This is a genomic window from Amycolatopsis sp. lyj-108 (assembly GCF_046549005.1).
Classification (GTDB): Bacteria; Actinomycetota; Actinomycetes; order Mycobacteriales; family Pseudonocardiaceae; genus Amycolatopsis.
Map to the genome: position 1 here is coordinate 337,007 of NZ_JAJPWQ010000003.1, position 224,236 is coordinate 561,242.

Here is a 224,236-nt window from a genome sequence, read left to right on the forward strand (position 1 = left end):
AGCAGTTTCCAGCAGGGCATCCAGCGCGGACGGCACCGCACGGCCCAGGCGACCGAAGCCAACCACGAAACCCTGGAGGGTGAATGACCTCGCCGAACCCGGCCCAGCCCCAGCAGAACCAGTTCGGGTGGCTGGTGAATGACTTCGCCGAGCGGGTGCCCGGAGTGGCGCACGCCGTGGTCGTGTCGGCGGACGGCCTCCTGCTCACCGCGTCCAGCAGGCTCCCGCTGGACCGGGCCGACCAGCTGGCCGCCGTCGCGTCCGGACTGGTGAGCCTGACCCAGGGCGCCGCCCGGTGCTTCGAGGCCGGCGCGGTCAACGAGACCGTCGTCGAGATGGAACTCGGCATCATGGTGCTGATGTCCATCAGCGACGGCTCCTGCCTGGCCATCCTCGCCGCCCCGAACTGCGACATCGGACAGGTCGCCTACGAGATGACGATGCTCGTCGACCGTGTCGGCCAGATCCTCACGCCGGAACTCCGCGCTCAATTGCAGGGCGCCGGTGGGTCGCTGATCGGCGAACCGGTGGGATGATGTCCCGATGAGCACCGGATCCGGATCCTTCGGCGAACCGCCGGGGACGGGTGAACACCAGCCTCCGCACGTGGGGGCCGCCCATGCTGCCGGTTCACGGGACGACGGCACCTTCGCCGACGTCCTGAACGGGTTCACCCTGGATTCGGGCCGTGGTCGTCGGAAGCGCAAGAAGAACAAGCAAGCCCAGGATTCCCAGCCGGGCGGAGCCCACTCCGCCGGGGAATCGGCAGTCCCGCAGCCGACCGATCAAGGAGACCGCGTGACCTCACTTGCCTCTCCACCCGACAGCGGCGCAGGCGCCGTCGGGCCGAGACCAGGTGGTCTTTTCGACCCGGGTCCACCCAGCGGCGAGTTCATCATGCCCGCCGTCTTCGAGCAGTCGCCGTCGCCGCTCGAAGAGACGGCGATCGTCCGTCCCTATGCCCTCACCGGGGGCCGGACCAAGGCGAACTACGCTCTCGAGCTGGAGACGCTCATCTCCACCAAGGACCATGTCTCCGCGGGTAGCCTCCCCGCGGTGGCCGCGGACCAGATCGAGTGCGTTTCGATCATCGAAGAGTGCCGCACCCCGCGTTCGGTCGCCGAGATCGCGGCGACCCTGCGCGTACCGCTGGGTGTGGCACGCGTGCTGATCAGCGACGCGGCGGACGCGGGACTGGTCAGCGTGCACAAGACGATTTCGGGCAATGACGGCGCCGAGGCACATCTGGTGTTGATGGAAAGGGTTTTGAGTGGACTCCGTCGGCTTTAAGGCACCGCGGGAAACCGCGCCCCCGACCATGACATCCGCGAAGATCGTCGTGGCGGGTGGCTTCGGTGCGGGTAAGACGACCTTCGTCGGTTCGGTGTCGGAGATCGTCCCGCTCACCACCGAGGCGATGATGACGGACGCCAGTCGGGGGATCGACAACCTCGACCAGACGCCCAACAAGTCGACCACCACGGTCGCGATGGACTTCGGCCGGGTCTCCCTGGACGCGGACCTGATCCTCTACCTGTTCGGCACGCCCGGGCAGCAGCGGTTCTGGTTCATGTGGGACGACCTCGTCCGCGGCGCGATCGGCGCCGTGGTGCTGGCCGACACGCGACGGCTGGCCGATTCGTTCGCGCCGATCGACTTCTTCGAGGACCGGGGCCTGCCCTACATCGTCGGGGTGAACACCTTCGACGGCGTCCTCGAGCACGACATCAACGACGTGCGTGAAGCGCTGTCGATCGACCCCAACATCCCGATCGTCCGCTGTGACGCCCGGGAGCGGGAGTCGACCAAGCAGACGTTGATCACGCTGGTCGAGTACGCGATGCGGCAGTGGATCGCCTTGCGTGCCAGCAACGCGAGGTGAACCTGACGGCGGCAGCGTAGGGGCTGCCGCCCGGTTTCACCGCGCTTCGTAGGTCAGCAGTACCGAGCGCCCGTCGAAAGTACGGGTGCCGGTCAGTCGCAGGTCCGTGCGCACTCCGCCCGCGAACACCTGCTTGCCGCCACCGAGCACCACCGGATGCACGATGACGTGGCACTCGTCGATCAGCCCGCGGTCGGCGAGCGCGGTGGCCAGTTCGGCCCCGCCCATCAGCAGCAGATCCTTGCCGGGCCTGGCCTTGAGTGCGGTCACGCGTTCGGTGAGATCGCCGGCGACGACCTCGGTGTTCCAGTCCGCTTTCTCCAGCGTCCTGGAGAAGACGATCTTCGGCGTCTTCCGCCAGATCGGGGCGAACCGCAGGTCGTGCGGGTGGTCCGAGATCGATTCGGCCTGCGGCCAGTACGACGACATCATGTCCCAGACCCGCCGCCCATAGGCGAAGGTGTCGGCGCGGTCGACCAGTTCCTGGGAGTGGGCGGACAGTTCGGGGCCCATCTCGGTCCAGTCGAACTCGCCGTTGGGGCCCTCGATGCGGCCGTCGAGTGAGGTGTGGACGGCGTAGACGAGCTTGCGCATGGCTTGATCCCTTCGGCGTGGCGCCCGCCTTCCGGGCGCCGGACACCGAGGGGTCGGAGCGGGCGCGGGGTTCTCGACATGCCCCACGAAATTGTTTGAGGGGTAGGTCAAAGGACTGCACACGAGTTACGCGTTCGCTCTGCCGCCACCCTGGCGACCGGGCTCGCCACCGTGAGCCCAGGGGCGAAGGCGCCCTTCGGTGCATCGGACGCGGTGAAGGGAGCTTTCACCTCACTCGCTGTCAGGGTCGTCGCTGACTGTGTGGATTCTGGTGCGTTGGATGACCAGAAATCCACACGGTCACCGCGCGGGGACCGCGAACATGACTTGGGACACGGCCTAGTCCTCTGGACGCGTCTGACCCGCATCCAGCGGACTAAGCGCTCAGTACTCGTCGTGCCGTTTCCACCAGTGGCCCGGCTTGTCGGTCCCGCGGCCGGACTCCTCCCACGCCTCCTGTCGCCCGAACGGCGTCAGGTCGAGGTAACGGAAGGTGCTCACGAACTGTTCGGCGCCCCTGCCGGAGGTGAAGTAGGTGCGGAAGACCTCGTCGCCCTCGCGTAGGAAGACGCTGATGCCGAACCCGCCGTCGAGACCGCAGTCGGGGTTGAAGTCGTCGCCCGCCGTCGAGACCCACGGGATCGTCCAGCCCATCCGCTCCTTGTACTTCTCGATTTCGGGAAGTGTGGCGGGCGAGACCGCGGTGAACGTGGTGTCGCGGTCGTGGAGGTGGGCAAGGGGGCCGACGTGGTCGATGACCATCGAACAGCCGACGCAGCCCGCCTTCTGGCCGGGATTCAGCATGAAGTGGTAGACGATCAGCTGGCGGCGTCCTTCGAACAGGTCCAGCAGCGAGACCCGGCCGTCCGTGCCTTCGAACTCGTACTTGCCGTCGAAGCGGACCATGGGCAGCCGCCGGCGTTCGGCGTTGATCGCGTCGGTGGCTTTGGTGAGTTCCTTTTCCTTGATCATCAAGGCGTCCCGCGCGGCCTGCCATTCTTCGCGCGAAACGACTTCGGGAAGTGTCGGGGTCATCGGTTCGTCTCCTGTCGGTTCAGGTGTGCGGTGAGGTCTTCGAAGGTTTCGGACCACCCGGCGCGGTGGTCGTCGCGAGTTTCCTCGGAGCCGAATTCGCCCTGGTGGAAGGTCATTTCGGTCTTGTCGCCGAGGTCGGTGAAGTCGATCGTCACCAGCGTCGTCTCCTCGGGTGAGGACACCCAGGAGAAGGTGAACACCAGCCGTTCGGGCGCGGAAATCTCGCGGTAGACCCCGGTCGAGGTGTGCTCGACGCCTTCGTCGTTGCCGATGGTCGCTCGCCAGGCGCCGCCCTCGGCGAGGTCCATCCGCACATCGGAGGCGGTGAACCCCTTGGGGCCCATCCAGTTCGCGAACTGCTCAGGAACCGTCCACGCCTGGAACACCAGTTCCCGCGGCGCGTCGAAGACGCGGGTGATGGTCAGCTCCTTCTCACTCATTCGGCTTGCCTTTCTGGAGTTCGGTCAGGTGCTCGTCGAGACGGTCGAAACCGTCGTCCCAGAACCGGCGGTAGCGCTCGACCCAGTCCGAGATGTCGCCGAGTGGCCCCGCCTCGAGGCGGCAGGGCCGCCATTGAGCCGTCTTGCCGCGGCTGATCAGGCCCGCACGCTCCAGGACCTTCAAGTGCTTCGAGATGGCCTGAAGGCTCACGGGGAAGGGCTCCGCCAGCTCGTTCACGGTGGCTTCGCCGCCGGCCAGGCGCGCCAGGATGGCGCGGCGGATGGGGTCCGCCAGCGCGGCGAACGTGGCGCTGAGTTGATCAGTGGTCATCGCTGCTCAATCAGTCGGTTGATTAACCTAGTGGTTGAAGATAGTGGTGTCAGTCGGGATGTCAAGGACGAGTGAGAGCGCCGTCACGCGAGTGGATGGGTTTAAAACAGTCGGAAGTCCAAGTATTTTGGAGGGATGACCAGCGACCTGCACCGGCCCGTGAACCCCGTTCGCTTCGTGACGGCGTCGAGCCTCTTCGACGGGCACGACGCGTCCATCAACATCATGCGGCGCATCCTGCAGTCGCAGGGCGCGGAGGTCGTGCACCTCGGGCACAACCGGTCGGTCGACGAAGTCGCCACGGCGGCCATCGCCGAGGACGTCCAGGGTGTGGCCATCAGCGCCTACCAGGGCGGGCACGTCGAGTACTTCAGCTACCTGGTCGAGCTGCTCCACGAGCGCGGCGCCGGGCATATCAAGGTGTTCGGCGGCGGTGGCGGGGTCATCGTCCGCGAGGAGATCGACCTGCTGCACTCGCGGGGCGTCGCGCGGATCTTCTCGCCGGAGGACGGCTACGAAATGGGCCTCCCTGGCATGATCAACTTGATGATCAAGGCCTGCGACACGGATCTGTCCGCGCAGTCGCCCGGTTCGCTGGACAAACTGCTTTCGGGTGACATCCCGGCGCTGTCCCGGGTCATCACGCAGCTTCAGCGCGAGGCATTGCCGCAGGACGCGCTCGACAAGATCACCGAGGCCGCCAAGTCGCGGACGGTGCCGGTCCTGGGGATCACCGGTACGGGTGGTTCCGGCAAATCGTCGCTCACCGACGAACTGATCCGCCGGTTCCGGCTGGACCAGGAGGACAAGCTTCGCATCGCCGTGCTCGCCGTCGACCCGTCGCGCCGCAAGGGCGGGGGAGCACTGCTCGGCGACCGCATCCGGATGAACTGCCTCGACGGCAGCCCGGTCTACTTCCGTTCGCTGGCCACCCGCACCACCAGCGGCGAGATCCCGACCGGTCTCTCGGAGTCGATCCTCGCCTGCAAGGCCGCCGGTTTCGACCTGGTGATCGTCGAGACGCCGGGTATCGGCCAGGGTGACGCCGGCATCGTCGACTACGTGGACCAGTCGCTGTACGTCATGACGCCGGAGTTCGGCGCGGCGTCGCAGCTGGAGAAGATCGACATGCTCGACTTCGCCGACGCGGTGGCGATCAACAAGTTCGAGCGCCGCGGTGCCGAGGACGCCCGCCGCGACGTCGCGCGCCAGCTCGTCCGCAACCGCGAGGCGTTCAGCTCCTCGCCCGAGGACATGCCGGTCTACGGCACCAGCGCCGCGAAGTTCAACGACGACGGCGTCACCGCGCTCTACCAGCACCTGCGCGACACCCTCGCCGAGCGTGGCCTGACCGTCTCGGCAGGCGTGCTCCCGAAGGTCGAGGGCAAGGTGTCCACCGACGCCAGCACGATCATCCCGGCCAACCGGTCGCGCTATCTCGCCGAGATCTCCGAGACCCTCCGCGGCTATCACACGAAGACCGAACAGCAGGTCGCCGCGCTGCGCAAACGTGAGCACTTCGCCGTCGCCAAGGAGGCGCTGGCCGCCGTCGACGCGAGCACCGACGCGCTCGACGGCCTGCTCGCCGCCGCCGAGTCCGATGTGGACGGTGAAACGACGAATCTGCTGGACCGCTTCCAGGAACTGGCCGAGTCCTACCGTGCCGACGAACTGGTCGTGAAGATCCGCGACAAGGAACTGCACACCCAGCTCTGGCGCGACACGCTGTCCGGCAACCGGATCCCGCGCGTGGCGTTGCCGCGCTACACCGAGTCCGGCGAGCTGCTGTCGTTCCTGCGCCGCGAGCACCTTCCCGGATACTTCCCTTACACCGCGGGCGTTTTCCCGTTCAAACGCGAGGGTGAGGACCCGGCGCGGATGTTCGCGGGCGAGGGCGACCCGTTCCGCACCAACAAGCGGTTCAAGCTCCTCTCCGCGGACTCCGAGGCGAAGCGCCTTTCGACCGCCTTCGACTCCGTGACGCTCTACGGGCACGACCCGCACACCCGTCCCGACATCTACGGCAAGGTCGGCACCTCGGGTGTCTCCATCGCCACCCTCGAGGACATGGAGGTGCTCTACGACGGCTTCGACCTGACTTCGCCGAGCACTTCGGTGTCGATGACGATCAACGGCCCGGCGCCGACGATCCTCGCGTTCTTCCTCAACACCGCGATCGACCAGCGGACGGCGGCGTTCAAGGCCGAGCACGGCCGCGAGCCGTCCGAAGCCGAGGCCGCCGAACTGCGCGAATGGGCGCTGCGCAACGTCCGCGGCACCGTGCAGGCGGACATCCTCAAGGAGGACCAGGGGCAGAACACCTGCATCTTCTCCACCGAGTTCAGCCTGCGCATGATGGCCGACATCCAGGAATGGTTCATCGAGCACGGCGTCCGGAACTTCTACTCGGTGTCGATCTCCGGCTACCACATCGCCGAGGCCGGGGCGAACCCGATCTCGCAGCTGGCGTTCACCCTGTCGAACGGTTTCACCTACGTCGAGAGCTACCTCGCGCGCGGGATGAGCATCGACGACTTCGCGCCGAACCTGTCGTTCTTCTTCTCCAACGGCATGGACGCCGAGTACTCGGTGCTGGGCCGGGTCGCGCGCCGGATCTGGGCGGTCGCGATGCGGGAGCGCTACGGCGCCAACGAGCGCTCGCAGAAGCTCAAGTACCACGTGCAGACCTCCGGCCGGTCGCTGCACGCGCAGGAGATGAGCTTCAACGACATCCGCACCACGCTGCAGGCGCTGTGCGCGCTCTACGACAACGCGAACTCCTTGCACACCAACGCCTTCGACGAGGCGATCACGACGCCGTCGGAGAGCTCGGTCCGGCGCGCGATGGCCATCCAGATGATCATCAACAAGGAATGGGGCCTGTCGAAGAACGAGAACCCGTTGCAGGGCTCGTTCATCATCGACGAGCTGACCGACCTGGTCGAAGAGGCCGTCCTGCTGGAGTTCGACCGCATCTCCGAACGCGGCGGCGTGCTGGGCGCGATGGAGACCGGCTACCAGCGCGGCAAGATCCAGGACGAGTCGATCCTCTACGAACGCCAGAAGCACGACGGCACGCTGCCGATCATCGGCGTCAACACCTTCCGCAACCCGAACGCCGGCGAGGACGACGTCGAGGTCGAACTCGCGCGGGCGACCGAGGACGAGAAGCGGTCGCAGCTGGAGCGGCTCGAGGACTTCCAGCGCCGTCACCACGCCGAGGCGCAGGTCGCGCTCAAGACGCTGCGCGAGGCCGCGACCCGCGGCGGCAACCTGTTCGGAGTGCTGATGGACGCCGCGCGGGTGTGCTCGCTCGGCCAGATCACCGAGGCGTTCTTCGAGGTGGGCGGGCAGTACCGGCGCAACGTGTAGCGGCGGGAATATCGCGGGGCGTGTTCGGGTAGTTGCTGAACATGGAGATCGGAATCGCCACCTTCATCACCGATGAAGGCATCAGGCCGGACGTCCTCGCCGCAGCCGTCGAAGAGCGCGGGTTCAGCTCGCTTCACATCGCGGAGCATTCCCACATCCCGGTCAGCCGGGAATCGCCGTATCCGGGCGGTGGCGAGCTGCCGCGCGTGTACTACCGGACCCTGGACCCGTTCGTCGCGCTGACGGCGGCGGCCGGAGCCACGTCGAACCTGAAACTGGGCACGGGCGTCGCGTTGCTGCAGCAGCGCGACGTCATCCACACGGCGAAAGAGGTCGCTTCGCTCGACCTGGTTTCGCGAGGCCGTTTCGTCTTCGGGGTCGGCGTCGGCTGGAACCGGGAGGAAATGCGCAACCACGGCACCGATCCGCGCACCCGTGGTGTGCTCGTGGACGAGCAACTGGCCGCGCTGAAGGAGATCTGGACCAAGGACGAGGCCGAGTTCCACGGCGAGTTCGTCGACTTCGACCCGATCTTCGCGTGGCCCAAGCCGGTGCAGAAGCCGCATCCGCCGATCTACATCGGTGGTGCGGGGGAGAAGGCGATGCAGCGGATCGCCAAGTACGGCGACGGCTGGCTGCCGCACGCCCACACCCCGCCGGAGGAGCTTCGCCGGGTTCGTCAGTGGCTGGCCGACCAGGGCCGTGGTGACCTCAAGTTCTCCGCCTTCGGTGCCACTCCGGAGGAAGACGCGCTGGGCAGGCTGGTCGACGGTGGCGTCGACGAGGCCACGCTCTTCCTGCCGACAGAGCCCGAAGCGGCGACACTGGAACGACTCGACCAGTACGCGAAGGTCGCCGAGAGCTTTCGAAAGGGGCAGCAGGCGTGACTGAGGTACAAATCGGCTTGGCCGCGGCACTCGAGCAGTTCTCGCCGCGCGAGTCGATCCGGCTGGCGGCGCTGGCCGAACAGCACGGATTCTCCGGCCAGATGGCCGCCGACCACTTCCAGCCGTGGGTCCCTCAACAGGGTGAAGCATCCTTCGTGTGGAGCGTGCTCGCCTCGTTGGCGGAGAACACCACCGGTGACCTCGGGCCGGGCGTGACCTGTCCGTCGTTCCGGTTGCACCCGTCGATGGTCGCGCAGGCCGCGGCGACGCTGGAGGCGACCTATCCTGGCCGGACCTGGCTCGGCATCGGCTCCGGCGAGGCGCTCAACGAGCACATCATCGGCGGCTACTGGCCCGAAGCGCCCGAGCGGGTACGGCGGATGTTCGAGGCGATCGAGGTCATCCGGAAACTGTTCACCGGCAAGGACGTCAAGCACAGCGGCGAGTTCTTCAAGCTGCACACCACCCGGCTGTGGACGCTGCCGGACGAGCCGCCGCCGATCTACATCGCGTCGGCGGGCCCGTACACCTCACGCAAGACCGGTGAGCTCGCGGACGGGCTGATCACGCCGGGCGCGTCGATCGAGAAACTGGCGGGGATCCTCGACAACTTCGGCACCGGCGCGCGCAAGGCCGGCAAGGACCCGGACACGATGCCGAAGCTGCTGCAGGTGCACCTGTCGTGGGCCGAGGACGACGAGACGGCGTGGGCCAACGCGATGGACCAGTGGCCCAACGGCGGCATGAAGTTCCCGAAGGCCGACATCCGCTCGCCGTTCGACTTCGCGCAGATGGCGAAACTGGTGCGGCGTGAGGACTTCGAGGGCCGCATGGTCGTCTCGTCCGATCCGGACGTGCACCGCGCGGCGCTGCAGAAGTACGTCGACGCCGGCTTCAACCGGATCTACGTCCACAACGTGGGCCGGAACCAGGACGAGTTCATCGAGACCTTCGGGCGGGACGTGCTGCCGAAGCTGACCGCCTGACGCGCGCTATGAAAGGTCCTTTCCTTGCAAAATTTGCAAGGAAAGGACCTTTCATAGCGCTTGGGGCAGGGTCAGACGTTCTTGTCCAGCAGCAGGTGCACCGACAGCTCCAGCCGGTTCGCGACGTCGGCCGCCGAGGCGCGCCGCGTCACCCACGCGACCAGGTTCGCCATCCAGACGTCGGCGATGACGTGGAAGATGTCGCGATCGGCCTCGGTCGGGTCCTCGATGCCCATGGCCTTGGCGAACATGTTCTCCATCAGCCGTCCGACCTGTTCGACCTCGGCGGCCGCGGTCGTGTCGGCGAACATGAACGCGCGGACCATGGCCTCGGTCAGGTGTGGGTCCCGCTGCATCAGCCGGGTGTTGCGGCCGAGGACGAACATCAGCCGCTCGCTCGGGGTTTCGCCGGGGATGGCCGCGCGGTCGAGTTTCTCCTGCGCGCGTTCGAATTCCCTGGCCAGCCCGGAAACCAGCAGGTGGATCTTCGACGGGAAGTAGCGGTACAGCGTGCCGAGCGCGACGTCCGCCTTCTCGGCGACCGCCCGCATCTGGACCGCGTCGTACCCGCCTTTCGCGGCGAGGGTCAGGGTCGCGTCGATGATGCGGCGCCGCCGGTCGCGTTGCGCCGCGGAGCCCAGTTCCTCGCCGCCAAGCGCGGAGAGACCGTTGCCGCTTCGCGCCTTCGCGCTCGTGGGTGCCTTGGCCTTCCCTGGCATCGCCACGTCCCCCTTCATCGAACGGAACTTGTTCCACTTTCCCCGCGTAGCGTACCTAAGCGGACGAACTGTTCAAGACGTGACCCACTGGGCAAGAAACTGTAACACGTTCTACACTCGCGGGTAGGTCCGAGCAGGAGGTCTCACCCGTGTCGATCGCGCTCACCGAGGAACAGGCGGCGCTGGCCGCGTCGATCCGGGCCTGGGCGGTTTCCGCCCGTCCCGTCGACGCCGTCCGAAAAGGCCGGATCACCGAGCCGCCACCAGGACTGGCGGAACTCGGCCTGTTCGGCGTGGCGATTCCCGAAGACGTCGGCGGCGCCGGCGGTACGGTCGCCGATCTGAGCGCCGGGCTCGCCGAGGCCGCCGAAGCACTCGTGCCAGGGCCTGTCCTCGGGACGGCGTTGGGCGGCGCGCTGCTCGCGACGGTTTCCCAAGCCGCCAAGGAGATCCTGCCCGGTCTCGCGGACGGGACCGAACGGGTGGCGGTCGTGCTGGGCCGGGGTTTCCGCATCTCGGGCTCGGTCGTCGACGGCGAGTCGGGACCGGCTCTCGACGTTCACCCGTCGGCATGGACGCTGGTCTCCGACGGCGACGTCTCCGCGCTCATTCCACCCGGGACGTCCGGAATGGACATCGAGCACTGCGAGCCCTTCGACGTGTCCCGGCCCGTCGGCCGTATCCGATGCGCGAAGGTCCGGCCCGAAGCGGTTTTCGAGGCTCTGCCGGTGGATTCCTATGCCGCCACTCTCGGTGCCGCCGAGGCCGCGGGGATCGCCCGATGGTGCCTTCGGACCGCCGTCGAGTACGCGAAGGTGCGAGAGCAGTTCGGCCGTCCCATCGGGTCGTTCCAGGCGATCAAGCATCTGTGTGCGGAAATGCTGTGCCGGGCCGAAGCCACCGACGCGCTCGCGTGGGACGCGGCGAGGGCGGCCGAAGACCCGGCGCAGCACGCCCTCGCGGCCGCCACGGCGGCGGCCTACGCGCTCGACGCGGCCGTGGCCAACGCGAAGGACTGCATCCAGGTCCTCGGCGGCATCGGCTTCACCTGGGAGCATGACGCGCACTTCTACCTGCGGCGCGCCGTGGCGCTGCGGCAATGGCTGGGCGGTTCCGCCCGCTGGCGACGTCGTGCCGCCGGACTCGCGCTGCGCGGCGACCGCCGGACGTTGAGTGTCGACGTCGGCGAAGACGCCGGACTCCGTGATCTGGTAAGCGAAATCGCCGCTTTACCCGAGCAGGCAAGGCGCGTCGCGCTGGCCGATTCGGGACTGCTGGCCCCGCATTGGCCCGCGCCGTACGGCAGGGGCGCGACCGCCGCCGAGCAACTGCGGATCGACGCCGCCCTCGCCGGCGCGGGCATCCGCCGTCCCGATCTGGTCATCGGCGCCTGGGCGGTCCCGACACTGCTGGAACACGGCTCCGAGGAACAGCGCGAACGGTTCGCCGCGCCCACTTTGCGCGGCGAGATCACCTGGTGTCAGCTGTTCAGCGAGCCCGAGGCCGGCTCGGATCTCGCGTCGCTTCGCACGACGGCCCGGCGCGTCGACGGCGGCTGGCTGCTCAACGGCCAGAAGGTGTGGACCTCGCTCGCCCGCGAAGCCGACTGGGCGATCTGCCTGGCGCGAACCGACCCGGAAGCCCCGAAACACAAGGGGATCACCTACTTCCTCGTCGACATGACCGCGGGCGGGATCAGCACGCGTCCGCTGCGCGAGATCACCGGCGACGCCGTCTTCAACGAGGTGTTCCTCGACGACGTCTTCGTCCCGGACGACTTGGTGGTCGGGGAGGTCGACGGCGGCTGGCGGCTCGCGCGGACGACGCTGGCGAACGAGCGGGTGGCCCTCGGGAGCGGATCCGCGGTGGGGGAAGGTGTCGAAAATCTGCTCGCCACGCTGGGCGACGACGCCGATCGGGAGCGGCTCGGTGCGCTGATCGCCGACGGCAGCGCGTGTTCGGTCCTGGACTTGCGGGCCACGCTGCGGCGGCTCGACGGCCAGGATCCGGGCGCCGGGTCGAGTGTGCGCAAACTGCTGGGGGTGCGGCATCGGCAGGCGGTGGCGGAGTTCGCGCTGGAGGCTTTGGCGGAGAACGCGCTCGTCGCCGGTGACCCCGCGCAGCACGAGTTCCTGCTGACGCGATGCCTCAGTATCGCGGGCGGTACGACGCAGGTGCTGCTGTCGCTGACGGCCGAGCGGTTGCTGGGGCTGCCTCGGTCCTGAAAGTTCCGGTCACGGCACTTTGTCGTGCTATGAAAGGTCCTTTCCTTGCAAAATTGGCAAGGAAAGGACCTTTCATAGCACCACCGCAAGCAGGCTGTCGGTCCCGTGCTCTAACGTGCGGGTCGTGGAGTTCGGCACAGGAACCCAAGCCACCTTCGTCCCCTCGGATCCCCCACGGGACGGCGTGCTGGCGCTCTGGGGAGACGGCGTAGCGGGTGACACCGCGATCGAACTCGTGCTGCCGGTGGGGAAGGTCTTCCGGCGCACGAAGGTCGACGCGGCACTCGTCCCGTTGTCGCGGGCGATTCCGCGGCTGCTGACCGCCGAGGGTGACCTGAGCCCGGCCATCGCCGCGTGGTCGGCCGTCGCCGAAGCCGGCGTGAACCTCATCGCCCGCGGGAGGTTGCTGCCCGCGGCCTCACCCGGCGGGGTGGATTCGTGGCGGGTCGGCCCGCTCGACATCGCCGACGAGGAGATGTTGCGCGGGCTCGCCGCCGCGCTGCCTCCCGAGGCGCACGCGCTGCCGTTGTCCGGGCTGAAACGGATCCGGCTGCATTCGCCGGAGTCGTTGATCCGCGCGTTCTGGGACGCCACGGCGGATGTGCTGGTCCGCACGCCCGCCGCGAGTGTCGCGGCGGGTGGGCCCGCGTTCGCTTCGGCCGAGCCGACGCTGGTCGGTCCGGACGGTGCCGCGTGGCTCGCGGAGCTGAGCGCCCGGCAGGCGCAGGGCGCGCATCTCGTCCTGCGCATGGAGGTGAACGAGCCCGAGAGCCCCGAAGACGAGCCCACATTCGCCGCGGTCCTCGCCGTGCGGAGCGCCGCCGATCCGAGCCTGATCGTCGAGGCGGCGACGCTCTGGGACGCACCCGAAGCGGTGCTGGAACGGATGGGTGAGCAGGTCGAGACCCAGTTGCTGCTCGGGCTCCGCCGGGGCGCCAGGGCATGGGCGCCGCTCGGCCGCGTGCTCCAGTCCGCCGCGCCGACCGGGCTGGTGCTGGAGTACGACGAGGTCGTCGACCTGCTGACCCACGGGGACGCGGCGCTGGGCGGCGCCGGCATCGAGGTGCAGTGGCCGAAGGACCTCTTCGCGGGCGAGCTCAAGGCGAAGGCGAGCGCGACCCAGGTCCCGGGCAGTGTCACCGGGCCCGAGTTCACGCTCAAGAGCCTCCTTCAGTTCCGCTGGCGGCTGAGCCTCGGCGACGAGGACCTCACCGACGCCGAGGTCACCGCGCTCGCGGAGGCGAAACGGCCCTTGGTGCGGCTGCGGGGCAAATGGGTCAAGGTCGACGCTCGGCTGATCGAGAAGGTGCGTGCCCATCGCGCGAAGAAGCTGTCCGGGGCCGAGGCGCTGGCCGCGGCGCTCACCGGCGAACTGGAACTGGACGGCGAAAAGGTCGAGTTCACCGCCCCGTCGGCGCTCACCGGGCTGCTCCAGCGAATCCGTGACAGCGCCGCGGAACCGATCGAGCAACCCGCGGACCTGAAGGCCACCTTGCGGCCGTATCAGAGGGCAGGCCTGGCGTGGCTGTCGACGATGACCGGGCTCGGTCTCGGCGCCTGCCTGGCCGACGACATGGGGTTGGGCAAGACGATCCAGCTCATCTCCCTGCATCTGCACCGCCGCCCGCGCGGGGAAGGCCCCACGCTCGTCCTGTGCCCGACGTCGTTGCTCGGCAACTGGGAACGCGAGTTCGCCCGGTTCGCGCCGCACATCCCGGTGCGCCGGTTCCACGGCGGCGGACGGCATCTCGACGAGGTCGCGCCGGACGAGGTCGTGCTCGCCACGTACGGCGTTCTCCGCCGGGATCGCGAGACACTGTCCGAAGTGGACTGGGGGATGATCGCGGCCGACGAGGCGCAACACGTCAAGAACCCGCTTTCGGTCACCGCCAAGGAGTTGCGGAAGATCCCGGCCGCCGCGAAGGTCGCGCTGACCGGCACGCCGATGGAGAACCGGCTCACCGAGCTGTGGTCCATCATGGACTGGACGACACCGGGTCTGCTCGGCTCGCTCGACGGGTTCCGCCGCAAGGTCGCCCGCCCGATCGAACGCGACCGTGACGTCGCCGCCACCGAGCGGCTCGCCACGACCGTGCGGCCGTTCCTGTTGCGCCGCAAGAAGACCGACCCGGACATCGCGCCCGAACTGCCGCGCAAGACCGAGACCGACCGGTTCGTCCCGCTCACCGCCGAGCAGACGACGCTGTACGAGGCCGTGGTCCGGGAGAACCTCGCGATGATCCGCGAGCTGGACGGGGTGGCCCGGCGCGGGCAGGTGCTCAAACTGCTCACCGAGCTCAAGCAGATCTGCAACCACCCGGCGCAGTACCTCAAGGAACCCGGGGTGCTGCACGGCCGGTCCGGCAAGCTCGCCGCGTTCGAGGAGCTGCTCGACGTCATCCTCGACGAGGGCGACAGCGTGCTCGTGTTCAGCCAGTACGTCCAGTTGTGCCGTCTGCTGGAGAAACGCCTTGCCGAACGCGGGCTGCCGACGATGCTGCTGTCCGGGTCGAGCACGCCCAAGGTCCGGGAGGACATGGTCGCCCGGTTCCAGGCGGGCGAGGTGCCGGTGTTCCTGTTGTCGCTCAAGGCGGGCGGGGTCGGGCTCAACCTGACCAAGGCGACCCACGTGATCCACTACGACCGCTGGTGGAATCCGGCGGTCGAGGACCAGGCCACCGACCGCGCGTACCGGATCGGGCAGGACAGGCCGGTCCAGGTGCACCGGCTGATCGCCGAGGGCACGCTCGAGGAGCGCATCGCCACGGTGCTGGAGACCAAACGCGGGCTGGCCGACGCGGTCATCGGCGCGGGCGAGAACTGGATCACCGAACTGTCCGACGACGAACTCGCCGACCTCGTCCGCCTCGGGGAGACGTGATGCCCAGCGCGACAGGGCGGAAGCGGCGCACCTTCGGCAACACGTGGTGGGGCAAGGCTTGGGTCGAGGCCCTGGAGGAGCGCGCCAAGCTCGATCCGAACAGGCTGCCGCGCGGGCGCACGTACGCGCGCAAAGGCACGGTCAGCGAACTCGCGGTCGGCGCGGGCGAGGTGACCGCGTGGGTACAGGGCAGCCGGGCGGTGCCGTACCGGGTGACCATCCGCATGCGGGCGTTCACCGAGGCGCAGTGGGAGAGCCTGCTCCGCATGGTCGGTTCCCGACTCGGGCACGTCGCGGCCCTCCTCGACGGCGAACTGCCCGGCGAGCTGGCCGAGGACGCGCGGGCCGCCGGCGCGGATCTGCTCCCCGGCCCCGGCGATCTGCGGCCGAAATGTTCCTGTCCCGACAGCGCGAACCCGTGCAAACATGTCGCCGCGGTGTACTACCTGGTCGCGGACGAGGTCGACACCGATCCGTTCGCGCTGTTCCTGCTCAGAGGCAGGCCGAGGGAGGCCGTGCTCGCGGAACTGCGGTCCCGCCGTACTCCCGCGAGCGAGCCGGGTAAACGGGTGCGTGCCCCCGCCGCACCCGGGGTGGATCCGAAACGTGCCTACACCCGGCGGATCGCCGCGCTCCCGCCGCGACCGGCCGTTCCAGGCACGGTCGGACCGCCCGCGGTCCTCGACCTCGATCCGCCGCACCGCACGGGCTGGAGCGGCGACATGTTCGTCGAACTGGCCGCTGATGCCGCCGCGCGGGCCTGGGAACTGCTGGTGATGGGGCCCGAACGCGAAGTGGAGCTGACGTTCGAGGAGGACCTCGCCCGGCGCGCGGCGGCCGGCGATCCGCAGGTGATCGCCGAACTCGCCGAGGCCGCGGGAGTCCCGGTGCGGGATCTGGCCGTCTGGGCGCAGGCCTGGCGCGAGGCGGGCCGGGGCGGGATGGCGGTGGTGCGGGAGCCCTGGCGGCCGGGGCAGGCGCCGCTCGCGCAGGCCACAGCGGATCTCGCCGAATCGGGGTTGCCGGGAACGCCGAAGACCTGGCGGAACCGGATCACCCAGGGAGACCTGCAACTGCGCTACGGCCGTGACGAACGGTGGTACCGCTTCGTGCGCGACGGCGAGGGCTGGCGGGTCGACGGCCCGCCGTCCACACGGCCGACGGATGTGATCTACCCGCCCTGACCACGAGCAACCTGGGCAGACTGGGCCGGGGGTGGTCGTGAGTGGCGATTCCTCTTAGGTACCTGCGGCGCTTCTTGCGTGATGCCAGTACATGAAGGACCCCTTCCTGTACCTAGGCGCAAGGAAGGGGTCCTTCATGTACTGGGGGCCTTCACGCGCTGTCGCTGTAGTGCCGAGGCTCAAGGTGGCGTTCCTGCCCGCCCGTCTGCCTCGGCTCGGGGCTAGGCTCAGCCCGGCATGCCGTGAAGGGCCCCTTCCCTACTCTCAGGGTAGGGAAGGAGTCCCTCACGGACCCGCGATCCCGACCCGCCCGCCGTAGGCACCTAGAACACGACCACCCCGACCGACGCTTTCCGGCGCCTTGGTCGCTTGAAGTACGTGAAGGGGTCCTTCCTTGCGTCTAACGCAGTGAAGGGGCCCCTCGCCCGCCATCGTGGTGACCGGTGGGGCTACGGGCCGCGATCCCGCGATCAGCTGGACCGGCGCCGCCAGGTGCGGTAGCTCCACTCCAGGAACCGCTCCACCCCGCGGACCACGTGCGCGCTGCGGATCGAGGGGAAGACGTCGAAGGCGTGCTGCGCGCCGGAGATCTCCGCGTACGCGACTTCACGCTGGGACTTCTCCCGGAGACGCCGCACGAATTCGCGGGCTTCGCCGACCGGCACCAGCGAGTCGTGGACGCCGTGGATGACGAAGAACGGCGGCGCGTCCTCGGTGATGCGGTCCAGTGGTGACGCCGCGATGTAGTCGTCGATGAAGTTCACCGGGTCCCGGTCCGTCTCGAAGACGTGCCGGGCGATCAGCGTCTTGAGCCGGGTCTGGCTGGAGCGCCGCCCGCTGGTCGCGGCGAAGTCGTACACGCCGTAGTGCGGGGCGCACGCCTGGATGCTCGTGTCGGCCTCGGTGAAGCCGGGCTGCAACGCCGGATCGTTCGCGGTCAGTGCCAGCAGCGCGGCGAGATGCCCGCCCGCGGAACCGCCGGTGACGGCGACGAACGACGGGTCGCCGCCGTAGGACTCGGCGTTGTCCCGGATCCAGGCCAGCGCGCGTTTCGCCGCGACGATGTGCGCGGGCCAGCGGGCGGCGGGGGAGAGCGGGTAGTTGATCGCGATGCAGATCCAGCCGCGTTTGGCCATGTGCAGCATCAACGGCAGGCCCTGCTGGTCCTTGTTGCCGATCACCCACGCGCCGCCGTGCACCTGCAGCAGGATCGGCGCGCCGGTGACCGGTTCGCGTGGGGCGTAGACGTCGAGCAGGAACCGTTTCCCGCCGGGCGCGTAGGCGACGTTGCGGGTCCGCCGGACGTCCGGGTCGCGCATCCGGAACGGCATGGCCAGCTGGCCCCACGGTGTCGCGAGGTCGGTCGGGCTCGGCGGATGCTCGAGTTCGTCGGCGTAGGCCTTGCCGATGCCTTCGGTCAGCGCCGTCTCGATCTCGCCTCGGGCCCGCTGCGACTGCGCGATCAGCGTGCCGAGCCCGGCCGCCGACGCTGCCGCGAGCGCGAGTCCGGTCTTGCTCGAACCGCCCCGGTGCCGGGCGACATGCGCCGCCGCGTCGGCCGCGGTGAGCGCGAGCAGATGCGGGGCGAGCTCCCCCGTGAGCCAGCCCGCGAAGAACGCCGGGACCGCCGTCCTGGCGCCTCTCGGCGGCTTCAGCGCGTTCGCGGTGAGCGCGAGCTGGAGTGCCTGGCGGACGACGAAACTCGGCTGCATGGGCACCGATCCTACCGCCGGGTGACAGCCTAGAACCGGTTGCAAAGTTCACTTAAGGTGATTCTCATGCGGAGATTGAGTGGTCTGGACGCGAGTTTCCTCTACCTGGAGACACCGGCCCAGGTGCTGCACGTGTGCGGACTGCTCACCTTGGACGGTTCGACCATGCCCGGTGGCTACGATTTCGAACGCTTCAAGGAGAAACTGGCCGAACGGGTCGACCTGATCCCGGCGTTCCGGCGCAAATTGCACAATCCACTCTGGAATCTGACGCATCCGGTCTGGGTCGAGGACGAGGACTTCGACCTCGAAGCCCACGTTCACCGGATCGGCGTACCCGCCCCCGGCGACCGGCGGGAGCTCGCCGAACTCTGTGCCCACATCGCGGGACAACGGCTCGACCGCGCGCAGCCGCTCTGGCAGTTGTACGTCATCGAAGGCCTGGCTGACGGCGGGATCGCGGTCTTGCTGAAGATGCACCACGCCAGTGTCGACGGGGTCGGCGGCGCCAGTCTGATCACTTCTCTCGCCGGCCTCGAAGCGGACGCCCCGCCGCCGGAGGTCGCGCACGACGAACGCCGCAACGGGGACGTTCCCGGCAGGCGCACGCTGCTCGGCGCCGGGCTGACGTCGTTCGTGAAACGGCCCGCCGAGCTGGTGAAACTGCTTCCCGACCTGCTTGGGCTCGTCCCGAGCTGGCTGGGTAAAGCGTTGCAGGGCAAGGGAATGCCGGTACCGTTCACGGCGCCGCGTACGTCGTTCAACGGGACGATCACCGCGCACCGCAGCGTCGCCTACGCCTCTCTCGACCTCGACGAGGTCAAACGGGTCAAGAACGCCTTCGGGGTGACCGTCAACGACGTCGTCCTCGCCGTGGTTTCCGGCGCGCTGCGGCGGTTCCTGCGAGACCGGGGCGAACTGCCGGAAGATCCGCTGGTGGCGACCGTGCCGGTCTCCGTGCACGCCCGCACCGAACGCGAACACGGCACCAACAAGGTCTCGGCGTTCTTCGCGTCGCTGCCCACCCACCTGGAGGATCCCGCCGCGAGGGTGTTCATGCTCGCGGAGTCGAACCGGCACTCCAAGGACCATCACCACGACATCGACGCCGACATGCTCCAGGACTGGGCGCAGTTCTCGGCGGCGACGATGTTCGGCCTCGCGGTGCGCGCGTATTCCGCACTGCGCCTGGCCGAACGGCATCCGGTGGTGCACAACCTGGTGGTCTCCAACGTGCCCGGCCCGCCGATGCCGCTGTACCTGCTGGGCTGCCGGATCACCGGGCTCTACCCGCTCGGCCCGGTGTTCCACGGCGCCGGGCTCAACGTCACCGTGCTGTCCAACGCGGGCCGGGTCGACGTCGGCCTGCTCGGCGCGCGCGAACTCACCGGTGACCTGTGGCCGCTCGCCGACCACTTCCCCGACGCTCTCGCGGAGCTGCTGAAAGCCATCTCCTAGATCCGCACCCCTTGCCGTCACGGCTCCTTCCGGTTAAGACTAGAACAGGTTTCAATATTGTGCCCGTTCGCCCCGGTGAGGAGCCAGTGTGGACTTCCAGTTCGACGAGACGCAGACCGAGGTCACCGCGTTGGCCGCGCGCGTGCTCGGCAAGGAGCGTGAGCCCGCCGACACATGGCGCGCGCTCGCCGACGCCGGTCTGCTCGCGCTGGCGCTGCCTGCCGAACTCGGCGGTGACGGACTCGGCGTCGCCGAAGTCGCCTTGGTGCTGACCGAACTCGGCCGGGTCGCCTCGCCGACGCCCGCGCTGGCGTCGCTGGCGTTCGGCGTCCTGCCGGTCACGGCGCTCGGCGGCCCGGACCAGCGCGCGTCGCTGCTCCCGCCGGTCGCCGCGGGCGAAGCCGTGCTCACCGCCGCGTTGAACGAACCTTCCGCGCCGTTCACCACCCGGCCCGCGACCGTCGCGGAATCGGCGGGGGACTGGCGGCTGAGCGGGGTCAAGGTCGGCGTGCCGTTCGGCGCGGAGGCGACTCGGATCCTGACGCCCGCCTCGCTGCCCGGCGGCACCGGCGTCTTCCTCGTCGATCCGCAGGCGGACGGCGTGACTTTGACCCCGACGAGAACCTCCTCCGGCACGCCGGACTACACGATGACGCTGGACGCCGTGACCGTCACCGACGCCGATCTCCTCAATGGGCCCGGGCCCGGCGAGTCGATCGCGACCCTGCACCGGTTCGCGCTCGCGGGCGCCGTGGCGTTCGGCGACGGGTTGCTCGCCGGCGCGCTGGCGCTGACCACGAAGCACATCGGCGAACGCGAACAGTTCGGGCGCCCGCTGGCGGCGTTCCAGGCGGTGGCGCAACAGATCGCGGACGTCTACGTCGCGTCGAGGACGGTCCAGCTGGCCGCGCGGTCGGCGGTCTGGCGGCTCGCGGCGGGCCTCGACGCCGAGGCGGAACTCGACATCGCGGCGTACTGGCTGGCGACGGAGGCGCCCGAGGCGCTGGCCGTCTGCCACCACCTGCACGGCGGGATCGGCGTGGACGAAACGTATCCGCTGCACCGGTTCTCGTCGGCGGTCAAGGATCTGGGACGAACGCTCGGCGGCGCCGCACATCGGCTGGCCGGACTGGGCGAACTGGTGGCGGGGTGAACCGATGCTGATCGAACTGACTTCGGCGCAACACCAATTGCGCTCCGAGCTGCGAAAGTACTTCGCCGGACTGGTGAGTGCCGACGAACGGCGCGCGATGCTGCGGGAGCGGCACGGACCGGTGTACCGCGAGATCGTCCGGCGGATGGGCCGTGACGGCTGGCTCGGCGTCGGCTGGCCGGAACAGTACGGCGGCCGGGGTTTCGGCGAGATCGAGCAGCACATCTTCGTCGATGAAGCCTCCCGGGCCGACGTCCAGCTGCCATCGGTGACCCTGCAGACCGTCGGGCCGACGTTGCAGGCGTTCGGCACCGAGGCGCAGAAGTCCTTGTTCCTGCCCAAGATCCTCGCGGGCGAGGTGCATTTCGCCATCGGCTACACCGAACCCGACGCGGGAACGGACCTCGCGGCGCTACGCACGACGGCGGTGCGCGAAGGTGACGAGTACGTCGTCAACGGCCAGAAGATCTTCACCACCGGTGGGCACGACGCCGACTACATCTGGCTGGCCGTGCGCACCGCACCGGACGCGCCGAAGCACAAGGGCATCTCGATCCTCATCGCGAGCACCCGCGATCCGGGCTATTCGTGGACGCCGATCATCACCTGCGACGGAGCGCACCACGTGAACGCCACCTACTACTCGGACGTCCGGGTGCCGGCGGACATGCTGGTGGGCAAGGAGAACGAGGGCTGGCGGCTGATCACCACGCAGCTGAACCACGAACGCGTCATGCTCGGCCCCGCCGGGCGGATCGGCGGGCTCCACGACCGCGTCCGCGAGTGGGCGGCGGCCCGGAAGGCCCCGGACGGCACGCCGTTGCTCCAGCTGCCCGATGTCCGGGCAGTCCTCGCGGAAACCCTGGCGACCGCCCGGATCAACGAACTGCTGAACTGGCAGGTCGCGGCGTCGTCGGCGACCGGACCGGTGGCGGTTGCCGACGCGTCGGCCACCAAGATCGTCGGCTCCGAACGCATCCAGCGGCTGACCAGGAGACTGGAGGAGATCGTGGCGCGACACGGCGATCAGGCCGACGCCGAAACCGCGGAACTGGCGCAGTGGCTGGACGTGGTGGCCAAACGCAATCTGGTGCTGACCTTCGGCGGCGGTGTCAGCGAGATCCAGCGCGAGCTGATCGCCACCGCCGGACTCGGCCTGCCGAGGGTGCCGCGATGAACATCCAGGAAGCCGCCGAACGTATCGCCGCGCGGGGGGAATCCGCGCCGAGGGCCGCCCGTGACGCGGTCAACCAGGCGATGGTGAACAACTGGGTCGAAGCCATCGGCGACCGCAATCCGGTGTACGTCGACGAGGAGTTCGCCTCCCGGAGTGTCCACAAGGGACTTGTCGCCCCGCCCGCGATGGCGCAGGTGTGGACGATGGGCGGGCTGCACTGGACGAGGGCGTCGGACGATCCGCTCGGCGCGATGATGGAGGTGCTCGACGAAGCCGGGTTCACCTCGGTCGTCGCGACCAACTCCGAGCAGAACTACTTCCGCTACCTCCGGCACGGTGAACGCGTCGAAGCGACCGCGGAACTCGAGAGCGTCGTCGGGCCGAAACGCACCGCGCTCGGCGAAGGCTGGTTCGTGACGACGAAGACCACCTGGTACGTCGGCGACGAGGCCGTCGCGGACATGGTGTTCCGGGTGCTGAAGTTCCGTCCGCCCGGCGCCGAGCCCGCCAAGGCGGCTGCCCCGGTGCTGCGACCGGTGATCAGCAAGGACACCGAGTTCTTCTGGGACGGCCTTCGTGAAGGGGAGCTGCGGATCCAGCGGTGGGGCGAGACCCTGCGGCATCCGCCCGGCCCGATGCCGCCGGACGGTGATCTCGACGTCAAGCCGGACTACGTCGTCGCGTGCGGCCGCGGAACGGTCTACAGCTACGTGGTGCACCACCATCCGAAGGTCCCCGGCAAGCAGCTGCCGTTCGTGGTCGCGCTCGTCGAGCTGGAGGAGGGCGTCCGGGTGATGGGCGAGCTGCTCGACGCCGATCCCGAGTCCGTCCACATCGGACTCCCGGTGGAAGCGGCCTTCGTGAAGATCGACGAGGAACTGACGTTGCCCGCTTGGAGGGTCGCGCGATGAAGGACTGTTCGGTCGGCACCGAGTTGCCGCCGCTGAAGATCGAGGCCACCCCGACCTTCGTGGTGAGCACCGCGCTGGCGACACGGGATTTCCAGGACGTCCACCACGACCGCGACGCCGCCGAGCGGCGCGGATCGAAGGACATCTTCCTTAACATCCTCACCGACACCGGTCTGGTGCAACGTTTCGTGACCGACTGGGCGGGTCCGGAGGCGTTCGTGCGGTCGATCAAGATCCGGCTCGGCGTGCCCTGTTACGCCTACGACACCCTGACCTTTACCGGCAGGGTCACGGAACGGGACGGTGACGACGTCGTGGTCGCGGTGTCCGGTGTGGACAGTCTCGGCGAACACGTGGTGGGCACCGTGGCGCTCACGTTGGGAGGCGAGTGATGACCCTGTCCGGACGGGCGGCCATCGCCGGGATCGGCGCCACCGAGTTCTCCAAGGACTCGGGTCGCAGCGAGCTGCGGCTGGCGGCCGAAGCGGTTTCGAGTGCGTTGAAGGACGCCGGGCTCGCGCCGTCCGATGTGGACGGTCTGGTGTCGTTCACGATGGACGGCAACAGCGAGATCGCCGTGGCGCGGGAGCTCGGCATCCCCGAACTCAAGTTCTTCAGCCGGATCCACTACGGCGGCGGGGCGGCGGCCGCGACCGTGCAGCAGGCCGCGATGGCCGTCGCGACCGGAGTCGCGGACGTCGTCGTCGCGTACCGGGCCTTCAACGAACGGTCCGGGATGCGGTTCGGGCAGGTGTCCTCGGCGGCGGCCGGCCAGGTGAACTCCTCCGGTGTCGACAACGCGTTCCACTACCCGATGGGCATCGCGACCCCGGCCGCGACCGTCGCCATGCTCGCCCGGCGCTACATGCACGAGTACGGCGCGACCAGCGAGGACTTCGGCCGGGTGGCCGTCATCGACCGCGCCCGCGCGGCGACGAACCCCAAGGCCTGGTTCTACGGCAAGCCGATCACGCTCGAAGACCATCAGGCGTCCCGTTGGGTCGCCGAACCCTTGCACCTGCTGGACTGCTGCCAGGAGAGCGACGGCGGCGTCGCGCTCGTGGTCACCAGCGCCGAACGGGCGCGCGACCTGCCGCACCGGCCAGCCGTGATCGCGGCCGCCGCGCAGGGCAGCGGGCCGGACCAGTACGTGATGACCAGCTACTACCGCGACGATCTCCCGGCGCTGCCCGAAATGGGTGTCGTGGGACGGCAGCTGTGGGCGCAGTCCGGGCTGGGGCCCGGCGACATGGACCTCGCCGTGCTGTACGACCACTTCACCCCTTATGTCCTGATGCAGCTGGAAGAACTCGGCTTCTGCGGGAAGGGGGAAGCCAAGGACTTCATCGGCGGCGGCACCCTGGAGCTGGACGGGAAACTCCCGCTCAACCCGCATGGCGGACAGCTCGGGGAGGCCTACATCCACGGGATGAACGGGATCGCCGAAGGGGTCCGGCAGCTGCGGGGCGACGCCGTCAACCAGGTCGACGGGGCCGCACGCGTGCTGGTGACCGCCGGCACCGGCGTACCTACGAGCGGATTGGTCTTGACCACGGGCTGAGATCACCTCAATGTCCGATGGTGTACTAGAGCGGTACCTGCGACGGTGAAAGGGACCACCGCCCGGGAGGTGCCATGTCCGGAATCGTCGCTTGGACACTCACCGCGGTGTTCGCCGCGCTGGTCCTGCCATGCGTGCTGAGACTCGTCCGGCTGGACTACGGCACGCAGGGCGCGGCGATCCGCAACGGTGACCTGGCCGAACTGCTGCTCGTCGTCGCCATGGTCGCGATGCTGTCCCCGGTCGGCGGCCCGATCCCCGCGGCGGGCTGGCAGGCGGTCCTGGCGCTGACCGCGGGGTGGTTCGCCGTCGCGTGGTGGAAGGGACGGCGATCCGGGCACACCGCGTGCGGGCATCACGCCGTCTCCGCCACCGCGATGCTGTTCATGGTGACGTTCATGCCGCACAGCGACGTCACCCACGGCCCGTGGCTGGTGATGTCCGGCCCCGGCGGCGCTTCCGCGCTGTGGCTTTCCCTGGTCTTCGGTGTCGTGGCCGCGTACTTCGCCGCGGACGCGGTGCTTGCCGGCGTGTTGGCGGCGCGGGGCGACGGCGACTCCGCGCAGACGTCACGGCGGGTGTGCCGGGTCGTCATGGGGCTGGGGATGGGTTACATGCTGTTGGGCGCCGCCGTCTGACCCCGCAACCAGTCACCTGCTTGCGCGGTCAGCGAGCGCAAGTAGGTGACTAATTGCCGAGGACGCGGCACACGACCCCCGCCTCGGCGGTGCCCGCGTCCGGCAGGCCGTCGGCAGGGTTGCCCGCGGCCCACTTCGCGGCGTCGGCGATGTCCTTGTTGAGCGCGACGATCAGCGCCTCGGACGACGGGTACGCCTCCTGCTCGCGCAGGTGGTGGCCCAGCCACACGGTCAGCACCTCGCCGTAGAGGTCGCCGCTGAACTCCAGCAGATGTGCTTCGACGAGCCGGTAGCCGTCCGCGCCGTAGTAGGTCGGCCGCCTGCCGACCGAGACCGCGGCCGCGATCCGGGTGCCGTCGGCGCGTTCGGCCCAGCCCGCCCACACTCCGTCGCCGACTTGGCCGTCTTGGTCGCGCAGCGCGATGTTGGCGGTCGGGAAGCCCAGTTCCCGGCCGCGCTGATCGCCCTTCTCCACCTGGCCACGGACCACGAAGTACTCCGCCGTCATGCCGCTCCCCGTCGCAGTCGTCACGAGAGCCATGAATACCACGCCCCGCACCCGGGGTCGACCGCCGTCCACGCCACGAGAGTGTCCACTGTGTACTCGGTCACGCCGTGACGAGCCGATATCCCAGGTCCAGTTCCGTCCGGCCGAGCAGGCCGACGTGGTGCCGATGCCAATGTCCGTCGGCCAGATCGGCACGCAGGCGCTCGACCGCCGTCGCGACGACGTTCTGGTCCAGCAGCGCCACCCCGGACATCCCCGCGCGCACGCGTTCGGACAGGTACGCCTCCGGCCTGCGCCAATACGCGCCGAGGAACCCGTCGACGCAGTCCGAGGGCACCGGCAGCGGGGCCACCGTGGGGGTCACACCCGCCGCGCCCAGCTCCTCGACGACCCGGTCCAGACAGGCGAGCCTGCTCTCGTGTTCGGCGATCTCCGGCAGGTAGTCCCGGACCAGCCAGAACCGCGCGAACACCGCCTGATCCCAGGTCACGATCACCTGGCGGCGGGACACACGCCGCAACTCGGCCAGCCCGGCGGTCACATCCGTCCAGTGGTGCACGGTGAGCACCGCGAGGGCCGCGTCGAAGGCGCCGTCGGGGAACGGCAGCTCTTCCGCGCACGCCTGGACGGCGGGGGCCGCGGCGGCCGGACGCTGCGCGATCATCCGCCGTGACGGCTCGACGGCCAGCACGTCACGGTCTTCCGGCTCGTAGGAACCGGCTCCGGCCCCGACGTTGACCACCGAGCGCGCGTCACCGAGGGCGGCGGTGACGGCGGCGGCGATACGGGGATCCGGGCGTCTTGATCGCGCGTAGTCCCGGCCGAGTTCGGCATACGGGTCCGAGATCAAGGGGCGCACTTGGCCGAGTCTAGCCAGAGCGGCTACCTGCGGGAACGATGATTCAGTCTGTCGTGGTCAAGAAAGTGTCGGAAAGGACGGGTGCCTCGTCCCGATCCGGTGCCGTGGTGGTGATCAGCAGCCCGGCGGGCTCGCGCCAGACGCGGGTCCGTAGCGGTTCGCCGGGGAAGACGACGCCGGCGAACTTGGCCGAGAACGACGCGACGCGGGAGGCGTCGCCGTCGAGGAACTCGTCGGTGACGGCCTTCGCGATGACGCCGTAGGTGCACAGGCCGTGCAGGATCGGCTTGTCGAACCCGGCGGCCGCGGCGAACGCGGGGTCGGCGTGCAGGGGGTTACGGTCGCCGCAGAGCCGGTAGAGCAGCGCCTGCTGCGGCAACGTCGGCGTCTCGATGACCGCGTCCGGTTCGCGCGACGGGAGTTCGACGCGGTCGGACGGGCCGCGTTCGCCGCCGAAACCGCCTTCGCCACGGGCGAAGATGCTCGACCGCAGTGTCCACAGTGGAGTGCCGTCCGAGTCGGTGGCGACCGTTTCGTTCACGATCACGGCCGCCTTGCCCTTGTCGAAGACGTCCACGATCCGCGTGCGCGCCACCGCCTTGCCCGACGTCGGGATCGGCCGGTGCGCGATCACTTCCTGCTTGCCGTGCAACACCTTCCCGAGGTCGACCTCGACACCGGGGAACGAGACCGCCGGCGGTTCGAACACGCGCAGGTTCGCCGCCACGGTGGCGAACGTCGGCATCACCTGGAGGCCGTCCTCGTAGGTGTAGCGCAGTTCCCGCGGGCTCGTCGGATCCGCGCCCGCGCCGAGCGCCAGGTGGTAGAGCTGCACGTCCGACGCGGTCCAGGCGAAACTCACCTCGCCGAGGTCGGCGCCGATCGCGACTGTGGGGTCGATGGGCACAGGGACTCCTACGGTGCTGTGGGTTTGTCAGGTGGGACACGCGTGATTGAAGGCGGAACTCGCGTGATTGAAGCCGGAACTCGCGTGATTGAAGGCGGAACTCGCGCGAAGCGGACCTCGCGTCTCTGCGGTTTGCCTGAAGAAACCACCGGCATCTCCTACTCGTAGGTGACGGTGACCTCGTCGGTCAGTGGCAGGGACTGGCACGCCAGTACGATGCCTTCGGCGATGTCGTCGCCGTCGAGGACCTCGTTGTTCAGCATCTTCACCTCACCGGAGATGACTCGGCAAGCGCAGGCGCTGCACTGGCCCTCGCGACACGAATACGGCGCGTCGAAACCCTTTTCCAGCAACAGGTCCAGCAGCTTCGTCCGGCGAGGCCAGTCGAGCTTCTTGGTCTCCCCGTCGAGGGTGACCTCGACCGCCGCCGGGGTCTCGGCCTCTTCGACGGCGACGGGCTCGGCCACCTCGAACGGATTCCCGCCCAAGGACAGGAAGCGCTCCAGGTGGATCCGCTTGCGCGGCAGTCCGAGGTCCTTGAGCACCGTGCGCGCGGCGTCCATGAACGGGCCGGGGCCGCAGATGAACGCCTCGTGCGTGGTGTACGGCGCCACCAGGGCGCGAAGGTGTGCCTCGGTCGGAAGTCCTTGCAGGCTTTCCAGCCAGTGCACGACGACCAGCCGGTCCTGGTGCCGAGCGGCGAGGTCCGCCAGCTCTCGCGCGAAGATCACCGATCGCTCGTCGCGATTGGCGTACAGCAGGATCACCTTGCCGGTTCCGTGTTCCAGCGCGGACTTGAGGATCGACATCACCGGCGTGATGCCGCTGCCGCCCGCGAGCAGCAGGAAGTCCTCGTCGAGCGACGCGGGGCTGAACACCCCGGCCGGCGGCAGGACCTGGACCTCCTGACCGGCCTGCAGGTTGTCGCAGAGCCAGTTCGACCCGTAGCCGTCGGCGGTGCGTTTGACGGTGACCTGCACCCGGTTCTCGTGCGGCGCGCTGGAGAGCGAGTAGCAGCGGGCCACCGACCCGGTCCGCTCGCTCGGCACGCGCACGGTGAGGAACTGCCCTGGGGTGTAAGCGAAAACAGAAGCGTGCTCGGTCGGGATCTCGAACACGATCGAGCGCGCGTCGGCCGTCTCGGTGATCACCTCGGCCACGGTCACGGTGACGGGACCGCTCATTCGGGCACCTCCAGCAGGCCGTCCTTCAACGCGGCGTCGATGCTTTCGCTGAGATTGCCGCAGGTGTCGAGCAACGCCGTCTGCGCGCCCGACGCCTTCTGCTCGGCGAACACCGGGCAGCTCCGGGACGCGTCGCTCGTCCACTGGATACTGGTGTGCTGCATGCTGTTCTTCTTGACCAGCACGCATGTTCCGCACGCGCGGCAGCTCAGCGGCCGCAGCCCGGCGGTGAGGAACTCGACGGTTTCGGGCTTCACACCCCGGCCTCTTCCGACTGCTGCCGCGCCAGGTTCTCGGCCACCTCCGCCGCCCAGACCTCGTTGGCGCGGCTGGTGTCCACTTCGAACTCGAACCGCCGCGTCATGTCCTCGGTGACGTCGGCCGCGTCCACATAGAACTGGTCGTACCAGCGGCGCAGCTGGTAAACGGGCCCGTCCTCCTCGCACAGCAACGGGTTGTCGATGCGCGTCTTGTTGCGCCAGATCTCCACGTCCTGCAGGAAGCCGACGCCGATGCCCTTGGCGAACTTCCCGGCGATCTTGTCCGCGTGTTCGTCCGAGACGCCCTCGAACTTCTTCACGCTCACGCCCCACTGCAGCACGAACGAGTTCTCGGTGACCGGGTAGTGGCAGTTGATCAGCACGTTCTCGATCTCGAAACCCTGGTACGTGTTGAGCAGTGTGTTGATCATGTACGACGGACCGAAGTACGACGCCTCCGACCGCAGCAGGTTCTCCTCGCCGCCGTAGTTCGACGCCATTCCCTTGTCCGGACGGCCCTTCGTGTTCAGGTACTGCGTGGCGACGTGGCCTTCGAACACGTTCTTGAAGTAGGTCGGGAAGGCGTAGTGGATGTAGAAGAAGTGCGCCATGTCGACCATGTTGTCGATGATCTCGCGGCAGTTGGAGCCCTCGATCAGCACCGAGTCCCAGGTCCAGTTGCTCCACTCGCCGTTGAACACGCCCTCGATCCGCGGGATGACGACGTCCTCGGGCGGCGGGTTGCCCTCCGGGTCGTGCCAGACGAACAGCTGCTTGTTCTCCTCCAGCACGGTCCACGACTTCGTCCGCGCCCGCAGCGGAACCCGCTTGGCGTAGGGGATCGAGACGCATTTGCCGTTGCCGTTCCAGCGCCAGTCGTGGAACGGGCAGGCGATCTCGTCGCCCTTGACCTCGCCCTGGGTGAGGTCGCCGCCCATGTGACGGCAGTACCCGTCGAGCACGTTCAGCTTGCCGGACGAATCGGCGAAGACCACCAGTTTCGTCCCGAACGCCGTGATGGCGTGCGGTTTCCCGTCGCGGAACGGCTCGGCCAGGCCGAGACAGTGCCAGCCGCGCGCGAACCGCGAAGGGGGCGCGCCCGCGTCGATCTGCCGTACGGATTCCGTCGTCATCGGCTGCCTCCCGCTTTGGTGTGATCTTGCTGCGCGAGATGCTCGGCCGCAAGGTAGCCGAACACCATCGCCGGGCCGATCGTCGCGCCGGGGCCGGCATAGGTGCGGCCCATCACCGCCGCGCTCGTGTTGCCCGCCGCGTAAAGTCCGTCGATCACCGACCCGTCCTCGCGCAGGACGCGCGCGTGCCGGTCGGTCCTCAAACCGCCCTTGGTGCCCAGGTCGCCGGGCACGATCTTCACCGCGTAGTACGGCGCGACGTCCAGCGGGCCCAGGCTCGGGTTGGGTTTGTTCCGCGGGTCGCCGTAGTAGTGGTCGTACGCGCTGCGCCCGCGGTGGAAGTCCTCGTCCACGCCGCTTTTCGCGAAGCCGTTGAACCGCCGGACGGTGGCTTCCAGCGCGTCGGCCGGAACCTCGATGCGTTCGGCGAGTTTCGCGATCGTGCTCGCTTTGACCGCGATGCCCGCTTTGAACCAGCGGCCGGGCAGCGGCTGGCGCGGGCCGAGGCCGGTGAACATGTACCGGTTGCGGTTGCGCTGGTCGAACACCAGCCAGGTCGGGATGTTCGCGCCGGGGCCGTCACCTTCGCCGTACATCGCGTGCACGGCCTCGACGTACGGCGCCGACTCGTTGACGAAGCGTTCGCCGCGCGCGTTGACCATCAGGCAGCCCGGCCGCGACCGTTCGGCGAGCGCGAACCACGGGCCGCCGGTCAGCGGGATGGACGGACCCCACCACGCGTCGTCCATCAGGTCGACGGCCGCGCCGAGTTTGAGCCCGGCGTCGATGGCGTCGCCGGTGTTGGCCTCGGCGCCGACGGTCCACTCCGTACCGATCGGGGCCCGCTGGTACTTGGCCCGCATCTCCTCGTTGCGTTCGAATCCGCCCGCGCCGAGAACGACGCCGAGCCGCGCGCGGATCGTCTTTTCCTCACCCTCATGGCGGACCACGACGCCGGTCACCCGGTCGCCTTCGATCTCGAGATCCACCAGCGGCGTGTTCAGCCAGACGGGGACCTCCGCCCGGCGCAGGCCCTCACGCAGACCGGCCGCAAGCGCTTGCCCCATGGAAAGCAGCCGCTGCCGCCGGATCCGGCCCGCCAGCCAGCGGCCGCCGAGACCGAATACGCGGAGGATGCCGCGCGGATGCCGGGCGAGCAGGCTCAGCCACCGGTAGTCCGCCTGGGTGATCGGGGCGCCGAGCGGGGGAGCGCTGTACGGCGGCTCCAGCTTCGCGAGCTCCGGTCCCAGCAGGTTGCCGTCGAGCGCGGCCGGTTCGACCGACCGTCCGCCGGCGCGCCCGCCGGGCGCCTCCGGGTGGTAGTCCGAGTAGCCGCGGACCCAGCGGAAGCGCAACGGCGTCTTGTCACAGACGAAGGACAGGACCTCGGGACCGCGGTCGAGGAAGGCCGACCGGAGTTCGGCGGGGACGACGTCACCGACGATCGCTTCGAGGTATTCGTGCGCCCGCTCCGGGGGTTCGGAGATCCCGGCCGCGCGCAACGCGTGGTTGCCGGGGATCCAGACGCCGCCGCCGGAGCGCGCCGTCGAGCCGCCGAAGTGGGCGGCCTTCTCCACGACCAGGACCTCGAGTCCCCGGTGGGCTGCGGACAGTGCGGCGGTCATCCCGGCGGCACCACTGCCCGCCACGATCACGTCGAACTCCATACGCCCCTCACCTGAAACACGTTGTAGGAAGCATGTAGCAGCATCCGCGCTGCTCCAGTCACCATAGACGAGAACGTGTTCTAGTTCTAGGGTGGGGTCATGGACTCCCTCGTCGCGGATGTGGTGATCGTGGGCTTCGGAGCGGCAGGCGCCTGCGCGGCGATCGAGGCCGCCGACGCCGGTGCCCGGGTGCTGGTGCTGGACCGGTTTTCCGGTGGTGGCGCGAGTGCGGTCAGCGGTGGTGTCGTCTACGCCGGTGGCGGGACGGCGCAGCAGCGGGACGCGGGTGTCGACGACAGTGTCGACGCGATGTACGACTACCTGCGGCTCGAGGTCGGCGACGTCGTCTCCGAGGAGACCCTGCGGCGGTTTTGCGCGGGCAGTACGGAGATGGTGACCTGGCTGGAGGGCAACGGTGTCCCGTTCGAGGGGAGCCTGTGCCCGTACAAGACGTCTTACCCGAGCGACAAGCACTATCTGTACTACTCGGGCAGCGAGGCGGCGGGCGGTTTCCGTGACGCCGCCAAGCCCGCGCCGCGCGGACATCGCGTCAAAGGGCCGGGTACGTCGGGAAAGCTGCTGATGAAACGGCTCACCGACGCCGTCCGGAGCCGCGGGGTCCAGGTGCTGCCGCAGACCGCCGCCCGGAACCTGATCGTGGACGCCGACGGTGCTGTGACCGGCGTCGTCGTGTCCACCCTGCGGGACGCGCCCGCTCGCGTGCGGGCCGCGCACCGGAGGCTGTCGGCGTATGCCGCGAAACCGGGGATCTACGTGCCGTCAATGCGGAAATCGCTGCACCGGCGGGCGGAGCGGATCGAGCGTCGCTACGGCCGTGAGCTGCGGATTTCCGCCTCACGCGGGGTCGTCCTCGCGGCGGGCGGGTTCATCGCGAACCGCGAGATGGTGCGTGAGCACGCGCCCGCGTATCGCGGCGGACTGGCGCTCGGGACGTCGGCCGACGACGGATCCGGCATTCGGATGGGGGTCGAGGCCGGCGGGGCGACCGCCGAGCTCGGGCGGATCTCCGCCTGGCGGTTCATCACGCCGCCGTCGGCGTTCCTGGGTGGCCTGCTCGTGGACAAGACGGGCGGCCGGATCATCGACGAATCCCGGTACGGTGCGGCCGTCGGCGAACGCATGATCACCGGACACGAAGGACGTGGCTGGCTGCTGGTCGACGACGCCATCGTCCGGGAGGTCCAGCGGGACGCGCGCGGGCAAAGTCAATGGTTCCAGGGACTTCAGGTGCGGTATCTGCTGCGGCAACGCGTCGTCGCCGGTTCGCTCGACGAGGTCGCGCGCAAGGCGGGCGTCGACCCCGGCGGGCTGGCCGCCAGTGTCGAGGCCGCACGGTCCGGCGCGGATCCGACGGGCAAACCCGCGGAGTTCGCGCGGCCGCTGGATCAGGCGCCGTACTCGCTGATCGACGTTTCGATCAAGCCGAACCTCGGCTATCCGTGCCCGATGCTGACGCTGGGCGGCCTGGTCGTGGACGAGGAGACCGGGGCGGTGCGCTCCGCCGACAGCGCTCCGATCCGCGGCCTGTACGCGGCGGGACGGACCGCGGTGGGAATCTGTTCTAGGTCCTACGTGAGCGGTCTGTCGCTGGCCGACTGCGTGTTTTCCGGTCGGCGTGCCGGACTGCACAGTGCGCTCGACCGGGGATCGGTCGACAAAAACGAGAACGTGTTCTAGTCTTGGACTCGGTTCACCGAGTACGGCGAGAGAGGGAACGCATATGAGCGAGCACGCCGCGCAGGACGTGATCGCGGGGATCCGGGAGCTGCTGCCGGTCCTGCGGGAGCGGGCGCAGGAGGCGGAGGACGCCAGGCGCGTTCCCGAGGAGTCCGTCAAATCCTTGCAGGAGACCGGGTTCTTCAAACTCCTGCAGCCGAAGACGTTCGGTGGCCTCGAAGCCGACCCGGTGAGCTTCTACACCGCGGTCAAGCTCGTCGCGAGCGCGTGCGGGTCCACGGGCTGGGTCGCCTCCATCCTCGGCGTCCACCCTTGGCATCTCGGCCTGTTCGAGGCGCAGGCGCAGCAGGACGTCTGGGGCGACGACACCGACGTCCGGATCTCCTCGTCGTACGCGCCGATGGGCAAGGCGGACGTCGTCGACGGCGGCTACCGGCTCAGCGGGCGCTGGAGTTTCTCCTCCGGCTGCGACCACGCGACCTGGGTGCTGCTGGGCGGTCCGGTGTTCTCCGGCGGCAAGCCGGTCGACTTCTGCACCTACCTGGTGCCGATCTCCGACTACACGATCGAGGACGTCTGGGACACCGTGGGCCTGCGCGGCACCGGGTCCAACGACATCATCGTGAACGACGTCTTCGTGCCGAAACACCGCGCGCTCAGTTTCATCGCGACGTCGAAGTGCAAGACGCCCGGACAGGAGATCAACCCCGGTCCGCTGTACAAACTGCCCTACGGATCGGTGCATCCGAGCACGATCACCGCGCCGATCATCGGGATGGCGCAAGGCGCCTACGACGCGCACGTCGAGTACCAGGGCAAGCGCGTCCGCGCGGCGTACGCGGGTGAACAGTCCAAAGAGGACCCGTTCGCCAAGGTGCGGATCGCCGAGGCGGCGAGCGAGATCGACGCGGCCTGGCTCCAGCTGACGCACAACATCGACGAGCTGTACCAGCTGGCGTGCAAGGGGGAGAAGCTGCCGTTCCCCACGCGGCTGCGGGTGCGCCGTGACCAGGTCCGCGGCACGGAACGCGCGATCTTCGCGATCGACCGGCTTTTCGAGAACTCCGGCGGACGGGCTTTGCAGGCCGGAACCCCGATCCAACGGTTCTGGCGCGACGCCCACGCCGGCCGGGTGCACGCGGCGAACGACGCCGAGCGCGCCTACGTCATGTTCGGAACCGGCGCCTTCGGGCTGCCCGTCGAGAATGCGATGGTCTGATGACCGAAGGCAAGTACGTCACCATCCAAGATGGACTCAAGCTGCACTACCACGAGGCGGGCGCGGAACATCCGGAGACGGTGATCCTGCTGCACGGTGGCGGGCCCGGCGCGTCGGCGTGGAGCAACTTCGGCCGCAACCTGCCGGTGTTCGGCAAGAACTACCGGACGCTGGCGATCGACCAGCCCGGGTTCGGCCGGTCGGACAAACCGACCGAGCATCCCCAGTACTTCCGCCACAGCGCGGACGCCGTGGTCGGCCTGATGGACGAACTCGGCATCGAACGCGCTCATTTCGTCGGGAACTCGCTCGGCGGTGGCGCCTCCGTGCGGCTCGCGCTCAACCATCCGAAGCGCGCCGGACGCCTTGTCCTGATGGGGCCGGGCGGCTTGAGCTTGAACCTGTTCGCGCCCGATCCCACCGAGGGCATCAAGAACCTCGGCCGGTTCAGCGCACCGCCGGGCCCGAGCCGCGAGAAGCTCGAAGCCTTCCTGCGGATCATGGTGCACGACCAGTCCCTGATCACCGACGAACTGATCGACGAGCGGTTCGCCGCCGCGAGCGCGCCGGAGTCGCTGGCGGCGATGAAGGCGATGGGCAAGTCGTTCGCCCAGCCCGACACCTACGAAGAGGGCATGCTGTGGCGTGAGGCGCATCGCCTGCGCCAACGCGTGCTGCTCATCTGGGGCCGGGAAGACCGGGTCAACCCGCTCGACGGCGCCCTGCTCGCGCTCAAGACGATCCCGCGCGCCCAGCTGCACGTGTTCGGCGGCTGCGGCCACTGGGCGCAGCTGGAGAAGTTCGACGAATTCAACCGGCTGGCACTCGACTTCCTGGGAGCCTCCTGATGGGTATCCGTTCGCTCGCCTACCTTCGCATCGAAGCCACCGACATGGCCGCGTGGCGCGAATACGGGCTGAAGGTCCTCGGCATGGTCGAGGGCTCCGGCACGAATCCGGAAGCGCTCTACCTGCGCATGGACGACTTCCCGGCGCGGCTCGTGATCTTCCCCGGTGAGCACGACCGCCTCGCCGTGGCGGGCTGGGAGGTCGCCAACGCCGCCGAACTCGACGGGATCCGGGCATCGCTCGACGCGCATTCGGTGCCGTACAAGGAAGGCACCCCGGACCAGCTGGCCGATCGCCGGGTCGACGGCCTCGTGTCCTTTGAGGACCCTTCCGGCAACACGCTCGAAGTGTTCCACGGCGTCGCGTTGCAGCATCGGCGCGTGGTGAGCCCGTACGGCCACAAGTTCGTCACCGGTGAGCAAGGCCTCGGACACGTCGTACTGTCCACACACGACGATGACGCTTCTCTGCGGTTCTACCGTGACGTGCTCGGATTCCGGTTGCGGGACTCGATGAAGCTGCCGCCGCAGATGGTCGGCAGGCCCGCCGACGGCGCTCCGGCGTGGCTGCGGTTCTTCGGCTGCAACCCGCGTCACCACAGTCTCGCGTTCCTCCCGATGCCGACTCCCAGCGGTATCGTGCACCTCATGGTGGAAGTGGAGAACACCGACGACGTCGGCCTCTGCCTCGACCGGGCCATCCGCCGGAAGGTGCCGATGTCGGCCACTCTCGGGCGGCACGTCAACGATCTGATGCTCTCGTTCTACATGAAGACCCCCGGCGGATTCGACGTCGAATACGGCTGCGAGGGGCGTCAAGTGGACGACGAGAGCTGGATCGCCCGAGAGAGTACGGCGGTTTCCTTGTGGGGACACGACTTTTCAGTCGGCGCCCGCCCGCCGGGGCAGTCGTGACCCCGGTGACCGACCTCGGCGCGGAGATCGATCCGGCGCGGTTCCGGACGGTGCTCGGGCACTTCTGCACCGGTGTCGCGGTGGTGACCGGGCACGACGGCCGGGCGCCGGTGGGGTTCGCGTGCCAGTCGTTCGCGGCGCTTTCCCTCGATCCGCCGCTGGTGCTCTTCTGTCCTGCCAAGACTTCCCGGACCTGGGCGGTCCTCGCCGAGTCCGGCCGGTTCGCCGTGAACGTGCTCGCCGAGGACCAGCAGGACGTCAGCGCCGTGTTCGGCGCGCGGGGAGCGGACAAGTTCGCGTCGATCGACTGGACCCCCGCCCCGTCCGGATCCCCGTTGCTGACCGGGGCGTTGACGTGGATCGACTGCACGCTCGAAACCGTGCACGAGGCGGGTGACCACTACGTCGTCGTCGGCAGGGTCACCGCGCTCGGGGAACCTTCGGACGATCGTCCGCTGCTGTTCCATCGTGGGCGGTACACGGTGACCGAGCCGGTCGCGGACGAACTCGCGGCGCTCATGCCCTGGCCGCGTCCTGACGATTGGCTCTGATCGGCTCGCCGGCCTCGTGCAGGCTGCGCAACGCGAGCTTGTAGGACTCGGCGAGCCCCGTCTCGTGGTACGGAACACCGAGCTCGGCGCAGTACTCCTGGACGATGGGCCGGGCGCGGCGCAGGTGCGGCGACGGCATACTCGGGAACAGATGGTGCTCGATCTGGTAGTTGAGCCCGCCGAGCGCGACGTCGACGACCCGGCCGCCGCGGACGTTGCGTGACGTGAGCACCTGCTTGCGGAGGAAGTCGAGTTCGGTGTCACCGGACAGGATCGGCATCCCCTTGTGGTTGGGCGCGAAGATCGATCCCATGTAGACGCCCCACAGTGCTTTGTGGACGACGAAGAAGACGAGCGCCTTGGCGGGGGAGAGGACCAGGAGCAGCGCGCTGAAGTAGAGCGCGAAATGCGTCAGCAGCAACGCCGCTTCGAGCCAGCGGGCCCGGATGCCCGGCTTCGAAACCGCGCGGATACCGGAGACGTGCAGGTTCAGGCCTTCGAGGGTGAGCATCGGGAAGAACAGGAACGCCTGGTAGCGGCCGATGAACCGGGGGATGCCCTTGCTGGCCCGCGCCTGGTCCTTCGACCACACGAGGATGTCCGGATCGACGTCGGGGTCGAGGCCCTCGTGGTTCGGGTTCGCGTGGTGGCGGGTGTGCTTGTCCATCCACCAGCCGTAGCTCATGCCGACGCCGAGGTTCCCCGCGACGCGGCCGGCGATCTCGGCAGGGCGGCGGGTCCGGAACACCTGACGGTGTGCCAGGTCATGCGACAACAGGGCGATCTGGCCGAACATCACCGCCTGGAAGACGGCGATCCCGACCTGCCACCAGGAATCCCCGATCGCGAAGAAGGCGATCCAGCCGGCGACGAAGAGGGTGGCCACCAGCCCGATGCGGAAGACGTAATAGCCGGGACGGCGGTCGAGAAGGCCCGCTTCGCTGACGCGGCGGGACAGGCGGGCGAAATCGCTGCCTGTGCGGAGGTTTGCGGTCACCGTCATGAGTCTGGTCCATGGGGTGGGCCAGGGTGAATGCGGTGCGCCGGTGGGTCCCCGCTGGGGCTGGCCCTACCCCGCGCCGGGTTCGCGCTTGACCTTGACATCGTGACAAGGTCTTCACTGGTGGGCAGGAGGTGATCTCATCAACACGACACAACGGGTTACCCCGGACACGCGGCTGCTCGACGCCTTGAGCTCCGAAAGCTCGTCGACGCGGCTCCAGGCGGCCCTGGCGGCCGGGACGCACCCGGACGCCCGGTTCGTCGACGCGCTCATGGCACGGTGCGCGGTCGAGCCGGACTTCTTCGTGCGGGACATGCTGACCTGGGCATTGACCAGGCTCCCGGCGGAGAACACGGTGCCTGCGCTCCTGACGGAGCTCGGTTCCGACGTCCCGCAGGCGCGGAGCCAGGCGTTGCACACACTGTCCAAGATCGGGGACGTCACCGCGTGGCCCGCGATCACCCGGTCGCTGCTGCACGACGCCGACGACGAGGTCGCGCGGAGCGCGTGGCGTGCCGCCGTCGTCCTCGTCCCCGACGGGGAGCGGAAACGGCTGGCCGTGGACCTGGCGGCGCAGTTCGGCCGCGGCGACCGGAAGGTGCGGCTGAGTCTCAGCAGGGCGCTCGTCGCGCTCGGTGACGAGATCGAGGTCACTCTGCGGACGGGCCTGGCGAGCGCCGACCCGGAGGTGCGTGCGCACGCCCGCGCCACGGAGCGGCTCTTGCGCGACCCGGACGCCGACTTCGACCCGGCCGTCGACGAGGCGAAACGGATCGTCGCGCTCGGTCCGGAACGAGCGGAGGGACCGTGAATGCTGATCGGTGAGGTGGCGCGCCGCTCGGGGGTGAGCAGCCGGATGCTCCGGCATTACGACTCCCTCGGGCTGGTGCGGCCGACCGGCCGCACCGTCGGTGGCTACCGTGAGTATTCCGACGAGGACATCCGCCGGATCTTCCATGTCGAAGCCCTGCGGTCCCTCGGCCTGTCGCTGCGCCAGATCGGCCGTGCCCTGGAGGACCCCGCCTTCGAGCCGTCCGATCTGGTCGGCGACCTCATCCGGCGGACCGAGGAGCGACTGAAGCGGGAACAGGAGCTGCTCGAACGGCTCCGTGCGGTCGACGCGTCGGCGCCGTTGGGCTGGGAGGGTGTCCTGCGCATCGTCGAGCTGCTGCACGGGCTCAACTCGCCCCATGCCGCGCGACGCCAGCAAACCGTCCTGGTGCCGGCCGAGGACCTGCCGGTGCCCACCGAACTGCTGGCGGAGGCGGTGCTCAGCGAAGCCGATCTGAACGTCGCCGGTGCCCTGCGGTGGGCCCTGGCGAGGGCGGGCGGTGACGGTGTGGCGAGCCTGGCGGCCGGCGCGCGCTCGGAGAACGTCGACGTCCGGCGGCGCGCGATCCTGGCGCTCGCCGGGATGCCCGGCGACGAGGCGACCGCGGTACTGGCGGAGGCACTCGCCGACTCGGACACGACGGTCCGCGGCCGTGCCGCGCTGGCCGTCGGTTCACGCGGTGAGACCGCGGCCGTGCCGGCCCTCGTCCGCATGGTGGTCGAGGGCACCCTCGACGTCGAGGCGGCCGAAGTCCTCGGAACCCTGGCGCGCGACGCGGGCCGCGCGGACCGGATCATGAGCGCGCTGGCCGACGAGCTCGCCGCCCCCACCGCCGACTCCGCGACGCGGATGCGCCTGACCCAGGCCCTCGCCGAGATGCCGCCCGCCCTCGCGCGGGATGTCCTGCGGAACCTGGCCGAAGACGAGGACCGCGCCGTCGCCCTTCTCGCCTCGGCACTCAGAGGGCTGCTCGAGGCTGGTGAGTGATGACCCGTAAAGCGAACGGGTCGCGTTCCCGGGCGAGGTCGGTGGTGGGGCGAAGGCTCCCTTCGCTGCGTCTTATGCAGTGAAGGGAGCCTTCGGACCTGGTTGGACGGCGGCAGCGACTCGTGCCTACGGCGGGTGGGTCGGGATCGCAGGTCCGTGAGGGGCTCCTTCCCTACTCTGAGGGTAGGGAAGGAGCCCCTCACGGCATGAACGCCACCTGGAGTCTCAGCGCTGCAGCGACAGCGCGTGAAGGGGTCCTTCATGTACTTCACGCAAGAAGCGCCATAGGCCACGCGGTAGGTACCTAAGAGAAGCCTCGCCAGAACCTTCATCGCCGCTCACGATTCCGGGGCAGCCTCCCGTGTCGCCTCGAAGGGAGCCCGGTCGAAGATGATCCGAAGCTCCACGATCTTCCCCTCCCGCACGGTCAGCAATTCGGCTCCGGGCGCGCTCGCCACCGGAAGGGTCGCCGTGTCGTACATCAGCAACGCGGTCGTTTCGTCCCCGAACGCCGAAAGCAGGGTCGAGCCGGTCAGGATCTCGGTGAACGGGCCCATGAACCCGCGGAACGCCTCCGCGCCGGAAAGTTGTCCGGCAGGTGTGTGGCAGACGATGTCGTCGGCGACGTGCGTCATCGCCTTTTCGAAGTCCTTGCCCGTCCACGCGCGGTGGTAGGCGAGCGCGACATCCAAGGCGGGACTGGTCATGATGGTTCCTTTCGTCGATCTTCACTCCGTCAGACACCAACCCCGCCCCGAACGGAACGGTGCGCCGCGAAAGTGACACGATCGGCTCATGGGCACGGACGAGCGGGCGTTTCGCGAGCTCACGGACACCTATCGGCATGAGCTGCACCTGCACTGTTACCGGATCCTCGGCTCCCTCACCGACGCCGAGGACGCCGTCCAGGAGACGCTCCTCGCCGCTTGGAAGGGCCTCGACGGCTTTGAGGGCCGCTCGTCGCTCCGCACCTGGCTGTACCGCATCGCCACCAACCGCTGCCTCAACCTCCTGCGGACCGCGGGCCGCCGTCGGCCACCCGAACCGGTGCCGCCGTTCGACCCGCCGGAGCCGAGCCGCCGCGGTGAGGTGACCTGGTTGCAGCCGTATCCGGACGAACTCGCCGCCGGCGAGCCCGGCCCCGAAGCGCGCTACAGCACCAGGGAAGCGGTCGAACTCGCCTTCATCACCGGACTCCAGCTCCTCCCGCCGCGCCAGGCCGCCGCCCTCGTCCTGCGGGACGTCCTGTGCTTCTCGGCCGCCGAGGTCGCGAGCATGCTCGGCACCACCGAGACGGCGGTCAAGGGCATCCTCCAGCGCGCCCGCGCCTCGCTCGACAAGCATCGCGACGGCGCGAGCCACCGCCCTTCACCTCGGGAACGCGAGCTGACCAAGCGGTTCGCCGACGCCTTCACCGCGAGCGACCTCGACGGCGTCCTCAGCCTGCTCACCGATGACGCCTGGCTCGCCATGCCACCGGCGCCGCACGAGTACCACGGTCTCGAAGCGATCGCCGGTTTCCTTCGCGTCACCATGGCCATTCCGGTGGAGGGGTTCACCATGACGCCGACGCGGGCGAACAACCAGCCCGCCTTCCTCTGCCGCCACAGCGAGACACCGGCAGGGCTGATGGTCCTCACCCTCGACGGTGACCGCATCCGTGCCATCACCCGGTTCCTGGATCAGAAATAGCCCGCCAACCGGCCGCAGAGCGCGTCGACGTCCATCACCGGCGCACCGGTCCACAAAGGACCATCCAGCCACCCGACCTCCGCGGGCGTTCCCTGATGCCGCGCGAAAACGTGCTGATGGAAATGCGCGACACTTCGTCCGGCGATGGCGGAGAACACGTGTTCCGGAGCCAGCTCCGCCCGCAGGCCGCGAGCCGCGCACCAGGCCGCCCGCGACACCGCCGAGACCTCGTCCGCGGTCAGCTCGTCGAGTGCCGCCACGTGCCGCCGGGTCTCCACGAACAGGTACCCGGGGAAGTCGCCGGGCCGGTGTGACACGACGACCAGGTCGTCCGTCGAGACGACCGGTCCCACCAGCGGGCCCTCGCCGCGGTGCTTGGCACAGATCGCGCAGTCCACCGGCTCACGATAACGGCGGCCGCACCCGTCCGAGGTGGCCGCCGGGAGAACCGAAAAGGTGCGCCGCGCCGTGTGCCCGCTTGAAATAACGGTGCGCCGGATGCTCCCAGGTGATCGCGATCCCGCCGTGCAGCTGGATCATCTCACCCGCCACGGTCGCCAGCGCTTCCGAGCAGTGCACCTTCGCCACCGCGGCCAGCCTGCTCGACTCCGGAGCCGCGTAGGCCGCCGAACGCGCTGTCTCGACCAGGACGTGGAGATCGGCCATCCGATGCTTCAGCGCCTGGAAGCCGCCGATCGGCCTGCCGAACTGGTGCCGCTGCTTGCTGTACTCCACCGTCAGCTCGAAAGCGCGTGCCGCGGCTCCGGCCTGTTCGGCGGCCAGGACCGCGCACGCGACGTCGCGCAGGGCGTCGAGGTCGACCGGGCCGATCAGCCGGGCGGGAGTGCGCTCGAAGGTCACGCGGGCCAGTCGTCGGGTTTCGTCCATCGCCGGAGTCCGGACACGACGGGCATCGGAGACCTCGTACAGCGAGCCGTCGGCCACCACCAGGAGGATCTCGGCCTCGTCACCGTGGAGGACGTAGTGCGCTTCGCCCTCCACCGTCGAGTCGACGACGCGGCAGGCCGGCTCGCCCCATGAGCCTTCGGCGTCGGTCCAGGCCACCGCGCCGACGACACCTTCGGCGAGGCGGGGGAGCAGCCGCTCGCAAGCCTGGTCGTCGCCGGTGGCCAGGACCGCGTGCACGGCGAGGACGGCCGAACCGAGGAACGGGACGTCGGCGAGGACCCTGCCCAGTTCTTCGGCGACCACCTGCAGTTCCGCCGTCCCGGCGCCGAGCCCGCCGAACCGTTCGGGAACGGCCAGCGCCGCAACGCCGATCTGTTCGCACAGTTCCGGCCAGGGCTCCGCTTCCCGGTCCAGCAGTTTCCGCACGCTGTCCCGCAACGCGTCCTGCTCGGCGGTGAAGGTCATGACAGCACCCGCTCCCGGTGGAACCGCGGCGTGCCCCACGCGCCGACCAGCGCGCGGACCCTGGTCAGCCGCAGGCCGAGCGCGTGTTCCGCGGTGTAGCCGATCGCGCCGTGCACCTGCAGCCCGGTCCGGGCGGCGAGATGCGCGGCGTCGCCGCACGCCACCTTGGCCGCGGAGACGTCGCGCCGGTCCAGGGTGACGGCCGCGCCGAACAGCAGCGGTTCGGCCAGCGCGAGCCCGGTCGCGACGTCGGCGAGCAGATGTTTGACCGCCTGGTAGCCGCCGATCTCACGGCCGTACTGCTTGCGTTGCGCGGCGTACGCGACGGACGTGTCGAGCAGCCACCGTCCCGCGCCGAGCAGCTGCGCGGCAGTGGCGAGGACGCCCAGTTCGAACGCGCGATCCGCGTCGAGCGCCGTACCTAGATCGTCGCCAGTCACCGGCGGGAACAGCCGTCGTGAACTGTCCACAGAGGACAACAGTGCGCCAGGGGTGAACGCGCGCAGCCTGCCGTTCTCGACGGCGAGACGCGCGTCCGCGACGTCGGAGTCCAAGGCATACGGCACATGTGGCGCGTAAGCCACCGACGCCAGCGTCTCACCGGACGCGACGGAGGTCAGCAGTTCGTCGTCCAGCAAGGACGGCAGGACGGCCACGGTGTCGGTCCACGGCCCGGGAACGCAGTGGTAGCCGAGCCGTTCGAAGCCGACGGCCAGATCCACCGGGGTGGCACCGAGCCCGTCGTACTTCTCGGGGACGGCCAGCGCGGTCACGCCGAGTTCCGCCAGCCGCCGCCAGATTTTGAGACCGGGGCCGTGATCGCCCGCCGCCCAGGACCGGTTGGCCGAGTCGGTGTCCACACCGGACAGAAGATCGTGCAGGCTGCGGGAGAACTGCTCCTGCTCGCCGGCGAGCGTGAACCTCATCGAGCCCCCTTCGGCAGGCCGAGCAGCCGTTCGGCGACGATGGACCGCTGGATCTGGTCGGTCCCGCCGTAGATCGGGCCCGCCAGCGAGAACAGCCAGCCGTCACTCCACGGGCCCCGCAGTTCGGCGTCCGGGCCGAGGACGTCGAGCGCGGTTTCGTGCAGGGCGACGTCGAGATGCGACCAGAACAGCTTGTTGACACTCGACTCCGGGCCCAGCTCGGCGCCGTCGGAAAGGCGGGTGACCGTGCCGAGGGTGTACAGCTGGTAGGCCCGCGCGCCGATCCACGCGTCGGCGACCCGGTCCGCGGTGTGTGCGGGACGTCCGGCGTCGTGCCAGAGCGAGACCAGCCTGTCGGCCGCGGCAAGGAAGCGGCCGGGACTGCGCAAGGACAGGCCGCGTTCGTTGTTCGCCGTCGTCATCGCGACCCGCCAGCCCTCGCCCGGCGTGCCGATCACGTCCTCGTCGGGGACGAAGACGTCGTCGAAGAAGATCTCGGCGAACCCTGGTTCACCGTCCAGCTGGGGGATCGGCCGGACGGTGACACCCTCGGCCCGCAGATCCACCATGAGATAGGTGAGCCCCTTGTGTCGCACCGAATCCGGATCGCTGCGGAACAGCCCGAACGCCCGGTCGGCGAAAGTCGCCCGCGAACTCCACGTCTTCTGCCCGCTGACCCGCCAGCCGCCGTCACAGCGGGTGGCGGTGCTCCGGAGAGCGGCGATGTCGCTGCCCGCCTCGGGTTCCGACCAGGCCTGCGCCCAGACCTCCTCCGAGCGTGCCATCTTCGGCAGGACGCGGCGTTGCTGTTCTTCCGTGCCATGGGAGAACAGCGTGGGCGCGAGCATGAAGATGCCGTTCTGGTTGACCCGCAGCGGTGCGCCGGCCGCGTAGTACTCCTCTTCGAACAGCACCCACTCGAGGAGACTCGCGTCCCGCCCGCCGAATTCGCGCGGCCACGAGACGACCGACCACCGGGCGTCGGTCAGCTTGGCTTCCCAGTCGCGGTGTTGCGCGAATCCCTCGGCGGTGTCGAACGATTTCAGTGGCTCGGCGGGAACGTTCGCGGCGAGCCAGGCGCGGGCCTCGTCACGGAAGACGAGCGTGCGCTCGTCGAGATCGAGATCCATCACGAGGACCTGTTCGCGTCTCGCATCGAGCGCGCGTCCTGCCCGCCCAAGGAGTCACCGCCGGACATCTCGGCGTTGTGCGCGTGCGCGAAGTGGTGCAGCCCGAACACGGAGTCCATTCCGGACCGGAGACCCATCAGGTCCTCGGCCTGGTTCACGGCCTTCTTGGCGAGCGCGAGTCCCATCCTCGGCATCACCGCGATCTTCTCCGCCAGCGCCATCGTCTCGGTTTCGAGGTCGGCGCGCGGGACGACGCGGTTCAGCATGCCCCATTCCTTGGCCTGCTGCGCAGTGAAGCGCTCACCGGTGAACAACACTTCCTTGGCCGCGCGCGGACCGAGGACCCACGGGTGCGCGAAGTACTCGACACCGGGAATCCCCATGCGTACCACGGGATCGGCGAAGAACGCGTCGTCGGAGGCGACGATCATGTCGCATACCCAAGCCAGCATGAGCGCGCCCGCGATGCACGCGCCCTGCACACTCGCGATCGTCGGCTTCGGGATCTCACGCCACCGGCGGCACATGCCGAGGTAGACCTCGGATTCGCGGGCGAACCGCTGGTCGCCGCCTTCCGCGCCGACGTGGTCCCACCACAGGACCGCCTTGCGCTCGAAGGAGACGTCCACGTCGCGTTCCGGTGTCCCGATGTCATGCCCGGCGGAGAAGTGCTTGCCGGCCCCGGCCAGCACGATCACCTTGACCTCGGGATCGTCGACGGCACGGCTGAACGCGGCGTCGAGCGCGTAGGTCATCGCCGAGTTCTGCGCGTTCCGGTACTCCGGCCGGTTCATCGTGACGACGGCCACCGGCCCGCGTCGCTCGTACTCGACGGTCATCCGTTCTCCTCCCGCAACACGCGTTTCAGCACCTTCCCCGACAGGTTTCGCGGAAGTTCCGCCACGAAGTCGACAAATCGAGGGATCTTGTAGTTGGCCAATTCGCCCTCGCAATGCTTCAAGACGTCCTCTGTGGACAGTCCGGCTCCCGGGCGAAGCCGGACGAAGGCCTTGCCGACCTCGCCGAGCCGTTCGTCCGGCACACCGACGACGGCGGCTTCCGCGACGCCGTCCAGGCGGCTCAGCACCTGCTCGATCTCGGCCGGGTAGACGTTGAACCCGCCGCAGACGTACATGTCCTTGATCCGGTCGACGATCCGCAGGTAGCCGCGCTCGTCGAGCACGCCGACATCGCCGGTGTGCAACCAGCCGTCGGCGTCGACGGCCTTCGCGGTGGCGTCCGGATCGTCGAGATACCCGAGCATCACGTTCGGCCCGCGCAGCAGGACTTCGTCGTGCTCACCGAGTTTCACCTCGAAGCCCGCTGTCGCGCGGCCGGAGAAGTTCGCCACGAGGTCGGCGTCGTCCTCGGGACGGGACATCGTGGCCACCACGGCTTCCGTCAGGCCGTACGCGGTGAGCACGGTGTCGAAGTTCAGGTCCTTCCGCATCCGCTCGACGAGCGTGACCGGCACGGTGGCGGCGCCGGTGACGGCGAGCCGGAGGCTGGACAGATCGTGGTTCGCGCGTTCGGGCGCGTCCAGCAGGACTTGGTAGATCGTCGGCGCGCCGGGGAGCACCGTGACGCGCTCGGTTTCGACGAGGCGCAGGGTTTCCCGGACGTCGAAGGTGCGCTGCGGCAGGATCGTCGCGCCGCGCAGCACCGCGGCGAGGATCCCCGCCTTGTAACCGAAGCTGTGGAAGAACGGGTTGATCACGAGGTAGCGGTCTTCCTCGGTCAGGCCACCGCAATCACCCCAGGCTTCGGCGACGCTCAGCGCCTGCCGGTGACTGCTCATCGCGCCCTTGCTGCGGCCGGTGGTCCCGGAGGTGAACAGGATGTCGCTGACGTCGTCCGGTTTCGCGGGACTGACGAGATCGCTGTCGAGACCGGCGAGGGCGTCCCATTCCGTGACGCCGTCGACGGGTTCTTCGACGCCCTCGACGGGGATGCGCAAGACAGCGCCGGGGCGGGAAGGGCCCAGATCAGCCAGCCGGTCCGTGCCGAGGAACGTGCCGGTGATCGCCAGCGCGGACACCTTCGCGCGCTGGAGGACGTCGATGGTCTCGCGAGCGGTGAAGCGGGTGTTGACCGGAATGAGCGTCGCCCCGGCGTGCAGCGCGCCGAGCCCGGCGACGACCCAGTGCCACGTGTTGGGGGAGCAGATCGCGACCCGTTCGTGGCCTTCGAAGAACCGCGCCGCCTGACGCACCCGGCGGGCGAGTTCGGCATAGGTGAGCCGGACTTCGCCGTCGACCAGCGCTTCCCGCTCGGCGAAGCGCTCCGCGGCCCTGTCGAGCGCCGCCGGGATGGTCCCCTCGGACATCGAGCCTCCCTAGCAAGTGCTTGGTAGGGTAGCCTACGCAGCAGGCTCTGGTTTGGCTAGAGGAGGCAGGCGTGGCTCAGGACGGTTTCCGTGACCGTGTGCGCACCTGGCTGGCGGGCAACCTGCCGCCGGAACTGCGCGGTTTGGGCGGTCCGGGGCGGGAGCACGAGGCCTTCGACGAACGCGTGGAATGGGAACGGCGGCTCGCGGCGGCGGGCTGGACCTGCGTCGGCTGGCCGGTCGAACATGGTGGCCAGGGCGCGACGCTGGAACAGCAGGTCGTCTTCCACGAGGAGTACGCGCGAGCGGGCGCGCCGGCCAGAGTGAGCCACCTGGCCCAGGAACTCCTCGGTCCCACCTTGATCGCGTTCGGCACGCCGGAGCAGCAGAAGCGTTTCCTGCCACCGATCGTGGCCGTCGAGGAACTGTGGTGCCAGGGCTATTCCGAACCCGGCGCCGGTTCCGATCTCGCGGCCGTGTCGACCACCGCGACCCTCGAGGGCGACGAGTGGGTGCTGAACGGCCAGAAGGTGTGGACGTCGCTCGCGCACGTGGCTGACTGGTGTTTCGTGCTCGCCCGCACCGAACCCGGTTCGAAACGCCACAAAGGACTGTCCTATTTGCTCGTTCCGATGCGGCAGCCAGGGGTCGAGGTCCGCCCGATCCAGCAGCTCACCGGGACCTCCGAGTTCAACGAAGTCTTCTTCGACGGCGCCCGCACGGCGAAAGGCCTCGTCGTCGGCGAACCCGGCGACGGCTGGCGGGTGGCGATGGGCACGCTCGCGTTCGAGCGCGGGGTCGCGACGCTCGGACAGCAGGTCGGCTTCCGCCGGGAACTCGAAGAACTCACCAGGATCGCCCCGGACGACCCGGTGATCGCCGAGCGGATCGACCGTGCCTGGGTCGGCCTGGAGGTCATGCGGGCGCAGGCGATCCGCACCCTCGGTGACTCGTCGCCGGGGGTGGCCGAAGTGTCCAAACTGGTCTGGGCGAACTGGCACCGCGACCTCGGGGAGCTGGCGATGCTGGTCCGCGGCGCGCGGGGCATGCTCGCGGAAGACGGGCTCGACGCCTGGCAACGGCTCTTCCTCTTCACCCGCGCCGACACGATCTACGGCGGCTCCAACGAAATCCAGCGCAACGTCATCGCCGAGCGAGTGCTCGGCCTGCCACGGGAGGTGCGACCGTGATTCCGGTACCCAAGTACCCCGAGGGGGCGAACCTCCTGCGGGACAAGGTGGTCGTGGTGACGGCGGCGGCCGGCACCGGGATCGGTTCCGCGGTGGCGAAACGCGCGCTGGAGGAAGGCGCCCGCGTCGTGATCAGCGATTGGCACGAGCGGCGCCTCGGCGAGAAGGCGGCCGAACTCGGCGACGTCCACGCGATCCCCTGCGACGTCACGCGAGAAGAGCAGGTGCAGGCGCTCATCGATGGAGCCGCCGCGCACTACGGCCGGGTCGACGTGCTCGTCAACAACGCCGGGCTCGGCGGCACGAAGTCCATTGTGGACATGCCCGACGAGGAATGGGCCCGGGTCATCGATGTGACCCTCAACGGCACCTTCCGCGCGACGAGGGCCGCGGTGAACCGGTTCATCGCGCAGGGCGACGGCGGCGTGATCGTCAACAACGCGTCCGTGATCGGGTGGCGGGCGCAGGCCGGGCAGGCCCACTACGCCGCCGCGAAGGCGGGTGTCATGGCGCTCACCCGATGCGCGGCCGTCGACGTCGCCGAACACGGCATCCGGGTCAACGCCGTCGCGCCGAGCCTGGCCATGCATCCGTTCCTGGCCAAGGTGACCAGCGAGGAACTGCTCACCGAACTCACCGCGCGCGAGGTCTCGGGGAGGGCGGCGGAACCGTGGGAGGTGGCGAATGTGATGGTGTTCCTCGCCAGTGAGTACTCGTCGTACCTCACCGGCGAGGTCGTCTCTGTCAGCTCCCAGCACGCGTGAGGTATCGATGAAGTCCAGCCCCGGGTCCCGCCGCGCCGAACTGCTCGCACTGGCGGCGAAGCTGTTCGCCGAGCGCGGCTACGTCTCCACCACCGTGCGGGACATCGCGGACGCGGCCGGGATCCTGTCGGGCAGCCTTTACCACCATTTCGACTCGAAGGAGTCGATGGCCGACGAGATCCTGACCGGATTCCTCGACGAACTCTTCGGTGCCTACGCCGAGATCGTCGCGGAAGGGAAAGGGCCGCGGGAAACACTCGAAGCCGTCGTCGTGGCATCGTTCGAATCGATTCACCGGCGGCCCGCCGAGGTGGCGATCTACCAGTCCGAGGCGAAGCACCTGATGCAGTTGCCTCGTTTCGACTACCTCACCGACCGCAACACCGAATTCCGCAAGCTGTGGAACGGGATCCTCATCGACGGCATCGCGGCAGGCGTGTTCCGCGAGGACCTCGACGTCGAACTCACCTACCGGTTCATCCGCGACACCGTCTGGGTGGCGGTGCGCTGGTACAACCCCGGCGGCACGCTGAGCGCGGACGACGTCGCGCAGCAGTACCTCGGGATCCTTCTGGACGGCATCGCGACGAAGACAAGGAGACGCCGTGGCTGAGGCATTTGTGCTGGACGCCGTCCGGACACCGGTCGGCAAACGCGGGGGAGCCCTCAGCGGAATCCACCCCGCAGACCTCGGCGCCCACGTCATCCAGGCCGTCGTCGAACGAGCGGGCGTCGAGGCCGATCTGGTCGACGACGTCATCCTCGGCTGTTGCGACACGCTCGGGCCGCAGTCCGGGAACATCGCGCGGACGGCGTGGCTCGCGGCGGGCTTCGGGCACCACGTGCCGGGCGTGACGATCGACCGGCAGTGCGGTTCGAGTCAGCAGGCCGTGCACTTCGCCGCGCAGGCGGTGCTGTCCGGGACGATGGATCTCGTGCTCGCCGGCGGCGTGCAGAACATGAGCGCCATCCCGATCAGCGCGGCGATGCTGGCGGGACGCGAGTACGGCTTCGAAGACCCGTTCTCCGGCTCGAAGGGCTGGCAAGAGCGGTACGGCAGCGTCGAGGTTTCGCAGTTCCGCAGCGCCGACATGATCGCCGAACACTGGGATCTGACCCGGGAAACGATGGAGGAATACGCCTTCCGCAGTCATCAGCGGGCGATCGCGGCCATCGACGAAGGCCGGTTCGCCGCCGAGATCACGCCGTTCGCCGGTGCCGCCCTGGACGAGGGGCCCAGGCGCGACACCAGTGTGGAACGGATGGCCGGGCTGAAACCGCTGAGCGAGGGGTCCCGCATCACCGCGGCCGTGGCCAGCCAGATCTCGGACGGTGCCAGCGCGACGCTCATCGCGTCGGAGAAGTTCGTCGAGGAACACGGTCTCACCCCGCGCGCCAGGATCCACCATCTTTCCGTGCGGGCGGCCGATCCGGTGTGGATGCTGACCGGGCCCATCCCGGCCACCGCGCACGCGCTGCGGAAAACCGGGCTGGGCATCGACGACATCGACCTGTTCGAGGTCAACGAGGCGTTCGCGAGTGTCGTCCTGGCGTGGATCGAGGAGACGGGAGCCGATCCGGATCGCGTCAACGTCAACGGCGGCGGCATCGCGCTCGGTCATCCCATCGGGGCGACCGGCACGAAACTGTTCGCGACCCTGTTGCACGAACTCGAACGGCGAGGTGGGCGCTATGGGCTACAGACGATGTGCGAAGGCGGCGGGACGGCGAACGTGACGATCATCGAGCGCCTTTGACGCTCCACACGCCGAGTGCCAATGCGCTGAAACCCGCGCCCAGCAGGCAAACGCCGGTCCAGCCAGCGACGGCGTAGACGGCCGTCGAACTGATGGCCCCGACGCCGCTGCCGACCGAGTAGAAGATCATGTACCCGCCGATCAGCCTGCTCCCGGCGTCCGGGCGCAACGGGTAGATCAGGGTCTGGCTCGAGACGTGCACCGCCTGGACGGCGAGGTCGAGCAGGATCGCGCCCGCCACCAAGGCCCACAGTGACGCGCGGGTGAAACCCAGCGGCACCCACGACAGCAGGAGCAGACCGAGCGCGAACCCGGTCGTCCACTGCGCCCGGCCGCGGTCCGCGAGCCGCCCCGCGGGTGCCGCCGCCAGCGCGCCCGCCGCCCCGGCGAGCCCGAAAGCGCCGATGGCGGTATGCGACAGGCCGTCCTCGCTGAGCGGCAACGCGACCGAACTCCACAAGGTGCCGAACGCGGCGAAGATCAGCAGCGCGAGTGTGCCGCGCGTCCGGAAGACGGGCTCCTCGGCGAAAAGTGACAACGTGGAACGCAGCAGCCGCCCGTAGTTCATGGCGTTTCCCGGAGCTGTGGCGGGAAGTACCCGGTACAGAACGATCGCGATCAGCACGGTCACGGCCGCGGACACGACGTACACCGCGCGCCAGCCGGCGAGGTCGGCCAGCGTGCCGGACACCGTGCGCGCGAGCAGGATCCCGAGGACGACGCCGGTCGTCACGAGACCGACCACGCGTCCGCGTTCGGCGGGCCCGGCCAGCGACGCCGCGAACGCGACCAGGAGTTGCGTGACCACCGCGAGCACACCGATCGCCGCCATCCCGGCGAGCAGCACCACGCCGTTCGCGGCGGTCGCGGCGACCAGTTCGGCGATCGCCAGCAGCGTCAGCAGCCCGACGACGAGCCGCCGCCGGTCGAGCAGGTCGCCGAGCGGGACCAGCAGGAACAGGCCCAGCCCGTAGCCGAGCTGAGTGAGCGTGACGATGCCGCCGACGGTCGACGCGGCGATACCGAGATCCGCGCCCATGGTGACGAGCAACGGCTGGGCGAAGTAGATCGTGGCGACGGCCGTCCCGGCGGCCACGGCGAACAACAGGACGACCCCGCGGTGCACGAACCCTCCAAGTGGTTTCAACTTGCTACCACTCGGACGGTAGAGCATCTTGGTTGTAAGATGCAACCATGGTGAAGCGGACGACGTTCGACGAAGCTTCGTGCCCGGTGGCGCGCTCGGTCGACACGATCGGCGACTGGTGGTCACTCCTGATCGTGCGCGACGCCTTCGACGGCGTCCGCCGCTTCGGTGAGTTCCAGCGCAGCCTGGGCGTCGCGAAGAACATCCTGTCCGCGCGGCTGCGGGCGCTCGTCGGGGACGGGGTGCTCGACGTGGTCCCGGCCTCCGACGGGAGCACCTACAGCGAATACGTCCTGACGCCGAAGGGGCGCGACCTGTTCCCGGTGATCGTCGCGTTGCGGCAATGGGGAGAGGCGCACTTCTTCGCCGAGGGCGAGCCGCGGTCGGAACTGGTGGACCGGGACGGTGGTCGTCCGCTGCGCGGACTCGAGGTCCGGGCGTCGGACGGGCGTGTCGTCGGGCCGGAGGACACCGTGGTCGTGAAGGCGCCGGCCCCTACCTCCCCAGTACATGAAGGACCCCATCCTTGCGCCTAGGTACAGGAAGGGGGCCTTCATGTACTTCAAACCTGCAAGGTGGCGTGGTCGGTGCCGGGGTCGTGACCACCCACCCCCACACAATCCCTCAATAACCCAGGATCGCGGGAGCCGGGCCGTATGGATCGGGGCCCTCCCAGGTGAGTCATGCCTGGAAGGGCCCCGACCGGATAAGGGGAGCCCGGAGGGCGGGGTTCCGACGGAGCCCGAATCACCGTCGGTCCCGGTTCCTCCCGGCGTCCCCGAAGGGGGTGGCGGTGGGCGCGGAGGCCCGGCGACCCACCGCCACCTGAGGGACCGCGGCCGCCGCGCGCGGCCCCGGTCCGATCGCGATCCCGGGTCACCCGGCGGGAACGCGAGCCCAGGGCATCCTTTCCGGCGCGGGAACGGCCTCGGTCGGCGTTTCGGACAGGAAGTCCCGCTCGAACGGGGCCAGGACGTCCTCCCCGATCGGCGTCGCCGCGAACGAAGGAGCAGCGGGGGCGGGAGACACCGGCTCGGGCACCGGCAGCCGCCGGTCGAGTTCGGCGGTCCAGTGGATCATCGCCTTCGGCCGGTCCCAGCCGGCCGCGCCGATGAGCCTTCCGTCGCGGACGAAACCGGTGACCCCGTCGGAGAGTTCGATCGTGTCCTTGCCCAGCGACGGCATCCCGACGGTCTGCAACCGCGCGTCGTACAGGGAGGACCAGGCGCGGGGGAGTGGCGTGTACGGCCGGGCGTTGCCGCGGCCCAGCATCAGGCTTTCCGCCGCGGCGCGGCCGGATTCGACGCCGTTCATCCAGTGCTCGACCCGCCGCGGTGTCTCGTCGATGCGCAGGTTCGGCCACTTCGCGACGTCTCCGGCGACCACGACGTCCTCCGCCCCGACGGCGAACAGGGTCGATTCGCACAGGACGCCGTCGTCGATGGTCAGTTCCGAGCCACGCAGCCAGTCCACGGCGGGCACGCTGCCGATCGAGAGCACCACGCAGCTGGCCACCAGGAACTGGTTGTTGGTCAGGTGCAGCCCGACCGTTTCCTTGGTGCTGATCCAGTTCCGCACCTCGGTGTTCATCGCCAGCTTGGCGCGATGGTGCTGATGTTCCTTGGTGAGCGCCGACGCGATCCGCTCCCCGAAGCGGTGCAAAGGCGCCTTCGCGTGACCGATGAGCGTGACGTCCCGGCCCATGTACCGCATCGACGCGGCGAACTCGTTCCCGATCAGGCCGCTGCCGATCACCACGACGGATTTGTTGCTGTTCCCCAACGCCCGCCGCACGGCGAGTGAGTCCTCCACCGTGCGCAGCACCCGGACCCGGGGGTCGTGGCGCGGCGAGCCGGGCAGATGCCGGGGGTAGACGCCGGTCGCGACGATCAGGCCGTCGTACCAGAGGGATTCCCCGCCCGGCAGGTGCACCGTGCGTTCCTTCGTGTCGAGCCAGGTCGCGCGGGTGCCGAGCCGCCAGTGGACATCCAGGTCGAGATACGGCTCCAGGCTCGCGGCCACCGGTTTCACCCCGCCGGTGATGAGTTCCTTCGACACCATCGGCCGGTGGTACGGCTTGCGCGGCTCGTCGCCGACCAGCACGATCTCGCCGTCGAAACCGAGTTCCCGCAACCGTTCCGCGGAGCGGAGACCGGCGACGCCGGCACCGACGATGACGATCCGATCCCCGTCACTCATCGTCGTACGCCCCTTCTCCCTTGACTCTGATGGCTTGTTTCGGGCAGAGCCGGGCGGCGGAGATGGCCTGGTCCAGCCCGTCCCGGTCGACCATCCGGCGGATGCGGAGCTTGCCGTCCGGTCCGATCTTGAAGGTGGCTGGTGCTTCCATCTCGCAGAAGCCGAAGATCTCGCACCGCTCGTTGTCGACGCTGACGCGAGTGCCGCGCCGTACGCTTCCGAAGATCATTTTTCTTTCTCCAAGTCGTCAGACCAGTTCTTCGACCAGGCCCAGCCGTTCCAGGTACCGGGTGGGCGTGAACCGCAGCGCGGTCAGCACCACCACGGGGACCAGCAGCGTGATCCCGCCGAACCACAGGAGGCCGAGGTGCCCGTTGGCCATGGCACCGAAGAAGGCGTGCAGCGCGGTGATCGCGACCGCCGGATAGGCGAGCCGGTGGATCCACAGGAAGCGCCGGTAGGAGCTGAACCGGCTGATCCCGCCGGTCAGCGCGACGGCGATCATGACCTCGAGCCCGAGGACGCCGAGTTCGTGCCGCGCCAGCGTGCCCGGCAGGAGCGGGATGGTGATCTGCGCGAGCGTGAAGCCGTCGGGCAAGAACAGGAACGACATCGCGTGCACGACGCCGAACGACAGCGTCAGGATGCCGAGCACCATATGCGAGTTCCGCAGCGCCTTCCGCCCGGTCAGCGACTTGATCCAGCCGGTCGCGGTGAACACGCCCCAGCACAGGGTGAGGCACATGAAGCCGTACGAGATCCGGGCGGAGGTCTGCGCCATGCCCTTGATGCCGGTGTCGGTGTCCGTTCTCTGGGTCAGGACGATCACCACCTCGGACCACTGGTCATACATTGATCTCTCCTGGGGCACTGGGAACCGGTTGCGGTTCGGCGGCGGCTGCGCGTTCGCGGGTCCGGGTGTTCTTGCTGCGCAGCGTCCGGAGGGCGTAGAACAGCCCGCCGCCGAGCACCACGGCGAGCAGCAGGCCGAGGGCGAAGTCGCCGAAGCCGACGTCCATCGCGCTGTTGGCCGAATTCGACTGCGGCACCGGGGCCTCCGGCAGCAGCGACTGGTCGACGACGCCGGTGCTCTCCAGCAGGGTCATATGCCGCAGCACCGCCTGGTTGGCCGTGGTGGCGTAGTCACGGACGACGTCGTTGCGGGTCCCGGCCCTGACCTGGGCGATGACGGGGAACAGCACCCCGTGCGCGTACCGGAGCCGGTTCGCGAAGATCCGGTCGAACTCGCTGTCGTCGCGGGCGGCCTTCATCTCGCCGAGCCACGCGGACTGCTGATCCGACGGTTCGCGCGGAAGGGCGATGCCGAAACGGTCGGCGATGGCGTGCGTCGCGGTGTCGAGCCTGCCGTGGTCGATCATCAGCGTGCGGCCGACTTCGCGGGTCCGCCGGCTCTTCCCGCGTTCCTGCGCCCACATCCCGGCGGGCATTTCCCACAGGCCCGCCAGTTTGACGTTGACGATCAGGTTCTTGTCCGCCGCGGAGAGTTCTTGGGCGTGCGCGTCACCGACGGGGCCGAGCAACGTCACCGCGGCCGTCGTCACCAGGACGAGCACCACGCGCAAGAACCCGCGAGGGGCGTCAGATGCCGAGGTCATCGGCCTGCCAGGTGTCCGCGGTGAGCAGCACTTTCGTCCCGTCCGGTTTGGCGGGGAACCACGCGTCGTCGACTCCCTGCCCGCCGGTGTTGCCGGGCATCGCGTCGTCGGCGTTGCGGTAGAGCGGCCAGCCCGCGAGCGTGACCTGCTTGCTGCCGTCGTCCCTGGTCACGGTGCCGACGAGGGCCCGATCGATTCCGGTCACCACGAGGTCGCCGTCCGCTTTGGCGGGAATCCAGGTCCGAGAACAGGTTTCGGTGCAATTCGATTTGGGCGGGTCGACCGAGTCCTTGTCGTAGCGGTAAAGCGTGAAGCCGTTGGTGTCGGTGACGATCGGTCCGAGGTCGAACAGGATCGCCGCGGCGACACCGGGCGCCGCTTCGGCCGCGGGGTCGGGCATTCCCGGGATTTCCGCCGCTCCGGCGGCCGGGGCCGTGCCCGGAGAGCCGTTCGGTCCCGCGGTACCGGTGGTGCAGGCCGCGGTCAGCGTCATCGCGGCCAAGGTGAGGGTCAGAGGTATGACCGAGCGTGACACGGGGTTCACGGAAATCCTCCTGTCGGGGCAGAGGAGAACGCCATCACCGCGGGGAGATGGTGTGCAGGCAGGTTTGACTCCACTGTGGACACTCAAGCGGGACACTCAAGATCCACAGTGGATTTCGGCGGTGCGGGGACAGCGCCGGGTCGGGGGTCTTCGGTAGGGGATACGGTCACGAGTCGAGAACGGTTCAAAAAACTTTCCCGTGCTCGGAGAACGGGGCCGGAACGATTTTGGTACTGGACTAATCGCCCTCGCGCACACAAAGATGTGCCGCGTGGGACGCCACTCTCGGATACTGCAGCCAATAGTCGATCATGAACCCGCGTCGAACGGGCATGACGACCTCATCAGGGCGTTGTACCAGGAGTTCGGATCGAGCCTGATGGCGTTCGTGCTGAAGCTGACCGGCCACGATCGCCAGTGGGCCGAGGACGTGGTCCAGGAGACGCTCATCAAGGCGTGGCGCAACGCCGGCAAACTCGACCGGCAGCCGGAAATGCTGCGTGCCTGGCTCTTCACCGTGGCCAGGCGCATCGTCATCGACGGCTGGCGGAGCCGGAGCGCCCGCCCTCAAGAGGTGGAGGAACTGGAGTCGGATTCGATCGGAGTGCCGGACGAATCGGAGAAGACGCTCGCGGCCATGATCGTTTACGAGGCCCTGCGCAATCTTTCCCCGGAGCAACGTGAAGCCGTCCAGCAGACCTACTTGCGTGACCGCACCGTGAACGAGGTCGCGGCGACGCTGGGGGTTCCGCCGGGTACGGTGAAATCGCGGATCCACCACGCTGTGCGCGCGTTGCGCAGGGCGCTGCAGGAGCGGGGGTGAGCGAGGTGTCCGGAACCGTCCACACGGACATCGCCGCCTACGTGCTCGGCGTCCTCGGCGAGGAGGATCACGCGAGGTTCGAGGCGCATCTGCTGGAGTGTCCCGAGTGTCAGGTCGAACTGGTGGAGATGTACCACCTGCCCGACATCCTGGACATGGTCAAGAAGAGCTGGCCGGATCCGCCCGTGAAGGGCCCGGGGCCGCGGGTGCTGCGGATGCTGCTCGCGGACGCCGCCAAGGCGGGACGGCGGCGCAAGGTCATCCGGCTCGCGACGGCCGCCGCCGTACTCGTGCTCGTCGTCGGCGGCCCGCTCACCGTTCTGTCGCTCACCGACCGTGAACCGGTCATCACGCAGGCCGCGCCCACCGTCGTCACGTCGGTGGTGCCTGCTCCCTCCTCCTCCCGGGAACGGGACGCGGGCCCGGATGGCGGCGCCGCCCCGTTCGGCTGGTCCGAAGCGGGCAACGCGGTCGCCGCGGAGGTCACGGTGCAGGAGAAGGAATGGGGCAGCGCCGTCGAACTCGAACTGCGCGGCCTCATCGGCCCGATGGTCTGCCAGCTTTTCGCCTACTCCCACGGCGGAGAGGCGTACGTCGTCAACAACTGGAGCGTGCCGTCCAAGGGATACGGAGTCCCCGGTTCCCCGGATCCCCTCGTCATCACCGGTTCGACGGCGTTGCGGAAGGCCGACATCGAACGCTTCGAGGTGCACAAGCAGGACGGCACCGTACTGGCCATCGTGCGCCGCTAGTCTTATAACGGAAAGATAACGGCGAGATCGCTTTTTGAACCGCCTCCCGGCTGGAGCCGTATCTCCCAGTAGCCGGATGTCTCTCGGCGGGCGAACGGAAGGTTCGCCGCGAATTCGCCGAATCCGCTTATTCGACAAAGCGTGGCTCATGCCTGGGTGCGATTAGTTCGCGTGCCCGGAAACGTAATGAGGTGAGCAAGTCAATGGCACGAAATCAGGGGCGCCATCGCATCGCCCGCAGGACCAAGATCGCGACCGCGTTGTTCGGCCTGTCGATCGCGGTCGGTGGGCTGGTGGTGTCCACCACGACCGGCGACTCCGACAGCGCCGCCGCGGACGAGGTGGACAAGTCGCAGTTCGTGGACATCACCCAGGTCCGGCCGAACGTCGACAAGCCGGAGCCGGGCCGGAACGCCTCCACGGGTTCGTTCACCGTCGACTGCGGCAAGAACGAGAACGGGCATTTCAATCCCGACAACTTCATCGCGCAGCCGGGTGTCCGCAACGGTGCCCAGCATCTGCACGATTACGTCGGAAACCTTTCCACGAACGCGGATTCGGACAACGACAGCCTGCTGGGCGCCGGCACCACCTGCGAGAACGGTGACGAGTCGACGTACTTCTGGCCGGTGGTGCGGATCGACACCGCGGAGGAAGCCGAAGGGCAGCAGAACCAGAACCAGGGTGGCCGGGACCAGAACCGCGACGGAGACCGGAACCGGCAGCGGAACCAGAACAACGACCAGCAGAACCAGAACCAGCAGAACGAGGCTCAGCTCGAAGAGCCGAACGCGGACAACGAACTCGCCGGCAACGACGGGGAGATCCAGCGTCCCGCGGTTGTCGACATCACCTTCAAGGGCAACGCCCAGGAGAAGGTGCGGGAGATGCCGAAGTTCCTCCGGATCCTTTACGGTGACGCGAAAGTCACCACCAACGGTCCTGCCAACGCGCGGGAGAGCTGGACCTGCACCGGTTTCGAGAACAGGGTGATCAAGCAGTACCCGATCTGCCCCGAGGGCAGCGACGTCAAGCGGGTGCACACGTTCCCGAGCTGTCTCGACGGCAACAACATCGACAGCGAGAATCACCGGGACCACATCAAGTATCCGGACGAGAACGGCGAATGCGCGAACGGTCTCACCGCCGTCCCGGAGCTCACGATCTCATTGACCTACCGGATCCCCCGGCAGATCCAGGTCAACGGCCAGTACAAAGTGGACTCTTTCCCCGAAGAGGACCACAACCCCTTCTCCGATCACGACGATTTCGCGAACGTGATGTCGGACCAGATCATGGACCGGCTCGTCGACTGCGTCAACGAAGGCCGCAAGTGCCGCGAATGACGCACTGAAACGGAAGCAGGAACCTGCGAAGAGAAAGGAAGATACTCCGGCCCGGCGGGTCCCCCCCCTTACACCTCACCCACCCGCCGGGCCGGCCCTCCCTGGAAAACGGATCGACACAACTGAAGAACGCTCCGCAAGCGTTCACCCGCCCTGTCGGCGGCTTCCCGAGGGAGGCTCGCCGGCGGGGCGCTTTCGGTAGGTTGGCGGTATGGGTGAGCAAAAGGACCGCATGCTGCGCGGGGAGCTGTACCGGGACAACGACCCTGAACTGGTCTCGGACCGCAGGCGTGCGCAGGCGCTCGTCGACCGGTTCAACGGCACGGGCGCCGAAGAGACCGGTGAGCGGGACACGATTTTGCGTGAGTTGCTGGGCAAACTCGGCGAAGATTCCTGGATCATGCCGCGGTTCCAGTGCGACTACGGCTATCTGATCGAGATCGGCGCCAACAGTTTCCTCAACTACGACGCCATCCTGCTCGACTGCGCGCCGATCAAGATCGGCTCGGACTGCTCGATCGGCCCGCGCTGCCAGCTGCTGACCGCGCTACATCCGATGGAGGACCACGAACTGCGGCGGGCTCGCTGGGAATCGGCGGCGCCGATCACCATCGGGGACAACGTCTGGTTCGGCGGCGGCGTCATCGTCTGCGCCGGGGTGACCATCGGCGACGACACCGTGGTGGGCGCAGGGAGTGTGGTCACCCGCGATCTGCCGTCGAAGGTGTTCGCGGCGGGCAACCCGGCCCGCGTCATCCGCGAGCTCTGAGGTTCTACCGGTCCACCGGCGTGATCCGGGTGCGCCGGCTGTGCTCGAACACCATCGAGGTGCGCACGTCGGCCACCTCGGGGCGTTCGGTCAGCTTGTCGATCACGAAGGCGTAGAGGCTGTCGTTGTCCGGGACCGCGACATGCAGGATGAAGTCCTCGGTCCCGGTGGTCACGTAGAGCCCGACGAGGTCGGGGAGGGCGTTGACCCAGTTCCGGAAGCCTTCGATGTTCCGTCGCGAGGGCGGGCGCACCCGCACCGCGATGAGCGCCTGCACCCCGCGGCCGATCGACGGCAGGTCGACGTCCAGCAGTGCGCCGCGGATCACGCCACGTTCCCGTAGCCCGCGGGTGCGGTCCAGCGCGGTGGTCGGTGAAACGCCCACCGCGGCGGCCACTTCGCGGTTGGTCTTCCGTGCGTCCGACTGCAATTGCGCCAGGATCGCCTTATCAAGTTCGTCCAATCGCGCCATCTCAGCCCTTCCGCCGTATTAAGTACGAACACAGTGGACTGTACTCGTATGTCCTCCTAGCTTGGCCTTGTTCATCCGTTGATGTGAGCAGGAGATCAGCTGAATGTCCGAGTACGGTACGGCCATCGGATTCGCCCCCGACGAGATCGACCTCACCGCGTCCACCCGATCGGCGAGGTTGAAGTGGGTCATCGTGGTCAACAGCGAGCTGCCGCCCGGCCGTGCGGTCAACGCGGCGGTCTGCACCGCCGTCGCCACGGCGAAGTCCGTGACCGGTCTCCTGGGAGACGAAGCGGTCGACGCGAACGGCGAGCACTACACGGGCTTGCCCTGGGTCGGCTGCTCGATTCTGTCGGCCGACCCGGAGAAGCTGCGCGCCATCCGTGCCAAGGCCGCGGCCTCGCCGGGCTGCCACGTCGCCGACATGCCAGCCGTCGCCCAGCAGATCCGGGTCTACACCGACTTCCTCGCGACGATGAAGGAGATTCCGACCGAGGAGATGGACTTCTGCGCGATCGGCATCGTCGGCCCGCGCAACCGGATCGACAAACTGGTCGGGAAGTTGCCGCTGATGCCGTGAGCGGGTGGCCGTCCGGTACAGGTGGTCGTGAGTGGCGGTGCTTCTTGCGTGAAGTACATGAAGGACCCCTTCCTGTACCTAGGCGCAAGGATGGGGTCCTTCATGTACTTGGGCTGGCCTTCACGCGCTGTCGCTGTAGCGCTGAGACTCCAGGGGGCGTTCCTGCCCACCCGCAGCCTCGGCACGGGCTGAGCTCAGCCCGGCATGCCGTGAAGGGCCTCTTCCCTACTCTCAGGGTAGGGAAGGAGTCCCTCACGGACCCGCGATCCCGACCCATCCGCCGTAGGTACCTGGAACACGGTCGGTTCTAACCCGAAACGCCACTCACGACCACCTGTACCGGCGCCGGCTTCAGCCTTCGAGGAGGTCCCGCAGCGCTTCGGTGAACTGGGCGGGGTTCCGTTGTGGCGCCAGATGCGCCCCGGGCATCTCGGTGAACGGCAGGCCCAGTTCGAGCGCGAGGACCTTCGCGGGCTGGTAGTGGTAGTGCCCCCGGCTGCCGACGCCCGCGACAGGGACGATCTCGGTCCTCGCCTTCCGCAGCGCCCGCAGGTCGGGAAGGTAGTCGAGGATCTCGGCCAGTTCGCGGCCGAAGAGCCGTTTCCAGTCCTCCTCGTTCGGCAGCCGGATCGCGCGCAGTTCGGGCAGCGCGGCGCCGGCGATCCCGTCGGTGAACCGTTTGAACGCCCCCATCAGGTCGCCAGCCTGGGCGAGCCGGACCTGCGCGTTGGCCTCGTCGAGCCAGCCGAGCGCGTCCGGCAGCAGCTGGATGGCGGGGGGTTCGTGGGCGACCAGCACGGTCGCCGCGTCCGGGTAGCGGGCGACGAGGTCGAGACCGATCATGGCGCCCGCGCTGGTCCCGAACACGCTGGCGGGCCCGCCGCCGACGTGCTGGAGGACCGCGTGGGCGTCGTCCGCCTGCTTCGGCACACTGACCGGACCGGTGCTGGTGTCGGTGCTGCGGAAGTGGCCGCGCCGGTCGTAGGTGACGACGGTGTAGTCGTCGGCGAGGAGCTTCGTCATCGCCCGGAACGTGTCCGCCGAGCCCAGCCCACCGGCGATCAGGAGCAGAAGCGGCCCTTCGCCGGTGCTGCGGACGTACAGCTCACCGTCCTCGACCGGACAACGACTCTCCGAGATCATGGCCGAAGTCAAGCACAGCGCGTTCGGCCCCTCACTCCGAGGCCAGCCGCCGCAGGATGCCGGTGGCGTCGGCCACGATGGTCTCGATGAGGTCGCCGACCGCGGGCAGGTCGTCGAGCAGGCCGACGACCTGCCCGGACGCCAGCACCCCGGCGCTCCGGTCGCCATCGACGAGCCCGGCGCGCAGCAGCATCGGCGTGTTGGCGGCCATCAGGACCTGCGACCAGGTCCGGTCGCCGCCGCGTTTCATCCGCACTCCCTCGGTGGCCAGCGAGCGCCACGACAGCCCGGTCAGTTTCCGGAACTTCGAGGCGTTGCGGGCGGCCCTGGCGAGCCCGCGCACCGGACCGGCGGACTCGAGCGCGTCGACCAGTTCCGTGCGGAGGACGCGATGCGGCATCCCGTCCACCTTGCGGGTGACGACGGTGCCGTTGAGATCACGGGCGAGGTAGGCCTGCTTGATCTCGTCGGGCACGGTGCTTTCCCTTGTCAGGAGGAACCGGGTGCCCATGGCGACGCCGGCCGCCCCGTAAGCGAGCGCGGCGGCCAGCCCCCGGCCGTCGAAGAAGCCGCCCGCCGCGACCACCGGGATGTCGACGGCGTCGAGCACCGACGGCAGCAGCAGTGTCGTCGCGACCCCGCCGGTGTGCCCGCCGCCCTCGCCTCCCTGCACGATGACGGCGTCGGCGCCCCAGCCCGCGACCTTCTCCGCGTGCCTGGCCGCGCCGACCGAAGGGACGACGAGGACGCCGTTGTCCTTGAGCCGCGCGATCATGTCCTTCTTCGGCGCGAGCGCGAAGGACGCGACGCGGACCTCCTCGGTGATGAGGAGTTCGACCCGGCGCGCGGCATCTTCGGCGTCCGCGCGGAGATTGACGCCGAACGGCTGGGAGGTGCGGCTCTTGACCTCCTTGATGGCCGCCGCCAGCTCGTCGTAGGTCATCGTCGCGGACGCGAGGATGCCGAGGCCGCCCGCTTCCGCCGTCGCGGACACCAGCCGCGGCCCGGCGACCCAGCCCATCCCGGTCTGCACGATCGGATGCCGGATCCCGGCCAGCTCGGTCAGCGCGGTCTTCACGACGGGACTTCCTTGTTCCGCAAGGACTTCGGATCCAGGCTGGTGCGGATCAACAGCAGTTCGGCCTCGGTCGGCAGCCGGGACTCGGAGACCCCGTCGGTGCTCAGCGGGAACGACGTCGCCTCGACGACCTCGTCCACGGAAACCCCCGGATGCACGGAAAGCAGCCTCGGCGCGTGATCTTCACCGCCGAAATCCAGGATGCCGAGGTTGGTGACGACGCGGTGGACGTCGTGATACCGCAACCCGGCCTCGCGGGCCCTGGCGTAACCGACGCCGGACACGACGTCGACCTGATCGACGAAGACCCGCTTGCTGTGCCGCGGAACCCAGTAGCTCGTGCGGTGGTTGGCCGTGTTGCCCGGCCCGCCCCGCACGCCGAGAAGTTGCTTCTTGGGCTGGGAATGGTCGCCGATCGCCGAGATGTTCTGGTTGCCCTCGCCGTCGATCTGGTTGGCGCCCATCACGACGTGCCGTTTTCCGCGCGGTACCACGGTGTCGAGGACCTTGCGGAACGGCTGCCAGCCTTCGACGACGGCGTCGGAGGTCATCAGATACGCCTCGCCGTCGGACAGCAGGATGTCCGGTTCGAACGTCAGCCTGGCGAGCCTGGCGCCCAGCGACGGGATGAACCCCATGGGGCTCACCACGATTTCGCCGTCACCGCGGAACAATTCGGCACAGGCCACGACAGCCACTTCGGCACGACTGATGTCACTCATGCGGACTCCCCGAATTCGGCGACGGCCTTCTGGTAGTGCGCTTCGTCGCCGGACAGGAACCTGTCGACGAAGTGCGGCCACACGTCGAGATTCTTGGCCGCTTCGGCGTAGTGACGCTGGAAACGTTCGTCGCGTCCATAGTCCGGGACAGCGGTGGTGAAATGCGCGCCGTTCGGCGTTTCGGCCACCCCGGTCACGAGCATCCGGCTCAGCAGCAGGCTCTGCACCGGTCCCGCTTCGGCGAGTTCGGCCGTCTCCACGATCTTTTCCGTGGACACGTAACACTTTTCGGCGGCCAGAGCGAACAGTTCGTCGAAATACGGATCCGGACCGAGATACTGCGCGTTGCCCCGGGCGTCGGCGCGGTTGAGGTGGACGAAGGCCGCGTCGAGCTTGAGGGCGGGCACGGCCAGCAGCTCTTCGGCGTCGTCGTACGGGGATCGGACGGTGCGCAACGACGGGTTCAGATCCATGACGCCGGAGCCGAGGCCCGCACGCGTCGGAAGGAACGGAAGTCGTTGCGCGGCAGCGGAAAGGCCGGTCCCGAACACGCCTTCGTCGTACTCGGTGACGGAGATCGACCCGGACTCCCGCGCCCGGGAGAACCACGGGTCGTAGGGGATCGAGTCCAGGGTGACGAAGCCGAAGACGAGATGCTTGATCTTGCCCGCCGAGGCCAGCAGCCCGACGTCCGGGCCGCCGTAGGAGACCACGGTGAGATCCTTGACCGGTGAGCGCAGGATCGCGCGCACCAGCGCCATCGGCTTGCGCCGCGAGCCCCAGCCGCCGATCCCGATCGTCATGCCGTCCCGCAGTTCGGCGGCGATCTCGTCCGGCGTCATCCGCTTGTCGGCCATCACTTCCCCTTGCCGTCCAAGAACTCCTGGCGCGCGCCGTCGGAGACGCCCGCCAGGTTGAGTTCGAAGGTGAATCCCTGCTCGAAGCGGTAGCTGCGATGTACGGGCTGGACATCGATGCCGTTGATGGCCTGTTTCGCGGCGCGGATCACGCGGGTGTCCTTCGCCGCGATCTGCCGCGCGACACCGAGCGCGGTCTCGTCGAGCTCCTCCCGCGAGACCACGGCGTAGACGGAACCGTGGTGGTGCAACTGGGCCGCGCTGATCGTCGATGCCGTGTAGTACAAGGCGCGCATCAGATGCTGGGGGACCAGCCGCGAGAGATGGGTCGCCGCGCCGAGCGCGCCGCGATCGACCTCCGGGAGCCCGAAGGTCGCGTCCTCGCCGGCGATCACCACGTCCGCGTTGCCGACCAGGCCGACCCCGCCGCCGAGACAGAAGCCCTGCACCACGGCGATCACCGGGACCGCGCAGTCGTACACGGCGGAGAACGCCGCCGCGCAACCCTCGTTCGCGCCGATCAGCGCGCCGTACCCCGGATCGCGCTGGATCTCCTTGATGTCGACCCCGGCGTTGAACCCGCGGCCCTCCGCGCGCAGCACCACCACATGGGTCGCGGGATCGCGTCCGGCATCGGTGACGGCGGAGGCGAGGGCGAACCAGCCCTTCACGCTCAGCGCGTTCACCGGGGGCGCGTCGACCGTGACCACGGCGATGCCGGGCTCCGGTGAGTGGGTGGAAACGGTCATCGTGCACCCTTCTCAGCTACCAAACCTAGCACTTGCTTGGTAGGTTAGCAGGACGTCCGGCCCGGGTACAGCGACGTGAAGGAGGCCTCGCATGGCACTCGAACTCCGGCTCGACGGCGCCGTGGTGCTGGTGACCGGTGGGGTGCGCGGCGTCGGCGCCGGTGTCACCAGGACTTTTCTGCGTGCCGGCGCCGAGGTCGTCACCTGTGCCCGCACCGAACCCGAGCGGCCGGTCTGCGCCGGGGAGAGGGCGTCGACGTTCATCTCCTGCGACGTCCGTGACCCTAAAGAGGTCGACGCGCTCGTCGAAGAGGTCGTCCGGCGGCACGGCAGGCTCGACGTCGTGGTCAACAACGCGGGCGGCGCACCGTACGCCGAGGTCGCGAACGCGTCGCCGCGGTTCCACGAAAAGATCGTCGCGCTGAACCTGCTGGCGCCGTTGACCGTCGCCCGCACGGCGAACGTGATCATGCAGCAGCAGGAAAGCGGCGGAGTCATCGTGAACATCAGCAGTGTGAGCGCGACGAGACCGTCGCCGGGGACAGCGTCCTACGGTGCGGCGAAGGCGGGCCTGGACAACCTGACCGCGTCGCTCGCCGTCGAGTGGGCGCCGAAGGTGCGGGTCAACGCGCTCGACGTCGGCATGGTGCGGACCGAGCACTCGCATCTGCACTACGGCGACGAGGCGGGCATCGTGGCCGTGGGCGCGACAGTCCCGTTAGGACGGTTGGCCGAACCGGACGAGATCGGTTCCTGCGCGGTGTTCCTGGCTTCCCCGCTGGCCTCCTATGTCAGCGGCGCCTGCCTGACCGTGCACGGCGGGGGAGAGGTGCCTGCCTTCCTCGCCGCTTCCAATTCCAAGGTCGAAGAACGAAAGGAGCCGGTGTGAGCGGGATCGCCGACGGCCGGATCGTGGTGGTGACCGGGGCCGGTCGTGGAATCGGCCGGGCGCACGCGCTCGCCTTCGCCGCCGAGGGCGCGCGGGTGGTGGTGAACGACCTCGGCGCCGGAATCGACGGCAGCGGCGGGTCGGCGGGGCCCGCGCAGGACGTCGTCGACGAGATCGAGGCGCTCGGCGGCAAGGCGGTCGCGAACACCGACGACATCGCGTCCTGGGACGGCGCCGCCGCGCTGGTGCGGACGGCCCTCGAAACGTTCGGCGGCTTGGACGTCCTGGTCAACAATGCGGGATTCCTGCGCGACCGGATGCTCGTCAACCTCGGCGAGGACGAATGGGACGCGGTCATCCGCGTCCACCTGAAGGGCCATTTCGCACCGACGCGGCACGCCGCCGAGTACTGGCGCGCCGAGTCGAAAGCGGGCCGGACGCGGACCGCGCGGGTGATCAACACCAGCTCCGGCGCCGGCCTGCTCGGCAGCGTCGGGCAGGGGAACTACGCGGCCGCGAAGTCCGGGATCCTGGGCCTCACGCTGGTCGCGGCCACCGAATTCGCGCGCTACGGCGTCACCGTGAACGCGATCGCCCCGGCCGCCCGCACCCGCATGACCGAAGTCGCCTTCGCCGACGACATGGCCGCGCCGGAGGACGGTTTCGACGCCATGGCACCGGAAAACGTGTCACCGCTGGTGGTGTGGCTCGGCAGTGAGGAGTCGTCCGGGGTCACCGGGCGGGTGTTCGAGGTCGACGGCGGACGCGTCTCGATCGCGCAGGGCTGGCGGCACGGCACGGTGCGGGACAAGGGATCCCGGTGGGCACCGGCCGAACTCGGGCCTGTGGTGGCGGAGCTGCTGGCGGAAGCTCCGGTCCCTGAACCTGTTTACGGGGCTTAGGGGTCGCGGGGGTGAAGGGCGCTTTCCCCGCATGCCACGCGGGGAAAGCGCCCTTCGCGGCGTGACATGCGGGGAAAGCGCCCTTCAGCTCAGGCGTCCCGCGTCAGATCCCGGACCTCGGGAAGCCGCTTGAAGCCACCCGATTCGTAGGTCGCGACGGCGGCCATGTTCGAACTAGGCGTGTTCACGCCCGCGCTCGACGACCCCAGCTCCCGGAGCGCGGCCGCCGCGGCGAAGGTGATCGCCCTGCCGTAGCCGTGCCCTCGATGGTCCCCGTGCACGCCCATCGGTTCCAGCACACCGGGTTTGCCCAGGCCTGCCGACCACACGGCCACCGCCGCGACGGCCTCGCCCCGCTCGTCGTACCCGACCAAGTACCGGGAGTCGGCGTACGGCGCACCGGCCGCCATCGTGCGCCACTTCTCGGGAGTGAACGTCGAGCCGTCGAACGCTCCTCGCATCACATCGGCCCATACGTGGCAGTTGTCCGGTCCGATCGTCTCGATCCGCAGGTCCGGGGCCTTCACCGGTTCGGCGAGATCGAGGCTCAGCGGCGTCCACGGTTCGCCGGTGCGCCAGCCGTGTCCGGCCAGCAGATCCTGGAGCAGCGCGTCCATCGGCGCCTCGACGGCCACCTCTCCCGACGGCAGCACACCGCGCTCCGGAGCGATCACGTCTTCGGCCATCCGCTGAGCCAGTTCCTCGTCTCGACGTATGTCCGGCGCGGTCGTCACCCGCAGGAGGTCGGCTCCGTCCAGGAGCCCGACGGCGAGAATCCGGCCGTCGCGGCGCCAGATCCGGACCGCCGCGGCCGTCGCCTCCGCCCCCGAGCGCCAGAACCAGCCGAGGTCACCGGGATGCAGCTGCCAAGCCACCCCTTCGGATTGCCAGTCCCGCAGCGCGTCCACGGCCTCGTTCAGTCCGTCGAGTCCCGGTCGCTCCAAGTCGATCGCCATGCCGGTGATCACACACCACCGGACGGTGGGCTCGCATCCGGTTTTCGGTGAGGCCAAGATGAGGACGTGAAGTCACTTCAGCGCCGTCTCTGGGAAGCGGTCGAGCCGCTGCACGCCGTCGTCTACTTCGCCCCGGAAACGGCGGCCGCGGCCAAGGCGGTGGGTCTGCCGGGCTGGTGGATGGGCTATTTCGCCGGCCGGGTCGCGCCGCTCGGGCCGCTGGCGGAACCACCCGCGACCGCGATGCTCTTCGGGTTCGCCCCGCGGAGGGTCGCGCGATCCCTGCCGGACGCGTGGAAATACGCCGAACCGGCCGCTGTCCTCCAGAGCCGGATGGACGCCGTCGAGGCCGCCCTGAACCGGATCCTGCCCGCCGACGCGCCTTTCGAAGAATTGGCCGACCTGCTCGAACAGGCCGTCACCGGCTGCGATTTCGCGGCCAGGCCGCTCGCCGCCGCCTGGTCTTCGGTCGCCAGGCCCGCCACGCCGGTCGGAAGGAGCTGGCTCGCGGCCACGGTGCTGCGCGAGCATCGCGGGGACGGTCACGTGCTTTCCGCGGTCGCCGCCGGACTGCGCGGACTCGACACCACGCTGACCCATATCGGCAGCGGGGCGGTGACCCGCGAGGTCATCCAGATCAATCGTGGGTGGTCCGATGACGAATGGGACGAGAGCGTCGCGCGGTTGGCCGGACGAGGCATCCTCGACGGCGATTTGAAGCTCACCGAGCAGGGAATCGCGCTGCGCCAACGGATCGAAGACGAGACCGACCGCCTCGCCGCCGGCCCCTCGGAAGCACTCGGGGAGGTCGGAGCCGCCGAAGTCCTGCGGATCGCCGTCCCGTTGAGCCGCCGGATCTTCGACACCGGCGAGATCCCGCTGCCGAACCCGATGGGGGCGCCGCGGCCCTGACCGCTCGAAACTGTCGGACCCCGGTGGGACGCTGTTCCGCATGGCGACGTGGCAGCAGTTCAGTGAAGAGGCACCCGCGCTGGCGGAGAAGATCAAAGAGCGGTTCACCGCGGAGAAGTCGCATGTGCTGGCGACGGTCCGGCGGGACGGCTCGCCAAGGGTCAGTGGCAGTGAGGTCGATTTCCGTGAGCAGGACCTGCTGATCGGTTCGATGATCGGCGCGATGAAGGCGAAGGATCTGCAGCACGACGGCAGGTTCGCGATCCACGCCGCCTCGGCGATCGACGAGGGCGGCGCGGACGCGAAGGTGTCGGGAAAGGCCGTCGAGATCACCGATCCGGCGGAGGTCGCCCGCCTGCAGGGCGACGACGGGGAGGCGCACGTCTTCCGGCTCGACCTCACCGAGGCGGTGCTGACCTGGGTCGAGGGCAACACCATCTATTTCGACTTCTGGAAGGAGGGTCAGGGGAGCAAACGGCTCGCGAGGCCGGACAACGGTCCGGTGGTCGAGGTCGGCTTGGGCTAGCGCGCTAGATCCGTTCGATGATCGTGCCGGTGGAAAGCGCGCCGCCGGCGCACATCGTCACCAGCGCGGTGCTCGCGTCACGGCGTTCCAGTTCGTGCAGCGCCGTGGTCAGCAGGCGAGCGCCGGTGCTGCCGACGGGATGCCCGAGCGCGATCGCGCCACCGTTCACGTTGACCTTGTCCTCGCCCGCCCGGTGCACCCGTTGCCACGACAACACAACTGAAGCGAACGCCTCGTTGACTTCGAAGAGGTCGAGGTCGCCGATCGTCATCCCCGCCTTGGCCAGGACACGTTCGGTCGCCTGCACGGGACCGTCGAGGTGGTAGTACGGCTCGGCGCCGACCAAGGCCTGCGAGACGATCCGCGCTCGCGGCTCGAGGCCCAGCGCCTTCGCCCGGTCCGAGTCCATCAGGAGGAGCGCGGCCGCGCCGTCGGAGATCTGCGACGACGTCCCGGCGGTGTGCACGCCGCCTTCGAGGACGGGCTTGAGCTTGGCGAGGCCTTCGACGGTCGTGTCACGCAGCCCTTGGTCACGGGACACCAGCCGTGTCTCGCCGGTCGGCGTGCCGTCCTCGCCGAGCACGGGAGCCTTCACCGCGACGACCTCGCGATCGAAGTGTCCCGCCGCCCAAGCGGTTGCCGCCTTGGCCTGCGACTCGGTCCCGAACAGGTCGACGTCGTGGCGGGTGATCCCGCGGCGTTCCGCGATCCGCTCGGCCGCGCCGTACTGGTTCGGCATGTCGATCGACCACGTCTGGGGCCGTGGCGTGCCGATGCCCTCGCCGCGGTTCGCGCCGAGCGGGACCCGGCTCATCGCCTCGACACCGCAGGAGACGCCCGCGTCGATCGCCCCGGCCGCGATGAGCCCGGCGATCAGATGCGTCGCCTGCTGCGCCGAGCCGCATTGGGCGTCGATGGTGGTCGCACCCGTGGTCTCGGGGAGCCCGGCGTGCAGCCACGCCGTGCGCGTGACGTTGCCCGCCTGCTCGCCGGCCTGGGTCACCGCACCGCCGATCGCCTGCTCGACCAGCGCCGGATCCAGCCCCGCGCGTTCGAGCAGGGCGCGCTGCGCCGCGCCGAGGATCTCGGCGGCGTGCAGCCCCGCCAGGTGACCCCGCCGCTTGCCGATAGGGGTGCGGACCGCCTCGACGATCACCGGACTACCCACGTTCGCCTCCTGGGAAACACCGTTACTACCGAGAAAAGTAGAACACGTTCTTGATTTGAGCAAGTCGCCCCTGGGTCGGCCGGTTTTTGATCACTGGTCGCCGTTCCCGCTTCATGTCACGCTCGAAGGGTTCTCGCTGGCTGAGTAAACGGGTTTCACTGAAACTCTTCACTTGGTAAACGCCGTATGCTTCAATCGGGTCTAGAACGTGTTTCATTGGCGAACCGCGTAGGAGGTAGCCCGTGGCCGCTCCCCTGATCCCCGCCGGTTTCGATTTCACCGATCCGGATCTTTACGCCACCAGACTGCCTCTGGAGGAGTTCGCCGAACTCCGCCGTACGGCACCGGTCTGGTGGAACCCGCAGCCGCACAACACCGCGGGCTTCCGCGATGACGGCTACTGGGTGGTCAGCCGGCTCGAAGACGTCAAGGCGGTGTCGAGGGACAGCGAGCTGTTCTCCTCGCGGGAGAAGACCGCGATCATCCGCTTCGACGAGAACATGACCGACGACAGTCTCGAAGCCAACCGTCTGGTCCTGCTCAACATGGACGCCCCGCAGCACACGAAGCTGCGACGGATCGTGTCGAAGGGCTTCACGCCGAGGTCGATCTCGAAACTCGAGGACACCCTGCGCGATCGCGCGGAGAAGATCGTCAGCGAGGCCAAGAAAAAGGGCTCCGGCGACTTCGTCGTGGACGTCGCGTGCGAACTTCCGTTGCAGGCCATCGCCGAACTGATCGGCATCCCGCAGGAAGACCGGATGAAGGTCTTCGACTGGTCGAACCAGATGGTCTCCTACGACGACCCCGAGTACGAGGTCGAGCCGCTCGCCGCGTCGGCGGAGATCGTCGGCTACGCCTGGAACATGGCCGAAGAGCGGCGCAAGTGCCCGATGGACGACATCGTCACGAAGCTGATCCAAGCCGACGTCGACGGTGAGTCGCTGGCCTCCGACGAGTTCGGTTTCTTCGTCATCCTGCTCGCCGTCGCGGGCAACGAGACCACGCGCAACGCGATCACCCACGGGATGAAGGCGTTCCTCGATCACCCCGACCAGTGGGAGCTGTACAAGAAGGAGCGGCCGAAGACCGCCCCGGACGAGATCGTCCGCTGGGCGACGCCGGTGGTCGCCTTCCAGCGCACCGCGACCAGGGACACCGAACTCGGCGGGCAGCACATCCGCAAGGGCGACCGGGTCGGGATGTTCTACAGCTCCGCGAACTTCGACCCGGACCATTTCGACGAGCCGGAGAAGTTCGACATCCTCCGCGAGGACAACCCGCACGTCGGCTTCGGCGGCACGGGATCGCACTACTGCATCGGCGCCAACCTCGCGCGGCTGGAAATCGATCTGATCTTCAACGCCATCGCCGATGTCATGCCGGACATCACCGAAGTCGCCCCGCCGGACCGGCTCCGGTCGAGCTGGCTCAACGGGATCAAGCACTACCAGGTCCGGTACGCCTGAGCCGATGCCGTGGGGCACCATGGGGTCATGGGTCCCCACGTTCAGGTCGATGTCGAGATGTCCTTCCGGGTCACGAAACCCGGCCCCGCCGCGTTCGTGGTCGCGCTCGCGGGCGGGGCCGCCCAGGAGGAGTTCGCCTATCCCGCGCCGCCGCGCCAGGTGGCGTTCGAACACCGGACCCGGGCACAGGTCGTCGATCTGCCATCCGGGGAACACGTCGTGCGATACCGGGCCCAGCGCGAGCTCGGCTCCGCCGACGCCGAGCCGCTCGGTCAAGACGATCTGATCCGCTACACCCGGCCCAGCCGGTACTGCCCCTCGGATCGGATGGGCGGGCTCGCGTTGTCCCGCTTCGGCGGCTTGCCCGACACGCGCACCCAGGTGGAGGCGATCGTCCGGCACGTCGGCGAGCACCTGTCCTATGTGGTCGGTTCCGGTTCGCCGACCGACGACGCCGTCGACACCTACCTCGCCGGGGCAGGGGTTTGCCGTGACTACGCGCACGTCTGCATCTCGCTGTGCCGCGTGATCGACATCCCCGCCCGGTTCGCCGCGGTCTACGCGCCCGGACTGTCCCCAATGGACTTCCACGCCGTATTCGAGGCCGCGATCGACGGCCGCTGGTACGTCTTCGACGCGACCGGCCTCGCGCCGAGGCAGAGCCTGTGCCGGATCGCGACCGGACGCGATGCCGCCGACACCGCGTTTCTCTCCACCCTCGGCTGTGAGCTGGACTTTCTCGGCAACACCGTCCTGGCGACCGCGGGCCCGTCACTGCCGGAGGACGACGGCTCTGCGCTGATCGCGCTCGCTTGATCGCGTGTTGACCACGAGCCGTGACCTCGCTGAGGTAGACATTGGCGTGTGAGGGAGAAGCAAGCACCGACGAAATGGAAGCGGCTGCGTGCCCGCTACCGCTGGCTGGACCACGTGGCGCGGGCGGTGAACCGCTACATCGAGTACGGCGGTTACCACTACGTCGCGTCGATCACCTATTTCAGCCTGTTCTCGCTGGTGCCCATCCTCATGGTCGCGGTGTCGGTGGCGGGCTTCGTGCTGGCGAGCCAGCCGCAGCTGATCGAGTCGATGCTGAGCGCGATCACCGGCACCCTGCCGGGCGGCCTCGGCGACAAGGCGGGCGAGCTGCTCACCGGGTTCGTGGAGCAGCGGACCAGCGTCGGGATCATCGGTCTGATCATCGGGTTGTACTCCGGCTGGAACTGGATGAACTCGCTCCGCGACGCGCTCACCGCGCTGTGGGGCCAGAACCGGTCGGATCTGCCGTTGCTGCGCACGATCGCCGCGGACCTGCTCGCACTGCTCGGCCTCGCGAGCGCGCTGCTGGTCTCCTTCGCCATCACGATTTCCGGCTCGGCGCTCGGCCGGTATCTGCTGGGGCTGGCCGGGGTGGACGACACCGCCTGGGGGCACAACGTGCTGTCGGCGATCTCGATTCCCTTGGCGCTGCTGGCGAACTGGCTCGTCTTCCTCTGGGTGCTCACCCGGCTGCCGCGGAAACCGGTCGGGGTCCGTAGTGCGATGCGCGGCGCGGTCGCGCTGGCACTGGGCTTCGAACTGCTGAAGCAGGCCGGTGGGATCTACCTGCGGTTGATCGGGAATTCGCCGACCGGGGTCGCGTTCGGTTCCATCATCGGTCTGATCTTCTTCATCTCGCTGGTGGCCCGGATGCTGGTGTTCGTCACGGCTTGGACGGCGACCGCGCGCGACGCCCCGCCGGATCCGGTCCGGCCGCCGCCGCCCGTGGTGGTCCGGCCCGTGGTGGCGGCGCCCGATCGGCACGGCTTCAAACCGGTGCTGGTGGGCGCGGTGACCGGAGTGGTCGCGACACTGGCCGCGCAACGCCTCCGGCCACGCCGCCGCCCCTGACCCACGCGATGAAGGACGCTTTCATAGCAAATTTTGCTATGAAAGCGTCCTTCATCGCACGCTCGGGAGACCGTCAGCTCGGCTTGGCCGAGCCCACCACCCACATCGAGAAGAACTGCGAACCGCCGCCGTACGCGTGCCCGAGCGCGATCCGCGCGCCGTCGACCTGGTAGTCCCCGGCCCGGCCCATCACCTGCTTGGCCGCTTCGGAGAACCGGAGCATCCCGGACGCGCCGATCGGGTTCGACGACAGCACGCCGCCCGACGGGTTGATCGGCAAACGGCCGCCGAGCGCGGTTTCGCCGGCCTCGGTGAGCTTCCAGCCTTGGCCCTCGTCGGTGAATCCCAGGTTCTCCAGCCACATCGGCTCGAACCACGAGAACGGCACGTAGATCTCGGCGGTGTCCACTTCGGACAGTGGATCGGTGATGCCCGCGTCCCGCCACAGCGCGGCGGCGGCGTCCCGTCCGGCCTGGGGGTTCACCTGGTCGCGTCCGGCGAACGTGGTCGGTTCGGTGCGCATCGCGGTCGCGTGGATCCACGCGGCGCCACCGGGGACGGCGTCGCCCGAGGCCTCGTCGCCGATCACCATCGCGCAAGCGCCGTCCGAGGACGGGCACGTTTCGTCGTAGCGGATCGGGTCCCACAGCATCTGCGACGCCTGCACGGACTCGACCGTGATGTCGGACTGCCGCAGATGAGCGTACGGATTCAGGGCGCCGTTGCGGCGATCCTTGGCCGCGACGATCGCGCCGACGTGGTCGGGCGCGCCGGACCGCCGGATGTACGAGCGCACGTGCGGCGCGAAATAGCCGCCCGCCCCGGCGCCCACCGGCATCTGGAACGGCGGCAGGATCGACAGGCCCCACATCGCGTTCGACTCGGATTGCTTCTCGAAGGCCACGGTCAGTACCCGTTTGTGCACCCCGGCCTGCACCAGCGACGTCGCCACGAGCGCGGTCGACCCACCGACCGAGCCCGCGGTGTGCACCCGCAGCAACGGTTTCCCGGTCGCGCCGAGCGCGTCGGCGAGGAACAGTTCGGGCATCATCACGCCCTCGAACAGATCCGGCGCCTTGCCGAGGACGACGGCGTCGATGTCGTCCCAGCCGGTCTGCGCGTCGAGCATCGCGCGGTCGATGGCCTCGCGGAGCAGTCCGGGCATGGACACGTCGGTGCGTTTGGCCTTGTGGTGGGTCTGGCCGGTTCCCAGTACGGCCGCGAGGTGCTTCACGAGAGGACCTCCAAGGTCGCGACCAGGTTCTGCTGGAGGACGGGGCCGCTGGTCGCGTGGGCGAGGGTCTTGCGCGCGCTGCCGTCGAGGATGCGGTTCGCCGCCTCGCCGATCCGCGCCAGCCCCGCCGAGAACATCGGGTTTCCGGTCAGGACGCCGCCGGAGGGGTTGATCCGCACCTGGTCGCCGAGGCCCAGCGCGTCACGCAGGATCAGTTCCTGATGGGTGAACGGCGCGTGCAGTTCCGCGACCTCGACGCCGTCGAGATCGAGCGCGCGCCCGGCGGCCACTGTGGACGGTGACTTGGTGAGGTCCCGGACACCGAGTGCGGGGGAGTCGACGCGATGCTCGATGCCGGTGATCACCGCGGGACTGTCGACGAGGTCCGCCGCCCGCTCGACCGAGGCGAGCACGAGGACGGCGGCGCCGTCGGTGACGGGGGCGATGTCGTGGGACCGTAAGGGATCCGCGACGAACGGGGCGTCAAGGAGATCGGCGACTTCGACCGATCCGGAGAGCTGCGCGGCGGGATTCCCGGCGGCGTCGGCGCGGCTGCGCGCGGCGACCTCGGCGAGGTCCTTTTCGGACCACAGCCCCGCTTCGAGTCCGAGCCTCGCCTGGATCCCGGCGACGCTCACCGAGTCCGGCCACAGCGGCGCGACGACGTACGGGTCCATTTGCAGGGCCAGCACCCGGCGCAACTGCCCGGCGGAAGACTTGCCGAAGCCGTAGACGAGTGCCGTGTCGACCTCGCCCATCCGGATCTTGAGCCACGCCTCGTACAACGCCCACGCGGCGTCCATCTCGACGTGCGACTCGTGGATCGGCGGGAAGGCGCCGATGGCGTCGACCGCGGCGATGAACGAGAACGCGCGGCCGGCGAGGTAGTCCGAGGAGCCGGAGCACCAGAACCCGATGTCCTCTTTGGACAGACCGGTGCGCTCGAAGACCTCGGCGAAGATCGGCACCAGCATTTCCACGCCGTTGGTGGTGCCCGGGGTGCTGCGGACGTTGGGGGCCTGCGCGAAGCCCACGACTGCTACATCTGGCACGGTGGTCCTCACAGATGGTGGGCGAAGGATTCGTACGGTGCGTCAGGCTCGCCGGTCGGTTCGAAATGGCCGATGTTCTCCAGCGACGTCCACCATTCGTCCCGCGGTTTCCACGCGGCCCGGACCCGCATGCCCATCCGGACGTCGGCGGCGTCGCAGCCGAGGACGAGATGCAGGAACGCGATGTCCGCGCCGTCGAGCAGGATGTACGCGGCCACGTACGGCGGTTTGATCTTCTGCCCCAGGAACGGCACGTTCACGATGCAGAACGTGGTGACGATGCCGGTGTCGGGCAGCTCGACCTCGTCGGTGGTCGGGACGCCGTCGGTCGGGCAAGCGCCGCGCGGCGGGATGTAGACCTTCTCGCAGGACGGGCAGCGCTGGCCGATCAGCTTCCCCTCGGCGAGCCCTCGCAGGTACCGGCTCTCCTCCGGCGACGCGGAATGCTCGTACCGCAGGTGGATCGGCGTGATCACCACGCTGACCGGCGCGCCCTCTTCGCGTTTCGCGACCGGGGGAGGCGCCTCGGTGGATTCGGTGTCGGGCCCGTCGGCGGGGACGAAGTAGGCGATGTCCCGGATGTGGCCGACGGTCTCGTCCGCCCAGCGGATCCGCACTCGCTGTCCAGTGTGGACTTCTCTGGGGCTGCCCGCGTCGACCGCGTGCAGGATCGAGGTGTCGGCGCCGTCGAGCCGGATCAGCGCCCAGGCGAACGGCCGCGACAACGGCTGGCCGTCGAGGGGTTCGGCGATCCACGACCAGGAGACGATCTCGCCCTCGGAGGCCACCGGCACGAAGTCGGACAGTGCCTCGGCGGTCACGGGATCGTATTCCAGTGGCGGCACGTGCACGCGGCCGTCACTGCCGCGAACGCCTTCGACGCGGCGCTCGCGCAGGGCGTTGACGAACCGGCCGAGCACGGGGCCGACCGAGCGGGTGTAGTCGAAGCCCACGTTGAGCGGGGCCGACAGCGGGAGTTCGGGTGCGCTCACGTTCTGAGTGAAACACGTTCTCGATTTTCCGGCAAGATCGGTCGTGTCGGGCCCACTGACGGTTGCCCTTGAGTGGAACGCGTTCTAGATTTGCGGGTATGTCGACTGCCACCGGGACACTTGGGGTCTGGAACATCGCCGCGCAGGAGCCGGAGCGGGTCGCACTCGTCGATCCGGACGGCCGCTCGATCGGCTACGGAGAGCTCGCCGCGAAAGCGAACGCGTACGCGCGGGGGCTTCAGGCGCTCGGGCTCGAGGCCGGGGACGTGGTCGTCGTCCTGCAGCCCAATGGCGACGAACTCGTCGCGGCCTATTTCGCCGCCATCCAGTCCGGTCTGTACATCGTGGTGGTCAACTGGCATCTGGTCGGGCCGGAGGTCGCCTACATCCTTTCCGACAGCGGCGCCAAGGCCTTCCTCGCGCACGAACGCTTCGCCGACGTCGCGATCGCCGCCGCCGACGAGGCCGGGATCCCGGAACGCGGGCGGTTCGCCGTCGGCGACGTCGAGGGCTTCCGCCGGATCGAGGAACTCGGCTCCGGCGAGGGCGACGGGCGTCCGGAGCGGCGCACCGCGGGCTCGCCGATGCTCTACACGTCAGGGACTACGGGGCGGCCCAAGGGTGTCCGGCGGCCGCTGACCGGCGCCGACCCGGACTCCGTTCCGGGCGCGTCGACGTGGTTCTTCGGGATCTTCGGCCTGGCGCCGCACGACGAGCACGTGCACCTGTGCGGGTCGCCGCTCTATCACACGGCGGTGCTCAACTTCGTCGCCATCTCGCTGCAACTGGGGCATACCGCGGTGCTGATGGACCGCTGGGACGCCGAAGACATGCTGCGGCTGATCGAGCGGCACCGCGTCACGCACAGTCATATGGTCCCGACGCAGTTCCGCCGCCTGCTCGCGCTGCCGGACGACGTCCGCGCGGCCTACGACCTGAGTTCGCTGCGCGTGATGATCCACGGCGCCGCGCCTTGTCCGCTGGAGGTCAAACGCCGGATGCTCGACTGGTGGGGGCCGGTCGTCACCGAGTACTACGCGGCCACCGAGGGTGGCGGGACGGCGATCTCGGGGGAGGAGTGGCTCGAGAAGCCGGGTTCGGTGGGGCTGCCGTGGCCGGGTTCGACGATCAAGATCCTCGACGACGAGGGCACGGAACTGCCCGCAGGCGAGACCGGCACCGTGTACATGAAGATGGGCGACTCGAAGTTCGAGTACCACAAGGACCGGGCCAAGACGGACAAAGCGCGCGTCGGGGACCTGTTCACGCTCGGCGACGTCGGGCATCTCGACGAGGACGGTTACCTCTTCCTGCACGACCGCAAGGCCGACCTGATCATCTCGGGCGGGGTCAACATCTACCCGGCGGAGATCGAGGGCGAACTGGTGATGCACCCGAAGATCGCCGACGTCGCGGTGTTCGGTGTCCCGCACGAGGACTGGGGCGAGGCGATCAAGGCCGTCGTCGAGCCCGCGGACGGCGTCGAGCCCTCCGAAGAGCTGACCGCGGAGATCCTCGAGTACGCGGCGTCGCGGCTCGCGAAGTTCAAACTCCCGCGTTCCGTCGACTACTTGCCCGAACTCCCGCGCGACCCGAACGGGAAGCTCTACAAGCGCAAGCTCCGCGACCCCTACTGGGCCGGTCACCGCGTCCCGTAACGCAATTCGTCACCTACTTGCGACGTCTTCCTCTCGCAAGTAGGTGACGAATTGCGGGGTCAGCGGCCCCGGAAGACGGGTTTGCGCTTCTCGGCGAAGGCGCGGGGGCCTTCCTTCGCGTCTTCGCTCGCGAAGACCTCGATGCCGTACTGGGCGTCGAGCTTGAAGGCGTCTTCCTCGTGCATGCCCTCGGTGTCGCGCAGGGTCTTGAGGATGGCGCGGACCGCGAGCGGACCGTTCGCGGAGATGAGGCTCGCGAGTTCGAGCGCCTTGTCCAGTGCCTTCCCGTCCGGGACGACGTGGCCGATCAGGCCGATCTCCAGTGCCTCGGCCGCCTTGATGTGCCGTCCGGTCAGCAGGAGGTCCGCGGCGACGGTGTACGGGATCTGGCGGGGGAGCCGCACGGCCGAACCGCCCATCGGGAACAGGCTCCACCGCGCCTCGGAGACGCCGAACTTCGCGCTCTCGCCCGCGACGCGGATGTCGGTACCTTGCAGGATCTCCGTGCCGCCGGCGATCGCGGCGCCTTCGACGGCGGCGATCAACGGCTTCGTCAGCCGGCGGCCCTTGAGCAGGCCCTCGATCCGGCTGGGGTCGAACGTGCCCTTCTCGAACGAATCGGACGGCGAGTTCTTCGACATCGACTTCAGATCCGCGCCCGCGCAGAACGCGCCACCCGCGCCGGTGAGCACACAGCATCGGATGTCGTCGTCCTCGTCGACCCGGTTCCACGCCTCGACCATGAGCCCGAGCATCTCGCCGCTGAGCGCGTTGCGGGCCTCGGGCCGGTTCATCGTGACCACGAGGGTGTGTTCGATCTTTTCCACCAGCGCGTGCGGTTCGCCCACCAAAACCTCCCTAGGAGCGGCCATTGCCCGGAACGATAACATGTTCTACTTTGAGGGAGTGGCACTCAACATCGCGGATCTACTCGAGCACGCCGTCGACGCCGTGCCGGAGCGCATCGCGGTCGTCTGCGGCGATCGGCGGGTCACCTTCGCCGAACTGGAAGAGCGCGCCAACCGGCTGGCGCACCATCTCGCCGCACACGGCGTGGGACCTGGAGCCCACATCGGTGTCTATTCCCGGAACTCGATCGAGGCACTGGAATCGATGATCGCCGCGTACAAGCTGCGCGCGATCGCCGTCAACGTCAACTACCGTTACGTCCACGGCGAATTGCGGTACCTGTTCGACAACGCCGACCTCGTGGCGCTGGTCCACGAGCGCCAGTATTCGGACAAGGTGGCCGCCGTCCTGCCGGAGACGCCGAAACTGAAACACGTTGTCGTCGTCGACGACGGAAGCGACGGCGATTACTCGTCCTACGGCGGCGTGGACTACGAAGCCGCGCTCGCCGAAGGCTCCCCAGAGCGGGACTTCGCCGAACGCAGCGCCGACGACATCTACATCCTCTACACCGGCGGCACCACCGGCTATCCCAAGGGCGTCCTGTGGCGTCACGAGGACATCTGGCGCGCGCTCGGCGGCGGCATCAACTTCGTCACCGGCGAGTACGTCCCGGACGAATGGACGCTCGCCGAACAGGGCAAGTCGGGCAGCCTGGTCCGGCTCCCGGCCGCGCCGCTGATCCACGGCGCCGCGCAGTGGGCCGCGTTCGGCGCGCTGTTCACCGGCAGCCCGGTGGTGTTCGTCCCGCGGTTCGACGCGCACGACGTCTGGAAAGCCGTGCAGGACAACAAGGTCCAGGTGCTCACCATCGTCGGCGACGCGATGGCGCGGCCGCTGATCGACGCCTACCGCGAGGGCGACTACGACGCGTCGTCGATCGTGGCGGTGTCGAGTCACGCGGCCCTGTTCTCCCAGTCGGTGAAGCAGGAATTCCTGTCGCTGCTCCCGCATGTGGTGATCACCGACGCGATCGGATCGTCCGAGAGCGGGTTCACCGGCATCGGCATGGTCAGCAAGGACAGCGATCATTCCGCCGGCCCGCGGGTCAACTTCGGCAAGGACGCGATCCTGGTGGACGACGACGGCGGGCTCGTCGTGCCGAAACCGGGCGCGATCGGGCTGATAGCCCGGCGCGGGCACGTTCCACTCGGGTACTACAAGGATCCCGCGAAGACCGAGAAGATCTTCGTCGAGATCGACGGCAAGCGGTACGTCGTCCCGGGTGACTACGCGCGCTACGAGGACGACCTCACGGTGACCCTGCTCGGCCGGGGATCGCAGTGCGTGAACACCGGCGGCGAGAAGGTGTACCCGGAGGAAGTCGAGGGCGCGCTGAAGTCGCATCCGGACGTCTTCGACGCACTCGTCATCGGCATCCCCGACGACCGGCTCGGCCAGCGGGTGGCCGCGGTGGTCCAGCCGAGGGCGGGGAAGGAGCTCGACTTCGCCGCGATCGAGGCGCATGTGCGGACCGAGATCGCCGGGTACAAGGTGCCGCGCAGTCTGTGGCTCGCCGAGGAGATCGGGCGCTCGCCCAGCGGCAAACCGGACTATCCGTGGGCGCAGCGCTACGCCGACGAGCACGAGCCCGTCACCATCCAACCGGCGTAAGGAGTTTCATGCGGACGTCTCTGTGCGACCGGCTCGGGATCGAGCTGCCGATCGTCGGGTTCACCCCGTCCGAACACGTCGCCGCGGCGATCAGCCGGGCGGGTGGTCTCGGCGTGCTGGGCTGCGTGCGGTTCAACGACGCCGCCGAACTCGACTCCGTCCTGTCCTGGATGGACGAGAACACCGGCGGCAAACCGTACGGCGTCGACATCGTCATGCCCGCCAAGATCCCGGCCGAAGGGACGTCGATCGATCTCGCGAAACACATCCCGCAGGGGCATCGCGACTTCGTGGAGCGCACTCTGCGTGACCTGGCTGTACCGCCACTGCCGGACGACACCGACGAACGCGCGGGAGTGCTCGGCTGGCTGCATTCGGTCGCGCGGGCCCATGTCGAGGTCGCGCTGAAGCACCCCATCCGGCTGATCGCCAACGCGCTGGGATCACCGCCGGTGGACGTCATCGAGCAGTGTCACGCGAAGGGTGTGCCGGTCGCGGCTCTGGCGGGCAAGGCCGAGCACGCCGTCCGGCACGTCGAGAACGGCGTGGACATCGTTGTGGCGCAAGGCTACGAGGCGGGCGGGCACACCGGCGAGATCGCGTCGATGGTGCTGCTGCCCGAGGTGGCGGACGCCGTCGGCGACCGTGTCCCGGTGCTCGCCGCCGGCGGGATCGGCTCGGGCAGGCAGGTCGCGGCGGCGCTCGCGCTGGGCGCGTCCGGGGTGTGGATGGGCTCCTTCTGGCTCGCCACCGAGGAGTACCTCCAGACCATGGGGGATTCCGAGGCGATGCAACGCGCGCTGGTCGCGGCGGGTTCGTCCGACACCGTCCGGACGCGGATCTACACCGGCAAACCGGCGCGGCTGCTCAAAACGCGGTGGACCGAGGCGTGGGCCGCACCCGACGCGCCCGAACCGCTGCCGATGCCGTTGCAGAACCTGCTGGTGTCCCACGCGCACAACCGGATCCACCACGCCGCCGATCCGAGTGTGGTTTCGATGCCGGTCGGGCAGATCGTCGGTCGGATGGACCGGGTGCGCCCGGTCGCCGACGTGATCTCGGAGCTCGTGTCGGGATACGAAGAAGCACTGTCGCGTTTGGACAAGACCCGCTGAAGTGTTCCCGAATGCTATTGAGGGGTAACGCGAACGTGTCGTGTTTCGGATGAGACGGTGGGCTGGGTGACGCGACACCGCACTCGCGTGCTCAGACCCGGATCTCGCGAGTCACGTCTCCACTCACGCGAGTCACGCCTTGCCGAAGTACATGAAGGCCCCCTTCCTTGCGCCTAGCGCAAGGAAGGGGGCCTTCATGTACCTCACGACCGGCCGCCGAGGTCACAGCTGTCCCACTGTCACCAGGGACCACATCCGACGGTGGCGAAAGCCTCCTTCACTACCGTCAGAGTAGGTAAGGAGGCCTTCCCGAACGCCATGAAAGGTCCTTTCCTTGCAAATTTCGCAAGGAAAGGACCTTTCATGGCACGCCGTGTGAGAGATCAGAGACCGGCGGCCGCGTTCTTGATCGCGGTCGCGAAGGTGCTCACCTCGGTGTAGACGCCGGGAGCGTGCGCCCGCGCGCAACCCTCGCCCCAGCTGGTGATGCCGACCTGGATCCAGGCGCCGGCGCTGTCGCGACGGAACATCGGGCCGCCCGAGTCACCCTGGCAGGTGTCGACGCCGCCGGAGTTGACGTTGCCCGCGCAGATCTCGGCGCTGGCGATCAGGTCGGCGTAGCTGCCGCCCTGCGCCTTGCAGGTCGAGTCGGAGACGAACGGCACGTTGGCCTTGAGCAGGTAACGCTGCTGTGCCCCGCCCTCGGTCGCGGCACCCCAGCCCGCGACGGTGAACGTGCCGCTGTTGTTGGCCGCCGAGGTGTTGATCGGCAGCGTCGGGATGCCGCTGACCGGGCTCGCGAGCTTGATCAGGGCCCAGTCACCACCGGTGGAGGTGGGGTAGGTCGGCGACCGGTGCACGTAGGTCGACTTGACCTTCTTGGCCGCGGTGCTCTGCAGGTCCACGACACCGAGGGTGGCGGTGATGCCCGTGTTGGCCCCGGTCCGTGACACGCAGTGCGCGGCCGTCAGCACGATCTGCGGAGTGTAAAGTGCACCGCCGCAACCCATGGAAAGCCTTACCATCCAAGGAAATTCGCCCTGAGCGGCACGGGTCCCACCGACCACATCGGTGGACGGCGGCTCCGCGGCGACGGCTTGCGGAGCCGTGGCGAGACCCGCCAGGGTTCCGGCCGCCGCGACGGCGATCAGGGATTTTTTGAGCAGGCTGAACCGACGCTTGATGTTCAAGGGTTCATTCCTTCCGGCTGTCCACAGTGGAGGCAGGGAGACTGACTGCGGCCAACTGACTACAGCAGGTGGACATACACCGGGACAACCAACTTTCTTCGGATCTTTCAGCCTTTGGTGGTGATTAACGGACGTTCGAGCCGAGCCGCCGACGAATGGCGTAGCCCAGAGCGCCCAACGCCAGTACTCCTGAACCGGTGAGCACCGAAACCGCCGGAAGGCTGAACGCGAGCACGGCGCAACCGAGCAGACCCGCGATGGGGATGATCCGACGTGCGGGCCGCAGGGTCAGCGCGCTGGCGTTCGCCACGGCGTAGTAGGCGAGCACCGCGAACGAGGAGAACCCGATCGCGCCGCGGAGGTCGAGGGTGCTCGCGAGCAGGGCGACGACGACACCGACGGTCACCTCGGCCCGGTGCGGGACGCCGAAGCGAGGATGCACCGCGGTCAGGTAGCGGGGGAGATGTCCGTCGCGCGCCATGGCCAGCGTGGTCCGCGAGACACCCAGGACGAGTGCGAGCAGGGAGCCCAGCGCGGCGATCACGGCGCCCACCCGCACCACGGGCGTGAGCCACGACCAGGACGACCTTTCGACGCCTTCCGCGATCGGGTCCGGGCTGCGGCCGAGCAGATCCGGGCCGAGGTGGTACAGCAGGACGAGGGCGAGAACGGCGTAGACGACCAGTGCCAGCCCGAGTGCGATCGGCACGGCGCGCGGGATGGTGCGCGCCGGATCGCGGACCTCCTCGCCCAGCGTGGCGATCCGCGCGTAGCCGGCGAACGCGAAGAACAGCAGGCCGGCGGCCTCGAACACGCCGCCGATCCCGGGAGCGGGCAGCGGGCCCGGCAACGCCGCCGTCACCGTGCCGCCGAAGAGCATCGCGGCCACCGCGAGCGCCAGGATCGCACACGTGACGGACACGATCAGCCTGGTCGCGAACGCCGAGCGCTGGACACCGCGGTAGTTCAGCCCGGTCAGCGCGGCCACGACGGCCACCGCGAACACGCTCCGCCACGGCTGCCCGAGCCCTGGCGCGGCGTAGGTGACCACGGTCAGTGTCATCGCCGCGCAGCTCGCCGTCTTGCCGACCACGAAACCCCAGCCGGCGAGATACCCCCAGAACTCGCCAAGGCGTTCGCGTCCGTAGACGTAGGTCCCACCCGAAGCCGGGTACAGCGCGGCCAGCCTGGCCGACGACGTCGCGTTGCAATAGGCGATCACGGCGGCGATGGCGAGCCCGGCGGGAAGCCACGCTCCCGCGGCCCTGGCGGCGGGGGCGAAGGCGACGAACACCCCCGCCCCGACCATCGAGCCGAGTCCGATGAAGACCGCGTCGCGGACGCCGATCCGCCGAATGAGGGTGCCCTTTTCGTCCACGAGTGTGAGCGTGGCATGAACACTTCGTTCGGGTCAGTACAGGGCAGGTGAATTCGGCCTAAGATCTGGACAGTGAGAACACGTTCACCGAGAGTCCATCCTTCTGCCGACGGCCCTGTTCGAGACGGAATTCCCGAACACGGCCGCGTTCCACGCTATTACGCGGTCAAAGTCGAACTGCTCGACGTGATCTCCGAATTGGGGCAAGGAGCGGCACTTCCCACGGAACGGGAACTGTCCGAACGCTTCGAGGTTTCCCGCGCCACGGTCCGCCAGGCCGTCGGTGAACTCGTCCTCGAAGGACGCCTGAGCAGGCGACAAGGCAGCGGCACGTACGTGGCGGGCCCGAAGCTCGTCCAGCCGCTCGCTTTGGTGAGTTACACCGAAGGACTCAGGAGGCAGGGCATTCAGCCTGGCCGGAATTTGATCTCGCTGGAACGTCGTGAGGCGGGTCCATCGCTGGCTTCGGAACTGGAAATCGATCCCGACGACGACGTGATCCACATCGAGCGGGTGCTGCTCGCCGACGACGAGCGGGTCGGGCTGGAATCGACCTATCTCACCGCCGAGCGATTCCCGACGCTGATGGATGTGTTCGATCCCACACAGTCCCTCTACGCCTGTTTGCGGGAACGGCTCGGTGTGGTCTTCGACGGCGCCGAGGAGCGTGTCGAGACCGTGCTCGCCACCCCTCGCGAGGCGTTGTTGATCGGGACGAACCCGGCGCTGCCGATGCTGCTGATGCACCGGACGTCGTGGGGGACCGACGGCGTCCCGTTCGAGCGCGTCCGGTCGCTGTTCCGCGGCGACCGGTTGTCCTTCGAAACCCGCCTCGGACGGGTGGAGTAGCCAGGCTCCAGCCGCGGTATTTGTACTTTCAACGACCGCATCCCGAGGACGAAACGCGGAGCGTAATGTAACGCGAAGATAACAGGTCTGGTCCACATTTCGGAGGCACTTCACCTGGGGTTAGGGCTGGGGTCACGGAGCGTTGGTGCACGCGGACCAACGTCTGCGGTGTGCGAATCCTCATCATCGGCGGCGGAGTGCTCGGCACCCAGCACGCCTGGCAGGCCGTCGAACGCGGCCACGACGTCGTCCAGATCGAACGCGAACCCGAGGCCAGGGGCGCGTCCGTACGCAACTTCGGGCTGGTCTGGGTCGGTGGCCGTGCCAGTGGTCCCGAACTGGAGACGGCGGCGCGGGCGCGCGTGCTGTGGGAGCGCATCGGGGAACGCGTCGAAGGGATCGGCTTCCGGCCGAACGGCTCCCTGACCGTCGTCCGCACGGAGGCCGAACTCGCCGTCGCGCGGGCGGCGGCCGCCACCACCGAGGACCGCGGCTTCAAACTGCTCGACGCCGCCGAGACCCGCGAGCTGAACCCGGCCCTGCGCGGCGACTTCCTCGGCGCGCTCTGGTGCGATCGCGACGCCGCCGTCGAACCGCGCGTCGCCCAGCCCGCCCTGCGCGCCGAACTGGCGAAATCCGGCCGCTACACCTGGCTGCCCGGCCGCGAGATCCGCGACCTGACCGATCGCGGCGTCGTCGACGACACGGGCGAAACCCACGAAGGCGACGTCGTGGTGCTGTGCACCGGCGCCTGGACCGGTGGCCTGGTCAAGGAACTCGCCGGGCAGACCCCGGTCCGCCGGGTGCGGTTGCAGATGGCGCAGACCGAGCCGCTCGGGGAAACCCTCACCACCACGGTCGCCGACGCGGACAGCTTCCGCTACTACCCGGCGTACCGCGGTGCCGCACTCGACGGCCTCGACGCGGGCCAGCCGCAGGGCGCGATCGCCGCCGCCAACGCCATGCAGCTGCTCATGGTCCAGCGCCTCGACGGCTCGCTGACCATCGGCGACACCCACGAATACGACGAGCCGTTCTCCTTCGACACCACCGAAGACCCGTACGACCACCTGGCCGAGGTCGCCGGGGCGCTGCTCGGACGGCCGCTCCCGCGGATCGCCCGCCGCTGGGCCGGCGTCTACGCCCAGACCACCGACACCTCCCGGATCGTGCACCGCGCCCGCGTCGCGGACAACGCGTGGCTCGTCACCGGGCCGGGCGGCCGGGGCATGACCTGCTCGCCCGCCATCGCCGAAGACACCGCCGAGGAGCTTTCATGGTGAACACCGAACTCGTCGTCCTGGACATGGCCGGGACCACCGTCGCCGACGACGGACTGGTGATCCGCGCCTTCACCGCGGCGATCGCCGCCGCCGGTGTGTCCGAAGAGGACAGTCGCTTCCCCGGCATGCTCGACTACGTCGTCGAAACCATGGGGCAGTCCAAGATCGTCGTCTTCCGCGCGCTGCTCGAAGGGGACGAGGAACTCGCCCAGCGCGCGAACACCGCGTTCCAGGACGCCTACGGCAAGCTCGTCGCCGACGGTCACTGCGAGCCGATCCCCGGCGCCGAGGAGACGATCCAGGAGCTGCGCGCCCAAGGGGTGAAGGTCGCCCTCACCACCGGTTTCGCCGCCAGTACCCAGAACGCCATCCTGGACGCACTGGGCTGGCACGGCCTCGCCGACGCCGTACTGGCGCCGGGCGAGGGCGTTCGTGGACGCCCGTACCCCGACCTGGTCCTCGCCGCCGCGCTACGGCTCGAAATCACCGACGTCCGCCGCATCGCCGTCGCCGGTGACACGCCTTCGGACATCCAGACCGGGCTGACGTCCGGCGCTTCGCTCGTCGCCGGAGTGCTCACCGGATCGGCGAAGAAGCCGGAACTGGAAGCCGCCGGCGCCACCCACGTCCTCGAATCCGTCCGCGACCTCCCCGCCCTGCTGTCCCCCAAGGAGCTTTGACGCCATGAAGAAACTCGCGGCCGCCGCCCTCACCGGGCTGCTCGCCCTCACCCTGGCCGCCTGTGGCGGAACCGCCGGCGGTGCTTCCGGCGACCAGACCGTCACGCTGTACACAGTGGACGGTCTCGAAGACTGGTACGCCCAGCGTTTCGAGGAGTTCAAGGCCAAGACCGGTATCACCGTGCAGGCGGTGACGGCCGGCTCCGGCGAGGTCGCCTCCCGGGTGGAGAAGGAGAAGGCCAACACCCAGGCCGACATCCTGGTCACGCTCCCGCCGTTCATCCAGCGGGCCGCGTCGCAGGGCCTGCTCGCCACCGCGGCGCCGTCCGGGATCGACCAGGTCCCCGCCGGGCAGAAGGACGGCCAGGGCCGCTACTTCGCCGTCATGAACAACTACCTCAGCTTCATCCGCAACCCGCAGGTCTCACCCAAGACCTGGGACGACCTCCTGTCGCCCGCGCTCAAGGGCAAGCTCCAGTACTCGACCCCCGGCGAGGCGGGCGACGGCACCGCGGTCCTGCTGCAACTCCAGCACGTCCTCGGCGACCAGGGCGCGCTCGACTACCTCGCGAAGCTCGAAGCCAACAACGTCGGCCCGTCGTCCTCCACCGGCAAGTTGCAGCCGAAGGTGGCCAAGGCCGAGATCCTGGTGGCCAACGGCGACGTGCAGATGAACCTCGCCGCGATCGAGAAGAGCGGCGGTTTCGAGGTCTTCTTCCCGGCCGACGCGCAGGGCAAGCGGTCCACGTTCGCGCTCCCGTACTACGCGGGTCTGGTGAACAACGCGCCGCACGCCGAGAACGCCAAGAAGTTCCTGGACTTCCTGCTTTCGCCCGAGGTGCAGGGCAAGGCCGTCGACGCCTTCGGTGCTCCGTCGCGGACCGACGTCACGCCGTCCGGCCCGCGGGCGGACAAGGTGAAAGCCGCGCTCGACGGCGTCGAGATCTGGCAGCCCGATTGGAACGCCGTCCTCGCGAAGCTCGACGCCGACCTCGCCGCGTACAAGAAGGCCGTGGGCCGATGACCCCGGCGGTCGAATTCCGTGGGGTGTCCGTCCGGTTCGGACAGACGTCCGCCCTCTCGCCACTGGACCTCACGGTGGCGAGGGGGGAGACGCTGGCGATGCTCGGCCCGTCGGGCTCCGGCAAGTCGACGGCGTTGAAGGCGCTCGCGGGTTTCGTCGTACCGAGCACCGGCCGGGTCCTGCTCGACGGCGAGGACGTCACCGATCTGCCGCCGCATCGGCGCGGTCTCGGCGTGGTCGTCCAGAGCTACGCGCTGTTCCCGCACATGCGCGTCGAGGCCAACGTCGCCTTCGGGCTCAAGGCACGGAAAACACCCCGCACCGAGACGGCGAGCCGCGTGACCGAGGCGCTCGACCTGGTCGGGATGGGCAAGTACGCCCGTCGCTATCCGCGCGAGCTTTCCGGCGGACAGCAGCAGCGTGTCGCGCTCGCGCGGGCACTGGCGATCCGGCCGCGGGTGCTGCTGCTGGACGAGCCACTGTCCGCTTTGGACGCCGCCCTGCGCGAGGACATGGTCGCGGAACTGCTGCGGCTGCGGGCCGAACTGCCCGACACCACGCTGATCTACGTCACCCACGACCAGGGCGAGGCGCTGGCGCTGGCCGACCGGATCGCCGTCATGCGCGACTCGAAGCTGGTCGAACTCGGGCCGAGCAGAGAGCTCTACCAGCGCCCCTCGACGGAATTCACCGCGAGCTTCCTCGGCGCGTCCAACCTCATCCCGGTCGAGCTGATCCAGGCCGACGGCACCAGGGTCCGGCTCGGCGGCCGTGAACTCGCCGCCGACCCGTCCGGGACGATCCGCGCGGGGCAGCCCGTCGCGCTCGGCGTCCGGCCGCATCGGGTCGGGATCACCGCGGTCGACGCGCCCGGCGCACTGCCCGCCGTGCTGCGCGGTGTCCAGTGGCGTGGCACGGGCTTCCGGCTCGACCTCGAACTCGCCCACAACGGGGACGAGGTCCGGGCCGAAGTGCCGGACATCGAGGGGCTGCCGGGCGTGGGGGAGAAGGTCGGAGTGTCCATTCCGGACGGTTGCCCGCTGGTGGGTGTCGGATGACCGGCCTCGCGCTGGCCGCGACGGCGGCACCGGCGCGGCGACAGGAGAAACAGCCCGGACGTGGCTGGCTTCTGCTGCCACCGGTGCTCGTCCTGCTCGGCTTCTTCGGCTACCCGCTGGTGCTGGTCGTCCTCCAGTCGCTGGAGTCGAAGACCGGCGAGTTCGGGCTGTCGGTGTGGCTGGACGTCCTGGGTTCGGCGGAATTCCGGGACGCCGCCTGGAAGACCGTCGCGCTCGCACTCGGCGCCACGGCGGGCTGCGTGGTGCTGGGAACGTTCCTGGCACTGGTGATCGCGTTCGTGCCGTTCCCCGGCGCGCGGACGCTTTCGCGGCTGGTGGACACCGTGCTCGCGTTCCCGTCGTTCCTCATCGCGCTCGCGTTCACCTTCATCTACGGCAGCGCCGGAATCCTGGGCGCGGGCGGATTCCTGTACTCGCCGTTCGGGATCCTGCTGGCGGAGATCACCTTCTACACGCCGTTCGTGATGCGGCCGGCGCTCGCCGCGTTCGGGCAGGTGTCGTCGGCGCAGATGGAGGTCGCGGCCAGCCTCGGCGCGAAACCCGGCAGGGTGCTGCGCCAGGTCATCCTGCCGGAAGCCTTGCCGTCACTGGCTTCCGGTGCCTGCCTGACCATGCTGCTGGCGATGAACGAGTTCGGCATCGTGCTGTTCCTCGGCGCCAAGGACGTCACGACGCTGCCGATGCTGGTCTACGGCAAGGGGATCGTCACGTTCGACTTCCCGCAGGCGTGCGTGATCGCGGTGGTCAACGTCGTGTTCTCCCTCGCCCTGTACGGAACCTACCGGCGACTGACGAAGGGAGGCCGTCGTGCTGCTGTGGACAAGGCGTAGCCGGATACTGCTGTGGGCGGTGTTCGCGGTGCTGTTCACCGCGATCGTGCTGGCCCCGTTGCTGATGATCGTGCTGGCGTCGGTCGCCGGGAACTGGACGGGACTGCTGCCGGGAACGCTCACCGGCTCGCATTTCGCGCAGGCGCTGTCCGGGGAGACGTTCGCGAGCCTTTCGGTGAGCATCCAGACCGGTGTCATCGCGTCGGTGGTCTCGGTGCTGCTGGGCACGTGGGCCGCGCTGGCGTCGCAGTCCGCTGGCCCCAGGGTGCGGAAAGCCGTCGACACCCTGTTCCACCTCCCGATCGCCGTACCGTCGGTGGTGCTGGGACTGGCGCTGCTGGTCGCGTTCAGCCGTCCGCCGCTCGCCTTCAACGGCACACGCTGGATCGTGCTGCTGGGGCACGTGATGATCCTGCTGCCGTTCTCCTACAGCACGGTCTCCGCCGCGATCGCCCGGATGGACCCGCTGCTGGCGCAGGCCGCGGCGAGCCTCGGCGCGGGGCCGGTCCGCGTGCTGCTACGGGTGCGGCTACCGGTCCTGCTGCCGTCGATCTCGGCGTCGGCGAGTCTCGCGCTGGCGATGTCGATGGGCGAACTGGGTGCGACGATGATGCTGTACCCACCGGACTGGCGGACGCTGCCCGCGAGCATTTTCGCGCTCACGGACCGGGGACAGGTGTTCCTGGCGTCGGCGAGCACGGTGCTGCTGCTGGCCGTCACGCTCGCCGGGGTGGTGCTCCTCGGACTGGCCCGCGGCCGCGCGGCGCAGCGATGATGCAACCCTTCGTGGTCCCGTTTCCGTCCTGGAACCATGAAGAACGCAGCGAAGACGTTAGGCGTGGGGCTCGTGCTCGCCGCCACGGCGGCCTGCGGAGCGGGCGGCCCGGGAGCACCGGCGAACACGAGCACCCCACCGGTCGTCACCACACCCTCGGATCTGCCCACCTCGCTCCCGGCGAGCCCGCCGGTCGCGAAACCGCCGATGTCACGCCCGACCGCCGGCCCGCCGCCCTCGGACAAGATGCTGCCGCCGACCCAGGTCGAGGCCAAGGTTCCCGCGCAGGTCAGCGCGGAGAACGGCGGCTTGAACGTGCACATCGAACTGAGCGGCTGCGACGAGGCGAAGGCGGACCTCGCCGACCAGAACGCGCAACGAGTCGTGGTCAAGGTGATGATCGACCACGGCGACCCGGGGCAGATGTGCCCGCAGGTCATCCGCTACGCCGTCCTGCCGGTGAAACTCGCCGAGCCGATCGGGCCGCGGACCGTCGTCCTGGAAGCGGGTTGAGATCATGTGCAACCCCAAGGCGGCCTCGTTCCGTCCTAGCCACATGAGGTACTTAACGAATGTCATCGGCCTTGGCCTGATCGTCGTTGCGGTATCCGCTTGCGGGGCGCAGAACCAGGCAGCGGAACCCGCGGCCGGACCCGGCAGCGGCACCCTGAGTACCGTGCCGCCGTCACCGACCGCACCGCCGTCTTCGTCTCCGACGCCCGCGCCGGGGAGCCAGCCCGGTGTTCCGGGCGCGCCTCGTCAGGAAGTCCCGGAAGGCAGCACCAAGCTGCCGGACAAGCAGCTCGACGCGTCGGCGCTGCCCGCGGACTACCCGCGTGAGGTGTACACCAGCAACGGCGGGACCATCCTGAACGTCCGCGGCCAGGAAGGCGGCTGCGGGCACGCGACGGCGGAGGCCGCGCAGCAGGACGGGACCAGGGTCACCGTCAACCTGACCGAACTGAAGGGCCAGACCGGACAGATGTGCACCATGGACATCCGGCATCCGGTGATCTCGGTGGCGCTTTCGGCGCCGCTGGGGGAGCGGACCGTGGTGCTGAAGCAGATGCGGTAACGCTCACGGGCGTGCCATGAAAGGTCCTTTCCTTGCAAATTTTGCAAGGAAAGGACCTTTCATCTCACCGGAAGCTGATCTGCAGCACCGGTTCCGACGTGGCCTCGAAGAAGTCGTTGCCCTTGTCGTCGATGACGATGAACGCGGGGAAGTCCTCGACCTCGATCTTCCAGACCGCTTCCATCCCCAGTTCGGCGTACTCGAGGACGTCGACCTTCTTGATGCAGTCCTGCGCGAGCCGCGCGGCCGGGCCGCCGATCGAGCCGAGGTAGAACCCGCCGTGTTCGTTGCACGCGGCGGTCACCTTCTTGGACCGGTTGCCCTTCGCGAGCATCACCAGCGAGCCGCCCGCGGCCTGGAACTGCTCGACGTAGGAGTCCATGCGGCCCGCGGTGGTCGGCCCGAAGGAACCCGACGCGTAGCCTTCGGGCGTCTTCGCCGGGCCCGCGTAGTACACCGGGTGGTCGCGAAGGTACTGAGGCATCTCTTCGCCCGCGTCGAGCCGCTCGGCGATCTTCGCGTGCGCGATGTCGCGGGCGACGACGAGCGGGCCGGTCAGTGACAGGCGCGTCTTCACCGGCAACTGCGAGAGCTGGGCGCGGATGTCGGCCATCGGACGGTTGAGGTCGACGTTCACGACCTCGTCGGACAGGTCGTCCTCGGTGACGTCCGGCAGGAAGCGGGCCGGGTCGCGCTCCAGCTGCTCCAGGAACACGCCGTCCGCGGTGATCTTCGCCTTCGCCTGGCGGTCCGCCGAGCACGAGACGGCGACGCCGACCGGGCAGGACGCGCCGTGGCGCGGCAGGCGGATCACGCGGACGTCGTGGCAGAAGTACTTGCCGCCGAACTGCGCGCCGATACCGAACTGGCGCGTCATCTCCAGCACCTGCTGTTCGAGGTCGACGTCGCGGAAACCGTGGCCCAGCTCGGAACCCTCGGTGGGCAGGTCGTCGAGATAGCGTGCGGAGGCCAGCTTCGCGACCTTCAGGTTGAACTCCGCCGACGTGCCGCCGACGACGATCGCGAGGTGGTACGGCGGGCAGGCCGCGGTGCCGAGGCTGCGCAGCTTCTCGTCGAGGAACTTCGCGAGCCGCTTCGGGTTCAGGACCGCTTTCGTTTCCTGATAGAGGAACGTCTTGTTCGCGCTGCCGCCGCCCTTGGCCATGAACAGGAATTCATAGCTGGGAACTTCGGACTGACCGGCCGTGTTGTCCTTGTGATAGAGCTCGATCTGCGCTGGCAAGTTGGTGCCGGTATTGCGCTCATCCCAGAAATTCACCGGCGCCATCTGCGAATAGCGCAGATTCAACTCCTGATAGGCCTCGAAAATGCCTCGCGACAGCGCGCGCTCGTCGTCGGCGCCGGTGAGCACGCCTTCGCCGCGTTTGCCGATCACGATCGCCGTGCCGGTGTCCTGGCACATCGGGAGGACGCCGCCGGCGGAGATCGCCGCGTTGCGCAGCAGGTCCATCGCGACGAACCGGTCGTTGCCGCTGGCCTCGGGGTCGTCGACGATCGCGCGCAGCTGCGCCAGATGCGACGAGCGCAGCAGGTGCTGGATGTCGGTGATCGCGGTCTTGGCGAGTTCGGTCAGCGCCTCGGGCTCGACCTGGAGAAACTTCCGGCCCGCGGCCTCGACGACCTCGACACCTTCGGTGCCGAGCAGCCGGTACTCGGTGTGGGTGTCCTTCGCGAGCGGAAGGACTTCAGTGTGCTGGAACGTGGTGGGCGCCACTGCGCGGGCTCCTTTGCCGGCATCGGGAACCCGCCCACGGTACTAGGCGGGTCCCGAGTGACCGGCGTCACGTCCAGGATGAAGGCAAGGGGAATGCAATTCGCATCCCGCAATTTGTCGCCGGGCCCCACAAATTAGTTCGGGAGGCCGGGCCCACCCCGACGGACCCGACCTCCCGGGGAAAGCGATCCGGGCGCGAACACCCGACCGCGAAGACTTATTACCTGCTCGACGGTCTCGTGACGCAGGTCATAAGTCAACGCTGCCGAACGGGTGTTGCTTTTCCGCGCCGCGAAAGGCCCAATGAGGAACTACGAAGCGTAGGCGCGCAGGCGATCGGCCCGCTCACCCTGACGCAGCTTCGACATGACCTCACGCTCGATCTGGCGAACGCGTTCACGGGAAAGCCCGAAGAACTTGCCGATCTGGTCGAGCGTGCGCGGCTGGCCGTCGTCGAGGCCGTAGCGCAGGCGGATCACCTGGGACTCGCGGTCGTCCAGCGTCGCGAGCACGCGGCGAAGGTCGTCCTGGAGCAGACCGGAGATCACGGCGCTCTCGGCGTCGGTCGCCTCGGAGTCCTCGATGAAGTCACCGAGCGGGGCGTCCTCCTCGGTGCCGACCGGCATGTCGAGGCTCACCGGGTCACGCGAGTGGTCGAGCAGGTCGGAGATCTTGTGCGCCGGGATACCCGACTCGGCGGCCAGTTCCTCGTGGGTGGCGTCCCGGCCGAGCTGCTGGTGCAGGTCACGCTTGATGCGGGCCAGCTTGTTCACCTGTTCCACCAGGTGGACCGGCAGCCGGATGGTGCGTCCCTGGTCGGCCATTCCCCTGGTGATGGCCTGGCGGATCCACCAGGTGGCGTAGGTCGAGAACTTGAACCCCTTGGAGTAGTCGAACTTCTCCACCGCGCGGATCAGACCCAGGTTCCCCTCCTGGATCAGGTCGAGCAGTGGCATCCCCCGGCCGGTGTAACGCTTCGCGAGCGAGACCACGAGGCGGAGGTTGGCCTCCAGCAGGTGGTTCTTCGCGACGTGGCCGTCACGCACGAGGGCGGACATCTCCGAACGCCGCTTCGGCGTGAGGCTCTCGGCCGTGTCCAGCATGTGCTGGGCGAACACGCCCGCTTCGATGCGCTTGGCCAGCTCGACCTCGTCGGCGGCGGACAGCAGCGCCGTCTTGCCGATTCCGTTGAGGTACACGCGAACGAGGTCCGCGGCCGGGCTCTGTGCGTCGAGGTCTGCTGCTACATCGGTGAACGCCCCCGCGATCACCGGCTCCTCGGTGGACTGCGCCGGGATACGGCGCTCGCGAATCCCGCGCGCTTCGCGTTCGAGAGTCTGGACTGACATTCTGCCTCCCCGGTCACGGGCTGAACGTGCTGCGGTGTGTCCGCCGGATCCGCCTCGGCGTAGCAGGCCCTGTGGAAAGCCCGCTACTCCTCGCCGGCCCAGCTTGGCTGGACACTTTGCTCAACGCCGGGAGGTCCCAAAACGTTCCCGGCCGCTACAGAGGAGACGGGCGGCTGACCTGGGGCGTTGCTCCACCAACCCTGAGCTTTTCCTGAGAATGCCCGTGCGGGGGAGAAACAAACGTGGTCTAGACCTCTACGAGGAGGGTGAACGGACCGTCGTTCACGCTCCGGACCGCCATCATGGCCCCGAACCGGCCGGTTTCGACCCGGGCGCCGCGTTCGCGCAGGGCGTCGACGACGGCCGTCACGAGCGGTTCCGCGACCTCGGGCCGGGCGGCCGCCGTCCAGGAAGGACGGCGGCCTTTGCGGGTGTCGCCGTAGAGAGTGAACTGGCTTACGACGAGCAGGGGAGCGCCGGTGGTGGCGCAGGATCCCTCTTCGCGAAGTATGCGAGCTTCGTGCAGTTTGCGGGCCATCGTGGCGGCCTTCGTCACATCGTCGTCGACGTGGATTCCCAGCAGTACCAGCAAACCCGGTTCGTCGATGGCGCCGGTCACCTCGTCGCCGACGGTCACGCTCGCTTCCGTGACCCTCGCCACCACCGCCCGCATCAGGCGGCGGGGAGGAGCATGCCGTGGCGGACCAGTTCACGGACGACGGGAAGTGCGGCTTCGGCCAGCTCCTCCGGTTCGAGCCCCTGAGCGGCCGCCAGCAGCACGATCAGGTCTTCCAGCGGCAGCGCGCCCTGGCAGCCGGCCAGCAGGCGTGTCGCCAGTTCGTCGACTTCGTGCGACCAGCCGGGTCCGTCGGTGCGGTGCAGCCGCTGGACGGTCGTGGCCCAGCCCTCCTCGCCCGGCTCGGCGACACTCTCCAGAAGGACGCTTTCCGGGACGCGGAATCGGACATCGAGGAGCGAATCGCCGTTGGCGCGCAGCCATTCCACCCGATCCAGCCAGTTCGCCGCCTCCTCGCCCAGTGGGTCGTCGTAGGCCTGGCGCAGGTCCTCGCACACGATCGTCGGTGTCGTGCCGTCCGCCCGGCGAAGGGTGACGAAGCCGAAACCGATGCCCTGGACGTCGTTCTCGGCGAACCAGTCGAGCCAGGCGCCGGATTTCGCACGGCCTTCGGGCGACCGGGGATCGATTCCCGCGTCCCGCAGCCACGTGCCGACGTACAGGCCCGGATCCGCGATGTCCCGCTGGACGAACCACGCGTCGGTCTCGGCGGGAAGCCAGCGGGTCACCCGATCGCCCCAGTCCTCGCCCTTCACGTGCAGCCACGACGCGAGGAGCTGGCCGGTTCCGCCGTCGTTGAGGAACCCGGGCAGCTGCCGCACCACGAGCGCGCTGGCGTCGTCACCGGCGAGACCGGAGTCGCGGTAGGTGTAGTCCACGCGCGGCGGGCCGACCACGAACGGCGGATTGCAGACGATCTGGTCGAACCGGCGCCGCGCGACCGGCGCGAACCATTCGCCGCGCACGAGTTCGACGTCCAGTTCGTTGAGCCGGAAGGTGGCCGCGGCGAGGGCCAGCGCGCGGGCCGAGACATCGGTCGCGGTGACCTTCTTCGCGTGACGGGTGGCGTGCAGTGCCTGGACGCCGTTGCCCGTGCCGACGTCGAGCAGGCTGCCGACCTCGCGGCGGCTGGTGGCGCGGATCAGGCTGAGGGACGCGTGCCCGACGCCGAGCACGTGGTCCTCGGGCACGGTCTGGCCGAGGACGTCGGCGTCGAGATCCGAAACGACCCACCAGGAGCCTTCGTCGTCGCCGTGCGGACGCACGTCGAGCCCGGCCCGGTAGCCGTCCGCAGTGGGTATGAGCAGCGTCGCGGCGACCGCGTCATCGAGGGAGAGTGGCGCGAAAGCGGCCTCGACGTCTTTCTCCGGCTCGGTCGAACCCAGCAGGAACAGGCGGATCAGCGTGCCGAGCTCACCCGCGTCGCGGGTCGCGCGGTAGGCGAGTTCCGGTTCGCCGCGGCCGAGGGCGGCGTGCGCGGAGCCGAGGGCGCCGACCACGCCGTCGGTGTCGTACCCCGTCCGGCGGAAGGCTTCCCGCAGCCTCGCGCAGATGTCGTCGGACAGGTCGGGGAGGGCTGCTCGTGTGCTCACGGTGGGTAATACTGCCAGGATGAGGTCGTGAGCCTCGAAAGTGTCCTGGCACCGCTGCAGGCGGCGCTGCCCGGATTGGAAGACCTGTACATCGACCTCCACCGGCATCCGGAGCTGTCGTTCGCCGAAACCCGCACCGCCGCCGAACTGGCGCGGCGACTGGAGGCCGACGGCTACGAGGTGCACACCGGCATCGGGCGCACCGGCGTCCTGGGGGTGCTGCGCAACGGCCCCGGCCCGAAGGTGATGCTGCGCGCCGACATCGACGCGTTGCCGGTCGAGGAGAAGACCGGCCTGCCGTACGCGAGCACCGCGCGCGGTGTCGACGCCGACGGCCGCGAAGTCCCGGTGATGCACGCCTGCGGTCACGACATGCACGCCACCTGGCTCTCCGGGGCCGCGTCGCTGCTGGCGTCCGGCCGCGAACACTGGTCCGGCACGCTGATGGTCGTGTTCCAGCCGGGGGAGGAGGCCGGGGACGGCGCCGCCGGCATGGTCCGCGACGGGGTCTTCGGGCCTGCCGGCAAACCCGATGTCGTGCTCGGCCAGCACGTGGTGCCCGGTCCGGCGGGCTGGGTGCTGACCAGGCCGGGCGTGATCATGGCGGCCACGGACGCGCTCCGCATCACGTTGCACGGCCGGGGCGGGCACGGTTCGCGACCGGAGACCACGGTGGATCCCGCCGTGCTCGCCGCGTCCGTGGTGCTGAAGCTGCAAACCATCGTTTCGCGGGAGATCTCGGCGACCGAGTCGGCGGTGGTGACCGTCGGCTCGCTGCACGTCGGCACCGCGCACAACATCATCGCCGACCACGCCGTCCTCGAGGTCAACATCCGGTCGTTCGACCAGGCCGTGCGGGAGAAGGTCGTCGCGGCGGTCGAACGGATCGTCCAGGGCGAGGCCGCCACCGCGGGCGCGCCGAAAGCGCCGGAGATCGAGCGGATCGGCGCGTTCCCGGTCACCGAGAACGACGACACGGCCACCGAGGGACTCACCGCCGCCTTCCGCGACCACTTCGGCGAGGGCCGGGTGATGCCCGCGCCGCTGGTCACCGGCAGTGAGGACTTCAGCGAGTTCGGCCGCGCCGCCGGGGTACCGTCGGTGTTCTGGCTGGTCGGCGGCCTGGACGAGGAGAAGGTGATCGCCGCGATGACCGCCGGTCGCTTCGAACGGGACATCCCGTCGAACCACTCGCCGCTCTTCGCGCCGATCCCGCACCCGACGCTTTCGGCCGGCGTCGAGACGCTCGTGGTCGCGGCTCTGCACCGGCTCACCCACCCGGGTGTCGGATGAGCCCGGCGAGTGGGAGCATGGAAGCCGGAGGTGGTGCTGTGAACGCGCCCGCCCACGGTCCCGAACCGAGGGAACCCGCTCCGGTGCTGATCACCGAAGCCGCCCCATCCTACGAAGACCAGCTCGCCAAGCGGAAGCGGAAGTACATCATCATGATGTCGTTCCGCATCCCCTGCCTGATCCTCGCCGGGATCTTCTACGAGACCTGGTGGCTCGCGCTGGCCCTCATCGCGATCTCGATCCCGCTGCCGTGGATCGCCGTCCTCGTGGCGAACGACCGGCCGCCGCGCAAGAGCGAGAAGGTCAACCGGTACGAGGCCGAACCGACGCGGATCGAGAGCGGCGGTCATCGGGTCATCGACGGCGGCTGACTCGTTTCGCGCGTGCTATGAAAGGTCCTTTCCTTGCAAATTTTGCAAGGAAAGGACCTTTCATAGCGTTTTTCGGTTACGGCTACGGCTGCGGCCCGACCTTCGCCACCGCTCGCGCACCCAGCCGCGTCCCCGCCCGAAGGACCTCCACGGTCGACTCGCCGCGAAGCCACGCCGCCAGCACGCCGGCGTCGAAGGCGTCCCCGGCACCGGTCGAGTCGACGCACTCCGCGGGCTGCGCGGGCACCGAGGTGATGACGCCGCTCGCGTCCACCCAGCTGGCGCCGTCGAGACCGGCGGTGACCACGACCTCGCCGACGTAGTCCAGCAGTTCCTTCGCCGCCTCGGGATCACTCGACCCGGTCAGCGCGACCAGTTCGCTGGTGTTCGGCATCAGCAGGTCGACGCCGCGCACGTCGTCGAGGAAGGCCGCCGGGTCGGTGATCAGCGTCGCCGCCTGCGGGTCGACCGACGTCGTCAGTCCGGCCTTCTTCGCCGCCGCCAGCGAGGCGAGCGCCGCGGGCCGTGAAGACGGGTACAGCAGGACATAGCCCGAGAGGTGCAGGTGGCTCGCGCCGCTGAGCGCCGCCTCCGTGATGTCGGAAGGGCTGAATCGCGCGTTCGCGCCGCGGTCGGCGAGCATGCTCCGTTCACCGGCGCCGTCGACGAGCACCACGACGCAGAACGTCGGTTCTTCGGGATCGACGGCGAACTCGCAGCGGACACCGGCGGCTTCCAGTTCGCCCTTCACCATGCGGCCGCCGGAATCGTCGCCGATCCGCGCGACCAGCGTGGTCTCCGCGTCCTCTGCCCGCAGCCACAGCGCGGTGTTCGCGCCCGCGCCCCCGCTGGTGAAGTGGACCTTCGCGCGGATGTCGCCGCCGTGCGGGATCGGGCCTTCGTGCCGCGCGACGACGTCGAGGCCGACGTCGCCGACGACGACGATGCCGCTCATGCCGCGGTCCCGGCGAGCGCGACGGCCACCTCGGTGGCCAGTTCCGCGTTGGAGAGCACCAGTGCCTCGTTCGCGTCGAGGCTCACGCCGTCGCTCGCGGTGTGGAAGTGCTCCAGCAGTACCGGCGTGACGTCCTTGCCGTGCACGCCTCGCGACTTCAGCAGCTCCAGCCCTTCGGCGAGCAGCCGGTCGTGCAGCTCTTTGTCCATTTCGGACGCTTCGGGGATCGGATTCGCAAGCAGTACACCGGAATTCGCGTGCGCGCGATGCGCGGCGATGACCGAGGCGGCCTGCGCGGCGTCGTCGACCCGCCACGGCACCTCGTAGCCGGAGGAGCGGAGGTAGAACGCGGGGAACTCGCCGGTGCGGTATCCGAGCACGGGTACCGAGTTGGTCTCCAGCACTTCGAGTGTCGCGGCGATGTCGAGCACCGACTTCACCCCGGAGCAGACGACCGTGGTCGGCACCTTCGCCAGCACGCCCAGATCAGCCGAGACGTCCCAGCTCTGCGCCGCGCCTTGGTGGACGCCGCCGAGCCCGCCGGTGGCGAACATGCCGATCCCGGCCGCGGCCGCCAGCGCCGCGGTGCTCGCGACCGTCGTCGCCCCGGACCGGCCGAGGCCGACGGCCGGGCCGATGTCGCGCAGCGAGAGCTTGTCCAGGTCCGCGCCGGGCGCGCAGACGCGTTCCAGCTGCTCACCCGAGAGACCGATCAGGGGGACGCCGTCGAGGACGGCGATGGTCGCGGGGACGGCGCCGCCGTCGCGCACGACCTTCTCCAGCCGCCGGGCGACGTCGAGGTTGCGGCCGGGCGGGAGGCCGTGGGAGAGGATGGTGCTCTCCAGTGCGACGACGGGATCACCGGCGGCGAGGGCGGAGGCGACCTCTTCGTGAAGGGACAGTTGCGGAGTCACGAACGAACATCATCGGTGATGTGGGTCCGCGTCACGCCATCGGGTCAGTTCGTTCGCGAGGTTCTCTCGCGCCTTGCTCTCCCAGCGTGCCCGCGCGATGTCGCTGCGGTACAGCCGCGGCCGGGCCAGCAGGTTCTCCAGCACGGCCGAGCGGCCCGTCCGCCACTCCTCGTCGGAGTAGATCGAATACTCCGCCCGGACACCGTTCGCGTATTCCTCGTAGCGCTCCGGCGTGGCGCCGAGGATCGCGAGGTCGGCGTCGAGCAGCGCCGTGGCGAGGAGGTCGTCGTCCGGGGCGGAGTGGTGGATCGTGCCGAGGACGAGTTCCCCGGCGCGCTCGACGTCTGCCCGGGGGACGCCGGCGTTGGTGAGCTCGGCACGGGTCCAGGCCGCGCTCGCCCGTTCGTCCTCGCCGGGGCGGGCGTCGTAGACGACGTCGTGCGTCCAGGCGGCGATGGCGACGAGTGCTCGCTCGCGGGAACCCAGGCCGAAGGCGACGGCGAGGTCCCCGCTGTCCCGGGCGACGGCCTTGACGTGCCGGAGATCGTGGTAGTGGCGATGCGGCTCGGCGTAGCGGGTTTCGAGGTCGTTCCATGCGACGGCGGCGATCAGGTGATCGCCGCCGAGCCTGGTGACGGCGGTGGCCCAGATCATGCCGGGAACACCCAGCGAGTCGGGGATCCCGAGAAGTCCTTTTCCAGCATGCCGAACACCTTCCGTGGCCGGACCCGGATCGACGCGTTCGAAGCGGGGTCGAGCATGTCCATTCCGTACGTGGTCTTGTATTTGCCGTTCACGGCGTCGAGAAACGTCCGCAGCGCGCCGAGGTCGGTGACGATCTCGGCGGGGCCTTCGAGCACCACGGGTTCGTAAGGATCGTCTGTCGACACCGAGACCGCGGAACCGGCGGCGACGTTGCGCGCCTTGGCCGAGCGCAGCGAAGACGAGAACCACAGCGCGTCACCCGTCCAGGCTGCCCACACCGGCATGAGGTGCGGGCGGCCGCCGGGGGTGACCGTCGCCACCCAGTAGTCGTGCGAGTCCCGCAGCCGGCTCTCCGCCCAGGACCAGGGCAGCAGACCGGTGCCCTCCCCGGCCGGAGCCGTCCCGTAACCCGGCATGTACGGCCTGGTCGCCGACGGTTCCGTCATCGCGCCTCCACCTCAGTCGAAGATCCCGCGTGCTTTGGCCACCTCGTGGAGCCAGCCCTCGAGCTGCGGCTCCCACTTGACCCGCTCCAGTGCGGCGTGGTCGACCTTGAACAGGCCGAGGAACTCCTGGCCGCGTCCGCCGAACCCGCCGCTCTTGGACACCCGGACCCGTTTGGTCACCTCCAGCACGACCTGCGTCTCCGAGGGCGAGGACAGGAAGGTCACCGCCACGGAGGTGAAGACGGGCGCGAACCGCGGTGAAGGGGTGAAGCGGATCTCCTGGAAGAACGGGAGCTGCTGGATCGCGCCGTTGATCCGGCCGCGTTCCAGCACGGCCTCGCGGAAGACGAAGCCGATCCGGCTGAAGGCGTCCAAGATCCGTTTCTGCGCGGGCAGCGGCTCGATCGCGGCGCCGTCGACGTCGACCGGGTCGGTGACGGAGTTCGCGATGTCGAGGCTGGTCTGGAGGCCGACGGCCATCCCGTTCAGCGGTTTGCCGAAGATGCTGGAGATCGGCGTCTCCCAGGGCAGGGCCACCTCGAACGGCAGGCGGATCTGCTGACCGGGCGCGATCCGCTCGTTGCCCGCCAGCTGCTGCACACCGAACTCGAGGTCCTCGACGCCGGGGCGGCGTTCGTCCGGCAGCGTGACCCTGGCGAGCAGCTTCACCGAGAGACCGTTGATCTCTTGATCGACTTCGCCGCCGAGCAGCAGGACCTCGCCGCGCAACGGGCGGCCGGGGGAGACCGTGCGGTCGAGCAGCCGGGCGTCGATCTTCGCCCCACCGGAACCGAACGTCGCGAGCACCTTCTGGAACATGGGCGAGATCCTGCCAGGTCGCCGGTGTGCGCAGGAGGATTTGGGGCATTATGGAGGGGTGAGTACACAGACCCTTCCGAAGCCGGATACCCGCCCCGAGGGCACCGACAGCACCGACGACGACGCGCCGAAGATGTTCCACTACGTGCGCAAGAACAAGATCGCCGAAAGCGCGGTCATGGGCACGCACGTGGTGGCGCTGTGCGGCGAGGTCTTCCCGGTGACGAAGTCGGCGAAGCCCGGTTCGCCGGTCTGCCCGGACTGCAAGAAGATCTACGACGGTCTCAAGCCGGGCGACTGACACCTGACCGTTGTCCGAAACCGGACAAAATCTGAAAATCCTTCACATGGTGGCTGCCCGTCCCGGTTTTCGCTGGTAATTCATTAGCGCCAGCGAAACCCCGCCGGGACGGAGCCTTCATGCGTAGAACCGGGATCGTGCTCGCCATCGCCGCGTTGGTCGCGGTGTTCTCACCCGCCGCCGCCCAAGCCGTAACAGGCTGGACCATCCTCGGCTCGGACAACGCCCGCCCGCTCGACGAGGGTCAGGGCCTGGCCACCATCGAACGGCCGTCCGGGACCATCTACCGCTACACCGGGATCGCGACGGTTCCGGTGAACCTGGCGTCGCAGGGCTGGAACCACGTCGGCGATCCGGGCTCCGCGCAGGGCTGGTACGTCGAGCCGTACCAGCGCGACGACAGGGGCGCGAAGCTCTTCCGCGTCGAGTCGCCCAACGGGACGTGGGCGAACTACACGCACACGCTGGAGTCGTGGGAAGCGAACAACAACTCGTTCGCCGCCGTGACCCCCGACGCCCGCTGGATGGTGGCCGGTGAGTGGGGCACGATGGACCGGCTCCTCGTGCACCCGATGCCCGGCGTCGCGCATACGAATCCGTCGGCGAACCTGCCGTACGCGTCCGCGATCCGGCTCGACAAGCCGGTGCGGGACATCCAGGGCTGCGACTTCGTCACCGCGACCCGGCTGCTGTGCGCGTCCGACGATCCCGAGGGCTCGCTCTTCGGGACCACGAAGCCGCTGCTGCAGGTGGATCTTTCCGGCGCGCTGTCCGGTTCGGACGTGACCGGGCGGGTGACCTCGCTGGGGCAGCTGCCCCTGAAGAGCACCTGCAGCGGGAATTTCGAAACCGAGGGCGTCGACGTGGACGCGAGCGGGATGCTGCGGGTCGTGGTGCTGTCGCCGTCGTGGTGCGTCGCGTTCGACAGCAAGACCTGGCGGTTCCGGAAGGCGTAACTCACGTGATCAGACGCGTAACTCGCGTGATTGGAGGCGTACCTGGTCCAATCACGCGAGTTACGGCTTCCGTCACGCCCGGGTCTACGAAGCCGGCTCCGGGGTCAGCGTCTCGGTGGCCGGGGCCGAAGACCGCCGGGCGTCCTTCTTGGCGCGGCGCTTCTCTTTCCGGGTTTCGACCATCGTGTAGAGCGTCGGCACCAGGATCAGCGTCAGCAGGGTCGAGCTGACCAGGCCGCCGATGACCACGATCGCCAGCGGCTGGCCGATGAATCCGCCCTGGCCGGTCAGCCCGAGCGCCATCGGGACCAGCGCGAAGATGGTCGCCGCCGCGGTCATCAGGATCGGCCGCAGCCGTCGCCTGCCGCCTTCGACGACGGCGTCGGCGACGCTCATCCCCGAAGCCCGGTACTGGTTGATCAGGTCGATCAGCACGATCGCGTTGGTCACCACGATGCCGACGAGCATCAGCATCCCGATCAGCGCGGGCAGGCCCAGCGCGGTCCCGGTGGCGAGCAGCAGCCCGATCGCGCCGGTCGCCGCGAACGGGATCGACACCAGCAGGATCAGCGGCTGGAGCAGGCTGCGGAACGTCGCCACCATGATCAGGTACACGATCGCGATCGCGGCCAGCAGCGCGAGGAACAGGTTCCCGAAGGCCTCCTGCTGGTCCTCGCTGACGCCGCCGAGCTGGTACGCCGCGCCGCCGGTGAAGGTCAGCCCGTCCAACTTGGCCTGGATGGCCTTCGTGGTGGCGGCCAGGTCCGCGCCGGTGTTCTTGGCGGTGACCGTGGTGCTCAGCTCGCCGGAGGTGCGGTGCACCGCCGCCGGTCCGTCCACTGTGGACACGTTGGCGACCGAGTCGAGCCGGACGACGCCGGTCGCGCTCGGGATCGGCAGCGCCTTGACCGCGTCGACCGACACCGGGGCGGTGCCCGCGCGCAGCACGATGTCCGTGCGCTGACCGTCCACCGGCAACTGGGTCACCGTGCGGCCTGCGATGGCCTGGTTCGCGATCTGGCCGATCGTGGTCGCCGAGAGCCCGCTCGCGGCGGCCTTGGCGGCGTCGACCTCGACCTGCACCCGCGGCGAACCCTGCGCGAGGTCACTGGTCACCTCGGTGAGGTCCGGCACTCCGGACAGCGCCTGGCGGACCTGCTCGGCGGCCGGCTTCAGTGCCGCCTCGTCCGGTGCGGTGACGGTGATCGAGACCTGGTCCGAGTTGAACCCGCCCGCTTCCGCGCCGATCTTGACCTCGCCGAGTTCCGGCTTGTCGAGCTTGCCCCGCAACCGGTCCGAGAGCGCGTCGAGGTCGGTGTCCTTGGCGACGGTGACCTGGATGTTGGTCGCCGTCCCGCCGCCACCGAAGAAGCCGCCCCCGCCGATGCTCACCTGGTAGGTCTCGACGGCGGGTTCGGCGGCGAGCGCCTGCTCCACCGCGCCTGCCGCCTTCTCCTTGGCCTCGGAACCGGTGCCGGGCGGCAGCTTCTGCGAAAGGCTCAGCGTCGTCGAGCCGGACTGGTCGAGGAAGTTGGTGTTCAGCTGCGACGCCAGCCCGACCGTGCCACCGAAGATGATCAGCGCCAGCAGCACCACGGTGACGCGGCGCCGGGTGGCGAACCGGATCACCGGAACGTACCCGCGCTGCAGCAGCCCGCGGCGTTCCTTGTCTTCGGCGGCTTGACGCGTGAGCTCGGCTTCGTGCTCGTTCGCCGGGGTCTTCGGCGGTTTGAGGAACCAGTACGCCAGCACCGGCACGATCGTCAGCGAGACCAGCAGCGACGCGAGCAGCGCCACGGTGACCGTGATCGCGAACGGAGAGAACAGCTCGCCGACGAACCCGCCCACGAAGGCGATCGGCAGGAACACCGCGACCGTGGTGAGGGTGGACGAGGTCACCGCCCCCGCCACCTCGCGCACGCCGTCGAGCACCGCGCGCTCTTTCTCCTCGCCGTACGCCAGATGTCGTTTGATGTTCTCCAGCACCACGATCGAGTCGTCGACCACCCGCCCGATGGCGATGGTGAGCGCGCCGAGGGTGAGCAGGTTCAGCGAAAGATCGCCGGTCCACAACGCCAGCAGCGCCACGACCACCGAAAGCGGGATCGACACCGCCGTCACGAGCGTGGACCGCAGTGACAGCAGGAACAGCAGGATCACCAAGACCGCGAACGCCAGCCCCAGCAGGCCTTCGGTGGTCAGTCCGCTGATCGCGTCCTTGACCGGGGTGCCCTGGTCGAACACGACGCTCATCTCGGCGCCGATCTTCTTCGACAGTTCGGGCAGCTTGTCCCGCACCGATTCCGAGATCGCGACCGCGTTCCCGTTCTCCACCATGGTGATCGAGAGGCCGAGGCTCGGCTTGCCGTTGGTGCGGGTGATCGACGTCGGCGGCGCGAACCCGGCCTGGACGTCCGCGACATCCCCGAGCTTCACGGGCTTGCCGGCCTGTGCGCCGGGGCGCGACGGCTGCGACGGTGTCAGGTAAAGGTTCTTGATGGTGTCCACTGTGGTCGGTCCGCCGCCGACCTGGACGGTGAGCGTCTTGTCGCCTTCGGTCAGCGTCCCGGCCGGGACGGCGGCACCGGCGGTCTGCAGCGTGGTGGCGATCGACGACGGGTCGACACCCGCGGCGGCCAGCTTCGCGTAGTCCAGCGCGATGGTGACCCGCGGCTGCCGCGCACCGGTCACCTCGACCTCGCGGACGCCGTCGATCTTGCGCAGTTCCGGCGCGACCTCCCCGGTCAGCGCGGGCGCGAGCGCCTGCGGGTCGCCGGTGGTCCCGGCGGCGAGCAGCACGACCGGGAGATCATCGGTGGACCCGGCCGACACCGACGGCTCGCTGTTCTGCGGCAGCCGTGCCTTGAGCCCGTCTACGACGCGCTGGATCTGCCCGACGGCCGCGTCGATGTCCGTGCCGAACTCGAACTGCGCGGTGATCCGCGACAGTCCCTCCGACGACGTCGAGCTCAGCTCTTCAAGCCCCTTCAGGCCCTGCAGACCGCCTTCCAGCGGCTCGGTGACCTGGCGGTCGACCGCGTCCGGCGACGCGCCCGCGTACGGCGTGATGACCTGCGCCTGCGGGAACTGCAGTGACGGGAACAGCTGCTGCTTCAGCTGCGGCAGGGCGAAGGCGCCGAAGCCGATCACCACCAGGGCGAGCAGCCCGATGAGACTTCGGTTGCGCAGGCTCAGTCTGGCCAGCGTGGACATGGCGGGATCCCCCAGGAATGGCTCGGACGGGCGGGTTACCGCGAGCTTTTCATGGCGGGGGGTGGACTGGATTCACACCACGGGTGGAACCGGAGTACGACTTCGGGAGGAGGTCCGGCGTCAACTTCGCCGTTCTGTCACCTGATCGGCTTCGCTCTGCGTTTCTTCGTTCACGGATTGTTCCGTTTCGCTTTCGCCGTTCTGGCGGGGACGGCGGAGCGGGACGGTCGTCCGTTCCCACAGTTTGCGGCCCTCTTCGGCGCGGATCCGTTCGCTGGCGCGTTCCATTTCCAGCCGCCGCCATTTCCGGCGCTGGCGTTTCGTCGCCTTGGCTGGCCACAGTTCCTGGATCGCGCTGTTGAAGTACGCGCCGAAGACGACCGCGAGCCCGATGAAGAACATCAGCAACAGGAACGCGATCGGCGCGGCGAGCGCGCCGTAGGTGTAGCCGGTCTTGGTGATCCAGTTCAGGTAGATCCGCAGGCCAACACTGGAGAGCAGGAACACGATCATGGCGAGCATCGCGCCCGGCAGGCCGCGATGCCACGGCAGCCGTCGCGGCAGCGCGAGCTTGTAGAGCGTGGTGAGCGCCAGCACGATCATGCCGCCGAGGACCGGGTAGTACAGCGTGCCGACCCAGTAGGACACCGTGTCGCGCCAGTCGGTGGGGAAGAACTGGGGGAGCAGGTCCGGCCCGATCGCCAGCAACGGCAGCCCGACCACCAGGATGACCAGCCCGGCCAGGTACAGCAGGAGCGCGAAGATCCGCTGCCAGACGTCGTTGCGGACGCCGTACTGGTCGTGCGCCACGGTGATCGCGTCGACGAACGAGGACATCGCCGACGAACCCGCCCAGAGCGAGATCAGGAAACCGACCGAGACGATCTCGCCCTTGCCGACGAACAGGATGCTGTTGACCGTCGGCTCGATGATGTCGTGGACGGCGTTGTCGCTGAAGATCGTCTTGCTGAAGGTGATGATCCGGTCGTGGACGGCGGTCACGACCTCCTGGCCGAACCAGTCGCCTACGAAGCCGAGGCAACCGAGGAGACCCAGCAGCAGCGGCGGCAGTGACAGCGTCTGCCAGAACGCGGCTTCGGCGGCCTCGGAGAAGATGTTGCCGTCCCACGCCTTGCTGAGCGTGCGGCTGAGCAGGCGCAACGGACCCCTGCGGCCCTTCGCGACCTCGGCGGCCGTATCCGGACGGCCGTTCTCCTCGCTCATGCAGCTCCTCCGCCGGCGCCGAGCGCCCTTGACGGTGTCCAGCATGGTCCATGCTGCGGCATTCGGCTCGTCACCCCTGGGTTTTCGGGTGAGTAACCCGACAACGGGGGTGGCGCTTCCGGCGTTCCATGGGCGCGGCAGGTAGTCTGTTCGGAGTGCCCTCACCTCAGGCGCCGGCGTCGCCGCCGGATACCCAAGTGGGGGTTTTCGCTTGTGACAGGGCGGATGACCAGGTGTTTTCGGGTGTGGGAGGAGGGGACCGGCATGGCGGAAACGGTTGAACGCGATCGGGGCGAGCTGGGCGCACCTCCCGCGGCGAAGGACAGCACCGCCCGGCCGCTGCGTGCCTGGCAGCGGCGAGCGCTGACGAAGTACCTGACGAAGAAACCGAAGGACTTCCTGGCCGTCGCGACGCCGGGCGCGGGGAAGACGGTGTTCGGTCTCCGGATCGCGGCCGAGCTGCTGAGCGACCGGACCGTCGAGAAGATCACCATCGTCGCGCCGACCGAGCACCTCAAGCACCAGTGGGCGGCCTCGGCCGCGGCCGCGGGGATCGCGATCGATTCGAACTTCCGCAACGGCACCGGCGTCACCTCGCGGGACTACCAAGGTGTCGCGGTGACCTACGCGCAGGTCGCGGCGCATCCGACGCTGCACCGCGTGCGCACCGAGAACCGCAAGACACTGGTCATCCTCGACGAGATCCACCACGGCGGTGACGCGAAGTCCTGGGGCGACGCGGTCCGCGAGGCGTTCACGCCCGCCGTCCGCCGTCTCGCGCTGACCGGGACGCCGTTCCGCAGCGACGACTCGCAGATCCCGTTCGTCACCTACGAGCCCGACGGCTCGGGTTTCCAGCGCAGCAAGGCCGACCATTCCTACGGCTACGCCGACGCGCTCGCCGACGGCGTCGTCCGGCCGGTCGTCTTCCTGGCCTACTCCGGTGAGGCCTCCTGGCGCACGAGCGCGGGGGAGGAGTTCACCGCGCGGCTCGGCGAGCCGCTGACGGCCGAGCAGAACGCGCGGGCCTGGCGCACGGCGCTCGACCCGGCCGGCGAGTGGATCCCGTCGGTGCTGCAGGCCGCGGACACACGTCTCGCGCAGCTTCGCGCCAACGGCATCCCGGACGCGGGCGGTCTGGTGATCGCCACCGATCAGGATTCGGCGCGCGCCTACGCCAAGATCCTGGAACGCCTCTCCGGCCAGACCCCGACGGTCGTCCTCTCCGACGACCCCAAGGCGTCCGGGCGGATCAAGGAGTTCTCCGATTCGACCGACCGCTGGCTGGTCGCGGTCCGGATGGTGTCCGAGGGCGTCGACGTCCCGCGTCTCGCCGTCGGCGTCTACGCCACGAGCGCGTCGACCCCGCTGTTCTTCGCGCAGGCCATCGGCCGGTACGTGCGTTCGCGCAAACCCGGCGAGACGGCTTCGGTCTTCCTGCCGAGTGTGCCGGTGCTGCTGGAACTGGCCAGCGAGCTGGAAGCCCAGCGCGACCACGTCCTCGGCAAGCCGCACCGCGAGAAGGAAGGCTGGGAGGACGAACTCCTGGCCCAGGCCAACCGCACCGAGGACGAGCCGGGCGAGGAGGAGAAGGCGTTCACCTCGCTGGGCGCCTCCGCCGAGCTCGACCAGGTCATCTACGACGGCAACTCCTTCGGCACCGCGGTGTTCTCCGGTTCCGACGAGGAGCAGGAGTACCTCGGCCTGCCGGGGCTGCTGGAGCCGGACCAGGTCCGCGCCCTGCTGCGGAAGCGGCAGGAGGAGCAGCTCTCCGACGAGAAGCGGCGCAAGCCCAAGGCCGAGGAGGCCGCCCCGGTCGCGCGGCCGCAGTCGGTCAGCGAGCGGCTCGGCAGCCTGCGCAAGGAGCTGAACGCGCTGGTGGGCGTGCACCACCACCGGACCAAGAAACCGCACGGCGCGATCCACAACGAACTGCGCCGCGTCTGCGGCGGACCGCCGACCGCGATGGCTTCGGTCGAACAGCTCGAAGAGCGGATCGTCACCCTCCGTTCCTGGTGATCGCTCCGTACCAAGCGCTATGAAAGGTCCTTTCCTTGCAAAATTTGCAAGGAAAGGACCTTTCATAGCATTGGGCACGCGGGAGCGGCGGCGTGAGTGTCTGAGGTACCACCTGCCCGCTCGGACGGCACGCGTGATCGGACGGACGACACACGTGCTTGGACGGACGACTCGCGTGTCGTCCACCCAGTCATGTGTGATCGCCGGCTCGGTCCAGTGAACGCCCCGGTCAGCGCGCCACTGCCGCTGCTGCTGTCACGCTGAGTGAGTGGTGGCGGTCACACTGTCAGCGAACCGAGACTTCGTGCGGCTTGCTACGGCCACGTTGCCAAACCGTGTCCATTTGATGCGGCTTAATCGATTCAGCCGTCTTCCCCGGGACACATTCGGCGGCATATGTTGTCGCCCACAACATATGCGCGATGGTGCGACCGGTCCTCCTGGATCGCCGCCCGCGAGCAAGATCGGAGAAGGAACGAGGATGCGCAGCAGAACCCTTACCCTCCTCGCCGCGACGGTGGGCGCCGGCCTGGTGCTTTCCGCCTGCGGTGCCAACAGCGCCGACTCGGGCAGCGGCAACTCCTCGCAGTCCGCGCCCGCCCCCGGCGGTGCCGCCGCCGGCGGCAAGGTCGGCGTCATCCTGCCGGAGACCGCCACCTCCGCGCGCTGGGAGTCCTTCGACAAGCCGTTCCTGACCAAGGCGCTCAAGGATGCCGGCTTCGACGCCGACGTCCAGAACGCCCAGGGTGACGTCCAGAAGTTCACCACGCTGGCCGACGGCATGATCGCGCAGAACGTCAAGGTCCTGATCATCGCCGCCATCAACGGCGAGGTCGGCTCGGCGGTCGCCCGCAAGGCGCAGGCCGCGGGTATCCCGACGATCGATTACGACCGCCTGAACCTCGGCGGCAGCTCCGACTACTACGTCTCGTTCGACAACGAGAAGGTCGGCCAGCTGCAGGGCCAGGGACTCGCCGACGCGCTGAAGGACAAGAAGGGCGCCGAGGTCGTCATGATCGAGGGCGCCCCGACCGACAACAACGCGACGCTGTTCGCCAACGGCCAGAAGTCCGTGCTGCAGCCGAAGTTCGCCGCCGGTGACCTGAAGCTCGTGCGGGAACAGGCCATCGACAACTGGGACAACCAGAAGGGCGGCCAGACCTTCGAGCAGATCCTGACCGACAACAAGGGCAGGGTCGACGGCGTCGTCGCCGCGAACGACGGTCTCGCCGGCGCGGTCATCACCGTGCTGAAGAAGAACGGCCTCAACGGCAAGGTCCCGGTCACCGGCCAGGACGCCACCGCGGACGGCCTCATGGCGATCCTGCGCGGCGACCAGTACATGACCGTGTTCAAGCCGATCAAGGAAGAGGCCGAAGCCGCGGCGAAGCTCGCCGTGCTGCTGGCCAAGGGCGACAAGGCGGGCGCCGACGCGCTGGCCACCGGCAAGGCGAAGGACCCGAAGGGCAACCGCGAGGTCAAGTCCGTGCTCCTCGAGCCGAAGATGACCACCAAGGAAGGTGTCAAGGAGGTCGTGACGCAGGGCTACGTCAAGGCGGCCGAGATCTGCGGCGGCGACCTGGCCGCGGCGTGCACGCAGCTCGGTATCTCCTGACCCGTTAAATCCAGACAACCGGGCCGGGACGCTTCTCGCCAGACAAGCGCCCCGGCCCGGTCTCCAGCCGGGAGAATTCGAGAACCCCCATGAGCGAACCCATCCTCGAACTGAAGCAGCTGAACAAGAGCTTCGGGCCGGTCCACGTCCTCCACGACGTGGACTTCAACGTGCGGGCAGGCGAGGTCACCGCGCTGGTCGGCGACAACGGTGCCGGAAAGTCCACTTTGGTCAAGTCGATCGCCGGGATCCACGGCTACGACTCGGGCACGGTGAAGTTCCAGGGCGAACCGGTGAACATCCACGGCCCGCGTGACGCCGCGGATCTGGGGATCGAGGTCGTCTACCAGGACCTCGCCCTCGCCGAGAACCTCGACATCGTGCAGAACATGTTCCTCGGCCGGGAACGCGGCAGCAAATGGCTGCTGGACGAGGCCAGCATGGAGAAGGCCGCCCGCGAGACGCTCGCCTCGCTGTCGGTCCGCACCGTGAAGTCCGTCCGCACGCCCGTTTCGGCCCTCTCGGGTGGGCAGCGGCAGACCGTCGCGATCGCCAAATCCGTGCTGTGGGACTCGAAGGTGGTCCTGCTCGACGAGCCGACCGCCGCGCTCGGTGTCGCGCAGACCCGTCAGGTGCTCGACCTCGTCCGCCGCCTCGCGGAGCAGGGCCTGGGTGTGGTGCTGATCAGCCACAACATGGCCGACGTCTTCGAGGTCGCCGACCGTATCGCGGTGCTCTACCTCGGCCGTCTCGTCGCCGAGGTGCACACCAAGGACGTCACCCACGGCCAGGTCGTGGAACTGATCACCGCCGGCCGATCCGGCGACCTCGGCCTTGCCCGCCCCGAAGCCGCCGTCCTCTAGAACCAGGCGAGAAAGAACCGGAAATGACTGAGACACCCGCAAAGCCCGCCTCGCCGGAGGGGGGCAAGCCGACGGCAGCCGCGCTCAACCCGTCGGCGGCCATCACGGACTTCGGCATCGACACGACATCGATGTCAACGCGCGAGGCGGTCGGTGACTACTTCTCCCGGCTCAAGGCGGGGCAGCTGGGTTCGCTCCCGGCGCTGCTCGGCCTGCTCGTGCTGGTGATCGTGTTCGCCTCGCTGTCGGACACCTTCCTGACGATGAACAACATCGCGAACCTGATGGCACAGGGCGCCGGCAAGGCGATCATCGCGATGGGCATCGTGTTCGTCCTGCTGCTCGGCGAGATCGACCTGTCCGCGGGTACCGCGTCCGGCGTCACCGCCGCCGTCCTCGCGATGCATTACGTGCGCGACGGAAACCTGTTGGGCGGCATGGGGAACGGCGTGTTCATCGCGTTCCTCGTTGTGCTCGCGATCGCCGCGCTGCTCGGCGTGATCCTGCGGATCTGGGCGGGTGTCGGCTTCGCCGTGCTCGCCATCGCGCTGGTGCTGTCGGGAGCCGCGGCCAACCCGTGGATCGAGATGCTGCTCGCGGTCAGCGTCGGTGGCGCGATCGGTGTGCTCACCGGGTTCCTCGTCTCGAAGATCGGGATGCCTTCGTTCGTCGTGACGCTGGCGCTCTTCCTTGCCTGGCAAGGTGTCATCCTCCAGTTCATCGGTGAGGGCGGCACGCTCGGCATCAGCACCTCGGACGTGTTGTTCAAGGTCGCCAACGGCAACCTGTCCACCATGGGCAGCTGGATCCTCTTCCTGATCGCGGCCGGTGGTTTCGCCGCGGTGTCACTGGGCCAGCACTTCTCCCGGCTCAAACGCGGCCTGGTCACCCAGCCGACGCCGATGGTGCTGTTCAAGGTCGGCGCGATCGGCGTGGTCGCCGCGATCGCGACCTATCTGCTGACGCTGAACCGCGCGCCGAACCCGAACATCGTCATCTCCGGCGTCCCGTACGTCGTGCCGATCGTGCTCGGCCTGCTGGTACTCGGCACCTACGTGCTCAACCGCACGCAGTACGGCCGCCACATCTACGCGGTCGGCGGCAACCGCGAGGCGGCGCGGCGCGCCGGTATCAACGTCGAGAAGATCCGCGCTTCGGTGTTCGTCATCTGCTCGGCGGTGGCGGCGATCGGCGCGATCGTCTACTCGTCGAAGGTCGGTTCGGTCGACCCGCAGGCCGGTGGCCTCAACACGCTGCTGTTCGCGGTCGGTGCCGCCGTCATCGGTGGTACGTCGCTGTTCGGCGGCAAGGGCCGGGTCGTCGACGCGGTGATCGGTGGTCTCGTGCTTGCGGTCGTGGAGAACGCGCTGGGCCTGTTGAAACAGTCGGCGGCGGTGGTCAACATCGTCACCGGTTTGGTGCTGCTTCTCGCGGCCACGGTGGACGCGCTGTCCCGGCGCCGCGCGGCTGCGTCGCCGCGCTGAGTCCGCATGGAATGATGAAGCCCGTGACCAGCACACCCGTTGCACGACCAGACGAGGTGCGCAGGCACAACCGCACGACCTTGCTCCGGTTGCTGCACGTCAGCGGCCCGAGCACCAGGGCGACCCTGGCCACCGAGCTGGGGCTCAACCGCAGCACCATCAAGACCCTCGTCGACGGCCTCGCGGAAGCGGGGGTCGTCGAGGAGCGGGTCCCGAGGCCGGGACGAGGGGCGGGCCGCCCCTCGCTCCTGGTCCTGCCGCAGCCGCACGCGGCGGTGGTGCTCGCGGTCGACCTCCAGGTGGAACACGTGGCGATCGCGCTGGTCGGGTTCGGCGGCCAGATCCTCGGGCGCAACAGCTGGAACCTCCACGGCCGGATGCGGGAGGCAGGCGAGGTGATCACGCATGTGATCGAGTCGACCGCCGTGCTGGCCGGCGACCTCGGTGTGCAGCCGATCGCCGCGGGGGTGTCCGTGCCCGGTGTCGTCCGCCGGGCCGACGGGCACGTCCACGAGGCGCCCAACCTGCGCTGGACCGACGTGGCGCTCGGGGAACGGCTGGGCGGTGTGCTGCGTATTCCGATCCTGGTCGGCAACGACGCCGAACTGGGTGCCATCGCCGAACACCTGCGTGGCGCCGCGCGGGGCTCGTCCGACGCCGTGTACGTCTCCGCCGACGTCGGTGTCGGGGGAGGGATCATCGCGGACGGCTCGGCGCTGCGCGGCGGCGCCGGGTACGTCGGCGAGATCGGGCATATGGCGATCCGGCCGGGTGGCCGTCCCTGTTACTGCGGTTCCAGCGGCTGCTGGGAGACCGAGGTCGGTGAGGCGGCGCTGTGCCGCGCGCTAGACCTGCCGGAGGACACCCCGCGCGGGGCGATCATGTTCGAACTACGCGAACTGGGCCGGGACCCGCACGCGGCCGAGGAGCGGCTCTCGGAGTTCGCGGAATGGCTGACGCTCGGCCTGGTGAACGTGGTCAACCTGCTCGGCCCGCAGCTGGTCGTGCTGGGTGACCTGCTCACCGTGCTGCCCGAGTCGGTCGTGCGGTCGGTGGCGGCCGAGGTCCGGCGGCGGAGCCTGGTCAGCCGGGCCGTGGGCGGGACGCAGATCGTGAGCTCGGCGCTCGGTGCCGACGTGAAGCTCCTGGGTGCGGCCGAGGCCGCCTTCGAGATGATCCTGGACACGGTTTAGGGCTCACGCGAGTGCTAGGAAAGGACCGTTCCTTGCAAATTTTGCAAGGAACGGTCCTTTCCTGGCACTCGGTGACCGAGAGTCACTCGGGTTGGTTCACGAGGCCGGACAGCAGGGCCACCAGGGCGGCCAGGGCTTTCTCCTTCGCCGCTTCGGGGTCTTCGGCGTGCGCGATCATCAGCGCCGCTTCCGCGCAGGCGCTCAGCGTGAGTTGCGCCAGTTCCGGGATCGGCGCCTCGATCAGCAGGCCGTCCGCGGCGGCGGCTTCCAGGATCTCCGTGATCAGGCCCAGCCCGTACCGGTTCTCCAGCTCGCGCCATTCCTGCCAGCCGAGGACGGAGACGGCGTCCGTGAGCGCGATCCGCACCACCTCGGGCCGCAGGCACAGGTCCAGGAACCGGCTCAGCGCACCGAGCGCGGCCGACCACGGATCCTCCGTCGCCCGCAGGACGGTCCGGAGTTCCTCGGTGATCTCCGTTTCGATCTGCTCGATCACGGCGCGGAACAGGCCCTGTTTGTCGCCGAAGTGGTGGTACAGCGCGCCGCGGGTGACGCCCGCCGCCCGGACGATCTCGTCGGCGGGCACGGCGGCGTAACCCTGGTCGGCGAACAACGTCCGCGCCGCCGTGATCAGCGCGGCCCGCGTCGATCGCGAGCGTTCGGTCTGGCTACGTCGTGGCGTGGGCACGCAGGAATTCCACCATCACGGCGCTCAGCCGCTCCGGTTGGTCCTCCGGCACGAAGGCGTAGGAGTCCTCGATCGTCTTCAGTTCGGCGTTCGGCAGGACCCCGGCGAGCTTCTCGCCCAGCCACAGCGGGAAGTGCCGGTCTTCGGGCGCCCAGGCCAGCAGGACGGGTTTCCCGAAGGCGGGCAGCCGCTCGGCGGCGGTCAGGGTGTACCGGTTGTCGACCCCGGCGAGGAACCGCGCCAGGTCTTCGCGGATCGCCCGGTCACGGCGACTGGGCAGCAGGTAGGCGTCGAGGATATGGCCGGGGACAGGGTGTTTCGCCAGCCAGAGGAAGTCCGTCGCCTTCAGCAGCCATCGCCAGCGCAACGCCTGGATCATCGCCGGGACGCCGCCGGGCAGGCGCGCCAGCGTGTTCAGCCCCTTGAACATCGGCGGCAGGAAGCGCTCGAAGGAATCCGACGGGGTCAGCACGACCCGGCCCACCCGTTCCGGGCTCGTGGTCATGAGCAGCTGGGTGAGCGCCCCGCCGGTGTCGTTCGCGACCACGGTGACGTCGGTCAGGTCGAGCACCTCGAGGAAGCGCGCGATGAGCGCGGCGACGCCGGGCGGGCTCAGGTCCGCGTGGGGGACCGGGATCTCGTGCGAGCCCAGCGGCCAGTCCGGGGTCAGGCAGCGGAAACCGGCGTCGGCGACCGCGGGGGCCACCTTCCGCCAGAGCAGGCCGTTGGTGAGCAGCCCGTGCACGAAGACCACGGGAGGGCCTTCGCCGCGGTCGCGGTAGCGGATGCGGGCGCCGCCGAGGTCGGCCTCGTGCACCTCGCCGAGGAGGTCGCTGGTCGTCATGACAACTAACATACATGCTGTCTGTATGTTTTTGAAGCCGCGCGATGGCCGTGGGCGCACCGATCGAGCCCCAGGACCCCTGAGACAAAACAGGGCGGCCGGCGCGCTCCATGGGGAGCGGCCGGCCGCCGGGTGGTCGTGTACTGGTGGGCTACCGCTGAATGTCCGCGGACATTTCCTTGAGCTTCGTTTCGTGTGCGCGGGCGTGGTGACCACAGAAGAGCAACTCGCCACCGGTGCTGAGAATGGCCCGAACCTGGGCTGCAGCTCCACACCGGTCGCATCGGTCGGCAGCGGTCAGTTCGGGGCGGGTGAGCGTCGGTGAAGTCATTGGAGTCTCCCTCCGTCCCGGCACCGGTGGCCCGGTGCCATCGATCCAGCTACGACCACTTCGGCACTGATGCCGGCAACGTTCGTTCCCGGCTCCGCCGTGTTCGTGCTTCCACTCTTCCAGACGTTTGGCGACCCGCAAGTGTTCCCGTGCGGGTGTCTCATTTGTCACTGGTAATTACCTCGTATGCCGTAGCGTAATCACGCAACGTAGGAGAAGACTCCCCGCCGAACCGCCTTTTCCCACGTCAGGCACCATGCAGGCGTGGGTATCGCAGTCGTCCGGAACCGCGTTTCGAGTGTGCCGGCGCCGGTCTTGTTCGTTCTCAGCGGAATTTCCATGTACGCCGGTGCGGCCGTCGCCGTAGGTCTCTTTTCGGTCGCCTCACCCGCGGGGGTGGCCTGGCTTCGCTGCCTCGGGGCGGCGGTGGTCCTCCTGGCGTGGCGCAGGCCACCTCGCTCGGCGTGGACCGGGCGCACGTTCTTGCTCGCGGGTGCTTTCGGCATCGTCACCGCCGGGATGAACGTGCTCTTCTACGAGGCGATCGCGCGGTTGCCGCTCGGCACCGCGGTCGCCCTCGAGTTCACCGGACCCGTGGTGGTGGCGGCGTTCGGTTCGCGCACCCGCCGGGACGTCTTCGCGCTGCTGCTGGTGGCGGCCGGGGTGATCGCCATCGCGGACGTCCGGCTCGAAGGCAGCCTGCTCGGTGTGCTGTTCGCGCTGGCCGCGGCGGCCGCCTGGGCCGGGTACATCCTGCTCGGGAAGCGGGTCGCCGTCGGCGGGAACGGGATCGACGGGCTGGCCGTCGGGTTCGCCGTCGGGACCGTGGTGCTGTCGCCGCTGGCGTTCGGCACCGGCGCGGTGTGGGCTTCGTCACGTCTGCTGCTGTTGGGCATCGGGGTGGGCGTGCTCTCGACCGTCGTGCCGTACGCGCTCGACCAAGTGGTCCTCCGCAAGGCAGGGCGGGCGCGGTTCGCGCTGCTGCTGGCGTTGCTGCCGGTCACGGCGGGGCTGATCGGCTTCCTGTGGCTCCGGCAGGTCCCGACGCTGCCCGAGGCGATCGGCACGCTGGCCGTCGTCGCCGGGGTGGCGCTTCGTTCGCCAGGGAAACGCGATGGCCCGGCACCTTCCTGAGCGGGATACTGACCAGTCTGTGGCGCTTCGAGCACCAGGAGGACACGTGGCCGAGATCCGGCGGGCCGGTACCGTCGAAGAGGTCGTCGCCGCCCAGCACCTGTTCGACGGCCCGGCGCAACGGGCGGCGTCCGAGAAGTTCCTCGCGGCGGAGGAGAACCATCTCCTGATCGCCTACGAGGACGGCGAACCCGCGGGGATGATCACCGGCACCGAGGTGACGCATCCGGACAAGGGCACCGAGATGTTCCTCAACGAACTCGACGTCAGCCCGGACTACCAGCGCCGCGGGATCGGCCGTGACCTGGTCGACGCGCTGGCCGGGATCGCGCGGGAGCGCGGCTGCCGCGGGATGTGGGTCGGGGTCGAAAGGGACAACGAGGCCGCGCTGGCGACCTACGCTTCGGCCGGGGCGTCGAACGACGGACCGTTCATCATGCGGTCGTGGACGTTCGAAGACTGATGTCCTCCGGAATCGACGGCGACCGGACGGGGCTGTCCGGCCGCCGCTGGCTGCCCGGCGGCGAGCATCTCGTCGCCGTCGCGCGGGCCGAATTGCCGCAGAAGGACGGGCTCGCCGGGCCGTTCACCGCGCTGGCCGCCCTGCGCGCGGCGGGCTTCGACGTCGCGGGCCAGGACGAGGTCGCGGCGCTGGCGGGCACCACGCCGGAGGGGCTGTCGCGGGCGATCGGGACGCTGTCGGGCGGACGGCTCGCCGCGGTGCCCGCCACCGGGAACTGGGCGCCGCAGTCGGTGTTCATGCTCCTTGCCGCGTTGTGGCGGCTGCCGAGGGTCGCGTTGATCGCGGAGGTCGACCCGGCCGAATTCGGCGCCCACGACACGCCGGTGCGAGCGCTGCTCGACTACCTCGACACCGGTATCCCGCCGCTGTGGTCGTCCCGCTGGCGTCCGCCCGCCGGGCATTTCGTGCTGGCGACCGGGATGCGCATCGGCGCCGAAGGAACCTTGGTGTCCGTTATGGACGGTTATCCGTCCTTGGGGGACAACGGATTGCACGACCAGCCGGTGGAATGGATGGCCGCGGCGCTGAAGCGGATGCTGATCGTGGTGGACGACGCCGACGCCGAGGCCGCCCTCGGCGCGATCACGACGGCAGGTCTGTGGAGCTGACTTCGTCCTTCGCGAAGCGCGAATGCCTGCGCCCGTAAAAGACGTAGATCAGCAGGCCGAGCAGCAGCCACGCGGCGAACCGCAGCCAGGTCATCACGTCCAGGTTCAGCATCAGGTAGAAGCACGCCAGCGCTGCCGCGATGGGCAGGTAGGGCGAGAACGGCACGGTGAACGGGCGCTCCAGATCCGGACGGCGCTTGCGCAGCACCGGGACGGCCACCGCGACGATGATCATCGCCGACAGCGCGCCGATGCTGACCATGTCGGCGAGTTCGGAGATCGGCACGAACGCGGCCAGCACCGCGATCAGCACGGCACCGGCGACGGTCATCCGGTGCGGGGTGCCCCAGCGCGGATGCGCCGTGCCGAACTTCTTCGGCAGCAGGCCGTCGCGGCCCATCGCGAACCCGATCCGGCCGATCGTCACCAGTTCCACCATCATCACCGACGTCAGCCCGGTGACCGCGCCGAGCGAGATCAGCGCGCCCACCCAGTGCTGCCCGACCCGGTCGAAGGCGTCGGCGAGCGGGGCGCCCGCGTCGATCTCGGCGAACGGCACCATCCCGGTCAGCACCAGTGAGACACCGATGTAGAGCAACGCGCAGATCCCGAGCGCGCCGAGGATGCCGACCCGCAGATCGCGTTTCGGGTTCACGGTCTCCTCGCCGAGGTTGGCGAGCGCCTCGAAACCGGTATAGGCGAAGAAGACGACAGCGGCGGCCGTCACCATTCCGGCGATTCCGTAGACGGACTGTTCGAGCCCGAGCGCGGCTTGCACGATCGGCTGATGCAGCGTGCTCGCCGTCTCCGTCGGTGCCTGCGCGGGTGGGATGAACGGCGTCAGGTTCTCGCCGCGGATGTAGAACACGCCGACCGCGAGGATCAGCACGCACACCGCGACCTTGACCAGCACGAGCAGATTCGTCACCCGCGCCGATTCCTTGATCCCGAGGACGGCGATCACGGTCAGCACGGCGATGATCGCGACAGCGCCGACGTTCACCTTCGCGTCTTCCCCGAACCAGTCGGGGGAGAGCCCCATCAGATTCGCGAGATAGCCGGACCACCCGCGTGACACGACGGCCGCGCCGAGGGCGAACTCCAGCAGCAGATCCCAGCCGATGATCCAGGCGAACGCCTCGCCGAGGGTGGCGAAAGCGTAGGTGTAGGCGCTTCCCGCCGTCGGCACGCTGGAGGCGAGTTCGGCGTAACAGAGGGCGGCCATCCCGGCCACGACGGCGCCGAGCACGAACGAGAGCGTGACCGACGGGCCCGCGTGGGTTTTCGCTTCGACCCCGGCGAGGGTGAAGATCCCGGTCCCGATGATGATGCCGACCCCGAAGCCGACCAGGTCCCGTCCGTGCAGACGGCGTTTCAGCTCACCGGAATCCTGCCGTTTGAGGACCTCGTCCACGTCCAGAGTTCGCCGCATGAGAGGTCACGCTAGAAGAACACCGGCCACCTCGCAGATCGGTGCGGATTCACCTCTCCAGCACGACACCGTTCTCCTGGGCGAGGATCGCCGCCTGCACCCGCGACCGCAGGTCCAGCTTCGTCAGCACCCGCGAAACGTGCGTCTTCACCGTGGTCTCGCCGATGTGCAGCCGTGTGCCGATCTGCGCGTTCGACAGGCCGCCGCCCAGGCACGCCAGCACTTCGCGCTCGCGTTCGGTCAGGTCTCCGAGCCCGGCGGGGACGAGGGAAGGCTCGCGCGTCCCCGCCGCGAAGGCGGCGATGAGCTTCCGCGTGACCTGTGGGGCGAGCACTCCTTCGCCCGCCGCGACCAGCTTCACCGCTTCGATCAGCCTCGCCGCCTCCACCGACTTCAGCAGGAACCCGGCCGCACCCGCCCGCAGCGCGGCGTGGACGTACTCGTCGAGATCGAAGGTGGTCAGCACGAGGACTTCGCACAGCCCCTCCGCGGTCAGTTCCCGCGTGGCCGCGATGCCGTCGACGCCGGGCATGCGGACGTCCATCAGCACGACGTCCGGCTTCAGCGCCTTCGCCTGGCGGACGGCGGTGGCGCCGTCCGCGGCCTCGCCGACCACCTCGATCCCCTCGGCGTTCCCGAGGATCATCATCAACCCGGCACGGATCGCGCCGTGGTCGTCGGCGACCAGGACTTTGACGGTCAAGACCCCTCCAGAGGCAGTTCGGCGCGGACCAGCCAGCCGCCGCCGGACGGCCCGGCGGCGAGGGTGCCGCCCACCGCGGCGGCGCGTTCCCGCATGTTCAGCAGGCCGAGTCCGGTCCCGCCGTCGTCGAGGCGGCCCGGCTGAAGATCATTGCGCACCTCGACGGTGAGTATGCCGCCGCGTGAGCGGATGTCGAGGACCGCGCGTCCGCCGGGGGCGTGTTTCACCGCGTTGGTCAGCGCCTCCTGCGCGATCCGGTACGCGGTCAGATCGACCGCGGCCGGCAGCGGGGACGACGGGTCCGGCACGGAACCGAGCTCGACCTCCAGCCCGCTCGCCCGCGCCGATTCGACCAGTTTGGACAGTTCGGCCAGCCGCGCGGGCGCCGTCGGCTCGATCTCGGTGTCCGCGCGCAGCAGCCCGATCATCGCGCGCATCTCGTCCAGCGCGCTCACACTGTTCTCCCGCACCGATTCCAGCACCTTCCTGGACAGCTTCGGGTCGGCGGTGGCCATCGACAACGCGGCCTCGGACTGGATCGCGATCGCCGAAAGATGCCCGGCGATGACGTCGTGCAGATCCCGCGCCATCTTCGAACGCTCCCCGGCGACGGCGGCCCTCCGGTCCAGTTCGCCGATCGTCGCCAGCTGGACCGCGTTCGCCCGTTCGTTCTCGGCGATGTCCCGCTGCTGCCGCACGTTCGCCGCCCACCACACCGGGGTGACGAGGAACGGCAGGAACGCGAACGCCACCAGGATCGCCGTCCGCCACTGCGAGGAGAGGACGAGCGCCAGGCAGATCACCGCGAGCGTCCCGATCGCGGCGATGCCGATCATCACCCTGCTCATCCGCCGCGAGCCGTAGAGCGTCGTCGCGTAGAGGAAGTCGGTGAAGACGACGAGGATCGGCAGCGAGGGACTGATCGCCACGTCCACGGCGACCACGACCAGCGCGCCGAGCAGCGCCCACGGGACCTTGCGGCGCAGCATCTCCAGCGCGCACAACGCGGTCAGCTCGGTCAGCCGGATCCACAGTGGCGTCGAGTCCGGGCCGTTGAGCAGCACCTGCGTGCCGCTCAGGTAGACCAGGACGCCGATGAGCCAGGTGCCGAGCGCGATGACGAGGTCCTGCTTCCACAGCGGAAGATGACTCAGGCGCGGGACCAACGTGGGCACCACTCCATCCCAGCACACCGGAGCGGGCGGCGGGGTCCTACGAACTGATGACGATCCTCTCCTGCCCTTCACCGACGCGCCGGACCGCCGTCGGGGGCGAAGCTCGGAGGGTGAACAAGATCTGGGACTTTTTCGCGGAGAATCCGATGGCGGCGGTGATCGCCGCCGGGGAGATCGGTTTCTGGGTCGCCATCGGAGCCGGCCTGCTGGCCCGTTACCTGCTCCGGCTCAAGCGGACGAGCACCGTGCTACTGGCCCTCACCCCGGTGATCGACATCGTGGTGCTGGTCGCGACCGTGCTCGACCTCCAAGGCGGCGGCAAGGCGAACTTCGTGCACGGCCTCGCCGCGGTGTATCTCGGCTTCAGCGTGGTGTTCGGGCCGTCCATGATCCGGTGGGCCGACGTGCGGTTCGCGCACCGGTTCGCGGGCGGGCCGCCCCCGCCGCCCAAGCCGAGGGGACGGGAGAAGGCCCGCGTCGAATGGCGTGAGTGGGGCAAATGCGTACTGGCGTGCGGGATCGCCGCCGCCGTGCTGCTGGGACTGATCTTCCTGGTGGGCAACGGCGAGCAGGTCGCGCCGTTGTGGGGCTGGTTGCCGCGGCTGGGGGTCGTGACAGCCATCTGGTTCGCCACCGGGCCGCTGTGGCAGGAGCTTTCACCCAAGAACGACGACCGGGTTTCGGAAGGGACACGACGATGATCGAACTACTGGGGATCCTCCTGCTGGTGCAGGGCGGGGGAGGACTGATCAACCGGCTGCTGGGCAGTACGAATCCGAGCTGGTTCGTCCAGCTCCACCTGCTCCCGCCGGGGATGCACGTGGTGGCGAGCGCGCTGATGGTGGCCGCCGGAGTGGGGTTGCTGTTCGCCGAGCGCGCCCGCAAGCAACGCCGGCGCTCGTAGCGGGATTACCATGGGGGCGTGGCCACCGGGCCTGTCGCGCTGTACACCGTTGTCGCCGTGGCGCCGTCGGTTCTCTTCTGGTGCGCGCTGAAAGTGCCCGCCGTAGTGCGCCGGTGGCGGCGGCGCCGGGAACCGGAGGCGCCTGCCGGGCCGCCCATCGAGAAGCTCGCCGCCGATCTCCGCCGGGTGCACCGGCTGCTGGCGGAACTTCCGTCCGGCGCTTCCGCCGTCCGCCGGTACGGCACCAGGCAGGCGTACGACGCGCTGCTCGTCCAGGCCTGCCGGGAGGTCGAGGTCGACCACCGGCTGGACGAACTACCGGAGGGCTTCGACCGCGCGATCGAACGGTTGCGCGTCGAGGAATCCCTGGCCGAGCGCGGGCTTTCGGTGTCCTGACGCGGGTTTGTATCGAATGTATACGCGCGGCCGGGAGGCTCGCGGACATGAAGAGGCTGGGACTTCTCGCTTCACTGCTGCTGGTGTTCGCGCTCATCCCCGGGGTCGCCTCCGCCGCGGCCGCCTTCCCGAAGATGGACGCGGCCACGGTCGACGGCTTCCGCTGGACGTCCGGTTCGACCTTCGACACCTACAGCGCCCGGATCGCCGCGCTGGAGAAACACCTCCCGCCACGCGGACTGCCGGAGATCCTGTCGTCGGCCAACCGGAAGGCGCGCCCGCTGTGCCACGGCACGTATCTCGCGGCGGCGCTGAAACCGGCGGGATTCTGCTGGGAGGACGCCAATGACGACAAGACCAACGACTGGATCCCGCAGGGGCTGACCGGTTCCGGCGACGCCGACGCGGCGACCGGGAAGGTCGGCGGGAAACGGGTCGTGGCGGCCTCCTGGCACACCCCCGGCGACACCATGGTCCGGCTGTCCTTTGTGGACGCCACCGGACTCGGCTACCGGCACGTGCTGCTCGTGGAACCGACGTCGAACGACAACTTCGCCGTCGTGCAGGGGCACGGCCACGGGATGACCTGGATCGGGAACCGGCTGTTCGTCGCGACCACCGGGGGAGTGGTGCGCGTCTTCGACACGACGCACTTCTGGAAGGTCGACGACAGCTCCGGCGTCGTCGGGAAGGGCCCGGACGGCAAGTACCACGCGGCTTTCTACGACTACGCGATGCCGCAGATCGGCGCGTACTGGTACCCCGGCGGTGGCACCTGCACCAACGCTCCCGGGACGCGGCCGTGTCTCGCGACGATGTCGTTCGACCACAGCGACGGCTCGATCGTGACTTCGGAGCACATTCCGAACGCCGCGGGCGGCCGGGTGCTGCGGTGGCCGTTCGACCGCGCGACCGGTCTGCCCAAGGTGTCGGCCGACGGGACCGTGCACGCGAAGGAAGGGTTCGTGTCACCGGTGTGGGGCATGCAGGGAGCGGTGGCGCGCAACGGGTATTTCGTGATGACCGGCGTCTGCCCCGAGTACGCCGGGGTGGCGGGCGACCATCCGTCGTGCCTGCACGGCGGGGTCGGCGGGACCTCGACGTCAAGGCTGAGCGGCAGGGCGCCGGTGAACTCGCAGAACCTGTCGTACTGGCCGGCGACGGGGGAGCTGTGGCTGATGAACGAGCAGCTCCGGGAGCGGGTGACGGTGCACGTGCCGTGGACGACCCTGACCGGCAGGCCCTGACACGGCTCAAGAGTGGCTAGCACCGGCGATGTCACGCGTGACTGGACGGACGACACGACCGCGGCCGGGTTCCGCTTCGTGAGTCAGGCTGGTGGTGGGGTGAAGGTTCCCTTCGCCGCGTCTGATGCGGCGAAGGGAGCCTTCACCCCACGCCACCTTTGCCTCACCCCTCAATAAGAGACGGTTGGTTCCTGACCGGCTAGCCACTCACGAGATCAAGGGGCGAAGTCCCAGCGCGTGGCGCCGTGCGGTTCGGCACCGGCCACGCCGATGGCGCGGTGCAGGGTGAGGCGGTACAGGTACCAGGGCGGCGGTCCCGCGCTGGGCGCGCTGAAGGGGGCCGTGAGCGCGTCGCCCTCCACCGACGCGGGCCAGCCGCCCGTCCGGTAGACCGCCGCCACCCGCTCCAGCGTCGCCGGGTCGGTGACCCGGTGCGCCTCACCCTCCAACGTGAGGTCGATTCCCCGCAAGCGCACCGAAACCGCGCACGCCGGGTTCGCGGCAAGGTTGCGGGACCGGCGGGTGCCCGGCCCGCCTTTGAAGTACAGGGCGTCGTCGACCCAGACGGCACCGACACCCGCCGAATGCGGACGTCCGCCGGGGCGCACGGTCGTCACGAAGAAGGTCAGGTCGGCGGTGGGCGTGTCCTCGGCGAGGATTCCGCGCGGACGGCTCCACGGCAGCTCCGCGGAGCCGTAGCGGTCGAGGTTCCTGGTCGAAATCGGGTTCGTCGTCATACCCACGCGTCGAACGGGCGAGCCGCGATTCGACACCGGACGCGAAAAACCCCGCCACCGAACGGTGACGGGGTCTTCCGTGAGCCTGGGATCAGTCCAGGTAGTCGCGCAGCACCTGCGAACGCGACGGGTGACGCAGCTTCGACATCGTCTTCGACTCGATCTGCCGGATGCGCTCACGGGTCACCCCGTACACCTGGCCGATCTCGTCGAGCGTGCGCGGCTGGCCGTCGGTGAGACCGAACCGCAGCCGCACCACACCCGCCTCACGTTCGGACAGCGTCTGCAGCACCGACTGGAGCTGGTCCTGCAGCAGCGTGAACGACACCGCGTCGACCGCGACGACGGCCTCGGAGTCCTCGATGAAGTCACCGAGCTGCGAGTCGCCCTCGTCGCCGATGGTCTGGTCGAGCGAGATCGGCTCGCGGGCGTACTGCTGGATCTCGAGGACCTTCTCCGGGGAGATGTCCATTTCCTTCGCGAGCTCTTCGGGGGTGGGCTCGCGACCGAGGTCCTGCAGGAGTTCACGCTGTATGCGGCCGAGCTTGTTGATGACCTCGACCATGTGCACCGGGATACGGATGGTGCGGGCCTGGTCGGCCATCGCGCGGGTGATCGCCTGACGGATCCACCAGGTGGCGTACGTGGAGAACTTGTAGCCCTTGGTGTAGTCGAACTTCTCGACCGCACGGATCAGACCGAGGTTGCCCTCCTGGATCAGGTCCAGGAACGCCATGCCACGGCCGGTGTAGCGCTTGGCGAGCGAGACCACGAGCCGGAGGTTCGCCTCCAGGAGGTGGTTCTTCGCCCGCTCACCGTCGCGCACGATCCACTTGAGGTCGCGCCGCATCTGGGTGACGAGTTTCTCGCCCTCCTCCTCGGCGTTGCGGACGCGTTCGGCGGCGTAGAGCCCGGCCTCGATGCGCTTGGCGAGCTCCACCTCCTCCTCCGCGTTCAGCAGGGCGACCTTGCCGATCTGCTTGAGGTACGCACGGACCGAGTCGGCCGAAGCGGTGAGCTCGGCGTCCTTGCGGGCCTGGCGCAGCGCCTCGGACTCTTCCTCGTCCCAGACGAAGTCCGGGTTGTCGGAGGTCTTTCCGGCGTTCTTGTCGGCCGTCGTGCGGCGCCCGCGCGGGGGCGTCTCTTCGACGTCCTCCTCGGACTCCGCGTCCTCTTCCGTGTCTTCGGTGACCGTCGCGTCGACGACGTCCACCTCGACCTCTTCCAGGTCGGACAGATCCGGGGTTTCGAGGTCGGCTTCGTCGAGCTCTACCGGACCGTCTTCCGGATCGCCGTCTTCGGTCTTGGCACCCTTGGTGGTGGGTTTCTTGGCCGGAGCCTTCTTCGCCGGGGCCTTCTTCGCGCCTGCCGCCTTGGCGGCGGTCTTGCGCGCCGCGGGCTTCGCCGCGTCGGTGGCTGCCTCGTCGGCCGGCTCGCCGGCTGCGGTCGCTGTCTTCGTCCCGCTTCGGGTTGCGGTTCTTGCGGCTGCCACTTACGCCCTTTCGCAGCGGTCGATCATGACGAGCCGAGGCGTGATGGTCTCGGCTGCCTCAAACTTCGGGGAACACCCCTCGGCCTGCGGTTTCCCTCGTTCTCGTGGGTGCCGCCGCCGTGGGCCGTGTTCCATTGTAACGACGATACGTGACAGCGTCGCGGCGCGGACCACCACCCGGCGGGCGCGACACGCCGTGCGACCCGCCGAAGTGACATCCGTGGGGCGGATGTCAGCGTGAGTGCGTCAGTGCTCGATGCCCTCGGCGGCGGCGGCCGCCGCGCCGACGATGCCCGCGTTGTTCTGCAAGGACGCGACGATCACCGGCGTGCGGATGTCCAGCAGCGGGACCCATTTGTGCGACTTCTTGCTGACCCCGCCGCCGACGATGAACAGATCCGGCCAGATCAGGTTTTCCAGCACGGAGAGATACCTGTTCACCCGTTCCGCCCATTCGGGATACGAGAGGTCCTCGTTGTCCTTCACCGACGCCGCGGCCTTCTTCTCCGCGTCGAAACCGTCGACCTCGATGTGGCCGAATTCGGTGTTGGGCACGAGCTTGCCGTCCTGGAAGACCGCGCTGCCGATGCCGGTGCCGAAGGTCAGCAGCGCCGTCACACCGCGTTTCGCGATCGGGTCGCCCCAGCGGATCTCGGCCATTCCGGCGGCGTCGGCGTCGTTGAGCATCGCGATGTCGTCCACGCCGCGGCCGAGTCGTTTCGCGAACAGGGCGTCGGCGTCGGTGCCGATCCATTTGCGGTCGATGTTCGCCGCGGTGTGCGCGACGCCCTTCTTGACCACCGCGGGCAGGGTGACGCCCACCGGGCCGTCCCAGCCGGCCTGGCCGGTGATCTCGGCGACGACGTCCGCCACCGCCTCCGGGGTCGACGGCTTCGGCGTGTCGATGCGGATCCGGTCGCCGATCAGCCGTCCCTCCGCCAAATCGACCAGCGCGCCCTTGATCCCGCTGCCGCCGATGTCGATACCGAAACCTCGGGTCGCCTCCACCACGGACGTGGTCCCTTCTCGCACGATTCAGAAGCCTGCCTCGGAGACTTTAACCGGATGTGGTGACATGGCGGACGTGGGAGTTGACGAGACGTTGCTGAAGAGTGTCGCCGAGCGTGTCGCGGGCGAGGCGGCCGAACTGGTCCGCGAGGCCTGGACCGGGATGAACGCGGGGCGCGAGGTACGGGTGGACACCAAGTCCGCCGACACCGACGTGGTGACCGCGGTGGACCACGAGTCGGAACGGCTGGTGCGCGCCCGGCTCGCCGAACTGCGCCCCGAAGACGCGGTGCTCGGCGAAGAGGGTGGCGGGATCGCCGGCGACGGGGTGACCTGGGTGGTCGACCCGATCGACGGGACGGTGAACTTCCTCTACGGGCTGCCGTGGTTCGCCGTGTCGGTGGCCGCGCAGGTCGGCGGGGTGTCGGTGGCGGGCGCCGTCGTCGAACCGGTCAGCGGCCGCCGCTGGACCGCCGCGCGCGGGCAGGGCGCGTTCCTCGACGGGCGGCGGCTGTCGGTCAACGCCCCGCGGCGGCTCGATCTGACCCTCGTCGGCACCGGGTTCGCCTACAAGGTCGAACGGCGGACGAAGCAGGCCCGGTTCGTCGCGGAACTGGCGACCAGGGTGCGGGACATCCGGCGCAACGGGGCCGCCTCGCTCGATCTGTGCGCGGTCGCGGCGGGCTGGCTGGACGCCTACGTCGAACACGGCCTCGGGCACTGGGACTGGGCCGCGGGGGCGCTCATCGCCGCCGAGGCGGGTGCCCGGGTGTCGCTGCCGGGGGAGGACGCCGAACTGGGGCCGGACGCGACTTTCGCGGTGGCGCCGTCGATCGAGGCTCCGTTGCGTCAGGCGCTGCTCGACTCGGGTGTGGGCGCTATCTGAGCCTCACCGTGCGCTATGAAAGGTCCTTTCCTTGCAAATTTCGCAAGGAAAGGACCTTTCATAGCGTTTGAAAGAGTCTCAGCAGGGAGCTTCGCGAGCGGCCTTCAGCAGCGTCTGGTCGATCACCGGGGCACCGCCGCCCGCAGACTGCTCACCGCCGCCGCTGCCCTGCTGCGCCTTCGACCACTGCGTGAGCTGATCGAGCACCTGGCGCGCTTCCGCCTTCGGGCGGACGTCGCCGAGCAGGGTGCCGGTGGTGAACGTGACCGAAGCGTCCTTGCGGTTGTCCTTGACCAGTTCGGCGCACGGGACCACCAGGCTCAGCGTGCGGGCCGCGGCCGCGCCGTTCTCGCCGAAGCGGATCTGGCCGCGGCACTTGGCTTCCGCGTTCTTGTAGGCCGGGTCGACGTCCGGCTCGAGCACCTGGGAGAAACCGAGTTCCCGGAGCGTGCTGGTGACGATGCCGCCTTGGCCGCGGACCTGGGATCCGTTGAGCACCTGGACGGCGACCTTGTCCGGCGGGACCGGCGCCCGGTCGTCGAGTCCGTCGTGCGCCAGCGGCGTGTAGGTGACGCCTTGCTGCGGGACGGGCGGCGGATCGCAGCGGATCTTGGCATCGATGTCGGCGTTGCTCGCCACGACGTTCACCCAGACGATGACCGCGCCGAGTGCCATCACCCCGATGACGATGAGCGCGGGCAGCGGCTTGCGTTTGCGATACGGCCTCGCCCCGCGGTCCCCGATGCCGTTCCCCGACGCCACCTGCCAGTCCCTTCCCCAAAGCCCGGATCCCCGGACGGTGCTTCATCTCACCATCGTGTCCGATCAGCCTATGCGTTGTGGCGAAGGTGATCGGCGCGGGCCTCCGGATAGCACCACGCGATGGCCACTCCGGGCAAGCAGCCGGGCCCAAGGGGTGAGGTACCCGACGGAGGCGCAACCCATTCGGACGACAGGCGTCTTGACAGCAGGGTTCCCCCTGTTGGGTGACGTAATCCCGGCAATGTCTGACTCGTTGCAGAGCCGGTATCGGCGTGAGCTACCCTTCGCGGGCTCAGGCGGCAGTAAGAGGCGCAAAAGAGAGACCTCGCTCACTGCCCAGCCGGGCACAAACAGGGGCGCTGGGACGTTAACCAGCGGCACGAAGGACTCACGAGCCGCGCGCTCTTGGGTCCGGGCCATCTGACATCGAAAGCATCGCAGGGGTGAGGGACAAATGGCGACCGACTACGACGCTCCGCGCCGCAGCGAAGCCGACGAGCTGGCCGAAGACTCGTTGGAAGAGCTCAAGGCACGGCGCAACGAAAACCAGTCCGGCGTCGTGGACGTCGACGAGGACGCGACCGCCGAGAACTTCGAGCTGCCGGGCGCGGACCTCTCCGGACTTTCCGGGGAGGACCTGACCGTCAAGGTCGTGCCCAAGCAGGCCGACGAGTTCACCTGCTCCGTCTGCTTCCTGGTGCACCACCGCAGCAGGCTTGCGGAAGAGAGTGGCGGACGGCTCATCTGCCGCGACTGCGCCTGAGCCTACGGGCACAGGGGACGGCGCGACAGGGGTTTCGGGATCTGAACAGGAATAAGGGGGCCGGCCGGATGGCCGGCCCCCTTTCCTTACGACTAGGACTTCGAGGCGGTCTGCCGCAGCAGCGCGGCCACCTTCTCCGGGTGCCGGGTGCTGAACAGCCAGTACGGCGTCGGATCTTCGGGGTCGGTGAGCCACACCCGCACGACCGGGCCGACCCAGCCCCGGTGCAGCACGAAGGCCGCCGGATCGGCGTCGCGGCCGAGCGCCTTGCGTTTCGCTTCCTTGTCGATGACGTCGACGTCGCCGACGAACTTGAGCGGAAGATGCGCGTCGCGCAGCCACAGCTCCGGCTCGGCGCCACCGGTCACCCGGACGCGGGACCGGCCGAGCGAAACCATCAGCGCGATCACCGCGGGGATCAGCACCACGTACGGCAGCCAGCCGCGGAGCCCCGGGTAGCCCATGTCGATCTCCGCAGCCAGCAGCCCGCCGCCCAGCAGCGGCAACGGCCAGCCCCACCACGGGACGTAGAGCCGCTCTGAATGCTTGACGGCGCCGCCTTCGGCCGTGTTCACGCTTTCACCCACGCCTTCAGGGTAGTCTCGCCGCCCGTGTCCACCGTTCAGGTACTGCTTTCCCGGATCGATCCTTCGGTCCCACTCCCCGCCTACGCGCGCCCCGGCGACGCGGGCGCCGACCTCGTCACCACCTCGGATCTCGTGCTCGCGCCCGGCGAACGCGGCGTCGTCGGAACGGGCGTCGCGATCGCGCTGCCGCCCGGGTACGCGGGCTTCGTCCACCCGCGCTCGGGTCTCGCCGCCCGCGTCGGCCTCTCGGTCGTCAACACCCCGGGCACCATCGACTCCGGGTACCGCGGTGAGATCCGCGTCTGCCTGATCAACCATGATCTCTCCGAGAAGGTCGTGCTCACCCGCGGCGACCGGATCGCGCAGCTGGTCGTGCAACGGGTCGAACAGGCCGAATTCGTCGAGGTCGCCGAACTCGAGCCGTCCGAGCGCGGCGAGGGAGGGTATGGCTCCACGGGCGGACACGCCACACTGGGAGCCGGAGCCAGGGAAGGAACGGAGAACTAGTGGGGATTTTCGGACGCAAGCGCGAGGCCAAGCCGAGCGGACGGCACGCCGCGCCCGAGGTCGAAGACCGTCCCGGTGACGACGGCGCCGACGAGATCGAGCCGCAGCTGTCGGAGACCTCCGACGGCCCCTTCGACCTCGCCGACGCGCCCGAGGACGGCATCCCGAGGATCGACCTCGGTTCGGTGAAGGTACCGGTACCCGACGGCTCCCAGGTCCAGGTCGAGATGGACCCGGAGAGCGGCGGCGTCCGCGCGGTGCACGTCGTCACCGAACAGGGCCAGATCACCGTCAGCGGCTACGCGGCGCCTCGGTCCGGCGGCCTGTGGAAGGACGTCAGCACCGAACTCACCGAGCAACTGCGCGCCGACGGCGCCAAGGTCTCGGTCGGCATGGGGGAATGGGGCCTGGAGCTGTCCGCGATCGTCGGCGACGTCGCACTGCGGTTCGTCGGGGTCGACGGTCCCCGCTGGATGCTCCGCGGCGTCATCGCCGGTCCGCAGTCGCAGGCGTCCCAGGCGCCCGCGGTACTGCGCGAGATCGTGCGGCACACCATCGTCGACCGCGGCGACGCGCCGATGCCGGTCCGCACCCCGCTCACCATCACGCTGCCCGACGCCGTCGCGCAGCACATCGCCGAGCAGAGTTGATTTGATCGCGCGCTGTGTTTATTTGATCGCGCGCTGACGTAAACGTGCCGAAGGGGCGCCGGGCCGCTTGCAACTCGGGTTGGGAGCGGAGGGCGCCCCTTCATCACGTTTCCGTGGGCCTTCGGCCCGAAAGAGGGCGCGCGACGGGTGAAGTCTCCGTCGGGCGCAGAGCGCCCTTGGGGAGACCGTTCGGTGCTGTCGTGACGCCGCGTGGTGTCGCGGTGGGCTAGTGGGTCTGGGCGGCTTTTTGCCAGGCTTGGACGGTTGTGTGGCCTAGGGATTCCCGGTCTGAGCCGAGGGCGGTGAGGGTCGACTCGCCGATTTCGGCGCGTGGGAGGGCGTCCGCCCAGGCGTGCGCCACCGCCGCCGGGTGGATCGGGTCGTCCACGCATGCGCCGATCCCCGCGGGCACGTCGAGGCCCTTCAGGTCCTCCAGAGACGGGGCGGGGTGGTCTGCCGCCGTCCGCAGGCTTGCCGCCAGGTCGGCACCGTGCCGCCGCCACGCGCGGCCGAGTTCCGCCGAGAGCCAGCGGGGGACGCCGTCCGTCGATTTCGCCAGCGCGCCCTCGACCCCGTTTTCGGCCACCAGATCCGCTGACAGCCGCGCGGCGAGCGACGCGGGTGCTCGTCCGGCCGGGCCGTTCCAGGCCGGGAGCGCGGCCAGCAGGCCGGTGCAGCGGCCCGGATTGCGGGCCGCCCACTCCGCCGACAGATGCGCGCCGAACGAGATGCCGCCGACGAGCAACGGACCGTGCTCGCCGGACAGCCTGTCCAGCTCCTCGAGATAGCCGTCCGCGAGACGGCCGCCCGCGGGCGGGGGCGGGGCGAGCAGCCGGATGCCGAGCGCCCGCAGCGGGCCGGAGAACACGCTGCGCACGAACACTTCGTCGGACCCGGTGCCGGGGAGTACTACTGCCGTCGTAGGCGGAATAGCGGAGGTCACGTTGCGATATTCCCCTAAACCCGTTCTCCTGGTCGAAGCACAGTTACGCTGGATTACGCACGGGCCGTTCAAGTCGGGGGCCCCGGAGCACAGGAGCACCGTTATGTCCGCCAAAGACGGCGGCTACTTCAGCCGGCTGGTCCGCAAGCTGACCAGCGACGTCGAGGATCTCGACGCCGACGATCTGTCCGAAAAATCCGAGGCCGGCGGAGCGCAGCGAGCCTGCGACTGCCGGTCGGGTCAAGAGGTGACGGTGCTCGGGAGACTCCGCAGCGTGGAGCTCTGCCCGACCAACGAGGCGGCGACGCTGCAGGCCGAGCTGTTCGACGGCACACAGGGTGTGACGCTAATCTGGCTCGGACGCCGCCGGATCCCCGGAATCGAACCCGGGCGAACCATCAAGGTGCGCGGCCGGATGGCCGAACGTGATGGTCAGAAGGTGCTGTACAACCCCTATTACGAACTTCAGAGCCCTGTGAGTTGATCCCGCATCGTGAGTGAACCCGCCGGCGGCGAGCAGAAGACCGACGACAAGAAGCCCCAGCCCACCCTGTTGGAACAGATGGGCGGGCTGTCAGGACTGTTCTATTCCTCGCTGCCGGTCATCGTGTTCGTGATCGCGAACGCGATCTTCGGGCTCACGGTGGGCATCTGGGCCGCGGTGGGCAGCGCGGTGGCGATCACCGTGCTGCGGATCGTGCGCAAGGAGCCGCTCCAGCCCGCCATCTCCGGATTCTTCGGGGTGGCGATCGCGGCGTTCATCGCCTACCGGACCGGATCGGCCAAGGGCTTCTTCCTGTTCGGCATCTGGACGAGCCTGGTCTACTGCGGCGTCTTCGTGCTCTCGATCGTCGTCCGCTGGCCCCTCGCCGGGGTGGTGTGGAACGCGCTCAACGGCACCGGCCACGCCTGGCGCAAGGACAAGAAGTCCCTGATCGCCTATTCGATCGCGACCGGCGCCATGGCACTGATCTTCGGCGCCCGGTTCGTCGTGCAGCGCTGGCTGTACGACGAGGACTACACCGGCTGGCTGGCCTTCGCGAAGATCGCGATGGGCTACCCGCTGTACGCGCTCGGCCTGCTCACCGTCGTGTGGGCGGTGCGGCGGTCGGACAAGCACCTCAAGGCGCAGGCCGAAGAGGCCCCGCGTGAAGAGACCGACGCCGAGGTCGAGGCTCGCCTGCGCGAGAAGTACGCGCAGGCGCCCGCTGTGGAGAACTAGCCTCTTCCGTCAAGCCCCGAATGCTATGAAAGGTCCTTTCCTTGCAAAATTTGCAAGGAAAGGACCTTTCATAGCATTCGAGGAGGCGTGAAAGGGCGGTTCTAGTAACCCAGCGCGGTCCGGATCTCCGGCTCCACGTCCGAGGTCGCCACGAACAGCAGCTCGTCACCCGGCTCGAGCGGATCCTCCGGCTGCGGCACGATCACCCGGTCCCCGCGCAGGATCGTCACCAGCGCCGCGTCACGCGGCAGGTTGATCTCGCTGACCGCCTTGCCCGCCAGCGGCGTCTCCTCCGGGAGGGTGAGTTCGACGAGGTTCGCCTGGCTCTGCCGGAACGTCATCAGCCGCACCAGATCGCCGACGCTCACCGCCTCCTCGACCATCGCCGCGAGCATCCGCGGGGTCGACACGGCGACATCGACCCCCCAGGCGTCGTTGAACAGCCATTCGTTGGCCGGGTTGTTCACCCGCGCCACCACCCGGCGCACCGCGAACTCGGTCTTCGCCAGCAGCGACACCACCAGGTTCGCCTTGTCGTCGCCGGTCGCGGCGATCACGACGTCGCACTCCTCGATCCCGGACTCCTCCAGGATCGACACCTCGCACGCGTCGCCGAGCACCCAATCCGCCTGCTCCACGGTGTGCGGCTCGAACTGGTCGGCCTCACGTTCGATGAGCATCACCTGGTGCCGCCCGTCGATCAGCTCCGCGGCGATCGACCGGCCCACCGCGCCGGCCCCGGCAATCGCGACCCGCATCAGTTCTCCTCTTCCGGTTCGCGAGCGGCGACGGTGGTCACGTCGCTGACAGTGCCCGATTTCGCGGCGACGTACACGACGTCGTCGGCCTGGATCACGGCCTTGGTGCCGGGCAGCACGGCGGTGCCGAACCGCATCATGAACGCGACCCTGGCGCCGGTGGTGTCCTGCAGTTCGCGCACGCTGCGCCCGATCCATCCCTCGTGCAACGGGAGCTGCAGGAGCGCGACGCTGCCGGACGGGTCTCGCCATTCGGAGGCGACGCCGTCGGGAAGCAGGGTGCGCAGGAACCGGTCGGTCGTCCACGGCACGGTCGCCACGGTCGGGATGCCGAGCCGTTCGTAGACCGCCGCGCGCTTGTGGTCGTAGATCCTGGCGACGACCTTGTCGATGCCGAAGTTCTCCCTGGCCACGCGCGCCGAGATGATGTTGGAGTTGTCGCCGCTGGACACCGCCGCGAAGGCCCCCGCGCGTTCGATCCCGGCCTCGATCAGCACCTGCCGGTCGAAGCCGACGCCGACCACCTGCTGACCGTGGAAATCACTGCCGAGCCGCCGGAACGCCTGCCTGCTCTTGTCGATGACGGCGACCTCGTGCCCGAGCCGCTCCAGCGCCGCGGCCAGGGATGCGCCGACCCGGCCGCATCCCATGATCACCACGTGCACGCACTGCCTCCTTAGTCAGCGAACGTTTCACCCGTCCGCAGGTACCCAGACACACCAGCGCCGAACCTACCGTGAGGGGCGACCGTTAGTCTTCCGTGGTGTCGAAGTTCCCGACCGTATTGAAGCGGCTCGTCCTCGGACGTCCATTCCGGAGTGACCGCCTCTCGCATACGCTCCTGCCGAAGCGCATCGCGCTGCCGATTTTCGCGTCCGACGCGTTGTCGAGCGTCGCCTACGCGCCTGAGGAAATCTTTCTGACCCTCAGCGTCGCGGGCCTGTCCGCGTACGCCTTCGCGCCGTGGATCGGCGTCGCCGTCGCCGTCGTCATGCTGGTCGTGGTCGCCTCCTACCGGCAGAACGTGCACGCCTATCCCAGCGGCGGCGGTGACTACGAAGTCGCCAATACCAACCTCGGCGGCAAATTCGGGCTCACCGTCGCGAGCGCCCTGCTGGTGGACTACGTGCTCACCGTGGCGGTTTCGACGTCGTCCGGGGTGGCGAACATCGGTTCCGCCATCCCGTGGGTGGCGGAGCACAAGGTGATCGCCGCGGTCGTCATCGTGGTCGTGCTGACCGCGCTGAATCTGCGCGGAGTGCGCGAATCGGGCAAAACGTTCGCGATTCCGGTCTACGGTTTCATCATCGGCATTCTCGGCATGGTGATCTGGGGCCTGATCGAGGCGGCCTCCGGCACCGACATGCGGGCCGAGAGCGCGGATTTCCAATTGCACGAAGAAGCCTCTTTGACCGGTTTCGCGTTCTTCTTCCTACTGCTGCGGACGTTCTCCTCCGGTGCGGCGGCGCTGACCGGGGTCGAGGCGATCAGCAACGGCGTCCCGGCGTTCCAGAAGCCGAAATCGAAGAACGCGGCGACCACCCTCCTGCTGATGGGCGTACTCGCGGTGACGATGCTGGTCGGCATCATCACGCTGGCGATCATCACCGACGTCAAATTCGCCGAGCACCCGGAAACGCAGCTCACCGGCACTCCGGCGGGCTACGAGCAGAAGACGATCGTCGCGCAGATCGCGCAGGCGGTGTTCGCCGACTTCACCCCCGCCTTCTACTACATCTCCTTCGCCACCGGCATCATCCTGCTGCTGGCCGCGAACACCGCGTTCAACGGCTTCCCGGTGCTCGGCTCGATCCTCGCCCAGGACCGCTACCTGCCGCGCCAGCTGCACACCAGGGGCGACAGGCTGGCCTTCTCCAACGGCATCCTGTTCCTCTCGGCGTTCGCGCTGGTGCTGATCATCGCCTTCGACGCCGAGGTCACGAAGCTCATCCAGCTCTACATCGTGGGTGTGTTCGTCTCGTTCACGATCAGCCAAGCGGGCATGCTCCGGCACTGGAACCGGTTGCTGGCCAGGGAGACCGATCCCGCGGTACGGCGGCGGATGCGGCGATCGCAGACGGTCAACGCGATCGGCCTCACCATGACCGGCACCGTGCTGATCATCGTGCTGGTCACGAAGTTCCTGCTCGGCGCCTGGATCGCGATCGCGGCCATGGTGGCGATCTACATCCTGATGACCGCGATCCGGAAGCATTACGACCGGGTCGCGGAGGAATTGCGCGAGATGGACCGCAAGCCGACCGTGTTGCCTTCGCGCAACCACGCGATCGTGCTGATTTCGAAGCTGCACCTGCCGACCCTGCGCGCGCTTTCCTACGCCAAGGCCGTGCGGCCGGACGTCCTCGAAGCGGTCACGGTGAACGTCGACGATGTCGAGACGCGCAAACTCGTCCAGGAATGGGACGACCACGATTTCAAGGTGCCGCTGAAGGTGATCGAATCGCCGTACCGCGAGATCACGAAACCCGTGCTGGACTACGTGAAGCGCGTTCGCGGCGACAATCCGCGCAACGTGGTGACCGTGTTCATCCCCGAATACGTGGTCGGACACTGGTGGGAGCAGGTGCTGCACAACCAGAGCGCGCTGCGCCTCAAGGGACGGCTCCTGTTCCAGCCCGGCGTCATGGTGACGAGCGTGCCGTGGCAGCTCGAATCGTCGGAAAAGGCGATCAAACGCGACCGGAAGGCACGGCCCGCGGCAGGCGACGTACGGCGTGGATTCTCCCCCGTTGTCAAACAGACCGAAAAAACGAAGGACAAGGAAAAATCAGAATGAGTGTGGACGCGTCGACCGGCACCTGGCTCGGACGAACGATCGAGCTGGAGGTCGGCGCGGTCGCCCACGGCGGGCACTGCGTCGCGCGGGCGGAAGGTCGGGTCGTGTTCGTGCGGCACGCGCTGCCCGGCGAGCGGGTCCTCGCCTCGGTCACCGAGGACAAGGGTGGGTCGTTCTGCCGTGCCGACGCGATCGAGGTCCTGGAGGCATCCCCGGAACGGGTGGAGCCGCCGTGCCCGCTCGCGGCGCCGGGGGAGTGCGGTGGTTGCGACTGGCAGCACGCCGCGCCCGGTTACCAGCGTGAACTCAAGGCCGCGGTCGTCGCGGAACAGCTGAAGAGGTTGGCCGGGATCGAGCGCGACGTCGTCGTCGAAGCGCTCGACGGTGGCCCGCTGGACTGGCGCAGCCGCGTCCGGCTCGTCGCGGGCAAGGACGGCAAGGCGGGCTTCCGGGCGCACCACAGTCACCGCGTGATCGCCATCGACGACTGCCCGATCACCGTCCCCGGCGCGCTCGACGACGTCGTGTCACGGAACTGGCGCCCCGGCAGTGAAATCGAGGTCACGAAGGACGGCGCGGGGCATGTGCACGTCCGCGACCTGTCGACGGTCCACGGGAAGAGCAAGTCGCGGCAGCTGGCGGGCGGCCTCGCCGTCCAGCGCGCCGCCGGCCGCGACTGGCGCCTCGACGCCCACGGCTTCTGGCAGGTCCACCCGGCCGCCGCCGACACGCTCGCCGCCGTCGTCGCGGAATGGGCCGAGGCGCCGCGCGACGGCGTGGCCTGGGACCTGTACGCCGGCGTCGGCCTCTTCGCGTCGGTGCTCGCCGAGCAGGTCGGCCCGGGCGGCCGCGTGCTCGCCATCGAATCCGGCCGTCGCGCCGTCGCCGACGGCGAGGAGAACCTGGCCGACCTCCCGCAGGTTCGCTGGCGCTCCGGCCGCGTCGAGCACCTGCTGGCCGATGCCCCGAAACCGGTCGACGTCGTCGTCCTCGACCCGCCGCGCAAGGGTGCGGGCAAGGCCGTCGTCGAGTCCATCGTGGAAGGCTCACCCGACAGGATCGTCTACGTGGCGTGCGACCCGGCCGCCTTGGCCCGCGACATCGCGCTGTTCGCGGGACACGGATACGGGCTGGCGGACCTCCGCGCTTTCGACGCTTTCCCGATGACACACCACGTCGAATGCGTTGCGTTGCTGCAATAACGGCTTATCGGTAATCCGTCGGAATGGATTGGCTTCGTTCGGCTTGTCCAGGTGTCGAAGTGCTCGCTAACTTGAGTTCAATTCGACGCGAACGGAATTCCGAATCATGGATTATCTTACTTCGGTATGTGGTGATTGCGACGGAAAAGGCTGCGCCGGCTGCGACGGGCACGGCACGATCACCATCGTGGAGGACTGACGAATGGAACCGTCAATGCTTCCTCCCGGTGTCACGGCGCAGGAGATCAGCTACCGCAACGGCCGGAAACAAGTCATCTACACGGCGCCCTACCCGTCCGAAGGCCCGGTGCTGGCCAGGGATCTGCTGGGCAGGCAGGCATGGATGTTCATGTACGCGCATTTCGTCTTCACCTGGGTGGAGGGCGCGGTACAGGTGCAGGTCGCTCACGGAACGCTGAGCGGACCGAAGATGCCGTTGTGGAAGGGAATCGCCATTTCCGCCTACTGGTCGGGGCCCGCGCTGGCGAAATTCGGGCAGGCGTGGGCGTTGCAGCAGATGTCCGGTGAGCGGGGTACCCCGGCCGTCGTTTCCATTTGAGACTCGGCCGGATGGTTCGGTCCACGGGTGTTTCGCGGCACTTGAACATGGGCATGCCGAGGAGCCCGTCGCCGGTGCGGACGGCGGGCTCCTCGGGTTGTGCGGGATCAAGTCACGACGCGGTGGAAAGTGTTGCGCCGTGGCACTTGTAGCGGGTCGAGGTATTGAGGTGGCACGAACTCCGGTATCCCGTCCGGCGCCATCCGAACCTGCCAGTCGCCATGGTGGATGAGCCGATGGTGGAAGCCGCAGAGAAGGACCAGGTTCCGCGGATCAGTCGGTCCGCCGTCCGCCCAGTGGTGAATATGGTGGGCGTGACAGTGCTTTGTCGCCCGATGGCAGCCGGGGAACGCACAGCCACCGTCGCGAATGTTCAAGGCGCGACGTTGGCCTGGGGTGACGAACCGTTTCATCCGTCCGACATCGAGAGGCTCACCGGCGGCGTTGAGCACGACGGGGATCATCAGGCAGTCGCAAGCTGCCAAACGGGCTTCGCGGGCGGTGATCTTCCCGACGAAGTCGAGGCACGCGGTCCCGAGTCCGGTCTTCAAGGCTTCGAGTCCGACAGTGACATGCACCAGCGTGCGGTAGCCGGAGGTGCCCGGTTGATCGGGGCAGGCGATGGCGAGGTCGACGAGGTCGGCCCACGCGTCTCCTCGGCGTTGGGGCATGGTGCGGTGGTCGGCCTGGCCGAGCTCGTCGACCGGCCGCTTCGCCCCGTAGGCGTCCAGCGTGGCCGCGGTGCGGGCACCGGTCTCGGGGTCCAGGAGCCCGGACAGTTTCCAGAAGCCGTCCTTGCGGCGCTCGACGAACACCTCCCGCTTCGGCGGCGTGGGTTCGGGGTCCTTCGGCTCGTTGCTATCGGGGTCGAGATGCGAGAGAAGGTTCACGCCTGCGTCGGCGATCTCTTTCGGACCGGCCTCGCGGGCGAGATCGGCGAGGATCTTCTCCGCCCCGGCTCGTTCCTCCGCAGGCACATCGGAGGGAATTTTGCGGAGGATCTCCAGGATCAGGTCTATGTGCTGCTCCCCGAGCGCGCCGTCCTCGGCCGCGGCGGCGGTCGCGGGCGCGAACACGGCACCCTCACCACCGACACCCGGCGTGGGGTTCAGGGCCTGGGCCCGGTCCACCATGTCTTGCGCGTCACCCCGGGAGATCCGGGCGACATCGGCGAGCCACGATGCCGCGCTCCCATAGCCGAACAAGTCTTCCGCGCCCCGCGACTCGACTTCCGCCAGGTACTTCCCCAACCCGGCCGAGGCCACCCTCATCACCTGCAGCAGGTGCGTCACGCCGTGGGCAAGCTCCAGCTTGCCGGCGCGCCACAGTTCCTGCGGCAGTGAGGGAATGGTCGTCTCGGGCACGTCTCCATATTATCGAAGTATAGGCGGGAAATCATTCATAATTTTAAGCAACAATGGTAATTGCGCATTTACCACTGATGGGTGATATGGGGTCGGACATCGTGACGCTCGTGAGTGGTAAGGACGGTTCTAACCGTCCTTACCACTCACGAGACCCAAGCTCAGTGCTTCAGTGTGAAAGTGAAGTCCCCGGAAACCTTGCCGGTCAACCGCACCGCCGAAACCACCTTCCCTTCCTCGATCAGTCTCTCGACCTCGCCCCGCGAAAGACCGCATCCCTCGGCGAGCAGCCGCACCGGCCGGACCGGGATCCGAGCCGCGAAGCGAACGGAGACGTCGCGAAAGTCCGGGGCATCCGAGGAGCCGGTGTCGAGGCGCCACGCGCCGTCCCAATCGAGGGCGATACGGTTCCGGCGCCGCACGGTGGGATCCTGGAGCAGTTCCGCCGCCAGGACGAGATCGTTCTCGTGCAACCGGTTCAGCAGGCCCGGCCGCACGGAGCGCACGTTCGCGCGCTCCAGGATCGTGAGTTTCGCGGTGTCCCCGCATCCAGTGCAGAGCACGAGAAGCCAGACATCGAGGAGTTTGTGGTGGGCGTTGACGCGAAATCTGCCGTTCGCCCGGAAGCGCCCGGACGGGCAGACATGGCAACGGCGGAGGACGACAGGCAGGCAGGTGGGTACGACCACCCAGTTTTCGAGCACAGGAATACACCCGTTCCAGTGAGAAATCCGCAGCAAAAGGAAGCGCGGCGCCCAGGGCGCGACGCGCGACGAAATCAGCGCTCGGGAGGTCTCACAGGGTGTACAACGGCAGGCCCTCCGGCTCGACGACATGGGTCCGGCAGCACGGTAATGGCCCGAGAGTGGTCCGCTCCACCGGTTTTCCGGGCAAAGTGAAGGCCCCCTGGCCGAAACCAGGGGGCCTCACTCAAGCAATGCCTAGGAGCGCGCGTCCTCCTTCAGCATGTCCGCGCACTTCTCACCGATCGCCATCGTCGTGATGCACGGGTTGACGGCGACCAGGAACGGCATCGCCGAACCATCCGCGACGCGCAGGCCTTCGACGCCCCGCACCCGCAGCCGCGCGTCCAGTACGGCCAGCGGATCCCCGTCGCCGCCCATTTTCGCGGTGCACGACGGGTGGTAGACCGTGTTGTGCGTCTTGCGCAGGTAGTCGGCGATCTCGTCGTCGGTCTTGACGTCCTTGCCGGGCGCCAGTTCCGTGCCCGCCCATTCGTCCAGTGCGGGCTGTTCGGCGATCTTGCGCGCCAGTTTGATGCCGTAGGTCATCACGCGCATGTCGTGCTCGTCGGTGAAGTAGCGCGGGTCCACCTTCGGCTTGTCCCGATAGTCCCGGCTGCGCAGCCGCACGGTGCCGGTCGACCGTGACCGGGTGACGTTCGGGGTCAGGCAGAAGCCGTTCTCCGTGGTGGGATAGCCCTGCCGGAGGGTGTTCATGTCGAACGGCACCGAGCCGTAGTGGAACATCAGGTCCGGCCGGTCGAGACCTTCCTCCGTGGTGGTGAAGATGCCGATCTCCCACCATTGCGTGGACTCGGTCGTCATCGGCTGCAGCGCGTCCCACTGGATGACGCCTTCCGGATGATCCTGCAGGTTCTCGCCGACGCCGGGGGAGTCCACCAAGACGTCGACACCGACCTCGCGCAGATGCTCGGCGGGGCCGATTCCCGACAACATCAGGAGTTTCGGGGTGTCGATCGCGCCGGAGGACAGGATGACCTCGCGCCGCGCGCGCAGCGGGACACCGTGGATCAGGTCGTCGGCCAGGTACTCCGCGCCGGTGCAGCGTTTGCCGTCGAACAGCAGCCGCCGGACGCGGGCACCGGTGATGATCTCCAGGTTCGGCCGCTTGCCGATGATCGGGTGCAGATACGACACCGACGCCGACGAGCGGGTGCCGTCTTCGCGCGCGTTGATCTGGAACCAGTTCGCCCCGTGCGTCACGGTCTTGCCCGAGTTGAACTCCGTCCTCGGGATGCCCGCCTGCTCGCAGGCCTGCAGCAGCGCGACGCCGGTCGGATCGTTCGGCGGCACCGAGCGGATGGTCACCGGACCGGAGCGGCCGTGGTGGTCACCGGGGCCGTCGTTGGTCTCAAGACGCTTGTACAGCGGGAAAACATCCTTGGCCGACCAGCCGGGCAAGCCGAGTGACGACCACTCGTCGAGGTCTTCCGCCGGCGCCCAGAAGGCGATGCACGAGTTGTGCGACGAGCAGCCGCCGAGCACCCGCGCGCGGGCGTGGCGCAGGAAGGAGTTGCCGGACTCCTGCGGTTCGACCAGGTAGTCCCAGTCGTAGCCGGATTCCAGCAGCGCCATCCACTTCGTCAGTTCCAGCACCGCCGGATCGTCCACATCGGACGGTCCGGCCTCCAGGAGCGCCACGGTGACGTCCGGGTCTTCCGAGAGTCTCGCCGCGACCACCGAACCCGCCGTCCCGCCGCCGACGACGATGTAGTCGAACTCTCCGGTCACTGTGCTGCCTCCTCGGGAAGTGCTTCCGCGGCGTGATCGGCCAGGACGCCGCTCTTGTGCCGCAGGACGAACCAGTAATACGCGAAACCGACGACGGCCACCGCGCCGACGAACAGCACGGCCCCCCATTGGAGGTACCAGTGATACGGCTCGGTCGCGTTGTAGACCTCGCGCCGCGGCCACGCCAGGTTCACCACGATCACCCCGCCCCACAGCACGCCGAGGATGTTGACCGGCAGGCCCAGTTTGCCGAGGGAGAAGTACTTGGTCCCTTCGGTCTTCGGCGGCGGCCACTGCCCCCGCAGGCGCTTGACCAGCATCGGGATGGTGACCAGCAGGTACGCCAGGTAGATCATGATGATGCCGATACTGGTGATCACCGTGAAGATCTGCGGCTGGCCGACGTTGACCACCAGGATCAGCACCGCGATCACCCCGGAGACGATCGCGGGGATCACGGGCGTCTTCGTCTTCGGCGACACCCGCGCCAGATGCTTCCCGGCGGGCAGGTTGTTGTCGCGGCCCATCGCGAACATCATCCGGATCGCCGCCGACTGCACGGCCAGGTTGCATACGGTGATCGCGATGACGACCGCCAGCAGGAAGATCGTGCCGATCGTGCTGCCGAGGACGTCGAGCACGATGAACTGCAGCCCACCGGTCGCGATCTGCGGGTTGTTGATGTCGCCGACGGCCATCAGCGCGAGGATGAGGATCAGCCCGCCGATGACGAACGACGCGATCAGCGCGCGCAGGATCGCCTTGGGCGCGTTCTTGCGCGGGTCGTGGGATTCCTCGCCGAGCGAGCTGGCGGTGTCGAAGCCGTACATGACGTAGGTCGACGCGAGCGAGGCGACCAGGAACGCCCCGAAGTATCCCCACGGCTGGTCGGCGCCGGTGTTGTTGGTCTGCATGACGACCTCGGGGCCGCGCGTGATGTTCACCGCGAGCGCGACGATCAGCAGGACCGCGGCGATCAGTTCGATGAACACCCCGGCGCTGTTGATCCGCGCCATCAGTTTGACGCCCCAGGCGTTCACCAGCGTGGTGAACAGGATCAGGATCGTGCCGAGGATGACCGCGTTCACCGCGCTGTCGCCGGAGAAGGAGAAGAACGACGAGATCTGCGGGAGCGTGATCTGATACGCCAGCGCGACCGCGGCGATGCTGACGATCGAGGCGGTCAGCATCATCCACCCGGCCAGCCAGGCGACGTGCGGGCTGCCGAGCCGTTTCGACCAGTTGTAGATCGAGCCGGCGACCGGATAGTGCGCGGCCAGTTCGGCGAACGACAGCGCCACCATCAGCTGGCCGACGAACACCATCGGCCACGACCACCAGTACGCCGGCCCGCCGAAGCTGAAGCCGAAGTAGAACAGCTGGAAGGTCCCGGTCAGGATCGAGATGTAGCTGATCCCGGCGGCGAAGGTGTGGAAATTGCCGAGCGTTCTTTCGAGTTCCTGTTTGTAGCCGAAACCGGCGAGGCCGTCATCGGAAGGATTGCTCATCGGCAATTTTCCCCTCTTTAGTTGGACGCGGGCTCCCCGGAGAACCAGCGCTGTGGTGCGGGCCGGAGGTTCTGGTAGATGTGCTTCGCCTCCGTGTACTCGGCGAGTCCCGTCGGGCCGAGCTCACGCCCGAAGCCGGACTGCTTGTAGCCGCCCCATTCCGCCTGCGGCAGATACGGGTGGAAGTCGTTGATCCAGATCGTGCCGTGCCGCAGCCGGTTCGCGACCCGCTGCGCGCGGGAGGCGTCCGAGGTGAACACCGCGCCCGCGAGGCCGTAGTGGGTGTCGTTGGCGATGCGGACGGCGTCGTCCTCGTCGGTGAAGGTCTCGACGGTGAGCACCGGGCCGAACGATTCGTCGACGACGGCGCTGCTGCCCTGCTTCACGTTGTCGAGGATGGTCGGCAGGTAGTAGTGCCCCTTCGCGAGCTCGCGATCGTCGGGTCGTTTGCCGCCGGTGCGCAGGACGGCGCCCTCTTCCAGCGCCGCGGCGACGTAGCGTTCGATCTTCTCCAAATGGGCGGCCGAGATCAGCGGACCGGTTTCAGCCTTCGGGTCGAAAGGTCCACCCAGTCGGATCAGTTCGGCGCGGCGGACGAGTTCGTCGACGAACCTGTCGTGCCATTCCTCTTGGACGATCAGCCGCGCACCCGCCGAGCAGACCTGCCCGGAGTGCAGGAACACCGCGGTCAGGGCGTAGTCGACGGCGGTGTCGAAGTCCGAGTCGGCGAAGACGACGTTCGGGTTCTTCCCGCCCAGCTCCAGCGCGACCTTCTTGATGGTCGCGGCGGCCGAGGCGGCGATGATCTTGCCGGTCGCGAGGCCGCCGGTGAACGAGACGAGATCGACATCCGGATGCTCCGAAAGAGGAGCCCCGGCCTGCGCGCCCGCCCCGAGCACCAGGTTCGCGACGCCGCCGGGCAGCCCGGCCTCGGTCAGCAGCTTCATCAGCATGATCGAGGTGTGCGGGGTCAGTTCGCTGGGTTTGAGGACGAACGTGTTGCCCGCCGCGAGCGCGGGGGCGACTTTCCAGATCGTCTGCAGGAGCGGGTAGTTCCACGGTGTGATCAGCCCGCAGACGCCGACCGGCTCGTGCACGATCCGGCTGAACGCGTCCGGGTTTCCGGTGTCGACCACGCGGCCGGCGTCGTTGGCGGCGAGCTTGCCGAAGTAGCGCAGGCACGCGGCGATGTCGGCCATGTCGTATTCGCTCTCGACCAGCCGTTTCCCGGTGTCGAGGGACTCGGCGCGGGCGAACGCCGAGGCGTCGCGATCGAGCAGGTCCGCGGCCTTCAACAGCAGGTCACCGCGCTGGGGGGCGGGCGTGCCCGGCCACGGGCCGGTGTCGAACGCCTTCCTCGCGGCGGCGATGGCCGCTTCGGTGTCTTCGCGGGTGCCTTCGGCGACTTCCGCGACCAGCGACCCGTCCGCGGGGCAGCGGATCTCCCGGCGACCACCGCCGACCGCGTCGACCCACTCGCCACCGATGAAAAAGTCCGCCATCAAGCCCTCCGCAACCGGCTCTTGCTGTGCTGATGAGTTCTCAGCGGGAAAACATGCTTCGAACTGACCGTCGATCAGCGATTATCGCGGCCACCCGACGTGACCGCTACTTGGCAAAAGAGACCATGTTCACACTGTCGGGTGTCGAGTGGTGATTTTCTGACATGTGACCCGTGACGCGGCGGACGGAAGACTCTCAGGGACCCTCCGTAGACTGGTCGGAACGGCGGAAGAGGAATCAGGCGAGGTGGGAGAGTGACGTTGCTCGAGTCCGTGCACGGACCGGCCGACTTGAAGCGGATGACCCCGGAGCAGCTCGACGAGCTGGCCGCGGAGATCCGGGACTTCCTCGTCGAAAAGGTGCGGCTCGCCGGTGGTCACCTCGGCCCGAACCTGGGTGTGGTCGAGCTGACGATGGCGCTGCACCGGGTCTTCGACTCGCCGAACGACGCCATCGTGTGGGACGTCGGTCACCAGGCGTATGTGCACAAGATCGTCACCGGCCGTCATGACGGCTTCGGCAAGCTGCGCCAGCTCGGCGGCCTCACCGGCTACCCGGCGCGCTGCGAGAGCGAGCACGATTTCGTCGAGAACAGCCACGCGTCGACCGCGTTGTCCTATGTGGACGGTCTGGCGAAGGCGTTCGAGCTTGGCGGGGGCGGCAGGCACGCGATCGCCGTCGTCGGCGACGGCGCGCTGACCGGTGGCATGTGCTGGGAGGCGCTCAACAACATCGCCGCGAACCCGCGCCGCCCGGTCGTCATCGTCATCAACGACAACGGCCGCTCGTACTCGCCGACCATCGGCGGCGTGGCGGACCACCTCGCGTCGCTGCGGCTCAAGCCGGGCTACGAACGCGTGCTGGACCGCGGCAAGGAACTGCTGCGGCACACGCCCATCGTCGGCAAGCCGATCTACGCGGCGCTGCACGCGGCCAAGGCGGGGCTCAAGGACGCGCTGAGCCCGCAGATGATGTTCTCCGACCTCGGCCTCAAGTACCTCGGCCCGGTGGACGGGCACGATCTGGCCGCGCTGGAGAAGGCGTTCCAGAGCGCGCGCGACTTCGGCGGGGCGGTCATCGTGCACGTGGTCACCGAGAAGGGCCACGGCTACGAGCCCGCGGTGACCAACCAGGCCGACCAGATGCACCAGACCGACCCGATCGACCCGGAGACCGGCCTGCCGCCGGTCAAGGGCCCGAGCTGGACCGGGGTCTTCGCCGACGAGCTGGTGAAGATCGGCGCCGACCGCGAGGACGTCGTCGCGATCACCGCGGCCATGCTGCGCTCGACCGGGCTGCACAAGTTCGCCGAGGCGTATCCGGATCGCTGGTACGACGTCGGCATCGCCGAGCAGCACGCGGTGACTTCGGCCGCCGGGCTCGCGATGGGCGGCAAGCACCCCGTCGTCGCCGTCTACTCGACCTTCCTGAACCGGGCGTTCGACCAGGTCCTGATGGACGTCGCGCTGCACCGCCAGCCGGTGACGCTGGTGCTGGACCGTGCCGGCATCACCGGACCGGACGGGCCGAGTCACCACGGCATGTGGGACCTCTCACTGCTCGGCATGGTGCCGGGCATGCGGGTCGCCGCGCCGCGCGACGCCGGCACGCTGCGCGAGGAACTGCGGGAGGCCGTCGCCGTCGAGGACGGGCCGACGGCGCTGCGGTTCTCCAAGGGTGGCGTGATCGACTCCGTGCCCGCCGTCGAACGCGTCGGCATGGTGGACGTCCTGCGCAAACCCGACGGCGACGCCGACGTCCTGCTGGTCGCCGTGGGCGCGTTCGCGATGCTCGGGCTCGCCGCCGCGGACCGGCTGGCCGACCAGGGCATCGGCGTGACCGTGGTGGACCCGCGCTGGGTCGTCCCGGCGCCCGCCGAACTGGTGGCACTGGCGGAGCAGCACAAGCTGGTCGTGAGTGTCGAGGACAGCGGACGGCACGGCGGTTTCGGCTCCGCGCTGGCCGCGCTCTTCCGCGACGCCGAATGCGACGTGCCGCTGCGCGATCTCGCGGTGCCGCAGGTTTTCCACGACCACGGTTCGCGCGAAGAGGTGCTGGCCCGCGTCGGGCTCACCGCGCAGGACGTCGCGCGGCGGGTCACCGAGTGGTCCGCGAACCTGGCGAGCCGGACACCGGCGCCGGAGGACACGCACCGCTGACAAGCGCTATGAAAGGTCCTTTCCTTGCAAATTTTGCTAGGAAAGGACCTTTCATCGCACGCGTTAGGACTTCGTCGGGGCGCTGAGCCGACGCCCACCGAGGGCACGCTCACCGGTCCGTGAGGGCCTCCTTCCCTACCCTGAAGGTAGTGAAGGAGGCCCTCACGGAACACGAAGCGGTGCGCTAAGCCTCCTGGGCGATCGCCACCGCCGGAGTGGCGACAGGCTCCGAGTACGCGTAGACCTCCCGCGGTTCGGGGAAGAGCTTCACCAGCACGGGATACGCGATCGCCGCCGTGCACAGCGTCACCACCATGCTGACGTCGACGCCGCCCGCGATGTCCTTGAACGGCCCGGCGATCATGGGCGTGTTGGCGGTCAGCAGGCCCAGCGTCGTGGCCGGGATCCACGCGGCCATCGCTCGCCAGTTCACGCCTCGGGTGAACCAGTAGCGGCCGCCCTTGCGGCCCTGGTTGAACACCTGGAGGTCGTCCGGGTCGTAGAACCCGCGACGCAGCACGAAGCCGATCATCATGATCACCATCCACGGCGAGGTGCACAGCACGATCAGCGTGGCGAAGGCGTTGATGCTGGAGACCATGTCGAGCACGAAGTTGCCGACGAAGATGAACACGACACTGAGCGAGCCGATCAGCAGCGTCGCCTGCACCCGGCTCAGCTTCACGAAGATCGAGCTGAAGTCCAGCCCGGTCCCGTAGAGCGACGTCGTGCCGGTGGACAGTCCGCCGATCAGCGCGACCACGATCAGCGGGATCGCGTACCAGAGCGGGGAGATCGCGGTCAGGCCGGTGATGTAGTCGGCCGGATCGGCGACCAGTGTCGCGGTGGCGATGCCGAAGCCGAACGGCAGCAGCGTCGCCACCTGCGCCAGGAACGGCGCGGCCAGCAGGGAACGGCGGCTGTGGCGTGCGGGGATGTAGCGCGTCCAGTCGCCGAGGAAGGCACCGAACGAGATCGGGTTCGCCATCGTGGTGAGCGCGGCCAGGATCCAGGTCGGCCAGAAGTCCCCGAGCGCGTAGACGCCGGTGCCGGCGAAACCCGGGTCGAACGTGCCGCCGTAGGCCACGATCCCGAGCAGCATGATCGCCGTGCCCAGTACGACGGCGACCCGGTTCACCAGCAGCATGAACCGGTAGCCGTAGATGCACACCACCAGTGTCGCGATCGCGATGACGCCGTACGCGACGCCGCGGAGCACCTCGCCGCCGTCGAAGCCGAAAAGTCGTTGTGCCGCACCGGCGACGGCGTCGCCGCTCACCCAGACCGAGATGGCGAAGAACGTGATCGCCGTCAGCAGGGAGAGGAAGGAACCGACACAGCGGCCGACGACGCCGAAGTGCGCGCCAGAGGAGACGGCGTTGTTGGTCCGCGTGAGCGGACCGAACAACGACATCGGCGAGAGCACGAGCGCGCCGACGACCACACCCGCGACGGTGGCGGCCACCGCGGCCCAGAAGCTCAGCCCGAAGGCGATCGGGAGTGTCCCGAGGATGATGGTGGCGAAGGTGTTCGCGCCGCCGAACGCCATCCGGAACAGGTCGCGGGGCCGCGACGTCTGTTCCTCCGGCGGGATCGGCGCGATGCCGTGCTGCTCGACTTCGGTGACCTTGTCACCCATGGGGACCTCCAAGTACGCAATTCGGCACCTGCTTGCGATCGTTGGCGTCGCGAACTACCGCAACCAGTTGCCGAATTGCGGTCAGGCGAAGCGGGTCATGACGTGCTTGACGCGGGTGTACTCGGCGAAGGAGTAGGACGAGAGGTCCTTCCCGTGGCCCGAGTGCCCGAAGCCGCCATGGGGCATTTCCGAGACCAGCGGCCCGTGGGTGTTGACCCAGACGCAGCCGAAGTCGAGTTCACCCGAAACGCGGGTCGCGCGTGCCAGGTCGTTGGTCCAGATCGACGACGCCAGCCCGTACGGGACGCCGTTGGCCAGGCGCACCGCTTCGTCCTCGTCCGCAAAGGACTGAACGGTGATCACCGGGCCGAAGATCTCCTCCCGCACGATCTCGTCGTCCTGCTTCAGGCCCGAGATCACGGTGGGGGAGAAGAAGAACCCGCGGTCACCGGCGGGGACGCCGCCGGTCTCCACGCGGGCGTGCGACGGTAGTCGCTCGACGAGCCCGCGCACCCGGCCGAACTGCGCCTCGCTGTTGAGCGGGCCGAAGTCCCGGCCGGGGGCCTGCGCGGCGGCGGCCTTGGTGAGTTCCGCGACGAACTCCTCGTGGATCGCCGCGTCCACCAGCACCCGGCTGCCCGCGGTGCAGTCCTGGCCTGCGTTGTAGAACGCCGCGCCGACGATGCCCTCCGCCGCCTCGGCGAGGTTCACGTCGCCGAAGACCAGCAGCGGCGCGTTCCCGCCGAGTTCGAGGTGCGTGCGCTTGAGGTCGGCCGCCGCGACGGTGGCGACGTCGATGCCCGCGCGGGTCGACCCGGTGATCGAGACCAACTCGGTGATCGGGTGCTTCACCAGCGCGCGGCCGGTGTCGCGGTCGCCGCACAGCACGTTGAACGCGCCCTGCGGCAGGAACTCCGCCGCGACCTTGGCCAGCAGCACGGCGGTCGACGGCGTGGTCTCGGCCGGCTTCAGCACGACGGTGTTCCCGGCGGCCAGCGCCGGGGCGATCTTCCAGACGCCCATCATCAGCGGGTAGTTCCACGGCGCGATCTGCGCGCAGACGCCGACCGGTTCACGCCGGATCGCCGAAGAGTGCCCCGGCAGGTATTCCCCGGACGCGGTACCTTCGAGTTGCCGTGCGGCACCGGCGAAGAACCGCAGCGCGCTGACGCACTCCGGAATCTCCTCGTCGAGCACGACGGACCGGATCTTGCCGGTCTCACGGATCTCCAGTTCGGCGAACTCCTCCGCGCGTGCCTCGACCGCGTCGGCGATCTTCAGCAGGGCGAGCTGACGCTGGGCGGGGGTGCTCTTGCGCCACATCTCGAACGCCCGCTCGGCGGCGGCCAGCGCGGCGTCCACATCGGACTGCTCGGACAGGACGCTGGTGCCGAAGACCTCGCCGGTGGAGGGGTCCACCAGGTCGAGTGTCCGCGAGCCCGACGCCGGTACCTCGGCGCCGTCGACGAAATTGAGGACCTGAGTCATTTCTTCTCCAGGTGGGTCGGCTCGAACATCTTCAGCAGGGCGGGGAGGACGACCACGGACGGCCCTGGCGTGCCCAGCGCGTCGGCGAGGTCCTTCCCGATGGTGTCCAAAGAGGACATCGTCGCGTCGACGCCGAAAGAGCGCGCCAGCGCGGCGAAATCCGGCCGTGCGAGTTCGGTGGCGGTGGACTGGCCGAAAGCGCCGGTCAGGTACTCGCGCAGGATGCCGTAGCCGCCGTCGTCGATGACCAGCCATGTGACGTCGAGTCCGTGCTGGACCGCCGTGGCCAGTTCCGCGATCCCGTACATCGCGCCGCCGTCGCCGGACACCGCGAGCACCGGCCCACCGGTGGCGACAGCGCCGCCGAGCGCGCCGGGCAGGCCGTAGCCGAGTCCGCCCGCGCCCTGCGCGGTGTGGATCGGCGCGCCCTCGGGATTCCACGCAGACCAGGCCCAGTAGGCCGCGATCGTCATGTCCCAGAACGTCTGCGTGCCCTCGGGGAGCGCCGCACGGATGTCTTCGATCAGCTTGCGCTCGGTTTCGAGAGCCTGGCCGTCGAGCCGGAGACGTACCTTCCCCAGCAGCTCCGCGACCGCCTTTTCGGCGGCACCGTCGGACCGGCGGAACGGCACCTGCTCCAGAAGTCCTTGCAGGACAAGGCGGACATCGGCGTGGATACCCAGCGCCGGGTAGTTCGACTCCAGCTTCCCGAGATCGGCCTCGACCTGGATCATCCGGCCGCGCGGGGCGAACTCGCGGTAGTTGCTGGACAGCTCGCCGAGCCCGGAACCCAGGACGAGCAGCACATCCGCGGCCGAGAGGAACTCGGTGCTGTGCCAGTCTTCGACCCAGGACTGCCCGGAAAGCTCGTGGTCCCAGCCGAAGACGCCCTTGCCGCCGAACGTCGACAGCACCGGCGCGCGCAGTGCCTCCGCGAGCGCCTTCAATTCCGCCCGCGCACCCGAGCGCAGTGCGCCACCACCGGCCAGGATCACCGGATTCTTCGCCGCACCAAGGAGATTCGCGGCCTCGGTGACGAGCTCCGGCAACGGTGCGAGCGGAGCGGGCTGTGCGGTCACCGAGGTGATCCGCGGCAGCTCCGTCGGCGCCAGCAGGATGTCCTGCGGGATCTCGACCCACGCCGGGCCGTACGGCGCGGTCGCCGCCGATTCCCAGGCTTCGCGCAGCGCCGTCGGGATCTGGCTGACGGTGCGCACGACGTGCACCGACTTCACGACGTCACGGAAACTGGCCTGCTGATCGGGCAGTTCGTGCAGGTACCCGTGCCGTCCGCCGCCGAGCCCGGCGACCGGGATCTGGCTGGAGATGCCGAGCACCGGGACCGACGCCGCCCGGGATTCCTGCAGTGAGGCCAAAGTCAGCAGCGCGCCGGGGCCGGTCGACACGATCATCGGGGTCACCGGGACCGGGCCTTCGGGGTCCGCCGCGAGCCGGGCGCGGGCGTGCCCGTCGGCCGCGAACGCCAGGTTGTTCTCCACCCGCGAGCTGATCACGCGCAGGTCGTCCGTGCGCCGCAGTGCTTCGAACAGGCCGAGCGCGTGCTGGCCCGGCAGGCCGAACACGGTGTCGGCGCCGAGCGCGCGGAGGGTTTCGACGACGACGTCGCCGCCTATCCGTTGTGTCATTCGCTCTTTCCCAGGCTGAGCAGGCTCACCAGGTCGTAGGCGACGTGGGAGGCCGCGATGGCGGTGATCTCGGCGTGATCGTAAGCCGGGGCGAGCTCCACCACATCCGCGCCGACGAGGTTGCAGTCCCGCAGCCCGCGCAGGATCTCCAGCAGTTCACGGCTGGTCATGCCGCCCGCTTCGGGGGTGCCGGTGCCCGGCGCGTGCGCGGGGTCGAGCACGTCGATGTCGACGGAGATGTAGAGCGGTCGGCCGCCGATGCGCTGGCGCAGCGCGTCGACGGTCTCGGCGACCCCGCGGCGCATGACGTCGCCGGAGGTGACGATGCCGAATCCGAGGCGGCGGTCCTCTTCCAGATCCCGCTTGCCGTACAGCGGGCCGCGCGTGCCGACGTGGGACAGCGCTTCGGTGTCGAGGATGCCTTCCTCGGACGCCCGCCGGAACGGGGTGCCGTGGGTGTACGGCTCGCCGAAGTAGGTGTCCCAGGTGTCGAGGTGCGCGTCGAAATGCAGCAGCGCCACCGGTCCGTGCTTCTTCGCCGCCGCCCGCAGCAGCGGCAGCGCGATCGTGTGGTCGCCGCCGACGGTCACCAGGCGTGTCCCGTTCGCGGTCAGCGCCTCGGCCGCGTCCTGCAGGGTCTCGATCGCCTCGCCGATGTTGAACGGGTTGAGCGCGATGTCGCCGGCGTCGACCACCTGCGTTTCGGCGAAGGGCGAGACGTCGAGTTCCGGGTGATACGGGCGAAGGAGCCTGCTGGCCTCGCGGAGCGCGGCGGGGCCGAACCGCGCGCCGGGGCGGTAGGACACCCCGGCGTCGAACGGCACGCCGACGACGGCGACATCGGCACGCTCGACCTGATCGATCCGCGGCAGCCTCGCGAAGGTCGCGAAACCGGCGAACCGGGGCACCTTGGACGAGTCGACGGGGCCGATCGGGCGCTGCTCAGGCACTGTGTCTCCTTCTTGGGGTGTAAGGGTTTCAGGACTTCGAAGCGGCGAGTTTCGCCTCTTCTTCTTCGGCGACCGCGCTGCCGTTCAGGCGGCGGGTCCACACGGTGAGGATCTCGTCGGAGGTACGCGGGGTGAGGAAGCTGACCAGCAGGTACACCGCCAGGCTGGAGCCGAGACCCCAGTAGATCGGGCTGTTGGCCTCGACGCCGTCGACGAACATGAACGCGATGACCACGACGGTACCGACGACCATCGACGCGAGCGCGCCCTGACGAGTGCCGCGTTTCCAGGCCAGTCCGCCGATGATCGCGACCAGCAGACCGCCGACGAGGATGTCGTAGGCGATGGTCAGCGCGTTGACGACGTCGTCTACGACCATCGCGATGCCGATCGCGACGACACCGAGGACCAGCGTGGTGACGCGGTTCCTGGTGACCTCGTTGACGGCCTTCTTGAGGCCCAGTTTGGAAAGCAGGTCCGAGGTGCTGACCGTGGAACAGGCGATGAGAGCGCCGCTCGCGGTCGACATCATCGCCGACAACGCCGCCGCGAGCACCAGGCCGCGGACCCCGGCGGGCAGCTGATCCTCGACGATGGTCGCGAACGCGTCCTGCGCGCTGGCGAGGTTCGGGTACAGCGTCTTGGCCGCGGTGCCGATCAGCGCGCCGGCGAGACCGTAGACCAGGCAGTAGACACCGGAGATGACGCCGCCGCCGGTGGCGATGCCCGGCGTCCTCGCGGTGAACACGCGCTGCCAGATGTCCTGGCCGATGAGCAGGCCGAAGCTGTAGATGAGGAAGTAGGTGAGGATCGTGTCGCCGCCGATGGCGGTGAGTTCGAAATAGCTCTCGTCCAGCCGCGCGGCCATCCCGTCGAAGCCGCCCGCCGAGACGATCGAGACCGGCAGCAGGATGAAGAGGATGCCGATGGTCTTGATGACGAACTGGACGATGTCGGTCAGGGTGATCGACCACATGCCGCCGAGCACCGAGTAGAGCACCACGATCGACCCGCCGATGGCGATCCCGGCCCAGCTCGGCACGTTGAACAGGACCTTGAAGATGGTGGCGAAGGCCAGCGTCGAGGTGACGGTCAGCATCAGCGTGTACGCCCACATGACGACGCCGGAGATGGCGCTCGTGGAGCCGCCGTAGCGCAGGTCGAGCATCTCGCCGACGGTGTAGACGCGCAGTTTCACCAGCCGCCGCGCGAACAGCGTGTGCAGGACCAGGATGCCGACGCCGATCGCGATCACGAGCCAGGCGCCGGAGATGCCGTAGGTGTAGCCGAGTTTCACGCCGCCGACCGTCGAAGCGCCGCCGAGGACGACCGCGGACATCGTGCCCGAATACATGAACCAGCCGAGGCGGCGGCCCGCGACCAGGTAGTCGGACTTGGTCTTGGCCAGCCGCAGACCGAACCAGCCGACCCCGATCATGCCCGCTATGTAGAGCGCGATCACCGCGTAGTCACCGGCCACGGTGTCCTCCTTGCCTTGGGGCGGTTCGCTTCGTTCGGGCCACCGTAGGTTCGTTCGCTCCTTGAACGACATGGGATGATCCATCCAAGGCGTCGGAAATCGAGGACGAAATGACCCAAAGTCGCGATCCGTTCGACTCGGATGTGAATGTCCCGTTACGGGCCGTGGTCGGCAACCCGGAACTGGCACTCGACCCGGTCGTGGAGACCCTGCGCCCGGACGCGCTCGACGCCCCGGTGCGCTGGGCGCACGTCAGCGAGCTGCGGGATCCCGCGCCGTACCTGCTCGGGGCGGAACTGCTGCTCACCGCGGGTGTGAACCTTCCGGTGGAGCCGTCCGAGGTCGACCGCTACGTCCGGCGACTGGCCGACAGCGGCATCTCCGCGCTCGGCTTCGGGCTGACGCCGGGCACCCACGAGACTTTGCCGCCGGCACTGCGGTCGGCCTGCGCGCGGCACGGGTTGCCGCTGCTCGTCGTCCAGCCGCGGACGCCGTTCCTGGCGATCAGCCGGGCCGTGTCGGTCGCGCTCGCCGAGGCGGGGCAGCGGGAACAGCGGCGGATCGCGGCCGCGCGCGAGGCGCTGACCAGGGCCGCGGGCGACGGGCTCGGCGAACTCGCGAGCGCGCTGGCCGGGCGGCTGCGGGCGTGGGTGGCGCTGGTCGGGGTCGGTGACGTCCTCGCCGCCGACCACGGCGCGCCGTCCCCACTGCCGGACGAGGTCCGGGAACTGGTCGCCACGCTGCGGGCGGGCCGGGGGATCCGCAGCGCGACGACGGAACTGGCCGACGGCACGCACGTCGTCGCGCAACCGGTGTACCCACAGGCGACGGCGTCACATCTGGTCGTGGTCGGCCGCGTCGAACGGTTCGACGGCGCGGACCGCTCGATCCTGTCGGTCGGGGCGGCGCTGCTCGGGCTGGTGGGCCGCGCGGGTTCGGACGCGGCCGGACTGGGTGCCACCGCCACGTCGTTGCTGCTGGGCGAGACCGACGTGATCGGCGGGGACGAACGCCGTCTGGTCGCCGGGATCGCTTACCGCCGAGGGCCGAACGAGGTCGCCGCGCGCTACGACTGGCTGCGCGCCCGGCTCGACACCCCGCTCGTGCGGCTGCTGCCCGGGCCACGCTTCACCGCGATCGTCCGTGAGGCGCCGGAGATCGGCGACCTCGACCGGCTCCGCGCCGACGGGTGGCTCGCCGTCGTGGGTTCGCCCGTCCCACCCGGCCGGCTCCCCGAGGCGCGCGCCGAAGTGGAGTTGCTGCTGCGGCGGGCCGCCGCGCTGGAACGGCCGGTCGTGGCGGAGGCGTCCGGGCTCGGCCTGGACGCGCTGATCGCCCCGGACGCGGCGGCCGGGTTCGCCGCCCAAGCGCTGGCGCCGCTGCGCGAACTCGACCAGAAGGGCGACCGCGAACTGGTCGACACGCTGCGAACCTGGCTCGCGCACCACGGCGGCTGGGATCGGACGGCCGCCGAACTCGGCGTGCACCGCAACAGCGTCCGGCACCGGATCGGGCAGATCGAACGGGCGCTGAGCGTGGACCTGGCGGATCCGGAGGTCCGGATGCGCCTGTGGTTCGCCCTGCGCTGGTCGTGAGTGGCGATTCGGGTCCTAACCCGAATCGCCACTCACGACCACCTGCACCGAACGGTCACCGCCGGTTGGTCCAATCAGGTCACTCTCAGGAATCTGTGGCAACGTAGGGTCGTGCGAATTCTGGTAGTCGAAGACGAAGAACCCCTCGCCGACGCGATCGCACGCGGCCTGCGGCGCGAGGGGATGGCGGTGGACATCGCGCTCACCGGTGACGACGGGCACGAGAAGGCCGCCGTCACCCGGTATGACGTCGTGCTGCTCGACCGCGACCTGCCCGGTATGTCCGGTGACGACCTGTGCCGCGAGATCGTCGCGTCCGGCGAGCTGACCCGCGTGCTGATGCTCACCGCGAGCAGTTCCGTTTCGGACCGCGTCGACGGGCTTTCCCTCGGCGCCGACGACTATCTCGCCAAGCCGTTCGCCTTCCCCGAACTCGTCGCGCGGGTGCGGGCGCTGGGTCGTCGCGCGACCCCGGCCGCGCCGCCGCTGCTGACTTCGGGCGACGTCGAACTGGATCCGGCGAGGCGGACCGTCCGCCGCGCGAGCGGTCCGGTCGAGCTCACCCGCAAGGAGTTCGGCGTGCTGGAGGTGCTGCTGTCGGCCGCCGGTTCGGTGGTCAGCAGCGAGGAACTGCTCGAACGCGTGTGGGACGAGAACGCCGACCCGTTCACCACCACCGTCCGGGTCACCGTGATGACACTGCGGAAGAAACTCGGCGAGCCGGGCATCATCGAGACCGTCGTCGGCTCCGGCTACCGGGTGCCGGAGCAGGGGACCGCACGCGGGTGAACCTGTCCGGTGCCCGCAGCCTGCGCGCGCGGGTCACGTTGCTCGCGACCGGGCTGGTGGCGCTGGTCAGCCTCCTGTTGCTCTGGCTGACCTGGAATCTGGTCGGTGACGCGGTTTCCGCGGTTCCGCAGCTGCCGCCGGGCACCACGGTGCGGGTCGACGGCGTCGAGGTCGACGCTTCCGCCGTCACCGAGCATCTGCGGGTGTACGCCCGGAATCGGGTGCTGCTGTTCGGCGCGGCCGCGTTCTGTTTCGTCGTGCTGGCGGCGGGGATCCTCGCGTGGACGTTCACCGCGCGGGTCCTGCAGCCGTTGCGTGAGATCACCGGGACGGCGCGGCGTCTGTCGATCGAATCGATGGGGGAGCGGATCGGCGAGGTTCGCACCAAGGACGAACTCGCCGAACTGGCCGAGACCTTCGACGACATGCTCGACAGGTTGCAGGCCGCGTTCGACGCCCAACGGCATTTCGTCGCCAACGCCAGCCACGAACTGCGGACGCCGCTCGCGGTCATCCGCACCGAACTCGACGTCACCCTGGCCGACGAGCAGGCCGACGAAGCCGAATTACGCCGGATGGCGGGTGTCGTCCGCGACGCGACCGAACGAGCCGAGCGGCTGGTCGGTTCGCTGCTGCTGCTCGCGCGCACGGACGGCGCGGGGCTGGTGGCCAGGGAACCGGCCGATCTCGCGGTGGTCGTCGCGATCGCTTGGCGGGCGGTGCGCGCCGACGCCGAGAAACGCGGTATCCGCACCGAATTCGCGACCCAGGGCGCGCCGACGTTCGGTGATCCCGCGCTGCTGGAACGGATCGCGGGCAATCTGCTGGAGAACGCCGTGCGGCACAACGTCGAGGGCGGCTGGCTGGACGTCGTCACGCAGGCCGGTCCACAGTGGTCGGTGCTGCGGGTGCGGTCTTCCGGCGGTCTGCTCGACCCGGCCGCGGTCCCCGAACTGTTCGAGCCGTTCCGCCGGGCAGGCGTCGCCAGGACCGCCCGCACCGGCGCCGGTCTGGGGCTGTCGATCGTGCGGGCCGCGGTCCAGGCGCACGGCGGCACGGTGTCCGCGGAACCCGTTGTGGGCGGCGGTCTTTCGGTGACCGTCCACCTTCCCGCTCTGCCTTGACCTGCCGCTGGGGTTACGGTTCAAGGATGGTCCCCAGCATGAGGCTGAACAACGGAACGTCCCTTCCCCAGCTCGGGTTCGGGGTGTACAAGATCGGCGACGACGAGGTCGTCGGCGCGGTCCGCGCCGCCATCGAGGCAGGTTACCGCGCCATCGACACGGCGACCCTGTACGCCAACGAACGCGGTGTCGGCGAGGCAGTCCGCACCAGCGGGCTGCCCCGCGAGGAACTGTTCGTCACCACGAAACTGTGGAACACCGAGCACGGCTACGACTCGGCGTTGCGTGCCTTCGACACCAGCCTGAGCGAACTCGGTCTCGAGTACGTCGATCTGTACCTGATCCACTGGCCGCTGCCGTCGCAGGACAAGTACGTGGAAACGTGGCGGGCGCTGGAAAAGATCGCCTCGGACGGCCGGGCGAAGGCGATCGGCGTCTCGAACTTCCAGATCCCGCATCTGGAGCGGCTGATCGAGGAGACCGGGACGGTCCCCGCGGTGAACCAGATCGAATGCCACCCGTGGCTGCAGCAGCCGCTGCTCCGGAACTTCCACGAGAAGCACGAGATCCTCACCGAGGCGTGGGGCCCGCTGGCGCGCGGCGGAGAACTGCTCGCCGACCAGAAGATCACCACGATCGCGGAGAAGCATGGCAAGACCCCGGCGCAGATCGTCCTGCGCTGGCATATCGAGATGAACCACCTGGTGATCCCGAAATCCGTCACGCCGGAACGGATCAAGGAGAACATGGACGTCTTCGACTTCGCGCTCGACGCGCACGACGGCGCCGCGATCGCGACGCTGGAGCAGGGGAAGCGGCTGGGACCGGATCCGGACACCCTCGGCGCGTGAGTGGGATGGCCGCAAGTAGTCACCTACTTGCGGCCATCCGTTACCGCACGTCCACGAAGATCGGGTTCCCGTACAGCCACAGGTCTTCGAACGGGTTCGACTGCCCGATCACGTCGGCGCTCGGTTCGATCCCGCCGGGCACGTGCTTCTTGCCGTCCGTGCCGCGCGTCCGCACGAAGAACGGCTCGCGCACGTTGCGGAAGGTGTGCCGGAAGGCCACCCGCCGCCCCGGCGCCCACCGCGGTTCGAAGGACCGCGCGACGCGCGTGCCTGGAGCGGTCTGCGTGTCCCGGTCGGTGGCCGGGCCGGTCACCGGTCCCGAAACGAGGTCGAGTCGCGCGAGCCGGGGGATCGCGCCGCCGCCGTTGGGCCGGGCCGCCAGTTTCGCCGAGACGACGACCGTGACGTCGTCCCCGCGCCGAACCCGCAGCCTGCCGCCCATCGTCGCCGAGCTCCAGCCGCTGTACGCGCCGAACTCCAGTTCCTGCGCGAGTCCGCCGTGTGTCACCCAGACGCGTCCCGCACGCAGGCCTTCCAGCACACCTTCGTGGCTTCGACGGGACACGCCGACGACGGTCCGGCTGAACTCGGCGGGTGCGAAGTCCGCGTACGGGGGCAGGGTCTGCGGGACGCCGGTGTCGATCGGGTCCGGGTAGGCGCCGTGCTCGTCGTAGTACCCGTCCGGGACGCCGGGCCGGACGTGGGTGTCGCCGCGGTTGTAATGCGAGTCGGAGTTGCTGGTGATCCACCACGGCTTTCCTTCGGCCAGCAGCGAATCCCACAGCCCGCCGACGGTCGCGGTGCTCCAGTCGAAGCCGCCGTAGGTGCGGTAGGCCGATTCCGGGAAGCCCGGCCACGAGTTCGCGCCGGGGGAGTTGCCGTAACCGCCGCGCGCGCCACCGCCGCTCCCGAGCGGTTTCGGGAAGCCGTCGGCCTGCGCGCCCGGCGCGCCTTCCATGCCGATGACGATGCCGGGCGCGGCGTCGCGCAGCGCGCGGATCTCGTGCGGGGCGATCCGGCCGTTGCGCAGCGGATGGTTGATCACCACCACCGGCGCGTGGATCCGGCGTGCCCGCTCTTCGGCGGCGAGCCAGCGGATCGCCGCGACGGCCAGTGCCTCGTTGTCCGGCGTGCCCGTTTCGGTCCCGGTCAGCCGCCAGTCGAAGGCGCGCTCGAACTCGCGCAGTTTCGCGGCCTGGTCCGCGCCGGCCTGGAAGAACAGCGTCGCGTGCTCGGCGCCCGGCACGTTCCACTCCATGCCTTGCCACAGCAGGAGATCGCGGTGCTCGCGCTGTGCCGCCCGGATCGCGGCGTTGGTCCGCTCGACCGACGACTTCTCGTGCGCGGCGTGGCCGTGGTCGGTGATCACCGCCCAGTCCGCACCGTGCCGGCGGGCGGCGTCGGCGATTCCGTCCACTGTGTACATCGCGTCGTAGGAATACTGCGTGTGGATGTGGTGATCGCCCACCAGCCACCGGTAGCGGTCCCGGCCGAAGAGCCGGTTGGCATCGATGTCGAGGTCGAGCGCTTCCGCCGGGGTGGTGGCGGCGAGCGGCGCGCCCGCGGCCGCCGCGGACACGAGGCCCGCACGCTTGAGGAATCCGCGGCGGTCGACGCCGTGCTTTTCGCTGTTCACCGGCGGCACGCTAAAGAGCTTCGCTGAACGGGCGGTGACCGGACGGCCAACGCGCGGCGCCGTGTGACGATCGTCGCCGTCGCGGTACGCAGCCCGTCTCCCCGGGGGATGGCCGGGGAGACGGGCTTTTCGAACAGACACTAAGTGTTCATGAAAACGCAGTTGTCCGCCACGAAATCCACGAGAAACGCAAAAGACCACCGCCTGCGATCAAGAGATCGCCGACGGTGGCCTTTTGGCAGAGGTCAGGAGAGCGGAACGCTCGCCACGCCCGGCGCCAGGAACGGCTTGCCGTTGACCTTCTCGGACACCCCGGCCCGGTCCAGGTACGGCGTGATGCCGCCCAGCCAGAACGGCCAGCCCGCGCCGAGGATCAGGCACAGGTCGATGTCCTGCGCCTCGGCGACCACGCCCTCGTCGAGCATGATCCGGATCTCCTCGGCGATCGCGGCCAGCGCGCGGTCACGCACCTGCTCGGAGGTCGACGGCGAGTCGCCGCGCTGCCAGAGTTCGGCCACCTCGGGGTCGACGGTGGCGTTGCCCTTGTCGTCCCACTGCCAGACACCCTTCTTGCCCGCCTTGACGAAGCGGTCGAGATTCTCGCTGACGGTGAACCGGTCCGGGAACGCCTCGTGCAGGGTCTCCCCGACGTGCAGGGCGATCGCCGGGCCGACCAGCTGCATCAGCGTCAGCGGGGTCATCGGCAGGCCGAGCGGCTCGAGCGCCTTGTCCGCGACCTCGAACGGCGTGCCCTCGTCGACGGTCACCAGCACCTCGCCGAGGAACCGCAGCAGCAGCCGGTTGACCACGAACGCGGACGCGTCCTTGACCAGCACGCTCGACTTCTTGAGCTGCTTGCCGAGGGCGAACGCGGTGGCCAGCGCGGTGTCGTCGGTCTTCTCCGCGCGGACGATCTCCAGCAGCGGCATCACCGCGACCGGGTTGAAGAAGTGGAACCCGACCACGCGTTCCGGGTGCTTGAGCTGCGACGCCATCGCGGTGATCGACAGCGACGAGGTGTTCGTCGCCAGGATCGCCTCGGGGGACACGTACTGCTCCAGGTCGGCGAAGACCTTCTGCTTGACGCCCAGTTCCTCGAACACCGCTTCGATCACGAAGTCGGCGTCGGCGAAAGCGGCCTTGTCGAGCGAGCCGGTGACGAGCGCCTTCAGCCGGTTCGCGCCGTCCGGCGAAACCCGCTTCTTGGCCAGCAGCTTGTCGATCTCACCGTGCACATAGGACACGCCCTTGTCGACGCGTTCCTGGTCGACGTCGGTGAGCACCACCGGCACCTTGAGGCGGCGGACGAACAGCAGCGCCATCTGGCTGGCCATCAGGCCCGCGCCGACGATGCCGACCTTGTTCACCTTGCGCGCCAGCGACTTGTCCGGTGCACCCGCCGGCCGCTTGGCCCGCTTGTTGACCAGGTTGAACGAGTACAGCCCGGCACGCAGGGTGTCGTCCATGAGCAGCTCGGCGAGCCCGTCGGTCTCGGCCGCGTAACCGCGGTCCAGATCGTTCTCGCGGGCCAGCTCCAGCAGCTCGACGGCCTTGGTCGCGCCGGGCGAGGCACCCTTGGTGCGTCCGTCCACAATGGCCTTGGCGCGGGCGATCGCGGTGTCCCAGCCCGCGCCGCGGTCGATCTCGCGGCGGGCGGGGGTGATCTCGCCGTTGACGACCTTCGCCAGCCACAGGAGGGACTGCTCGAGGTAGTCGGCCGAACCGAAGACCTCGTCGACGATGCCGAGCTCCGCCGCCTGCGCGACCTTGAGCATCTTGTTCTGCGCCAGCGCGTTCTCGATGATCACGGTGACCGCGGCGTCCGGCCCGATCAGGTTCGGCAGCAGCTGCGTGCCGCCCCAGCCCGGGAACAGGCCGAGGAAGACCTCGGGGAACGCGATCGCGGCGGTGTTCTCCGAAAGCGTGCGGTAGTGGCAGGAAAGCGCGAGTTCGAGCCCGCCACCCATCACCGCGCCGTTGATGAACCCGAACGTCGGGATCTCGGTTTCGGTGAGGCGCCGGAACACGTCGTGTCCGGTCTGCGCGATCTCCCGCGCCAGCGCCGGATCCGCGACCGCTTCGACACCGGAAAGGTCGGCGCCGACGGCGAAGATGAACGGCTTGCCGGTGACCGCGATCGCGGCGGGTTCCGCGGCGAAGGCGGCGTCGATCGCGGCGTTGAGGCTCACCAGGCCCTGCGGGCCGAAGGTGTTCGGCCGGGTGTGGTCGTGGCCGTTGTCCAGGGTGATCAGCGCGACCGGCTTGTCGAGGCCGGGCACCTTCACCAGCCGCGTGACCGCGTTCGTGACGACCTCGTCGGGAAAGGCGGCTTTCGCCTGCTCAGCGGTGAAAGTCATTACTTCGCCCCCTCAAAGGCCGGGTTCTCCCAAATCACGGTGCCGCCCATGCCGATACCGATGCACATGGTGGTCAGGCCGTAGCGCACGTCGGGGCGCTCGGCGAACTGACGCGAAAGCTGCGTCATCAGCCGGACACCGGACGAGGCGAGCGGGTGACCGCAGGCGATCGCGCCACCCCACTGGTTGACGCGGGGGTCGTCGTCGGCGATGCCGAAGTGGTCGAGGAAAGCGAGCACCTGGACGGCGAACGCCTCGTTGATCTCGAACAGGCCGATGTCGTCGATCGACAGACCGGTGCGCTTGAACAGCTTCTCGGTGGCGGGCACCGGGCCGATGCCCATGACCTCCGGTTCGACACCGGCGAAGGAGTAGCCCACCAGGCGCATGCCGATCGGCAGGCCGAGTTCGCGGGCCGTGTCCTCGTCGGCGAGCAGGGCCGCGGTGGCGCCGTCGTTGAGACCGGCCGCGTTGCCCGCGGTGATCCGGCCGTGCGGGCGGAACGGCGTCTTCAGCCCGGCGAGCTGCTCGACGGTGGTGCCCGGACGCGGTGGCTCGTCCTCGGTCGCGAGACCCCAGCCGAGTTCCTTCGAACGGGTCGCGACCGGGACCAGCTCGGGGCCGATCTTGCCGGTCTTCACCGCTTCGGCGTACTTCTCCTGGCTGCGCGCGGCGAAGGCGTCGGTGCGCTGCTTGGTGATCGCGGGGAACCGGTCGTGCAGGTTCTCCGCGGTCTGGCCCATCACGAGCGCCGTCGGGTCGACGAGCTTGTCGGCGATGATGCGCGGGTTCGGGTCGACGCCCTCGCCCATCGGGTGGCGGCCCATATGCTCGACGCCGCCGGCGATGGCGATGTCGTACGCGCCGAAGCCGATGCCGCTCGCGGTCGTGGTGACCGCGGTCATCGCGCCCGCGCACATGCGGTCCAGCGCGAAACCGGGCACCGACTTGGGCAGGCCCGCCAGCAGGGCGGCGGTGCGGCCGATGGTCAGGCCCTGGTCCCCGATCTGGGTGGTGGCGGCGATCGCCACCTCGTCGACGCGTTCGGGCGGCAGCTCGGGATGCCGCCGCAGCAGTTCACGGATGGCGTTGACGACGAGGTCGTCGGCACGGGTGCCGGCGTACATGCCTTTCTCGCCTGCCTTGCCGAAGGGCGTTCGCACCCCTTCGACGAAGGCGACATTGCGTACCGACCGCGCGTTCGGCGCGAGCGGTGTTGCTCCTGCGGCCACGAATGCTCCTGAAGTAGAGGTAGTCCTGTCCGCACCCTAGCCCCGGTTACCCGTCGGTAACCAGGATGGTGGCCCGGTCGAGTGGGGGAAGGCACACTCCCGGGTGCGCCCGGGTCGGCCGCTTGGCCGATCCGGGGGCGGTGGGGAAGTTGCTATGTTCGAAGTGATCAGGGGGAGGGATCACGATGACATCGCCGGGGCCGGCCGTCACCCGTCGCGCGTTGCTGGGGATGGCGGCCCTGGCGCCGCTGGCCGCCTGCACTCGCGGGACGCCACCGCCGAGCCCGTCGGCCCCTCCTCCGCCGCCCCCGCCTTCTCCCTCCCGGCAGTTCCACGACCGGTTGATGGAGCTGGAGAAGAAGTTCGATGCCAGGCTCGGCGTGTACGCGCTCGACACCGAAAGCGGCGGCACGGTCGAACATCGCGCGGACGAGCGGTTCGCGTTCTGCTCGACGTTCAAAGGGGTCGCGGCGGCCGCCGTCCTGCAGCGCAACCCGTTGTCGCATCTGGAAACCCGGGTCAGCTACTCCCGGGAAGACCTGATGAAACACGCACCGGTCACCGGACAGCATGTCGCCACCGGCATGACGATCCGCCAGCTGTGCGACGCCGCCGTCCGGTTCAGCGACGGCACCGCGGGCAACCTGCTGCTGCGGGACCTCGGCGGCCCCACCGCGCTGACGGCGTTCACGCGCAGCCTCGGCGACACCGTCACACGGATGGACCGGGTCGAACCGGCCATCACCGAGGCCACCCCGGGCGACCTTCGCGACACCACGACTCCGCGCGCTTTCGCCGCCGACTACCGCGAGATCGTGCTGGGCGACACGCTCACGGCCGACAAACGTGACTTCCTCCGCGATCTGCTCCAGCGCAACGCCACCGGCGCCGAGCGGATCCGGGCGGGCCTGCCGCCCGGCTGGACCGTGGCCGACAAGACCGGGACGGGCGACTACGGCACCTTGAACGACATCGCCGTCGTATGGCCGCCGGCCAAAGCCCCGATCGTGCTGGCGATCATGTCCAGCAAGGCGGCCAAGGACGCCCCCTACGACCAGGCGCTGCTCGCCGAGGCCGCGAAGTACGTGGCCGAAACCCTCACGTGATTGGAGGAGTTACGCCTTCAATCACGCGAGTTACGGGTCCAATCACGCGAGTTACGCGTTAGTTGCCGGTGGCGCTGGGGAGCAGGGCGGGGCAGCCGCCGGTGGCATAGGCCGGGTCGTACTCGAAGTGCCACTTCTCGTTGTCGTAGCGGCGGCACCAGCCGAGCGCACCACCGTGCTTGTCCACCCACGCGGCCGAGTTCAGCGGCTGGATGTCGACGGCGATTCCCTTGACGTGCATGGACGTCTCCGGTTGCAGCGCCCACTTCTTGGCCTGCTCCACGGAGCCGAACCGCTGGACGGCCTTGTCGAACTCGCGCTGCTGCTGACTCCGGCTGCGCTTGCCGTCGTTCACGCAGAGCGTGATGTTCTGTGCCTTGGCCTTGGCACGCATGGCGTTCCACGCTTCGATCACGTCCGGGCGCATACCGAAGGTGTCCTCGTCGACATAGCGTTTGTCGACGGCGCACGTCGGCCCGCTCTCGGGGCCGGGGACCTCTTCGAGGATCGCGAGCGGTTGCCCGTTCACCGTCTTGACGGCCACGCCGGTGGCTCCCAGCGTCACCATCGCGATCCCGACGAGACCCAGCGCCACGAGCACGCTGATCGCGGTCCGGCGGCTGGAGATGACTGTGGTGGGCACCACTCCGAAGCTACCCAGCCTCCGGCGGGCCGCCAGGGTTTGTGACGTTGTTCCCAGAACGTCCCTGGAGGCCAACCGAATCGGAAAACCCCTGGTGGGCGGCGCGCACCGCAGAGGTGTCGTGTCCTGAAGGGCACCTTTGAGACCTTCAACGTCTCAAAGGTGCCCTTCAGGACAACAGGTTTTGACCAAGCGAGCCTCAGCGGCTCAGATACCCGAGCCACCCGCCGTACCCGGTGATGTCCTCGGCGCCGTCCACCGCCGCCGGCTCGCAAACGAACCCCGACACCTCACTCCCGTCGGCCAGCCGCACCTTCCCGATCGCCAGCGGCGCGGGAACGCCCGCCACGAACTCGCCGAAGCCGCTCAAAGGCAGGTCCCACACCTCGCCCTCGATCGGCTCGCCACCCGAGGCGACCCGGACGAGCCCGGGTTTGGGCGGCACGGTGTCCAGCGCGTAGAGCCGGTACTCGGCCGCGGTCGATCCGGAGAAAACGAACCGCCCGCCACGCGAGGTCAGTTCGTGGTTCAGCGGCTGTCCGCGCAGATGGGCGCCGACGACGGCGATCCGCGTCCGCCGCGGCACCAGCCGGGCGACGTCGGCGAGGATCCGGTCGGCGTACGCGGGGCCGACCAGCATCACCCCGAACGGCAGCCCGCCGACGGTCCCGGCGGGCACGGCGAGCGACGACAGGCCCAGCAGGTTCGTCGAGTTCGTGAACCGGCCCAGCCGGGCGTTCACGCCCAGCGGATCGGCCTCGACCTCGGCGATCGTCGGGTGCCCGGTCGTCGTGGGCAGCAGCAGGCAGTCCACAGTGGACAACACTGCCGACGCTTCACGCGAAAGACCGTCGAGCGCGGCCAAATCGGTGAACAACCGATGCGCCGGGATGTCCTTCGCCGCACCGATGATCTGCCGCACGGCCGGATCGACGGCATCCGGGTGGGCGTCGATGAACTCGCCGACCGCCGAGTACCGCTCGGCCACGAAGGCGCCTTCGTACAGCAGTCGCGCCGCGTCCAGGAACGCCGATATGTCGACAGTGACCAGCTCGGCTCCCGCGTCACGGAACTCGTGAGCCGCCGCGGAGAACGCGTCCGCCCACCCTTCCTGAAGGGGACCGAGAGCGTCCGGCACGCCGATCCGGAAAGGCCGGTGGACCACCGGAAGATCCCGCGGCTCGCTGAGACACGCGAAGGCCGCCGAAGCCTCGTCGACCGACCGCGCGAACACCGTCACGCAGTCGATGCTCGCGCAAGCGGGCACGACACCGGTCGTCGGCAGCAGACCGCGCGTCGGCTTGAGGCCGACGATCCCGTTGAACGCCGCCGGGATCCGTCCGGATCCGGCGGTGTCGGTGCCGAGCGCGAGATCCGCGATGCCGAGCGCCACCGCGACCGCAGACCCCGAACTCGACCCGCCCGAAACGTACGCCGGGTCGATCGCGTTCCGGACCGCGCCGTGCGGACTGCGCGTGCCGACCAGGCCGGTCGCGAACTGGTCCAGATTGGTCGTGCCCAGGATCAGCGCCCCGGCCGCCCGCAGCCGCGCCACCACGGGCGCGTCCTCGGTCGGCTGGTAGGCGTACTCCGGGCACGCCGCTGTCGTCGGCAGCCCGGCGACGTCGATGTTGCCCTTGACCGCGGCCAGTCTTCCGTACAGCGGCAAGGATTCCCCCGCCGCACGCCGGGCTTCCAGCTTCTCCGCGTCGGCGAGCACGTCCGCCTCGGGACGCAGGTCGATCCAGATCTCGGGCCGGTCGACCCGCGCGATCCGGTGGTACGCGGCGCGCACCCGTTCCAGCACGCTCATCCCGCGCTCCTTCCCAGTACCACCAGCGGCGTGCCGGGGGCGACCTGATCGCCGGGGGAGACGAGCACCTCGACGACCTCCCCGGCGGCGGGCGCGGGGATCCGCGCCTCGGTCTTCATCGCTTCGAGGATCACGAGCGTCTCCGCCGGGTCGACCTTCTTACCGGGGTCGACGTCCACTCGCCACACGGTCGCGGCGAACGGTGCTTCGACGACGTGTCCGCCGGGCGGGGCCTCGACCTTCGTGGTCGGGACCTTCGCGCCGACGGGCTCGGGGCGAGGGTCGAATTCGCCCGCCGCCGCCCAGGCCTGCCGCTCCGCCTCGAACGCCGCGCTCTGCTTCGCCCGGAACGACGCGATGTCGGCGGCGTTGTCGGCAAGGAACCGTTCGTGGTCGGCCAGCGCGAACTCGCCGTCGGTGATGTCGAGTTCCAGTTCCCCCGCCGAACTCCGTGCCCGCAGGTCGAGCAGTTCCTCGGCGGTCACCGGGTACCACGAGATCCGGTCGAAGAACCGCAGCAGCCACGGCGAACCCGGTTCGAACGAGCCGCGTTGCCGCCAGCCGCTCCACACCTGCACGGTCCGCCCGACGAACTGGTAGCCGCCGGGGCCTTCCATCCCGTAGATGCACAGGTACGAGCCGCCGATACCGACCGAGTTCTCCGCGGTCCAGGTGCGGGCCGGGTTGTACTTCGTGGTGACCAGCCGGTGCCGCGGATCCAGCGGAGTGGCCACCGGCGCGCCGAGATAGACGTCGCCGAGGCCGAGCACCAGGTATTCCGCGTCGAACACCGTGCGGTAGACGTCGTCCACACTGGACAGACCGTTCACCCGCCGGATGAACTCGATGTTCCACGGGCACCACGGCGCGTCGTCGCGGACGCCCGCCATGTACCGCTCGATCGCCTCGCGCGTCGCAGGGTCGTCCCACGACAACGGCAGCCGCACGGTCCGGCTCGGCACCACGAGATCGGCGGTGCGCGGCAGATCGTGCTCCACCTCCTGCACGAGACCGAGCAGTTTCGGCACCGGCAGCACGTCCGGGTCGACGTGGATCTGCAGCGAGCGGATGCCCGGGGTCAAGTCAATGACACCGCCGCCGCCCTCGAGCCCTTCTCTGGCCAGCCGATCGGCCAGGGCGTGGACCCGCATTCGCAGGGCCAGATCGAGTTTCATCGGCCCGTACTCGATCAGCAGGTTGTCGTCGCCGCTGCGCCGGTAGGTGACCTCGGGGTTCTCGTCCGATGTGGACAGACGGCCGAGGATGCCGCCGTCGTCGATCGGTTTCCGGCTCGCCTTGACCGAGGTGTGGGGCGTGTCCCGCAAGGAAGAGGCGTGCTCGGTGGTGATCGGCACGAACCGTACGGTGTCGCCCGGCCGCAGCTGGCCGAGTTTCCAGCGCTGCCCGGTCACCACGGTCGCCGGGCAGACGAACCCGCCGAGGCTCGGCCCGTCCGGTCCCAGCAGGATCGGCAGGTCGCCGGTGTAGTCGACGGCACCGATCGCGTACGGCGTGTCGTGGATGTTCGACGGGTGCAGGCCCGCCTCCCCGCCGTCTTCCCGTGCCCAGCGTGGCCGGGGCCCGACGAGCCGGACACCGGTCCGCGCGGAGTTGAAGTGGACCTCCCAGTCGGTGGCGTAGAACGTTTCGACGTCGTCCGGGGTGAAGAACTCCGGAGCGGCGTGTGGTCCCTCGGACGCGCCGATCTCCCAGTGCGTCGCGAAGAGCGGCCGTTCGGCTTCGGGAACCGGACCGGTCACGGCCTTCTCCGGTTCCGGACCGGGGGAGAGGACGTCACCGGTCGCCAGCGCCCGCCCGCCGTGCCCGCCGAAGCCGCCCAGGGTGAACGTCGCCGCGCTGCCCAGGAAGTCCGGCGCGTCGATCCCGCCGCGGACGAGCACGTACGCGCGGAGCCCGGCGGTGCCGGTGCCGACGTCGAGCACGCCGCCCGCGGGGACCTCGACCGGAGTCCACTGTGGAACAGGCGAGCCGTCAAGGGCCACCGGCGACGGCGATCCCGTGACGCAAACGATTGCGGCGTCGGTGAACTTCAGCGAGACACCGTCTACAGTGCACTCCAAGCCCGCCGCGCCTTCGGGATTGCCGAGCGCGCGGTTGCCAAGGCGCAGCGACAGATCGTCCATCGGCCCGCTCGGCGGGACACCCACGTGCCAGAACCCCAGCCGTCCCGGCCAGTCCTGGACGGTGGTCATCGTGCCGCCCCGCAGGACCTCGATCCGCGGTTCGGGATCGGTGATCGTGTCGAGCGTCGCGGTGTCGTGCGTGACTTCGTGCAACCGCTGATCGGCGGCGACCGCGCGCAACTGGCCGAGGTTCGTCCGGACGCCGTCCACCCGGCTCTCGCCGAGTGCGACGCTCAGCGCGGCCAGCGCCTCCTCCCGATCCGCGCCGACGGTGATCACCTTGGCGAGCAAGGGGTCGTAATGCGTCGTCACGTTCGCCCCGGCCTCGACCCAGGTGTCGACCCGGACGCCTTCGGGGAAGTCGGCGCGGGTCAGCAGGCCCGCGCTCGGCCGGTGCCCGGCGGCCGGGTCCTCGGCGTAGACCCGCGCTTCGACCGCGTGCCCACGCGGCGCCGGCGTGGTGGCGAACATCCCGGTGTCGCCGTCGGCGAGCCGGAGCATCCACTCGACGAGGTCGATCCCGTACACCGCCTCGGTGACCGGGTGTTCGACCTGAAGCCGCGTGTTCACTTCCAGGAACGCGGCCACTTCCCGCCGCGGGGCGTAGATGAACTCGACCGTCCCGGCCGACCGGTAGCGCACCGAAGCGCACAGGTCGACGGCCGCGGAGACCAGTTTCTCCCGCATCGCTTCGGAAAGCCCTGGCGCGGGGCATTCTTCGAGCACTTTCTGGTTGCGCCGCTGCAGGGTGCAGTCCCGCGTGCCCAGCGCCAGCACCTTGCCCGCGCCGTCGCCGAACACCTGGACCTCGACGTGCCGCGCGTGGGTCACCAGCTGTTCGAGGAACACGCCCGAGGTCGAGAAGCTCTTGGCCGCGATGCTCTGCACCGCTTCCCAGGCGTTCCGCAGTTCGACGGCGGACGCGCAGGCCCGCATGCCGATCCCGCCGCCACCGCCGGTGGCCTTGAGCATCACCGGATAGCCGACCATGGCGGCCGCGGTTTCGGCGTCGGCGAGGGTGTCCAGCAGCCCGGTGCCGGGCAGCATCGGGACACCGGCCTCGACGGCCTTCTCCCGTGCGGTGTGCTTGCTGCCGAAGACTTCTAGATGGTCCGCGGTGGGTCCGGCGAACCGGATCCCGGCCGCTTCCGCCGCCCTGGCGAAAGCGGCGTCTTCGGACAGGAAGCCGTAACCCGGGTGGATCGTGTCCGCCCCGGTCTTCAACGCGGCTTCGATGATGGCGTCGGCGAGGAGGTAACTCTCCCTCGCCGGTGCCGGGCCGAGCCGGACGGCTTCGTCGGCGAGCCGTACGTGCGCGGCCGTACGGTCGGCGTCGGAGTAGACGGCGACCGTCGGAATCCCCATCTCCCTGGCGGTCCGGAGGACACGGACCGCGATTTCCCCCCGGTTGGCGACGAGCAGCTTCACCCGGCACCGCCGGTGACGATCATCCGGACCGGCGTCGGGTCGAAGCCGTTGCACGGATTGTTGATCTGCGGGCAGTTCGACACCAGGACCAGGACGTCGGTTTCGGCGCGCAGCTTGACCTCCATGCCGGGCGCCGAGATGCCGTCGACGATGCCGAGCGTGCCGTCCTGTTCGACCGGCACGTTCATGTACCAGTTGACATTGCTGACCAGATCCCGTTTGCCGAGGCCCCATTTGGCCCCTTCGGTCAGGAAGTTCTCGACGCAGGCGTGCTGGTATCGCGTGTGCTGGCCGTAGCGGAGGCTGTTCGACTCCTTGCTGCAGGCGCCGCCGATCGTGTCGTGCCGCCCGCAGGTGTCCTCGACGACGGTCAGCAGCGGCGCGCCCTCGCCGGTGCGCAGCACGCTGCCGGTGGTGAGGAAGATGTTGCGCTGAGCGGCGATCGTGGCGGCCGCGCTGTATCTCTTCGCCGTGTCGGCGGCGTCGTAGCAGAGGAAGTCGACGGCCTGGTTGCCGCCGAGATCGATGATCGCGAGTGTCTCGCCCTCGCGGAGCACGGTGGAATACGGCGCCCGTGCGGCGACCTCGGTGTCGGAGATGATCGTCATGCGAGGCCCCTTGCGGTGAGGTAGTCGGCGGTGTTCTCGAAGGCGCGCTGCGCCTCGGGCGAGGCAGTCCATTCAGGACTGTCCGGAGTGGACGGCGCGGAGCGCTGGGCGAGGACGCGCAGCGGCGTGACCGTGTGGTCCGGGCGCGGATCGAGCGGGTGCGGCACGTTGGCGATCAGGACGATCACCGGGAGTTCCGTGCGCAGGACCACGGATTTGCCGGGACCGGCCGAACCGGTGAACGTCAGTCCGCCGTCGGCCTCCACGTGGACGCCTTGGAAGAAGGACAGGCTCGGCGGGAGGTCGCGCGGCGTGAGGCCGTGTTTGGCCGCGGCGAGCGTGAACAGTGTTCTGCCGTCCACAGTGGACGTTCCACAGAGGGCATCGTGCTTTCCGCTCTCGTCGGTGACGACGGTCGCGAGCACCCGTGCCTGATCCGAAAGCAGCGCGATCGCCTCGCCGAGATAGGCGTTCCACTGGACCTTCACGGTGTCCGCGACGTTCAGCCGCTCCCAGGGCTGGTCGGCGTTGAACAGCAGCAGATGCGCGCAGGCGTCGCCCTCGACGTCGGTCAGCCGCAGTTCGGTGCCGCGGGCGAGGACCTTGTGGGTGTAGCCGCCGCCGGCGACGGTCTCGGCCCAGACCAGCTTCGCCGGGTCGATTCCGGGCGGCGGGTCCGGCCAGGTGGACGCGGGGATGGCGGGCATCGCTTCGGTCACCGTGCCCGCCTGGGCGCGGGCGTGGTCGCGAGCGCCGTACGTGGTCGATGTCGTGCTCATGGAACCTTCCTTCAGGTCGCGGGGACGGGAACCGTGGTGAGCGCGGAGCGGCGGCGCCAGCAGAGGTAGCCGGTGAGCAGCGCGGCGCCGACGAACTCGATCGGGAACAACAGGACCCAGACGGAACCGGTGCCCGCCAGGTCGTAGATCTCGGCTCGTGGCCAAGCGATGTTGACGATCATCATCGCGCCGTACCCTACTGCCGCGATGTTGACCGGAATAGCCCATCGCCCCAGGGAGAAATGGCCGGGCTCGGGGGTGAAACGGCCTTGACGGCGCCGGAGCAGCAGCGGCCCGGTCACCAGGAGATAGGCGAGGTAGACCACGACCACCGAAGTGCCGGTGATCGTGCTGAAGATGGTCGGGTTCCCCAGATTCAGCAGCAGGAGGCCGATGGCGAGCACCCCGGAAAGCACGGCGGGCGCGATCGGTGTGCCGGTTCGGGCGTTCACCGCGGAAAGCCGCCTGGCGCCGGGGAGTGCGCCGTCGCGGGCCATGGAGTAGATCAGCCGCACGGTGCCGGTCTGGATGGTCAGGGTGCAGACGACGACCGCGATCGCGACGTCGGCGAGGAAGACCCGGCCGAGAGTGTCGCCGAAGACGGCGGTGATCACATACGGCAGGCCCTTCCCGGCCAGTTGCCCGTCGGTCAGGCTCGGCGCCGCCATCAGCGCGGTGAGGACGACGGCGAGCCCGCCTACCCCGGAGATCAAGAGCGCGCGGAGCACGGCGCGCGGGGCGATGCGGCGCGCGTCCTTGGTCTCCTCGGCGACCGAGGCCGCGGTGTCGAAACCGTAGAGAACGTACGCGGCCATCAGCGCCGAAGCGAGAACGCCGCCGGCTCCCGGGCTTTCGCCCGCCGGCTGCGTCACGACCTGCGGGCCACGGACCGCGAACGACGCGAGACCGACGACCAGCACGAGGACGCCGACGAGTTCCGCCGCGACCCCGATGTCGTTGATCCGCGCCATGAGCCGTACGCCGCCCGCGTTGATCGCGGTGGTGATGACGATCAGCAGGGTGCCGAGCAGGACGGCGTTGCTGGCGCCGGTCGGCGAGGTGATCGCCGGATCCCCGCCGACGAGCTGGAAGCCGCTCCAGACCGACGGGAGGACCACCTGCAGCGCGATCGCGGCACCGGCGAGCGCGACGACGCAGCCCACCAGCATCATCCAGCCGGCGAGCCAGCCCCCGAATCCGGGGGAGAGCTGTTTCGCCCACTGGTAAACCGATCCGGCCAGCGGGAATCGGGCGGCGAGTTCGGCGAAGTTGAGCGCGACGAGCAATTGCCCGGCGATGACCAGCGGCCATGTCCAGAAGAAGAGCGTGTCGCCGAAGGAATAGCCGAAGGCGAACAGCTGGAACACCGTGGTCAGGATGGAAACGAAGGAGAAACCGGCGGCGAAGGCGGAGAAACCACCGAGTGTCCGGCGAAGTTCTTGGCGGTACCCGAAGGCGGAAAGGTCTTCGGAAGGCATTTGCGGAGGCTCCTGTCTCAAGGGCCGGATTTCGATCGGCTGACCGAAATTAAGCGCGTGCGGGATCCTTCCGATCTCCGCCGGGTAAGCGCGGTGTTAACAGATACCGGATTGGGTAACCTGGGCCGACCACCGGACGTAACAAAGATCTTCGCGAAGAAATGGCAGGATCGGATAGATGACGAAAACGACCGGGGTGGGAAGGCCGAGAGCCAGCGGCGCCGCGGCGAGCAAGCGGGAAGCGCGGCACGCCGTACTGGACGCGGCGGGGGAGCTGTTCACCGGCGCCGGGTACGCGGCGACGACCACCCGAGCCATCGCCGAACGCGCCGGTCTGCGCCAGGCGTCCCTCTACTACCACTTTCCGTCCAAAGAGGACATTCTCGCGGCGCTGCTGGAGGACACCGTCCGGCCGTCACTGGACGTCGCGGGCGGGCTTTCGGCGCAGCTCGCGCCGGTCGGCGCGCGGCTGTGGGCGCTGGCGTACGCGGACATCCATCTGCTCGGCAGCGCGCGGCACAACCTGGGCGCCCTGTACCTGCTGCCGGAGATCTCGTCGCCGAGGCTGGGGCGATTCCGCGCCGAACGGGCGGAACTCAAACGCGTCTACGGCTCGCTCGTCGCGGCGGCAGGCGTACCCGGTGACCTCGTCGGCATCCGGACCGACCTCGTGTTCGGGCTCGTCGAGAGCATCGCGATCGTCCGGCGTGACCAGCCGGACCTGGACGTCGAAGCGCACGCCGTCGAAGGGGCCGACAGCGTGCTGAGGCTCGCCGGTATCGGGGAACCGGACGCGGGGCTGCGTGCCTCCGCCCGGATGCTGCTGGAGGACTGAAGGGGACTTTCCCCGCATGCGATGAGACGAAAGCGTCCTTCACCGCGTGACATGCGGTGAAGGCGTCCTTCAGCTCCGAGGTCAGGCGGCGGCGGTGGCGTGCAGTGCCTTGCTCAGCGCCGCCACGGTCAGCTCGACCTGCCACGGCCGGGCACCGCCGTCGCGGAGCACCTGGGCGACGGCGTCCTCGCTCAGGTCCGCGGGCGGACGCCAGCAGGTGCGGCGCACCAGTTCCGGCAGCAGCAGGTTCTCCACCGGCAGCCGCCGGTCCTCCGCGATCGCGGCCAGCGCCGCGCGGGCGGCGATGAGCCGGGCGGCAGCGTCGGGATCCTTGTCCGACCACCGGTTCACCGGCGGCGGGCCGTCGGTCTGCTGCGCGGGGGTCGGCAGTTCGTCGGCGGGGAGCGCGCGGGCGGCCTGCAGATGCCGCAGCCAGCTCGCGGTGTACTTGCGCTGGACCCGGCCGCTGAACACCGGCAGCGCCTGCAACTGCTCGACGGTCTTCGGGTCCGCGGTGACGGCGTTGATGATGGCGGTGTCGGGCAGGATCCGGCTCGGCGCGCGGTCGCGTTTGCGGGCGAGTTCGTCCCGCGCCTGCCACAGCTCGCGTACGGCGGCGAGACCGCGGGCGCTCCGGATCTTGTGCACCCCGGAGGTCCGGCGCCACGGCTCGGCCCGAGGGGCGGGCGGCGGCGCGGTGCGGGCGGCCTCGAATTCCTGCTGGGCCCATTCGAGCTTGCCCTGGGCGGCCAGCTCGGCCTCGAGTTTCTCGCGCAGCTCGATGAGCAGCTCGACGTCGAGGGCGGCGTAGTTCAGCCAGTCGACGGGAAGCGGGCGCTTCGACCAGTCGGCGGCGCTGTGGCCCTTCTCCAGCTGGTAGCCGAGAAGGAGTTCGACGAGGGTGCCGAGGGCGACCCGTTCGTACCCGGCGAGCCGTCCGGCGAGTTCGGTGTCGAACAGGCTCTTCGGGTGCAGGTCGAGTTCGGCGAGGCACGGCAGGTCCTGAGAGGCCGCGTGCAGCACCCATTCGGCGTTGTTGAGCACTTCCGCGAGGGGTTCGAGCTGCCCTTCGAGCGGAATGGGGTCGATGAGGAAGGAGCCGGCACCTTCGCGGCGCAGCTGCACGAGATAGGCCTTCGGCCAGTATCGGTAGCCGGACGCGCGTTCGGTGTCCACGGCGATGGCCCCGCTGCCGCCCGCGATCTTCGCGCAGGCTTCGGCGAGGGCTGTCGCGTCGGCGATCACCGGAGGAGTGCCCTCGGCGGGCTCGCGCAGAAGAACCGGTCCACCGGTGTCATCGGTGCCGTTCTTCGGGTCCGTCTGCGGTTCTCCGGGTCGGTCGCCTTCCATAGGTGAAGACCCTACGGGACGAGCGGACCGCGCCTGGTCCGCCCGCCCCGCAGGGCTGTTCGCCTTTGTCAGCGGATCACGCCGGCACGCATGGCCAGCGCCACCATCTGAGCCCGGTCACCCGTGCCGAGCTTGCGCCCGATGCGGGAGAGGTGGGACTTCACGGTGAGAGCGGAGAGGCTGAGTTCCTCGCCGATCTCCTTGTTGCTCTGGCCGTCGGCCACGAGCTGCAGCACCTCGACCTCGCGCGCCGAAAGCTCGCGCGGGGTGTTGTCGGTGCCGGCGACTCGGGTGCCGGTGGCCAGGACCGGTGCGACGCTCGGGTCCGCGTAGACGCCGCCCTCGAGCACCCTGCGGACGCCGTCGGTCACTACGACCGGCGATGCCGACTTGAGCAGGTATGCCTGGGCGCCGGCCTGGAACGCCGACCTGACCGCGTACGGGTCGTCTGATGAAGCGAGCACCACTACTCGAGGCCAGCCGTTGCTACGGAGTTCCGTAACCAGCTCGATGCCGCTGCCATCCGGCAGTCCGAGATCGAGGATCGCCAGATCACAAGGCCCTGTGGCCTGTGCTCGCGCCCTCGCCTCGGCCACCGTGGCGGCCTCGTGGACGGTGCCCGCACCCATCTGTGCGAGTCTTGCTGAGATTGCCTCCCTCAACAATGGGTGGTCATCGACCACCAACACGGAAAAAAGCTCTTCCCGCGGGTGCGGAACCATGCTCGCCGGCAATGAACCGGCTGGCGTGGATCGGACGGCCTGAGAAATGCCGACGGTAGCCACGTCACTACCTCCCTGGAGTCGGTCGTGCCCCCCGACCGGCACCGGGACTTTCGGCCGTTTAGCCGCGCCAGCTTTAGACCGAAAGTGGTGTCGTCGATGGCACTGTAGCCGCCCTGAGGCCTTCACGGGGGGATCGAATGGGTATCTATCTCAAACCAGTGGTCACTCAGGGAGTTCGTAGTAACACGATCGGGCTAGTACACAGCCGGTGGCTAACACATCGCCGAACGAACACGATGCACTGGGGATACCGGGGCCCAACCGACTGTGCAGATGAGCCGTGCACCTGCCGGTGCCTCTGCCCGGGACGCTCGGAGAGCAGTGTGCCGGGACCCGGAAAGCGCCCCCGGCATGGGGCTTGATCAACTTCGCGGAGAGTCATGATCGCTTCGCTCCGTAACTTTGGCGGTAACGCTCCGGAAGGGTCTCGGGGTGTTCGCGGGGCCGTTTCGGGCTCACTTGATCTTGTTGCGCACGGTGACAGCGGGGTTAGCACGAACGGGGTGGTTCAGACCTCTGTTCGACCGGCTCCGCGCTGGTCGGGGCCGGTCTAGTCCAGATGGCCGCTTGGGGTCTCGACGGCGTACGGACGCTCTCAGGGGCTCGCGGATGGAGTAGGCGAAGACGCCTTCGGCCGCTTCGCAGGTCTTCGCAAGTACATGAAGGACCCCTTCATTGCGCTAGGCGCAATGAAGGGGTCCTTCATGTACTCGGGGCGCCGATCCGCCGGCGATAGCAAGGGACCCTTAGTATCGCTAGCTTTCCTAGCGGCGCTAGCTGGCCGGAACTCGCAAAATAACCCAAATGCTATGTCTCGATTGCCGGGATTCGGCGTGTCGGGCCGGGTGTCGAGGGCTTCACAGACCTTGTGGCGGCCTTCGGGAGCTCTTGGCCCTCACCTGCCCGACGTTGATCAACGGAGGATCGGGGACACTCAACGTCCCAAATCCTCCGTTGATCAAGGTCCGAGATCTGCTCGAAGCGGGCCGCCCGTCAGGAGGACTGGCGCTGCTCGAAGAGGGTCACGCCCACCGGCGGCAGCCCGACGACGCTCGCCATCACCTGGCAGAAGGCCTGCCCGTGCGGCCGCAGCGCCGCGTCCGTCGGCGTCCAGGACGCCCGGAGTTCCAGATCGTCGGTGCGCGAGGGCCCGGAGATATCGCCGAAGCGTGCCGAGGAAGTCTCGGTGACCGTGCCGCCCAGCGCCGTCCAGTCCGCGCCGGAGCTTTCCAGCGCGTCGGTCAGCCATGACCAGCCCACGGCCGGCAGGAAAGGATCGGTCGCCAGTTCGCGGTCGAGTTCCGCGCGGACGTACATGACCAGCCGCAGGACCCCGTCCCAGCCCTCCTGACCGTCCGGGTCGTGCAGCAGTACCAGCCGTCCCGACGCCAGCACGTCCGCCGGTCCTTCGACCTCGCAGCTCACCGCGTAGGACCACGGCGCCAGCCGCTGCGGCGGGCGCATCGTCTCCAGCTGCACTTCGGGGCGGGGCCGGACCGATTGCAACGCCGCGACGGCTTCACGGAAGAGATCGGGTACTGATGTCATCGCGGTCACCAACCGACTGTAGGACGGGATAGTCCGGTTCGGGGCGCAGGCGCGCCGAGAGTAAGGCCCTTGAGCGCCCATGGCACCATGAACCGTGATGTCACCTTCAGCTGCTTCTCCCGCGCAGACCGTTCCCGCGGCCCGTCGCGCCCTGCCCGGTGCGCCGTTCCTGGCCGCCGCGCGCGGCGAACGCCCGGCCCACACCCCCGTGTGGTTCATGCGCCAGGCGGGCCGGTCGCTGCCCGAGTACCGGGCGCTGCGCGAGGGCACCTCGATGTTCGAAGCCTGCTTCGACCCCGAGATGCTCGCCGAGATCACGCTCCAGCCGATCCGCCGTCACGGCGTCGACGCGGCCATCCTCTTCAGTGACATCGTCGTCCCGCTCAAGGCGGCGGGCCTCGACATCGACATCGTCGCGGGCACCGGGCCGGTGGTCGCCGAGCCGATCCGCGACGCCGCGGGCGTGCGGGCGCTGCCGGTGCTGGACCCCGAGCAGGTGGAGCGGGTCGCCGAGGGGGTCCGGCTGCTGGTCGGGTCGCTGGGCGAGACGCCGCTGATCGGCTTCGCGGGCGCGCCGTTCACCCTGGCGTCGTACCTCATCGAGGGCGGCCCGAGCCGTAACCACGAGCACACCAAGGCGCTCATGCACTCCGAGCCGGAGCTGTGGCACGAGCTGGCCGGTCGTCTCGCGGACATGGCGATCACCTTCCTCTCCGCGCAGCTGGACGCCGGGGCCGACGCGATCCAGCTGTTCGACTCGTGGGCGGGCGCGCTGTCGGAGCGGGACTATCGCGAGTTCGTCCTGCCGCATTCGGCGAAGGTGCTGTCCGCGGTCGCGGGCTACGGCGTGCCCCGGATCCACTTCGGCGTCGGCACCGGTGAGCTGCTGGTGGCCATGCGCGACGCGGGCGCCGACGTGGTCGGCGTCGACTGGCGCATCCCGCTCGACGAAGCGGTCCGGCGGCTCGGCGGCGGTGTCGTCCAGGGCAACCTCGACCCGGCGCTGCTGCACGCGTCCTGGCCGGTGCTCGAAGCCGAGGTCCGGCGCATCCACGCCGAGGGCCGCGCGGCCGACGGCCATGTCTTCAACCTCGGCCACGGAGTACTGCCCGGCGTCGACCCGGACGTTCTGACGCGCGTGGTCGGCCTGGTGCACGAACTTCAATGAGGACCATCGCCGTCATCGGTGGCGGTATCTCGGGACTGACCGCGGCGTACCGGCTGCGGACGCTGCTCGGTGAAGACGCCAGGATCGTCGTTTTCGAAGCGACAGAGTCCCTCGGCGGAAAGCTCCGCACGGTCGAACTCGCCGGTGAACGTTACGACGTCGGCGCGGAGGCCTTCCTCGCCCGCCGTCCCGAGGCGCTCGCCCTGGTCCGCGAGGTCGGGCTGGGCGAAAGCCTCGTCCACCCCACCAAGGCCCGCGCCAAGATCCACGCCGGCGGCTCCGTGCTCGGCCTGCCGCCGGGCACGGTCATGGGCGTGCCGGCCTCGGCCGACGCGGTCGCGGGGGTGCTGTCGGAGAAGGGCCGCGCGCTGGTCGAGGCCGAGGCGTCGCTGCCTCCGCTGAAACTGCCCGCGGAGGACGTGCCGCTCGGCGAGCTGCTGCGTGAGCGGTTCGGCGACGAACTCGTGGACCGGCTCGTCGATCCGCTGCTCGGCGGGGTCTACGCCGGGGGAGCGGACGGCCTCGGGCTGCGCGCGACCATGCCCGGCCTCGCGTCCGCGATCGATCGCGGCGCGCGCTCGCTCACCGAAGGCGCCGCCTCGCTCATGCCCGCTTCTCCGAGTACCGCGCCGGTTTTCGGCACCCTGCTGGGCGGCCTCGGAACACTGATCGTCCGGCTCGCGGAGCTGTCCCGCGCCGAGATCCGGACCGGGACCACCGTGACCGCGCTCGAGCGCACCGCCGGCGGCTGGAAGGTCGAGGACCTCGACGCCGACTCCGTTCTTCTCGCCGTCCCGGCTCCTTCGGCCCGGCGGCTGCTCGACGGTGTCGCAGGAGTGGCCTCGACGGTGTTCGCGAAGGTCGAACTCGCGTCGATGGCGGTGGTCGCGCTCGCGCTCCCGCCGGGGACCGCGTTGCCGGAGTCGTCCGGGGTGCTGATCGGCGCCGGGGAGCGGGACGCTGCCGGGAAGCCGTTCGCCGCCAAGGCGTTCACCTTCTCCTCCCGCAAGTGGGCGCAGTACGGCGAAGGCCCGGTGCTGGTGCGTGGCTCGGTCGGCCGCTTCGGCGAGCCGGGGGCGCTGCACGCCGACGACGACGAACTCGTGCGCGTGGTCCGCGACGACCTGGCCCGGCTGACCGGGGTCACCGCCGAGCCGATCGACACCCTCGTGACCCGATGGGGTGGCGGGCTCCCGCAGTACGGCACCGGGCACCTCATCCGCGTCGAGCGGATCGAACGCGCCGTCGCGGCCGTGCCGGGGCTCGCCGTGGCGGGCGCGACGCTGCACGGCGTCGGGCTCCCGGCGTGCATCGCCACCGCCGACGCCGCCGCCCGCCGCATCGCCGGGATCACACCGACCCACGAGGGCTCCTGAGCACCGGCAGTGCCAAGATGGCGGTATGGCGCGGCTGAACTACAACGAGCTCAATGACACCATCCGCTACACCGCCTGGTCGGTCTTCCGGGCCGAGCAGGGCAAGCTCGGCGAAGACCGCGCGAAGGCGACCGCGGAGACCACCGAGTACCTCGACGCGCTGGAGGCCAAGGGCGTCATCGTCCGCGGTGTCTACGACCTCTCGGGGCTGCGCGCCGACGCCGACTACATGATCTGGTGGCACGCCGAGGAGATCGAGCAGGTCCAGGCGGCGTACAGCGGTTTCCGGCACACCCCGCTCGGCCGCGCGTCGGCGCCGGTGTGGAGCCAGGTCGCGCTGCACCGCCCGGCGGAGTTCAACAAGAGCCACATCCCGGCGTTCCTCGCCGGTGAAGAGGCCCGCAAGTTCATCTGCGTCTACCCGTTCGTCCGCTCCTACGAGTGGTACCTGCTGCCGGACGACGAGCGTCGCAAGATGCTCGCCGACCACGGCAAGGAGGCCCGCGATTACCCGGACGTCCGCGCCAACACGGTCGCGTCGTTCGCGCTGGGCGACTACGAGTGGATCCTGGCCTTCGAGGCCGACGAACTGCACCGCATCGTCGACCTGATGCGGCATCTGCGCGGCACCGAGGCCCGTCTCCACGTGCGCGAGGAGATCCCGTTCTACACCGGGACGAAGGTGGCCCCCGCCGAGCTGATCACCCTGCTGCCCTAGTGAAGGCCTCCGTGGACGCGCGCGTCTGGACCACGCTCACCGGCGAAACCCTCGCCGAAGACGCCGTCGAGATCACCGGCCCCGAGTCGGTGCTGCCCGGGACCTTCCGGGTCGAGGAGGCGGCGGCGACGAGTATCGCCGCGGCGACCCTGGCCGCCGGAGAACTGTTGCGGCTGCGGGGAATCGAGCCGGGCAAGGTCTCGGTCGACACCCGGCACGCCGCCGCGTCGTTCCACAGCGAGCAGTACGTCCGCGTCGACGGGGAGCCGGTGCCGTTCAGCGCGCCGCTGTCCGGCGACTACCGCGCGAACGACGGCTGGGTGCGGCTGCACTGCAACTATCCGCGGCACGTCTCCGCCGTGTGCTGGGGCTTGGGCGTGCCCGCGACCCGGGCGGCGTTCGAGAAGGTCGTCGCGGCCAAGTCGAAGTACGAGGTCGAGTCGGCGGTCGTCGGCGCCGGCGGTGCCGCCGCCGTGCTGCGCTCCCGTGAGGAGTGGCTGGCGCACAAGCAAGGGCAAGCGGCCAGTTCGCTGCCGGTCGCCGACATCCGGCCGCTCGGCCCGTCGGAACCCGTGCGGCTGTTCGAGTCCGACCGGCCGCTGGGCGGGGTGCGGATCCTGGACCTGACCCACGTCATCGCCGGACCGGTCGCGGGCCGCGTGCTCGCCGCGCACGGCGCCACCGTCATGCACATCGGGTCGGCCCAGCTGCCGACCGTGCCGCCGCTGGCCGTCGACACCGGGATGGGCAAGCTCTCGGCGTACGTCGACCTGGAGACCGAAGCCGGGCGTTCACGGCTGCGCAAACTGATCGCCCGCGCCGACGTCGTCCTGCAGGGTTTCCGGCCCGGATCGTTGGTGGCCAAAGGCTTCTCACCGGAAGCGATCGCCGAACTCCGGCCGGGCATCGTCGTCGCGGACCTGTCCGCCTACGGCTGGGAAGGGCCGTGGGCGCGCAGGCGCGGGTTCGACAGCCTGGTGCAGATGACGTCGGGGATCGCCGACGAGGGCGGCAAGACGGCCGGGCTCGACGGCCCGGGACCGCTTCCGGTGCAGGCGCTCGACCACGCGACCGGCTGGCTCACCGCGGCGGCGATCATGACCGCGCTCCGCCGGGCGGCCACCGAGGGCGGCACCCAGCATGTCCGGACCTCGCTCGCCGGGACGGGGGAATGGCTGAACTCCTTGGGGCGCAAGGAAGCCGGGCCCACCGGCTTCGATGGCGGCGAATGGCTCGAAGAAGTCGACGGTCAGCTCGGCCGGATCACCCGGGTCAAGATGGCGGGCACGCTGCCGGGCTCGAATCCACAGTGGACGGAAGCGACGCACGTACCCGGCAGCGACCGCCCGGTCTGGTGAAACCGCCGCAAGTAGGTGACTAATTGCGGCGTAGCCGTAGGCGGCCGGCGAGGCGTCTCTTCGGTTTCGGGACCTCACCACGCTCCACGAGCCACGCGCCGAAGGCGTCCGCGTAGGCCCGCGCGCGGATCGCGTCGGTCTTCGGGCTGCTCGTCGCGTACTCGCGGAAGAGTGGGCCGAACCGGTCTCCGAGTGCCTCGGCGAGGTCCGGGCGAAGGTAGGCGACCAGCCTGCTTCGCTTGTTCCGCAGGACGTTCGCCTCGATGCGGAGCCTGTCCGCGTCGAAGCCCGCCGGAGCGTCGCCCCCGGCGAGCAGCGCCTTGAGCAGCTCGGCCTGCCGCGCGGCGAGCCGCTCGCGAGGCGACGTCACGGCGAGACCGCTTCCCTGAGCGCGGCCAGTTCGGCCGCCAGTTCGCTGTCGGGCGGGTAGTCGTCGTCGCGCTCCAGCAGGACACCCGGCGGCTCGGTGCGCCGCCGCAGTTCGCGCAGCAGGTCCAGCACCGCAGGGACCACCGGATGGGCGTGCGTGTCGTGGTAGACGCCGTCGCGTTCGACACCGCCCGCCATATGCGTGTACGCCAGCCGCTCCCACGGGATCTCGTCGAGGAACCGTTCGGGATCGGTGCCGAGGTTGCGGGCGTTGGCGTACAGGTTGGCGACGTCGATGATCAGCAGGCAATCGGTCCGATCGGTCAGCTCCCGCAGGAACTCCGCTTCGGTGAACTCCGCGTCCGGCCACTCCAGCACCGCCGCGATGTTCTCCAGCGCGAACGGGACGTCCACGATGGACTGCGTCAGTTTGACGTTGTCCACCAGGACATCGAGCGCTTCCCGGGTGCGGGGGAGCGGCATCAGATGCCCCGAGTCGAGGCCGCCCGCGCGCACGAAGCACACGTGGTCGCTGGCCATCGGCGCGCCGAGCTCGCGGGTGACCTCCGCGAGATGCTCGACGCGTGTGGTGTCCAGCGGTTCGGCGCCGCCCAGCGACAGCGAGACCGCGTGCGGCAGGACCGGGATCCCCTTGTCGCGCAACGCGACGAGGGTCTCGGGCAAGTGTCCGGCGTGCAGGTTTTCGGCGACGACCTCGACCCAGTCGACGCCGGGCAGTCGCGCGATCGACAGGTCCAGCTCGTGCCGCCAGCCGATGCCGATCCCGAGCCTGCCCGGCCCGTCAGCCACCACAGCCGCCGCCTCCGCAGGAACTCCCGCCGCCTCCGCCGCTGCACGAGCTTCCGCCGCCGCTGCTGCACGTGGAGCCGCCGCCGGACGAACCGCCACCGAAACCGCCGGACACCGGAGGCGGGATCAGGGCCGCGCTCAGTTCCTCGTCGGGGTAGTAGGAGAGACCGCCGAACGCGACCGCCGCGGCGGCGCCGCCCAGCACGGCACCGCCCATCATCGCGCCACCGCTCGTGCCGCCCACCGCGGCCGCGTTGGGGATGCCGCGCTTGCGCTCCCGCCCGTGGGCGGACCTGGCCCGGTGGAGGATCCGGCCGCCCTCGCCGGTCGGACGCGGGCCCGACCGCTTGTTCTTGACCGCCCTGGCGACCAGCGTCGCGAATCCGGCCGCGATCAACAGCGGGATCAGGAAACCGACGGGGTGGTCACCGGAGATCCCGGCGATCAGGCGCGCCACACCGAGGACGAGCACGGCGAGGTACAGGAAGAACACGACCCGGCGGATCCGCGGCGCCCGGTCGGCGACCACGAGTCCTCGCTCCTCGAGTCCCTTGGCGAGCGCCTGCATCGGCCCCGACATCCGCAGCCGGTCGCGAATGCCGCGGGTCGTGGCGTTGTACCCGGGCCGCGAGCCCTTGGCGACGGCCTTCTCGATCGGGTCGGCGGGCTCGGGACCCGTCAGCTGGAGCTGCTTCGAGCTGCTGACCCGCAACGTCCCGCGGTCGACCAGCGCCGCGATCGCCGTGTCGACCACCCGGTCCGGGCCGCCGGCGAGGTAAGCGAGTTCGTACACCGTCGGCTCCGGTCCGCTCACGGCGGCGCGCGGTGCCTTGCGGCCCAGCTTGACCGCGATCGTCCACAGGAGACCGACGACCACTGGGAACACCACCAGTGCGCCATAGATCGCCAGGAAAGTGGGTCCGGGGATGCCCCAGGTGTCTTCCATCGCACGGGCCTTTCACGAGCAGGTGCACTTACCGTAGTCGGACGTTTTCCCGTCCGGTCGTGGTTCCGTGATTCGACCATCCGGAGCGGGCCTTCACGACGGCAATCGGGCCGTCAGAAGGCGGCACCTCCATAGGACTCCGAGCTCGTCCCGTCGCCCCAGGCGAAGGTGCGAGTGTCCTTGCCCGGTCGCCCGCTGTGGCGGCTCAGGATGCGGGCGACTTCGCGATCGGGATAGGCGCCGAAGCCGCCGAGGGCCACCGCGCCCGCCGCACCCGAAACGAGGCTTTGATCCGTCTGCGCCTCGGCCAGCACCTCGCGGCCCGCGGCGGTCGTCCTGCCCTCGTAGTCGGTCCGGCCGAGCCGGAGGGCGCCGATCAGCAGGACCAGCGCGACGACGAGGAGCGCGATCAAGACCCAGGTGCCGGCAGTGGCGATCCACCGGACCGTCCCGATGCCCAGAAGAACGGCGTAGACGGCGGCGGTGATCCTCCACGTGAGCCGTCGTCGTCCTTCCGCGACGACCAGGCCGCGGCGACCCAAATCAGCCCACAGCGCCCGCATCGCGGGCCCACGGCTCATCCACGCCCGCAGCCAGTGGTCGGGTATCACGGAGAGCTCATCGGAGATCTCCAGCCCCAGCGGATCGACCGGGACCAGCGGGGTGCGGTAGAGCCTGCCCGAACGGCCGAGCCTGGCCTGTTCGCGTTCGAGCATCGCGGCGACCACTGTTTCGGTGACCCGCGAAGTTCCGCCCGCCAGGGCCGCCACATGCTGCACGCTCGGCAGCCTGCCGCCGTCGTGGAAACCGCGCCGGAGCCAAAGCGCGTGAAGCCCCGCGATGGCGAAGGGGAGCGCGATGCCCAAGCCGTACAGCCACGCGAATTCCGGTCCCGAGATGCCCCAGGTTTCAGCCACCGCAACCACCTCCGCCACCGCTACTGCACGAAGAACCGCCACCACCACACGAGGAACCGACGGCGTACGACGCGCCTCCGCCGCAGGTGCTCGCCGAGCCGGCGAACAACCTGGCCTTCGTACCGCCGGTCTTGATCAGCGTGACCGCGACGACCCGGTCGGGGAAGGCCTGCAACCCGTGGAGGGCGACCTTCCCGGCCGCGGAGCCGGCCAGAGAGCGGTCCCAATCGCCATAACGGAGCGCCAGGCCGCCCGCGGTGGTCGCCCTGCCCGAGCGGTCCGGCCATTGCCGCCACACGGCCAGGCCGATCGTGCAGGCCACACCGACGATCAGGACGACGAGGACGCCGACCGGTCGCTTCAGCGGTACGGCGTTCGCCAGCCTCGTGATCCCCAGCGCGAAGATGGCCACGTACGCGGCGATCGCGTACTGCCAGCCCTTCCGGCGGCGGTTCTCGTGGACCAGCAGGCCTCGCTGCTCCAGATCGGCGCGCAGCTCCCGGACGACCTCGTGCCGTGCCATCTTCGAGCGCAGCTCGCGCAGGCCGGTCCCGTGGCCGTGCACGAGCAGGACGACCGCGCGTTCGAAGGGATCGGCAGGGACCGGTTTGACCGGGTGCAGGATGCCGCGGCCGTCGGGCCGCAGGAAGTGCCGTTCGAGCAGACCGGCGACGGCCGTGTCGGTGACCCGCTCGACACCGTCGGCCAGCGCGGCCAGGTGATAGAGACCGGGCACCGTCCTGGCGCCGGTGTCACGACGCAGCCACAGTTCGTGCGCCACGGCGAGCGCGATCGGCAGTACGGCACAGACTCCGTACAGCCAGGCGAAAGCCGGTCCGGAGATTCCCCAAGGTTCGTTCATGACGACACCGCCCTCCCCGACGCTGTTCCTGTGCAACGGGAACGCGTCGAGAAGGGCGGTGGTTGGCTTCGTTCGGTTACGACTCGGAAACGAGCTTCAGCGAGATCGAGTTGATGCAGTACCGCTGATCCGTCGGCGTGTCGTAGCCCTCGCCTTCGAAGACGTGCCCGAGGTGGCTGTGGCACGACTTGCACAGCACCTCGATCCGGCGCATCCCCATGGCGGTGTCCTCCCGGAGGAGGACGGCGTCGGTGTCGGCCGGATCGTAGAACGACGGCCAGCCGCAATGGCTCTCGAATTTCGTGTCACTGCGGAACAGTTCGGCGCCACACGCCCGGCACTGGTAGACACCGGTGGTCTCGGTGTCGGTGTACTCCCCGGTGAAGGGGCGCTCGGTGCCCGCCTTGCGAAGCACGGCGTACTCGTCGGGGCTGAGCTGCTCCCGCCATTCCTGCTCGGATTTGACCACGCGCGGCGTGGCTCCGACAACGGGTTTCATGCCTTTCACCGGTTCCACGTTACCCCGCGAGCCACGCGATGGCCCGGCCGATGATGTCCCATGCGGTGACCATCACGCCGAGCACGATGAGGACCACGACGAGTGCCGAAATCCACCAGCGCAGACCGCCGAGCCGGTTGCTGGAGTCGGCGAAATCGGAGACACCGTCGAGGCAGGCTTCGACGGTGAAGTTCGGGCCGCAGCGTTCGATGCGGTCCAGATGCTCGGCGAAGGCACGGGCTTCGGGATCGTACGGGTCGAGGCCTACCAGATCCTCGTCGAAACGAGGATTCTGGGCAGGTCCGAAAGGTCCGCTATCGGCCATACCGGCAACAGTAAGCCACGATCGGCGATTGGCCTACCACCAGCGAGGCGGGTCTCACCACCGCCACGCTGCGATTGCTACTGGTTGCCCTGCGCGCTGCGGGTGTCTCCGGCGATCAGCAGCTGCCCGCCGCCGCCGTCGATGACGCGGACGGTCTTCGCCTCCGAGCCGCCGGATTTGAACGTGAGGTTGATGGTGATGTCGACCGAGCCGTCGGCGTTGTTGCCCTTGTTGGCGCTGGCACCCTTGTAGCTGCTCAGCTGGTTCGTCGCCCAGAACTCTTGATACTTCGCCTGGTCGCCGTACACCGCTTGAGCGTCGGGAGTCAGCATCGCCCAGCCTTCGGGCGAGCCCGCGCTGCTGTAGAAGTCCACGACCCGCTGCCCGGCGGGTTGGTAGCCGATCTTGCCGCCGCTCGAAGACGCGGAAGACGAGGGCGCGCTGCTCTTGGAGCCGCTCTTCGAGGGCGTCGCCGGAGCAGAGGTCTGCGGGTTCGCCCCGGCGTTGTTGCCACCCTGGTTGTCGGCGCCGTTGCCCGAATTCAGCACCAGGAACACGATCACGGCGATCACCACGACCGCGGCACCGGCTCCGGCGAACAGGACGGCCTTGCGTTTGGCGTCGGTCGGCTTCGCCGGGGAAGGCCGCATCGGGGCGGCCGCCGACGGCGGCGGGCTCATCGCGGCGACCGGCCGCGGCGGCGTGTTCGGCGGGGCGGACGGCGAGCGCATCGGGATGAAGGCGGCCGTCGGCGTGTGTGTCTTGGTGGGCGGAGGAGCCGCCGCGTTGGACTGCGCCGGCTTGTCGGTCCGCTGCCATGGCGGGCGGTCTCCGCCGGGGATGCCGTGCCCTGGGGTGTCGGGCACGGCGGGCTGTCTACCGCCGCCCGCTCCGAAGAGCCGCGGCGACGCCGCCGTGCCCGCGGCGGTTTCGCTCGCCGCCAGCGCGGCGAGGCGCTCACGGGCCTCGGCCATGGTCGGGCGTTCGGTCGGCTCGGTGCGCAGGAGGCTCATCAGCAGCGCCGTCGCGGGGCCAGCCTGCTGCGGCGGGTTGATCTGCCCGTTCGCGGCCGCGTACAGCAGCGCCAGCTGGTTGGAGCTGTTCCCGTACGGGGTCTGGCCCTCGATCGCCTGATAGAGCGTCGCGCCGAGCGCGAAGACGTCGGAGCTGGGCACCGGGTCCGAGCCGCGCGCCAGTTCGGGCGCGAGGTACGCCGGGGTGCCGCCGATCAGTCCGGTCTGGGTGAGCGTCATGTCGCCTGCCGCGCGCGAGATGCCGAAGTCGGTGATCTTCGCGGTGCCGGCCTCGTCGATCAGGATGTTCCCGGGTTTGACGTCGCGGTGCACGATCCCGGCGCGGTGCGCGGCGACCAGCGCCGACGCGACCTGCTCGCCGATCTTCGCGACGCGTCCCAGCGGCAGCGTGCCTTCATCGGAGATGATCGCCGAGAGGCTCGGGCCGTTCAGGTACTCCATCACCAGACAGGGGTCGCCGCCGTGCTCGGCGATGTCGAACACCACGATCGCGTTCGGATGCTGGAAACGGGCCGCGTTCTTCGCCTCGCGCATGGCGCGCTGGCGCATGTTGTCGCGTTCGGCCTCGGAGACACCCGGCTGCGGGAGGATCTGCTTGACCGCCACCGAGCGCTCGAGGCGGACATCGATGGCACGCCAGACCACCCCCATGGCACCGCTACCAATTTGCTCGACCAGGCGGTAGTGCCCAGCGATCAGCTGACCGGTGTCGATGGCGACTGCTCCTGACACATTCTTTGACGAACACATCCCGGGTGATGGTGGCGTTACGCGACCTGACAGGTCCCGCGCACCCGATCGAGTGTAGCGGGCGGCGGTTTCGGCTCCCCGTCAGCTCGCCGGTGCGGAGGCGGGCAATTCTTCCTCATCGCTCGTTCCGGGCATCGGACGGGCTTTCCGTCGGAAGACCTTGAGCAGCCCGATGGCCCCCGCGGCGGCGAACACGGCGTAACAGATCAGCAGGGCGGGCGGGGTTTCCCCGGTCAGCGCGTCGCCGAGGACGACGACCGCGATCGTGCCGGGGAGGCTGCCGAGCGCGGTCCCGATCAGATACGGAGCGAAACGGACCGATGACACTCCGCACAGGTAACTGAACGGAGCGAACGGCACCATCGGGATCAGCCGTAAGGAGGTGATCGCCAGCACCCCGCCGTCGGAAAGCCGGTCATTGACCGCGCGGACCTTCGCCCGGTGCAGGTGCCGGGTGACCAGATCGCGGCCGAGCGCCCTCGAAAGGGTGAAGGAGAGCGCGGACGCGACGATGGTCGCCAGGATGCCGACGACGATGCCCGTCGTGGCGCCGAGCAGCAGCCCGCCCGCCAGGTTGAACACGGTGCGGGGGATCGGCGCGACCGTCAGTACCGAGTAGACCAGGAAGAACACCAGCGGAGTGGCCGGGCCGGTCTCGGCGGCCCAGGCGCGGAGCCCGGCCGGGCTCGGGATCGGCAGCAGGACCGCGGCCGCCACGAAGAGGGCGAGCACGGTGAGCGCGAGGATTAATTTGGTACGGCCGGACACTGCGTCAACCGTACGGTATCCGCCGTGATCGATACCGAGGCGCTGCGGACGCAGCCCGAACTCACCGGCGAGAACGTCGTGCTCACCCAGCTCGACGAGACGTACTTCGAGACCGCGTGGAAGGCCCTGCAAGAGCCGGAAACCACCCGGCTGACCGGCACCCATGCCCAGTTCACCCCCGAGCAGATCCGGGACTGGCTGGCCGGACGGCCGGGGCTCGACGATCGCGCGGATTACGTGATCGTGCGCAAGGAGGATCGGGCGCACGTCGGAGATCTGGCGCTCACCGACGTCGACAAGGACAACCGCTCCGCGGCGTTCCGCATCGCGCTGAACGGCCCGGAGTTCTTCGGCAAGGGCTACGGCACCGAGGCGACCAGGCTGCTCCTGGACTACGCGTTCGACGTCGTCGGCCTGCACCGTGTCTCGCTCGAGGTCTTCGACTACAACCCGCGTGCCCAGCGCGCTTATGAGAAGGCCGGGTTCGTCCGTGAGGGGCTCCAGCGGGAAGCGCTGTGGTGGGACGGCGAGTGGCATGACGTCATCACGATGGCCGCTCTGGGGACCGATCCCCGGCCCTGATCGGCGATACGGTGTCCGCATGCCCAAGAACGGTGAGCCGATCGAGGTCGAGGCAGGCGAGCGCAAGGTCCGGGTGTCCAGTCCGGACAAGGTGTACTTCCCGGCCAGGGGGATCACCAAGCGCCAGGTCGTGGAGCACTACGTCGCGGTCGGCGAGCCGCTGCTGCGCGCGATCGGGGAGCGGCCGACGACGCTGAAGCGCTACGTCGACGGCGTCGAGGGCGACTGGTTCTACGCCAAGCGCGTGCCGAAGGGCGCCCCGGAGTGGGTGGAAACCGCGAAGATCACCTTCCCGTCGGGCCGGACGGCGGAGGAGGTCTGCCCGACCGAGCCCGCGGTGTTCGCCTGGGCGGCGAACCTCGGCACCTTCGACTTCCACCCGTGGCCGGTGCGGCGGCCCGACGTCGACCATCCCGACGAACTCCGCATCGACGTCGACCCGCCCGACGAGGCGGGGTTCTCCGACGCGGTCGAGGTCGCCGCCGTGGTGCGTGAGGTCCTCGACTCGGCGGGGCTGGTCGGCTACCCGAAGACCTCGGGCGGCCGCGGCGTGCACGTCCTGGTGCGGATCCGGCCGGAGTGGGACTTCATCGACGTCCGGCACGCGGTGATCGCGCTGGGCCGCGAGGTCGAGCGCCGGATCCCGGAGAAGGCGACCATCGCGTGGTGGAAGGAAGAACGCGGCGGCCGGGTGTTCATCGACTACAACCAGGCCGCGCGTGACCGCACGGTGGCGTCGGCCTGGTCGGTCCGCGGCACTCCGCGCGCGACGGTGTCGATGCCGCTCACCTGGGATCTACTGACCGAAGTGGACCCGGACGACTTCGACGTCCTCACCGCCGGCGCCTTCTACGCCGAGCGCGGTGACCTGCACGCGCCGATGGACGAGCGGGCGTTCGGCATCGAGACCCTGCTGGAGTGGTACGCGCGGGACGAACGCGACCACGGTCTCGGCGAGATGCCGTATCCGCCGGACTATCCGAAGATGCCGGGCGAGCCGAAGCGCGTCCAGCCCAGCAAGGCGCGCGACGACACCTAGACCCGACGGCTTTCGCGACCCGGGGACGCGTTTCGTGACGACCTGTGCGTTCTCGGTGACCGATTCGTGCCGGTGATCGTTCTTTCCTTCTTTTTGCTCGCAGTGTGATTGCGCTTTCGTGTCGATCGAGAAACCAGTCACCGTCACGCGGTGGATCGATACGAGACTGTGTGACGCACGGGACCCGGCCGTAACGCCGGGCTTCCTGCCAGCGACATTTCCCTCCGAACACTAGGCTGGGGGAGGACGAAGGAGTACCCGTGGACGACCTGATCGCCTTTCTCGCCGCGCGTGTGGGGCAACGCCAGGCGTTGATCATGCAGGCGGTCAAGAAAACCGAGATCAACGAATCGCTCAATCGTGGTGAGACCAAGGTCGTCATCGAAAAGAAGATCCGTTCGATGAACGACATCGAACTCGACACGGTCAACCAGATGATCAACGAGATCGAGGCGACCCGGCGGCTCCTGCAGGCGCACCGCACCACGGTTTCCGAGAAGGTCCCGGGGTTCCCCTTGTACGGCAACGAGTACTGGTGCGAGACGTGCCACGTCCCCGCCGACGAGGCCGGGACGAACTGGTGCCTCACCCTGCGGCTGCTGGCCCTGCCGCACGCCGATCACCCGGACTACAGCGAGCGCTGGCGCCCCTGATCGGGGAATGCCCGCCGGGTCCGGACGCGTTGACCCGAGGGTGATCACGCTTTCGGTACTGGACCGGTCCCCGACCCGCCGCGGCGGCGACGCGCCTCGCGCCTTGCGGGACACAGTCGCCTTCGCGCGGGACATCGAAGCACTGGGCTATCACCGGTTCTGGGTCTCCGAACATCACAGCGTGCCCGGCGTCGCCGGCTCGGCACCCACGGTGCTGGCGGCCGCGGTCGCATCGGCGACGGAACGGATCCGGGTCGGCACCGGCGGCGTGATGCTGCCGAACCACCGGCCGCTCGTGGTCGCGGAACAGTTCGGCGTGCTCGAATCGCTCTTCCCCGGCCGGATCGACATGGGGCTTGGCCGGTCGGTCGGGTTCACCGGCGGCGTCCGGCAGGCGCTCGGGCACGAGAAGGACGACGCCGACCGCTTCGGCGACCAGGTCCGGGAACTGCTGGGCTTCCTCACGGGCGACCAGACCGCGTATCCGGGCGTGCACGCCATTCCCGCGGAAGGCCTGCGCGTGCCGGCCTTCCTGCTGGCCACCGGTGCCGGGGCGAAGCTGGCCGCGGAACTGGGGCTGCCGCTGGTGATCGCGCCGGTCCGCGGAGAAGGTCCGCTGCTCGAAGCCATCGAGGGTTATCGCTCCGCCTTCCGGCCTTCCGCGCAGGCTTCGCGACCGTATGTCGTGGTGTCCACGGCGATCGCGGTCGCCGAGACGGCCGAACGGGCCCGGCGGTTGCTGATCCCCGAAGCGTGGTCGACGGTCTACTCGCGCACGCACGGCGTGTTCCCACCGCTTTCGCCGGTGGAGGAGATCCTCGCCGGGCCGCTGTCGGACCGGGATCGGGAGCGGCTGGACCGGGCGCTCGACGGTCAGCTCGCCGGCACCCCCGACGAGGTGGGAGACCGGCTCGCCGACCTCGTCGCGAAGACCGGCGCCGACGAGATCCTGGTGACCACCAGTACTTTCGACCAGGCAGAGCGGCTGGATTCCTATCGCGGACTGGCCGAGGTCGCCGGATTGCGCAGCCTCGCCGCCGTGTCGTGACTCGGCGCTTCCGCCTGGCGCCTCCATCGCAAGTAGGTGCCTAATTGCGAAGAAACCCTAGAGGCGCAGGAGAAGCTGGGTGAGCATGCGCTGCGCGGGGTCGTCCAGGTCGATGCCGGACACCTCGCCGGCGCGCCGCACCCGGTAGCGCACCGTGTTCGGATGGATGTTCAGCTCGCGCGCCGCCTTCCGTACGTCGCCGAACGCGTCGAGGTAGGCCAGCACCGCGGGCACGAGGATGCCGCCGTGCTCGGCGTCGTGCGCGACCAGTTCGGCCAGCCGCGGGTCGCGGATCCTCGGTTGCTCGCCGAGATAGGCGAGCACTTCGGACAGCAGGACCTCGGCGCGGACGTCGGCAAGTGAGGCGACGTCCTCGGTCCCGTGCCCGCGGGCCATCGTCGCGAGCACGCGGTCCGCGTCGCCGCGGGACGCCGCCGCGTCGGAGAGACGGGGCACGACGCCGCCCAGTGCCGCGCGCACCCGGACGTCGAGATGTCGTTGCGCGGTGCCGACGATTTCCTTGGCCAGCGCCAGGATCCGTGTCTCGGCGTGCTCGGGGAGATCGGGCAGGAGCGCGTAGACCCGGCCGCCGATCACGCTCACCAGCGCGCTCCGCCGGTACGCGGCGGTGTGCACGGTGATCAGGTGCACCAGTTCGGCCCGCCGCAGTTGCCGGTCGGTCGCCGCCCGGTCGCGGGGGAGCGAGAATCCCAGCACCATGGCCGGTTTTCCGGGATCCGCGCCGATGTCGTCGGCCACGGATTCGACGTCGAGACGGCCGTCGAGCAACCCGGCCAGCAGGTCTTCGCGCAACCGGAGTTCCGGGCTGGGCAAGGTCCGGTGCCGGATCAGCTGCGGCGCGAGCGCCCGGCTCGCGCCGAGCAACGCGACTTCCGCGCTTTCGGTGAGCGGGTGCGCGCCCTCCTGGACCCAGATCGTGCCCAGCGGCTGCGACCCGGCGTGGATGCCTGCCGCGATCCGCCGCCGGATGCCGAGATCGGGCCGCTCGTCGATGCGGACGATGCCTTCCCCGGCGCGAAGCCGCTGGTAGACGCCCCATTCGCGCAACATCGCCAGGTACCGTTCGGGGCCTTCGCGGCCGAGGATCGAGAGCCTGCGTAGTTCGTCCACCTCGTCGCCCGCCCGCGAGTAGGCCAGCACCCGGCTCGCGGTGTCCTCGATGCTGACGAGGCCACCGGTCAGCGTCGCGATGGTCTGCGCGAGCGAGAACAGGTCGCCGAGCACCTCGCCGCTGTCCGCCTCGCCACCCGCGCGGGCCGCGTCGACGACGCCCCTGGCCAACGCCTCGACCTGCTCCCAGCGTGCTTCGTGGCCGACCTCGATCAGCGCGATCCCCGCGTCGGCCGCGACGTTCACCACGGCCATGCCGTTCTTGACCGCGACGGCGGCCGCGCCGGACCGTCCCGCCGCCCGGATCGCACCCGCGGCGGCGCGACCGCGAGCGCCGATCACCAGGACGAGGTCACCCGGATGGGCGTCGGGCGGATCCTCCGGATCGTGGATGACGACGTCGTCCACTCCGACGCCGAGCCCGTTCGGCGCCGCGAGGACCCTGACCAGCGGTTCTCCCAGCGTGGCGAGGACGTGCCGGAGGGAGGCGCCAGGGGTTGGCTGAGTAGTCGCTGTCATCACCGATTAAGCCGATCGGACAAGATGGTCACCCTGATTCTAGCCAGTCGAACAAGCCGTTGGCGCGCTGTCCGGTCTACCGTTCGGGGTGAGACCTCTACCCGGCGAAGTGCAGTCAGGAGCAGTCAGTGGACGCCGTGACCCAGACCCCCGCCCCGAAGAACGAGCCGGTGCTGAACTACGCACCGGGCAGCGCTGAGCGCGCTGAACTCGAGGGCGCGCTCAAGTTGCTGGGCAACGCCGACCCCATCGACATCACCGCGACGATCGGTGGTGAGCAGCGCAAGGGCGGCGGCGAGAAGATCGACGTCGTCCAGCCGCACAACCACAAGGCGGTGCTGGGCGTCATCCACAGCGCGACCGCGCAGGACACCCACGACGCGATCGCCGCGGCCAAGGCCGCCGCGCCCGGCTGGCGCGCGCTGTCCTTCGACGACCGCGCCGCGATCATCCTGCGTGCCGCCGACCTGCTGGCCGGCCCGTGGCGCGCCAAGCTGAACGCCGCCACCATGCTCGGCCAGTCGAAGACCGCCTTCCAGGCCGAGATCGACTCCGCCTGCGAGCTGATCGACTTCTGGCGGTTCAACGTCGCCTTCGGCCGTCAGATCCTCGCCGAGCAGCCGGTCAGCTCGCCCGGGATCTGGAACCGGATGGAGCACCGCCCGCTCGAGGGCTTCGTGTACGCCATCACCCCGTTCAACTTCACCGCGATCTCCGGCAACCTGCCGACCGCGCCCGCGCTGATGGGCAACGTCGTGCTGTGGAAGCCGTCGCCGACGCAGAGCTACGCCGCGCACATGCTGATGCGGCTGCTCGAAGAGGCCGGCATGCCGCCGGGCGTCATCAACCTGCTCCCGGGTGACGGCAAGGCCGTCTCCGAGGTCGCACTGACCCACCGCGACCTGGCCGGGATCCACTTCACCGGCTCCACCGCGACCTTCCAGCACCTGTGGGCCACCGTCGGCGCCAACATCTCCGGCTACCGCACGTACCCGCGTCTGGTCGGCGAGACCGGCGGCAAGGACTTCGTGCTCGCGCACGCCTCGGCCGACGTCGACATCCTGCGCACCGCGCTGATCCGCGGCGCCTTCGAGTACCAGGGCCAGAAGTGCTCGGCCGCGTCCCGCGCCTACGTCCCGCGTTCGCTGTGGGCGAGCCTGAAGGACGAGCTGGTCTCCGAGACCGAAGCCATCACCTACGGCGACGTCAACGACCTGGACAACTTCGGTGGCGCCGTGATCGACCGCCGCGCCTTCGACAAGCACGCCGCCGTGTTGAAGAGCGCCGCCGAGGACGCCGAGATCGACGTCATCGCCGGCGGCACCGCGGACGACAGTGTCGGCTACTTCGTGCGCCCGACGATCCTGGTTTCGGACAACCCGAAGCACGAGATCTTCCGCACCGAGTACTTCGGCCCGATCCTCGCGCTGCACGTCTATGAGGACGAGGACTTCGACAAGGTCCTGAAGCTGGTGGACGAGACCGCAGACTACGCGCTCACCGGCGCGGTCATCGCGAACGACCGCACGGCCGTCGCGAAAGCCGCCGAGGCGCTGCGCTTCGCCGCCGGCAACTTCTACGTCAACGACAAGCCGACCGGTGCGGTCGTCGGCCAGCAGCCCTTCGGCGGTGCCCGCGCTTCCGGCACCAACGACAAGGCCGGTTCGGTGTTCAACCTGCTCCGCTGGACGAGCCCCCGCTCGATCAAGGAGACCTTTGTCCCGCCCACCAGCGTCCGCTACCCCCACCAGGGCTGAGTTCTCCAGGAGTCCGTGATGTTGCGTGCCCCGTTGCTCGCCGCCGCCCGATCCCGGCGGATGCGCCAGCTGGTCGAGGTCGTCCCCGCCACCCGATCGGTGGTAGCTCGGTTCGTCGCCGGTTCGAAGACGTCCGACGCCGCCCGGGTGGTCCGCGAACTGGCCGACGACGGCCTCCGGGTCACCCTCGACCACCTCGGCGAGGACACCACCGATGCCGAGCAGGCCGCGACGACCGTCCGCGCCTACGAGGAACTGCTGACCGCACTGGCGGCCGACGGCCTCGCGTTCGGCGCGGACGTCTCGGTGAAGCTCTCCGCGGTCGGCCAGTTCCTGCCCGCCGAAGGCGAGAAGGTCGCGCTGGAGAACGCCCGCAAGATCTGCGCGGCGGCCGAAGCGGTCGGTGCCACGGTGACCCTCGACATGGAGGACCACACCACCACCGACTCGACGCTGGGCATCCTCAAGGAACTGCGCACCGAGTACCCCTGGGTCGGCGCGGTGCTGCAGGCCTACCTGCGGCGGACCGAACAGGACTGCCGCGACCTCGCGACCGAGGGTTCCCGCGTCCGGCTGTGCAAGGGCGCGTACGCCGAACCCGAAGAGGTCGCGTTCCAGGACAAGTCCGAAGTGGACAGGTCCTACGTGCGCTGCCTGAAGATCCTCATGCAGGGCAAGGGTTATCCGATGGTCGCCTCGCACGACCCGCGGATGATCGCGATCGCCGAGAAGCTCGCGATGGACGCGGACCGCAAGGCGGACGACCACGAGTTCCAGATGCTGTACGGGATCCGTCCCGAAGAGCAGCGCCGGATCGCGGGTGCCGAGCTGACGATGCGCGTCTACGTCCCCTACGGCGACGAATGGTACGGCTATTTCATGCGCAGGCTGGCGGAACGCCCGGCGAACCTGGCGTTCTTCCTGCGCGGACTCGCCACCCGGGGCTGACCCGGCCTCCCGGTGGCACTGCTCCGCTGATAGACAAAGGGGCCCTACCCGGCGAAACCCGCCGGGTAGGGCCCCTTCTCCATGCTCGTCAGGCCTCCTGGGCCGCCTCTTCCTTGAGCTTGTCCATGTCGATGTCGCGCGCCTGCTGGATGAGGTCTTCCAACGTCTTCTCCGGGAGCGCGCCCGGCTGTGCGTAGATGACCGTCTTGTCGCGGATCACCGCGAGCGTGGGGATCGAACGCACGTCGAAGGCCGCGGCCAGCTGCTGCTCGGCCTCGGTGTCGACGCTCGCGAAAACGATGTCGTCGTGATTGCCCGACACCTTCTCGTAGGTCGGCGCGAACTGGCGGCACGGCATGCACCAGCCAGCCCAGAAGTCGATGATCACGAAGTCGTTCTCCGACACGACCTGGTCGAAGTTGGCGGCGGTCAGCTCCACTGTGCTCATGTCCGGCGTAACGAATCGGGCGGTACGCGCATTCCCGCGATTGCGCGTAGCGTCTCGGATGGAGCAAACCCAGGTTTCGCAGGAGGCGCAGATGGCCGACGGTGACATCCTCAGCCGGATCGACGAGCTGGTGAGCGAGGAACACGAACTCCGTTCGCGGGCGATCGGCACCGGGCTGAGCTCGGACGACCGGTCCCGGCTCGCGAGTGTGGAAGAGCAGCTGGACCAGTGCTGGGACCTGCTGCGGCAGCGGCGGGCGCGCGTGGAGTTCGACGAGGATCCGGACCAGGCTTCGGCACGGCCGATCTCCGAGGTGGAGTCTTACCGGCAGTAGCGGTTCCGGTCCCGGCCCGTGCCATGAAAGGTCCTTTCCTTGCAAAATTTGCAAGGAAAGGACCTTTCATGGCGCGCGGGTGGGTGGGGAGAGTGGTCACGGAGGGGTTGCGAAAGTGGCGTTCGCAACGCGTCAAGGGCCCCGGAGGCGACTGGGTGGTGGCGAGAGCGCTCACTGAGGTCTCACGGTCCCGAAGTGTCATGAAAGGGTCGTTCAGGACAAAAGGTGTCCTGAACGACCCTTTCATGACACTTCACGAGGCGGCTCAACGCGGGTCAGGCCGGGCAGAGGGTCCCGTCGACCGGCGCCTTCCCGTCGATCAGGAACGCCCGCGTCGCGTCCGCGACACACGGCGAGAGGCTCAGCGCCCCGTGTCCGGCGCCCTGCCAGGTGATCGTCACCGCGCTCGGCATCTGGTCGGCGGCCCGGCCGGTGCCCTGTTCCGGCGTGACCGGGTCGGTCGCGGTGCCCGCGACGAGGATCGGCGGAGCGCCCGGGGCGCCGGCGGGCGGGAGCGGTTCGCGGCGCACCGGCCACGGGCTGCACCACGCCAGTTGCTGGGCGGCGAAGACGCCGAACTGCGGATGCTTGTCGCGCAGGGTCGTGGTCGCGCGCGTGAGTTCTTCGGCCGAGAGCCGGGTCGCGCTGTCGTTGCATTTGGTCGCGATCGTGCCGTCCAGCCGCGACGGCCGCGCACGGGAGTCTTTCAGCACGGGTTCGGCGAACGCGGCCAGCGGCGTGACGTCGCCGGTCTGCGCGGTCTTGAGCGCTTCCGCCAGTTCGACCCAGCGTGACCGCTGCGCGAGCCCGGAGTAGATGGCGTACAGCGCGATCCCCGGCGTGATCTGCGCGCCGTCGGTGGTCGTCGCGGGGGCGGAGCGGAGCCGGTCCGCGACGGCGGTCACGGCCGAACGGGCGTCACCGATCGGGCAGCCCCGCGCGATGCAGTCGGCGCCGAACGCGTCGAGGGTGGCCTGCGCGCTGGCGGCGACGGACTCCTGCACGGCCGCGGCGTCGGGGGCCGGGTCGGGCAGGCCGTCGAGCATCATGCGGCCGACCTGCGCGGGGAACCGCACGGCGTATTCGGCGAGGACCTTCGAACCGTCACCGCGGCCCAGCGCGTGCAGTTTGTCCAGCCCCAGTTGCTTCCGGAGTTCTTCGAGGTCGCCGGCGGCGCGCCAGCTGTCCATCGCGACCTGCGAATCGTCCAGTTCGATGGCGCACTGCTGGCCGGCCCTGCGCGCCGCGTCGACGACGCCTTCGAGGTCGCCCGCGGCCGGGTCGCCGCCGAGCAGGTCGGTGCGGATCTCCGCCGGGATGCACTGCACCGGCGCGGACGTCCCCGTCCCGCGCCGGTCCACGCCGATCAGGGAGAACTTCTGCAGGAACTCGGGCGGCAGCGTCGCGGCCAGCCGCGCGGCGTACAGCGAGCCCGGCTCACCGTCGACGTCGTTGACCACGGCGAGCGGGATCGGCCCGCCGCCGGTCTTGACCACCGACAGCCGCGAGAGCCCGCGGCCGGGCAGGTCCGGCGCATCGAGCGTGGTGGGCACCCTGGCGCAGGAGAACTTCAGCGTGTCCGGCACGGACGGCTGGCCCAGCCGCTGCCGGGTCGCCTCGTCGCAGTCCTCCCAGTTGATCGACGGCGACCGCGGTTCGGTGAGCGGCGGCAACGGCACCTGCTGCGCCGTCGTCGTCCCACCGGGGTCGGGTTTGCCGTCGTTGTCGATCACCGCCGGCCGTACCGACGGCCCGGCGGTGCAGCCCGCGAGCACGGCCGTGACCAGGGTCGTCATCAGGATCAGCCGTGGCCTGCGGCGGACGGTGCTGGCGGGGCGCACGGGCTGGTCCTCACTTTCCGGGCATGACAAAAGCTCGTGGACGAGCTTCGCAGGTGACGTGTCAGGCCCCGGTTAGCGGGTGCGTTTCACCTCGCCGCGGAATACCGCGTCCAGGTCGTAGCGGGCGACCTCGTCGAGCTGGGCGTAGGTGCAGGAGTCCGGTTCGCGGTCGGGGCGCCAGCGTTTGAACTGCGCGGTGTGGCGGAACCGCGACGGGTATCCGCCTTCCGTGTGCTCGTAGCCGACCTCGACCACCTTCTCCAGCTTCAGCGGCACCCACGGGGCTTCCTTGGACTTCCACCGGGTGATCCCGCCGGGGATCCGCTGCTTCTCCCGCACGTTGTCACCCAGCCAGGGGTGGTCGGCGCCGTCGGTGATCAGCGGTGCCAGCTCCTCGGCCAGTTCACGCCGCCGGGTGACCGGGAACGAGCCGACGACGCCGGGATGGTGCAGCACGCCGTTCTCGTCGTAGAGCCCGAGCAGGAACGAGCCGACCATCTCACCCGGTTCGCCGTCGACGTGCCAGCGCAGCCCCGCGAGCACACAGTCGGCGGTGCGCGAGTGCTTGTACTTCAGCAGCACGCGTTTGCCGGGGCTGTACGGCTCGTCGAGCGGTTTGCCGATGACGCCGTCGAGCCCAGCGCCTTCGAACAGTTCGAACCAGTGCCGCGCGATCGCCGGATCCGAAGTGGCAGGCGTCAGGTGGATGCCGTCGGAGGCCAGCTTTTCCAGCCGCTCCCGCCGCTTCGACGTGGGTTCGTCCAGATAGGACTCGTCGCCGAGTGCCAGCAGGTCGAACGCGACGAACTCCGCCGGGGTCTGTTCCGCCAGCAGCTTGATCCGGCTTTCGGCAGGGTGGACCCGGTCGGTGAGCGCGTCGAAGTCCAGCTTCCCGCCCCGCGCGACCACCAGTTCCCCGTCCAGCACGATCCGTTCGGGCAGCGCGGCCTTCAGCCGCTCGACGACCTCGGGGAAGTACCGGTTGAGCGGCTTCTCCGAGCGCGATTGCAGCGTCAGCTCGTCGCCGTCGCGGAACACCAGGCAGCGGTACCCGTCCCATTTCGGCTCGAACAGCAGACCGCCGGAATCGGGGATCGCCTTCGCCGGTTTGGCGAGCATCGGCTTGATCGGCGGCGTCAGGGGAAGCGACATGACGGCCATTCTTGCCCTAACGACGTGCTCAGCGCACCCGTTGCGGTGCCGCCGTGTCGAGTTCGATCCGGACGGCGGTCGGCAGTACGTCGACCCCCAGCGATTCCCGCGCGCGGGCCAGCACCGTGCTGTCGAGCTGCTCCCAGACCCGTTTCAGGTCGGTGCCCTCGCTCAGCCAGAGCGTGATCCGCAGCGCCGGGTTCTCCTTGTCGCCGACAGCACGGACCTTGGCGCGCCCGACGCCGTCGACGGTCTCGGCGTCGACGCGGACGGCCTCAGAAATGGCCGAAGAGGTCACCACGAGGTCTTCGTCGAGTTCGAGGTCCGGACGGCCTTCCGGGCGCAGCGACCGGAAGAACCACCAGAGTCCCAGCCACAGCAGGAGGACGCCGAGCACGATGGCACCGATCCGGGCGGCGAGCGCGTGCTGGGACAGCCAGTCGAGGGCGATCGGATCGACGAGCGGCCGGTTGGCGCGGTGCGTGCCGAGCCACCCCGCGCCGACCACGACCACCGCGGCCCCGCCGAGCAGCAGGAGGAGTCCGATGAGGACGGTCAGGGTGCGTTCCGTGCCGGTGGACCGGCCGAGTGCCTTGGCGGAGACCGAACGGGTCATCGGCGGTCCTTCGGGGAGTCGACGACGACCGACACCTTCGGCCGCCGCACCAGGGGGACGTCGTCGAGCAGACCGGTGACCGTCTCCAGCAGCCGCGGTCGCAGCTCGCCTTCGGTTTCCAGCCTGCTCGTCGCACGGACACGGATCTTCTTGGCGGTGGCGGTGACTTTCGCGCCCGCGACGTTTTCCTGCGCGCGCACGGTCACGCCCACCAGCCTCGCCAGTGAACGCGGCGAGGTGGTCACGCTGACCTCGTTCGCCGGATCGGTCAGCCGGATCGCGCGCCGCCCTGCCGAGGCCGCCGCCAGGATCAGCAGCAGTCCCACGACCGCGACGGCGATCGCGAGGTACCGGACGGAGGAAGCGTTCCAGGACAGTTCCGCGAGCCTGTCGCGCCAGCCGTCCCACGGGACGAAGAGCGGTCCGCGCCCCGGCCGCCACCAGCCCCAGCCGACCTCCAGCGCCAGCAGGACTCCGGCGGCGGCCAGCGCCAGCCCGATCAGGGCGGACAGCAGGCGGACGAACAAACGCATACCGGTGCTCCTTCTAGCGGACGCGGGGCGCGATGTCGGGCAGGAGCGCGGAGACCGTCACCGAGACGTCCCGGACCTGGTACGAGGTGATCCGCTCGACCTCCTCGGTGACCCTGGCGCGCAGATCGCCGACGATCCGCCGCACCGGCGCCGGATAGTGCAAAGCCACGTCCAGCACGAGGTCGACGTCGTTGCCCTCACCGCCGACCTTCGCGCTCGCGCCGTGGGTCCCCAGCCCGAGCCCGGCGATCCGCCGTTCGGCGCGGGTGGTCCCGTCGACCTGGTCCGCGGCGTGCTGCGCGATCTTGCGGACCACGGCGGGCGCGATGGTGAGGGTGCCGCGATCCTCCGGTTCGGGCGGGACGGTCATTTGTCGCGGCCCCGGCCGAACAGGTCGCCGAGGTCGAGTTCGCCGTCGAGCACGCGGCCGAGGACGAGGCCGATGACGCCGACGGCCAGCGTCACCAGGAACGCGGTGAAGCCCTGGGTCGCGGAGAGACCGAGGATGAGGCCGGCGAGCAGGCCGGTCTGGGTCCCGTTCATCATTCGACCCGCGAGGTCTCGGTCTCGCCGCCGTTCTCGTCGGGCAGGTGGATGTCGTTGACCGCGATGTTGACCTCGATCACCTCGAGGCCGGTGATCTGCTCGACCTGGCCGATCACGTTGCGGCGCACCGCCCGCGCGACGTCGACGATGCGCGCGCCGTACTCGACGACCACGTCGAGATCGATCGCCGCCTGCTTCTCGCCGACCTCGACCGAGACACCGGACGTGGTGACCGTGCCGGAACCGGGGATGCGCTCACGGATCGCGCCGAAGGCCCGCGAGACCCCGCCGCCGAGCGCGTGGATCCCGGTCACCTCGCGGGTGGCGAGTCCCGCCACCTTCTGCACCACCACCGACGAGATCGTGGTCTTGCCGGCGGCTCCTTCCTCGTTGAGGGACGACCCCGTGACCAGGGTGTCGGGCTTGCTCACGCTCGGCTGCGCCATGAAGTTCGCTCCTTCTCGGCCTGTGCCGCGCGACCTGCGCGCGCGGCGCTCCCTACGCTCTCACCGACCTGGACACGCGCGCATGCCGAGCCGTCACGCGATGTCCCCCGAATGGGGTAATCAGTTCCGGGATTCAGTCGGGATGCTGGTCCGTGGTGGGGCCGCGTGGGCCGTTGTCCAGGGTCGCGAAAGCCACTTTCGGGACGCCAGAGGTCGCGAAAGTGGCTTTCGCGACCTATCCGGTAGCACCGAGCCCTCAGTCGGGATGCACGTCGACGACGTGGACGTTGATCGCGGGCGGGGGCGACCCGAGCTGGCCGGTCAGTGCCGCGCCGACCCGGCGGCGCAGGACGTCCGCGACCGTCGCTTCGACGCCGAACCGGATGGTGACCAGCACCTGCAGCACGTCCTCTTCGAGCGCGACCGCCGAAACGTGGACCCCGCCGAGGTCACGGCCGATCTCGGCGGCGACCTTCCTGGTCAGCAGCACCAGCGCCCGCTCCGACACCTGGGTCTTGCCACCCGCCGAAGGCAGGTCGAGCGGGGCGGTGGTGTGCTTGCCGCGGACGCCGCCGACCGAGCGGAGCACCCGTTCGACGAGTCCCGGCGGCGTCGGCACCGGACGGCTCGCGGCGGCGCGTACCTGCTCCCACCGGGGGTCGTCGCGCGGATCCTCGCTCATCACCGTTCCCCGGGTCGGAAGTTGTCACCGAGTTTCGCCAGCAGCGCGACCCTGGCGCGGTGCAGGCGGGCGCGCAAAGCGGGCACGCTGACTTCCAGAACCTCGGCCACCTCGTCGTAGGTCATCCCCTCGAATTCTCGCAGAATCAGCGGGATCCGCTGGCCGACGTCCAGTTCGGCGATCGCGCGCAGCACCCTGCCGACCTGCTCGGCGCTCACCACCTGACCCTCCGGACCAGGCACGACACCCGCGTCGCCCTCGTCGAGCGGCACGGTCGGTTTCCGCCGCCGGACCTGCCCGAGCGCGCCGTTCGTCGTCACCCGGTAGAGCCAGGTGGACACCGCGGACTCGAACCGGAACCGGGGCAGCGCGCGCCACGCGGAGAGCCATGCCTCCTGGACGACGTCCTCGGCCTCCGACGCGCTGCCGGTGATCCGCAGCGCCACGCGGTACATCCTGGCCGTATGCCGCCGGACCAGGGTGTCGAAGGCACCGTGGTCCCCGGCGGCGGCCCGGGCCGCCAGTTCTTCGTCCGGAACCGGCGCGGCCTCGTTCACCCGCTCTCCCGGCGGCGATAGCGCAGCATGGTGAAGCCGTCTTCGAAGAGCGCGGACGCGAGGTCCATCCGGCGCGGTTCCGGGGTGGGACGGCCGTGGGCGATCCGGCTTTCGCCCGCGCCCGCCAGCAGCGGGGCGACGGTCAGGCACAACTGGTCGACGAGATCGGCCGCGATCAGCTCGGCGAACAGCGTCGGCCCGCCCTCGCAGTCGACGCGGCGCAGCCCGCGCTCATCCAGCAGGCCGAGCGCCCGGTGGAGGTCGACGTCCTCGACTCCCGCGACGAGTACCTCGGCCCCCGCCCGCTCCAGCGCGGCGCGCGGCGCCTTCTCGGTGGTGATGACGATCGGCGGGACCTTGGTGTCGGTGAACAACGGGCCCTCGGGGTCGAGTTCACCGGAACGGGTCACCACCGCGATCGGCGGGACCTCGGACAGCCCGAGCGAGAGCCGGCGGGCCGCGCGTTCGGGACTGACGCGCGCACCGCGGTAGCCCTCGGCGCGTGCCGTGCCGGCACCGACCAGGATCACGTCGGAAAGCAGCCGCCCCAGCAGGAAGATCCGTTTGTCCGCGGGGTGCGAAAGGCCCTCGGACAGCTCGTCGACCGCCGCCGCGCCGTCGGCGGAGCTGACGAAGTTGACCTGGACCCAGGGACGGGTCAGGCCTTCCGGATACCCGTAGAGCCGCTCGAGGTCGGCGTCGGAGACGGGTTCCGCCGGTGTCGTTGGCCACAAAAGCTGCACACCGACATCCCAGCACGCGTCCGACGGCACCGCTGAGCGGGGGATACGCCCGGTCAGGGAGGGTGAACGGCCGACGCCGGTGCCGTTACCCTCGGCGAATGCCCGCCCGCCTGATCGATCGCCGTCCGGAGCTGTCCGCCGACGAGCTGATCACCGCGCTCGTCCCGCCACCCCGGTTCGACGCGGTCCGGTTCTCCACCTACGTGCCCAATCCGGACGAGCCGAGCCAGGCCGAGGCCGTCGTCACCTGTGGCGAGTTCGCGAAGCGCGTGGCGGAGGCGTCGAACCGGAAGCCGAAGTCGAAGCTGCGCGCGTTGTTCGGCGGCGGGGACGAGCCGCCGTCCGGGCCGATGGGGCTCTACCTCGACGGCGGTTTCGGCGTCGGCAAGACGCATCTGCTCGCCTCGACGTGGCACGAGACTCCGTCGCCCAAGGCGTACGGGACCTTCGTGGAGCTGACCCACCTCGTCGGCGCCCTGGGGTTCGCCGAGGCGGTGCGGCGGCTCTCCGAACACCGGTTCCTGGCGATCGACGAGTTCGAACTCGACGACCCCGGCGACACCATGCTCGTCACCCGGCTGCTGCAGGAACTCATCTCGGCGGGCGTCTTCGTGGCGGCGACCTCCAACACGCTGCCGGACAAACTCGGCGAGGGCCGCTTCGCCGCGGCGGACTTCCTGCGCGAGATCCAGTCGCTGTCCGCCCGGTTCGGCGTCTGCCGGGTCGACGGCCCGGACTACCGCCACCGCGGCCTGCCGGACGCGCCGCCGCCCGCGACCGCGGAAGAGCTGGAAGCCTCCGCCGCCACGCATCCTGAGTCCACTGTGGACGATTTCGACGCGTTGTGCGAACACCTCGGCGGGTTGCACCCTTCGCGCTACGGCAGGCTTCTCGACGGCGTGACCCGGGTGCACCTGCGCGACATCCACCCGGTTCCCGACCAGAACGTCGGACTGCGGCTGGTCGCCTTCGCCGACCGGCTCTACGACCGCGCGATCCCGCTGGTGGTTTCGGGCGAACCGGTGCCGGACCTGTTCACCGAGGAGATGGTGAACGGCGGCTACCGCAAGAAGTACCTGCGCGCCGTCAGCCGTCTGACGGCACTGGCGCGCGACGCCGTGCAGCCCAGGTGAGCAGCACCCACGTCGCGCAGACGGTCGCGACGGCGAACAGCGTGCCACCCACGACGTCGGTCAGGTAGTGGTAGCCGAGGCCGATCATGCCGATCGTGACCCCGCCGAGCACCACCGCGCCCACGACCGCGATGACGGCCGTCGCGACCCCGGGGCGGGCGAGCAGGACGAGCACCGCCAGCACCGCGACCAGCGCGACGGTATGCCCGCTCGGGTAGGCGAGGTAGGTGTACTTCCAGCGGTCGAAGAGCGGTTTGAGCACCCAGGTGTTCGCGAGGATCGCGACGAGCGGGCCCACGATGGTCAGCACCGCTTCGAGCCGTCGCCCGCCGATCAGGCAGAGCACGGCGGCGAGGACCGCGACCGGGATGAGGATGTAGGCCTCGGTCGGCAGCACCAGTAGCCGGAGAAGGCCGGCGTCGCGGCCGAAGGTGCGCTCCACCCACTTGACGGCGAGCTCGTCGGGGCCGGACAGGCCTTCGCCCGAGACCAGCATCCCGAGCACGACCATGATCACCGCGCAGGTGACCGCGACCAGCCCGTACGGCGCTCTTCCGCTCATCCGGCGAGATTACGTGACAGGTGATCAGTCACCATGCAGGGACGGCTCGCGAGGACGAAGGGGGTTTCGATGCGGATCAGTGTGGTCGGTGGCGGCGTGATCGGGCTGAGCTGCGCGCACCGGCTGGCCCGGGCCGGGCACGACGTCACGGTGCTCACCGACGCCGGACCGGGGGAGACGACGTCGGCGGTCGCCGGTGGCGTGCTCTTCCCGCCGTTGGCGGCGAACTCCGGCCGGGTCGATCGCTGGACCGCGTCGAGCGTGAAGGAGTACCGCTCGCTCGGCGCGCCCGGGATCCGCATGGTCCGGGGGACCTACGTCGTCCCACGCGAGGCGCCGGTGCCGTCGTGGGCGTTCTCGATGCCCGGCCTCGACCACGAACCCGGACGGCTCACCTTCACGACCGCGGTGGTCGACACCCCGGTGTATCTCGCCTGGCTCGCCGACGAGGTCGCCGCACTGGGCGCGCGCACCGAGCGCCGCACCGTCACGCGACTGGACGACCTCGACGCGGATCTCGTGGTGAACGCGGCCGGGCTCGGCGGCGGGCGGCTGGCGGGGGACGGCACCGTGGTGCCGGTCGGCGGCCAGGTCGTCCATCTCGCCGATCCGGGGCTGACCGAATGGATCGTCGACGCGGCCACCCCGGTGCTGCGGCACGTGATCCCGCACGGACGGCACGTCGTCTGCGGTGGCACGCAGGAACCGGGGCGCGACTCCGTCGAGCCCGATCCCGGGGTGACCGCGGACATCGTGCGGCGGTGCCGGGAACTCGTGCCCGCGCTGGCCGACGCGCCCGTGCTGGGGGCGAAGGTGGGGCTGCGGCCTTTCCGGCCCGAGGTCCGGCTGGAGCGGGAAGGGCGTGTCGTGCACTGCTACGGGCACGGGGGCGCCGGGATCACGGTGGCTTGGGGATGCGCGGACGACGTCCTGGCCCTGGTGTGACCCTCCCCGCCGCCGCAATTCGTCACCTACTTGCGTGGGGTGACAGCGCAAGTAGGTGACGAATTGCGGCGGGCGACGGGCGCTTCCGGTGCCGAGCTGAAGTACATGAAGGGGTCCTTCACGGCGCTAGGCGCAAGGAAGGGGTCCTTCATGTACTCGGGAAGGCACCCTCACGCGCGGTTGCGCCGCCCAGCGCAAGTAGGTGACGAATTGCGCTGTTGGCCCTCGCAAGTAGGTGACGAATTGCGGCGGGCGGCGGGGTGAGGGTCAGAGGGCGGCGAAGGCGGCGAAGTCCGCTTCGGTCTGATCCGCGTAGCGCACGGCGTAAGCCCCGATGGCCTCGTCGAGGTCTTCGTCGTCCTCGAAGTACCCCGCCAGCATCCGCGGATGCAGTGACCGCGCGTGCGCCCGCGCCAGCAACGCGCCCGCCAGGCGGCCGTAGTCGTCGAGGTGGTCCTTCTTCAGTTCCGCCGGATCGATGTCGCCCTTGAGGTTCCGGAACTGCCGCACGATGTACGGCACGCCGTCGATGGTGGTCCAGCCGAGCAGGATGTCGGTCTCGGCCTGCACGAGCCGCGCGCCCTCGACGATCCTGCGGCCCTCGTGCTCCGGCGAAGCCAGCCCGAGATACGGCGCCAGTGTCGACGGGCTGGCCTGTTTCACTTGCAGCACAAGGTCTTCGCCCGAGTTTCCGTGCAGCAGTGCGACGTAGCTGCGCAGCCCGACGCTGCCGGTGCCGACCACCCGGAAGGCCACATCGGACACCCGGTACCGCGAGATCAGCGTCCGTCGCGACTCGCGCAGGGTGTCCACATAGGACACCAAACCGGTGACGACCGCTTCCGCCGTCGCGTCGTCGACGTGCGTGAGCACCGGTGGGTCCTCGACGAACCGGTGCCGTTCGAGGCCGGTCTCGTGGTCGTCGATCCGACGGGTCCATTTCGCGGTGACCTTGGCGCTGGTGTTCTTCCGCGCCTTCTCGGCCGCTTCCTCGAAGTCGTCGATCAGGTCGTGCGCTTTGACCTCGCTCAGCACCGACGCGTCCGGCAGCGCGTTCCACGAGCGCAGGAACGGCAGCTCCGCCAGGCCCCGGATGGTGCGCCGGTACGACTTCACCGCGTCTTCGGCGGCCTCGCGGCAGCCTGATTCGCCGATGCCGCCTTCGCGTCCGGCCAGGACGAGACTCGCGGCGAGCCGCTTGAGGTCCCACTCCCACGGGCCCGGCACGGACTCGTCGAAGTCGTTGATGTCCATGACGATCTGGCCTTCTGGCGTGCCGTACAGCCCGAAGTTCGCGGCGTGCGCGTCCCCGCAGAGCTGCGCCGTCAGCCCCGACGACGGCGACCCCGCCAGATCCGCGGCCATCAGCCCGGCGGTGCCGCGGTAGAAGGTGAACGGCGACGCGAGCATGCGCTCGCGCCGCAGTTCCACCAGTTCCGGCAGACGGCCTTCGTTGGTTCGCGCGAAGAACTCCGCCACGCTCGGCCGGCCCTCACCCGCCGCCGCGTGATCGTGCGCGGATGTCGGCGCCTCGGTCCGCAGCGCCTTGCCCCTGGCGAACCAGTCCTCCGGCGACACCGTCTCGGTGCCGACCAGCGGCCGCTCCACCCACTCCCGCTCGTCTCCCATGGACAGGCAACGTACAGCCCGCCCGAAAGGTTCACCGGGTCCTGACGACCTCCGTGATGGCGTCGATACCGCGGTCGAGTTCCTCGCGTGTGATCACCAGCGGCGGCGCGATCCGCAGCGTGTGGTCGTGGGTCTCCTTGCACAGCACGCCGCGTTCGGCCAGCGCGGTGGACGCCTCCCGGCCGGTCGGCCCGCCGGGCGCGATGTCGATCCCCGCCCAGAGCCCGCGCCCGCGGACCTCGGCGAGCCCGTTGCCGACCAGTTCACCGAGCCGCGAGTGCAGGTGGGCGCCCAGTTCCCGCGAGCGCTCCTGGAACTCGCCGGTCTTCAGCAGCCCGACCACGGCCCGTCCGATCGCGCAGGCGACCGGGTTCCCGCCGAAGGTGGAGCCGTGTTCACCCGGTCGCAGCACGCCGAGCACGTCCTCGCCGCCGACCACGGCCGACACCGGCATGATCCCGCCGCCGAGCGCCTTGCCCAAGGTGTAGATGTCGGCGCGGACGCCTTCGTGGTCGAGCGCGAGGACGGTGCCGGTGCGGGCGAGACCGGACTGGATCTCGTCGGCGATCAGCAGGACGTTGTGCTCGTCGCACAGCCGCCGCGCCTCGGCGAAGTAGCCGGCGGGCGGCACGATCACGCCCGCCTCGCCCTGCACCGGTTCCAGCAGGATCGCGGCGGTGCGTTCGGTGATGGCGTCGCGCAGCGCTTCGGCGTCGCCGTACTTGACCGTGACGAAGCCGGGGGTGAACGGGCCGAAGTCGGCGCGCGCGGTCTCGTCGGTGGAGAAGGACACGATGGTCGTCGTCCGGCCGTGGAAGTTGGAGCCGGCGACGACGATCTCCGCGGTCCCGTCGGGGACACCCTTGACCCGGTACGCCCACTTCCTGGCGATCTTCACCGCGGACTCGACGGCTTCGGCGCCGGAGTTCATCGGCAGGGCCATCTCGGTGCCGGTCAGCTCGGCGAGCTCCTTGCAGAACAGCCCGAGCTGGTCGTGGTGGAAGGCGCGGGAGGTCAGCGTCACCCGGCCGAACTGTTCGACCGCGGCGGCGATGAGCCCGGGGTGGCGATGCCCGAAGTTCAGCGCGGAATAGCCGGAGAGGAAGTCGAGGTAGGTCTTGCCCTCGACGTCGGTGACCGAAGCGCCCTCGGCGGTGGCGATCACCACGGGCAGGGGGTGGTAGTTGTGCGTGCTCCACTGCTCGTCGAGCGCGATGAAGTCGGCGGTCGTCATGCGTTCAGGTTAGATGCCCATCCGTCTGCTTTCATCCGGGAAACGTTGCTTTGACCCGTTGTTCGTTGCGTATCGACTCCTTCGGGTGGCGAAATCGTGCATCGGCGTACTCGATCACCGCAGGCGCGGGATCCGGACCGCGGTTATCGTCGCCGGATGGCGAAAAAGGACACCGTCTCCGTCCGGGACACGCTGCGGATCGGCAAGGGGACCGAGCGGCACGATCCGGGCTCGTTCCCGATCGGGCCGCACAAGAAGCCCAAGGGGCTGAAAGACCTCGCCGATGCCGGCGGCAAGCTCGCCAACCTGCAGGAGGCCCTCTACGCGGAGGGCGTCGGCGGGGGAAACCGCAGCGTCCTGCTGGTGTTGCAGGGGATGGACACCTCCGGCAAGGGCGGCACGGTGGGCCACGTCCTCGGCCTGGTCAACCCGATGGGCGTGCGGTACGCGGGGTTCAAGAAGCCGACCGCGACCGAGCGGCGTCATCACTATCTGTGGCGGATCCGCAAACAGCTCCCCGTGCCGGGGCAGGTCGGCGTCTTCGACCGTTCGCACTACGAGGACATCCTGGTCCCGCGCGTGCAGAAGCTGGTGCCCGCCGCGGAATGGCGCAAGCGCTACGCCGAGATCAACGCGTTCGAGCAGGAGCTGACCGAGGCGGGCACGACGATCGTGAAGATCTTCCTCGACATCTCGCCGGAGGAGCAGCTGAAGCGGCTCAAGGCGAGGTTGGAGACCCCGGAGAAGTGGTGGAAGTACAACCCCGCCGATCTCGACGCGCGTGCCCAGTGGAACGACTACCAGAAGGCCTACGCCGACATCTTCGCCAAGACCTCCACGGCGGCCGCGCCCTGGTACGCCGTCCCGGCGAACCGTAAGTGGTACCGCAACTGGCTGGTCGCGCGGCTGCTGATCGAGACGATCGAGGATATGGACCCGAAGTTCCCTCCGGCCGACTTCGATCCCGAGACGGAGATCGCGAAGCTGGAAGGCGTTGGCGTACCGGGCTGAGCGTCTGAGAGAGTGCGGAAGTGACCGACACCAGCCTCGAAGATCTCCCGTTCCTCCGCCGCCAGGCCCGGACCCAGCGCTTCACCCTCGGCGCGCCGAAAGAGTTCAAGGTCGCCCCGGACGGTTCCCGCATCCTGTTCCTGCGGTCCGAGTCCGGCACCGACCCCCGGCACAGCCTGTGGTCGTTCGACGTCGCGTCGGTTGAGGAAACGAAGCTGGTCGACGCCGCCGAACTGCTGCCCGGTGAAGAGGACCTGCCGCCCGAGGAGCGTGCCCGCCGCGAGCGCAGCCGGGAGACCGGTGGCGGCGTGGTCGGCTACGCGGTCGACGACGCCTTCACCGTCGCCGCGTTCTCCCTGTCGGGCAAGCTCCACACCCTCGACCTGGCCACCGGCGCGGTGGCGGTGCTGGTCGAGGGTTCGGTCGTCGACCCGCGGCCCAGCCCGGACGGCACCCGGGTCGCCTACGTCCGGGACCGGCGGCTGCGGGTGATCGACCGCGCCACCGGTGAAGACCGGCTGCTCGGCGGTGAAGACAGCGAAGACGGCGAGGACATCGCGTGGGGGCTCGCGGAGTTCATCGCGGCCGAGGAGATGGACCGCACCCGCGGCTACTGGTGGGCTCCGGACGGGAAGAGCCTGCTGGTCGAACGCTCCGATCGCGCGAACGTGCCGCGCTGGACGATCGCCGATCCGGCCAATCCGCAGTCGCCCGCCAACGTCGTCGCGTACCCGGCGGCGGGCACCACGAACGCGGACGTGACGCTGGCGATCCTCGGGCTCGACGGCTCGCGTGTCGACATCGCGAAGACCGACTGGGAGTACCTCGCCGCGGTGCACTGGTCGGCGGCAGGCAAGCCGCTGCTGTCCGTGCAGTCGCGTGACCAGCGGAAACTCGAGATCCAGGCGGTCGACCCGGCGGACGGCTCGGTCGAGGTCCTGCACACCGAGACCGACGAGCACTGGGTCGAGCTCGCGGCGGGCGTCCCGGCGTGGACCACCGATGGCCGCCTGGTCCGGGAGAGCGCCGCCGACGGCGACCACCGGCTCGTCGTCGACGGGGTCGCGGTCACCCCGCCCGGACTGCAGGTGCGGTCGGTCCTGCACGTCGGTGACGAGGTGCTGTTCAGCGCGTCGGAGGCCGATCCGACGCAGATCCACGTCTTCCGCACCGAAGGCGGCGAGCTCCGCCGTCTGTCCACTGAGGACGGTGTGCACGTCGGCTCCGGGAACACCTCGCTGACCGTGCTCTCGTCGTGGAGCCTGGAGCGCAGCGGCCCGGTGGTGACCGTCGTCTCCGGCGAGAAGACGGTGGCGCGTATCGGTTCCTACACCGTCGACCCGGACGTCGTGCCGAACCTGACCTGGCTGACGCTGGGGGAGCGGGGCCTGCGCGCCGCGCTGGTGCTGCCGACCGGATACGAGGAGAGTGAAGGCAAGCTCCCGGTGCTGCTCGACCCGTACGGCGGCCCGCACGCCCAGCGTGTCCTGCAGACCCGCAACGCCTTCCTGACCCCGCAGTGGCTCGCGGACCAGGGTTTCGCGGTGCTCGTCGCCGACGGGCGCGGGACGCCCGGCCGGGGTTCCGCGTGGGAGAAGGAGATCGCGGGCGAACTCGCCGACGTCACCCTCGCCGACCAGGTCGACGCCCTGCACGCGGCGGCCGCGCTCCATCCGGAGCTGGATCTGGAACGCGTCGCGATCCGTGGCTGGTCCTACGGCGGCTACCTGTCCGCGCTCGCCGTGCTGCGCCGTCCCGACGTCTTCCACGCCGGTGTCGCGGGCGCGCCGGTGACCGACTGGTCGTTGTACGACACGCATTACACGGAGCGTTATCTCGGGCTTCCGCAGGAGGAAACGGCCGCGTACGAACACAACTCGCTGATCGCCGGCGCCGGTGACCTTTCGCGGGCGCTGTTGATCGTGCACGGACTGGCCGACGACAACGTTTTCGTCGCCCACTCGTTGCGCCTGTCGTCGGCCTTGCTTGCCAAGGGACGTGCGCACGTGTTCCTGCCGCTGGCCGGCGCGACGCATATGACGCCGCAAGCCGAAGAGGTCGCGGAGAACCTGATGCGCACGCAGGTGGACTGGATCGTGCGTGAGCTGTCCGGTGCCGCGGTCAAGAGCGAGGAGAACGCATGAAACGGTGGGGCATCACCATTCCGCTGACCGGGGTGCCGCTCGCGGCGCACAAGGAGCTGGTGCAGGAGCTGCCGGACCTCGGCTACACCGACGCGTGGTCGGCCGAGACGGCGGGCAACGACGCCTTCACCCCGCTGGTGCTGGCCTCGCAGTGGGCGCCACAACTGCGGCTGGGCACCGCGATCGTGCCGGTGTACACGCGCGGGCCCGGGCTGCTGGCGATGAGCGCGGCGACCGTCGCGGAACTGGCGCCCGGCCGGTTCGTGCTCGGCATCGGCGCGTCGTCGCCGGTGATCGTGAAGAACTGGAACGCCGCCGAGTTCGAGGCCCCGTTCGCGCGCTCCCGGGACACCCTGCGGTTCTTGCGGTCGGCGCTGGCGGGGGAGAAGGTCACCGAGGAGTACGAGACCTTCTCCGTCGGCAAGTTCCGGCTGGAGCGGCCCGCGGACCCGCCGCCGTCGATCATGCTCGCCGCGCTGCGGCCGGGGATGCTGCGGCTGGCCGCGAAGGAGGCCGACGGCGCCATCACCAACTGGCTCGCCGCCTCCGACGTGCCGAAGGTGCGGGCCGAGATCGGTCCGGACACCGAACTGGCCGCGCGGATCTTCGTGTGCCCCACCGAGGACAAGGCCGCCGCACGCGGCCTCGGCCGGATGCTCATCTCGAGCTACCTGACCGTGCCCGTGTACGCGGCGTTCCACGAATGGCTCGGCCGCGGCGACGCGCTCGCGCCGATGCACGAGGCGTGGGCCGCGGGCGACCGGCAGAAGGCGAACCAGGTCATCCCGGACGAGGTCGTCGACGACCTGATCGTCCACGGCAGCCTCGACTCCTGCCGCGAGCAGGTGCAGTCCTATGTGGACAACGGGCTGACGACGCCGATCATCGCGCTGCTGCCGACGGGGGAGGATCCCTTCGCTCAGGTGCGGGGTCTGGCTCCGCGGTCCTGACCGGTCCGTCAAGCGCTATGAAAGGTCCTTTCCTTGCGAAATTTGCAAGGAAAGGACCTTTCATTGCACGCGTGCGAGGGCTCAGGCGACGTTGAAGAGCTCGTCGTACCGCGAAGCCATCATGTGCGACCCCTTGATCTCCGAGGTCGTCGCCGCGTCCAGCACCCCGGCTTCCTCGGCGTAGGTCGCGCCCCCGGAAGGTCCGAGCGGCAGCGAGATCATCGGCCCGCCCGGGGTGTGGGTCCGCAGTTCGCCGCCTTCGATCAGCGCCCGGATGTTGGCCACGACGACCTCCGCGTGGTCACCGGCCACCTTCGCCAGCTTTCCTTCCGGCAACGCGGTGATGTCACCGAGCGCGAAGACGCGCGGCTGTCCCGGAAGGCGCAGGTCAGGCGCCACGTCCACCTGCCCGTTCGCCTGCCGCGCCGCCGCCAGGTCGCCGGAGAGGTACGCGGTGTGCGGAGCGCCGCCGTAGCACTGGAACCACAGGTCGGCGGTCACTTCGCCACCGCCGGTGAGTCCCGAGGTGAACGTCTTGGCCTGCCCCGGTTCCGAGACCGGGGGCTCGGTCAGCGAAGTGCCGAGCAGGAGTTCGACGCCCAAATCGTCGAGTTGACGGCGGATCTCCGCGCGGAATTCCTCCGGGAACCCGGGCAGGATCTCCTTCGCCGGGTCGACGATCGTCACGGCCTTGTCCGGCCACACCGCCTTGATCTCACCCGCCAGTTCGAGACCCACCGGGCCCGCACCGAGCAGCAGCACCTTGTCCGCGCCCGCGAGTTCCTCCCGCGTGGCACGGATCTTCGCCTTCGCCGACGCGCTGTCGTGGAAATCGATCTTCGCCGGGAACGGGTACGCCGAACCGGTCGCCAGTACGACGTAGTCCGGGGCGAGCCGCTCGCCCGACGCGAGCGTGACGCCGTCCTGGTCGACGCTCACCGCGCGGTCGCGGAGTACTCGTCCCCGTTCGAGAAGCCGGGCGTACGGGTAGAAGAGCCGATCCGTCCACTCGGGATCGACGAGCCCGCGCAACGCGGCCACGTGGTGGACGAAGTCCTCGCGCGGTTCGACGAGAACGACGTCGGCGAACGAGTCGAGCTCCTTGGCGACGGTGGTGCCGCCGTATCCCCCGCCGATGACGGCCACGGTCGTGGTCATGAGATCCCCTAGTTCGTAGTGCGTAATGTTCGTACTGCGAACTACAGTAGTTCGTACTCCGAACGATCGTCAAGTAGACTCCGGTCATGACCACGGCCGAAGACCTCGGATTCGCGACGGCGCTGGTGCGGCTTTCGCATCTGGTGCAGCGGGCTTTCATCGACGTCGGCCGGTCGCACGACCTCACGCCGCAGCAGGCGCAGCTGCTCTGTGTGCTGGCGCAAGGGGAGTCGGGCGTCGGAATGACCGACCTCGGCAAGATGCTGAACCTGGAGAAGTCCAGCGTCACCGGCCTGGTAGATCGGGTGCAGCGACGCTCTCTCGTCGAGCGGGTCGCGGATTCCGGTGATCGCCGCGCGCTGAAGATCACGCTGACGGAAGAGGGCCTCCGGCTCGCGAACGCCGCGCACGAGGGTGTCGTCGAGAAACTGGAGGAGATGGCGGCCGATCTCCCGGCCGAACAGCGCGAGGCGGTCGCGGCGGCCGTGTGGCGGATGGCTCCCGAAGACTGATTCAGGTCCAGATCGCGCCGGCGAGCAGGAGTCCCGCCGCCGCGGCGCCGATCCCGGCGACCATCGTGACGCCGACATTCAGCAGGGCCCGCGGGCGCGTCTTCTCGGTGAAGAGGCGCAGCGTTTCGTAGCCGAAGGTCGAAAATGTGGTGAGCCCGCCGCAGAAGCCGACGGCCACCAGTGAGCGGATCCCGTCCGGCTGCCCGCCGTGCAGCGCCCAGCCGGTGAGGACCCCGAGGATCGACGAGCCCACGATGTTGACCGCCAGTGTGCCCCACGGGAAGGCGGCACCTCGCCAGGCCCGAAGCCGAAGATCGGTCAGGAAACGGACGATCGCACCGAAAGCACCGCCGAGCGCGACGAAGAGAACGGTCATTTCTTCACCGCGCGAGTGATTTCGTGCCCGGCGTAGACCGCTACCAAAGCGGCCGCCACCGTGCCGAACGCGTACGCCGACCCGGTGAACGGACGCCCGTTCGTCACAAGATCGAGTGTGTCCGTCGCGTACGTCGAAAACGTGGTGTAACCGCCAAGGATCCCGACCCCGAGGAAGGGGCGCAGCAGTCGATGCGGGTCTTCCGCCGCGGTCAGCAACGCCATCAGGACACCGATCAGCAGACAGCCGGAAACGTTGACGGCGAAGGTGGAAAGCGCGAACTGGCCCCGGGAATGGGGCATCGCGACCGACAGGCCGTAGCGGGCGAGGCTGCCCAGCGCGCCACCCGCACCGACGGCCGCGAGCACGTCCCATCGCGGGCGGGGAACGGATGCCGCATCAGCCATGGACGGCAGCTTAGAACCGCTGTCCGGGTGAACTCGCGCCGCGGTGTCGAAGATCGCTCGCCAGGCCGTTTTTCCCTTCTGGACAGTGAATTTTCTCGACACGTGTCGTAGGCTCGGTGGCGCTCCAGGCCGATTTTCGGTCCGTCCGCTCGTCTGAGAAAAAGGTGGCAGGATGGCACAGGAACAGTCAGGTACGCAGGCTCCCGACAGCGGTTTGCTGCTGGAGGTCGAAATGATCCCGACCGCGGTCGACCGCGGGAAGGCCAACGGCGCGGCCGCCGACAACGACGGCAACGACGGCTGAGTGCCCGAAACGCCGAAGCTGGCTGACCTCGTGGCTCCGCTCGGGGTCAGCCAGTTCTTCCAAGACGTCCAGGGCGAGACCTATCGCCGTTTCGAAGGCCGCGCGGGCCGCTTCGCCGACCTGCTGCCGTGGCCGTCGCTGAACGCGATCCTCCGGCAGCATCGCCTCGAATTCCCGAGGCTGCGCCTCGCGCTCGACGGCACCCCGGTGCCCATGGAGAGCTACACCGATCTCGTCCCCACCCGCCGCAGTGGCACCGTCCCGCGGCTGCGAGCCGCTCCGTTCACCGAACAGCTCCGCGGCGGCGCGACGATGGTGCTCGACGCCATCCAGGAACTCAGCGACCCGATCGGCGATCTCGCCAGGAGCCTCGAACACGACCTCCGCGAGAGCGTCCAGGTCAACCTGTACGCGGGCTGGGGCGTGACCCACGGCTTCGACGTGCACTGGGACGACCACGACGCGTTCATCATCCAGGTCGCCGGCCGCAAACGCTGGCGGATGCACGGCCCGACCAGGCCCGCTCCGCTGCACCGCGACGTCGAACAGCCCGAGCGGCCCGGTGAGCCGATCGACGACTTCATCCTCGAAGACGGCGACGTCCTCTACGTCCCGCGCGGGCACTGGCACGACGTCACCGCGGTGGGGGAGATGTCACTGCATCTCACGCTCGGTTTCAGCCCGGCCACCGGGATCGACCTCGTGTCCTGGGTCGCCGACAAGCTCCGGGCGAGCGCCGTGTTCCGTCAGGACCTCCCGAGGTTCGGGACGGAGGAGGAGCGGGCGGCCCGTGCCGCCGCATTGCGCGCGGAACTGGAAGCCACGCTGACCGCCGACGTCCTCGACAGGTTCCTCACCGAGCGCGACTCGTCGGCCGCGGCGTATCCGCGTGTCGGGCTGCCGTGGGCGGCGACCTCCGGACTGTTGCCGGACGGCGACGAGACCGAGGTCCGCTTCCTCGTCCCGCGGGCGGTGCTCGAAGAAGGCGGCGCCCGCGATGACCGGGTGACCCTGCTCGCAGACGGCAAACGGTTCGTCTTCGCGGGCGCCGCGGCCCCGCTGCTGAAGGCGCTGCTCGACGGCACGCCGCAGGCGGTCAAGCGACTCGCCGAACTGTCCGAACTCGATCGAGGGACCGTGCGGACGTTCCTCGGCGAGCTCGCCACGCAGGGGCTCCTCTCGATCGGCTGAAAGTCACAGGGGACGAGAAGTGTGAAGGGAGGCTGGACGGGGTAAGCTAAGGCATGCCTAAGGTGAAGTCCGGAGCGGTCGGCCGATGACCGCTCAGCTCTCGGACACCCCAGCGCCGCCCGCCGCTTTGCCGGGCTGTGCCACCGTCGCGCGCATGCTGGGCGCGAACCCCGCCGGCACCGCGGCGGACATGCGCTGCTGGCTGCTCGTCGAGCAGCCGGGCCCCTGGCCCGCGGACGCGCTGGAAAACGTCCTCGACGAGGCATTCCCCGCCGAGCGCCGTGAGCTGCTCGAGAACTTGAGACGGTCCCATGGGCTCCGTCCGCTGCTGATCCGGCGCCCCGGCAAACATCGTCGCGACCCGGATAGCCCCCGCTCCGTCTATGTCGGCGGAGGCGAACCGGGCAACCGCTGGCTGGAGCGGCTGGAGATCCGCGACCTGGGTGAACTGGCCGAGCTGGACCTCGAAGCGGTCGCGGACGGCGCCGGCGGGCTCGGCGCCCGGGTGGACGGGCCGCTGTTCCTGGTCTGCACGCACGGCACCAAGGACATGTGCTGCGCGGTGCTCGGCCGCCCGCTCGCCTCGACGCTCAACACCAATCATCCAGGCAGGGCCTGGGAGGTCAGCCACGTCGGCGGTGACCGCTGGGCGGGCAATCTCCTGGTGGTCCCCGACGGTTTCCTGCACGGCCAGCTCAACCCGGCCGAAGCGGCGCTGGTCGCCAAGGCCGCCCTTCGCGGTCAGGTCGAGCCGGAGCAGCTTCGTGGCCGCACGTCCGCCCGGACGGCGTGGGCGCAGTTCGCGGAGATCGCGCTCCGGCGGCAGCTGGACCTGCCCGGTCTGGACGACGTGCTCGCCGTCCAGGAGGAGCCGCTGCTCGAATCCGACGCGCGGGTGGTCACCGTGCGCGGCGGCCAGGACTTCTACTCGGTGACGGTGCGCCGCCGCTCGGCGACGCCACGCGGGGAGAGCCGGTGCGCGGGGCTGATCCAGCCCGCCGGGTACGTGACCGAGGAGATCACGAAGCTCTGACAGCGCAAGTAGTCACCTACTTGCGCCCAAGATCACCCTCGTTCGAACGTCTGTTTGACACCTGTCTAGAACATGTGTTCGACTGGCTCGGTGCGATGGGATCGACAGCGGGCGGACGGCGGCGAGCCGGTGCTGCCCGGATTGGACGGGTTGCTGCGTTCGGTGCGCACGCCCGAGTTCGACGGCGTCACCTTTCACGAGGTGCGCGCCAAATCCGTGCTGAACAAGGTGCCGGAGGG

General features: G+C 69.2%; 222 protein-coding genes (2 of these 222 cut by a window edge). 107 read left to right on the top strand and 115 right to left on the bottom strand.

Translation table 11 applies throughout. The features are described 5' to 3' along the window. The 4 genes in view from ACLJO0_RS13180 to ACLJO0_RS13195 are tightly spaced (at most 28 nt apart) and all read left to right on the top strand, a layout consistent with a single transcriptional unit that may run on beyond the window. A protein-coding gene (locus ACLJO0_RS13180; RefSeq protein ID WP_410578724.1) for a nitrate- and nitrite sensing domain-containing protein crosses the window boundary here: on the top strand, positions 1–87 show its 3' end. 3,321 nt of this gene lie to the left of the window's left edge; the window shows 87 of its 3,408 coding nt (coding positions 3,322–3,408); its start codon lies off the left edge, out of view; its stop codon occupies positions 85–87. Then, positions 84–536 carry a roadblock/LC7 domain-containing protein gene (locus ACLJO0_RS13185; protein WP_005166055.1) on the top strand — a complete coding sequence of 151 codons (453 nt, stop codon included), beginning with the start codon at positions 84–86 and terminating at the stop codon, positions 534–536. The genes ACLJO0_RS13180 and ACLJO0_RS13185 overlap by 4 nt, the downstream gene beginning before the upstream one ends. Positions 537–543: 7 nt before the next feature. Continuing rightward, positions 544–1,290, top strand: coding sequence for a DUF742 domain-containing protein (locus ACLJO0_RS13190; RefSeq protein ID WP_410578726.1), 747 nt, complete (start codon positions 544–546; stop codon positions 1,288–1,290). Positions 1,291–1,318: 28 nt separating this feature from the next. Next, positions 1,319–1,882 carry a GTP-binding protein gene (locus tag ACLJO0_RS13195; RefSeq protein ID WP_125785469.1) on the top strand — a complete coding sequence of 188 codons (564 nt, stop codon included), beginning with the start codon at positions 1,319–1,321 and terminating at the stop codon, positions 1,880–1,882. A gap of 36 nt (positions 1,883–1,918) precedes the next feature. On the opposite strand, the gene ACLJO0_RS13200 is transcribed toward ACLJO0_RS13195, so the two are convergent. The 4 genes from ACLJO0_RS13200 to ACLJO0_RS13215 all read right to left on the bottom strand — a co-directional run bounded on the left by ACLJO0_RS13200 (position 1,919) and on the right by ACLJO0_RS13215 (position 4,282). Beyond that, the gene (locus tag ACLJO0_RS13200) at positions 1,919–2,476 is read right to left on the bottom strand and encodes a dihydrofolate reductase family protein (protein WP_410578729.1); all 558 of its coding nucleotides are present in this window, start codon (positions 2,474–2,476) and stop codon (positions 1,919–1,921) included. Between the two features lie 384 nt (positions 2,477–2,860). Continuing rightward, complete coding sequence (locus ACLJO0_RS13205; protein ID WP_410578731.1) at positions 2,861–3,511, bottom strand: DUF899 domain-containing protein; 651 nt, start codon at positions 3,509–3,511, stop codon at positions 2,861–2,863. Next, on the bottom strand, positions 3,508–3,951 hold the full coding sequence (locus ACLJO0_RS13210) for an SRPBCC family protein (RefSeq protein ID WP_410578733.1): 444 nt from the start codon (positions 3,949–3,951) through the stop codon (positions 3,508–3,510). Before ACLJO0_RS13210 ends, ACLJO0_RS13205 begins: the two co-directional genes overlap by 4 nt. Then, on the bottom strand, positions 3,944–4,282 hold the full coding sequence (locus tag ACLJO0_RS13215; protein ID WP_125785473.1) for an ArsR/SmtB family transcription factor: 339 nt from the start codon (positions 4,280–4,282) through the stop codon (positions 3,944–3,946). Before ACLJO0_RS13215 ends, ACLJO0_RS13210 begins: the two co-directional genes overlap by 8 nt. Positions 4,283–4,417: 135 nt before the next feature. Between ACLJO0_RS13215 and icmF the strand changes: the two genes are divergently transcribed. The 3 genes from icmF to ACLJO0_RS13230 are packed head-to-tail and all read left to right on the top strand — an operon-like array spanning position 4,418 to position 9,527. Beyond that, a complete protein-coding gene (gene icmF / locus ACLJO0_RS13220; RefSeq protein WP_410578736.1) occupies positions 4,418–7,654 on the top strand; it encodes a fused isobutyryl-CoA mutase/GTPase IcmF in 3,237 nt (1,078 codons plus the stop codon). Between the two features lie 41 nt (positions 7,655–7,695). Continuing rightward, complete coding sequence (locus ACLJO0_RS13225; protein ID WP_410578738.1) at positions 7,696–8,541, top strand: LLM class F420-dependent oxidoreductase; 846 nt, start codon at positions 7,696–7,698, stop codon at positions 8,539–8,541. Then, positions 8,538–9,527: a TIGR03557 family F420-dependent LLM class oxidoreductase gene (locus tag ACLJO0_RS13230; RefSeq protein ID WP_410578740.1), complete on the top strand. Its 990-nt coding sequence runs from the start codon at positions 8,538–8,540 to the stop codon at positions 9,525–9,527. The genes ACLJO0_RS13225 and ACLJO0_RS13230 overlap by 4 nt, the downstream gene beginning before the upstream one ends. A gap of 71 nt (positions 9,528–9,598) precedes the next feature. Here ACLJO0_RS13230 and kstR read toward each other — a convergent pair whose 3' ends face one another. After that, positions 9,599–10,246 (bottom strand): cholesterol catabolism transcriptional regulator KstR, encoded by a 648-nt coding sequence (kstR, locus tag ACLJO0_RS13235; protein WP_034322562.1) that lies wholly within the window; start codon positions 10,244–10,246, stop codon positions 9,599–9,601. Between the two features lie 149 nt (positions 10,247–10,395). Here kstR and ACLJO0_RS13240 point away from each other — a divergent pair, with 149 nt between their 5' ends. The 3 genes from ACLJO0_RS13240 (at position 10,396) to ACLJO0_RS13250 (ending at position 16,536) form a co-directional block, all read left to right on the top strand. Continuing rightward, positions 10,396–12,471: an acyl-CoA dehydrogenase family protein gene (locus tag ACLJO0_RS13240; RefSeq protein WP_410578742.1), complete on the top strand. Its 2,076-nt coding sequence runs from the start codon at positions 10,396–10,398 to the stop codon at positions 12,469–12,471. Positions 12,472–12,586: 115 nt separating this feature from the next. Beyond that, the gene (locus ACLJO0_RS13245) at positions 12,587–15,352 is read left to right on the top strand and encodes a DEAD/DEAH box helicase (protein WP_410578744.1); all 2,766 of its coding nucleotides are present in this window, start codon (positions 12,587–12,589) and stop codon (positions 15,350–15,352) included. Further along, a complete protein-coding gene (locus ACLJO0_RS13250; RefSeq protein WP_410578746.1) occupies positions 15,352–16,536 on the top strand; it encodes an SWIM zinc finger family protein in 1,185 nt (394 codons plus the stop codon). The genes ACLJO0_RS13245 and ACLJO0_RS13250 overlap by 1 nt, the downstream gene beginning before the upstream one ends. Before the next feature lie 470 nt (positions 16,537–17,006). Here ACLJO0_RS13250 and ACLJO0_RS13255 read toward each other — a convergent pair whose 3' ends face one another. Then, positions 17,007–18,248, bottom strand: a complete 1,242-nt coding sequence (locus ACLJO0_RS13255) for an alpha/beta hydrolase (RefSeq protein ID WP_410578748.1) — start codon at positions 18,246–18,248, stop codon at positions 17,007–17,009. Positions 18,249–18,314: 66 nt separating this feature from the next. Here ACLJO0_RS13255 and ACLJO0_RS13260 point away from each other — a divergent pair, with 66 nt between their 5' ends. The 7 genes from ACLJO0_RS13260 (at position 18,315) to ACLJO0_RS13290 (ending at position 25,146) form a co-directional block, all read left to right on the top strand. Beyond that, positions 18,315–19,706: a WS/DGAT/MGAT family O-acyltransferase gene (locus ACLJO0_RS13260; protein WP_410578750.1), complete on the top strand. Its 1,392-nt coding sequence runs from the start codon at positions 18,315–18,317 to the stop codon at positions 19,704–19,706. An 88-nt stretch (positions 19,707–19,794) separates the two neighbouring features. Continuing rightward, positions 19,795–20,859 (top strand): acyl-CoA dehydrogenase family protein, encoded by a 1,065-nt coding sequence (locus ACLJO0_RS13265; RefSeq protein ID WP_410578752.1) that lies wholly within the window; start codon positions 19,795–19,797, stop codon positions 20,857–20,859. A gap of 4 nt (positions 20,860–20,863) precedes the next feature. Continuing rightward, positions 20,864–22,036, top strand: coding sequence for an acyl-CoA dehydrogenase family protein (locus ACLJO0_RS13270; RefSeq protein ID WP_410578754.1), 1,173 nt, complete (start codon positions 20,864–20,866; stop codon positions 22,034–22,036). Then, positions 22,033–22,947, top strand: a complete 915-nt coding sequence (locus ACLJO0_RS13275) for a bifunctional MaoC family dehydratase N-terminal/OB-fold nucleic acid binding domain-containing protein (protein ID WP_410578755.1) — start codon at positions 22,033–22,035, stop codon at positions 22,945–22,947. The genes ACLJO0_RS13270 and ACLJO0_RS13275 overlap by 4 nt, the downstream gene beginning before the upstream one ends. Continuing rightward, on the top strand, positions 22,944–23,339 hold the full coding sequence (locus tag ACLJO0_RS13280; RefSeq protein ID WP_125785485.1) for a MaoC family dehydratase: 396 nt from the start codon (positions 22,944–22,946) through the stop codon (positions 23,337–23,339). Before ACLJO0_RS13275 ends, ACLJO0_RS13280 begins: the two co-directional genes overlap by 4 nt. Beyond that, positions 23,339–24,508: a lipid-transfer protein gene (locus tag ACLJO0_RS13285; RefSeq protein ID WP_410578756.1), complete on the top strand. Its 1,170-nt coding sequence runs from the start codon at positions 23,339–23,341 to the stop codon at positions 24,506–24,508. Before ACLJO0_RS13280 ends, ACLJO0_RS13285 begins: the two co-directional genes overlap by 1 nt. Before the next feature lie 74 nt (positions 24,509–24,582). Further along, a complete protein-coding gene (locus tag ACLJO0_RS13290) occupies positions 24,583–25,146 on the top strand; it encodes a DUF5134 domain-containing protein (RefSeq protein WP_410578758.1) in 564 nt (187 codons plus the stop codon). A gap of 49 nt (positions 25,147–25,195) precedes the next feature. Here the strand turns inward: ACLJO0_RS13290 and ACLJO0_RS13295 are convergent, their stop codons facing one another. The 7 genes from ACLJO0_RS13295 to kstD all read right to left on the bottom strand — a co-directional run bounded on the left by ACLJO0_RS13295 (position 25,196) and on the right by kstD (position 31,664). Beyond that, the gene (locus tag ACLJO0_RS13295; RefSeq protein ID WP_410579296.1) at positions 25,196–25,654 is read right to left on the bottom strand and encodes a riboflavin kinase; all 459 of its coding nucleotides are present in this window, start codon (positions 25,652–25,654) and stop codon (positions 25,196–25,198) included. A gap of 100 nt (positions 25,655–25,754) precedes the next feature. Further along, the gene (locus tag ACLJO0_RS13300; RefSeq protein ID WP_410579297.1) at positions 25,755–26,504 is read right to left on the bottom strand and encodes a class I SAM-dependent methyltransferase; all 750 of its coding nucleotides are present in this window, start codon (positions 26,502–26,504) and stop codon (positions 25,755–25,757) included. 52 nt (positions 26,505–26,556) lie between these two features. After that, the gene (locus ACLJO0_RS13305) at positions 26,557–27,420 is read right to left on the bottom strand and encodes a MaoC/PaaZ C-terminal domain-containing protein (protein WP_410578760.1); all 864 of its coding nucleotides are present in this window, start codon (positions 27,418–27,420) and stop codon (positions 26,557–26,559) included. A 158-nt stretch (positions 27,421–27,578) separates the two neighbouring features. After that, positions 27,579–28,604: a 2Fe-2S iron-sulfur cluster-binding protein gene (locus ACLJO0_RS13310; protein WP_410578762.1), complete on the bottom strand. Its 1,026-nt coding sequence runs from the start codon at positions 28,602–28,604 to the stop codon at positions 27,579–27,581. After that, on the bottom strand, positions 28,601–28,861 hold the full coding sequence (locus ACLJO0_RS13315) for a hypothetical protein (protein WP_125785490.1): 261 nt from the start codon (positions 28,859–28,861) through the stop codon (positions 28,601–28,603). The genes ACLJO0_RS13310 and ACLJO0_RS13315 overlap by 4 nt, the downstream gene beginning before the upstream one ends. Then, positions 28,858–29,997: a Rieske 2Fe-2S domain-containing protein gene (locus ACLJO0_RS13320; RefSeq protein WP_410578764.1), complete on the bottom strand. Its 1,140-nt coding sequence runs from the start codon at positions 29,995–29,997 to the stop codon at positions 28,858–28,860. Before ACLJO0_RS13320 ends, ACLJO0_RS13315 begins: the two co-directional genes overlap by 4 nt. Beyond that, the gene (gene kstD / locus ACLJO0_RS13325; protein ID WP_410578766.1) at positions 29,994–31,664 is read right to left on the bottom strand and encodes a 3-oxosteroid 1-dehydrogenase; all 1,671 of its coding nucleotides are present in this window, start codon (positions 31,662–31,664) and stop codon (positions 29,994–29,996) included. The genes ACLJO0_RS13320 and kstD overlap by 4 nt, the downstream gene beginning before the upstream one ends. Before the next feature lie 99 nt (positions 31,665–31,763). Between kstD and ACLJO0_RS13330 the strand changes: the two genes are divergently transcribed. The 5 genes from ACLJO0_RS13330 to hsaB are packed head-to-tail and all read left to right on the top strand — an operon-like array spanning position 31,764 to position 36,894. Next, complete coding sequence (locus ACLJO0_RS13330) at positions 31,764–33,362, top strand: FAD-binding protein (protein WP_410578768.1); 1,599 nt, start codon at positions 31,764–31,766, stop codon at positions 33,360–33,362. A gap of 43 nt (positions 33,363–33,405) precedes the next feature. Then, positions 33,406–34,581 (top strand): 3-hydroxy-9,10-secoandrosta-1,3,5(10)-triene-9,17-dione monooxygenase oxygenase subunit, encoded by a 1,176-nt coding sequence (gene hsaA / locus ACLJO0_RS13335; RefSeq protein WP_410578770.1) that lies wholly within the window; start codon positions 33,406–33,408, stop codon positions 34,579–34,581. After that, positions 34,581–35,429 carry a 4,5:9,10-diseco-3-hydroxy-5,9,17-trioxoandrosta-1(10),2-diene-4-oate hydrolase gene (hsaD, locus tag ACLJO0_RS13340; RefSeq protein WP_410578772.1) on the top strand — a complete coding sequence of 283 codons (849 nt, stop codon included), beginning with the start codon at positions 34,581–34,583 and terminating at the stop codon, positions 35,427–35,429. The genes hsaA and hsaD overlap by 1 nt, the downstream gene beginning before the upstream one ends. Next, on the top strand, positions 35,429–36,343 hold the full coding sequence (gene hsaC, locus ACLJO0_RS13345) for an iron-dependent extradiol dioxygenase HsaC (protein WP_410578774.1): 915 nt from the start codon (positions 35,429–35,431) through the stop codon (positions 36,341–36,343). The genes hsaD and hsaC overlap by 1 nt, the downstream gene beginning before the upstream one ends. Beyond that, positions 36,340–36,894, top strand: a complete 555-nt coding sequence (gene hsaB, locus ACLJO0_RS13350) for a 3-hydroxy-9,10-secoandrosta-1,3,5(10)-triene-9,17-dione monooxygenase reductase subunit (protein ID WP_125785497.1) — start codon at positions 36,340–36,342, stop codon at positions 36,892–36,894. Before hsaC ends, hsaB begins: the two co-directional genes overlap by 4 nt. On the opposite strand, the gene ACLJO0_RS13355 is transcribed toward hsaB, so the two are convergent. Continuing rightward, the gene (locus ACLJO0_RS13355; RefSeq protein WP_410578777.1) at positions 36,860–37,897 is read right to left on the bottom strand and encodes a fatty acid desaturase family protein; all 1,038 of its coding nucleotides are present in this window, start codon (positions 37,895–37,897) and stop codon (positions 36,860–36,862) included. The two genes, hsaB and ACLJO0_RS13355, sit on opposite strands and share 35 nt — an antisense overlap. 139 nt (positions 37,898–38,036) lie before the next feature. On the opposite strand from ACLJO0_RS13355, the gene ACLJO0_RS13360 reads away from it, so the two are divergent. Both ACLJO0_RS13360 and ACLJO0_RS13365 read left to right on the top strand, forming a co-directional pair. Beyond that, positions 38,037–38,708 (top strand): HEAT repeat domain-containing protein, encoded by a 672-nt coding sequence (locus ACLJO0_RS13360; RefSeq protein WP_410579298.1) that lies wholly within the window; start codon positions 38,037–38,039, stop codon positions 38,706–38,708. After that, the gene (locus tag ACLJO0_RS13365; protein ID WP_410578779.1) at positions 38,709–39,716 is read left to right on the top strand and encodes a MerR family transcriptional regulator; all 1,008 of its coding nucleotides are present in this window, start codon (positions 38,709–38,711) and stop codon (positions 39,714–39,716) included. Positions 39,717–40,054: 338 nt separating this feature from the next. Here ACLJO0_RS13365 and ACLJO0_RS13370 read toward each other — a convergent pair whose 3' ends face one another. After that, positions 40,055–40,423 (bottom strand): nuclear transport factor 2 family protein, encoded by a 369-nt coding sequence (locus ACLJO0_RS13370; protein ID WP_410578781.1) that lies wholly within the window; start codon positions 40,421–40,423, stop codon positions 40,055–40,057. 88 nt (positions 40,424–40,511) lie between these two features. Between ACLJO0_RS13370 and ACLJO0_RS13375 the strand changes: the two genes are divergently transcribed. Beyond that, a complete protein-coding gene (locus tag ACLJO0_RS13375) occupies positions 40,512–41,408 on the top strand; it encodes an RNA polymerase subunit sigma-70 (protein WP_410578783.1) in 897 nt (298 codons plus the stop codon). Here the strand turns inward: ACLJO0_RS13375 and ACLJO0_RS13380 are convergent. From ACLJO0_RS13380 to ACLJO0_RS13405, 6 genes are read right to left on the bottom strand one after another with little or no spacing between them, the layout of a single operon-like run. Then, positions 41,399–41,806, bottom strand: coding sequence for an HIT family protein (locus tag ACLJO0_RS13380; RefSeq protein ID WP_410578785.1), 408 nt, complete (start codon positions 41,804–41,806; stop codon positions 41,399–41,401). The genes ACLJO0_RS13375 and ACLJO0_RS13380 overlap by 10 nt on opposite strands. A gap of 4 nt (positions 41,807–41,810) precedes the next feature. Beyond that, the gene (locus tag ACLJO0_RS13385) at positions 41,811–42,782 is read right to left on the bottom strand and encodes an acyl-CoA dehydrogenase family protein (protein WP_410578787.1); all 972 of its coding nucleotides are present in this window, start codon (positions 42,780–42,782) and stop codon (positions 41,811–41,813) included. Continuing rightward, complete coding sequence (locus ACLJO0_RS13390) at positions 42,779–43,708, bottom strand: acyl-CoA dehydrogenase family protein (RefSeq protein ID WP_410578789.1); 930 nt, start codon at positions 43,706–43,708, stop codon at positions 42,779–42,781. Before ACLJO0_RS13390 ends, ACLJO0_RS13385 begins: the two co-directional genes overlap by 4 nt. Further along, positions 43,705–44,838, bottom strand: coding sequence for an acyl-CoA dehydrogenase family protein (locus tag ACLJO0_RS13395; RefSeq protein ID WP_410578791.1), 1,134 nt, complete (start codon positions 44,836–44,838; stop codon positions 43,705–43,707). Before ACLJO0_RS13395 ends, ACLJO0_RS13390 begins: the two co-directional genes overlap by 4 nt. Continuing rightward, complete coding sequence (locus tag ACLJO0_RS13400; RefSeq protein ID WP_410578793.1) at positions 44,838–45,677, bottom strand: enoyl-CoA hydratase; 840 nt, start codon at positions 45,675–45,677, stop codon at positions 44,838–44,840. The genes ACLJO0_RS13395 and ACLJO0_RS13400 overlap by 1 nt, the downstream gene beginning before the upstream one ends. Next, entirely contained in the window at positions 45,674–47,164 is a 1,491-nt protein-coding gene (locus ACLJO0_RS13405) for a FadD3 family acyl-CoA ligase (protein WP_410578795.1), read from the bottom strand. The genes ACLJO0_RS13400 and ACLJO0_RS13405 overlap by 4 nt, the downstream gene beginning before the upstream one ends. Before the next feature lie 71 nt (positions 47,165–47,235). Between ACLJO0_RS13405 and ACLJO0_RS13410 the strand changes: the two genes are divergently transcribed. Genes ACLJO0_RS13410 through ACLJO0_RS13425 form a run of 4 tightly spaced genes read left to right on the top strand, consistent with a single transcriptional unit; the run spans position 47,236 to position 50,875 of the window. Then, a complete protein-coding gene (locus ACLJO0_RS13410) occupies positions 47,236–48,354 on the top strand; it encodes an acyl-CoA dehydrogenase family protein (RefSeq protein WP_410578797.1) in 1,119 nt (372 codons plus the stop codon). Further along, positions 48,351–49,118 carry an SDR family oxidoreductase gene (locus ACLJO0_RS13415; protein WP_410578799.1) on the top strand — a complete coding sequence of 256 codons (768 nt, stop codon included), beginning with the start codon at positions 48,351–48,353 and terminating at the stop codon, positions 49,116–49,118. Before ACLJO0_RS13410 ends, ACLJO0_RS13415 begins: the two co-directional genes overlap by 4 nt. A 7-nt stretch (positions 49,119–49,125) precedes the next feature. Continuing rightward, positions 49,126–49,731 carry a TetR/AcrR family transcriptional regulator gene (locus tag ACLJO0_RS13420; protein WP_410578801.1) on the top strand — a complete coding sequence of 202 codons (606 nt, stop codon included), beginning with the start codon at positions 49,126–49,128 and terminating at the stop codon, positions 49,729–49,731. Next, on the top strand, positions 49,724–50,875 hold the full coding sequence (locus tag ACLJO0_RS13425; protein ID WP_410578803.1) for an acetyl-CoA C-acetyltransferase: 1,152 nt from the start codon (positions 49,724–49,726) through the stop codon (positions 50,873–50,875). Before ACLJO0_RS13420 ends, ACLJO0_RS13425 begins: the two co-directional genes overlap by 8 nt. On the opposite strand, the gene ACLJO0_RS13430 is transcribed toward ACLJO0_RS13425, so the two are convergent. Beyond that, positions 50,859–52,001 (bottom strand): MFS transporter, encoded by a 1,143-nt coding sequence (locus ACLJO0_RS13430; protein WP_410578805.1) that lies wholly within the window; start codon positions 51,999–52,001, stop codon positions 50,859–50,861. The genes ACLJO0_RS13425 and ACLJO0_RS13430 overlap by 17 nt on opposite strands. Positions 52,002–52,069: 68 nt before the next feature. Here ACLJO0_RS13430 and ACLJO0_RS13435 point away from each other — a divergent pair, with 68 nt between their 5' ends. Further along, the gene (locus ACLJO0_RS13435; protein WP_410578807.1) at positions 52,070–52,558 is read left to right on the top strand and encodes a winged helix-turn-helix transcriptional regulator; all 489 of its coding nucleotides are present in this window, start codon (positions 52,070–52,072) and stop codon (positions 52,556–52,558) included. Between the two features lie 340 nt (positions 52,559–52,898). Here the strand turns inward: ACLJO0_RS13435 and ACLJO0_RS13440 are convergent, their stop codons facing one another. The 5 genes from ACLJO0_RS13440 to ACLJO0_RS13460 are packed head-to-tail and all read right to left on the bottom strand — an operon-like array spanning position 52,899 to position 56,381. Beyond that, positions 52,899–54,221, bottom strand: a complete 1,323-nt coding sequence (locus tag ACLJO0_RS13440) for an NAD(P)/FAD-dependent oxidoreductase (protein WP_410578809.1) — start codon at positions 54,219–54,221, stop codon at positions 52,899–52,901. Further along, complete coding sequence (locus ACLJO0_RS13445) at positions 54,214–54,450, bottom strand: ferredoxin (protein ID WP_005164337.1); 237 nt, start codon at positions 54,448–54,450, stop codon at positions 54,214–54,216. The genes ACLJO0_RS13440 and ACLJO0_RS13445 overlap by 8 nt, the downstream gene beginning before the upstream one ends. A gap of 18 nt (positions 54,451–54,468) precedes the next feature. Further along, on the bottom strand, positions 54,469–55,074 hold the full coding sequence (locus ACLJO0_RS13450) for a ferric reductase-like transmembrane domain-containing protein (protein ID WP_125793585.1): 606 nt from the start codon (positions 55,072–55,074) through the stop codon (positions 54,469–54,471). After that, the gene (locus ACLJO0_RS13455) at positions 55,067–55,837 is read right to left on the bottom strand and encodes a DUF4142 domain-containing protein (RefSeq protein WP_410578812.1); all 771 of its coding nucleotides are present in this window, start codon (positions 55,835–55,837) and stop codon (positions 55,067–55,069) included. The genes ACLJO0_RS13450 and ACLJO0_RS13455 overlap by 8 nt, the downstream gene beginning before the upstream one ends. Beyond that, a complete protein-coding gene (locus ACLJO0_RS13460; RefSeq protein ID WP_410578814.1) occupies positions 55,821–56,381 on the bottom strand; it encodes a hypothetical protein in 561 nt (186 codons plus the stop codon). Before ACLJO0_RS13460 ends, ACLJO0_RS13455 begins: the two co-directional genes overlap by 17 nt. 271 nt (positions 56,382–56,652) lie before the next feature. Between ACLJO0_RS13460 and ACLJO0_RS13465 the strand changes: the two genes are divergently transcribed. The 4 genes from ACLJO0_RS13465 (at position 56,653) to ACLJO0_RS13480 (ending at position 60,071) form a co-directional block, all read left to right on the top strand. Beyond that, on the top strand, positions 56,653–57,204 hold the full coding sequence (locus tag ACLJO0_RS13465; protein ID WP_034317190.1) for a sigma-70 family RNA polymerase sigma factor: 552 nt from the start codon (positions 56,653–56,655) through the stop codon (positions 57,202–57,204). After that, a complete protein-coding gene (locus ACLJO0_RS13470) occupies positions 57,201–57,956 on the top strand; it encodes an anti-sigma factor family protein (RefSeq protein ID WP_410578816.1) in 756 nt (251 codons plus the stop codon). Before ACLJO0_RS13465 ends, ACLJO0_RS13470 begins: the two co-directional genes overlap by 4 nt. A gap of 203 nt (positions 57,957–58,159) precedes the next feature. Continuing rightward, positions 58,160–59,302 (top strand): DUF1996 domain-containing protein, encoded by a 1,143-nt coding sequence (locus ACLJO0_RS13475; RefSeq protein ID WP_410578818.1) that lies wholly within the window; start codon positions 58,160–58,162, stop codon positions 59,300–59,302. 211 nt (positions 59,303–59,513) lie between these two features. Then, on the top strand, positions 59,514–60,071 hold the full coding sequence (locus ACLJO0_RS13480) for a sugar O-acetyltransferase (RefSeq protein ID WP_410578820.1): 558 nt from the start codon (positions 59,514–59,516) through the stop codon (positions 60,069–60,071). A 4-nt stretch (positions 60,072–60,075) separates the two neighbouring features. Here ACLJO0_RS13480 and ACLJO0_RS13485 read toward each other — a convergent pair whose 3' ends face one another. Next, positions 60,076–60,543: an Lrp/AsnC family transcriptional regulator gene (locus ACLJO0_RS13485; protein WP_199745424.1), complete on the bottom strand. Its 468-nt coding sequence runs from the start codon at positions 60,541–60,543 to the stop codon at positions 60,076–60,078. 103 nt (positions 60,544–60,646) lie between these two features. Between ACLJO0_RS13485 and ACLJO0_RS13490 the strand changes: the two genes are divergently transcribed. Continuing rightward, positions 60,647–61,123, top strand: a complete 477-nt coding sequence (locus ACLJO0_RS13490; RefSeq protein ID WP_410578822.1) for a DUF2000 domain-containing protein — start codon at positions 60,647–60,649, stop codon at positions 61,121–61,123. Between the two features lie 351 nt (positions 61,124–61,474). Here the strand turns inward: ACLJO0_RS13490 and ACLJO0_RS13495 are convergent, their stop codons facing one another. The 5 genes from ACLJO0_RS13495 to ACLJO0_RS13515 are packed head-to-tail and all read right to left on the bottom strand — an operon-like array spanning position 61,475 to position 65,672. Then, a complete protein-coding gene (locus ACLJO0_RS13495) occupies positions 61,475–62,266 on the bottom strand; it encodes an alpha/beta fold hydrolase (RefSeq protein WP_410578824.1) in 792 nt (263 codons plus the stop codon). Positions 62,267–62,297: 31 nt separating this feature from the next. After that, positions 62,298–63,344 carry an NAD(P)H-dependent flavin oxidoreductase gene (locus tag ACLJO0_RS13500; protein WP_410578826.1) on the bottom strand — a complete coding sequence of 349 codons (1,047 nt, stop codon included), beginning with the start codon at positions 63,342–63,344 and terminating at the stop codon, positions 62,298–62,300. Beyond that, positions 63,341–64,066 carry a CoA-transferase subunit beta gene (locus ACLJO0_RS13505; protein WP_410578828.1) on the bottom strand — a complete coding sequence of 242 codons (726 nt, stop codon included), beginning with the start codon at positions 64,064–64,066 and terminating at the stop codon, positions 63,341–63,343. Before ACLJO0_RS13505 ends, ACLJO0_RS13500 begins: the two co-directional genes overlap by 4 nt. Beyond that, positions 64,063–64,923 (bottom strand): CoA transferase subunit A, encoded by an 861-nt coding sequence (locus ACLJO0_RS13510; protein ID WP_410578830.1) that lies wholly within the window; start codon positions 64,921–64,923, stop codon positions 64,063–64,065. The genes ACLJO0_RS13505 and ACLJO0_RS13510 overlap by 4 nt, the downstream gene beginning before the upstream one ends. Continuing rightward, positions 64,923–65,672, bottom strand: a complete 750-nt coding sequence (locus ACLJO0_RS13515; protein WP_410578832.1) for an enoyl-CoA hydratase family protein — start codon at positions 65,670–65,672, stop codon at positions 64,923–64,925. The genes ACLJO0_RS13510 and ACLJO0_RS13515 overlap by 1 nt, the downstream gene beginning before the upstream one ends. Positions 65,673–65,763: 91 nt before the next feature. Here ACLJO0_RS13515 and ACLJO0_RS13520 point away from each other — a divergent pair, with 91 nt between their 5' ends. Together ACLJO0_RS13520 and ACLJO0_RS13525 are read left to right on the top strand one after the other, a co-directional pair. Then, positions 65,764–66,561 carry an SDR family oxidoreductase gene (locus ACLJO0_RS13520; protein WP_410578834.1) on the top strand — a complete coding sequence of 266 codons (798 nt, stop codon included), beginning with the start codon at positions 65,764–65,766 and terminating at the stop codon, positions 66,559–66,561. Then, positions 66,558–67,463 (top strand): SDR family oxidoreductase, encoded by a 906-nt coding sequence (locus tag ACLJO0_RS13525; protein WP_410578837.1) that lies wholly within the window; start codon positions 66,558–66,560, stop codon positions 67,461–67,463. Before ACLJO0_RS13520 ends, ACLJO0_RS13525 begins: the two co-directional genes overlap by 4 nt. Before the next feature lie 89 nt (positions 67,464–67,552). Here the strand turns inward: ACLJO0_RS13525 and ACLJO0_RS13530 are convergent, their stop codons facing one another. Further along, on the bottom strand, positions 67,553–68,419 hold the full coding sequence (locus ACLJO0_RS13530; RefSeq protein ID WP_410578839.1) for a GNAT family N-acetyltransferase: 867 nt from the start codon (positions 68,417–68,419) through the stop codon (positions 67,553–67,555). A gap of 66 nt (positions 68,420–68,485) precedes the next feature. Here ACLJO0_RS13530 and ACLJO0_RS13535 point away from each other — a divergent pair, with 66 nt between their 5' ends. Continuing rightward, the gene (locus ACLJO0_RS13535; protein WP_410578841.1) at positions 68,486–69,331 is read left to right on the top strand and encodes an SCO6745 family protein; all 846 of its coding nucleotides are present in this window, start codon (positions 68,486–68,488) and stop codon (positions 69,329–69,331) included. Between the two features lie 40 nt (positions 69,332–69,371). Beyond that, positions 69,372–69,857 (top strand): pyridoxamine 5'-phosphate oxidase family protein, encoded by a 486-nt coding sequence (locus ACLJO0_RS13540; protein WP_410578843.1) that lies wholly within the window; start codon positions 69,372–69,374, stop codon positions 69,855–69,857. Positions 69,858–69,861: 4 nt separating this feature from the next. On the opposite strand, the gene ACLJO0_RS13545 is transcribed toward ACLJO0_RS13540, so the two are convergent. Next, entirely contained in the window at positions 69,862–71,025 is a 1,164-nt protein-coding gene (locus tag ACLJO0_RS13545) for a steroid 3-ketoacyl-CoA thiolase (RefSeq protein ID WP_410578845.1), read from the bottom strand. 242 nt (positions 71,026–71,267) lie between these two features. Here ACLJO0_RS13545 and ACLJO0_RS13550 point away from each other — a divergent pair, with 242 nt between their 5' ends. From ACLJO0_RS13550 to ACLJO0_RS13560, 3 genes are read left to right on the top strand one after another with little or no spacing between them, the layout of a single operon-like run. Then, entirely contained in the window at positions 71,268–72,494 is a 1,227-nt protein-coding gene (locus ACLJO0_RS13550; RefSeq protein ID WP_125793603.1) for a cytochrome P450, read from the top strand. A gap of 27 nt (positions 72,495–72,521) precedes the next feature. Beyond that, the gene (locus ACLJO0_RS13555; RefSeq protein ID WP_410578847.1) at positions 72,522–73,310 is read left to right on the top strand and encodes a transglutaminase-like domain-containing protein; all 789 of its coding nucleotides are present in this window, start codon (positions 72,522–72,524) and stop codon (positions 73,308–73,310) included. Positions 73,311–73,358: 48 nt separating this feature from the next. Then, a complete protein-coding gene (locus ACLJO0_RS13560) occupies positions 73,359–74,381 on the top strand; it encodes a YhjD/YihY/BrkB family envelope integrity protein (RefSeq protein ID WP_125793605.1) in 1,023 nt (340 codons plus the stop codon). 73 nt (positions 74,382–74,454) lie between these two features. Here ACLJO0_RS13560 and ACLJO0_RS13565 read toward each other — a convergent pair whose 3' ends face one another. The 3 genes from ACLJO0_RS13565 to ACLJO0_RS13575 are packed head-to-tail and all read right to left on the bottom strand — an operon-like array spanning position 74,455 to position 77,659. After that, positions 74,455–75,615: a thiolase domain-containing protein gene (locus ACLJO0_RS13565; protein ID WP_410578850.1), complete on the bottom strand. Its 1,161-nt coding sequence runs from the start codon at positions 75,613–75,615 to the stop codon at positions 74,455–74,457. Continuing rightward, positions 75,612–76,667, bottom strand: a complete 1,056-nt coding sequence (locus tag ACLJO0_RS13570; protein WP_410578852.1) for a thiolase domain-containing protein — start codon at positions 76,665–76,667, stop codon at positions 75,612–75,614. Before ACLJO0_RS13570 ends, ACLJO0_RS13565 begins: the two co-directional genes overlap by 4 nt. 8 nt (positions 76,668–76,675) lie before the next feature. Then, positions 76,676–77,659, bottom strand: a complete 984-nt coding sequence (locus tag ACLJO0_RS13575; RefSeq protein ID WP_410578854.1) for a Zn-ribbon domain-containing OB-fold protein — start codon at positions 77,657–77,659, stop codon at positions 76,676–76,678. 98 nt (positions 77,660–77,757) lie between these two features. On the opposite strand from ACLJO0_RS13575, the gene ACLJO0_RS13580 reads away from it, so the two are divergent. Beyond that, positions 77,758–79,317, top strand: coding sequence for an acyl-CoA synthetase (locus ACLJO0_RS13580; protein WP_410578856.1), 1,560 nt, complete (start codon positions 77,758–77,760; stop codon positions 79,315–79,317). A gap of 59 nt (positions 79,318–79,376) precedes the next feature. Here the strand turns inward: ACLJO0_RS13580 and ACLJO0_RS13585 are convergent, their stop codons facing one another. Then, positions 79,377–80,165, bottom strand: coding sequence for a crotonase/enoyl-CoA hydratase family protein (locus ACLJO0_RS13585; RefSeq protein WP_410578858.1), 789 nt, complete (start codon positions 80,163–80,165; stop codon positions 79,377–79,379). Between the two features lie 58 nt (positions 80,166–80,223). Here ACLJO0_RS13585 and ACLJO0_RS13590 point away from each other — a divergent pair, with 58 nt between their 5' ends. Then, the gene (locus ACLJO0_RS13590; protein ID WP_410578860.1) at positions 80,224–81,840 is read left to right on the top strand and encodes an acyl-CoA synthetase; all 1,617 of its coding nucleotides are present in this window, start codon (positions 80,224–80,226) and stop codon (positions 81,838–81,840) included. Between the two features lie 8 nt (positions 81,841–81,848). Beyond that, positions 81,849–82,955 carry an NAD(P)H-dependent flavin oxidoreductase gene (locus ACLJO0_RS13595; RefSeq protein ID WP_125793611.1) on the top strand — a complete coding sequence of 369 codons (1,107 nt, stop codon included), beginning with the start codon at positions 81,849–81,851 and terminating at the stop codon, positions 82,953–82,955. A 383-nt stretch (positions 82,956–83,338) separates the two neighbouring features. Here ACLJO0_RS13595 and ACLJO0_RS13600 read toward each other — a convergent pair whose 3' ends face one another. Continuing rightward, the gene (locus tag ACLJO0_RS13600) at positions 83,339–84,145 is read right to left on the bottom strand and encodes a S1 family peptidase (RefSeq protein ID WP_125780175.1); all 807 of its coding nucleotides are present in this window, start codon (positions 84,143–84,145) and stop codon (positions 83,339–83,341) included. 124 nt (positions 84,146–84,269) lie between these two features. Then, entirely contained in the window at positions 84,270–85,523 is a 1,254-nt protein-coding gene (locus ACLJO0_RS13605; RefSeq protein ID WP_410578863.1) for an APC family permease, read from the bottom strand. Between the two features lie 72 nt (positions 85,524–85,595). On the opposite strand from ACLJO0_RS13605, the gene ACLJO0_RS13610 reads away from it, so the two are divergent. The 9 genes from ACLJO0_RS13610 (at position 85,596) to ACLJO0_RS13650 (ending at position 93,118) form a co-directional block, all read left to right on the top strand. Further along, positions 85,596–86,372, top strand: a complete 777-nt coding sequence (locus ACLJO0_RS13610; protein ID WP_125780178.1) for a GntR family transcriptional regulator — start codon at positions 85,596–85,598, stop codon at positions 86,370–86,372. Positions 86,373–86,542: 170 nt separating this feature from the next. Further along, a complete protein-coding gene (locus tag ACLJO0_RS13615; RefSeq protein WP_410578865.1) occupies positions 86,543–87,655 on the top strand; it encodes a TIGR03364 family FAD-dependent oxidoreductase in 1,113 nt (370 codons plus the stop codon). Further along, positions 87,649–88,335, top strand: a complete 687-nt coding sequence (locus ACLJO0_RS13620) for a phosphonatase-like hydrolase (protein ID WP_396557409.1) — start codon at positions 87,649–87,651, stop codon at positions 88,333–88,335. The genes ACLJO0_RS13615 and ACLJO0_RS13620 overlap by 7 nt, the downstream gene beginning before the upstream one ends. A gap of 4 nt (positions 88,336–88,339) precedes the next feature. Continuing rightward, positions 88,340–89,359: a 2-aminoethylphosphonate ABC transporter substrate-binding protein gene (locus tag ACLJO0_RS13625; RefSeq protein ID WP_125793616.1), complete on the top strand. Its 1,020-nt coding sequence runs from the start codon at positions 88,340–88,342 to the stop codon at positions 89,357–89,359. Further along, positions 89,356–90,417 (top strand): ABC transporter ATP-binding protein, encoded by a 1,062-nt coding sequence (locus ACLJO0_RS13630; protein WP_410578868.1) that lies wholly within the window; start codon positions 89,356–89,358, stop codon positions 90,415–90,417. Before ACLJO0_RS13625 ends, ACLJO0_RS13630 begins: the two co-directional genes overlap by 4 nt. Further along, entirely contained in the window at positions 90,414–91,268 is an 855-nt protein-coding gene (locus ACLJO0_RS13635) for a 2-aminoethylphosphonate ABC transporter permease subunit (RefSeq protein ID WP_410578870.1), read from the top strand. The genes ACLJO0_RS13630 and ACLJO0_RS13635 overlap by 4 nt, the downstream gene beginning before the upstream one ends. Continuing rightward, a complete protein-coding gene (locus ACLJO0_RS13640; protein ID WP_410578872.1) occupies positions 91,246–92,043 on the top strand; it encodes an ABC transporter permease in 798 nt (265 codons plus the stop codon). The genes ACLJO0_RS13635 and ACLJO0_RS13640 overlap by 23 nt, the downstream gene beginning before the upstream one ends. Before the next feature lie 36 nt (positions 92,044–92,079). Then, the gene (locus ACLJO0_RS13645) at positions 92,080–92,556 is read left to right on the top strand and encodes a hypothetical protein (protein WP_410578874.1); all 477 of its coding nucleotides are present in this window, start codon (positions 92,080–92,082) and stop codon (positions 92,554–92,556) included. 163 nt (positions 92,557–92,719) lie between these two features. Further along, positions 92,720–93,118, top strand: coding sequence for a hypothetical protein (locus ACLJO0_RS13650; protein WP_410578876.1), 399 nt, complete (start codon positions 92,720–92,722; stop codon positions 93,116–93,118). Positions 93,119–93,182: 64 nt separating this feature from the next. On the opposite strand, the gene ACLJO0_RS13655 is transcribed toward ACLJO0_RS13650, so the two are convergent. From ACLJO0_RS13655 to ACLJO0_RS13670, 4 genes are all read right to left on the bottom strand, one after another. Continuing rightward, the gene (locus ACLJO0_RS13655) at positions 93,183–94,853 is read right to left on the bottom strand and encodes a fumarate hydratase (RefSeq protein ID WP_410578878.1); all 1,671 of its coding nucleotides are present in this window, start codon (positions 94,851–94,853) and stop codon (positions 93,183–93,185) included. 311 nt (positions 94,854–95,164) lie between these two features. Then, positions 95,165–96,202, bottom strand: coding sequence for a sigma-70 family RNA polymerase sigma factor (locus ACLJO0_RS13660; RefSeq protein ID WP_410578880.1), 1,038 nt, complete (start codon positions 96,200–96,202; stop codon positions 95,165–95,167). A gap of 247 nt (positions 96,203–96,449) precedes the next feature. Next, entirely contained in the window at positions 96,450–96,875 is a 426-nt protein-coding gene (gene dtd, locus ACLJO0_RS13665) for a D-aminoacyl-tRNA deacylase (protein ID WP_125793624.1), read from the bottom strand. Next, positions 96,875–98,371, bottom strand: a complete 1,497-nt coding sequence (locus ACLJO0_RS13670; RefSeq protein ID WP_410578882.1) for a methyltransferase — start codon at positions 98,369–98,371, stop codon at positions 96,875–96,877. Before ACLJO0_RS13670 ends, dtd begins: the two co-directional genes overlap by 1 nt. Before the next feature lie 27 nt (positions 98,372–98,398). On the opposite strand from ACLJO0_RS13670, the gene ACLJO0_RS13675 reads away from it, so the two are divergent. Together ACLJO0_RS13675 and ACLJO0_RS13680 are read left to right on the top strand one after the other, a co-directional pair. After that, positions 98,399–99,664, top strand: coding sequence for an amidohydrolase (locus ACLJO0_RS13675; RefSeq protein ID WP_410578884.1), 1,266 nt, complete (start codon positions 98,399–98,401; stop codon positions 99,662–99,664). Between the two features lie 17 nt (positions 99,665–99,681). Beyond that, positions 99,682–100,035: a DUF3099 domain-containing protein gene (locus ACLJO0_RS13680; protein WP_410578886.1), complete on the top strand. Its 354-nt coding sequence runs from the start codon at positions 99,682–99,684 to the stop codon at positions 100,033–100,035. An 82-nt stretch (positions 100,036–100,117) separates the two neighbouring features. Here ACLJO0_RS13680 and ACLJO0_RS13685 read toward each other — a convergent pair whose 3' ends face one another. From ACLJO0_RS13685 to ACLJO0_RS13705, 5 genes are read right to left on the bottom strand one after another with little or no spacing between them, the layout of a single operon-like run. Next, positions 100,118–100,990 carry a carbohydrate kinase family protein gene (locus ACLJO0_RS13685; protein ID WP_125780209.1) on the bottom strand — a complete coding sequence of 291 codons (873 nt, stop codon included), beginning with the start codon at positions 100,988–100,990 and terminating at the stop codon, positions 100,118–100,120. Continuing rightward, positions 100,987–101,904, bottom strand: coding sequence for a pseudouridine-5'-phosphate glycosidase (locus ACLJO0_RS13690; RefSeq protein WP_125793629.1), 918 nt, complete (start codon positions 101,902–101,904; stop codon positions 100,987–100,989). Before ACLJO0_RS13690 ends, ACLJO0_RS13685 begins: the two co-directional genes overlap by 4 nt. 9 nt (positions 101,905–101,913) lie before the next feature. After that, the gene (locus ACLJO0_RS13695; protein WP_125793630.1) at positions 101,914–102,558 is read right to left on the bottom strand and encodes a hypothetical protein; all 645 of its coding nucleotides are present in this window, start codon (positions 102,556–102,558) and stop codon (positions 101,914–101,916) included. Continuing rightward, the gene (locus ACLJO0_RS13700) at positions 102,555–103,055 is read right to left on the bottom strand and encodes a pyridoxamine 5'-phosphate oxidase family protein (RefSeq protein ID WP_410578889.1); all 501 of its coding nucleotides are present in this window, start codon (positions 103,053–103,055) and stop codon (positions 102,555–102,557) included. Before ACLJO0_RS13700 ends, ACLJO0_RS13695 begins: the two co-directional genes overlap by 4 nt. A 12-nt stretch (positions 103,056–103,067) precedes the next feature. Beyond that, positions 103,068–103,874, bottom strand: coding sequence for a sporulation protein (locus ACLJO0_RS13705; protein ID WP_125780217.1), 807 nt, complete (start codon positions 103,872–103,874; stop codon positions 103,068–103,070). A 58-nt stretch (positions 103,875–103,932) separates the two neighbouring features. Here ACLJO0_RS13705 and ACLJO0_RS13710 point away from each other — a divergent pair, with 58 nt between their 5' ends. Both ACLJO0_RS13710 and ACLJO0_RS13715 read left to right on the top strand, forming a co-directional pair. Next, a complete protein-coding gene (locus ACLJO0_RS13710) occupies positions 103,933–104,175 on the top strand; it encodes a DUF3039 domain-containing protein (RefSeq protein WP_199746296.1) in 243 nt (80 codons plus the stop codon). A 119-nt stretch (positions 104,176–104,294) separates the two neighbouring features. Then, on the top strand, positions 104,295–105,131 hold the full coding sequence (locus ACLJO0_RS13715; protein ID WP_410578892.1) for a hypothetical protein: 837 nt from the start codon (positions 104,295–104,297) through the stop codon (positions 105,129–105,131). A gap of 84 nt (positions 105,132–105,215) precedes the next feature. Here the strand turns inward: ACLJO0_RS13715 and ACLJO0_RS13720 are convergent, their stop codons facing one another. Together ACLJO0_RS13720 and ACLJO0_RS13725 are read right to left on the bottom strand one after the other, a co-directional pair. Beyond that, entirely contained in the window at positions 105,216–108,344 is a 3,129-nt protein-coding gene (locus tag ACLJO0_RS13720) for an efflux RND transporter permease subunit (RefSeq protein ID WP_410578894.1), read from the bottom strand. A 120-nt stretch (positions 108,345–108,464) separates the two neighbouring features. Continuing rightward, complete coding sequence (locus tag ACLJO0_RS13725; protein ID WP_410578896.1) at positions 108,465–109,568, bottom strand: YihY/virulence factor BrkB family protein; 1,104 nt, start codon at positions 109,566–109,568, stop codon at positions 108,465–108,467. Between the two features lie 264 nt (positions 109,569–109,832). On the opposite strand from ACLJO0_RS13725, the gene ACLJO0_RS13730 reads away from it, so the two are divergent. The 5 genes from ACLJO0_RS13730 to ACLJO0_RS13750 all read left to right on the top strand — a co-directional run bounded on the left by ACLJO0_RS13730 (position 109,833) and on the right by ACLJO0_RS13750 (position 116,742). Further along, the gene (locus ACLJO0_RS13730) at positions 109,833–111,587 is read left to right on the top strand and encodes a DEAD/DEAH box helicase (protein WP_125780226.1); all 1,755 of its coding nucleotides are present in this window, start codon (positions 109,833–109,835) and stop codon (positions 111,585–111,587) included. Between the two features lie 481 nt (positions 111,588–112,068). Beyond that, complete coding sequence (locus ACLJO0_RS13735) at positions 112,069–113,202, top strand: sugar ABC transporter substrate-binding protein (RefSeq protein WP_410578898.1); 1,134 nt, start codon at positions 112,069–112,071, stop codon at positions 113,200–113,202. Between the two features lie 89 nt (positions 113,203–113,291). Continuing rightward, positions 113,292–114,065: an ATP-binding cassette domain-containing protein gene (locus ACLJO0_RS13740; RefSeq protein WP_125793637.1), complete on the top strand. Its 774-nt coding sequence runs from the start codon at positions 113,292–113,294 to the stop codon at positions 114,063–114,065. Between the two features lie 23 nt (positions 114,066–114,088). Next, complete coding sequence (locus ACLJO0_RS13745; RefSeq protein WP_125793638.1) at positions 114,089–115,549, top strand: sugar ABC transporter permease; 1,461 nt, start codon at positions 114,089–114,091, stop codon at positions 115,547–115,549. Between the two features lie 11 nt (positions 115,550–115,560). Then, a complete protein-coding gene (locus ACLJO0_RS13750) occupies positions 115,561–116,742 on the top strand; it encodes an ROK family protein (RefSeq protein ID WP_410578901.1) in 1,182 nt (393 codons plus the stop codon). An 82-nt stretch (positions 116,743–116,824) separates the two neighbouring features. Here the strand turns inward: ACLJO0_RS13750 and ACLJO0_RS13755 are convergent, their stop codons facing one another. The 3 genes from ACLJO0_RS13755 to ACLJO0_RS13765 all read right to left on the bottom strand — a co-directional run bounded on the left by ACLJO0_RS13755 (position 116,825) and on the right by ACLJO0_RS13765 (position 118,605). Further along, positions 116,825–117,430: a TetR/AcrR family transcriptional regulator gene (locus ACLJO0_RS13755; RefSeq protein WP_410578903.1), complete on the bottom strand. Its 606-nt coding sequence runs from the start codon at positions 117,428–117,430 to the stop codon at positions 116,825–116,827. Further along, positions 117,411–118,274, bottom strand: coding sequence for an alpha/beta fold hydrolase (locus ACLJO0_RS13760; protein WP_410578905.1), 864 nt, complete (start codon positions 118,272–118,274; stop codon positions 117,411–117,413). The genes ACLJO0_RS13755 and ACLJO0_RS13760 overlap by 20 nt, the downstream gene beginning before the upstream one ends. A 151-nt stretch (positions 118,275–118,425) precedes the next feature. Then, positions 118,426–118,605 carry a hypothetical protein gene (locus tag ACLJO0_RS13765; protein ID WP_016332937.1) on the bottom strand — a complete coding sequence of 60 codons (180 nt, stop codon included), beginning with the start codon at positions 118,603–118,605 and terminating at the stop codon, positions 118,426–118,428. Between the two features lie 339 nt (positions 118,606–118,944). On the opposite strand from ACLJO0_RS13765, the gene ACLJO0_RS13770 reads away from it, so the two are divergent. Genes ACLJO0_RS13770 through ACLJO0_RS13780 form a run of 3 tightly spaced genes read left to right on the top strand, consistent with a single transcriptional unit; the run spans position 118,945 to position 120,870 of the window. Then, on the top strand, positions 118,945–119,739 hold the full coding sequence (locus ACLJO0_RS13770) for an EamA family transporter (protein WP_410579299.1): 795 nt from the start codon (positions 118,945–118,947) through the stop codon (positions 119,737–119,739). A 46-nt stretch (positions 119,740–119,785) separates the two neighbouring features. Continuing rightward, positions 119,786–120,202: a GNAT family N-acetyltransferase gene (locus tag ACLJO0_RS13775; protein ID WP_125793642.1), complete on the top strand. Its 417-nt coding sequence runs from the start codon at positions 119,786–119,788 to the stop codon at positions 120,200–120,202. Further along, positions 120,202–120,870: a DUF6885 family protein gene (locus tag ACLJO0_RS13780; RefSeq protein ID WP_410579300.1), complete on the top strand. Its 669-nt coding sequence runs from the start codon at positions 120,202–120,204 to the stop codon at positions 120,868–120,870. Before ACLJO0_RS13775 ends, ACLJO0_RS13780 begins: the two co-directional genes overlap by 1 nt. On the opposite strand, the gene ACLJO0_RS13785 is transcribed toward ACLJO0_RS13780, so the two are convergent. From ACLJO0_RS13785 to ACLJO0_RS13795, 3 genes are all read right to left on the bottom strand, one after another. Then, entirely contained in the window at positions 120,845–122,284 is a 1,440-nt protein-coding gene (locus ACLJO0_RS13785) for an APC family permease (protein WP_410579301.1), read from the bottom strand. The genes ACLJO0_RS13780 and ACLJO0_RS13785 overlap by 26 nt on opposite strands. Before the next feature lie 67 nt (positions 122,285–122,351). Beyond that, on the bottom strand, positions 122,352–123,005 hold the full coding sequence (locus ACLJO0_RS13790) for a response regulator (protein WP_125780244.1): 654 nt from the start codon (positions 123,003–123,005) through the stop codon (positions 122,352–122,354). Beyond that, entirely contained in the window at positions 123,002–124,180 is a 1,179-nt protein-coding gene (locus tag ACLJO0_RS13795) for a sensor histidine kinase (protein WP_410578908.1), read from the bottom strand. Before ACLJO0_RS13795 ends, ACLJO0_RS13790 begins: the two co-directional genes overlap by 4 nt. A gap of 110 nt (positions 124,181–124,290) precedes the next feature. On the opposite strand from ACLJO0_RS13795, the gene ACLJO0_RS13800 reads away from it, so the two are divergent. The 4 genes from ACLJO0_RS13800 to ACLJO0_RS13815 are packed head-to-tail and all read left to right on the top strand — an operon-like array spanning position 124,291 to position 126,727. Then, complete coding sequence (locus ACLJO0_RS13800) at positions 124,291–124,881, top strand: hypothetical protein (RefSeq protein WP_410578910.1); 591 nt, start codon at positions 124,291–124,293, stop codon at positions 124,879–124,881. Beyond that, the gene (locus ACLJO0_RS13805; RefSeq protein ID WP_125780250.1) at positions 124,878–125,084 is read left to right on the top strand and encodes a hypothetical protein; all 207 of its coding nucleotides are present in this window, start codon (positions 124,878–124,880) and stop codon (positions 125,082–125,084) included. The genes ACLJO0_RS13800 and ACLJO0_RS13805 overlap by 4 nt, the downstream gene beginning before the upstream one ends. Positions 125,085–125,102: 18 nt before the next feature. Then, complete coding sequence (locus ACLJO0_RS13810) at positions 125,103–125,480, top strand: hypothetical protein (RefSeq protein ID WP_125793645.1); 378 nt, start codon at positions 125,103–125,105, stop codon at positions 125,478–125,480. 47 nt (positions 125,481–125,527) lie between these two features. Continuing rightward, positions 125,528–126,727, top strand: coding sequence for a hypothetical protein (locus ACLJO0_RS13815; RefSeq protein WP_410578913.1), 1,200 nt, complete (start codon positions 125,528–125,530; stop codon positions 126,725–126,727). A 215-nt stretch (positions 126,728–126,942) separates the two neighbouring features. On the opposite strand, the gene ACLJO0_RS13820 is transcribed toward ACLJO0_RS13815, so the two are convergent. The 3 genes from ACLJO0_RS13820 to ppgK all read right to left on the bottom strand — a co-directional run bounded on the left by ACLJO0_RS13820 (position 126,943) and on the right by ppgK (position 129,964). Further along, positions 126,943–127,464 carry a pyridoxamine 5'-phosphate oxidase family protein gene (locus ACLJO0_RS13820; protein ID WP_410578915.1) on the bottom strand — a complete coding sequence of 174 codons (522 nt, stop codon included), beginning with the start codon at positions 127,462–127,464 and terminating at the stop codon, positions 126,943–126,945. Positions 127,465–127,555: 91 nt separating this feature from the next. Continuing rightward, a complete protein-coding gene (locus tag ACLJO0_RS13825) occupies positions 127,556–128,956 on the bottom strand; it encodes an RNA polymerase sigma factor (protein ID WP_125793648.1) in 1,401 nt (466 codons plus the stop codon). A gap of 246 nt (positions 128,957–129,202) precedes the next feature. After that, positions 129,203–129,964, bottom strand: a complete 762-nt coding sequence (gene ppgK, locus ACLJO0_RS13830; protein ID WP_199748983.1) for a polyphosphate--glucose phosphotransferase — start codon at positions 129,962–129,964, stop codon at positions 129,203–129,205. Between the two features lie 67 nt (positions 129,965–130,031). On the opposite strand from ppgK, the gene ACLJO0_RS13835 reads away from it, so the two are divergent. Continuing rightward, positions 130,032–130,850 (top strand): inositol monophosphatase family protein, encoded by an 819-nt coding sequence (locus ACLJO0_RS13835; protein WP_410578917.1) that lies wholly within the window; start codon positions 130,032–130,034, stop codon positions 130,848–130,850. 78 nt (positions 130,851–130,928) lie between these two features. Here the strand turns inward: ACLJO0_RS13835 and cei are convergent, their stop codons facing one another. Then, a complete protein-coding gene (cei, locus tag ACLJO0_RS13840; RefSeq protein ID WP_410578919.1) occupies positions 130,929–131,612 on the bottom strand; it encodes an envelope integrity protein Cei in 684 nt (227 codons plus the stop codon). Positions 131,613–132,066: 454 nt separating this feature from the next. On the opposite strand from cei, the gene ACLJO0_RS13845 reads away from it, so the two are divergent. Continuing rightward, positions 132,067–132,375, top strand: coding sequence for a DUF4193 domain-containing protein (locus tag ACLJO0_RS13845; protein ID WP_005164528.1), 309 nt, complete (start codon positions 132,067–132,069; stop codon positions 132,373–132,375). Between the two features lie 92 nt (positions 132,376–132,467). Here ACLJO0_RS13845 and ACLJO0_RS13850 read toward each other — a convergent pair whose 3' ends face one another. Continuing rightward, the gene (locus ACLJO0_RS13850) at positions 132,468–132,962 is read right to left on the bottom strand and encodes a DUF3093 domain-containing protein (protein ID WP_199748950.1); all 495 of its coding nucleotides are present in this window, start codon (positions 132,960–132,962) and stop codon (positions 132,468–132,470) included. A 24-nt stretch (positions 132,963–132,986) separates the two neighbouring features. Here ACLJO0_RS13850 and dut point away from each other — a divergent pair, with 24 nt between their 5' ends. After that, on the top strand, positions 132,987–133,469 hold the full coding sequence (gene dut / locus ACLJO0_RS13855) for a dUTP diphosphatase (RefSeq protein WP_007033571.1): 483 nt from the start codon (positions 132,987–132,989) through the stop codon (positions 133,467–133,469). Next, the gene (locus ACLJO0_RS13860) at positions 133,469–134,119 is read left to right on the top strand and encodes a DUF3710 domain-containing protein (protein WP_125793651.1); all 651 of its coding nucleotides are present in this window, start codon (positions 133,469–133,471) and stop codon (positions 134,117–134,119) included. The genes dut and ACLJO0_RS13860 overlap by 1 nt, the downstream gene beginning before the upstream one ends. 226 nt (positions 134,120–134,345) lie before the next feature. Here the strand turns inward: ACLJO0_RS13860 and ACLJO0_RS13865 are convergent, their stop codons facing one another. Further along, positions 134,346–135,062, bottom strand: coding sequence for an alpha/beta hydrolase (locus ACLJO0_RS13865; RefSeq protein WP_410578923.1), 717 nt, complete (start codon positions 135,060–135,062; stop codon positions 134,346–134,348). 103 nt (positions 135,063–135,165) lie between these two features. On the opposite strand from ACLJO0_RS13865, the gene ACLJO0_RS13870 reads away from it, so the two are divergent. Both ACLJO0_RS13870 and ACLJO0_RS13875 read left to right on the top strand, forming a co-directional pair. After that, entirely contained in the window at positions 135,166–135,546 is a 381-nt protein-coding gene (locus ACLJO0_RS13870; RefSeq protein ID WP_034316985.1) for an OB-fold nucleic acid binding domain-containing protein, read from the top strand. Between the two features lie 9 nt (positions 135,547–135,555). Continuing rightward, a complete protein-coding gene (locus ACLJO0_RS13875; RefSeq protein WP_410578925.1) occupies positions 135,556–136,284 on the top strand; it encodes a DUF3159 domain-containing protein in 729 nt (242 codons plus the stop codon). Between the two features lie 101 nt (positions 136,285–136,385). On the opposite strand, the gene ACLJO0_RS13880 is transcribed toward ACLJO0_RS13875, so the two are convergent. Next, positions 136,386–137,042, bottom strand: a complete 657-nt coding sequence (locus ACLJO0_RS13880; protein ID WP_016332961.1) for a potassium channel family protein — start codon at positions 137,040–137,042, stop codon at positions 136,386–136,388. Next, positions 137,042–137,707, bottom strand: coding sequence for a potassium channel family protein (locus ACLJO0_RS13885; protein WP_410578928.1), 666 nt, complete (start codon positions 137,705–137,707; stop codon positions 137,042–137,044). The genes ACLJO0_RS13880 and ACLJO0_RS13885 overlap by 1 nt, the downstream gene beginning before the upstream one ends. 98 nt (positions 137,708–137,805) lie before the next feature. On the opposite strand from ACLJO0_RS13885, the gene ACLJO0_RS13890 reads away from it, so the two are divergent. From ACLJO0_RS13890 to ACLJO0_RS13900, 3 genes are all read left to right on the top strand, one after another. Continuing rightward, entirely contained in the window at positions 137,806–139,839 is a 2,034-nt protein-coding gene (locus tag ACLJO0_RS13890) for an APC family permease (RefSeq protein WP_410578930.1), read from the top strand. Continuing rightward, a complete protein-coding gene (locus ACLJO0_RS13895; protein ID WP_410578932.1) occupies positions 139,836–141,041 on the top strand; it encodes a class I SAM-dependent RNA methyltransferase in 1,206 nt (401 codons plus the stop codon). The genes ACLJO0_RS13890 and ACLJO0_RS13895 overlap by 4 nt, the downstream gene beginning before the upstream one ends. 214 nt (positions 141,042–141,255) lie before the next feature. Next, entirely contained in the window at positions 141,256–141,600 is a 345-nt protein-coding gene (locus tag ACLJO0_RS13900) for a hypothetical protein (RefSeq protein ID WP_410578934.1), read from the top strand. A 107-nt stretch (positions 141,601–141,707) separates the two neighbouring features. Here ACLJO0_RS13900 and ACLJO0_RS13905 read toward each other — a convergent pair whose 3' ends face one another. From ACLJO0_RS13905 to ACLJO0_RS13925, 5 genes are all read right to left on the bottom strand, one after another. Further along, on the bottom strand, positions 141,708–142,964 hold the full coding sequence (locus ACLJO0_RS13905; RefSeq protein WP_410578936.1) for a DUF222 domain-containing protein: 1,257 nt from the start codon (positions 142,962–142,964) through the stop codon (positions 141,708–141,710). Between the two features lie 161 nt (positions 142,965–143,125). Next, the gene (locus ACLJO0_RS13910) at positions 143,126–143,668 is read right to left on the bottom strand and encodes a DUF1062 domain-containing protein (protein ID WP_410578938.1); all 543 of its coding nucleotides are present in this window, start codon (positions 143,666–143,668) and stop codon (positions 143,126–143,128) included. Between the two features lie 237 nt (positions 143,669–143,905). Beyond that, positions 143,906–145,459 carry a GMC family oxidoreductase gene (locus ACLJO0_RS13915; protein WP_410578940.1) on the bottom strand — a complete coding sequence of 518 codons (1,554 nt, stop codon included), beginning with the start codon at positions 145,457–145,459 and terminating at the stop codon, positions 143,906–143,908. After that, positions 145,456–146,967 (bottom strand): APC family permease, encoded by a 1,512-nt coding sequence (locus tag ACLJO0_RS13920; protein WP_410578942.1) that lies wholly within the window; start codon positions 146,965–146,967, stop codon positions 145,456–145,458. Before ACLJO0_RS13920 ends, ACLJO0_RS13915 begins: the two co-directional genes overlap by 4 nt. Before the next feature lie 17 nt (positions 146,968–146,984). Next, positions 146,985–148,469 carry an aldehyde dehydrogenase family protein gene (locus tag ACLJO0_RS13925; RefSeq protein ID WP_125793663.1) on the bottom strand — a complete coding sequence of 495 codons (1,485 nt, stop codon included), beginning with the start codon at positions 148,467–148,469 and terminating at the stop codon, positions 146,985–146,987. A 255-nt stretch (positions 148,470–148,724) separates the two neighbouring features. On the opposite strand from ACLJO0_RS13925, the gene dxs reads away from it, so the two are divergent. After that, a complete protein-coding gene (gene dxs / locus ACLJO0_RS13930) occupies positions 148,725–150,629 on the top strand; it encodes a 1-deoxy-D-xylulose-5-phosphate synthase (RefSeq protein WP_410578945.1) in 1,905 nt (634 codons plus the stop codon). 184 nt (positions 150,630–150,813) lie between these two features. On the opposite strand, the gene ACLJO0_RS13935 is transcribed toward dxs, so the two are convergent. From ACLJO0_RS13935 to ACLJO0_RS13955, 5 genes are all read right to left on the bottom strand, one after another. Further along, positions 150,814–152,268 carry a purine-cytosine permease family protein gene (locus ACLJO0_RS13935; protein WP_125793664.1) on the bottom strand — a complete coding sequence of 485 codons (1,455 nt, stop codon included), beginning with the start codon at positions 152,266–152,268 and terminating at the stop codon, positions 150,814–150,816. An 81-nt stretch (positions 152,269–152,349) separates the two neighbouring features. Next, positions 152,350–153,756 carry an aminobutyraldehyde dehydrogenase gene (locus ACLJO0_RS13940; RefSeq protein WP_410578947.1) on the bottom strand — a complete coding sequence of 469 codons (1,407 nt, stop codon included), beginning with the start codon at positions 153,754–153,756 and terminating at the stop codon, positions 152,350–152,352. After that, entirely contained in the window at positions 153,753–155,402 is a 1,650-nt protein-coding gene (locus tag ACLJO0_RS13945) for a thiamine pyrophosphate-binding protein (protein ID WP_410578949.1), read from the bottom strand. Before ACLJO0_RS13945 ends, ACLJO0_RS13940 begins: the two co-directional genes overlap by 4 nt. Further along, entirely contained in the window at positions 155,399–156,352 is a 954-nt protein-coding gene (gene speB / locus ACLJO0_RS13950; RefSeq protein ID WP_410578951.1) for an agmatinase, read from the bottom strand. The genes ACLJO0_RS13945 and speB overlap by 4 nt, the downstream gene beginning before the upstream one ends. Positions 156,353–156,380: 28 nt before the next feature. Continuing rightward, on the bottom strand, positions 156,381–157,832 hold the full coding sequence (locus ACLJO0_RS13955) for a sodium:solute symporter (protein ID WP_410578953.1): 1,452 nt from the start codon (positions 157,830–157,832) through the stop codon (positions 156,381–156,383). A gap of 110 nt (positions 157,833–157,942) precedes the next feature. Here ACLJO0_RS13955 and ACLJO0_RS13960 point away from each other — a divergent pair, with 110 nt between their 5' ends. The 4 genes from ACLJO0_RS13960 (at position 157,943) to ACLJO0_RS13975 (ending at position 162,191) form a co-directional block, all read left to right on the top strand. Then, the gene (locus ACLJO0_RS13960) at positions 157,943–159,427 is read left to right on the top strand and encodes a PucR family transcriptional regulator (RefSeq protein WP_410578955.1); all 1,485 of its coding nucleotides are present in this window, start codon (positions 157,943–157,945) and stop codon (positions 159,425–159,427) included. A 111-nt stretch (positions 159,428–159,538) separates the two neighbouring features. Next, positions 159,539–160,216 (top strand): response regulator transcription factor, encoded by a 678-nt coding sequence (locus tag ACLJO0_RS13965; RefSeq protein WP_007033550.1) that lies wholly within the window; start codon positions 159,539–159,541, stop codon positions 160,214–160,216. Next, positions 160,213–161,340, top strand: coding sequence for a sensor histidine kinase (locus ACLJO0_RS13970; RefSeq protein ID WP_410578958.1), 1,128 nt, complete (start codon positions 160,213–160,215; stop codon positions 161,338–161,340). Before ACLJO0_RS13965 ends, ACLJO0_RS13970 begins: the two co-directional genes overlap by 4 nt. A 26-nt stretch (positions 161,341–161,366) precedes the next feature. Continuing rightward, on the top strand, positions 161,367–162,191 hold the full coding sequence (locus tag ACLJO0_RS13975) for an aldo/keto reductase (RefSeq protein ID WP_410578960.1): 825 nt from the start codon (positions 161,367–161,369) through the stop codon (positions 162,189–162,191). A gap of 40 nt (positions 162,192–162,231) precedes the next feature. Here the strand turns inward: ACLJO0_RS13975 and ACLJO0_RS13980 are convergent, their stop codons facing one another. The 3 genes from ACLJO0_RS13980 to ACLJO0_RS13990 form a co-directional block, all read right to left on the bottom strand. Further along, positions 162,232–163,827 carry a PHP domain-containing protein gene (locus ACLJO0_RS13980; protein ID WP_410578962.1) on the bottom strand — a complete coding sequence of 532 codons (1,596 nt, stop codon included), beginning with the start codon at positions 163,825–163,827 and terminating at the stop codon, positions 162,232–162,234. Positions 163,828–164,072: 245 nt separating this feature from the next. Then, positions 164,073–166,184, bottom strand: a complete 2,112-nt coding sequence (locus tag ACLJO0_RS13985) for a 3-hydroxyacyl-CoA dehydrogenase NAD-binding domain-containing protein (RefSeq protein WP_410578964.1) — start codon at positions 166,182–166,184, stop codon at positions 164,073–164,075. Then, positions 166,184–167,416, bottom strand: a complete 1,233-nt coding sequence (locus ACLJO0_RS13990) for a thiolase family protein (RefSeq protein WP_093934543.1) — start codon at positions 167,414–167,416, stop codon at positions 166,184–166,186. Before ACLJO0_RS13990 ends, ACLJO0_RS13985 begins: the two co-directional genes overlap by 1 nt. 185 nt (positions 167,417–167,601) lie before the next feature. Between ACLJO0_RS13990 and bla the strand changes: the two genes are divergently transcribed. Next, complete coding sequence (bla, locus tag ACLJO0_RS13995; protein ID WP_410578966.1) at positions 167,602–168,522, top strand: class A beta-lactamase; 921 nt, start codon at positions 167,602–167,604, stop codon at positions 168,520–168,522. 58 nt (positions 168,523–168,580) lie between these two features. Here bla and ACLJO0_RS14000 read toward each other — a convergent pair whose 3' ends face one another. The 6 genes from ACLJO0_RS14000 to ACLJO0_RS14025 all read right to left on the bottom strand — a co-directional run bounded on the left by ACLJO0_RS14000 (position 168,581) and on the right by ACLJO0_RS14025 (position 177,415). Continuing rightward, positions 168,581–169,168: a D-alanyl-D-alanine carboxypeptidase family protein gene (locus tag ACLJO0_RS14000; RefSeq protein ID WP_410578968.1), complete on the bottom strand. Its 588-nt coding sequence runs from the start codon at positions 169,166–169,168 to the stop codon at positions 168,581–168,583. A gap of 196 nt (positions 169,169–169,364) precedes the next feature. After that, complete coding sequence (atzF, locus tag ACLJO0_RS14005; protein WP_410578970.1) at positions 169,365–170,978, bottom strand: allophanate hydrolase; 1,614 nt, start codon at positions 170,976–170,978, stop codon at positions 169,365–169,367. Further along, complete coding sequence (gene uca / locus ACLJO0_RS14010; protein WP_410578972.1) at positions 170,975–174,550, bottom strand: urea carboxylase; 3,576 nt, start codon at positions 174,548–174,550, stop codon at positions 170,975–170,977. The genes atzF and uca overlap by 4 nt, the downstream gene beginning before the upstream one ends. Further along, positions 174,547–175,158: an urea amidolyase associated protein UAAP2 gene (locus ACLJO0_RS14015; protein WP_396557519.1), complete on the bottom strand. Its 612-nt coding sequence runs from the start codon at positions 175,156–175,158 to the stop codon at positions 174,547–174,549. Before ACLJO0_RS14015 ends, uca begins: the two co-directional genes overlap by 4 nt. Next, entirely contained in the window at positions 175,155–175,937 is a 783-nt protein-coding gene (locus ACLJO0_RS14020) for a DUF1989 domain-containing protein (protein WP_410578975.1), read from the bottom strand. Before ACLJO0_RS14020 ends, ACLJO0_RS14015 begins: the two co-directional genes overlap by 4 nt. A gap of 11 nt (positions 175,938–175,948) precedes the next feature. Beyond that, entirely contained in the window at positions 175,949–177,415 is a 1,467-nt protein-coding gene (locus ACLJO0_RS14025; RefSeq protein ID WP_410578977.1) for an amino acid permease, read from the bottom strand. A gap of 178 nt (positions 177,416–177,593) precedes the next feature. Here ACLJO0_RS14025 and ACLJO0_RS14030 point away from each other — a divergent pair, with 178 nt between their 5' ends. Continuing rightward, a complete protein-coding gene (locus ACLJO0_RS14030; RefSeq protein ID WP_125793680.1) occupies positions 177,594–178,250 on the top strand; it encodes a TetR/AcrR family transcriptional regulator in 657 nt (218 codons plus the stop codon). Positions 178,251–178,331: 81 nt separating this feature from the next. Here ACLJO0_RS14030 and ACLJO0_RS14035 read toward each other — a convergent pair whose 3' ends face one another. The 3 genes from ACLJO0_RS14035 to ACLJO0_RS14045 all read right to left on the bottom strand — a co-directional run bounded on the left by ACLJO0_RS14035 (position 178,332) and on the right by ACLJO0_RS14045 (position 181,942). Further along, complete coding sequence (locus tag ACLJO0_RS14035) at positions 178,332–179,600, bottom strand: HRDC domain-containing protein (RefSeq protein ID WP_410578979.1); 1,269 nt, start codon at positions 179,598–179,600, stop codon at positions 178,332–178,334. 68 nt (positions 179,601–179,668) lie between these two features. Continuing rightward, positions 179,669–180,385, bottom strand: coding sequence for a response regulator (locus ACLJO0_RS14040; RefSeq protein ID WP_125793682.1), 717 nt, complete (start codon positions 180,383–180,385; stop codon positions 179,669–179,671). Positions 180,386–181,378: 993 nt separating this feature from the next. After that, complete coding sequence (locus ACLJO0_RS14045; protein ID WP_199746301.1) at positions 181,379–181,942, bottom strand: DUF3000 domain-containing protein; 564 nt, start codon at positions 181,940–181,942, stop codon at positions 181,379–181,381. A gap of 88 nt (positions 181,943–182,030) precedes the next feature. On the opposite strand from ACLJO0_RS14045, the gene hemE reads away from it, so the two are divergent. From hemE to ACLJO0_RS14065, 4 genes are read left to right on the top strand one after another with little or no spacing between them, the layout of a single operon-like run. After that, positions 182,031–183,101, top strand: a complete 1,071-nt coding sequence (hemE, locus tag ACLJO0_RS14050) for a uroporphyrinogen decarboxylase (RefSeq protein ID WP_410578982.1) — start codon at positions 182,031–182,033, stop codon at positions 183,099–183,101. Continuing rightward, entirely contained in the window at positions 183,098–184,477 is a 1,380-nt protein-coding gene (gene hemG, locus ACLJO0_RS14055) for a protoporphyrinogen oxidase (RefSeq protein ID WP_410578984.1), read from the top strand. The genes hemE and hemG overlap by 4 nt, the downstream gene beginning before the upstream one ends. 25 nt (positions 184,478–184,502) lie before the next feature. After that, positions 184,503–185,195: a hydrogen peroxide-dependent heme synthase gene (gene hemQ / locus ACLJO0_RS14060; protein WP_410578986.1), complete on the top strand. Its 693-nt coding sequence runs from the start codon at positions 184,503–184,505 to the stop codon at positions 185,193–185,195. A gap of 11 nt (positions 185,196–185,206) precedes the next feature. Continuing rightward, entirely contained in the window at positions 185,207–186,553 is a 1,347-nt protein-coding gene (locus ACLJO0_RS14065; RefSeq protein ID WP_410578988.1) for a CoA transferase, read from the top strand. Positions 186,554–186,572: 19 nt separating this feature from the next. Here ACLJO0_RS14065 and ACLJO0_RS14070 read toward each other — a convergent pair whose 3' ends face one another. The 9 genes from ACLJO0_RS14070 to ACLJO0_RS14110 form a co-directional block, all read right to left on the bottom strand. Next, on the bottom strand, positions 186,573–186,923 hold the full coding sequence (locus ACLJO0_RS14070; protein WP_410578990.1) for a hypothetical protein: 351 nt from the start codon (positions 186,921–186,923) through the stop codon (positions 186,573–186,575). Continuing rightward, the gene (locus ACLJO0_RS14075; protein WP_410578992.1) at positions 186,920–187,735 is read right to left on the bottom strand and encodes a DUF692 domain-containing protein; all 816 of its coding nucleotides are present in this window, start codon (positions 187,733–187,735) and stop codon (positions 186,920–186,922) included. The genes ACLJO0_RS14070 and ACLJO0_RS14075 overlap by 4 nt, the downstream gene beginning before the upstream one ends. After that, on the bottom strand, positions 187,725–188,678 hold the full coding sequence (locus ACLJO0_RS14080) for a TIGR04222 domain-containing membrane protein (RefSeq protein WP_410578994.1): 954 nt from the start codon (positions 188,676–188,678) through the stop codon (positions 187,725–187,727). The genes ACLJO0_RS14075 and ACLJO0_RS14080 overlap by 11 nt, the downstream gene beginning before the upstream one ends. 113 nt (positions 188,679–188,791) lie before the next feature. Beyond that, complete coding sequence (locus ACLJO0_RS14085; protein WP_410578996.1) at positions 188,792–189,595, bottom strand: TIGR04222 domain-containing membrane protein; 804 nt, start codon at positions 189,593–189,595, stop codon at positions 188,792–188,794. After that, positions 189,588–190,457: a TIGR04222 domain-containing membrane protein gene (locus tag ACLJO0_RS14090; protein ID WP_410578998.1), complete on the bottom strand. Its 870-nt coding sequence runs from the start codon at positions 190,455–190,457 to the stop codon at positions 189,588–189,590. The genes ACLJO0_RS14085 and ACLJO0_RS14090 overlap by 8 nt, the downstream gene beginning before the upstream one ends. Before the next feature lie 76 nt (positions 190,458–190,533). Then, a complete protein-coding gene (gene msrB / locus ACLJO0_RS14095; RefSeq protein WP_125793691.1) occupies positions 190,534–190,956 on the bottom strand; it encodes a peptide-methionine (R)-S-oxide reductase MsrB in 423 nt (140 codons plus the stop codon). 19 nt (positions 190,957–190,975) lie between these two features. Further along, entirely contained in the window at positions 190,976–191,281 is a 306-nt protein-coding gene (locus ACLJO0_RS14100) for a hypothetical protein (RefSeq protein WP_410579001.1), read from the bottom strand. A 77-nt stretch (positions 191,282–191,358) separates the two neighbouring features. Continuing rightward, positions 191,359–192,966, bottom strand: a complete 1,608-nt coding sequence (locus tag ACLJO0_RS14105) for a protein kinase domain-containing protein (RefSeq protein WP_410579302.1) — start codon at positions 192,964–192,966, stop codon at positions 191,359–191,361. Positions 192,967–193,146: 180 nt separating this feature from the next. Further along, positions 193,147–193,833, bottom strand: coding sequence for a TVP38/TMEM64 family protein (locus tag ACLJO0_RS14110; protein ID WP_125780348.1), 687 nt, complete (start codon positions 193,831–193,833; stop codon positions 193,147–193,149). 24 nt (positions 193,834–193,857) lie between these two features. Between ACLJO0_RS14110 and ACLJO0_RS14115 the strand changes: the two genes are divergently transcribed. The 4 genes from ACLJO0_RS14115 to ACLJO0_RS14130 all read left to right on the top strand — a co-directional run bounded on the left by ACLJO0_RS14115 (position 193,858) and on the right by ACLJO0_RS14130 (position 197,155). After that, entirely contained in the window at positions 193,858–194,415 is a 558-nt protein-coding gene (locus ACLJO0_RS14115; protein ID WP_410579004.1) for a GNAT family N-acetyltransferase, read from the top strand. A gap of 19 nt (positions 194,416–194,434) precedes the next feature. After that, complete coding sequence (locus ACLJO0_RS14120; RefSeq protein ID WP_410579006.1) at positions 194,435–195,454, top strand: DNA polymerase domain-containing protein; 1,020 nt, start codon at positions 194,435–194,437, stop codon at positions 195,452–195,454. 260 nt (positions 195,455–195,714) lie between these two features. Beyond that, a complete protein-coding gene (locus tag ACLJO0_RS14125; RefSeq protein ID WP_125780354.1) occupies positions 195,715–196,107 on the top strand; it encodes a DUF6221 family protein in 393 nt (130 codons plus the stop codon). A 7-nt stretch (positions 196,108–196,114) separates the two neighbouring features. Further along, entirely contained in the window at positions 196,115–197,155 is a 1,041-nt protein-coding gene (locus tag ACLJO0_RS14130) for an LLM class flavin-dependent oxidoreductase (protein ID WP_410579008.1), read from the top strand. A 57-nt stretch (positions 197,156–197,212) separates the two neighbouring features. Here the strand turns inward: ACLJO0_RS14130 and ACLJO0_RS14135 are convergent, their stop codons facing one another. Then, on the bottom strand, positions 197,213–198,805 hold the full coding sequence (locus ACLJO0_RS14135) for a PucR family transcriptional regulator (protein WP_410579303.1): 1,593 nt from the start codon (positions 198,803–198,805) through the stop codon (positions 197,213–197,215). A gap of 128 nt (positions 198,806–198,933) precedes the next feature. Here ACLJO0_RS14135 and pruA point away from each other — a divergent pair, with 128 nt between their 5' ends. After that, positions 198,934–200,562 carry an L-glutamate gamma-semialdehyde dehydrogenase gene (gene pruA, locus ACLJO0_RS14140; protein ID WP_410579010.1) on the top strand — a complete coding sequence of 543 codons (1,629 nt, stop codon included), beginning with the start codon at positions 198,934–198,936 and terminating at the stop codon, positions 200,560–200,562. A gap of 18 nt (positions 200,563–200,580) precedes the next feature. Next, positions 200,581–201,510 carry a proline dehydrogenase family protein gene (locus ACLJO0_RS14145; protein WP_410579012.1) on the top strand — a complete coding sequence of 310 codons (930 nt, stop codon included), beginning with the start codon at positions 200,581–200,583 and terminating at the stop codon, positions 201,508–201,510. An 88-nt stretch (positions 201,511–201,598) separates the two neighbouring features. Here the strand turns inward: ACLJO0_RS14145 and ACLJO0_RS14150 are convergent, their stop codons facing one another. Next, positions 201,599–201,958 carry a thioredoxin family protein gene (locus ACLJO0_RS14150; protein WP_125780364.1) on the bottom strand — a complete coding sequence of 120 codons (360 nt, stop codon included), beginning with the start codon at positions 201,956–201,958 and terminating at the stop codon, positions 201,599–201,601. A gap of 91 nt (positions 201,959–202,049) precedes the next feature. On the opposite strand from ACLJO0_RS14150, the gene ACLJO0_RS14155 reads away from it, so the two are divergent. Beyond that, positions 202,050–202,292 carry a DUF2630 family protein gene (locus ACLJO0_RS14155; protein ID WP_125794009.1) on the top strand — a complete coding sequence of 81 codons (243 nt, stop codon included), beginning with the start codon at positions 202,050–202,052 and terminating at the stop codon, positions 202,290–202,292. A gap of 275 nt (positions 202,293–202,567) precedes the next feature. Here ACLJO0_RS14155 and ACLJO0_RS14160 read toward each other — a convergent pair whose 3' ends face one another. The 10 genes from ACLJO0_RS14160 to ACLJO0_RS14205 form a co-directional block, all read right to left on the bottom strand. Next, positions 202,568–204,133: an alpha/beta hydrolase gene (locus ACLJO0_RS14160; RefSeq protein ID WP_410579015.1), complete on the bottom strand. Its 1,566-nt coding sequence runs from the start codon at positions 204,131–204,133 to the stop codon at positions 202,568–202,570. A gap of 72 nt (positions 204,134–204,205) precedes the next feature. After that, a complete protein-coding gene (locus tag ACLJO0_RS14165; RefSeq protein WP_125793704.1) occupies positions 204,206–205,285 on the bottom strand; it encodes an ATP-dependent DNA ligase in 1,080 nt (359 codons plus the stop codon). 28 nt (positions 205,286–205,313) lie between these two features. Further along, positions 205,314–205,901 (bottom strand): alkaline shock response membrane anchor protein AmaP, encoded by a 588-nt coding sequence (amaP, locus tag ACLJO0_RS14170; RefSeq protein ID WP_410579017.1) that lies wholly within the window; start codon positions 205,899–205,901, stop codon positions 205,314–205,316. Then, on the bottom strand, positions 205,898–206,434 hold the full coding sequence (locus ACLJO0_RS14175; protein ID WP_396557575.1) for a DUF6286 domain-containing protein: 537 nt from the start codon (positions 206,432–206,434) through the stop codon (positions 205,898–205,900). The genes amaP and ACLJO0_RS14175 overlap by 4 nt, the downstream gene beginning before the upstream one ends. Before the next feature lie 13 nt (positions 206,435–206,447). After that, entirely contained in the window at positions 206,448–206,804 is a 357-nt protein-coding gene (locus ACLJO0_RS14180; RefSeq protein WP_125793706.1) for an Asp23/Gls24 family envelope stress response protein, read from the bottom strand. After that, the gene (locus tag ACLJO0_RS14185) at positions 206,801–206,977 is read right to left on the bottom strand and encodes a hypothetical protein (protein ID WP_125794010.1); all 177 of its coding nucleotides are present in this window, start codon (positions 206,975–206,977) and stop codon (positions 206,801–206,803) included. The genes ACLJO0_RS14180 and ACLJO0_RS14185 overlap by 4 nt, the downstream gene beginning before the upstream one ends. After that, complete coding sequence (locus ACLJO0_RS14190; protein WP_410579020.1) at positions 206,977–207,426, bottom strand: Asp23/Gls24 family envelope stress response protein; 450 nt, start codon at positions 207,424–207,426, stop codon at positions 206,977–206,979. Before ACLJO0_RS14190 ends, ACLJO0_RS14185 begins: the two co-directional genes overlap by 1 nt. A gap of 256 nt (positions 207,427–207,682) precedes the next feature. Then, positions 207,683–208,108: a hypothetical protein gene (locus ACLJO0_RS14195; protein WP_410579021.1), complete on the bottom strand. Its 426-nt coding sequence runs from the start codon at positions 208,106–208,108 to the stop codon at positions 207,683–207,685. Then, entirely contained in the window at positions 208,108–208,665 is a 558-nt protein-coding gene (locus ACLJO0_RS14200) for an RNA polymerase sigma factor (protein ID WP_410579022.1), read from the bottom strand. Before ACLJO0_RS14200 ends, ACLJO0_RS14195 begins: the two co-directional genes overlap by 1 nt. Beyond that, entirely contained in the window at positions 208,662–209,408 is a 747-nt protein-coding gene (locus ACLJO0_RS14205) for a pyrimidine reductase family protein (RefSeq protein ID WP_410579023.1), read from the bottom strand. The genes ACLJO0_RS14200 and ACLJO0_RS14205 overlap by 4 nt, the downstream gene beginning before the upstream one ends. Before the next feature lie 98 nt (positions 209,409–209,506). On the opposite strand from ACLJO0_RS14205, the gene zapE reads away from it, so the two are divergent. Further along, entirely contained in the window at positions 209,507–210,541 is a 1,035-nt protein-coding gene (gene zapE, locus ACLJO0_RS14210) for a cell division protein ZapE (RefSeq protein ID WP_410579024.1), read from the top strand. On the opposite strand, the gene ACLJO0_RS14215 is transcribed toward zapE, so the two are convergent. Then, positions 210,495–211,103 carry a phosphatase PAP2 family protein gene (locus ACLJO0_RS14215; protein ID WP_410579025.1) on the bottom strand — a complete coding sequence of 203 codons (609 nt, stop codon included), beginning with the start codon at positions 211,101–211,103 and terminating at the stop codon, positions 210,495–210,497. The genes zapE and ACLJO0_RS14215 overlap by 47 nt on opposite strands. 69 nt (positions 211,104–211,172) lie before the next feature. On the opposite strand from ACLJO0_RS14215, the gene ACLJO0_RS14220 reads away from it, so the two are divergent. Beyond that, complete coding sequence (locus ACLJO0_RS14220) at positions 211,173–212,048, top strand: FAD-dependent oxidoreductase (protein ID WP_410579026.1); 876 nt, start codon at positions 211,173–211,175, stop codon at positions 212,046–212,048. 267 nt (positions 212,049–212,315) lie between these two features. Here the strand turns inward: ACLJO0_RS14220 and ACLJO0_RS14225 are convergent, their stop codons facing one another. Then, a complete protein-coding gene (locus ACLJO0_RS14225) occupies positions 212,316–213,677 on the bottom strand; it encodes a DUF2252 domain-containing protein (RefSeq protein ID WP_410579027.1) in 1,362 nt (453 codons plus the stop codon). A 31-nt stretch (positions 213,678–213,708) separates the two neighbouring features. After that, a complete protein-coding gene (rocD, locus tag ACLJO0_RS14230; RefSeq protein ID WP_410579028.1) occupies positions 213,709–214,911 on the bottom strand; it encodes an ornithine--oxo-acid transaminase in 1,203 nt (400 codons plus the stop codon). Positions 214,912–215,067: 156 nt separating this feature from the next. Here rocD and ACLJO0_RS14235 point away from each other — a divergent pair, with 156 nt between their 5' ends. From ACLJO0_RS14235 to ACLJO0_RS14245, 3 genes are read left to right on the top strand one after another with little or no spacing between them, the layout of a single operon-like run. Beyond that, positions 215,068–215,922, top strand: coding sequence for a PPK2 family polyphosphate kinase (locus ACLJO0_RS14235; RefSeq protein ID WP_410579029.1), 855 nt, complete (start codon positions 215,068–215,070; stop codon positions 215,920–215,922). 20 nt (positions 215,923–215,942) lie between these two features. Then, positions 215,943–218,066: a prolyl oligopeptidase family serine peptidase gene (locus ACLJO0_RS14240; RefSeq protein WP_410579030.1), complete on the top strand. Its 2,124-nt coding sequence runs from the start codon at positions 215,943–215,945 to the stop codon at positions 218,064–218,066. Beyond that, positions 218,063–219,016, top strand: a complete 954-nt coding sequence (locus ACLJO0_RS14245) for an LLM class F420-dependent oxidoreductase (protein ID WP_410579031.1) — start codon at positions 218,063–218,065, stop codon at positions 219,014–219,016. Before ACLJO0_RS14240 ends, ACLJO0_RS14245 begins: the two co-directional genes overlap by 4 nt. An 81-nt stretch (positions 219,017–219,097) precedes the next feature. Here the strand turns inward: ACLJO0_RS14245 and ACLJO0_RS14250 are convergent, their stop codons facing one another. Beyond that, positions 219,098–220,174, bottom strand: coding sequence for an NAD(P)/FAD-dependent oxidoreductase (locus ACLJO0_RS14250; protein WP_410579032.1), 1,077 nt, complete (start codon positions 220,172–220,174; stop codon positions 219,098–219,100). 86 nt (positions 220,175–220,260) lie between these two features. On the opposite strand from ACLJO0_RS14250, the gene ACLJO0_RS14255 reads away from it, so the two are divergent. Next, positions 220,261–220,686 (top strand): MarR family winged helix-turn-helix transcriptional regulator, encoded by a 426-nt coding sequence (locus tag ACLJO0_RS14255; protein ID WP_125780403.1) that lies wholly within the window; start codon positions 220,261–220,263, stop codon positions 220,684–220,686. A gap of 1 nt (position 220,687) precedes the next feature. Here ACLJO0_RS14255 and crcB (ACLJO0_RS14260) read toward each other — a convergent pair whose 3' ends face one another. Beyond that, positions 220,688–221,062: a fluoride efflux transporter CrcB gene (gene crcB, locus ACLJO0_RS14260; protein ID WP_410579033.1), complete on the bottom strand. Its 375-nt coding sequence runs from the start codon at positions 221,060–221,062 to the stop codon at positions 220,688–220,690. Then, positions 221,059–221,469, bottom strand: coding sequence for a fluoride efflux transporter CrcB (gene crcB, locus ACLJO0_RS14265; protein ID WP_410579034.1), 411 nt, complete (start codon positions 221,467–221,469; stop codon positions 221,059–221,061). Before crcB (ACLJO0_RS14265) ends, crcB (ACLJO0_RS14260) begins: the two co-directional genes overlap by 4 nt. 172 nt (positions 221,470–221,641) lie before the next feature. Between crcB (ACLJO0_RS14265) and ACLJO0_RS14270 the strand changes: the two genes are divergently transcribed. The 4 genes from ACLJO0_RS14270 to ACLJO0_RS14285 all read left to right on the top strand — a co-directional run. After that, positions 221,642–221,773, top strand: coding sequence for a hypothetical protein (locus tag ACLJO0_RS14270; protein WP_255431246.1), 132 nt, complete (start codon positions 221,642–221,644; stop codon positions 221,771–221,773). Further along, on the top strand, positions 221,774–222,964 hold the full coding sequence (locus ACLJO0_RS14275; protein WP_410579035.1) for a cupin domain-containing protein: 1,191 nt from the start codon (positions 221,774–221,776) through the stop codon (positions 222,962–222,964). It abuts the gene before it with no gap. A gap of 85 nt (positions 222,965–223,049) precedes the next feature. Continuing rightward, a complete protein-coding gene (locus ACLJO0_RS14280; protein WP_410579036.1) occupies positions 223,050–223,997 on the top strand; it encodes a sucrase ferredoxin in 948 nt (315 codons plus the stop codon). A gap of 90 nt (positions 223,998–224,087) precedes the next feature. Further along, positions 224,088–224,236 carry the start of an intein-containing Rv2578c family radical SAM protein gene (locus ACLJO0_RS14285; protein ID WP_410579037.1) on the top strand. 1,759 nt of this gene lie beyond the right edge of the window, so the window shows 149 of its 1,908 coding nt (coding positions 1–149); its start codon is at positions 224,088–224,090; its stop codon lies beyond the right edge, outside the window.

What these genes read in the sequence shown, in the direction of transcription:
- ACLJO0_RS13185 (WP_005166055.1), top strand. Translation starts at nt 84, where the DNA reads ATGACCTCGCCGAACCCGGCCCAGCCCCAGCAGAACCAGTTCGGGTGG.
- ACLJO0_RS13190 (WP_410578726.1), top strand. Translation starts at nt 544, where the DNA reads ATGAGCACCGGATCCGGATCCTTCGGCGAACCGCCGGGGACGGGTGAA.
- ACLJO0_RS13195 (WP_125785469.1), top strand. Translation starts at nt 1,319, where the DNA reads ATGACATCCGCGAAGATCGTCGTGGCGGGTGGCTTCGGTGCGGGTAAG.
- ACLJO0_RS13200 (WP_410578729.1), bottom strand. Translation starts at nt 2,476, where the DNA reads ATGCGCAAGCTCGTCTACGCCGTCCACACCTCACTCGACGGCCGCATC.
- ACLJO0_RS13205 (WP_410578731.1), bottom strand. Translation starts at nt 3,511, where the DNA reads ATGACCCCGACACTTCCCGAAGTCGTTTCGCGCGAAGAATGGCAGGCC.
- ACLJO0_RS13210 (WP_410578733.1), bottom strand. Translation starts at nt 3,951, where the DNA reads ATGAGTGAGAAGGAGCTGACCATCACCCGCGTCTTCGACGCGCCGCGG.
- ACLJO0_RS13215 (WP_125785473.1), bottom strand. Translation starts at nt 4,282, where the DNA reads ATGACCACTGATCAACTCAGCGCCACGTTCGCCGCGCTGGCGGACCCC.
- icmF (WP_410578736.1), top strand. Translation starts at nt 4,418, where the DNA reads ATGACCAGCGACCTGCACCGGCCCGTGAACCCCGTTCGCTTCGTGACG.
- ACLJO0_RS13225 (WP_410578738.1), top strand. Translation starts at nt 7,696, where the DNA reads ATGGAGATCGGAATCGCCACCTTCATCACCGATGAAGGCATCAGGCCG.
- kstR (WP_034322562.1), bottom strand. Translation starts at nt 10,246, where the DNA reads ATGCCAGGGAAGGCCAAGGCACCCACGAGCGCGAAGGCGCGAAGCGGC.
- ACLJO0_RS13250 (WP_410578746.1), top strand. Translation starts at nt 15,352, where the DNA reads ATGCCCAGCGCGACAGGGCGGAAGCGGCGCACCTTCGGCAACACGTGG.
- ACLJO0_RS13255 (WP_410578748.1), bottom strand. Translation starts at nt 18,248, where the DNA reads ATGCAGCCGAGTTTCGTCGTCCGCCAGGCACTCCAGCTCGCGCTCACC.
- ACLJO0_RS13260 (WP_410578750.1), top strand. Translation starts at nt 18,315, where the DNA reads ATGCGGAGATTGAGTGGTCTGGACGCGAGTTTCCTCTACCTGGAGACA.
- ACLJO0_RS13270 (WP_410578754.1), top strand. Translation starts at nt 20,864, where the DNA reads ATGCTGATCGAACTGACTTCGGCGCAACACCAATTGCGCTCCGAGCTG.
- ACLJO0_RS13275 (WP_410578755.1), top strand. Translation starts at nt 22,033, where the DNA reads ATGAACATCCAGGAAGCCGCCGAACGTATCGCCGCGCGGGGGGAATCC.
- ACLJO0_RS13280 (WP_125785485.1), top strand. Translation starts at nt 22,944, where the DNA reads ATGAAGGACTGTTCGGTCGGCACCGAGTTGCCGCCGCTGAAGATCGAG.
- ACLJO0_RS13285 (WP_410578756.1), top strand. Translation starts at nt 23,339, where the DNA reads ATGACCCTGTCCGGACGGGCGGCCATCGCCGGGATCGGCGCCACCGAG.
- ACLJO0_RS13290 (WP_410578758.1), top strand. Translation starts at nt 24,583, where the DNA reads ATGTCCGGAATCGTCGCTTGGACACTCACCGCGGTGTTCGCCGCGCTG.
- ACLJO0_RS13295 (WP_410579296.1), bottom strand. Translation starts at nt 25,654, where the DNA reads ATGACGGCGGAGTACTTCGTGGTCCGTGGCCAGGTGGAGAAGGGCGAT.
- ACLJO0_RS13310 (WP_410578762.1), bottom strand. Translation starts at nt 28,604, where the DNA reads ATGAGCGGTCCCGTCACCGTGACCGTGGCCGAGGTGATCACCGAGACG.
- ACLJO0_RS13320 (WP_410578764.1), bottom strand. Translation starts at nt 29,997, where the DNA reads ATGACGACGGAATCCGTACGGCAGATCGACGCGGGCGCGCCCCCTTCG.
- kstD (WP_410578766.1), bottom strand. Translation starts at nt 31,664, where the DNA reads ATGGAGTTCGACGTGATCGTGGCGGGCAGTGGTGCCGCCGGGATGACC.
- ACLJO0_RS13330 (WP_410578768.1), top strand. Translation starts at nt 31,764, where the DNA reads ATGGACTCCCTCGTCGCGGATGTGGTGATCGTGGGCTTCGGAGCGGCA.
- hsaA (WP_410578770.1), top strand. Translation starts at nt 33,406, where the DNA reads ATGAGCGAGCACGCCGCGCAGGACGTGATCGCGGGGATCCGGGAGCTG.
- hsaD (WP_410578772.1), top strand. Translation starts at nt 34,581, where the DNA reads ATGACCGAAGGCAAGTACGTCACCATCCAAGATGGACTCAAGCTGCAC.
- hsaC (WP_410578774.1), top strand. Translation starts at nt 35,429, where the DNA reads ATGGGTATCCGTTCGCTCGCCTACCTTCGCATCGAAGCCACCGACATG.
- ACLJO0_RS13355 (WP_410578777.1), bottom strand. Translation starts at nt 37,897, where the DNA reads ATGACGGTGACCGCAAACCTCCGCACAGGCAGCGATTTCGCCCGCCTG.
- ACLJO0_RS13365 (WP_410578779.1), top strand. Translation starts at nt 38,709, where the DNA reads ATGCTGATCGGTGAGGTGGCGCGCCGCTCGGGGGTGAGCAGCCGGATG.
- ACLJO0_RS13370 (WP_410578781.1), bottom strand. Translation starts at nt 40,423, where the DNA reads ATGACCAGTCCCGCCTTGGATGTCGCGCTCGCCTACCACCGCGCGTGG.
- ACLJO0_RS13375 (WP_410578783.1), top strand. Translation starts at nt 40,512, where the DNA reads ATGGGCACGGACGAGCGGGCGTTTCGCGAGCTCACGGACACCTATCGG.
- ACLJO0_RS13385 (WP_410578787.1), bottom strand. Translation starts at nt 42,782, where the DNA reads ATGACCTTCACCGCCGAGCAGGACGCGTTGCGGGACAGCGTGCGGAAA.
- ACLJO0_RS13390 (WP_410578789.1), bottom strand. Translation starts at nt 43,708, where the DNA reads ATGAGGTTCACGCTCGCCGGCGAGCAGGAGCAGTTCTCCCGCAGCCTG.
- ACLJO0_RS13395 (WP_410578791.1), bottom strand. Translation starts at nt 44,838, where the DNA reads ATGGATCTCGATCTCGACGAGCGCACGCTCGTCTTCCGTGACGAGGCC.
- ACLJO0_RS13400 (WP_410578793.1), bottom strand. Translation starts at nt 45,677, where the DNA reads ATGACCGTCGAGTACGAGCGACGCGGGCCGGTGGCCGTCGTCACGATG.
- ACLJO0_RS13405 (WP_410578795.1), bottom strand. Translation starts at nt 47,164, where the DNA reads ATGTCCGAGGGGACCATCCCGGCGGCGCTCGACAGGGCCGCGGAGCGC.
- ACLJO0_RS13420 (WP_410578801.1), top strand. Translation starts at nt 49,126, where the DNA reads ATGAAGTCCAGCCCCGGGTCCCGCCGCGCCGAACTGCTCGCACTGGCG.
- ACLJO0_RS13435 (WP_410578807.1), top strand. Translation starts at nt 52,070, where the DNA reads ATGGTGAAGCGGACGACGTTCGACGAAGCTTCGTGCCCGGTGGCGCGC.
- ACLJO0_RS13440 (WP_410578809.1), bottom strand. Translation starts at nt 54,221, where the DNA reads ATGAGTGACGGGGATCGGATCGTCATCGTCGGTGCCGGCGTCGCCGGT.
- ACLJO0_RS13445 (WP_005164337.1), bottom strand. Translation starts at nt 54,450, where the DNA reads ATGATCTTCGGAAGCGTACGGCGCGGCACTCGCGTCAGCGTCGACAAC.
- ACLJO0_RS13450 (WP_125793585.1), bottom strand. Translation starts at nt 55,074, where the DNA reads ATGTATGACCAGTGGTCCGAGGTGGTGATCGTCCTGACCCAGAGAACG.
- ACLJO0_RS13455 (WP_410578812.1), bottom strand. Translation starts at nt 55,837, where the DNA reads ATGACCTCGGCATCTGACGCCCCTCGCGGGTTCTTGCGCGTGGTGCTC.
- ACLJO0_RS13475 (WP_410578818.1), top strand. Translation starts at nt 58,160, where the DNA reads ATGGCACGAAATCAGGGGCGCCATCGCATCGCCCGCAGGACCAAGATC.
- ACLJO0_RS13480 (WP_410578820.1), top strand. Translation starts at nt 59,514, where the DNA reads ATGGGTGAGCAAAAGGACCGCATGCTGCGCGGGGAGCTGTACCGGGAC.
- ACLJO0_RS13485 (WP_199745424.1), bottom strand. Translation starts at nt 60,543, where the DNA reads ATGGCGCGATTGGACGAACTTGATAAGGCGATCCTGGCGCAATTGCAG.
- ACLJO0_RS13490 (WP_410578822.1), top strand. Translation starts at nt 60,647, where the DNA reads ATGTCCGAGTACGGTACGGCCATCGGATTCGCCCCCGACGAGATCGAC.
- ACLJO0_RS13495 (WP_410578824.1), bottom strand. Translation starts at nt 62,266, where the DNA reads ATGATCTCGGAGAGTCGTTGTCCGGTCGAGGACGGTGAGCTGTACGTC.
- ACLJO0_RS13505 (WP_410578828.1), bottom strand. Translation starts at nt 64,066, where the DNA reads ATGAGTGACATCAGTCGTGCCGAAGTGGCTGTCGTGGCCTGTGCCGAA.
- ACLJO0_RS13510 (WP_410578830.1), bottom strand. Translation starts at nt 64,923, where the DNA reads ATGGCCGACAAGCGGATGACGCCGGACGAGATCGCCGCCGAACTGCGG.
- ACLJO0_RS13515 (WP_410578832.1), bottom strand. Translation starts at nt 65,672, where the DNA reads ATGACCGTTTCCACCCACTCACCGGAGCCCGGCATCGCCGTGGTCACG.
- ACLJO0_RS13520 (WP_410578834.1), top strand. Translation starts at nt 65,764, where the DNA reads ATGGCACTCGAACTCCGGCTCGACGGCGCCGTGGTGCTGGTGACCGGT.
- ACLJO0_RS13530 (WP_410578839.1), bottom strand. Translation starts at nt 68,419, where the DNA reads ATGGCGATCGACTTGGAGCGACCGGGACTCGACGGACTGAACGAGGCC.
- ACLJO0_RS13540 (WP_410578843.1), top strand. Translation starts at nt 69,372, where the DNA reads ATGGCGACGTGGCAGCAGTTCAGTGAAGAGGCACCCGCGCTGGCGGAG.
- ACLJO0_RS13555 (WP_410578847.1), top strand. Translation starts at nt 72,522, where the DNA reads ATGGGTCCCCACGTTCAGGTCGATGTCGAGATGTCCTTCCGGGTCACG.
- ACLJO0_RS13580 (WP_410578856.1), top strand. Translation starts at nt 77,758, where the DNA reads ATGTCGACTGCCACCGGGACACTTGGGGTCTGGAACATCGCCGCGCAG.
- ACLJO0_RS13595 (WP_125793611.1), top strand. Translation starts at nt 81,849, where the DNA reads ATGCGGACGTCTCTGTGCGACCGGCTCGGGATCGAGCTGCCGATCGTC.
- ACLJO0_RS13620 (WP_396557409.1), top strand. Translation starts at nt 87,649, where the DNA reads ATGGTGAACACCGAACTCGTCGTCCTGGACATGGCCGGGACCACCGTC.
- ACLJO0_RS13625 (WP_125793616.1), top strand. Translation starts at nt 88,340, where the DNA reads ATGAAGAAACTCGCGGCCGCCGCCCTCACCGGGCTGCTCGCCCTCACC.
- ACLJO0_RS13630 (WP_410578868.1), top strand. Translation starts at nt 89,356, where the DNA reads ATGACCCCGGCGGTCGAATTCCGTGGGGTGTCCGTCCGGTTCGGACAG.
- ACLJO0_RS13635 (WP_410578870.1), top strand. Translation starts at nt 90,414, where the DNA reads ATGACCGGCCTCGCGCTGGCCGCGACGGCGGCACCGGCGCGGCGACAG.
- ACLJO0_RS13645 (WP_410578874.1), top strand. Translation starts at nt 92,080, where the DNA reads ATGAAGAACGCAGCGAAGACGTTAGGCGTGGGGCTCGTGCTCGCCGCC.
- ACLJO0_RS13660 (WP_410578880.1), bottom strand. Translation starts at nt 96,202, where the DNA reads ATGTCAGTCCAGACTCTCGAACGCGAAGCGCGCGGGATTCGCGAGCGC.
- dtd (WP_125793624.1), bottom strand. Translation starts at nt 96,875, where the DNA reads ATGCGGGCGGTGGTGGCGAGGGTCACGGAAGCGAGCGTGACCGTCGGC.
- ACLJO0_RS13680 (WP_410578886.1), top strand. Translation starts at nt 99,682, where the DNA reads ATGGAAGCCGGAGGTGGTGCTGTGAACGCGCCCGCCCACGGTCCCGAA.
- ACLJO0_RS13685 (WP_125780209.1), bottom strand. Translation starts at nt 100,990, where the DNA reads ATGAGCGGCATCGTCGTCGTCGGCGACGTCGGCCTCGACGTCGTCGCG.
- ACLJO0_RS13695 (WP_125793630.1), bottom strand. Translation starts at nt 102,558, where the DNA reads ATGATCTGGGCCACCGCCGTCACCAGGCTCGGCGGCGATCACCTGATC.
- ACLJO0_RS13700 (WP_410578889.1), bottom strand. Translation starts at nt 103,055, where the DNA reads ATGACGGAACCGTCGGCGACCAGGCCGTACATGCCGGGTTACGGGACG.
- ACLJO0_RS13705 (WP_125780217.1), bottom strand. Translation starts at nt 103,874, where the DNA reads ATGTTCCAGAAGGTGCTCGCGACGTTCGGTTCCGGTGGGGCGAAGATC.
- ACLJO0_RS13715 (WP_410578892.1), top strand. Translation starts at nt 104,295, where the DNA reads ATGCGTAGAACCGGGATCGTGCTCGCCATCGCCGCGTTGGTCGCGGTG.
- ACLJO0_RS13720 (WP_410578894.1), bottom strand. Translation starts at nt 108,344, where the DNA reads ATGTCCACGCTGGCCAGACTGAGCCTGCGCAACCGAAGTCTCATCGGG.
- ACLJO0_RS13725 (WP_410578896.1), bottom strand. Translation starts at nt 109,568, where the DNA reads ATGAGCGAGGAGAACGGCCGTCCGGATACGGCCGCCGAGGTCGCGAAG.
- ACLJO0_RS13730 (WP_125780226.1), top strand. Translation starts at nt 109,833, where the DNA reads ATGGCGGAAACGGTTGAACGCGATCGGGGCGAGCTGGGCGCACCTCCC.
- ACLJO0_RS13735 (WP_410578898.1), top strand. Translation starts at nt 112,069, where the DNA reads ATGCGCAGCAGAACCCTTACCCTCCTCGCCGCGACGGTGGGCGCCGGC.
- ACLJO0_RS13740 (WP_125793637.1), top strand. Translation starts at nt 113,292, where the DNA reads ATGAGCGAACCCATCCTCGAACTGAAGCAGCTGAACAAGAGCTTCGGG.
- ACLJO0_RS13745 (WP_125793638.1), top strand. Translation starts at nt 114,089, where the DNA reads ATGACTGAGACACCCGCAAAGCCCGCCTCGCCGGAGGGGGGCAAGCCG.
- ACLJO0_RS13750 (WP_410578901.1), top strand. Translation starts at nt 115,561, where the DNA reads ATGATGAAGCCCGTGACCAGCACACCCGTTGCACGACCAGACGAGGTG.
- ACLJO0_RS13760 (WP_410578905.1), bottom strand. Translation starts at nt 118,274, where the DNA reads ATGACGACCAGCGACCTCCTCGGCGAGGTGCACGAGGCCGACCTCGGC.
- ACLJO0_RS13765 (WP_016332937.1), bottom strand. Translation starts at nt 118,605, where the DNA reads ATGACTTCACCGACGCTCACCCGCCCCGAACTGACCGCTGCCGACCGA.
- ACLJO0_RS13770 (WP_410579299.1), top strand. Translation starts at nt 118,945, where the DNA reads ATGTACGCCGGTGCGGCCGTCGCCGTAGGTCTCTTTTCGGTCGCCTCA.
- ACLJO0_RS13780 (WP_410579300.1), top strand. Translation starts at nt 120,202, where the DNA reads ATGTCCTCCGGAATCGACGGCGACCGGACGGGGCTGTCCGGCCGCCGC.
- ACLJO0_RS13805 (WP_125780250.1), top strand. Translation starts at nt 124,878, where the DNA reads ATGATCGAACTACTGGGGATCCTCCTGCTGGTGCAGGGCGGGGGAGGA.
- ACLJO0_RS13815 (WP_410578913.1), top strand. Translation starts at nt 125,528, where the DNA reads ATGAAGAGGCTGGGACTTCTCGCTTCACTGCTGCTGGTGTTCGCGCTC.
- ACLJO0_RS13820 (WP_410578915.1), bottom strand. Translation starts at nt 127,464, where the DNA reads ATGACGACGAACCCGATTTCGACCAGGAACCTCGACCGCTACGGCTCC.
- ACLJO0_RS13835 (WP_410578917.1), top strand. Translation starts at nt 130,032, where the DNA reads ATGGCGGACGTGGGAGTTGACGAGACGTTGCTGAAGAGTGTCGCCGAG.
- ACLJO0_RS13845 (WP_005164528.1), top strand. Translation starts at nt 132,067, where the DNA reads ATGGCGACCGACTACGACGCTCCGCGCCGCAGCGAAGCCGACGAGCTG.
- ACLJO0_RS13870 (WP_034316985.1), top strand. Translation starts at nt 135,166, where the DNA reads ATGTCCGCCAAAGACGGCGGCTACTTCAGCCGGCTGGTCCGCAAGCTG.
- ACLJO0_RS13880 (WP_016332961.1), bottom strand. Translation starts at nt 137,042, where the DNA reads ATGCGGGTCGCGATTGCCGGGGCCGGCGCGGTGGGCCGGTCGATCGCC.
- ACLJO0_RS13895 (WP_410578932.1), top strand. Translation starts at nt 139,836, where the DNA reads ATGAGTGTGGACGCGTCGACCGGCACCTGGCTCGGACGAACGATCGAG.
- ACLJO0_RS13900 (WP_410578934.1), top strand. Translation starts at nt 141,256, where the DNA reads ATGCTTCCTCCCGGTGTCACGGCGCAGGAGATCAGCTACCGCAACGGC.
- ACLJO0_RS13920 (WP_410578942.1), bottom strand. Translation starts at nt 146,967, where the DNA reads ATGAGCAATCCTTCCGATGACGGCCTCGCCGGTTTCGGCTACAAACAG.
- ACLJO0_RS13925 (WP_125793663.1), bottom strand. Translation starts at nt 148,469, where the DNA reads ATGGCGGACTTTTTCATCGGTGGCGAGTGGGTCGACGCGGTCGGCGGT.
- ACLJO0_RS13935 (WP_125793664.1), bottom strand. Translation starts at nt 152,268, where the DNA reads ATGGGTGACAAGGTCACCGAAGTCGAGCAGCACGGCATCGCGCCGATC.
- ACLJO0_RS13940 (WP_410578947.1), bottom strand. Translation starts at nt 153,756, where the DNA reads ATGACTCAGGTCCTCAATTTCGTCGACGGCGCCGAGGTACCGGCGTCG.
- ACLJO0_RS13945 (WP_410578949.1), bottom strand. Translation starts at nt 155,402, where the DNA reads ATGACACAACGGATAGGCGGCGACGTCGTCGTCGAAACCCTCCGCGCG.
- ACLJO0_RS13960 (WP_410578955.1), top strand. Translation starts at nt 157,943, where the DNA reads ATGACCCAAAGTCGCGATCCGTTCGACTCGGATGTGAATGTCCCGTTA.
- ACLJO0_RS13975 (WP_410578960.1), top strand. Translation starts at nt 161,367, where the DNA reads ATGGTCCCCAGCATGAGGCTGAACAACGGAACGTCCCTTCCCCAGCTC.
- ACLJO0_RS13985 (WP_410578964.1), bottom strand. Translation starts at nt 166,184, where the DNA reads ATGACTTTCACCGCTGAGCAGGCGAAAGCCGCCTTTCCCGACGAGGTC.
- bla (WP_410578966.1), top strand. Translation starts at nt 167,602, where the DNA reads ATGACATCGCCGGGGCCGGCCGTCACCCGTCGCGCGTTGCTGGGGATG.
- atzF (WP_410578970.1), bottom strand. Translation starts at nt 170,978, where the DNA reads ATGAGCGTGCTGGAACGGGTGCGCGCCGCGTACCACCGGATCGCGCGG.
- ACLJO0_RS14015 (WP_396557519.1), bottom strand. Translation starts at nt 175,158, where the DNA reads ATGACGATCATCTCCGACACCGAGGTCGCCGCACGGGCGCCGTATTCC.
- ACLJO0_RS14020 (WP_410578975.1), bottom strand. Translation starts at nt 175,937, where the DNA reads ATGAGCACGACATCGACCACGTACGGCGCTCGCGACCACGCCCGCGCC.
- ACLJO0_RS14025 (WP_410578977.1), bottom strand. Translation starts at nt 177,415, where the DNA reads ATGCCTTCCGAAGACCTTTCCGCCTTCGGGTACCGCCAAGAACTTCGC.
- ACLJO0_RS14030 (WP_125793680.1), top strand. Translation starts at nt 177,594, where the DNA reads ATGACGAAAACGACCGGGGTGGGAAGGCCGAGAGCCAGCGGCGCCGCG.
- ACLJO0_RS14035 (WP_410578979.1), bottom strand. Translation starts at nt 179,600, where the DNA reads ATGGAAGGCGACCGACCCGGAGAACCGCAGACGGACCCGAAGAACGGC.
- hemE (WP_410578982.1), top strand. Translation starts at nt 182,031, where the DNA reads ATGTCACCTTCAGCTGCTTCTCCCGCGCAGACCGTTCCCGCGGCCCGT.
- hemG (WP_410578984.1), top strand. Translation starts at nt 183,098, where the DNA reads ATGAGGACCATCGCCGTCATCGGTGGCGGTATCTCGGGACTGACCGCG.
- hemQ (WP_410578986.1), top strand. Translation starts at nt 184,503, where the DNA reads ATGGCGCGGCTGAACTACAACGAGCTCAATGACACCATCCGCTACACC.
- ACLJO0_RS14080 (WP_410578994.1), bottom strand. Translation starts at nt 188,678, where the DNA reads ATGGAAGACACCTGGGGCATCCCCGGACCCACTTTCCTGGCGATCTAT.
- ACLJO0_RS14090 (WP_410578998.1), bottom strand. Translation starts at nt 190,457, where the DNA reads ATGAACGAACCTTGGGGAATCTCCGGACCGGCTTTCGCCTGGCTGTAC.
- msrB (WP_125793691.1), bottom strand. Translation starts at nt 190,956, where the DNA reads ATGAAACCCGTTGTCGGAGCCACGCCGCGCGTGGTCAAATCCGAGCAG.
- ACLJO0_RS14100 (WP_410579001.1), bottom strand. Translation starts at nt 191,281, where the DNA reads ATGGCCGATAGCGGACCTTTCGGACCTGCCCAGAATCCTCGTTTCGAC.
- ACLJO0_RS14105 (WP_410579302.1), bottom strand. Translation starts at nt 192,966, where the DNA reads ATGGGGGTGGTCTGGCGTGCCATCGATGTCCGCCTCGAGCGCTCGGTG.
- ACLJO0_RS14120 (WP_410579006.1), top strand. Translation starts at nt 194,435, where the DNA reads ATGCCCAAGAACGGTGAGCCGATCGAGGTCGAGGCAGGCGAGCGCAAG.
- ACLJO0_RS14130 (WP_410579008.1), top strand. Translation starts at nt 196,115, where the DNA reads ATGCCCGCCGGGTCCGGACGCGTTGACCCGAGGGTGATCACGCTTTCG.
- ACLJO0_RS14135 (WP_410579303.1), bottom strand. Translation starts at nt 198,805, where the DNA reads ATGACAGCGACTACTCAGCCAACCCCTGGCGCCTCCCTCCGGCACGTC.
- ACLJO0_RS14145 (WP_410579012.1), top strand. Translation starts at nt 200,581, where the DNA reads ATGTTGCGTGCCCCGTTGCTCGCCGCCGCCCGATCCCGGCGGATGCGC.
- ACLJO0_RS14150 (WP_125780364.1), bottom strand. Translation starts at nt 201,958, where the DNA reads ATGAGCACAGTGGAGCTGACCGCCGCCAACTTCGACCAGGTCGTGTCG.
- ACLJO0_RS14155 (WP_125794009.1), top strand. Translation starts at nt 202,050, where the DNA reads ATGGCCGACGGTGACATCCTCAGCCGGATCGACGAGCTGGTGAGCGAG.
- ACLJO0_RS14165 (WP_125793704.1), bottom strand. Translation starts at nt 205,285, where the DNA reads ATGTCGCTTCCCCTGACGCCGCCGATCAAGCCGATGCTCGCCAAACCG.
- amaP (WP_410579017.1), bottom strand. Translation starts at nt 205,901, where the DNA reads ATGACCCGTTCGGTCTCCGCCAAGGCACTCGGCCGGTCCACCGGCACG.
- ACLJO0_RS14175 (WP_396557575.1), bottom strand. Translation starts at nt 206,434, where the DNA reads ATGCGTTTGTTCGTCCGCCTGCTGTCCGCCCTGATCGGGCTGGCGCTG.
- ACLJO0_RS14180 (WP_125793706.1), bottom strand. Translation starts at nt 206,804, where the DNA reads ATGACCGTCCCGCCCGAACCGGAGGATCGCGGCACCCTCACCATCGCG.
- ACLJO0_RS14185 (WP_125794010.1), bottom strand. Translation starts at nt 206,977, where the DNA reads ATGAACGGGACCCAGACCGGCCTGCTCGCCGGCCTCATCCTCGGTCTC.
- ACLJO0_RS14190 (WP_410579020.1), bottom strand. Translation starts at nt 207,426, where the DNA reads ATGGCGCAGCCGAGCGTGAGCAAGCCCGACACCCTGGTCACGGGGTCG.
- ACLJO0_RS14195 (WP_410579021.1), bottom strand. Translation starts at nt 208,108, where the DNA reads ATGAGCGAGGATCCGCGCGACGACCCCCGGTGGGAGCAGGTACGCGCC.
- zapE (WP_410579024.1), top strand. Translation starts at nt 209,507, where the DNA reads ATGCCCGCCCGCCTGATCGATCGCCGTCCGGAGCTGTCCGCCGACGAG.
- ACLJO0_RS14215 (WP_410579025.1), bottom strand. Translation starts at nt 211,103, where the DNA reads ATGAGCGGAAGAGCGCCGTACGGGCTGGTCGCGGTCACCTGCGCGGTG.
- ACLJO0_RS14220 (WP_410579026.1), top strand. Translation starts at nt 211,173, where the DNA reads ATGCGGATCAGTGTGGTCGGTGGCGGCGTGATCGGGCTGAGCTGCGCG.
- ACLJO0_RS14225 (WP_410579027.1), bottom strand. Translation starts at nt 213,677, where the DNA reads ATGGGAGACGAGCGGGAGTGGGTGGAGCGGCCGCTGGTCGGCACCGAG.
- rocD (WP_410579028.1), bottom strand. Translation starts at nt 214,911, where the DNA reads ATGACGACCGCCGACTTCATCGCGCTCGACGAGCAGTGGAGCACGCAC.
- ACLJO0_RS14235 (WP_410579029.1), top strand. Translation starts at nt 215,068, where the DNA reads ATGGCGAAAAAGGACACCGTCTCCGTCCGGGACACGCTGCGGATCGGC.
- ACLJO0_RS14245 (WP_410579031.1), top strand. Translation starts at nt 218,063, where the DNA reads ATGAAACGGTGGGGCATCACCATTCCGCTGACCGGGGTGCCGCTCGCG.
- ACLJO0_RS14250 (WP_410579032.1), bottom strand. Translation starts at nt 220,174, where the DNA reads ATGACCACGACCGTGGCCGTCATCGGCGGGGGATACGGCGGCACCACC.
- ACLJO0_RS14255 (WP_125780403.1), top strand. Translation starts at nt 220,261, where the DNA reads ATGACCACGGCCGAAGACCTCGGATTCGCGACGGCGCTGGTGCGGCTT.
- crcB (WP_410579033.1), bottom strand. Translation starts at nt 221,062, where the DNA reads ATGACCGTTCTCTTCGTCGCGCTCGGCGGTGCTTTCGGTGCGATCGTC.
- crcB (WP_410579034.1), bottom strand. Translation starts at nt 221,469, where the DNA reads ATGGCTGATGCGGCATCCGTTCCCCGCCCGCGATGGGACGTGCTCGCG.
- ACLJO0_RS14270 (WP_255431246.1), top strand. Translation starts at nt 221,642, where the DNA reads ATGGCACAGGAACAGTCAGGTACGCAGGCTCCCGACAGCGGTTTGCTG.
- ACLJO0_RS14280 (WP_410579036.1), top strand. Translation starts at nt 223,050, where the DNA reads ATGACCGCTCAGCTCTCGGACACCCCAGCGCCGCCCGCCGCTTTGCCG.